The 230,686-nt window shown below is 44.6% G+C and carries 190 protein-coding genes (2 of these 190 cut by a window edge); 82 read left to right on the top strand and 108 right to left on the bottom strand.

Annotated features, from left to right (window positions below):
- Positions 1 to 198, top strand: partial view of an alpha/beta hydrolase gene (locus tag KCV26_02740; protein ID WZX37326.1) — the final stretch only. The gene continues 672 nt to the left of window position 1, outside the view; 198 of the gene's 870 nt are visible here — the last part of the coding sequence; its start codon lies off the left edge, out of view; the stop codon is at positions 196 to 198.
- Between the two features lie 8 nt (positions 199 to 206).
- Here KCV26_02740 and KCV26_02735 read toward each other — a convergent pair whose 3' ends face one another.
- The 25 genes from KCV26_02735 to KCV26_02615 all read right to left on the bottom strand — a co-directional run bounded on the left by KCV26_02735 (position 207) and on the right by KCV26_02615 (position 29,770).
- Positions 207 to 1,373 (bottom strand): ATP-binding protein, encoded by a 1,167-nt coding sequence (locus tag KCV26_02735; GenBank protein WZX37325.1) that lies wholly within the window; start codon positions 1,371 to 1,373, stop codon positions 207 to 209.
- Between the two features lie 128 nt (positions 1,374 to 1,501).
- Entirely contained in the window at positions 1,502 to 3,904 is a 2,403-nt protein-coding gene (locus KCV26_02730; GenBank protein WZX38302.1) for a polysaccharide biosynthesis tyrosine autokinase, read from the bottom strand.
- 17 nt (positions 3,905 to 3,921) lie between these two features.
- Positions 3,922 to 4,713, bottom strand: coding sequence for a polysaccharide biosynthesis/export family protein (locus KCV26_02725; protein ID WZX37324.1), 792 nt, complete (start codon positions 4,711 to 4,713; stop codon positions 3,922 to 3,924).
- Positions 4,714 to 4,743: 30 nt separating this feature from the next.
- Entirely contained in the window at positions 4,744 to 5,886 is a 1,143-nt protein-coding gene (gene wecB, locus KCV26_02720) for a UDP-N-acetylglucosamine 2-epimerase (non-hydrolyzing) (GenBank protein ID WZX37323.1), read from the bottom strand.
- Positions 5,883 to 6,662: a hypothetical protein gene (locus KCV26_02715; GenBank protein WZX37322.1), complete on the bottom strand. Its 780-nt coding sequence runs from the start codon at positions 6,660 to 6,662 to the stop codon at positions 5,883 to 5,885. Before KCV26_02715 ends, wecB begins: the two co-directional genes overlap by 4 nt.
- A gap of 6 nt (positions 6,663 to 6,668) precedes the next feature.
- Complete coding sequence (locus KCV26_02710; protein ID WZX37321.1) at positions 6,669 to 7,766, bottom strand: hypothetical protein; 1,098 nt, start codon at positions 7,764 to 7,766, stop codon at positions 6,669 to 6,671.
- A 1-nt stretch (position 7,767) separates the two neighbouring features.
- Positions 7,768 to 8,256, bottom strand: a complete 489-nt coding sequence (locus KCV26_02705) for an acyltransferase (protein ID WZX37320.1) — start codon at positions 8,254 to 8,256, stop codon at positions 7,768 to 7,770.
- Positions 8,228 to 9,250 (bottom strand): GNAT family N-acetyltransferase, encoded by a 1,023-nt coding sequence (locus KCV26_02700; GenBank protein WZX37319.1) that lies wholly within the window; start codon positions 9,248 to 9,250, stop codon positions 8,228 to 8,230. The genes KCV26_02705 and KCV26_02700 overlap by 29 nt, the downstream gene beginning before the upstream one ends.
- Positions 9,251 to 9,322: 72 nt before the next feature.
- Positions 9,323 to 10,273 (bottom strand): glycosyltransferase, encoded by a 951-nt coding sequence (locus tag KCV26_02695; GenBank protein ID WZX37318.1) that lies wholly within the window; start codon positions 10,271 to 10,273, stop codon positions 9,323 to 9,325.
- Positions 10,270 to 11,490, bottom strand: a complete 1,221-nt coding sequence (locus KCV26_02690; protein WZX37317.1) for a hypothetical protein — start codon at positions 11,488 to 11,490, stop codon at positions 10,270 to 10,272. The genes KCV26_02695 and KCV26_02690 overlap by 4 nt, the downstream gene beginning before the upstream one ends.
- 122 nt (positions 11,491 to 11,612) lie before the next feature.
- Entirely contained in the window at positions 11,613 to 12,776 is a 1,164-nt protein-coding gene (locus KCV26_02685) for a glycosyltransferase family 4 protein (protein ID WZX37316.1), read from the bottom strand.
- Entirely contained in the window at positions 12,773 to 14,095 is a 1,323-nt protein-coding gene (locus KCV26_02680) for an oligosaccharide flippase family protein (protein ID WZX37315.1), read from the bottom strand. The genes KCV26_02685 and KCV26_02680 overlap by 4 nt, the downstream gene beginning before the upstream one ends.
- Before the next feature lie 16 nt (positions 14,096 to 14,111).
- Positions 14,112 to 15,626: a sugar transferase gene (locus KCV26_02675; GenBank protein WZX37314.1), complete on the bottom strand. Its 1,515-nt coding sequence runs from the start codon at positions 15,624 to 15,626 to the stop codon at positions 14,112 to 14,114.
- Positions 15,623 to 16,747, bottom strand: a complete 1,125-nt coding sequence (locus KCV26_02670; GenBank protein WZX37313.1) for a DegT/DnrJ/EryC1/StrS family aminotransferase — start codon at positions 16,745 to 16,747, stop codon at positions 15,623 to 15,625. The genes KCV26_02675 and KCV26_02670 overlap by 4 nt, the downstream gene beginning before the upstream one ends.
- 1 nt (position 16,748) lies before the next feature.
- Positions 16,749 to 17,321: an N-acetyltransferase gene (locus tag KCV26_02665; protein ID WZX37312.1), complete on the bottom strand. Its 573-nt coding sequence runs from the start codon at positions 17,319 to 17,321 to the stop codon at positions 16,749 to 16,751.
- On the bottom strand, positions 17,318 to 18,277 hold the full coding sequence (locus tag KCV26_02660; GenBank protein WZX37311.1) for a Gfo/Idh/MocA family oxidoreductase: 960 nt from the start codon (positions 18,275 to 18,277) through the stop codon (positions 17,318 to 17,320). Before KCV26_02660 ends, KCV26_02665 begins: the two co-directional genes overlap by 4 nt.
- A gap of 3 nt (positions 18,278 to 18,280) precedes the next feature.
- Positions 18,281 to 19,612 carry a nucleotide sugar dehydrogenase gene (locus KCV26_02655; GenBank protein ID WZX37310.1) on the bottom strand — a complete coding sequence of 444 codons (1,332 nt, stop codon included), beginning with the start codon at positions 19,610 to 19,612 and terminating at the stop codon, positions 18,281 to 18,283.
- A gap of 580 nt (positions 19,613 to 20,192) precedes the next feature.
- Complete coding sequence (locus tag KCV26_02650) at positions 20,193 to 20,918, bottom strand: DUF2807 domain-containing protein (protein WZX37309.1); 726 nt, start codon at positions 20,916 to 20,918, stop codon at positions 20,193 to 20,195.
- A 60-nt stretch (positions 20,919 to 20,978) separates the two neighbouring features.
- Positions 20,979 to 22,280, bottom strand: coding sequence for a TolC family protein (locus tag KCV26_02645; protein ID WZX37308.1), 1,302 nt, complete (start codon positions 22,278 to 22,280; stop codon positions 20,979 to 20,981).
- 5 nt (positions 22,281 to 22,285) lie between these two features.
- Positions 22,286 to 23,389: an efflux RND transporter periplasmic adaptor subunit gene (locus KCV26_02640; GenBank protein WZX37307.1), complete on the bottom strand. Its 1,104-nt coding sequence runs from the start codon at positions 23,387 to 23,389 to the stop codon at positions 22,286 to 22,288.
- Between the two features lie 47 nt (positions 23,390 to 23,436).
- Positions 23,437 to 24,759, bottom strand: a complete 1,323-nt coding sequence (locus KCV26_02635; protein WZX37306.1) for an ABC transporter permease — start codon at positions 24,757 to 24,759, stop codon at positions 23,437 to 23,439.
- A gap of 25 nt (positions 24,760 to 24,784) precedes the next feature.
- The gene (locus KCV26_02630; GenBank protein ID WZX37305.1) at positions 24,785 to 26,047 is read right to left on the bottom strand and encodes an ABC transporter permease; all 1,263 of its coding nucleotides are present in this window, start codon (positions 26,045 to 26,047) and stop codon (positions 24,785 to 24,787) included.
- Between the two features lie 5 nt (positions 26,048 to 26,052).
- On the bottom strand, positions 26,053 to 26,760 hold the full coding sequence (locus KCV26_02625) for an ABC transporter ATP-binding protein (protein WZX37304.1): 708 nt from the start codon (positions 26,758 to 26,760) through the stop codon (positions 26,053 to 26,055).
- A 137-nt stretch (positions 26,761 to 26,897) separates the two neighbouring features.
- Positions 26,898 to 28,967 (bottom strand): TonB-dependent receptor, encoded by a 2,070-nt coding sequence (locus KCV26_02620; protein WZX37303.1) that lies wholly within the window; start codon positions 28,965 to 28,967, stop codon positions 26,898 to 26,900.
- 41 nt (positions 28,968 to 29,008) lie between these two features.
- Positions 29,009 to 29,770: a protein-L-isoaspartate(D-aspartate) O-methyltransferase gene (locus tag KCV26_02615; GenBank protein WZX37302.1), complete on the bottom strand. Its 762-nt coding sequence runs from the start codon at positions 29,768 to 29,770 to the stop codon at positions 29,009 to 29,011.
- 180 nt (positions 29,771 to 29,950) lie between these two features.
- Here KCV26_02615 and KCV26_02610 point away from each other — a divergent pair, with 180 nt between their 5' ends.
- From KCV26_02610 to KCV26_02600, 3 genes are read left to right on the top strand one after another with little or no spacing between them, the layout of a single operon-like run.
- The gene (locus KCV26_02610; protein ID WZX37301.1) at positions 29,951 to 30,922 is read left to right on the top strand and encodes a C40 family peptidase; all 972 of its coding nucleotides are present in this window, start codon (positions 29,951 to 29,953) and stop codon (positions 30,920 to 30,922) included.
- The gene (locus KCV26_02605) at positions 30,903 to 32,024 is read left to right on the top strand and encodes a dipeptide epimerase (protein ID WZX37300.1); all 1,122 of its coding nucleotides are present in this window, start codon (positions 30,903 to 30,905) and stop codon (positions 32,022 to 32,024) included. The genes KCV26_02610 and KCV26_02605 overlap by 20 nt, the downstream gene beginning before the upstream one ends.
- Before the next feature lie 57 nt (positions 32,025 to 32,081).
- Positions 32,082 to 32,447: a DMT family protein gene (locus KCV26_02600; GenBank protein WZX37299.1), complete on the top strand. Its 366-nt coding sequence runs from the start codon at positions 32,082 to 32,084 to the stop codon at positions 32,445 to 32,447.
- Between the two features lie 15 nt (positions 32,448 to 32,462).
- On the opposite strand, the gene KCV26_02595 is transcribed toward KCV26_02600, so the two are convergent.
- The 5 genes from KCV26_02595 to KCV26_02575 form a co-directional block, all read right to left on the bottom strand.
- Positions 32,463 to 32,846, bottom strand: coding sequence for a DUF3037 domain-containing protein (locus KCV26_02595; GenBank protein ID WZX37298.1), 384 nt, complete (start codon positions 32,844 to 32,846; stop codon positions 32,463 to 32,465).
- Positions 32,833 to 33,615 carry an aminotransferase class I and II gene (locus KCV26_02590; protein ID WZX37297.1) on the bottom strand — a complete coding sequence of 261 codons (783 nt, stop codon included), beginning with the start codon at positions 33,613 to 33,615 and terminating at the stop codon, positions 32,833 to 32,835. Before KCV26_02590 ends, KCV26_02595 begins: the two co-directional genes overlap by 14 nt.
- The gene (locus tag KCV26_02585) at positions 33,612 to 34,160 is read right to left on the bottom strand and encodes an isochorismatase family protein (GenBank protein WZX37296.1); all 549 of its coding nucleotides are present in this window, start codon (positions 34,158 to 34,160) and stop codon (positions 33,612 to 33,614) included. Before KCV26_02585 ends, KCV26_02590 begins: the two co-directional genes overlap by 4 nt.
- Positions 34,161 to 34,267: 107 nt before the next feature.
- Positions 34,268 to 35,392, bottom strand: coding sequence for a TIGR04133 family radical SAM/SPASM protein (locus tag KCV26_02580; GenBank protein WZX37295.1), 1,125 nt, complete (start codon positions 35,390 to 35,392; stop codon positions 34,268 to 34,270).
- Positions 35,389 to 35,853, bottom strand: a complete 465-nt coding sequence (locus KCV26_02575) for a radical SAM-associated putative lipoprotein (protein WZX37294.1) — start codon at positions 35,851 to 35,853, stop codon at positions 35,389 to 35,391. The genes KCV26_02580 and KCV26_02575 overlap by 4 nt, the downstream gene beginning before the upstream one ends.
- A gap of 215 nt (positions 35,854 to 36,068) precedes the next feature.
- Between KCV26_02575 and KCV26_02570 the strand changes: the two genes are divergently transcribed.
- A complete protein-coding gene (locus KCV26_02570; GenBank protein ID WZX37293.1) occupies positions 36,069 to 38,453 on the top strand; it encodes a TonB-dependent receptor in 2,385 nt (794 codons plus the stop codon).
- Here KCV26_02570 and KCV26_02565 read toward each other — a convergent pair whose 3' ends face one another.
- Both KCV26_02565 and KCV26_02560 read right to left on the bottom strand, forming a co-directional pair.
- Entirely contained in the window at positions 38,454 to 39,875 is a 1,422-nt protein-coding gene (locus KCV26_02565; GenBank protein ID WZX37292.1) for an amino acid permease, read from the bottom strand.
- A gap of 1 nt (position 39,876) precedes the next feature.
- Entirely contained in the window at positions 39,877 to 40,554 is a 678-nt protein-coding gene (locus KCV26_02560) for a DUF554 domain-containing protein (protein WZX37291.1), read from the bottom strand.
- A gap of 169 nt (positions 40,555 to 40,723) precedes the next feature.
- On the opposite strand from KCV26_02560, the gene KCV26_02555 reads away from it, so the two are divergent.
- From KCV26_02555 to KCV26_02540, 4 genes are all read left to right on the top strand, one after another.
- Positions 40,724 to 41,176: a DUF4494 domain-containing protein gene (locus tag KCV26_02555; GenBank protein WZX37290.1), complete on the top strand. Its 453-nt coding sequence runs from the start codon at positions 40,724 to 40,726 to the stop codon at positions 41,174 to 41,176.
- Positions 41,173 to 41,835, top strand: coding sequence for a YggS family pyridoxal phosphate-dependent enzyme (locus KCV26_02550; GenBank protein ID WZX37289.1), 663 nt, complete (start codon positions 41,173 to 41,175; stop codon positions 41,833 to 41,835). The genes KCV26_02555 and KCV26_02550 overlap by 4 nt, the downstream gene beginning before the upstream one ends.
- Before the next feature lie 74 nt (positions 41,836 to 41,909).
- A complete protein-coding gene (locus KCV26_02545; GenBank protein WZX37288.1) occupies positions 41,910 to 42,887 on the top strand; it encodes a dihydroorotate dehydrogenase-like protein in 978 nt (325 codons plus the stop codon).
- Positions 42,884 to 43,825 (top strand): hydrogen peroxide-inducible genes activator, encoded by a 942-nt coding sequence (locus tag KCV26_02540; protein ID WZX37287.1) that lies wholly within the window; start codon positions 42,884 to 42,886, stop codon positions 43,823 to 43,825. The genes KCV26_02545 and KCV26_02540 overlap by 4 nt, the downstream gene beginning before the upstream one ends.
- A 99-nt stretch (positions 43,826 to 43,924) precedes the next feature.
- Here KCV26_02540 and KCV26_02535 read toward each other — a convergent pair whose 3' ends face one another.
- On the bottom strand, positions 43,925 to 44,203 hold the full coding sequence (locus KCV26_02535; protein WZX37286.1) for a hypothetical protein: 279 nt from the start codon (positions 44,201 to 44,203) through the stop codon (positions 43,925 to 43,927).
- Positions 44,204 to 44,297: 94 nt separating this feature from the next.
- Between KCV26_02535 and KCV26_02530 the strand changes: the two genes are divergently transcribed.
- The 5 genes from KCV26_02530 to ltrA all read left to right on the top strand — a co-directional run bounded on the left by KCV26_02530 (position 44,298) and on the right by ltrA (position 51,047).
- Positions 44,298 to 44,531, top strand: a complete 234-nt coding sequence (locus tag KCV26_02530) for a hypothetical protein (GenBank protein ID WZX37285.1) — start codon at positions 44,298 to 44,300, stop codon at positions 44,529 to 44,531.
- Positions 44,521 to 44,808, top strand: coding sequence for a type II toxin-antitoxin system RelE/ParE family toxin (locus KCV26_02525; protein WZX37284.1), 288 nt, complete (start codon positions 44,521 to 44,523; stop codon positions 44,806 to 44,808). Before KCV26_02530 ends, KCV26_02525 begins: the two co-directional genes overlap by 11 nt.
- An 818-nt stretch (positions 44,809 to 45,626) precedes the next feature.
- The gene (locus KCV26_02520) at positions 45,627 to 48,074 is read left to right on the top strand and encodes a TonB-dependent receptor (protein WZX37283.1); all 2,448 of its coding nucleotides are present in this window, start codon (positions 45,627 to 45,629) and stop codon (positions 48,072 to 48,074) included.
- A 32-nt stretch (positions 48,075 to 48,106) separates the two neighbouring features.
- Entirely contained in the window at positions 48,107 to 49,159 is a 1,053-nt protein-coding gene (locus KCV26_02515; GenBank protein ID WZX37282.1) for a DUF4249 domain-containing protein, read from the top strand.
- A 478-nt stretch (positions 49,160 to 49,637) separates the two neighbouring features.
- Positions 49,638 to 51,047 (top strand): group II intron reverse transcriptase/maturase, encoded by a 1,410-nt coding sequence (ltrA, locus tag KCV26_02510; protein ID WZX37281.1) that lies wholly within the window; start codon positions 49,638 to 49,640, stop codon positions 51,045 to 51,047.
- Positions 51,048 to 51,156: 109 nt separating this feature from the next.
- Here the strand turns inward: ltrA and KCV26_02505 are convergent, their stop codons facing one another.
- Complete coding sequence (locus KCV26_02505) at positions 51,157 to 53,532, bottom strand: TonB-dependent receptor (GenBank protein ID WZX37280.1); 2,376 nt, start codon at positions 53,530 to 53,532, stop codon at positions 51,157 to 51,159.
- 139 nt (positions 53,533 to 53,671) lie between these two features.
- Positions 53,672 to 54,022 (bottom strand): hypothetical protein, encoded by a 351-nt coding sequence (locus KCV26_02500; protein WZX37279.1) that lies wholly within the window; start codon positions 54,020 to 54,022, stop codon positions 53,672 to 53,674.
- A gap of 109 nt (positions 54,023 to 54,131) precedes the next feature.
- Between KCV26_02500 and KCV26_02495 the strand changes: the two genes are divergently transcribed.
- The 4 genes from KCV26_02495 (at position 54,132) to acs (ending at position 58,607) form a co-directional block, all read left to right on the top strand.
- Positions 54,132 to 54,668, top strand: coding sequence for a phosphohydrolase (locus KCV26_02495; protein WZX37278.1), 537 nt, complete (start codon positions 54,132 to 54,134; stop codon positions 54,666 to 54,668).
- A gap of 90 nt (positions 54,669 to 54,758) precedes the next feature.
- The gene (locus KCV26_02490; GenBank protein ID WZX37277.1) at positions 54,759 to 55,343 is read left to right on the top strand and encodes a nucleotide exchange factor GrpE; all 585 of its coding nucleotides are present in this window, start codon (positions 54,759 to 54,761) and stop codon (positions 55,341 to 55,343) included.
- A 1-nt stretch (position 55,344) separates the two neighbouring features.
- The gene (gene dnaJ / locus KCV26_02485) at positions 55,345 to 56,496 is read left to right on the top strand and encodes a molecular chaperone DnaJ (GenBank protein WZX37276.1); all 1,152 of its coding nucleotides are present in this window, start codon (positions 55,345 to 55,347) and stop codon (positions 56,494 to 56,496) included.
- A 206-nt stretch (positions 56,497 to 56,702) separates the two neighbouring features.
- Complete coding sequence (acs, locus tag KCV26_02480) at positions 56,703 to 58,607, top strand: acetate--CoA ligase (protein ID WZX37275.1); 1,905 nt, start codon at positions 56,703 to 56,705, stop codon at positions 58,605 to 58,607.
- 12 nt (positions 58,608 to 58,619) lie between these two features.
- On the opposite strand, the gene KCV26_02475 is transcribed toward acs, so the two are convergent.
- From KCV26_02475 to lysS, 37 genes are all read right to left on the bottom strand, one after another.
- Entirely contained in the window at positions 58,620 to 58,937 is a 318-nt protein-coding gene (locus KCV26_02475) for a hypothetical protein (protein WZX37274.1), read from the bottom strand.
- A gap of 65 nt (positions 58,938 to 59,002) precedes the next feature.
- Positions 59,003 to 62,161 (bottom strand): efflux RND transporter permease subunit, encoded by a 3,159-nt coding sequence (locus tag KCV26_02470; protein ID WZX37273.1) that lies wholly within the window; start codon positions 62,159 to 62,161, stop codon positions 59,003 to 59,005.
- Between the two features lie 13 nt (positions 62,162 to 62,174).
- On the bottom strand, positions 62,175 to 63,230 hold the full coding sequence (locus KCV26_02465) for an efflux RND transporter periplasmic adaptor subunit (protein ID WZX37272.1): 1,056 nt from the start codon (positions 63,228 to 63,230) through the stop codon (positions 62,175 to 62,177).
- A 50-nt stretch (positions 63,231 to 63,280) separates the two neighbouring features.
- Entirely contained in the window at positions 63,281 to 64,789 is a 1,509-nt protein-coding gene (locus tag KCV26_02460; GenBank protein WZX37271.1) for a TolC family protein, read from the bottom strand.
- Between the two features lie 130 nt (positions 64,790 to 64,919).
- On the bottom strand, positions 64,920 to 65,687 hold the full coding sequence (locus KCV26_02455) for a response regulator transcription factor (GenBank protein ID WZX37270.1): 768 nt from the start codon (positions 65,685 to 65,687) through the stop codon (positions 64,920 to 64,922).
- Positions 65,688 to 65,705: 18 nt separating this feature from the next.
- Positions 65,706 to 66,902, bottom strand: coding sequence for a histidine kinase (locus KCV26_02450; protein WZX37269.1), 1,197 nt, complete (start codon positions 66,900 to 66,902; stop codon positions 65,706 to 65,708).
- A 28-nt stretch (positions 66,903 to 66,930) separates the two neighbouring features.
- Positions 66,931 to 67,542, bottom strand: a complete 612-nt coding sequence (locus KCV26_02445) for a PorT family protein (protein ID WZX37268.1) — start codon at positions 67,540 to 67,542, stop codon at positions 66,931 to 66,933.
- Between the two features lie 215 nt (positions 67,543 to 67,757).
- Positions 67,758 to 68,684: a dihydrodipicolinate synthase family protein gene (locus KCV26_02440; protein WZX37267.1), complete on the bottom strand. Its 927-nt coding sequence runs from the start codon at positions 68,682 to 68,684 to the stop codon at positions 67,758 to 67,760.
- 41 nt (positions 68,685 to 68,725) lie between these two features.
- A complete protein-coding gene (locus KCV26_02435) occupies positions 68,726 to 70,012 on the bottom strand; it encodes an MFS transporter (GenBank protein ID WZX37266.1) in 1,287 nt (428 codons plus the stop codon).
- On the bottom strand, positions 70,002 to 71,111 hold the full coding sequence (locus KCV26_02430; protein ID WZX37265.1) for a cyclically-permuted mutarotase family protein: 1,110 nt from the start codon (positions 71,109 to 71,111) through the stop codon (positions 70,002 to 70,004). Before KCV26_02430 ends, KCV26_02435 begins: the two co-directional genes overlap by 11 nt.
- Before the next feature lie 111 nt (positions 71,112 to 71,222).
- The gene (locus KCV26_02425) at positions 71,223 to 73,268 is read right to left on the bottom strand and encodes a family 20 glycosylhydrolase (protein WZX37264.1); all 2,046 of its coding nucleotides are present in this window, start codon (positions 73,266 to 73,268) and stop codon (positions 71,223 to 71,225) included.
- A gap of 133 nt (positions 73,269 to 73,401) precedes the next feature.
- Positions 73,402 to 74,808 (bottom strand): sugar porter family MFS transporter, encoded by a 1,407-nt coding sequence (locus KCV26_02420; protein ID WZX37263.1) that lies wholly within the window; start codon positions 74,806 to 74,808, stop codon positions 73,402 to 73,404.
- Between the two features lie 5 nt (positions 74,809 to 74,813).
- The gene (locus KCV26_02415) at positions 74,814 to 75,929 is read right to left on the bottom strand and encodes a DUF4434 domain-containing protein (protein WZX37262.1); all 1,116 of its coding nucleotides are present in this window, start codon (positions 75,927 to 75,929) and stop codon (positions 74,814 to 74,816) included.
- 5 nt (positions 75,930 to 75,934) lie between these two features.
- Complete coding sequence (locus KCV26_02410; protein ID WZX37261.1) at positions 75,935 to 77,800, bottom strand: FAD-dependent oxidoreductase; 1,866 nt, start codon at positions 77,798 to 77,800, stop codon at positions 75,935 to 75,937.
- A 31-nt stretch (positions 77,801 to 77,831) separates the two neighbouring features.
- On the bottom strand, positions 77,832 to 78,872 hold the full coding sequence (locus tag KCV26_02405; protein ID WZX38301.1) for an SGNH/GDSL hydrolase family protein: 1,041 nt from the start codon (positions 78,870 to 78,872) through the stop codon (positions 77,832 to 77,834).
- Positions 78,873 to 78,923: 51 nt separating this feature from the next.
- The gene (locus KCV26_02400) at positions 78,924 to 80,168 is read right to left on the bottom strand and encodes a phosphodiester glycosidase family protein (protein WZX37260.1); all 1,245 of its coding nucleotides are present in this window, start codon (positions 80,166 to 80,168) and stop codon (positions 78,924 to 78,926) included.
- Positions 80,169 to 80,172: 4 nt separating this feature from the next.
- Complete coding sequence (locus tag KCV26_02395; protein WZX37259.1) at positions 80,173 to 80,463, bottom strand: hypothetical protein; 291 nt, start codon at positions 80,461 to 80,463, stop codon at positions 80,173 to 80,175.
- A gap of 44 nt (positions 80,464 to 80,507) precedes the next feature.
- Positions 80,508 to 81,599, bottom strand: coding sequence for an acetylxylan esterase (locus tag KCV26_02390; protein ID WZX37258.1), 1,092 nt, complete (start codon positions 81,597 to 81,599; stop codon positions 80,508 to 80,510).
- Positions 81,600 to 81,805: 206 nt separating this feature from the next.
- Entirely contained in the window at positions 81,806 to 83,284 is a 1,479-nt protein-coding gene (locus tag KCV26_02385) for a calcineurin-like phosphoesterase C-terminal domain-containing protein (protein WZX37257.1), read from the bottom strand.
- Positions 83,281 to 84,600, bottom strand: a complete 1,320-nt coding sequence (locus tag KCV26_02380) for a family 10 glycosylhydrolase (GenBank protein WZX37256.1) — start codon at positions 84,598 to 84,600, stop codon at positions 83,281 to 83,283. The genes KCV26_02385 and KCV26_02380 overlap by 4 nt, the downstream gene beginning before the upstream one ends.
- 60 nt (positions 84,601 to 84,660) lie before the next feature.
- Positions 84,661 to 86,049 (bottom strand): DUF5018 domain-containing protein, encoded by a 1,389-nt coding sequence (locus tag KCV26_02375; GenBank protein ID WZX38300.1) that lies wholly within the window; start codon positions 86,047 to 86,049, stop codon positions 84,661 to 84,663.
- A 17-nt stretch (positions 86,050 to 86,066) separates the two neighbouring features.
- Positions 86,067 to 87,701: a RagB/SusD family nutrient uptake outer membrane protein gene (locus tag KCV26_02370; GenBank protein WZX37255.1), complete on the bottom strand. Its 1,635-nt coding sequence runs from the start codon at positions 87,699 to 87,701 to the stop codon at positions 86,067 to 86,069.
- Between the two features lie 12 nt (positions 87,702 to 87,713).
- The gene (locus KCV26_02365) at positions 87,714 to 90,872 is read right to left on the bottom strand and encodes a TonB-dependent receptor (GenBank protein ID WZX38299.1); all 3,159 of its coding nucleotides are present in this window, start codon (positions 90,870 to 90,872) and stop codon (positions 87,714 to 87,716) included.
- 192 nt (positions 90,873 to 91,064) lie between these two features.
- Positions 91,065 to 92,660, bottom strand: a complete 1,596-nt coding sequence (locus tag KCV26_02360; protein ID WZX37254.1) for a SusD/RagB family nutrient-binding outer membrane lipoprotein — start codon at positions 92,658 to 92,660, stop codon at positions 91,065 to 91,067.
- A 13-nt stretch (positions 92,661 to 92,673) separates the two neighbouring features.
- Complete coding sequence (locus KCV26_02355; protein WZX38298.1) at positions 92,674 to 95,703, bottom strand: SusC/RagA family TonB-linked outer membrane protein; 3,030 nt, start codon at positions 95,701 to 95,703, stop codon at positions 92,674 to 92,676.
- A gap of 80 nt (positions 95,704 to 95,783) precedes the next feature.
- The gene (locus KCV26_02350; protein WZX37253.1) at positions 95,784 to 97,292 is read right to left on the bottom strand and encodes a right-handed parallel beta-helix repeat-containing protein; all 1,509 of its coding nucleotides are present in this window, start codon (positions 97,290 to 97,292) and stop codon (positions 95,784 to 95,786) included.
- 12 nt (positions 97,293 to 97,304) lie between these two features.
- Positions 97,305 to 98,363, bottom strand: coding sequence for a DUF4434 domain-containing protein (locus tag KCV26_02345; GenBank protein ID WZX38297.1), 1,059 nt, complete (start codon positions 98,361 to 98,363; stop codon positions 97,305 to 97,307).
- Between the two features lie 50 nt (positions 98,364 to 98,413).
- A complete protein-coding gene (locus KCV26_02340) occupies positions 98,414 to 99,484 on the bottom strand; it encodes a DUF4855 domain-containing protein (protein WZX38296.1) in 1,071 nt (356 codons plus the stop codon).
- 61 nt (positions 99,485 to 99,545) lie between these two features.
- Positions 99,546 to 100,715 (bottom strand): AGE family epimerase/isomerase, encoded by a 1,170-nt coding sequence (locus KCV26_02335; protein WZX37252.1) that lies wholly within the window; start codon positions 100,713 to 100,715, stop codon positions 99,546 to 99,548.
- Positions 100,716 to 101,031: 316 nt separating this feature from the next.
- A complete protein-coding gene (locus KCV26_02330) occupies positions 101,032 to 101,757 on the bottom strand; it encodes a nucleotidyltransferase family protein (protein ID WZX37251.1) in 726 nt (241 codons plus the stop codon).
- Positions 101,754 to 104,231: a DEAD/DEAH box helicase gene (locus KCV26_02325; protein WZX37250.1), complete on the bottom strand. Its 2,478-nt coding sequence runs from the start codon at positions 104,229 to 104,231 to the stop codon at positions 101,754 to 101,756. The genes KCV26_02330 and KCV26_02325 overlap by 4 nt, the downstream gene beginning before the upstream one ends.
- Positions 104,232 to 104,283: 52 nt before the next feature.
- Positions 104,284 to 105,711 carry a phosphotransferase gene (locus tag KCV26_02320; protein ID WZX38295.1) on the bottom strand — a complete coding sequence of 476 codons (1,428 nt, stop codon included), beginning with the start codon at positions 105,709 to 105,711 and terminating at the stop codon, positions 104,284 to 104,286.
- A gap of 4 nt (positions 105,712 to 105,715) precedes the next feature.
- The gene (locus KCV26_02315; protein ID WZX37249.1) at positions 105,716 to 107,641 is read right to left on the bottom strand and encodes an NAD(+) synthase; all 1,926 of its coding nucleotides are present in this window, start codon (positions 107,639 to 107,641) and stop codon (positions 105,716 to 105,718) included.
- Between the two features lie 69 nt (positions 107,642 to 107,710).
- Positions 107,711 to 108,445 carry an HAD hydrolase-like protein gene (locus tag KCV26_02310; GenBank protein ID WZX37248.1) on the bottom strand — a complete coding sequence of 245 codons (735 nt, stop codon included), beginning with the start codon at positions 108,443 to 108,445 and terminating at the stop codon, positions 107,711 to 107,713.
- A 66-nt stretch (positions 108,446 to 108,511) separates the two neighbouring features.
- Positions 108,512 to 109,855, bottom strand: coding sequence for a glucose-6-phosphate isomerase (locus KCV26_02305; protein ID WZX37247.1), 1,344 nt, complete (start codon positions 109,853 to 109,855; stop codon positions 108,512 to 108,514).
- Between the two features lie 13 nt (positions 109,856 to 109,868).
- Positions 109,869 to 110,867 (bottom strand): NAD(P)H-dependent glycerol-3-phosphate dehydrogenase, encoded by a 999-nt coding sequence (locus KCV26_02300; GenBank protein WZX37246.1) that lies wholly within the window; start codon positions 110,865 to 110,867, stop codon positions 109,869 to 109,871.
- Positions 110,864 to 112,612 (bottom strand): lysine--tRNA ligase, encoded by a 1,749-nt coding sequence (gene lysS, locus KCV26_02295; protein ID WZX37245.1) that lies wholly within the window; start codon positions 112,610 to 112,612, stop codon positions 110,864 to 110,866. Before lysS ends, KCV26_02300 begins: the two co-directional genes overlap by 4 nt.
- 389 nt (positions 112,613 to 113,001) lie before the next feature.
- Here lysS and KCV26_02290 point away from each other — a divergent pair, with 389 nt between their 5' ends.
- The 13 genes from KCV26_02290 to KCV26_02230 all read left to right on the top strand — a co-directional run bounded on the left by KCV26_02290 (position 113,002) and on the right by KCV26_02230 (position 127,115).
- Positions 113,002 to 113,514 carry an NAD(P)H-dependent oxidoreductase subunit E gene (locus KCV26_02290; GenBank protein ID WZX37244.1) on the top strand — a complete coding sequence of 171 codons (513 nt, stop codon included), beginning with the start codon at positions 113,002 to 113,004 and terminating at the stop codon, positions 113,512 to 113,514.
- The gene (locus KCV26_02285) at positions 113,511 to 116,645 is read left to right on the top strand and encodes an FAD-dependent oxidoreductase (protein ID WZX37243.1); all 3,135 of its coding nucleotides are present in this window, start codon (positions 113,511 to 113,513) and stop codon (positions 116,643 to 116,645) included. Before KCV26_02290 ends, KCV26_02285 begins: the two co-directional genes overlap by 4 nt.
- A 17-nt stretch (positions 116,646 to 116,662) precedes the next feature.
- A complete protein-coding gene (locus KCV26_02280; protein ID WZX37242.1) occupies positions 116,663 to 118,420 on the top strand; it encodes a [FeFe] hydrogenase, group A in 1,758 nt (585 codons plus the stop codon).
- Between the two features lie 244 nt (positions 118,421 to 118,664).
- Entirely contained in the window at positions 118,665 to 119,006 is a 342-nt protein-coding gene (locus tag KCV26_02275) for a transcriptional regulator (GenBank protein ID WZX37241.1), read from the top strand.
- A 1-nt stretch (position 119,007) separates the two neighbouring features.
- Positions 119,008 to 119,418 carry an ATP-binding protein gene (locus KCV26_02270; protein ID WZX37240.1) on the top strand — a complete coding sequence of 137 codons (411 nt, stop codon included), beginning with the start codon at positions 119,008 to 119,010 and terminating at the stop codon, positions 119,416 to 119,418.
- Between the two features lie 41 nt (positions 119,419 to 119,459).
- The gene (locus KCV26_02265) at positions 119,460 to 120,851 is read left to right on the top strand and encodes a 4Fe-4S binding protein (protein ID WZX37239.1); all 1,392 of its coding nucleotides are present in this window, start codon (positions 119,460 to 119,462) and stop codon (positions 120,849 to 120,851) included.
- Positions 120,832 to 121,182 (top strand): serine kinase, encoded by a 351-nt coding sequence (locus tag KCV26_02260; GenBank protein ID WZX37238.1) that lies wholly within the window; start codon positions 120,832 to 120,834, stop codon positions 121,180 to 121,182. Before KCV26_02265 ends, KCV26_02260 begins: the two co-directional genes overlap by 20 nt.
- Before the next feature lie 29 nt (positions 121,183 to 121,211).
- Positions 121,212 to 121,925 carry a PHP domain-containing protein gene (locus KCV26_02255; protein WZX37237.1) on the top strand — a complete coding sequence of 238 codons (714 nt, stop codon included), beginning with the start codon at positions 121,212 to 121,214 and terminating at the stop codon, positions 121,923 to 121,925.
- A complete protein-coding gene (locus KCV26_02250) occupies positions 121,918 to 122,484 on the top strand; it encodes a sensor histidine kinase (protein WZX37236.1) in 567 nt (188 codons plus the stop codon). The genes KCV26_02255 and KCV26_02250 overlap by 8 nt, the downstream gene beginning before the upstream one ends.
- Before the next feature lie 24 nt (positions 122,485 to 122,508).
- A complete protein-coding gene (locus KCV26_02245; GenBank protein ID WZX37235.1) occupies positions 122,509 to 122,910 on the top strand; it encodes a (2Fe-2S) ferredoxin domain-containing protein in 402 nt (133 codons plus the stop codon).
- Positions 122,911 to 122,926: 16 nt separating this feature from the next.
- Positions 122,927 to 124,765 (top strand): NADH-quinone oxidoreductase subunit NuoF, encoded by a 1,839-nt coding sequence (locus KCV26_02240; protein ID WZX37234.1) that lies wholly within the window; start codon positions 122,927 to 122,929, stop codon positions 124,763 to 124,765.
- Between the two features lie 19 nt (positions 124,766 to 124,784).
- Entirely contained in the window at positions 124,785 to 126,560 is a 1,776-nt protein-coding gene (locus KCV26_02235; protein WZX37233.1) for a [FeFe] hydrogenase, group A, read from the top strand.
- A 9-nt stretch (positions 126,561 to 126,569) separates the two neighbouring features.
- Positions 126,570 to 127,115: an NAD(P)H-dependent oxidoreductase subunit E gene (locus KCV26_02230; protein ID WZX37232.1), complete on the top strand. Its 546-nt coding sequence runs from the start codon at positions 126,570 to 126,572 to the stop codon at positions 127,113 to 127,115.
- Between the two features lies 1 nt (position 127,116).
- Here the strand turns inward: KCV26_02230 and megL are convergent, their stop codons facing one another.
- Positions 127,117 to 128,316, bottom strand: coding sequence for a methionine gamma-lyase (megL, locus tag KCV26_02225; protein WZX37231.1), 1,200 nt, complete (start codon positions 128,314 to 128,316; stop codon positions 127,117 to 127,119).
- Positions 128,317 to 128,541: 225 nt separating this feature from the next.
- On the opposite strand from megL, the gene KCV26_02220 reads away from it, so the two are divergent.
- The 3 genes from KCV26_02220 to KCV26_02210 all read left to right on the top strand — a co-directional run bounded on the left by KCV26_02220 (position 128,542) and on the right by KCV26_02210 (position 133,220).
- Entirely contained in the window at positions 128,542 to 129,822 is a 1,281-nt protein-coding gene (locus KCV26_02220) for a serine hydroxymethyltransferase (GenBank protein WZX37230.1), read from the top strand.
- 11 nt (positions 129,823 to 129,833) lie between these two features.
- On the top strand, positions 129,834 to 131,924 hold the full coding sequence (gene recG / locus KCV26_02215; protein WZX37229.1) for an ATP-dependent DNA helicase RecG: 2,091 nt from the start codon (positions 129,834 to 129,836) through the stop codon (positions 131,922 to 131,924).
- A gap of 132 nt (positions 131,925 to 132,056) precedes the next feature.
- Positions 132,057 to 133,220 (top strand): ATP-binding protein, encoded by a 1,164-nt coding sequence (locus tag KCV26_02210; GenBank protein ID WZX37228.1) that lies wholly within the window; start codon positions 132,057 to 132,059, stop codon positions 133,218 to 133,220.
- Positions 133,221 to 133,726: 506 nt separating this feature from the next.
- Here the strand turns inward: KCV26_02210 and KCV26_02205 are convergent.
- The 3 genes from KCV26_02205 to KCV26_02195 form a co-directional block, all read right to left on the bottom strand.
- The gene (locus tag KCV26_02205) at positions 133,727 to 134,023 is read right to left on the bottom strand and encodes a hypothetical protein (GenBank protein ID WZX37227.1); all 297 of its coding nucleotides are present in this window, start codon (positions 134,021 to 134,023) and stop codon (positions 133,727 to 133,729) included.
- A 438-nt stretch (positions 134,024 to 134,461) separates the two neighbouring features.
- Positions 134,462 to 135,490 carry a site-specific integrase gene (locus KCV26_02200; GenBank protein WZX38294.1) on the bottom strand — a complete coding sequence of 343 codons (1,029 nt, stop codon included), beginning with the start codon at positions 135,488 to 135,490 and terminating at the stop codon, positions 134,462 to 134,464.
- Positions 135,477 to 135,956 carry a tyrosine-type recombinase/integrase gene (locus KCV26_02195; protein ID WZX37226.1) on the bottom strand — a complete coding sequence of 160 codons (480 nt, stop codon included), beginning with the start codon at positions 135,954 to 135,956 and terminating at the stop codon, positions 135,477 to 135,479. The genes KCV26_02200 and KCV26_02195 overlap by 14 nt, the downstream gene beginning before the upstream one ends.
- A 77-nt stretch (positions 135,957 to 136,033) precedes the next feature.
- Between KCV26_02195 and KCV26_02190 the strand changes: the two genes are divergently transcribed.
- Complete coding sequence (locus KCV26_02190) at positions 136,034 to 136,333, top strand: transposase (protein WZX37225.1); 300 nt, start codon at positions 136,034 to 136,036, stop codon at positions 136,331 to 136,333.
- Positions 136,330 to 137,223, top strand: a complete 894-nt coding sequence (locus tag KCV26_02185) for an IS3 family transposase (GenBank protein ID WZX37224.1) — start codon at positions 136,330 to 136,332, stop codon at positions 137,221 to 137,223. Before KCV26_02190 ends, KCV26_02185 begins: the two co-directional genes overlap by 4 nt.
- A gap of 56 nt (positions 137,224 to 137,279) precedes the next feature.
- On the opposite strand, the gene KCV26_02180 is transcribed toward KCV26_02185, so the two are convergent.
- From KCV26_02180 to KCV26_02155, 6 genes are all read right to left on the bottom strand, one after another.
- On the bottom strand, positions 137,280 to 138,416 hold the full coding sequence (locus tag KCV26_02180) for a hypothetical protein (GenBank protein WZX37223.1): 1,137 nt from the start codon (positions 138,414 to 138,416) through the stop codon (positions 137,280 to 137,282).
- A gap of 87 nt (positions 138,417 to 138,503) precedes the next feature.
- On the bottom strand, positions 138,504 to 139,484 hold the full coding sequence (locus KCV26_02175) for a nucleoside hydrolase (protein ID WZX37222.1): 981 nt from the start codon (positions 139,482 to 139,484) through the stop codon (positions 138,504 to 138,506).
- A 63-nt stretch (positions 139,485 to 139,547) separates the two neighbouring features.
- Entirely contained in the window at positions 139,548 to 141,245 is a 1,698-nt protein-coding gene (locus KCV26_02170; protein WZX37221.1) for a RagB/SusD family nutrient uptake outer membrane protein, read from the bottom strand.
- 20 nt (positions 141,246 to 141,265) lie between these two features.
- Positions 141,266 to 144,625 (bottom strand): SusC/RagA family TonB-linked outer membrane protein, encoded by a 3,360-nt coding sequence (locus KCV26_02165; protein ID WZX37220.1) that lies wholly within the window; start codon positions 144,623 to 144,625, stop codon positions 141,266 to 141,268.
- A gap of 192 nt (positions 144,626 to 144,817) precedes the next feature.
- Positions 144,818 to 146,005 (bottom strand): FecR domain-containing protein, encoded by a 1,188-nt coding sequence (locus KCV26_02160; GenBank protein ID WZX37219.1) that lies wholly within the window; start codon positions 146,003 to 146,005, stop codon positions 144,818 to 144,820.
- 84 nt (positions 146,006 to 146,089) lie between these two features.
- Positions 146,090 to 146,623, bottom strand: a complete 534-nt coding sequence (locus KCV26_02155; protein WZX37218.1) for a sigma-70 family RNA polymerase sigma factor — start codon at positions 146,621 to 146,623, stop codon at positions 146,090 to 146,092.
- Positions 146,624 to 146,877: 254 nt separating this feature from the next.
- Here KCV26_02155 and KCV26_02150 point away from each other — a divergent pair, with 254 nt between their 5' ends.
- The 3 genes from KCV26_02150 (at position 146,878) to KCV26_02140 (ending at position 152,213) form a co-directional block, all read left to right on the top strand.
- On the top strand, positions 146,878 to 148,398 hold the full coding sequence (locus KCV26_02150) for a TldD/PmbA family protein (protein ID WZX37217.1): 1,521 nt from the start codon (positions 146,878 to 146,880) through the stop codon (positions 148,396 to 148,398).
- Positions 148,395 to 149,714 carry a TldD/PmbA family protein gene (locus KCV26_02145; protein ID WZX37216.1) on the top strand — a complete coding sequence of 440 codons (1,320 nt, stop codon included), beginning with the start codon at positions 148,395 to 148,397 and terminating at the stop codon, positions 149,712 to 149,714. Before KCV26_02150 ends, KCV26_02145 begins: the two co-directional genes overlap by 4 nt.
- Positions 149,715 to 149,825: 111 nt before the next feature.
- Positions 149,826 to 152,213, top strand: coding sequence for a transglycosylase domain-containing protein (locus KCV26_02140; protein WZX37215.1), 2,388 nt, complete (start codon positions 149,826 to 149,828; stop codon positions 152,211 to 152,213).
- A gap of 26 nt (positions 152,214 to 152,239) precedes the next feature.
- Here KCV26_02140 and KCV26_02135 read toward each other — a convergent pair whose 3' ends face one another.
- The 6 genes from KCV26_02135 to serC all read right to left on the bottom strand — a co-directional run bounded on the left by KCV26_02135 (position 152,240) and on the right by serC (position 160,588).
- Positions 152,240 to 153,547: a tetratricopeptide repeat protein gene (locus KCV26_02135; protein ID WZX37214.1), complete on the bottom strand. Its 1,308-nt coding sequence runs from the start codon at positions 153,545 to 153,547 to the stop codon at positions 152,240 to 152,242.
- Positions 153,548 to 153,676: 129 nt separating this feature from the next.
- Complete coding sequence (locus tag KCV26_02130) at positions 153,677 to 156,190, bottom strand: TonB family protein (GenBank protein WZX37213.1); 2,514 nt, start codon at positions 156,188 to 156,190, stop codon at positions 153,677 to 153,679.
- 12 nt (positions 156,191 to 156,202) lie between these two features.
- Positions 156,203 to 157,897, bottom strand: a complete 1,695-nt coding sequence (locus KCV26_02125) for a M56 family metallopeptidase (protein WZX37212.1) — start codon at positions 157,895 to 157,897, stop codon at positions 156,203 to 156,205.
- 74 nt (positions 157,898 to 157,971) lie between these two features.
- Positions 157,972 to 158,334, bottom strand: a complete 363-nt coding sequence (locus KCV26_02120; GenBank protein WZX37211.1) for a BlaI/MecI/CopY family transcriptional regulator — start codon at positions 158,332 to 158,334, stop codon at positions 157,972 to 157,974.
- 134 nt (positions 158,335 to 158,468) lie between these two features.
- Complete coding sequence (locus KCV26_02115) at positions 158,469 to 159,401, bottom strand: 3-phosphoglycerate dehydrogenase (GenBank protein ID WZX37210.1); 933 nt, start codon at positions 159,399 to 159,401, stop codon at positions 158,469 to 158,471.
- Positions 159,402 to 159,520: 119 nt separating this feature from the next.
- Positions 159,521 to 160,588 (bottom strand): 3-phosphoserine/phosphohydroxythreonine transaminase, encoded by a 1,068-nt coding sequence (gene serC, locus KCV26_02110; protein ID WZX37209.1) that lies wholly within the window; start codon positions 160,586 to 160,588, stop codon positions 159,521 to 159,523.
- Between the two features lie 430 nt (positions 160,589 to 161,018).
- Between serC and recR the strand changes: the two genes are divergently transcribed.
- From recR to KCV26_02085, 5 genes are read left to right on the top strand one after another with little or no spacing between them, the layout of a single operon-like run.
- Positions 161,019 to 161,645, top strand: a complete 627-nt coding sequence (gene recR / locus KCV26_02105; GenBank protein WZX37208.1) for a recombination protein RecR — start codon at positions 161,019 to 161,021, stop codon at positions 161,643 to 161,645.
- Entirely contained in the window at positions 161,642 to 162,076 is a 435-nt protein-coding gene (locus KCV26_02100) for a hypothetical protein (GenBank protein ID WZX37207.1), read from the top strand. The genes recR and KCV26_02100 overlap by 4 nt, the downstream gene beginning before the upstream one ends.
- Positions 162,073 to 162,600, top strand: a complete 528-nt coding sequence (locus KCV26_02095; protein ID WZX37206.1) for a GNAT family N-acetyltransferase — start codon at positions 162,073 to 162,075, stop codon at positions 162,598 to 162,600. Before KCV26_02100 ends, KCV26_02095 begins: the two co-directional genes overlap by 4 nt.
- 4 nt (positions 162,601 to 162,604) lie before the next feature.
- Positions 162,605 to 163,168: a threonylcarbamoyl-AMP synthase gene (locus tag KCV26_02090; GenBank protein ID WZX37205.1), complete on the top strand. Its 564-nt coding sequence runs from the start codon at positions 162,605 to 162,607 to the stop codon at positions 163,166 to 163,168.
- A 9-nt stretch (positions 163,169 to 163,177) separates the two neighbouring features.
- Complete coding sequence (locus KCV26_02085; GenBank protein WZX37204.1) at positions 163,178 to 164,968, top strand: chloride channel protein; 1,791 nt, start codon at positions 163,178 to 163,180, stop codon at positions 164,966 to 164,968.
- 11 nt (positions 164,969 to 164,979) lie between these two features.
- Here the strand turns inward: KCV26_02085 and KCV26_02080 are convergent, their stop codons facing one another.
- Positions 164,980 to 167,238 (bottom strand): trypsin-like peptidase domain-containing protein, encoded by a 2,259-nt coding sequence (locus KCV26_02080; protein WZX37203.1) that lies wholly within the window; start codon positions 167,236 to 167,238, stop codon positions 164,980 to 164,982.
- Positions 167,239 to 167,318: 80 nt separating this feature from the next.
- Between KCV26_02080 and KCV26_02075 the strand changes: the two genes are divergently transcribed.
- Positions 167,319 to 168,107 (top strand): TIGR02757 family protein, encoded by a 789-nt coding sequence (locus KCV26_02075; GenBank protein ID WZX38293.1) that lies wholly within the window; start codon positions 167,319 to 167,321, stop codon positions 168,105 to 168,107.
- Between the two features lie 10 nt (positions 168,108 to 168,117).
- Here KCV26_02075 and prfB read toward each other — a convergent pair.
- Positions 168,118 to 169,231 (bottom strand): peptide chain release factor 2 gene (prfB, locus tag KCV26_02070; GenBank protein WZX37202.1). Its coding sequence is split into 2 segments (ribosomal slippage): positions 168,118 to 169,167 and positions 169,169 to 169,231, totalling 1,113 coding nucleotides; the frame shifts between segments, so codons are not numbered across the junction.
- Between the two features lie 174 nt (positions 169,232 to 169,405).
- Between prfB and KCV26_02065 the strand changes: the two genes are divergently transcribed.
- Positions 169,406 to 171,112, top strand: a complete 1,707-nt coding sequence (locus KCV26_02065; protein ID WZX37201.1) for a transposase — start codon at positions 169,406 to 169,408, stop codon at positions 171,110 to 171,112.
- 128 nt (positions 171,113 to 171,240) lie between these two features.
- Here the strand turns inward: KCV26_02065 and KCV26_02060 are convergent, their stop codons facing one another.
- Entirely contained in the window at positions 171,241 to 172,215 is a 975-nt protein-coding gene (locus KCV26_02060; GenBank protein WZX37200.1) for a C40 family peptidase, read from the bottom strand.
- A gap of 180 nt (positions 172,216 to 172,395) precedes the next feature.
- On the opposite strand from KCV26_02060, the gene KCV26_02055 reads away from it, so the two are divergent.
- The 8 genes from KCV26_02055 to KCV26_02020 all read left to right on the top strand — a co-directional run bounded on the left by KCV26_02055 (position 172,396) and on the right by KCV26_02020 (position 178,408).
- The gene (locus KCV26_02055) at positions 172,396 to 173,004 is read left to right on the top strand and encodes an HAD family phosphatase (GenBank protein WZX37199.1); all 609 of its coding nucleotides are present in this window, start codon (positions 172,396 to 172,398) and stop codon (positions 173,002 to 173,004) included.
- Positions 173,005 to 173,300: 296 nt separating this feature from the next.
- Positions 173,301 to 174,605 carry a methionine adenosyltransferase gene (gene metK / locus KCV26_02050; protein WZX37198.1) on the top strand — a complete coding sequence of 435 codons (1,305 nt, stop codon included), beginning with the start codon at positions 173,301 to 173,303 and terminating at the stop codon, positions 174,603 to 174,605.
- Positions 174,606 to 174,611: 6 nt separating this feature from the next.
- Positions 174,612 to 175,223 (top strand): TIGR00730 family Rossman fold protein, encoded by a 612-nt coding sequence (locus KCV26_02045; protein WZX37197.1) that lies wholly within the window; start codon positions 174,612 to 174,614, stop codon positions 175,221 to 175,223.
- Positions 175,224 to 175,245: 22 nt separating this feature from the next.
- A complete protein-coding gene (locus KCV26_02040; protein WZX37196.1) occupies positions 175,246 to 176,109 on the top strand; it encodes a DUF4271 domain-containing protein in 864 nt (287 codons plus the stop codon).
- A gap of 6 nt (positions 176,110 to 176,115) precedes the next feature.
- Positions 176,116 to 176,880, top strand: coding sequence for a uroporphyrinogen-III synthase (locus KCV26_02035; GenBank protein ID WZX37195.1), 765 nt, complete (start codon positions 176,116 to 176,118; stop codon positions 176,878 to 176,880).
- A gap of 134 nt (positions 176,881 to 177,014) precedes the next feature.
- Entirely contained in the window at positions 177,015 to 177,425 is a 411-nt protein-coding gene (locus tag KCV26_02030; GenBank protein ID WZX37194.1) for a ribonuclease P protein component, read from the top strand.
- A complete protein-coding gene (yidD, locus tag KCV26_02025) occupies positions 177,419 to 177,694 on the top strand; it encodes a membrane protein insertion efficiency factor YidD (protein WZX37193.1) in 276 nt (91 codons plus the stop codon). The genes KCV26_02030 and yidD overlap by 7 nt, the downstream gene beginning before the upstream one ends.
- Positions 177,695 to 177,703: 9 nt before the next feature.
- A complete protein-coding gene (locus KCV26_02020; protein WZX37192.1) occupies positions 177,704 to 178,408 on the top strand; it encodes a TatD family hydrolase in 705 nt (234 codons plus the stop codon).
- A 28-nt stretch (positions 178,409 to 178,436) separates the two neighbouring features.
- Here KCV26_02020 and KCV26_02015 read toward each other — a convergent pair whose 3' ends face one another.
- Both KCV26_02015 and KCV26_02010 read right to left on the bottom strand, forming a co-directional pair.
- Positions 178,437 to 179,060, bottom strand: coding sequence for a ribonuclease H family protein (locus KCV26_02015; protein ID WZX37191.1), 624 nt, complete (start codon positions 179,058 to 179,060; stop codon positions 178,437 to 178,439).
- 7 nt (positions 179,061 to 179,067) lie between these two features.
- The gene (locus KCV26_02010) at positions 179,068 to 179,517 is read right to left on the bottom strand and encodes a hypothetical protein (protein ID WZX37190.1); all 450 of its coding nucleotides are present in this window, start codon (positions 179,515 to 179,517) and stop codon (positions 179,068 to 179,070) included.
- 138 nt (positions 179,518 to 179,655) lie between these two features.
- Here KCV26_02010 and KCV26_02005 point away from each other — a divergent pair, with 138 nt between their 5' ends.
- Genes KCV26_02005 through KCV26_01990 form a run of 4 tightly spaced genes read left to right on the top strand, consistent with a single transcriptional unit; the run spans position 179,656 to position 183,620 of the window.
- Positions 179,656 to 180,822: an aminopeptidase gene (locus KCV26_02005; protein WZX37189.1), complete on the top strand. Its 1,167-nt coding sequence runs from the start codon at positions 179,656 to 179,658 to the stop codon at positions 180,820 to 180,822.
- A 16-nt stretch (positions 180,823 to 180,838) separates the two neighbouring features.
- A complete protein-coding gene (locus tag KCV26_02000) occupies positions 180,839 to 182,152 on the top strand; it encodes a UDP-N-acetylmuramoyl-tripeptide--D-alanyl-D-alanine ligase (GenBank protein ID WZX37188.1) in 1,314 nt (437 codons plus the stop codon).
- 22 nt (positions 182,153 to 182,174) lie between these two features.
- Positions 182,175 to 183,017: a hypothetical protein gene (locus tag KCV26_01995; protein ID WZX37187.1), complete on the top strand. Its 843-nt coding sequence runs from the start codon at positions 182,175 to 182,177 to the stop codon at positions 183,015 to 183,017.
- A 45-nt stretch (positions 183,018 to 183,062) separates the two neighbouring features.
- Entirely contained in the window at positions 183,063 to 183,620 is a 558-nt protein-coding gene (locus tag KCV26_01990) for a hypothetical protein (protein ID WZX37186.1), read from the top strand.
- Between the two features lie 3 nt (positions 183,621 to 183,623).
- Here KCV26_01990 and KCV26_01985 read toward each other — a convergent pair whose 3' ends face one another.
- The 4 genes from KCV26_01985 to KCV26_01970 are packed head-to-tail and all read right to left on the bottom strand — an operon-like array spanning position 183,624 to position 186,772.
- Complete coding sequence (locus KCV26_01985) at positions 183,624 to 184,757, bottom strand: metallophosphoesterase (protein WZX37185.1); 1,134 nt, start codon at positions 184,755 to 184,757, stop codon at positions 183,624 to 183,626.
- A gap of 15 nt (positions 184,758 to 184,772) precedes the next feature.
- Positions 184,773 to 185,885, bottom strand: coding sequence for a metallophosphoesterase (locus KCV26_01980; GenBank protein ID WZX37184.1), 1,113 nt, complete (start codon positions 185,883 to 185,885; stop codon positions 184,773 to 184,775).
- 6 nt (positions 185,886 to 185,891) lie between these two features.
- Complete coding sequence (locus KCV26_01975) at positions 185,892 to 186,494, bottom strand: lysine exporter LysO family protein (protein ID WZX37183.1); 603 nt, start codon at positions 186,492 to 186,494, stop codon at positions 185,892 to 185,894.
- On the bottom strand, positions 186,491 to 186,772 hold the full coding sequence (locus KCV26_01970) for a LysO family transporter (GenBank protein WZX37182.1): 282 nt from the start codon (positions 186,770 to 186,772) through the stop codon (positions 186,491 to 186,493). The genes KCV26_01975 and KCV26_01970 overlap by 4 nt, the downstream gene beginning before the upstream one ends.
- 254 nt (positions 186,773 to 187,026) lie before the next feature.
- Between KCV26_01970 and KCV26_01965 the strand changes: the two genes are divergently transcribed.
- From KCV26_01965 to KCV26_01945, 5 genes are all read left to right on the top strand, one after another.
- Complete coding sequence (locus tag KCV26_01965) at positions 187,027 to 189,480, top strand: TonB-dependent receptor (protein ID WZX37181.1); 2,454 nt, start codon at positions 187,027 to 187,029, stop codon at positions 189,478 to 189,480.
- Positions 189,481 to 189,491: 11 nt separating this feature from the next.
- Positions 189,492 to 190,169: a tRNA (guanosine(37)-N1)-methyltransferase TrmD gene (trmD, locus tag KCV26_01960; protein ID WZX37180.1), complete on the top strand. Its 678-nt coding sequence runs from the start codon at positions 189,492 to 189,494 to the stop codon at positions 190,167 to 190,169.
- 102 nt (positions 190,170 to 190,271) lie between these two features.
- Positions 190,272 to 190,637, top strand: coding sequence for a hypothetical protein (locus tag KCV26_01955; GenBank protein ID WZX37179.1), 366 nt, complete (start codon positions 190,272 to 190,274; stop codon positions 190,635 to 190,637).
- Entirely contained in the window at positions 190,634 to 191,698 is a 1,065-nt protein-coding gene (locus KCV26_01950; protein ID WZX37178.1) for a TIGR04133 family radical SAM/SPASM protein, read from the top strand. Before KCV26_01955 ends, KCV26_01950 begins: the two co-directional genes overlap by 4 nt.
- 190 nt (positions 191,699 to 191,888) lie before the next feature.
- Entirely contained in the window at positions 191,889 to 193,268 is a 1,380-nt protein-coding gene (locus tag KCV26_01945; GenBank protein WZX37177.1) for a tyrosine phenol-lyase, read from the top strand.
- Here KCV26_01945 and hydE read toward each other — a convergent pair.
- The 8 genes from hydE to KCV26_01905 form a co-directional block, all read right to left on the bottom strand.
- Positions 193,217 to 194,335 (bottom strand): [FeFe] hydrogenase H-cluster radical SAM maturase HydE, encoded by a 1,119-nt coding sequence (hydE, locus tag KCV26_01940; GenBank protein WZX37176.1) that lies wholly within the window; start codon positions 194,333 to 194,335, stop codon positions 193,217 to 193,219. The two genes, KCV26_01945 and hydE, sit on opposite strands and share 52 nt — an antisense overlap.
- A complete protein-coding gene (gene hydF / locus KCV26_01935; protein ID WZX37175.1) occupies positions 194,332 to 195,513 on the bottom strand; it encodes a [FeFe] hydrogenase H-cluster maturation GTPase HydF in 1,182 nt (393 codons plus the stop codon). Before hydF ends, hydE begins: the two co-directional genes overlap by 4 nt.
- An 8-nt stretch (positions 195,514 to 195,521) precedes the next feature.
- Positions 195,522 to 196,943 (bottom strand): [FeFe] hydrogenase H-cluster radical SAM maturase HydG, encoded by a 1,422-nt coding sequence (hydG, locus tag KCV26_01930; protein WZX37174.1) that lies wholly within the window; start codon positions 196,941 to 196,943, stop codon positions 195,522 to 195,524.
- 89 nt (positions 196,944 to 197,032) lie between these two features.
- Positions 197,033 to 198,118: a TerC/Alx family metal homeostasis membrane protein gene (locus tag KCV26_01925; GenBank protein WZX37173.1), complete on the bottom strand. Its 1,086-nt coding sequence runs from the start codon at positions 198,116 to 198,118 to the stop codon at positions 197,033 to 197,035.
- 195 nt (positions 198,119 to 198,313) lie between these two features.
- On the bottom strand, positions 198,314 to 199,336 hold the full coding sequence (locus tag KCV26_01920) for a PmoA family protein (protein ID WZX37172.1): 1,023 nt from the start codon (positions 199,334 to 199,336) through the stop codon (positions 198,314 to 198,316).
- 115 nt (positions 199,337 to 199,451) lie between these two features.
- Positions 199,452 to 200,813 (bottom strand): Gfo/Idh/MocA family oxidoreductase, encoded by a 1,362-nt coding sequence (locus KCV26_01915; GenBank protein WZX37171.1) that lies wholly within the window; start codon positions 200,811 to 200,813, stop codon positions 199,452 to 199,454.
- Positions 200,814 to 200,851: 38 nt separating this feature from the next.
- Positions 200,852 to 202,192, bottom strand: a complete 1,341-nt coding sequence (locus tag KCV26_01910; protein ID WZX37170.1) for a Gfo/Idh/MocA family oxidoreductase — start codon at positions 202,190 to 202,192, stop codon at positions 200,852 to 200,854.
- A 4-nt stretch (positions 202,193 to 202,196) separates the two neighbouring features.
- Positions 202,197 to 203,057, bottom strand: a complete 861-nt coding sequence (locus KCV26_01905) for a sugar phosphate isomerase/epimerase (protein WZX37169.1) — start codon at positions 203,055 to 203,057, stop codon at positions 202,197 to 202,199.
- Positions 203,058 to 203,495: 438 nt separating this feature from the next.
- Here KCV26_01905 and KCV26_01900 point away from each other — a divergent pair, with 438 nt between their 5' ends.
- The 9 genes from KCV26_01900 (at position 203,496) to KCV26_01860 (ending at position 214,335) form a co-directional block, all read left to right on the top strand.
- Positions 203,496 to 204,404, top strand: coding sequence for a 4-hydroxy-tetrahydrodipicolinate synthase (locus tag KCV26_01900; protein WZX37168.1), 909 nt, complete (start codon positions 203,496 to 203,498; stop codon positions 204,402 to 204,404).
- Between the two features lie 52 nt (positions 204,405 to 204,456).
- Complete coding sequence (locus KCV26_01895) at positions 204,457 to 205,062, top strand: riboflavin synthase (GenBank protein WZX37167.1); 606 nt, start codon at positions 204,457 to 204,459, stop codon at positions 205,060 to 205,062.
- Between the two features lie 11 nt (positions 205,063 to 205,073).
- The gene (locus KCV26_01890) at positions 205,074 to 205,619 is read left to right on the top strand and encodes a nitroreductase family protein (GenBank protein WZX37166.1); all 546 of its coding nucleotides are present in this window, start codon (positions 205,074 to 205,076) and stop codon (positions 205,617 to 205,619) included.
- A 132-nt stretch (positions 205,620 to 205,751) separates the two neighbouring features.
- A complete protein-coding gene (locus KCV26_01885; GenBank protein ID WZX37165.1) occupies positions 205,752 to 207,095 on the top strand; it encodes a hypothetical protein in 1,344 nt (447 codons plus the stop codon).
- Positions 207,096 to 207,205: 110 nt separating this feature from the next.
- A complete protein-coding gene (locus tag KCV26_01880; protein WZX37164.1) occupies positions 207,206 to 208,567 on the top strand; it encodes a hypothetical protein in 1,362 nt (453 codons plus the stop codon).
- 13 nt (positions 208,568 to 208,580) lie between these two features.
- Positions 208,581 to 209,207 (top strand): LPS export ABC transporter periplasmic protein LptC, encoded by a 627-nt coding sequence (gene lptC, locus KCV26_01875; GenBank protein ID WZX37163.1) that lies wholly within the window; start codon positions 208,581 to 208,583, stop codon positions 209,205 to 209,207.
- A 26-nt stretch (positions 209,208 to 209,233) separates the two neighbouring features.
- Entirely contained in the window at positions 209,234 to 210,496 is a 1,263-nt protein-coding gene (locus tag KCV26_01870; GenBank protein ID WZX37162.1) for an HlyC/CorC family transporter, read from the top strand.
- Between the two features lie 125 nt (positions 210,497 to 210,621).
- The gene (locus tag KCV26_01865) at positions 210,622 to 212,757 is read left to right on the top strand and encodes a SurA N-terminal domain-containing protein (GenBank protein WZX37161.1); all 2,136 of its coding nucleotides are present in this window, start codon (positions 210,622 to 210,624) and stop codon (positions 212,755 to 212,757) included.
- A 336-nt stretch (positions 212,758 to 213,093) separates the two neighbouring features.
- On the top strand, positions 213,094 to 214,335 hold the full coding sequence (locus tag KCV26_01860) for an ammonium transporter (GenBank protein ID WZX38292.1): 1,242 nt from the start codon (positions 213,094 to 213,096) through the stop codon (positions 214,333 to 214,335).
- Positions 214,336 to 214,366: 31 nt separating this feature from the next.
- On the opposite strand, the gene ppk1 is transcribed toward KCV26_01860, so the two are convergent.
- Positions 214,367 to 216,454, bottom strand: a complete 2,088-nt coding sequence (gene ppk1 / locus KCV26_01855; GenBank protein WZX37160.1) for a polyphosphate kinase 1 — start codon at positions 216,452 to 216,454, stop codon at positions 214,367 to 214,369.
- A gap of 36 nt (positions 216,455 to 216,490) precedes the next feature.
- Positions 216,491 to 216,853, bottom strand: coding sequence for a four helix bundle protein (locus KCV26_01850; GenBank protein WZX37159.1), 363 nt, complete (start codon positions 216,851 to 216,853; stop codon positions 216,491 to 216,493).
- Positions 216,854 to 216,999: 146 nt separating this feature from the next.
- On the opposite strand from KCV26_01850, the gene KCV26_01845 reads away from it, so the two are divergent.
- On the top strand, positions 217,000 to 217,497 hold the full coding sequence (locus tag KCV26_01845) for a metallophosphoesterase family protein (GenBank protein WZX37158.1): 498 nt from the start codon (positions 217,000 to 217,002) through the stop codon (positions 217,495 to 217,497).
- On the opposite strand, the gene KCV26_01840 is transcribed toward KCV26_01845, so the two are convergent.
- A complete protein-coding gene (locus KCV26_01840; GenBank protein WZX37157.1) occupies positions 217,494 to 218,129 on the bottom strand; it encodes a LysE family transporter in 636 nt (211 codons plus the stop codon). The genes KCV26_01845 and KCV26_01840 overlap by 4 nt on opposite strands.
- 135 nt (positions 218,130 to 218,264) lie before the next feature.
- On the opposite strand from KCV26_01840, the gene purL reads away from it, so the two are divergent.
- The 9 genes from purL to KCV26_01795 all read left to right on the top strand — a co-directional run.
- Positions 218,265 to 221,948, top strand: a complete 3,684-nt coding sequence (purL, locus tag KCV26_01835; GenBank protein WZX37156.1) for a phosphoribosylformylglycinamidine synthase — start codon at positions 218,265 to 218,267, stop codon at positions 221,946 to 221,948.
- 96 nt (positions 221,949 to 222,044) lie between these two features.
- Positions 222,045 to 224,429 carry a TonB-dependent receptor gene (locus KCV26_01830; protein ID WZX37155.1) on the top strand — a complete coding sequence of 795 codons (2,385 nt, stop codon included), beginning with the start codon at positions 222,045 to 222,047 and terminating at the stop codon, positions 224,427 to 224,429.
- A 20-nt stretch (positions 224,430 to 224,449) separates the two neighbouring features.
- Positions 224,450 to 225,196 carry a hypothetical protein gene (locus KCV26_01825; GenBank protein WZX37154.1) on the top strand — a complete coding sequence of 249 codons (747 nt, stop codon included), beginning with the start codon at positions 224,450 to 224,452 and terminating at the stop codon, positions 225,194 to 225,196.
- A 101-nt stretch (positions 225,197 to 225,297) separates the two neighbouring features.
- Positions 225,298 to 225,699: an acyl-CoA thioesterase gene (locus tag KCV26_01820; protein WZX37153.1), complete on the top strand. Its 402-nt coding sequence runs from the start codon at positions 225,298 to 225,300 to the stop codon at positions 225,697 to 225,699.
- Positions 225,700 to 225,752: 53 nt separating this feature from the next.
- Positions 225,753 to 226,859, top strand: coding sequence for a DNA-processing protein DprA (gene dprA / locus KCV26_01815; protein WZX38291.1), 1,107 nt, complete (start codon positions 225,753 to 225,755; stop codon positions 226,857 to 226,859).
- Positions 226,860 to 226,949: 90 nt separating this feature from the next.
- Positions 226,950 to 227,408: a thioredoxin-dependent thiol peroxidase gene (gene bcp, locus KCV26_01810; GenBank protein WZX37152.1), complete on the top strand. Its 459-nt coding sequence runs from the start codon at positions 226,950 to 226,952 to the stop codon at positions 227,406 to 227,408.
- A 65-nt stretch (positions 227,409 to 227,473) separates the two neighbouring features.
- On the top strand, positions 227,474 to 228,487 hold the full coding sequence (recA, locus tag KCV26_01805; GenBank protein WZX37151.1) for a recombinase RecA: 1,014 nt from the start codon (positions 227,474 to 227,476) through the stop codon (positions 228,485 to 228,487).
- An 80-nt stretch (positions 228,488 to 228,567) separates the two neighbouring features.
- Complete coding sequence (locus KCV26_01800; protein WZX37150.1) at positions 228,568 to 228,753, top strand: hypothetical protein; 186 nt, start codon at positions 228,568 to 228,570, stop codon at positions 228,751 to 228,753.
- Positions 228,754 to 228,837: 84 nt separating this feature from the next.
- A protein-coding gene (locus KCV26_01795) for a DUF4954 family protein (GenBank protein WZX37149.1) crosses the window boundary here: on the top strand, positions 228,838 to 230,686 show its 5' portion. Its footprint extends 140 nt past the window's final position; only the first 1,849 of its 1,989 coding nucleotides appear in the window; its start codon is at positions 228,838 to 228,840; the stop codon falls past the right edge of the window.

Here is a 230,686-nt window from a genome sequence, read left to right as displayed (position 1 = left end):
CAAACCCAGGACGACCATCGGTTGCTCAACAGCAGCCTCTTCTACTACTATGCGCTCAAAGAAGCAAAAGCCCCTGTTGCTATGAGCTTGTATCCGTCAGGAGGACACGGTTATGGACTGCGGAACACGGGCGATCTGGTAAATGAATGGCCTTTTCGTGTCATGAGTTGGCTGCACGATATAAAAATGGTGGAGTGATTCTTGCCTTAAAAGAGGCGGTACATGTTTTTATAATTGAAGAGTTTGATCTCGGCGGTGTCGTTCTCGAAATCTCCGGCATACAAGATTGCTTTATCCGTCAACCTGCCTTTTAATAATGTATTCAGCGAACGGATTCCCGTTTCGAAATCGGGATGGTAGGTTTGCGATGATTTGATTTCAATGGCTGAATAATCGCTCCCGTTTTTGAATAGCAAGTCCACCTCAACGCCGTTGCTGTCGCGGTAAAAGAACAAATTGCTTTCTTTACCCCGGTTGTAACGGTTTTTAAGTGCTTCCATCACGATAAAGTTTTCGAACAGGTGGCCACGCATTTTGTCCCTTGTCAGCTGCTGTTCCGTTTCTATGCCTAACAAATAACAAGCCAAACCGGTATCGCAGAAGTAGAGTTTCGGTGTTTTGGTCAACCGTTTCCTCATATTTTCATGAAAAGGAGGCAGTAGCTTGATGATATAGGATGCCTGCAAGACAGAAAGCCAGGATTTGACGGTATTGGCGGAAACACCCACTTCGCCCGACAGTTCGGAGGCATTGAACAAGCTGCCTATGCGCGCGGCACACAGCCGAAGGAATGTTTGAAACTGCATCATGTCTTTTACCTGCAATACGTCACGCACGTCTCTTTCCAGGTAGGTTTTCACATACGACGGATAGAGAAGGTCGTACCTGTTCTTTCCCGCATACAAAGCCGGAAAGAAACCGTGGAGCATGACCTCGTCCAATGTTTTTTCATCTGCCTGCTTTTTGACTTCGTTGTACGACAAGGGCATCAGCTCCAACATGCCGGTCCGTCCGGCAAGCGATTGGGTAATCTGCCTGATGACCGAAAACTGCGAGCTGCCCGAAAGCACAAAACGTTTTTCGGGATTCTCATCTACCATTCCCTGAATGTACGACAGCAAGTCGGGCGTACGTTGTACTTCATCCAAAACCATGCCCTCGGGATGGCGGCTGAGGAATCCGGCCGGGTCGTTCATCGCAAAGCGCCGGATATCCAAGTTTTCCAACGAATAATAAGGTAGCTTGTCAAAAACCTTGCGTAACAAGGTGGTTTTCCCCGATTGACGCGGTCCTGTCATCGTAATGACGGGAAAATACCGATGCATCTCGAGCATCACGGGCGTTATGTCTCTTTTGATAAATGAGTTAGTCATGCCATGTTTATGCAAATCCGAAGTTGAACTGCGAATTTACATAAATGCGCCGGATTATCCAAATAATCCACACAAAATATTCGGGAAACTTTTGGGCAATTGGCAATGGCCGCGCGAGCATCGGACTTCTATAATCCCAATATCCGTTTATACAAAGGCTTTGGGTTAACATTGCTTCCATACCCATACCCGTAACCGTATCCGTACCCGTACCCCTGTTTTTCGGGGTCCATTCCGTTGAGCAGCACGCTCATGTTCGGCATCTTTCCCGATTCGTACAGCTCTTGAAGGTCGGGAAGCGCGCGTTTGTCAAACAGTCCCGAGCGCACCACATAGATTGTCCGGTCCGCGACGCGGGCGCATAACAATGCGTCCACGACAACGCCATAGGGTGGATTGTCCAGCAGGATATAGTCGTATGTGGCTCTTAACTCCTCCATCATTGAGTCAAGCCGCTCGCTTTTCAACAGTTCGGCCGGGTTGGGGGGCAGTGTTCCGGAGGTAATGACATCCAACCGACTATCCGCATCCGCGGTGTGTATCAGTTCTTGCAAGTTGTCCTCCATTCCGCCTAAATAATTCGACAAGCCTGGCCGTTTTGTTCCCATTCCTATTCTCTCGGTTAGCGATCCTGTCCGCAGATCCAGGTCGAGTACGATAACTTTCGCGTCGGTTAAAGCCATGCTCATGGCCAAGTTTATGGTCACGAATGTTTTACCGGCGTTTGGGTTGGTCGATGTCAGCAAGATCACTTTTCCGCCTCCTTTTCGTCCCGTATTCATGAACTCCAGATTGTAACGCACCATGTTAAAGGCCTCACAAATGGGTTCACGGCACTCTTCCTTCACCACAAGGCCTCTCTCGGGCGTCCCCTTTTCCAACGGCACTTCTCCCAGGAACGGAATGTTTGTTGCCTCTTTCAGTTCTTTCCTGGTATGCACGGTGGTGTCGAGCAAGGAGTGTATGTAAAGCCAGAGCGCCGGCAGTAAAAACCCGGCCATCAGGCTGATCAGCAGCACTTGCGCCTTTTTGGGTGTCACGGGCGAGTTTGTCCCGTCGGCCGGGTCCACCACGCGGCAGTTGCTTTCCGTGATGGTTAGCTGCAACTCGTTCTCTTCCTTCTTGTTGAGCAGGTATAGGTACAATTCCTCCTTTATTTTCTGCTGCCGCTCCACGCTGATCACGTATTTTTGTTGTGTGGGCACGAAGGCTATCTTTCCCCTGGTTTCCCGCTCCTTGTTCTTCATGTTTTCCGTCTGTATCTTTAGGCCGGCGATCAGGTTGTCCACGGCTTTGGATATGGCGAGGCGCATCGACGCCAGCGTGGTGTCCAGTTCCCGCACCAATGGGTTGTTGGCACTGCTGTTGGCCATTAGCTTGTTTCGCTGTGCCAGTGTGGTGTTATACTCACCTATCTGATTTTGTATGCCGGCTTCGGCGATGCCGATGCTTGCCGGGATGGGTTCCGTCTGTTTTGCCCCGTCCCGCAGATATTCTTTCATGTATTCCGCCATCTTGAGTTGGTTTTCCACGTTAAGTCCTTCCGTGTCTAACCGGCTCGAACTTTGCAGGTATAAGGCGCTTTCGGAGGTGATGTCCGTCAGTCGGTTTTTCCTCTTGTAGTTTTCTATTTCCGCGTCTACCCCTGCCAAGTCAGCTTCGATAATGGCCAACCGCTCCTTGATGAAGTTGGCTGTGTTGATTACGATCCGGTTCTTGTCTTCAATGGCGTCCTTCTTATACACTTCTATCAAAGTGTTCAATACGTCTTCCGCGCGGTTCACATTTTCGTCTTTCAGGCTCAGGTTGATAAGCGACGATTGCTTGTTGGTCGCTTCCACGTTCAGCCTCAGGTTATAGTTGTCCGACACGGCTTTCAGGCTGCTTTTCGTTACCCGGACGGGTATTCCCGCATACGCTGCCGATGTTGTAGGCGGCAGGGTCACCACCAATTTCCCCACCGCTGTTTGCACGGTATCACCGGGTTTCACCACCCGTTTTTCGTTTTCCCTTCCATTTGCCCATTTCAGGTCTTTCAACTCCACGTGGCGGTCTTCCAACAGGGTGGCTGTAAGGCTTAAGCTTTGTCCGGCATCCATTCCGGGAAATTCCACGACCAGCGGCGTGGCGGTGTACAGCTCGCGTTTACGCAATCCGCTCCGCACCTTGTAACTCACGTCCAGCCTCAATTCTTTTGCCACCTCATACATCAGCCGTTTGCTCTTGAAGATGCCTATCTCGTTATCCACCGTGCTTCCACCCAGGCGGAACAGGTCTTGAAACGCGGCCGCCTCACCCATTTGTCCCCCTTTCTTGTCGTCTTTCACCAATACCGTGGCCGTACGCAAGAACGTCTTCGGCGTGCTTCGCACGTAGAGGAATCCTATCAGCACGCACGCCCCGATCGACAGAATAAACCATTTTCGATGATGCAACAGCGTGCCAAACAGCTCCGCCAATGTGGCATTTTCCCGTTCGGACTTCTCGTTGAAATCAAAAAAGTCCATCTCGTCAAACCTATCTTTTCTCATCATTGTCTATTCTATTGTTATTTAAAAATGAGTATCGCCAGCGACGTTAGTACGGAGACTATCGAAGCGAACGTGCCTATGCTGCGGTTCTGGTTTATTTCCCGTTGTCCGGCGCGTGCCTTGTTCGGCTCAACATATACGATGTCGTTCTGTTTCAGGTAATAGAAGGGGGAGTCCATCAAATCCGCGCTTCGCAGGTCTACCGAGGCCACCACCCGTTGGCCGTTCTCTTCCCGGATAACCTTCACGTTTTCCCGTCGGCCGTAGATGGTCAGGTCCCCGGCCCGGCTCAGCGCGTCTAACAGCGTGATGCGGTCGCTGTTCACTTCAAATGTTCCCGGCCGCGCCACTTCGCCCATTACCGACACTTTGAAGTTGAGGAATTGGATGGTAATGACCGGATCGTTCACCAGGCCCCTTCCTGTCAGTTCCTGTTTCAGCCGTTCCGCCAGTTCGAAGCGGGTTAACCCCCGCACCTTTATTTTGCCCAATTGCGGGAAGTCTATTTCCCCCTCCTTGTCCACCAGGTAGCCCAATATCCTGTATTGCCCACCCGTGTATCCGGTGTTCGTGATCTGGTAGCTTACCATGGGCAGGTTGAACATCTGCGCCAACTCGGGGTTCTTGCTGTTTACCATGATGGAGAGCAGGTCGTCCGTGTTTATGCGGATATCATAATCCTGTCCCATTTGCCGCCGGTAATCTTCCGGCACATCCTGCAGGTAGGCAATCTGTTTCTGCGACGCGCATCCTGCCAGGAGGCATAGCCCCAACACCAGGTATCCCCATATTTTCATTTTTTTCTTCATATCTGTTTGTTGTTAAGTTATATATTCCTTTTATTCTGCAGAGTAAGCCATGATCCGTTCAAGGATAAAATGTGCCGCCTTTCCGTTTCCAAACAGGCGAGGAAACGTCACGTCTATTTCCGATAAAGTTTTGTATCCTTCCACAATCTTGTCGAAATCGGCATCTGCGAGTATTCCGGCTCCATGCGTTACTATCTCCACCCACTCCGTTTCCGGCCTGAGTATGAGACAAGGTTTCTCAAAGAAAAACGATTCTTTCTGCACTCCACCGCTATCCGTCATTACCAGTTTTGCATGCTTTTCCAACTCTATCATCTCTAAAAAGGACACCGGTTCAACCAATTTCAGCTTCGAATGCGCTATTTTTTCATACAATCCGGCGCTTAGGTTGCCGGGCATAAGCTTGGCCGTGCGCGGATGAATAGGAAGAAGGATCGCTATATTGTTTTCGTTGCTGATATGTAATAAAGCCTTGAATATCGATTCCAAACGCGACGGTTCGTCCGTATTGTTATCGCGATGCACGGTAGCCAAAATATAACCGTTTGGTTGCAGGGAATGTCGTTCCAGAATTTTTGTCCGTCCCGAAAACTTCGCAAAATAAATGCTGTTGTCATACATGATATCCCCGCTATTGAAAACCTGTCGTTTTTTTCCGTTTTTAAAACGTGTTTCGATGTCAAGGAAACCCTCGTTGCGCAGGTTGTCCATGGCGGTCCGGGTGGGTGCAAAAAGGATCGATGATATTTGGTCGCAGGCTATCCGGTTTATCTCTTCGGGCATGGCCATATTGAACGACCGCAACCCTGCCTCGATGTGAAATACCGGGATATGTTGTTTTACTGCCGCCACAGCACCTGCGAGCGTGGAATTGGTATCGCCGTAGATCACAACCCCGTCGAAAGGCTCCGACAAAATAACCTCTTCTATGCCGGAGATCATCTTGGCTGTCTGTTCGCCATGCCTGCCCGAGCCGATGCCCAAATTATAGTCAGGTTGGGGTATCCCCAACTCGTCGAAAAACACCTGCGACATGGCGGCGTCGTAATGTTGTCCGGTGTGGAGAATTTTCTCCTTTACCCTGTCTTTAAAATCGCTTTTAACAGCTCTCGACAGTGCCGCCGCCTTTATAATCTGGGGACGGGCCCCTATTATGGTGAGAAGTTTTATCATAAGTTTTTGTTCACAATTAATTTCTTTATTATATTTTTCAAATTTTGCAAAACCAATTCCTTTATCCATTTTGCACCAAAATTGTTCCAACGTTGAGGATGTATGGTTATCATTATCTTGTCGGGCATTTTGCCTGCACTTATTGCGGTAATAAGTTCTTTTGTTGTGTGAAATGTTAATCCTTTCTTGTTCCACTCCTCTTGAAAGTTTTCTATTTTATCTCTTACACTAGCTTTATAGCCGTCCCATCTCCTGCCGGTATCGGTCAGATAAAATATTTTCGAGAAATCGGTATCCAAATATGGTTCACCTATAATGCCCAAATCTCTGTACGAGTATTCTTTCCAAATATCTTTACTGTCGTAAGGAGAGCGTGGACTGCCGTGCATACAGATGGTTTTCACATCAACCAACTTACGCAAGTTGCCCAAATTATTTTTAAAATCGATATAAGCTTTTGCAACATCTCCTTTGCAAGTTGTGAGGTTTTCGTAATGGTAGCCCACTTCGTGGCTAAGATTGGCTATCTCTTTTATCACATTTTCGTTCCAACTTTCCGGAGCTGACCGAAAATAATAGGAACCTTTAACGCCCAAATTGTATTCAATTTGTGCCGTTCGCAATGAATTAAACAGCAGTAAATCAACATCATGCCGCAACACCACCGTTTTGCCTTCGACATGATGCTGCAAGAACTGCTCAAAGGTCTGGAAAGAATAGCCGGCAGATATTAGTGCCGACAACAAGTTTTTATATGCGGTTAAAGTGAAATCCATTGCTTGTTATTTAAAACGATATTGATAATCGAAATTTTCTTTCATGATTCGTTTACTTTCGGGATAATTTTCGATGAACCATGTGAAGAAAGCAGTAACGTCAATTTTATCGGCAAGCATTTTTTGTCTTCTTTGTTGGAATATATCTCGCAAATTAGACATAGACAATAATTCTATAATCTTTTCATACAATCTCTCAGGTTTTGACGGAGGTATCGCATAAGTAAGCTCATATTTATGCTCCAACTCCTCCAAAATGCCGATTCTACCTGCAAAATCATTGAATCGAAGACTTGGTGTGCCAAGCATGGCCGCTTCTACAGACATACTTTGACTATCGCCAATGTACAACTTGGCAAAAGCCAACACATGATGAATATCTAATGGATTTATATGCAATCGATATTTCTCAAATTGAGGCTCAAGTGAACGTTCAGAAGTAATATACACATCGCCATGAGGCAATAATATGTCAATCAGATGCTGGGCAATTTCCGTATTAATACCGTGGGCATGAGAAACTAAGTCATGATAAGCTTTCAACTGGGCAAATCGCAGAATAAAATAAGGTTTTCCTGATGGAAAATATTTCTCCACCACACTTTTATCTGGCGTAAATTGATTTGGATGCAAATATGACAGTTTTTGGTAACCATAATACGGCGTTTTTTTGCAAGAAAAAATACTATTATTGGTTATATTTGGTGCAAGTATTGTCGAAACGAAAGGATATGTTATTATTCCCTGTTGCCAAGTATAATTGAAATCATCCTCTCCAACAAATATAGATGGTTTTCTAAGTATTTGAGCTGCATATCCTATTTGCGATAAACATCCAACAAATATATCCGGTTTATTCTTTTTAGCAGTTTTAATAAGTTCTTTAGTCGACGTAAAAAGTTTTGATAACTTTCCTATCATACTATTTTTCTGGTACGATGACAATACAGTATAATTTACATTATCAGCAATTAGTAATTTTTCAAGTATGTCTTTGGATGTAATTACCCAATGGATATTATGTCCTCTATCAGATAGATTTCTTGCTGCATACTTAAACAAGTGATAATGAGCAGGATGTCCAAGTGAAATAATTATATTCATATCAAAATGGTTTTATTTTTTTTATTGCATGTGCCGGATTTCCAACAACTACAGTGAAAGGCTCAACATTTTTTGTTACTATGCTACCTGCTCCAACAATAGCACCTTTGCCAATTGTGATACCAGGTAAAACTATGACACCTGCACCAATCCAGCAATCATCTTCTAATATAATTTTATCTTTTATTGGAGGTATTTGATCCATTAAACGAGACCAATTCGCATCTGATGATAGAACTAATGTTACTCTTGGTCCTATAGCAACTCTATTCCCTATACTTAAAGAACATCCTGTTTCCGAAATAATACTAGCTACTATCAAATCACTGCCGATATAAACCTTATCGCCAATTTCAAAACCACAATATTTTAAACCCTTTACACGAATGCTGTTATAGGGGAAACGCTGTGCTAACATTTTCCCTATCTTAATCTTAATCCGTGAAAACAAGCACTTTTTTTTACCGTTTTGTATGTTTGAGTAAGCCATCTTTTATTTTTATTGCTAATCGTCCGAAAGTCATGATTATTGGTTTAAAAACATATTGATAACGTCCAAAACAAACTAATTGACCTCCAAATTTTAATTTATAATCTCTTACACCATAAGGAATATTGGGTTTACCTGCACCTCCAAAATCAAAAACCTCGTATCCATTTTCGCCTCCCCATTTTAAAATATTCCATATTAAAATATCATTAGGTCTGTATTCTAAAAAATCATCATCGGCTCCTGCATACCAGTCGTAAATCATTTTATTATAGCAAAATACTAACCTAACACCTATTAATTTACTGTCGCGATATGCTCCAAATATTTTAATGTACCCCAGCGGATCTAAGTTTCTTATTATACTTGAAAAAAACATTTTTGACGGTAGAGGTAATTTAACTCGATTATAAACTATTTTAAGTAGATTATATATTAAGTCTATCTGATAATCGCTTTGTTCATCAATTATCCGGATTTCTAATTCTCTTTGACCCTTATTTATGCTTTTTTTCCTATCTTTAGTCATGCTATTCCATAGTTCATCCTCTGTCTTTCTCAAATCTATCAGAATGTCTAAATGTTCTTCATAACTAAATCCATTATCAATAAATATATTTTTATATATAGAAGTATCCCATATATTACGGAATTCCAAGTAAACTACCTTATTTTTAAGATATTTTTTTATTTCATTAAGAAAATATCCTAATATTGCAATATCATTTTCATCAGACAGTACAGGACCTCCAATTATTATGGCTCTTGATGTTAGTCTTTTTCCTAATCTACCACCATTGCTAAAGATAATTCCTAAGGCAAGTCCAACTATCTTCTCATTTTCATATACAAAAAATGTTATTGGTTCACTTGATTTATTATTTATTTGTGATTTATAGTATTCAAGAGATTGAAAAATATTTGCTTGAGTATTATTTTGCAAAAAATTACTCCATTCTTCCTCTTCTATACCAATTTCAAATCTATAATTCATATTATTATCTAACATTCAATTATATTCAACTAATCTTTTTTGTACAAAGAAAGCATTCTCTTAGATTGCCTATTATCTTTTATCCCTACCATTTTTGCTTTCAACAAATTCGTATATTTCCACAATTCTTTTAGCTACCTGTTTATTGTCTAATCCCAATTCTGTAATTCGTTCACGTCCATTAGTTTTTTCTTTCTGTTTTGAAAAACTGATTGCTTCCGATAGTTTTGATGCAATTTCGGTTGCATTTCGTTCCGCAATAAAACAGCCTTCCGTTCCTTTAACCACGTCGGCCACATCTCCAACATCCACACTAACCACGGGCGTTCCGCATAACATCGCCTCTTTGATTACCATGGGCGATGCTTCGTGATGCGAAGTCATCAGTAAGCAATTGGAAGCGTTCATAAGCAGGTTGACTTCTTTCCGGTTATATCCTTTTAACTCAATAAGCTCACATTCCAGCAATAGATTACAAGCCTGCCGAGCCAATTCAGGATTTTTAATCGTATTATCGAAATCACCGGCAAACAACACGTATTTCCCGTTTGCACCCCATCCCAGTAGTTTACGCGCCTCCTCTCTGGAAAGTACATTGAATTTGTCGAAGTCCACTCCACATGGTTGAACCATGGCATTCCTCCTATGATAGTTTGCCAATTTCAACAACTTATCGCTTACAAAAATGTTGTATCTCGACAGCCTCATAGAGAATTGGGACAGCGTAAGCAATAGACCTCCCGAATGGATATCGCTTCCATGATAGGTTGTTACTACCGGAACTTTTCGTTGTAAGTTGGCTAATAGTCCGGACAAACCATAGTGAGCATGTATGATATCCGGTTTGTACTCATTGATTTTTTTCAACAACCCTCGTCTGCAACGCAAATATCCGATCGTTCCTCTTCCTTCTATTCCTAAAAAATCAATCTCTATGGCTTGATTTTTTAGGGCATTTGCTTGTTCCAACACAAATGGAGAGAACTTGCCACTATTATAACTTGCTACTATCAATACTTTCATAATGTTTTTCGTGGATTTGTGATATAATTTCCTCTTCTAAGTATCTGATATTGCTCCATTCTATTTTTCATAAATTTAATCCTTATCCTATTTGCAACTGTAGCCATGTATAACAACATAAATATTCCGGGATTATAGTAGAGATATGAACGATGAGAAAGTATTAATATTGCTATTGATAAAAGCAATAAGCCATATTTAAATTTATGGGCCTCTTTTACAATTGAAATAATAACCAGAATGATTATGGTAAAACCCAAAATTCCAAATCTAAAAAAAATTCCTCTCCAATTTGTTGTTTGAAATTTGGTATGATCAATAAAATATCCCATTCCAAACAGAACATTAGGGCTCTTGACAAATGAGCTAAATAACTCTTTGTTGGATTCATTTGATCTTTGCTCCACGAGTTCTATTATTCCTGTTTTATTTCCACTATTGTTTTTTATGACCCTACCATAGGTAACTTCCCGAAGCGCATTGCCTTTAAATAAAAAAACTAGACCCAATAGCAAAAGAATGGCAATGAATGGTTTTCGCATTTTTTTTAGGAAGAATTTATCCGATAAAAAATTGTATAAGAACCCTAAGCCCAAAATTCCGTAGAAAGCTGTAGAAAAAGTTAGAACACCCGTAATCAATAGAAGGAGGTTGTCCTTTTTAGATAAATTAAATCTTTCTATTGCTAAAATTAATCCGATGTAGATACCAAAATGTCCGGGTTCTGCAAATACACCGACTATACGCTCTAACCCAAGTGCGCCAACTGTCGAAGATCCTCTATACAAACTGATTGCCAAACCATAGATATGATAATTATCCAAAGAGGAATACCTAAAATCAGGTGTATATGTATAGTATGGTAGTGGAAATTTAATGGCATTTAATACCCAAAAAATCAATGCAAATATAGAAATCCAGACAAATAGTTTTTTTAAATAAAGATAAGATTTGAATACAATAAAGTCTTTATAGGACAATATTATCAAAAAACAGAGAACCCAGATAAGAGGCCCTATTCTTATCCCGTGAATAGGAGAAAGAATAAAATAAATAATGTATATGAGTAGAGCTATGGCTATAAAAACTTTGTTTTTTTCTCTAAAAGGAACTATTTTGACATGATTAGATAACATAAAGGTGCAAAAGGTAGTGGTGGCGAATAAAATAATATTCTCAATTCCGGCAGGTATTATCCATCTGACGTATGGATTCATTAGCATAAAGATTACCAAAGTCAAGTTTAATGCACAAATCTTTTCAATTCGCATAAATAATTATCCAATCGTTATAAAATTGCTCTATATTGTGTTTAGAAATGCAAAAATCACTAGTTAATTTAAGCAGGATTACCAACCAAATTTTCAATTAATTCAACCTCATATTTAACACGCTCTTCCCAAGTAAAAAAATCATCCATAATGGTTTTTTGCCCATTTCTACCTATTTCTATCCGCTCTCCCTCGTTTTTAAGAAGATTAGCAATGATAACAGGTAGCTCCGCTATTTCATTATCTTCCACAAGAACTCCATTTACTCCATTTTTTATGAGTTGTGAGGTTGTGCCTCGATTGAGAGCCACTACAGGTACACCACATATCATGGCTTCAAATACAGGATTACTCAGGCTGCTTAAAGCATTCATACTAATAAAAATATCACCAATATTCATATAAGAGTATATTCTTTTTTGTTCGACTGCCCCAACAAATATTACGGCATGTTCCATATTTAACTCTTTTGTTAAATCATGTAATTTTTTTTTATCCGGTCCATCACCAACAATAACCAGTTTTACTTTGCTGTTTAGCTGTAAGATATCGGGCATCGCCTTTATTATCCAATCTACCTGTTTCGAATCTGCCAATCTCGAAACGGATAATAGTACGGCTTCTCCATTGGGTGCAAAACACTTCTTTAATTCATCATCGGGGAAATAGTTACTCCACTTTTTATTAATTCCATTTTTTAAGAAGTGGATTTTTTCTTTTGCCACACCAAAAGAAAGGGCAATTCTATCAGCAGATGTACCATCATCGGTGAGAATATATAAATCCGCTTTCAGCCAAAATGAAAGTATTGTGAAAAAATTACCCGGCTTAAGTCTATTTTTTTTATAAGAATTACCATAAAGCCTTAATACATATTTTGCTCCAAATAGTTTAGCAATTATCAAAGCAGGCAGGGCTGTGTAGGTGGTATGCGAGTAAACCACATCGGGCTTGATTTTACGTCCTTGTTTTATTCCCGCAATAAGGAAACAAAGCACGGTAACCGGATACATCAGTAACAAAATGATTGGCCTTTTCCCTGCTAATGGAGTAGTTATTTGTTTTGTATGGATACCTTCAAAATCCCCTTCTTTTTGGGCGGAGTTATTGGTGATATAAGTTATGGTATGTCCTTTATCTACAAAGCCCTTAATGGGAAGATATGTGGAAACGCGTCCTTTCCCTTTATCTATATCCCACAAGGGTAGCGTTGAGAGATTAAGTATGTTCATTTTTTGGATTTTTTAATTATGTTAATAACAACAAATAATGAAATGGAGTATTGAACAAACAATCCCGCACTATAAGCTGAAACTGTATGTAGAGCATCCCAGTTTAACCAATTTGCCAGGAGAAATGTCATTAGAATAATGAAAAAACGTGACAATTCGAGAAGGAAGACAAAGGATTGTCTCTCAAAAACGTTAAAAATTCCATCACTTATTGGGCTGTAAACAAACTGTACGAGCAGGTAAAATGCCATAATGCGGGCATAAACTCCTGCTTGATTCCATTCTACTCCAAAAAAGGTCCTAAATATAAAAGGTCCCAGAAGTATAATAATGGAAAAAGGGACGAGACTTAATTTTGTCAAGTTTTTTATTACGTTGCGCGTCAACAAATATATTGCTTGCCCACTGTGACTTCCCATTGCCGCGATCTCTGCAAAAAAGACTTTCCCCACAGAATAACCGATGAATGTAACCGGTATGGAGAGCATGGTTCGGGCTAACGCAATTTGCCCTGTGGCGGCACTATCAAATTTCCATGCAAAAAAGAATATAGGAATATTACCCGCAAGTAGCAATAATAGTTGGGAGGGAATTCTGTACTTGGGAAAACTAGAATAGCGTCTCAAAACATATCGGATCTTTAAACGAGAGATAAACCTCTTATTGAGAAGAATATCTTTTCTGAAGGTTCTTAGTAAAGAAGTGATACCGCCCATTTCATTTAGGAGATCTCCTACAATAAGTCCTAAGGGCTTTATTCCTACAAGTCCCAATCCAATTTTAGCAATGACTCCTATTATCTTCTGCTTGACAGAAGTTTTAGTGAGCGCCGTGAATGCTTTTTTTCTCACACCCCATTGCGAAAGTAATTCAAAAATTCCATGCCCCAAAAAGGCAATAGGAATAAGCCATATATAAGATATGATACTTTCCATGGACAACAACATCAATATCTGTTTTCCACCAATCAGTAGTGTTACAATAAGCAAAACAGACGTAAGGGATAAGAAGCAAAGGGCAGCACACACTATATTTATAGCACTGTTGTCATGTTTGGGTAAAGGAATTGCCAAAGAATATCTGAATGTGCCAAAAGGAGCTACAATAGCAATTAAAGAAATAAAAACGGCCATCACACCCATCTCTGAAGGAGAGTAGATGCGTGTGATGATGGGTGTGGTAAGAATTCCGATCAGCCGCCCAATACCCTCACCTGTGGTGAGTTTAGCCATATTAAAGAAGAGCTGCTTCTCTTCATTACTGCTGAAGAGAGAGGCTAATCTTTCCTTGACTGTTGATTTGATTCTCTGCTTTTTCATTCATAAAATTTATCTCCTACCCGCTCCGTTTCCCTTTGAGGACTATGTTGCGGACCGCTTTCCAGAAATATTGCCAATCGGTGCTAAGCGGATTTTTTAAATATGCCGTTAAGTATCTCCGTTCGCTTTCCTGAATCTCCTCCAATGTTTTCGGCATATCGGCATAAAAGGGTGGCAATAGCCCCGGTTTCGTCTTTATGCGCAACTCCTGCAACTCCTTGTCGTAAAGATGGAAATAATGGCTGCTGAGCGGACGCACCCCCACCAGCTTCAGGTCGCCCTTGACCCAGTTGATAAGCATGGGCAACTCGTCCAACCACGTCTTGCGCAGGAAACGCCCCGCGGGAGTCACCCGATAGTCATAGGCAATCTTTCCCCCGGCGGACAATCCTTCTTGCCGATAGATGTAGGATTGCAGATACTCGGAGTAGGCGTGCATGGTGCGGAACTTGTAAACACCGATAATCTCTCCCCCCTTGCCGTGCCGGCGAAGCCGGATCAACGGCCCGGTGGAGGGTTTGTCGTCACGGATGGGGGCTTTTATCTTGGAGGCGATCGCGTAAAACCGCCCGTTGCTTACTTCTTCGTATAGCACATCGAATCCCGCCCGATAGAGCCTTCCCAATACCTCCACACGGGTGAGTGCCCGCAGTTTGCCGCCCGTCGTCCAAAAGTAAAACCCCCGGGTAAGCGACAGCTTGGGAGAGAGACGGTGCCAACAATAATCCAACGCGTAAAGCAGGTGGTTGATAACCGGGGGGCTCTGACGCAAGACTTTTTCACGACGCAACGCGGCCGTCACGCAATGGCAGGCGATAAAGCCTCCCTCGGGCAGACAGTAGTTGGTGTAGGAAAAAAGCGTGTTGATATGCCTGATCCTGTTCAGTGAGCGCAAATGAACAACCAGACGCGGTGATCTTATTTTGTGGGCGAGTATATTTTCCGGATCGGAGGTGTCAATCAAGAGTGTATTTTCAGAGAAAGCATTCTTGTTCTCTTTTAGCCGGCGAACGATGTCTTCACCATCCGCTGACACTTTACGGGCAAGGGTAAATAAACAGTCAATATCTTTATCCCAAACGGTATTCTGCAAACCGTCTCCCGACTTAAGCCCTATCTCGGTAACATCGTTTAAAGGAGGTTCCTCATAAAAATAAGGGATTTTCCGATAGACCAGCTTGCGGAGAAGACCGTAGAGCCCCCATTCCAGAAGCACAATGATTCCCGTGGCAAGCAGGATGGAGTGGTCGAACTCGTAGCCGGGCACGCATCTCCGGTAAAGCAAAAAGAGGAACAACCCCGACAGGACGCCTTGCAGGAATATTCCCGACAACGCATAGCGTATCCGCTTATACGAATCGAATTGCAGTTTCCGGGTGATTATCCCGAAAATTACCCAGAGAAAAGCGGACAGCACCAGCCAGTACCACCGGGGCAAATCGCCGAAATAGCGGGCAAACCAAAACGCGAACAGGGCGATGAGAAAATCACACAGCGCGATGACAACCTCCCTGCGTGAAAAAGATTTCATCCCTTGGTGCTTATAAGATGACATACTTTTTCGATATCTTCTTCGGAGATATACGGGTGCAGGGGTAATGAGAGTACGGTATCGCACAGTCTCACAGCCACGGGGCAGCTTCCGGCAGGCAGGTTGAGGCTCTTGTATGCCGTTTGTCTATGCATGGGTGTGGGATAGTAAATCATGGAGGGAACGCCGTTTTCCTTTAACCGGAGTTGAAGCGCGTCGCGTTCTTCCTTACTGTTGAGCCGTATGGTGTATTGCGCCCAACTGGAATAGTATCCCTCGGGAATAACGGGAGTATGGACGATTCCCCGAAGGTTCGCCGTATAGAGGCTGGCCGCCCGGTTGATGTCGGTTAATTCATGTTCGCGGAAAGCTTTAAACTTGACTTGCAGGATGGCTGCCTGAAGGGTGTCGAGACGCGAATTCATGCCGATGCGCACGTTGTCGTATTTGTAAGATCCTTTGCCGTGTACACGGAGCGAATCCATCTTGGCCGCCCACTCGTCATTGTCGGTGAAAACAGCGCCGCCGTCGCCGTAACATCCCAACGGCTTGGCGGGGAAGAACGAGGTGGTGGAAATATCGCCGAAGCTGCATGCGCGCTTGCCACCGATTGCTCCCCCAAAGCCTTGGGCCCCGTCTTCGAGAATAAGCAAGCCGTATTTGCCGGCAATCTTCCGGATGGCGGCATAGTCGGCAGGCAACCCAAACAGATCGACCGTGATAATCGCTTTCGGAGTGAGCATGCCCTCCCCGGCGGTCTTCTCGACGGCCCTCTCCAAATCGGCCGCGTCCATATTAAAGGTTCCGGCATCCACATCCACAAAAACGGGCGTCGCCCCTTCGAGGGAGATAACTTCCGCCGAGGCAAAAAAGGTGAAATCCGGCACAAACACGGCGTCGCCCTTGCCCACATCCCATGCCTTGAGGCCCAGGGTGAGGGCGTCAGTGCCGTTGCCGCAAGTGACGCAATGCTTTACGCCAACATATTCCGCTAACGAGGCTTCAAGTTCTTTTACGGGTTTTCCCATGATGTAGCCACCCGACGCAACGGTGCTTATCATCGCTTTGTCCAGCTCGGGCTTCAGTACTTGATACTGCTTTACTAAATCTCTGAATTGCATTTTATTCCATTTCAATTAATCCGCTCTCTGTCGCTTGATACGTTTTTCCACACTTCCCGCATATCAGGTCATCCGGCAAACGTTGTCCACATTCACACACCCAGCCGATCCGGCGGGCGGGGACACCGGCCATCAGCGCATGATCGGGCACGTCGCTGACAACGACCGCACCCGCGGCCACAAGGGCGCTACGTCCTACCGTATGTCCGCAAACAACCGTGGAGTTGGCGCCTAACGAAGCCCCTTCCTTAATCAATGTTTTGGCATAAACACCGTGGACGGGATAGTGCGCGCGCGGGGTGAGCACATTGGTGAAAACACAGGAAGGGCCGCAGAAGACGTTATCCTCCAACTCCACCCCCTCGTAAACGGAGACGTTGTTCTGGATCCGCACGCCGTTGCCTACCCGCACATTGTTGGCAATGTTCACGTTCTGTCCCAGCGAACAGTCGGACCCGATAACAGCTCCCTTCTGTATATGGGAGAAGTGCCATATTTTGGTGTTTTTCCCCACCGTGGCACCCTCATCGACATAACTGCTAGGGTGCACGAAATAATCGTCGGGCGTTCTCATTGCTTTTCGATAATTTGTTGCACGGTTTCCAATACTTTGACTACTTCGTAGCCGGCTTGTCCGTCGTTGATGCCGATGGTGGAGTCGAGGTGCTCCACAAAATAGGCCAGTTCCTCGGTCAACGGTTGTTTCTTTTCATACGCGATGATTTCATCGGGCGCTTCCACTTTCACGGGAATGCCGTTTTTCATGTCGATCCGTTTGTTGTAGAAATGTATCTCCTTCTCTGGCGTGGCATCGTCGAACGCAATCATCCCTTTGCTCCCAACCGCCACCAACAGTTGCTGCTTGTAAGGATGCAGCCAGGAGACGAATATGTGCGCGTGCACGTTGTGCGGATATTCCAATAAGGTAAGTGTACTGTCATACACTTTGTCTTGAAGAAATTTGCTGCCTTTAGCCTTGATACTACAAGCAGAATCACCTGTCAGATAGTCAAGTATGGATATGTCGTGCGGGGCAAAAGAAGAGAAAACGCTTTCTTCCGTGCGCACTGTGCCGAGGTTTAGGCGGCAGGAGTAGAGGTAGAACAGTTTTCCCAACTTGCCGCTATCGATGATCTCTTTTATTTTCCGGTAGGCCGGATGAAACAGCAAAACGTGTCCCACCATGAGACGGGCGCCACTCTCCCCGGCCAGCCTGACCAATTCGGCGGATTCTGCCGAGGTGAGGGTCATCGGTTTCTCCATCAGCACGTTCAAACCGCGTTGAAGCAGTTTCACCCCCACCGGATAATGCATTTCGGCGGGAAGTGCTACCGTGTATCCGTCGTAATGCGTCCTGATGGCCTCATCAATGCCGCTATATCCTTCTATGCCGGGGTATTGTTCAAGCAACAACGTTAACCTCTCGGCATCAGCCTCAACAATGGCGCCCAGGTGCCCGAGGGAGGCCAGGGTGCGTATGTGATTTTGACCCCAACGGCCACCCCCAATTACACATATTCTTTTTTTCATGTTTTACAGTACTTCGATATTGTCTCGTTCTTTGATTGCTTTCATCACATTTTTAGTATCGAAAATGGCGGAGGCGTGGCGTTGCACCAGTGCATAGTCGACAGGGGTGTGAGCCGTTGTGATCAGCACCAAGTCAACCGAGCGTAGCAGCTCGGATGTTAATGCTCGCTCGCCTTGGCGCACCGCACCGTTTTGTTTATAAGCCGGGATGAAAGGGTCAAAAAAAGAGACTTCACACCCCGATTTTTCTAACTGGTCGATGACCTTGAGGGCGGGGCTCTCGCGGCAATCGTCAATATCCTGTTTATAGGCCACGCCTAATACCAGCACGCGTGAACCGTTGAGCGCTTTTTGGCGACGATTGAGAATCCTCGCACAGCGTTCGACGGTGTACTCGGGCATCCGATCGTTAATCATCATGGAGGCCTCGATCATTGAGGTGTGGAAGCCGTATTCGCGGGCTTTCCAACTGAGGTAGTAGGGATCTAACGGAATACAATGCCCCCCTAATCCGGGACCGGGATAAAAAGGGGTGAACCCGAAAGGCTTGGTCTTGGCCGCTTCTATGACCTCCCAAAGATTGATTCCCATGCGATCGCAGAGGATGGCCAGTTCGTTGATGAGCCCAATGTTGATATTGCGGTAGGTGTTTTCTAAAATCTTGGTCATCTCGGCCACGGAGGGAGACGAAACGATGTGCACATTATCGTCGAGTACGGCACTGTACACGGCAGCAATCACCTCGCGGGCGTCATCTCCGTAAGCTCCTACCACTTTCGGTGTATTCTTGGTTTTATAAATAAGATTACCGGGATCGACACGTTCGGGAGAAAAACCGAGATAGAAATTCTCGCCGCACTTCAATCCTGACCCCGCTTCGAGAACAGGCTTCAGAAGCTCTTCCGTAGTGCCCGGGTAGGTGGTGGACTCCAATACAACCATAGTGCCGGGCTTTAAGTAAGCGGCGATGGCCTTGGCTGAACTCTCCACATAGCTGATGTCGGGTTGCTGATGGGCGTCGAGCGGCGTGGGTACGCAAATAGCGATGAAATCGACCTCGCCGACAAAAGAAAAATCCGTAGTGGCGGAAAGGATACCTTCCTGTACCAGTTGTTTTAATTCACTGTCAACCACATCCCCTATATAGTTGTATCCATTATTGACCATGTCCACCTTTTCCGGTTGCACGTCAAAACCGATGGTCCTGAATCCGGCTTTCGCTTTCTCAACAGCAAGAGGTAGTCCGACATAGCCTAAACCCACAACGCCTACAACTATTTTTCTCTCCGCGATGCGAGACAGCAGTTCTTCTTTTGAATTTCTTTTTTCAATCATGAAGATTATTTTTATAAAGGGGTATACAGTTGTTTGAAAGGATGAGAGCATCTTGCATGGAATGGGGCCATTCCACACTTTTGGGCATACTTCTTCCTCCTTGGAAAAAATTTACCGACTTTTTCCAATCTTTTGATGCCCTCGCAATAGGGCTTTGTACGTTAATAAATGTTAATAGAGGGGGGGGTAGAGGCTATATTTTTCCCGGAAGGAACGGGCGTTCCTATTAAAATATGTGGATAATATATCTTCTTATCTCTACCTGGCATGACAGTTTATCACCTTAGTGTAAAGAAAGTATATGTGTTAACTGTAGAATTACTTGCTTTCTTGCCAGCAAAGATAGTTATTTTTCTTTAATAAAAAACAAGAAAATTATAACAAGATTAGCGGGAAAATGTTTTTTTATTTATTCTGTTTTTACTTGCTTTTGAATTTTGTCCGGCAATGTGTTCTGAAATATAAAAATGGTGGAGTGACGGATCGTGATAGTGGCATACAAATAAAAACGGGAGCTTTCAAACAAGCGCCCGTTTTTTTGATTAGAGTTTAATCTAAAAGTAGAGTGTTATATTGTTCGTTAATCTCCTGGCCTTACTTTCCCGATTCCTCCCTTGCTGATGTTTTTGGTGCGTGGGTTGCCGTAGTAAGTGACATTCCCGATTCCGTCTGTATTGATGTCCACCGATTCTGTAGCGTGGCACGAAACATTTCCCACACCATCCGATTCGATTCGCACACGCGCGGCTTTCAGGTTTTCAAGCTTTACATTTCCCACGCCTTTTGATACGACAGATACCGAAGTGGCCGATCCCTTTATTTCTATATTCCCTACCCCTTCAGAAGTAATGTCGATATTGCCGGAGGTAAAATGTTGAGCAGCGATGTTTCCCACGCCCGTGGAGACAATCTTGAATTGAGGTGTATCCAGGGTCCCTTTCAATTCAATGTTTCCCACGCCGTTTGATTCAATAAAATTGAGGGAGGGTGAACTTATCCTGATGACCAGTTTTCCGGATCGCCGGTTGCCGAATAGCCTTTTTAGGTTTTTCTTCATCGATAGGTTGAGTTGGCTGTTTTGTACGGTTACCACCAAGTTGTTAACCATCTCTTCGTTGCCTTCGGCGCTTACACTGTAATGGGAAGACGGAGTGTATTCTATGTTGCCGACCGTGTTTGATACCATGGCGGAAAATGCCGTCACATCGTAATTTCTGTTCGTGATACGGTTGCTTTGAGCACATGCGTTGTTCGCAAAGAGCACAAAGGAGAAAATCAATAGATTTGTAAATACGAGATGTTTCATAATGGGAGTCATTAATGTTTACATATAAGACGTTCGGTTTTCAGTTTCGGTTACAAGAAATCATTTTTTTAACAATTCCAGTATCTTTAGGCGAAAAGCATATTCGTATTTTGCCTGCGCCTGATCGGATAATGTTTGTGTGAGGTTGCTTTTCGCTTGAAAAAGTTCGTAGGAGTTAGCGCGTCCGTTATCAAATTTCTCTTGTGCGAAACGGAACGCTTCCTGTCCCGATATTTCTGATTTTTGCGTTGCTTTCCATTTGCTTTGAGCACCTAAGGCGTTGTGGTACGCCTGCTCAATGCGTTTGCGGAGATCGATTTTCACTTTATCTATCTCCAACCGGTTGTTTTCTGCGGCAAGTTCTGCCGTGCGGATACTGTTTTTTGTCTGGAATTTATTGAAGATAGGGATTCGCAGGCTGAACCCGAGCGAATTGCTCATGTTGTTCCGGATTTGAGTGTGAAACGGATCGTTCGAGCGTCCGCTCATGTTGTAGTATCCGGTTCCGAAGTTAGCGCCGAAAGAGAGGGAGGGGTAGAGTTGCGACTTAGCCATCAATACTTCTTTTTCGCTACTTTGAAGCCGGTATTCAGCTGCTTTGATTTCGGGACGGGTAAGCAACGCAGTTTGAAAAATATCGGAGGTTGAGAGTAGTACTCCTTCACTGAGAATTGACTCCACCGATGGTGCCGAGACATTAAAATCTGAAAAATCCTCCAGCTCCATAATCTGGGCCAGATCAAGCAACGCCAGCTTGAGGTTGCTTTCTGCCTGGACCCTGTTCTGTTCTTCTCGGGCACGCTGGGCTTCCAGTTCATAAATCTCGCCATGAGCCATCTTGCCACTCTTGATTAGTTCCTTCCGGCGATTCATATTGGAGTCCGTCAATTGAATTTGTTCGCTGGCAATCTGCAACAGCTCCTTTTGCAGTAGCACCTGTAGAAAAGCGGTCGCCACGCTCATTTCTATTTCGTCTTTAAACTTCTCCAGATCGGCTTCGGCAGCACTTAAATCGGCGCGTTTAGCATCGATATTGTGTTTCATCCGCAATCCGTCAAACAACGTAATGTCCGCGCCCACTCCAAACGAGCTCTGAGATGAGTTGGTGTTTTGATAGGTATTGTCAAGTCCTATAGATCGGCCAAAAACAAAGTTTTGTCCTGCGGATGCGTTTACACTGGGTAACAGATCGTTTCTTGCTTGTGAGTATGCGATTTGGCGCTGTGCCTTGCTCAGCTCTTGCTGCTTGATGTTTCTGTTGTTTTGCAAGGCAATATTGATGCACTCTTCAAGCGTATATTGCTGCGCTTGGGCCATCGTTGACAAACAACAAAAAATAGCGATAATGGTAAATGTCCTCATACTTCTTATTTCTTCGTTTCAATGATCTCATTGCCACGTACCTTATCATTCATTTTCAACCCTTCAAGGATTTCAATATTGATCCCATCGGAAAGGCCCGCTTTTACGTACTTGCGGTCAAATTCCTGTGGCTTCTCGCTTTTTACGGTATACACAAACGCCGAATCATTGCTGAACTCAACACAGCTCTCGGAAATGGAAAGCACACTGTCGCGACGGTCGAGGATGATATCGGCGTTGGCGCTGTATCCGGCACGGATAAAGACATCCGCCGGCATCTCCATGGCGGCTTTCATCTCAAAAAGGATAGCTCCGCTCTCTTCCACGCCTTTGGGAGAAACATATTCCAGTTTTGCCGGAATTTTCTTGTCCTGAATGGCTCCGATGGTGATTTCCATAGGCATATTCACGGACAGTTTTCCCACCTCGGTTTCGTCAATCTTTCCTACGAAAAGCATATCGCTCAGGTTGGCAACGGATGCGATGGTAGTGCCGTCGTTGAAGTTGTTGGACTGTATAACCGAGTTTCCTACCTTCACAGGAACATCAAGGATTGTTCCGCTCACGGTGGCACGAACGAGGGTATTGCTGTACTTGGCCGAGCTTTTGGTAATTCCCGTACGTACCAGGCTTAGGTTGTCGGTGGCTGCCCGAAGCTCTTCCTGATCGTTTCTGTACTGAAGTTGTACCTTCTCGAATTCCTCCTTCGAAATTACTTGATTTTCGTACAGTTTCCGGTCACGCTCGTAGTTGCTCCGGCTTTGATCGGCGGACAGTTGAGCTCTTTCAACGCGCGATTCAGCACCGCTCAGGTTGACCATGTCAGGAATCACCTGTATTTTGGCGATAACATCGCCGGCAACCACTTTCTCGCCCGCCTCTTTGTAAATCTCCGAGATAATACCAGACATTTGCGGTTTAATGAGAATCTCATTTCGCGGCTGTACCTTTCCGGTTGCTACCGTTCGTTTCTCGATATTGTTTCTCGTAACGGTTTCAATCCGGTACGTTTTTATTTTTGGGCGCGATTTTTGATATAAAAATACAAACGTCCAGATTACCAATAGTCCCAGGAGAACTAAACCGGCGATTTTAAGTACTTTTTTCATTTGAGTTATCGTTTGATATTTAAAGTTTGATGTTTAATTTAACACATTTATTCTTCCCGGATTGCCTCAATAGGTCTGATCATTATCGCGCGCTGGGCAGGGATAAATCCTGCAAAAGTGCCGATGACCAGCAATATCGTTAGCGAGCCTACTGCCATGCCGAATCCGATCTGAGGATCTTTGAAAAACTGATCGCCCTGACTTAGTGCAACCCCAATTGCGGACAACAGTCCGACCCCCAGCACGATTCCTCCGATCCCGGCCAGGACGGTAAGCACTATACTTTCCGTCAGCACTTGCCCGATAATGTTTGACGGCGTTGCACCCAATGCCCGACGAATGCCGATCTCTTTTGTCCGTTCCCGAACGGTGACGAGCATGATGTTGCTTACACCGATAGCGCCGGCAAGCAATGTTCCCAGTCCCACAATCCAGATGAGCGCGTTGATACCGATAAACAGGTTATTGAACATCGTAAACTGATCTTCAATATTCACCGAACCGATGGCATCCTTGTCATCGGGACTGATTTGGTGGACACTCCTGAGCGTTTCTTTAATTTTATTTTCCACCACTTTTACTTTTACTCCCGGCCGGGAGGTCGCCCCGAGAAAATGGATGATGTTGCCTTGATTAAATGCTTTTTGCATGGTGCTGAAAGGCAGGATGACCGATTCATCGGTTGAGCCACCAATGCTTGCATTGGCCATTCTACGGGCCACGCCGATAACCTGAAAATAAATACCGTTCACCTTTACCAGTTTTCCAATGGCGTCTTCTCCGGTTTGAAACAACACTTCGTAAACACGTTCACCGATAATGCATACCTTGCGGTTTTCGGCAATATCTATATCGTTGATAAATCTTCCGCTGATTATTTTACTTTTTTCAATCAGGTCGTATTCGGGGTAGCACCCTTTTACCTGGTACGATCCGCCTTTTTCCCCACGAACCACATTCTTATCGTTAGAACCGCCAAAGAGCATGGGCGAGAGGTGTTGCAACTCAGGTACTTTGCTGCGGATGATTTCCACATCGCTATTCAACATGTCCCATCGGCGTCCCTTGCGGAACCCCTTGTACGCTTCCGATGTGTTTTGTGTCCAGAAAAAGCAGGAGTTGCCTGCAAACCCTTCTACCTGGGAGGAGATGCCTTTACTCAACGCGTTTCCCGCTCCAACCATCAATACAAGCATAAACATCCCCCAGAATACCCCGAATGCCGTGAGGAAACTGCGCGATTTGTTGTGGGTAATGGTTACCCATATCTCGTACCAGCGGTCGAGGTCGAATAAAGCCCCGCCCAATCGCCTCCAAAGGGAAGTTTTGGTTACACGAATACCGTTATCTTTTTGCAATTTGTTATTCATTTTTTTCTTTGACGAGTTTCAGCAATCATTCCTGGCGCATGGCTTCAATCGGTTTTATTCTGACCGCTTTTCGGGCAGGCAGGTATCCGGCAACGATGCCCGCGATAATAAGGACAACGGTAGCGAAAATGGCATATCCCATGTTGACTGTCGGATTTTTAAAAACCGACATCTGGACTTCGTCGGTAACGGGTTGTCCGTTGGCGGACTGTTCCATTACGAAGTTTATCAGCTCGGTTAACCCGACCCCCAGGATCATCCCGATATATCCGAAAATAGCCGTAATGATCAGCGATTCCAGAATGATGGTTTTCAGTATAGACAACGGTGATGCGCCTATAGCTTTCCGGATTCCGATCTCCCTTGTCCGCTCTTTGACGGAGACCAGCATGATATTGCTTACTCCGACAATGCCTGCAATTAGGGTGAGGATCCCGATGATGCTGACAAACAAAGTGATTCCTCCAAAAATCTTTTGCGTTTCAATATATTCGGCCTGTGAGTTGTTTACCCACAGAGCCTGCCTGTCCTCCGGATTGAAATTAAGGCTTCTTCCCAGCAAGCTACGTAGGGATTTATCGAAACGGTCATTTTCTTCTTTCGTTTCCAGTCCGTCCACGGTGAACGTAATCTGATTGAACTTCTTGTCCGGATTAAAAATAGCCTGTGCCGTTGAGAACGGAATGTAGGCGGTTGGCGTTCCCCAACGTTCTTTTTTGGTGTTTATGCCAACAACTTTAAACATCAGTTCCCCTACCTTCACATAGTTTCCCAACGCCTTTTCTCCTTTGAAGAGCGTTTCGGCAATTTTATTGTCCAGGATAATTATTTTGTTGGTCTCTTTTACATCCAGGCCGTTGATAAAACGCCCATCGCCGGGTTTAATCACCAGCCTTTCTATTTCCCGGTAATCGGGCATTACGCCGCGTACGTTGTATGAGCCATATTCCGGACCGAAGGAGATGGTTTGTGTCCTGTCTACACGTGCAGCAATAAGACGGCTTTCGTTTACATCGGTTCTGATAAGGTCTACTTCTTTGTTTGCAAACTGCAGGTTTCGCCCCGATTTAAGCCCGTTGTGTGCCATGGATGTTGTTCCTGACCAGAGTGTTATGCGGTTTACAGCCCTGTCGCTGAAGTTTTCCATGACCCCGTTTTTCAATCCGTTCCCTGCACCCAACAAAACAATGAGGATGAAGATTCCCCAAGAAACCGAAAGTCCGGTGAGCGCCGTACGTAGCTTATTTTTACGCAGGGTCTGAAGTATTTCCTGAAGGTGGTCGTTCATATTTGTTACGAGTTGAGAGTGTAAAAACGGTGCGCGCCGTCTTTACGAATTTCCGATTCAATTTCCCCGTCTTTTAGCCGGATAATCCGATTGGTGACATCGGCGACTGACTGTTCATGAGTGACAATGATGGTGGTGATGCCCTGTCTGTTTAAATCGGAAAGGACATCCATTACTTCAACGGTGGTTTGGCTATCGAGAGCGCCAGTAGGTTCGTCGGCAAGGATCACTTTTGGATTCGATATCATAGCGCGTGCAATGGCAACCCGTTGTTTCTGCCCACCCGATAATTCGCCGGGCAAGTGGTGTGCCCAGTTTTTTAACCCCATCCTATCGAGGTGTTCCATTGCGATAATGTTTCGCTTTTTCCGGCTGACATTTTTGTAGTAGAGAGGGAGAGCCACGTTTTCCAATGCGTTTTTGAAGTTGATCAGGTTGAACGATTGAAACACGAATCCTATCAGCTCGTTGCGGTATTTGGCTGCTTGTGTCTCGGTCAGGTTTCTGATCAGGGTACCGTTAAGGCGATATTCGCCCGAATCGTAACTGTCCAGGATTCCCATTAAATTTAATAATGTGGATTTCCCGGAACCGGAGGCTCCCATAATTGAGACGTATTCACCGGACTCAATCTCCAGATCAATATCTTTAAGGGCATGCAGAGAAATGGCTTCGGTGTGGTACGATTTGTTTATTTTTTTGAGTTTAATCATGAAGAGAATCTAATTAAATTGAAGTATTCTAATTGAATTCGGATACAACTATTCTATCAATGGAACAAAATTAATGCTTTGAATAATACTATGCAATACATAATACTAGTAAAGTTATAAAAATTATGAATAATTAACTATCTTAACGTATAACTCATGCCTCCCGTCAGCCAGAATCCCGGTTGCGGAATATTCCCAAAATCCACATGCGTGGTGTTGAAAATGTTATTGGCATTAACAAAAATGTTTATGTTGTGTAAAGCGTAATTGGCTTTGACATCCACTAATCCGAACGGTTGGTAGGCTGTTGGCTGCTCTTCTTTTATCTCGGTGATGTACTTTAAATAATTTCCGGCGCGGTCCTGCCAACGCAGGTTCCAAGATAGCGAGAGATTTTTAACAATCCGGTGTTGCACGCCAACGGTAAATTTGTGCCGCAAATAGTTAAACACATACGCCGAAACGGGGTTGTTCTGGCGGGCCTCGTCGCTTTTTTGCGACATATATTGATAGCCTATTTGTATGGACTGCAGAGGTTGTTGTTCGCCCAGCCATTGATGCATATTTACAGTGGCATCCCAACCTGCTCCGTAAGTGGAGAGGGAGGCAAGGTTTTGGGCATGGTAAAATCCGTCCGAAGTGTTAAGTATCCAGTCGATAAGATTATCCCCTTTGGTGTAAAAAACATTCAGGTTGGCAGTTAAGGCTCTGTTTTTGTACCGCCATCCAATTTCTACGGATTGTGAGTATTCGGGTGTTAATCCAGCAAAACCACGGTGTTTTCCTGCCTTGTAGTATAAGTCAGTAAAGGTAGGCATGCGTGTGGATTTGCTCCAAGACGCGTAAAGGCTCACGGCATCGTTTGTACGATAAGATACGTTTATTGCGGGATAAAAACCATTGGCTTTAAGTGTGTCGGCAAGGGCGGTGTTGTAGTTATAAAGCCCTCCTACGGAGAGTGTGAGTTTATCGAAAACAAAGTTGTGTTCGACAAAAAAGCTGATGTTCGAGCGGTTATCCCATTTGTCGTAATTACCGGATTTTTGACGCATCAAACGACCCAGGTTGCTGCTCAAGATGCCTTCGTTGCGGAATTCGCCTCCGAAACTTGTTATACCCAGATCCGAAGCATATTGCATGTTCAAGTTAAGGCCATAAACATCGCTGCGGTGGTAGTTGGGTGTTGTGTACCACGATGGTATGTCGGTTGTCCCGGGCCTGAACAAATGATACACATCGTAATGTCTGCTCCAATACAACTGCGGAATAAATTTAAGTTTTCCACCCGTTTCGCCTTTTACCGATGCGAATACTCCACGTGTGTCGTCGTATTGTTGAGGGTATGCGGCCGTGTAAAACGTGTTGGCACCGTATTTTTTATCGTTCACTCCCGCCTGGACGTCGATTGTGGAGTTGTCGAAGTTGTACCGGCTTTGCCACAGTAGGTTGACGATGTCATAGTCGCTGTTTTTGATATATCCGCCGGAGTGTTTGTAGCCTGCCGACAAACGGTGTACGGAATTGGCCGTCTTGTATGCCCCCCGTGCTTCCGCGCCGAAAAGCCCGTGCATTCCACCTTCCGTTTTGAAGAAAGCGTTTGAGTGGGTGTCTTTCTTTGTAATGATGTTTACTCCACCTGAAAATGCGCCGGCGCCGAAAATCAACGATGATGGGCCTTGAACAATTTCTATACGCTCAATATCGGAAAGGTTGATGGGAATGTCGAAACTGTAATGTCCGGTCTGGGGATTGGTAAGGTTAACACCGTTAAGTAAAATGGCGGCCTGGTCGAATGAGCCACCCCGGAGGGATATGTCCGCCTGTACGCCGTGCGGTCCGCGTTGCAGGATATCTACGCCTGCTACGTAATTGAGAAGGTCTTCGGTGCTTCTGACGGGCGCCCGCTCAATCTCCTTGCTCGTGATTACGGTTACCAGTTTGGCTGCCATATTCAGTGGCAGTGGGGCTTTTGAAGCGGTAACCACCACTTCATTCAGTTCTTTTACGGGAATGGTGTCCGGTTTCGCCTGAATACCTGTCTTTTCCGTAGGATTTACCGATGCGGCGTGGGCACTTAATAATGCACAACCCGAAAGTACACCGATGGTGACGGATTTGTGAATACTGTTGAAAACGCTGTACGATCTTCGGGCAAATCGTTTAAAACGAAACGTTTTCCGGTCTGAAAATTGTTTTTGTCTGTTCATTTTATAAAATTTTAGAAATGAAGCGATAAAGATAGTGCATTTTATTCGTCCGTGCCTTTTTGCATGGGGACAAAAATGAAATCGCCGTGTTCGGATTCCCTGAATTTATCGTTGCTTATGCGTTTTATAACCGTCATTCTTTGCCCTTGCCGGCCGCCTATGGGTGCCACCATCCAGCCACCTATTTTGAGCTGATTCAACAGTTTTTCAGGGGTTTTTTCAGGAGCTGCCGTAACCAATATTTTGTCAAAAGGTGCATGTTGAGGTAGCCCCTCGAAACCATCACCGAAGAATAAACGGGGATAATAACCCAGCTTATTGAGTGTTTCTTTCGCTTGAAGGTGTAACTCCTGATAACGCTCTATGCTGTAAACATCAGCACCCATTTCACACAGTACGGCTGCCTGATATCCGCTTCCTGTACCAATCTCCAGTACCTTTTCGCCTGGTTTCAGCTGTAGCAGTTCCGTCTGAAAGGCTACCGTATAAGGTTGGGAAATGGTCTGTCCTTTTTCGATAGGCAGTGGACGGTCGAGATAGGCATATTCCGCTAAACGTTCATCAATGAAAAGGTGTCTGGGAACATTACCGATGGCAGCTAAAACCCGCTTATCGGAAATGCCTTTTCTTTTAAGTCCTTCGGCAAGTTTTCTTGCTTCATTGTTGGGGTGTTGAGATGTGTCCATTACACGATTTTCGGTTTTTTCACTTTGTTTTTTTTGAGGTTGCCCACAAGCGACTGATCCTGCACAGCAAAAGCCAATTAAAATAAAGGACAGGTCTTTTTTTATCCTTGTTTTCATGTATTTTCCTCCTTTTCTTCTGAGATCAAAGATAGTGATTTTCTGTATTTTATACTAAATTTTGCCGGTATTATGCTTCAATTGAAATAAAAATTGTAAATTCGCTCTGTTAATTTATCCGGCAAAGGATGGAAAAGTAATTTCTTTGTTCCTTTTGTAGATATTTCAACATTATGTTTTATGGCTCAGCAAAGCGGTATGCAACACATTATAGAACAGGTCAGGGAAAAACATGTGCCCGATGATGCCGTTGGTGAAAAATGTTGGGGAGTGATCTACAATTCGGTAGAAAAAATGCACTCCGGCAGTTCCCATGGCAGTGAGACTGTATCGGAAGTTTTGCTGGGGATGCCAGTCAGGCTCCTGGATAAACAGGGCGGTTGGCGACGCGTGCAGGCACCGGACGGATACGTCGGATGGGTTTCTGATGCTGTAAGAACAATGACTGAGTCAGAGCTACATGAATACAACAAAAAAGAAAAGGTGGTAGTAATTGCGTTGTATGCATTTTCCTACGAAAAAGCGGATGTTAAATCGCAAACGGTATCCGATTTAGTGATCGGGGATATGCTTGTACTGAAAGGAGAGAAAGGCCGTTTTTATCGGGTAGGGTATCCCGACGGGCGTGAAGCCTATATACGGCAGTCCGATGCCAAGGAGTTGAAGAAGTGGTTACAGGATATGGAGCTTACCCCGGAAAGCATAGTGAGGGTCGCTAGGCAATTTATGGGAATTCCTTACGTTTGGGGCGGCACTTCATTCAAGGGATTAGATTGCAGTGGGTTGACCAAACTGGTCTATTTCCTACACGGGGTTATTCTTCAGCGGGATGCTTCGCAGCAGGTGTTGACCGGAAAACCGGTGGATGATAACGGCAATTTTTCAAACCTGGAACCGGGTGATTTGCTCTTTTTCGGGACGAAGGCGACGGCGGAAAATCCGAAAGAAAGGGTTGTCCACGTAGCCATTTATATCGGGAACCGACGGTTTATACATGCGTCGGATTATGTTCAGATAGGCAGTTTTGATCCTGCCGATCCGCTTTACGATGAATATAATGCCGGTCGTTATCTGTGTGCCCGAAGAATTATCGGTGAAGTAAACACGGACGGTATCGAAGGAGTTCCGGACAATGCTTTTTACAAACCATGAATCTAGGCAGGCAGAATTTTATCCAGACAGCGACAATGACAACGAAAAAAACAGTTCTTCCAAAATGAATTTATTCTGGGCTCCTTACGACCTTGAACTGCGCCACACGTTTACCATATCGGGTTTCTCCCGTAAAACAACGCCGGTTGTACTCACTAAACTTGAATACGACGGGCTTACGGGTTACGGTGAGGCGTCGCTACCTCCGTACTTGGGAGAGACGCAGGCTTCGGTTATTGAATTCCTGAAGAAAGTCGATCTGTCTGCCTTCCCCGATCCCTTATGTCTGGATGAGATTCTAGAATATGTGGATGGTATTTCGGTTAACAATACGGCGGCCAAAGCTTCCGTGGACATAGCGTTGCATGATTTAGCCGGGAAAATTGCCGGCGTGACGTGGTATAGGAGGTATGGACTGGACAGAATGGATGTTCCCGATACTACTTTTACCATCGGTATTGATACCGATGATGTGGTGCGTGAAAAAACACGCGAAGCAATGGGACGCTTTAACATCCTGAAGGTAAAAGTGGGCGGCCCGGACGACAAGCGCATGATTGAAGCCATCCGTTCCGTTACCGGCCTGCCGCTGGCGGTAGACGCTAACCAGGGTTGGAAAGACCGTCAAGCGGCACTCGACATGATTCACTGGATGAAGGACCAAGGGGTTGTAATGATAGAGCAGCCAATGCCTAAGTCGGATCTGGACAATATTTCCCGATTGACGGAAGAGAGCCCTCTGCCTGTTTTTGCAGACGAGTCGCTTCAGCGGTTAGCCGATGTTGAGCGGTTGAAGGGCGTGTTCTCGGGTATTAACATCAAGTTGATGAAATGCACTGGCATGCGCGAGGCCTGGAAGATGCGTAGAGTTGCCGAGGCATTGGGAATGAAAGTGATGATGGGATGTATGACTGAAACGTCATGTGCTATTTCTGCTGCATCTCAACTTTGTTCAGGAATGGATTTTGCCGATTTGGACGGAGCCCTGCTGATTGCTAACGATTGTTTTGACGGAGCCCGTTTGCAGAACGGCAAAATTATCGCGAACGATCTGTCGGGAATTGGTGTAGTGCCCAATCAGAAAATAAATTTTACCCGTTAAGAGGCTGTTTTAACCTGGATTTTCATTACTTTTGCGCCCGATTTTTATGCAACGGTTATGAATTATCTTCTCACTATCGGGCTTTTGGTGTGTTCCAATATTTTTATGATTTTTGCCTGGTACGGGCACCTCAAGCTTGCCGAAAATTCGTGGTTAAGCAAACTTCCGCTTTTTGGTGTAATTGTTTTCAGCTGGCTGATCGCCTTTTTCGAGTACTGTTTTCAGGTGCCGGCAAACCGGATCGGGTTTGATGGAAACGGTGGGGCATTTTCTCTCGTCCAGCTGAAAGTTATTCAAGAGGTTATCACATTGGTGGTGTTTGTTGTCTTCTCTTCCGTTGCTTTTCAGACCCCATTAAAGATGAACCACCTGGTAGGATTTGTTTTCCTGGTCCTGGCAGTTTATTTTATTTTTAGAGGGTAAAGAGGACTTTGGCACTTATTTAACCAACTCTTCAAAGAGCCGCACAAAAGTTTTATCGAGGTCAACGGTTTTTCCGGGATGCGGGCGCGATGTCTGTAATACGGAACTGCGAACGGAGGTCAGCCAGCGGAATCGCTCGGCGATATCCAAAAGCGCAATGGGGCCACAATCTTTGTTGCCTGCGGCGATTTGCTTAAATGCATCGAGGTGGTGGATAACCTCCTCGTAATCCAGACCCGAGTGCATCAATCCAAATTTCTTCGTACAGAGGTAATACTCCAGCCGGATATACCTTTCCTTCTTCGAGAAAAGAATCAACCCAATATTGAAAAACTCTTCCCTCTCCACTCTTGGCACCAGGCGGATGACGGCATATTCGTACAACTTAACCTCTTGCATGTCGGGCTTCGTTTAAAAAGTGATGAGAATGCGTCAATCGTGTTTTCAGAAAAAGGTAGTATCTGTGGCGGATTTCTTCGGGAGTCTCATTCGTATCACGCCACTGCAACCATTCGTCAGGGATAAGCCGGGTGAGTTCGAGGAAAAAATGATCCGATAAATGTTCCTTTGCCCACCTGTCCGTTTCATCCAGTTTTGTAGCCTGCGGCAACAAGACGTGATTTTTGATGTGCGGAAAGGGGTTGAGCGCGTGTTTCTCGAAATCTTTCCAGGAATGGTGAAAATAGAACGACGCGCCGTTATCGATGATCCATAATTCACGATGCCACAACAACAGGTTGGTGTTATTAAAGGTACGGTCGATATTGGTAATAAATGCATCGAGCCACACAATTTTCGACGCCAACAACGGATCTATTTTTACAGATGGGTCGTAAGCAATCGCTCCTGAAAGATAATGCAGGCCGAGATTAAGTCCTTCGCTTCCCTTTAACAAATCCTGAATTTCTTCATCTCCTTCGGTTCGTCCGAAATCCACATCGAGACGGGCAAACACCAGTTCGGGAACATTTAATCCGAGTTTGACGGCAATTTGTCCGCCCAGCAACTCCGAAATCAACATTTTGGTGCCGTGCCCCGCACCGCGAAATTTCAACACATACTTGAAATCGTCATCAGCTTCCGCCAACGCCGGCAACGAACCACCCTCCCTCAACGGCAGGATATAACGCATTACGGTTACGGTGCGGAGTGAAAGATCCTTTTTCATGCTTCCAACGCGTTAGACTCTACCAGTACGCATCCGTTCCGGTACATTTCGTCCAGTGCTTTTTTATCGTCTCCCGGATACACATTCACCGGCTTTATGGCATCGGTAATTACAAAGGTGTGGATACCGTGATTTATCGCATCCAGAGCCGATGCCTTTACACAATAATCGGTGGCTAACCCACACACATACAGGTTGGTGATGTTGTTTTTGCGGAGAAAATCGGAAAAGGAAACGTTGGTCGCTTCGAAAGCGGAATAGCCGTCATCTTTATTGGCGGTACCTTTTTGGAGCTTCAGGCCGATTTTTTCCGTGTTCAAGGCAGGGTGGAAGTCGGCACCGTACGTATTGGCGATGCAGTGCGGAGGCCACTTCTCAAAATGAATGGATTCCTCGGGGTGCCAGTCTTGTGATGAAATTACAAAATCGAATTTATCGATAATGCTGTTTATCACGGAAACCACTTTGTCTCCCTCTTTTACGCCCAGTGCGCCGCCGGGACAAAAATCGTTCTGGACATCCACGATCAATAATGCTTTTTTCATTGTTTTTTTATAGACTTTTTAGATAAAAGAATCAAGAGCCGAAATCGCTAATACTTTCGTGATTCCAACCTCTATAACAAAGAAAAAGCATTTGGGTTCACCCCCGATCACGTAAAGAAACTCACGGCTTTGGAGAAGATGCTCCTTTGTTTTATGGCGGGTTGTAATTTCCCCATCATCTCCAGATGGCAGTGTAGTAACTCTCCCGTTTTTTCATCCCGGAGGTGTAATCCGTTCCCCTGACAGAATTTATAGGATTTACAGGTGGCGCATTTTCCGGTTTTGGTCCATCGGCGGTCGCGCATCACCTGGTAGCGGGTGTTCCAAACCGTCCAGAAATTGTCTTTGTAGATGTTGCCCTGGACATAATCGCCCCGGAGGCTGGGACACGCACTGATGTCCCCGTTTGCCAACACCGACGCAATGTGAATACCTGCCCGACAAAAGAAGGGTGCGTCACGCACCTCCATCTCGTAATCAGCCAGGTATCCCTCGCATCCGTAGCTGGCGATTATTTTCCCTTCTTTTCGGGTGTCGCGGATGAACTCCATCAATTGCACAAACTCTTCGGGGGATAATTTCAACAACGGGTTATCTTTGGCTCTTCCTTTCGGAAAAACGGTAAACAGCCGCCAGTGTTTGACTTCCAACGAAACAAGCATTGACTTTAACTTGTGGAGATCGTTGATGTTCTTTTTATTTACGCACGTCACCACGTCGTATTTCAATCCCGGCGTTCCGGCTACCCGTGAAATGGCGTTCAGTGCCCTGAGCCACGATCCTTTTTTGCCGCGAAACCACTCGTGCGACTCTTCGGTGTATCCGTCCAGGCTTACGGTTACGGAACGTAGTCCCGCATGGAGGAGCGAATCGAGCCGTTCCTGTGATAACCCCCATCCGTTGGTGACGAACCCCCACGGATATCCCATGTTGTACATCTCTCTGCCTGTTTCCTCGAGATCCTTTCGTACTAGCGGTTCCCCACCGGTAATGACGACCATTGTTTTGTGCGGATTTACGTGTGGGCGAATATCCGACAGTATTTTCAGGAAATCTTCCTTGGGCATGTCGGGAACGATGTTCTCTTTGGCACAGTCGCTTCCGCAATGCACGCAATTGAAATTGCAACGCAACGTGCATTCCCAAAACAGATAAGTGAGGTTGTGCAGTTTGGCTTGTGCCTTTTTATGCTCGTGATAGAGCGAGAGGATCATGTTCTTCCGGAGTCTCATTCTTTCTTGTCCGATTTTTGTAAAGAGAAGTTTGCATCGGTCTTTTCAAAAGCACCTTGATACCAGCTTCCATCCCCTTTCTTGATTCTTTTCATTTGCGATGAGTTAACCGTCAGGGAGTCCGAGCCATACAATCCACCATTTTCTGTTCCGTCTAAATCTTCGGCATAAATCCAGTGGTTTCCTCCCGGAAAATCATTGAATTTCAACTCAAATTCGCCATTGGCGTTGGTTTTTACCGTGTCGTTTGCCGGTGCATAGCCTGTCTTATGGATTATCCGGATATCTGTTATCGGTTTTTGAGATGATTTGTCGACCACTTTTCCTTTAAACACGAAGTCTGCGGAAGGTGTTCCGTATTCGCATCGGGGTTCAAAATAATCGCATCCGGTTATTGTTCCCAGTAAAGTGAAAAATGCAGTCAGTATCTTTGCATAGGTTTTCAGGGCAATACGTTTCATATATCAATTTTTAGTTTTGATAAATAGGGCTCATTTTATATATAGATGAAAAAAGCGCAAAAACGTTGCGCCAAAAATCGAGAAATTTTCAAAAAAACAGACATTTTGGCTGATTTTCTCCATATTGATGAAAAAAATCACTATTTGTGGTGATTGTTTCGTTTTCGATTATCGTGTTACTTTGCATGATAATTTAACAGTATATTTTTTGTCCGATGAAAAGATTAGCAATGATTGTATTGGCAGTCAGCCAGATTTTTATTTCATACTCCAGGAATATTGAGCCTGAAAAAGACGATAACCCACAGGATACGCTTAAAGTGTATTACCTGAACGAAGTGGTTGTTACCTCATCTGTAAAGGAAACCAACGAGTTGAAGAATATGCCCACTGCCGTATCTGTGGTTTCTCCGAAACAGTTGCGCGATACTCAGATTGAATCGTTGCCGGGCTTAAGCTCATTTATCCCCAACTTCTTTATCCCTTCTTACGGCTCCAAAGTCTCTACTCCCATCTACATCCGTGGTATCGGAGCAAGATTGGGAGCGCAGACGGTAAGCATGTACGTGGATAATGTGCCTAGCTTTAATCCTTCGGCATTCGATTTTGAGTTTCAAGATATTCAACGCATAGAGGTTCTCCGAGGTGCCCAGGGAACACTCTGCGGACGAAATGCCATTGGGGGAATAGTGAATCTCTACACGCTGTCGCCGCTCACTTTTCAGGGTACTAACCTGACGATAGGCGGTGGAAGTTACGGCCAGTTTTCGGCAAAAGCATCAAACTACAGCAAGCTGACGGATAACTTCGGAATCTCCGTGGGTGCCTATTACAAGCGTGATGATGGGTATTTCATGAATAGCCATACCGGTAAAAAAGTAGATGCTTCTGAAAATGCCGGAGGAAGGGTGAAGCTGGATTGGGAGATTACTCCATCATTTAAAGCGTTGCTCTTCGGAAATTACGACTATGTTTCCGGAGGTGCTTTCCCGTATATGCATAAAGATTCCACCGCAGCAAACTTTAACGAGCCCTCCTCCTACAATCGTCATTTGTTTACAAACGGTTTGTCGTTGGATTATACCGGGAACGGCTACAGTATACACTCTACTACAGGATTTCAATACCTCAAAGACGATATGAAGATGGATCAGGATTTCTCTCCCAAATCGGTATTCTCCATTCGTCAGATGCAGGAACAACACTCCCTGAGCCAGGAGATTACCGTGAAGTCCGGCACACAACGGAAATACCGCTGGGTAGTGGGTGCCTTCGGGTTCTATGACCACCGGGTGATCGATACGCCCGTCGCCATCAAAGAGGAGGGAATGGCTGCCATGCAGGGACACCTGGATGCGGCTATGCAGCGGACGGGTGCTCCGTTGAGAATTGTATACGCCAACGACAGGATTGATCTTCCCGGTATTTATACAAAACCATCCCGGGGTGCTGCGCTCTTCCACCAGTCCACGCTTACGGAGCTTTTCGGATTAGAAGGGTTGTCTGCCACTGCAGGGTTAAGGCTGGATTATGAGCACACCGGCATCGATTTTTCCACGGAAAGTGTGAATGGAGATATCAACATCAAGCCCAAAAGTGCCCCTCCGGCAATGCCGCCCATTTTTGTGGAGAGTGACATCGTCATGCAGGGAAGCTACAGCAAGGATTTCTGGAATATATTGCCCAAGTTCGCACTGAAATACCAGCCTTCCTCCACCGCCGTGATTTATTTGTCCGCCTCCAAAGGCTATAAGACAGGCGGTTATAATGAACAGGCTTTCTCCAAGATATTACAGGGTGCCCTCACCCAATCGATCATGGGTAAGGTGATGCCCGGCGTAGGTACAGGCACTCCCGGGCTGACACTGGAGGAGCAGCTTTCCTACGATCCCGAGACCAGCTGGACGTATGAGTTGGGTGGCCGGTATGAGATGTTCAACAGGAAGTTTTCGTTCACCTATGCCCTTTTCTACTCCCGGGTCAACAACATCCAGATCATCAAGCTGGTAGATGAGGGGACGGCAGGACGTATCGTGACCAATGCCGGAAAATCGGATAGCAAGGGCTTTGAAGTGAGCCTGAAATATGTACCGGTAAGGAATCTTTCCCTGTTTGCCGATTACGGCTTTGCCGACGCGCGTTTTGTCAACTACCAGACAGAGAAACAAGTGGGTCGTGAGACCACCGATGTGGATTACTCCGGAAATTATGTTCCCTTTGCTCCGCGTCACACGCTAAGCATAGGGGCCAGCTATGTGCATGATTTTGCCAACAGTCCGCTGATCGATCGCCTGGTAGGAAATATCCAGTACGCGGGAGCAGGGAAAATTTACTGGACAGAGTCGAATAAAACCACCCCTCAGAACGGCGGTAGTGGAGAAGAGCTTTATCAACCTTTTTACGGATTGGTTAACGGCAGCATTTCTGCGGAGAAGGGTGCGTTCTCGCTTGAACTCTGGACAAAGAACCTGTTCAATACCGATTACCATTCGTTTCTTTTCGAAGCGTCGGACATGACCACCGGAAAGGTGAACCAGTTTGTGCAACGGGGATATCCTACCCGTTTCGGAGCTACCTTGCGGTACACCATCAACCGATAGTCAAAGTTGGATCCTGTCGGTCAGGATCCCTGCGATTATCCCTGTTGATCCTGCCAGGAGAAGAATAATGACAGCCCATTCCCAGTGTTTGGGCTGTTGTTTTTGTTCTCGCTTTGCAGCAATAAACAGCAGTGAGCCGATACCGTAAAAGAGAACGGAAAGGAACAGGTATTTTAGGCCCACAGTATAGATCACATAGAGAGAATAGAGGGTGCCGAGTAGTGCTATGACCAGGTGGTGGTGAGACTCTTTCCTCCATCGGCTTAGGGTAACTTTCATGGCATAAAGTGATGAGAGCAGGTAGGGAATCAGCACCAGGGTGGTGGCAATGGTAATGGCGGCAAGGTAGGTTTCGTTGAGTTGTGGCGACAGGATGGAAAGGAGAAAAAGCTGAGTGAAGCATTGTGTGAGCAGGAGAGCATTGACGGGGGTTCCTTTCCGGTTTATCTTCCGGAAGGTTTGGGGCAACACGCCGTCCTTAGCCGCGGCGTATAATGTCTCAACGGATAACAGTATCCAGGAGAGGCTGGCTCCCAGCACGGAGACCATGATCCCCAATTTAATGATCGTGCCGCCTGCAACCCCGATAACTGTTCGCTCCAGTATCAGGGCCAGCGGTGTCTGTGAGTCGGCCAGCTCCCGGGCCGGGACCGATGACATGGCAATAAAGGTAATCAGCATATACACAGCAAGGACAATCAACAGGGAGAGAATGATGCTCAGCCGTACGACCTGCTGGCTTTTTGCCCTGGCTGACAGGACGGAAGCTGCTTCCACACCGACAAAACACCAGAGGATAACCGCCATGGCCTCCTTCACCTGTAGAAGGGGAGAGGTGGGTTCGCCTGTGGATGCCAGCCTGCTTTGCCAGTCTGTGGTTAGAAAAAGATCATTCTTTACCAGGGATATACCGAGGAATATAATCAGAAGAATAGGGATCAGTTTAGCGGTTGTCACAATAAAATTAAGGATGGCTCCCTCGCGGATGCCGGCCATCAGAATGGCATAGAAGAGCCACAGCAGTGCCGACCCTATTAGAAAAGCGGTGAAGGGTGAAAGTGCACGTTCTCCCAACAGGTCGTTCAGCGTCTTGAAAAAGAGTGCCAGATAACTCACATTCCCCAGCCAGCCTACTGACCAATAGCCCCAGGCTGAGTTGAATCCCATATAATCACCGAATCCATCCCGTGCATAGGCGTAGATGCCGCTTTTTAATCCGGGCTTACGCGTGGCAAGATATACGAACACCAGTGCAAGCATAAGTGCGCCAAGCCCTCCGATCACCCAGGCAACCAAGGTGCCCTGCGGATTGGCCACCCGGATAAGATCTTTCGGAGAATTAAAGATACCGGAGCCTATCATGGAACCCAGCGCCACAAAAACCAGTAGCCATAATCCCAGTTTCTCCTCTTTTTGTTGCATGTTATCCAAAAATCCAGATCAGCAGCACGACGACAACCAGCGAGGGCAGCATATTCATGATGCGGAGTTTTTTTATCCCAAGAATGTTGATACCCAGTCCGATCAACAGTATACCCCCCACGCTGGTCAGTCCGAGGATGATTTCGTCGGTGAAGAGGCTCCCGGCGTATCCGGCGAGCAGAGTGAGGGCAGCCTGAAAGATAAACAGGGGCAAAGCCGAAAATACTACTCCCAGGCCAAAGGCCGAAGCCAGCAGGATAGCCGAGAAAAAATCCATCAACGATTTCGTAAAGAGCAGGTCGGGTGAACCGCCAGTGCCTTCCTGTATAGTACCGAGGATGGTCATGGAGCCCACGCAAAACAGTAAAAAGGCAGTGGCTAGCCCCTCCGAAAATTTTTCGCTTCCAATACGAAAGCGTTTCTTCAGGTTGTCACTGATCTGTTCAGCACCCCTTTCCAGGTTCCACCACTCTCCCAAAAGAGAGCCGATGGCAAGGCTGCTCACCACAATGAGAATCTTCTCCATCTCAACAGCCATATACACGCCGATAGCCAGCGTAAAGAGGCCTATCGCCTGAAAATAAATGGTGGTCACACGCTCCGGCATCCGTTTTTTCAACAGCAGCCCGATCACTCCGCCACCCAGTACGGCAGCTGTATTTACAAGGGTCCCAATCATCTCGTTAGCCAATAAATTGCAAAAATATCAAATTTTCGCGACAAAGGCCCGATAGTTACTTTTTATCGACTAAAAAAACGAGGTACGTAAACTTCCACAACGATCGTTTCAAAGCAAAACTGTAAAAAAAATTGTACCTTTGTGATCCTATATAAAATTAAAAAACAATATGTACAACTGGTTTGAATGCAAAGTGCGATACGATAAAACCCTGGATACGGGTATGATAAAAACGGTAACTGAACCTTATCTGGTGGACGCGATGTCGTTCACCGAAGCGGAAGCGAGGATTCTTGAAGAGATGAAACCCTATATATCGGGCGATTTTACCGTTTCCGATATTAAAAGGGCGAGGTTCTCCGATACTTTTTTTAACGAAACGGGAGACCGTTACTACAAAGCAAAGCTTTACTTCATCACGCTTGACGAGAAAAGCGGTTCGGAAAAGAAAACAGCAGTCAATATGCTCGTGCAGGCCTCAGTGCTTAAAGAAGCGGTGGAGATCGTGGAAACCGAAATGAAAAAGACGATGGTGGATTACACTTTTGCGTCGGTAAACGAGACAGCCATAATGGATGTGTTTAAATATAGTGCAGGGGATAACTCAAAAGCGGAGGAATGAACATAGAATCCAATATCGAAAAACTGCGGGTATCGGTTCCGGCGGGTGTTAAAATTGTAGCCGTTTCCAAGTTCCATCCCAATGAAGAGATTTTGGAAGCCTACAACGGTAGCCAGCGGAGTTTCGGTGAAAGCCGTGTGCAGGAGCTTGTTGAAAAACAACCGGGTCTCCCCGGGGATATCGAATGGCATTTTATAGGCAATCTGCAGCGTAACAAGGTGAAGTTTATCGCTCCATTTATTCACCTTGTCCACAGTTTAGACAGTGAACGGTTGATGCTTGAAATTGAGAAGCAGGCCGCAGCTAATCATCGGAAAATACCTTGTTTGTTGCAGCTACATGTAGCCGATGAAGAGACAAAATCAGGCTTTTCACCCGATGAATGCCGCCGTTTTCTTGCCCGGGGCAAGTGGCGTGATTGTACACATGTGCAACTTGCCGGTGTAATGGGTATGGCCACCTATACCGACGACCAGATGCAGGTGAGAAAAGAATTCCGGTTGATTCGATCGCTGTTCGGTGAGTTCAAATCGGATTATTTCCCCGACGACGATCATTTTAAAGAGATTTCCATGGGAATGTCGGGAGATTATCCCGTTGCTATAGAAGAAGGTGCTACGATCATCCGGGTGGGAACGTTGATTTTTGGGGAAAGGTAATATAAACAATCACTTTTATCAATTAAAATAGTTATTTTTGTCTCGCTTGATAATTGAAAAAACATTCACTCAACATGGTAAACTTACAAACAACATTCGCCGGATTGACGCTGAAGAACCCGTTTATTGCTGCCAGCAGCGGTTTAACAAACTCCTTGTCGAAAATAAAAGAGCTCGATAAAGCCGGAATTGGAGCGGTGGTGCTTAAATCCCTGTTCGAAGAACAAATAGAAAATCACACCGAAAAACTGACACAAATCTCTGATTATCCCGAGGCAGCGGACTATATCAACGCGTATATCCAGATGAACCACGTGGAGAAATACCTCGACCTGATCCGTTCGGTTAAAGCAGAATGCACTATCCCCGTTGTGGCTAGCATCAACTGTTATAAACTGACCCGATGGACGGATTTCGCCAAAAGTATTGAGGCTGCCGGGGCGGACGCTATTGAGTTGAATGTGTTTTTGCTCAACGCCGGAGAATATGGGGATACCTATTTGGAGGATTCCTACATCAGCATCGTGAAGCAATTGAAAAAAACGGTGAAAATCCCTGTTGTGGTAAAAATGGCCAAGAATATGGGTAATTTACCCGGCCTGGTCGGTAAACTGAAAGCATTGGGTACAGATGGAATTGTGCTTTTTAACCGGTTTTATCAGCTTGATATTGATATCAACAAAATGGAGATTACAGCCGGAACCGTTTTCAGCAACCCGGCCGATTTTCACGAGACACTGCGCTGGACTGCCATCGTCTCGGGACGCGTTAAAGAGATAGACATACTTTGTTCAACCGGAGTCCACTCCTGGGAAGATACCATTAAAGGAATTTTGGCTGGCGCATCGGGAGTACAGCTTTGCAGCGTGCTTTACGAGCAGGGGGTGGAGGTGATTGGTAACATGATCACGTGTGTGGAAGAATGGATGGAGCAGAATAATTACGAGCGTATATCCGATTTTAAAGGAAAACTTAATTATGCCAATATTGCGAGCCCGTCGCTGTACGAACGCGTTCAGTTTATGAAGTACTTTTCAAATTATCAGCAATGAACATCCAGCAACTCGAGTATATAATTGCAGTTGACAATTATCGCCATTTTTCCAAAGCGGCCGAAGCCTCATTTGTTACGCAACCCACCCTCAGTATGATGATTCAAAAGCTGGAAGATGAGTTGGGAGTGAAAATTTTTGACCGTACCCAGCTTCCGGTTCAGCCTACCGAGATAGGAAGAAAAATAATCGATCAGGCACGTGTTTCGGTCGCTCAGATAAACCAGATTAAAGAGATTATCCAGGAAGAAAAGGGCATTATAAAAGGAACATTCAGGCTGGGAATTATTCCGACTGTTTCGCCGTACCTGCTGCCGAAATTGATGGACGAACATACGCAGGGAAATTCCGATATAAGCATAGTCGTCAGGGAGCTGACAACCGATAATATCCTTCGCGGCCTGGCAAACGATTCGCTGGACGGTGGAATCCTGGCCACTCCGCTCAACGATGACTCCGTTACCGAGAGGCCCCTCTATTACGAAAGGTTTTTTGCTTATGTTTCCCCTAAAGAACGTTCGCTTTACGTTAAAAATGAGCTGGACGAGAGTGATTTAAACAACGGGAAGCTTTGGATGCTTGATGAAGTTCATTGTTTCCGGACACAGATTTTACACCTCTGCAGCATGAGAAAAAGACGCAGGTCGAATTCCATTTTTGCCTTTGAAGCAGGTAGCATCGATACGCTTATAAAAATAGTGGATGACAACGACGGGTTGACCGTTATTCCCGAAATGGCGACATATAATCTCAGTGAACAACAAAAGAAAAATGTGCGGCCGTTTAAAAACGTTACTCCCGTACGCGAAATCAGCCTTATTACCCGGAAAGAATTTATACGGGAGCGGTTAATTCACATCATTGTGAATGAAGTAAAAAGCGCCGTTCCAAATTCACTCAAAGATCCTGCACTGAAAAAATATGTGATTCCGTTGTAGAGATATCGTGAAATTAGAAAAACACCGTATCGAGAACGGCGATAATTTGAAGCATTTGATTAAGGACAAAGAATAAGAATCGTTCTTATATCGAGTTTTTCAGGTCGTGCTTGCCAATTCGCCGTATTGTTTTTTTAGGAGTAAATAAGACGTAAATCTCAAAGGGGTGGGTAGCTCTTTTATAATAGTATTTAGTATTTCGGAGAATTCATTCCATTCTATTTTTTCTATTAAAAATGCGTTAAGCGATTCTTTGTGCGTTATTTTATTATCCAACAATACTTGTTTATTTACCCAAATGTCTGCCAGAACGTCTTGCACAATATCCTCCGCATCCATATTGTCATAAATCCCGATAGCTATAGCGTTCTTTGACATATTGGTTTACACGAAAAAACTTTCTTTTTGAGGTAGTTGTTCTACAATTATATTTGTTATCTTTGGTTGTCTATTTCAACAAATATAATAGAATATGGAAACAGCTGTAGTCAAAAAGAAGATTCACGAATTTGTGGATAAGGCGGATGATAGAATACTGCGCATATTGGAGGCAATTATCGACACGGAAGAAGCATATGAAACATCCGTGCCCGAATCGTTTTATAAGGTGTTGGATAAAGAACGGGAACTGCACTTGAACCAAGCCACGCCCTCTTACGGTTGGAAAGAAGTGAAAGAAAGGCTGATTGAGAAGCATGGATTATAACTTGGTGTTAAAGGCGAGAGCTGAAAATGAATTGTCGGACGCTATTTCATGGTATGAGAGCCAACAGCGAGGACTTGGCTTGGCTTTTTTGAATACTATCGAAACGTATTTGAATGGTATTCAACAAAATCCTTATCAGTATCCCTTGCGAAAAATTCCCTATCGGGAAGCCGTGGTCAGGAAGTTTCCCTATATCATCATTTATGAAGTGGTTGACAATGAAGTGGTGGTGTATTCAATCTTTCATACGCACCGTAATCCTAAAAATAAAACTTGATAACTGAACGCGCATTATTGCAACACTGACAGTTTTGACGTGTAAACCAATTGAATAAAAAGGTTTGCGCATTTTTTGTGCGTGTGCTCGCACCCTTCTGCGAATGGTGTGTGGCGAAGTGAAAGAATGTCTGTCGGCAGGTTGATAATTACTGATTACCCGGCCACCAACTCCCAATCATCGTTCATTGAAAATAAAGTCGAGGTTTTGCGGGCGGTACAGCTCAAACTTGGTGCCGGAGCTCATAAGGGGCATTTTTTCGGTAATGGCTTACGCGGAAACAATCGAAGATAAAAACCAACGCCCGCGAATTTGTTTAACAACCCATCAGCATCCATATTTCAATTTTTTACACCATAAATAGAATCATTAAGAAAGCAGCCTTCAAAAGAATCCATCCGATGAAGAGATGAATAGAGACAGGCCACGACGCTATTTTTTTGTATTTGTTCTTCGCTCTACTTTTGTTTGTGTCGTGTGGAAAACTATCCGAGACTGATAAATCCTCACAATATGAAACTGAGATCTTTCTTACACTGAAAGGAAATGCCGAAAAGAACATCAAGGTGCTTTATGAGATCAATAAAGTATCGGATGGTGGTTTTGTGACGGATTCTTCTAAAACCTTGAAAGTTAGGGTGGATGAGAAGAAGAGATAAGTACCATTAGAACGAAATTACACCTTTTATTTTATTTTTTTAACTAAGTCTCGTGCCGTGATTTTGTGCAGCTTTGCATCATTGCTGTACCGAGACACATATACCTTTCGGCAAAACAATTTCAAGCTTATCAAAATTCCAACACCATAACTAAAGGGTATGACGACATTAGAAAGGATCTTACTTTTGTTTTTTATTTTGCCGGCGCTGGGTGTGTCGGCACAGCATTACACCATTAGCGGATATATTACGGACAAGGAAACCGGCGAGCAACTGATTTCCGCTACCGTCTTTGACGAATTATCGGCTAAAGGAAACGCCACGAACAATTTTGGCTTTTTTTCCCTCACCTTGCCTAAAGGCGAGGTTTCTTTGGCCTTTTCCTATATCGGTTACCAGCCCGAAAAGCGATCGTTTGTGTTGCAACGCGACACGGTTGTCAATATTCAACTCACCTTGCAAAACGTGTTGCAAGAAGTGACCGTGGTAGGGCACCGCTCCGAAACGGGAGTACGCGGTTCGCAAATGAGCGCCGTGGAAGTACCCATCGCACAAATCAAAAATATTCCATCGTTATTGGGTGAAAACGATATCATTAAAGCCTTGCAGCTGTTGCCCGGCGTGCAGTCGGGCACAGAAGGATCGGCCGGTTTGTATGTGCGGGGCGGTGGGCCCGATGAAAATTTGTTACTCCTGGACGGTATCCCGCTCTACAACGTGAATCACATGATGGGCTTTTTTTCCGTTTTCAACAGTGATGCGCTTAAAAACGTAACGCTTTATAAAGGTAGCTTCCCGGCACGTTTCGGAGGACGGCTTTCGTCTGTGGTGGATGTGCGCATGAAAGACGGCGACGATAAAAAGATCAGCGGGACAGCCAGCATCGGGACACTTTCGGCGAAACTCCAGGTGGAAGGGCCCATCGTGAAAGAAAAAACCACATTTAATGTTTCGTTGCGCCGTACTTACTTCGATATTTTGGCCCAGCCGCTTATCAAGTACGCCGCCAGGCAGGAGGAGGACGATACGAATTACGGTGGCGGATATTATTTTTATGACATTAACGCCAAATTTACACACAAGTTTTCCGACCGTGACCGACTCTATCTCAGTATTTACACGGGAGATGATGCCATGCATACCAAAATGCGTACAAAATCTGCCAATAGTTCAACGTATGAAAGCAAAGAATGGCAAAAAATGAACTGGGGTTGGGGCAACCTGGTTACGTCATTACGGTGGAGCCGTGTGGTGGGCAGCAAACTGTTTATGAATACTACTGCGGCATTCACGCGATACAGGTCTGACCTGAAAATGGGCTACGAAGATCAATACGTGGATAAATCCGTGACGCCCCATAAAACGAGTAAATCGGAAATTGCTCTGAAATACGATTCGGGTATCCACGATTGGACGGCTAAGGTTGACTTTGATTATACGCCCGGCCCGTCGCACGATATCAAGTTCGGCACAAACTACACGTATCACACGTTTTCACCGGATGTGTCGTCGATAAAGGTAAACGATACCGACCCCAATACGCAAAAAATCGATACGATTGTGGGAAGTCCTAACGTGTATGCGCACGAGACCATGAGCTATATCGAAGACAATATTGCGTTGGGGGAATTGTTTAAGGTGAACCTGGGTGTGCATTTTTCGTCGTTCCACGTGCAAAAGGAAAATTACTTCTCGGTGCAACCGCGTGCGGGAATGCGGGTAATGTTGGGCGAAAACTTTTCAGCAAAAGCCGGTTACGCCTATATGAACCAATATATCCATCTGCTTTCGAACAGTTCGGTGAGTCTTCCTACCGATTTGTGGGTTCCCGTTACGAAAAAGATAAAACCCATGTCGTCACACCAATATTCGGCGGGCTTGTTTTATACAGTACCGCACGTGGCCGATTTTTCCGTAGAAGGGTATTACAAAACCATGGACAACCTGTTGGAGTACAAAGATGGAGCGTCGTTCATGGGAGCATCGTCCAATTGGGAAGACAAGGTAAGTATGGGGCGTGGTGTGGCTTACGGCGTGGAGTTCCTGGCGCAGCGGTCGTTTGGAAATACTTCGGGATGGTTGGGCTACACGTGGTCGAAAGCCGATCGTATTTTTGATCGGCCCGGACATGAAATAAACTACGGAAAGGTTTTTCCTGCCAAGTATGACCGCAGGCACGATGTGAGCCTTACCCTCATGCATAAGTTCTCTGACCGGTTTGATATTTCGGGATCCTGGGTTTACAGCACGGGTAACGCTGCCACGTTCGGCTATCAGTCCTACCGCACTGTGCCCGCACCCAATTATCAGGAATCGCATTACGCCTTGCAATCTGTCACTTACGTGGAGAGCCGCAACAACTTTCGGTACAACAACTATCACCGCATGGATTTGGGCGTAAACTTTCACAAAACTACCCGGCGCGGGTGGAAGCGTACGTGGAACATCAGTGTATATAACGTGTATAATCAGCTGAATCCGTTTTTCGTGTATCCTTCGTCAAAAACGGAACAGACGGGGCCAAGCGAGAGCCGTTCGAAAACGGTGCTCAAGCAGGTGTCCATCTTTCCGGTATTGCCGTCGGTGACGTATGTGGTAAGGTTTTAAACAGTTAACGGTCAATGAAACAACAATCAAAAATGAATAAAAAATCCATATTCTGTATTATTTTGCTCTGCGCACTCCTGTTCTGCGCCTGCGAAAAAGAAATCGAATTTAAAGGAGATGTAAAAAAACCGGTTCTGGTATTGAACGGTTATCTCACGCCCGATGAAAATGTAACGGTACATCTTTCAAAAAGCCGTTTTGTCATGGATGACCATACACCCTACGTGTCTATCGAAAACGCTTCCGTAGAGCTATACGTGAACGGGGTGTTGAAGGAAAAGCTTGTTTACGGCAATGAGGGGAATTACGCCGGGCAATATCGTCCGCGAATTGGCGATGAGATTGAAGTCCGCGCATCGGCTCCGGGTTTCGAAGCGGTAAAAGCGAAAACCGGGATTCCGCAGGCTCCGGTGTTTGAATTGGCGGATTCTACCCTTACGCATACGGTAAAAGATGTTTCCAGCCAATTCACCGATGATCCGGGGTATACATTTAAGCAATGGGAGCATGTTAACAAGATCCGCTTACGCTTAAAAGAGGAAAAGAACGAGGAGAATTTTTATTTTATCAAAGCCGAACACAATTTGTACGATAAGGATAAGTCCATCGGAAAAGAGTTGCAAAAGGTAGAGTTGAGCAAAGTGTTGAAAGGAAACATTTCGGATACGGGTAACCCGCTCGAAGAAGTTTTGTGGGGAGAAGAAGATTCCGGTTATAAAAGGCAACTGGAGAATATTTTTTCCGATGCATTGGTGAACGGAAGAGAGCTGTTTTTTAATTTTGAATACTATGAGAACCTCAAAACCGTCATGAAAAGGCCAAATGGAAACGAAGAAATCATCAATGCCGGTGGTCCTTTCACGAAAGAATATGTTATCGCCTTATCCAGTATGTCTTCCGATTATTATCAATTTGTGGTTTCTGCCGCCAAAGCGTATAATGTGGATGAAAACCCTTTTGTGGAGCCAGTACAAGTACGGACAAACGTAGAAAACGGATTGGGGATTTTAGGTGCATATACCACAAGCCGGTTTGTTTTTAGATTCGAAAAATACACGGAGGGAGGCTATTCAATACAGTGGTAGGTTTGATCAAAACCTAAACTCCAGGAGTTGTAATTTCCTGGAGTTCAGAATGTGCGCCGTGCATGGTGATTAACTCGATGGTGAAAGTCCATTATGGAGGTTTATAGTCGCCAACCATTAGCCAACGGCAAGGGTGTCCATCGTGAGGTGGAATCTGAAGGAAGCCCACGGCAAAGTCCTGCCCCGAGTAACACGAATCGTATACAGGCATAACCTGTGGGATAAGACTGCATTTCAAGTCAAAATCCAAAGACTATACGGACACAGGGATGTAAATGCGGCGGGGATATGGGATAAAAGTTAATTGCCTTACCACGGGAGGTCTTGCGGACGTTTGGCGAAGATGATTCATTCGATGCACCATAGCGGAGTAAAGCTTGCCGCAAGAAGTCAGCAGAAGCCATAGTACCATATGTCACCTTAAGTATGGGAAGGGCTGAACCTTAATGGGCGAGTAGTAAATGAATGTTACCATAGTATGAAAGGAAGAAGGCAGAAAATCTTTGATAAAGCAGAGACCTGCCCGCAGAAGAATAGGACGGCATCCGAAGGCTATGCGGGAGGGCAGACTTTCCTGTGGATAACTGAGAACAACCTCACCGAACCGGAAAACCGCAAAGAGAATGGACTTCTTGAAAGCATTCTTTCACCTGCCAACCTTAATGCAGCTTACAAGCGAGTAAAGAGCAATAAAGGTGCAGCAGGAGTAGACAAGATGGAGGTGGATTCTTTAAAAGATTATCTTGTCAACCATAAGGATGCACAGATAAGCTCTATTCTAAGGGGTAAATATCGCCCCCATCCGACACGACGGGTATTAATACCCAAGGGAAACGGCAAACAGCGCCAGTTGGGTATTCCTACAGTAGTAGACAGAGTTATCCAGCAAAGCATATCACAACAACTATCCCTTATTTACGAGCCACAGTTCTCTGACCACAGCTATGGGTTCAGACCCAGGCGGTCAGCTCACCAGGCAGTCCAAAAATGTCAACAGTACATCACCGAGGGATATATCCATGCAGTAGATATGGACTTGGAAAGATTCTTTGACACGGTAGTACACGGCAAACTGATTGAGGTACTATCCCGAACCATTAAAGATGGCAGGGTGGTATCACTCATTCATAAATACCTTAATGCAGGTGTAATACAACAAGATGGACGCTTTGGTGAGACTCTTGAAGGAGTACCGCAGGGTGGACCATTAAGTCCCCTGCTTGGTAACGTCCTTCTTAATGAGTTAGACTGGGAGCTTGAAAGAAGGGGACATAAGTTTGTACGATATGCCGATGACTTGGTTATACTATGTAAAAGCAAACGAGGTGCCGAAAGAACTATGAAAAGTATTACTTCTTATATAGAGGAGAAACTTTTCCTTAAAGTCAATCGGGATAAAACCAAAGTTGCCTCCATCAGGGATATCAACTTTCTTGGCTACGGTTTCTACCGTTACAAGGGAGAATGCAGGCTAAGAATACACCCCAAAAGTGTGATAAAGATGAAAGCCAAAATCAAAGAGCTGACATCCAGAAGCAACGGGTGGGGAAACGAGCGCAGGAAGACAGCACTCGGTTACTATATTAAAGGCTGGGTGCAATACTTCAAACTGGCAGATATGAGAAGTTTGTTAGAAAAGACGGATATGTGGTATCGCCGACGGTTACGCATGGTAATCTGGAAACAATGGAAACGGATAAAGACCAAAGTGACCAATCTCATCAAGCTCGGTATTAATAAATACAAAGCCTACGAGTGGGGTAACACGAGGAAAGGTTATTGGCATATCGCCAAAAGCTATATACTAACCCGTACTATTACAAATGAACGTTTATGCAAAGCCGGTTACGTTTTCTTTACGGATTATTATGAAGCGGTGAGACGGTAATGTTAAGGAACCGCCGTATACGAGATCCGTACGTACGGTGGTGTGAGAGGTCGGAAAATAAAATAGGAGGAAAACTATTTTATTTTCCTCCTACTCGATTCAATATGTTTCAAAGCGTTAGTTTTATCCCTGCAAACACGCTTCGCGGAGCTGATGGGCCGTAGATATAATCGGATGCCCTTCCTGCACCGGTATCGAAATCTTTTTGATAGGCATTGAAAATGTTCTGCACTCCCGCGTTCAATTGCAGTGTGGAATACTCGAGAACGGGAATGTCGTAAGACAATTTTGTATGCAACTCAAAAAAAGAGTTTACCCTTTCAATTTTATTTTCCGATGCAAACCGGTCTTTGGCAGGGTCGCCTTCCCCTTTCACGTGGGGCACGTACATCCGCCCGGTATAGTTTCCCGAAAGCGTTGCTGAAAAGCGGGTCGCCGGTTTCCACGTGGTGACGAAATACCCGTAAGTATCGGGAGTGCGCATGAACTCGCGATACCCGCCTACACCTTCTATCGGTTCCTGGGCCTGGTCAAACAAACTTTTCTGAAACGTTACCCCCAGTTGCAGATCCAACAGGCGGCCGTATGCCATTCTTCCTTCCAGGTTTATGCCGTATACTTTCGCATTTTCACCTTTGGCATTTACCACCAGTTTTTGTCCTTCCACCTCCGGGTCGTCAATGGCAGTAATCTTATTTTTCAAGTGCGTGAAAAAACCTTCCGCCAGTGCGTTTAACTGGAGGTTGTCCGTGGTGTGGTAAAAGTCAATCGAGCCACTCACGCTGCGTGAACGCTCTTCTTGCAGGTCTTTCGACAGGACACGAACGATGTGTTCTCCGCCGGCAATGTCTACGTGTAGATCTTCATCAAAATACTGCGGCGCGCGGAACCCTTCGCTATACGACAGGCGGAAGTTGACTTTCCCGTTTGGGTTATAACGGATGTTTGCCCTGGGACTGAAAATAGCCGATTTTACCAGCGAGTGCTTGTCGAGGCGGCCGCCCAGAAGAATGCTCCACCTGTCGTCTTTCCATTCATTTTGTAGAAAACCGCTCGCGGTATGGGTTTTCTGATCCACATCGTGGGTGCGGTATCCGCTTACGTCGGTCAGTGTATTGTTCAGGTACTCGGCTCCGGCAGTCAGCTCGGCAGGCATAAACAAAAGATGGTCCATGCTTCGGGTATATTGTCCACCCAGATGATGGATCAATTCGGTGGAACGCCCGAACGAGCCTAACCGGTTGTTCAGGTTGTCGATCACTTCCTGGTTTTGGTTTGACCCGGGTATTACTTCCACCGGGTCGCCCCCGCCATAATAGCTTTTGCGAAGGGTGTGCTGAGCCGAAGCGTAGAGGTTGAACTTGTTTTTCATATCTGCCGAATTTTGCACATAATTGATGCCTCCTCCGTTGATATAGTGTTCCAGTTGTTCGGTAATTTTTGACTGGAACGGTTGCAGCTTGAGGCTGTCGCCTCCGCGGCGGAACTCATGCATGTTGTGGTACTCTATGGAAAGTTTGGAGTATAGCCCTGTTTTCAGGAACGACCGGAAGCCAAACGATCGGTTTTTGAGCATGGGCATCTCGGTAAAACTGTCACCGTCGTGATCATAACCTTGGCGGTCGCGGTTTTGCCCGTAGAGCATGATTCCCGCTTTCCGGTTTTCGGTAAGGATCGATGCGTTGAACATTGTATTGTTTTCCGCAGCTTTCCCGTTGATGGATGAGAACATGTGGACAATATCCCCGCTGTTGCGGGAAGGTTCTTTCGTTATCACGTTAATAACACCGCCGATGGCTGACGAACCGAACAGTGCGGACCCTCCCCCGCGAATTACTTCAATCCGGTCGATCATGTTGGAGGGAATCTGTTCCAGCCCGTAAACACCGGTCAATGCACCATAAATGGGGCGGGAGTCAATGAGTATCTGCGAGTAAGCCCCCTCAAGGCCATTGATCCTCACCTGTGAGAAACCACAGTTCTGGCAATTGTCTTCCACGCGTAAGCCGGGTTGGAAATTCAATGCTTGTGCCAGGCTTTTCGAGTTGGTGGCTTCCAGCATCTTTATATCTACCACGCTCACCAACGAGGGGGCCAACATCCGGTTGGTTTCGTTCCGGTTGGCCGACACAACCACGGCGTTGAGCGGGATGCTTTCTTCTTCCATCTCGAAATCGATCTCCTGGGTGGTGTTGGCTATGATCTTCACCTCTTTCGTGACGGTTTTATACCCGATCATTTTTACTTCGAGTGTGAAATTGCCCGTTGGCAGGTTTTTCAGGAAGTAGTGTCCCGTTGCATCGGTTGTTGTTCCAAGGGTAGTGCCTTTCAGCTGTACAGTAACGTACGGCAAGTGCTCTTTTGTATTTTTGTCCAACACATGTCCGAAGATGTTTGCGTCAGTTTTATAGGGTTCGTTTCCCTTTGCCTGTCTCCATATAAAAAGAGTGGATAGGCATAGAAGGAGTATGTATCTTTTTTTCATAAGAATGCTATTTATCTAGTTGGTTTTATTGTAACTTGAAAATCTCCGTGGTCGCCCACTTGTCGCCACGCATAAAAAGATCCTATCCGTTGTGAAAACGGACACGATTCAGAGACTGTTTCTTAAAAACAGGAGAAAATCAAGCTGCGGGAGGAGCTCTGAGGAGAGTCGGGGTTTGATTTTTAACAGGATGTAATCCTTCGTAAAGTATAGTATAGTTAATGAACGAGGATTTGGACAGTCCGGACAAATCGAAGTCGGGAATAATGTCCGATGTTATTGGCGTGTGGTAAAAATGGGCAAGAAGAAAAAGTTGATTTTCGGTATGCGTATGTTGTGCTTTTTCTCCCTTTTTAAACGGGTGGGAGTGCACGTAGGTTACCCGATTGACAACATGCGTATGCGTAAAAAGCGATATGGTGATTACGTAACTTGCAAACAAGGTAAGCAGAACCCATTTTTTCGCAATATGTCGGTTGCCTTTTCCCATAACCGCGCAAAGATAAACTTTTTTTATTTTATTCGACAAGCGTTATGTGGAATATTTCCAAATAACAACCGTTTCTCTTTTCGTAATCTTTTGTTACCTTTGCAAACTTATGTATCCGCTCGAAATTATCCTCAAATATTACAAACCGGGAACAAGGTTATACGACATTTATATATCTCACGTTTCCGATGTAACCGGCAAGGCGCTGCATGTCGCACAAAAGCATCCTGAGCTGGCAATAGATGTGAAATTTCTTGAAGAAGCAGCCATGTTGCACGACATTGGCATATTCAAAACCCGGGCACCGAATATTGCCTGCGAGGGGAGCTTGCCGTACATTTGTCACGGCTATTTAGGCAGGGAATTGCTTACCATGGAAGGGTTTCCCAGACACGGAATGGTGTGTGAACGGCACACAGGGACAGGATTGAGTTTGGAAGCCATCATCCAGAAAAAATTACCTGTTCCGCACAGGGACATGCGTCCTAAAAGCCTGGAGGAAAAAATCATCTGTTTCGCCGATAAATTTTTCTCGAAATCTCAATTGGGAAAAGAGAAACCCTTGAAAAAAATCCGGGAGAGCCTCAAGAACCACGGTACTCATCAGGTAGAGACATTTGATGAGTGGTGCGAGTTGTTTCTGTAATAGTTTGGCAAACTATTTGCAGTGATGAAGTCTGAACGATCAAGATTTTTTTATTGCTGAAAGGCAGACACATATATTTTTTAGATGATTATGAAGAAAAATAACGACTATACCGGCCCGGAAGAATTGTACGAAGACGATATGAACCTGGAGCCGGCCCGGGAGGATAAAGAGGAAGTTGAAGAACAGAAGGCCAATGTTGAAGACAATTTGTCAGATGAGGCCGACCCTGTAGAAGAACTACAGGTGAAATACGATGACTTGAATGATAACTATTTACGCCTTCATGCCGAGTTCGATAATTTCCGCAAGCGGACCCTGAAGGAAAAGGCCGACATTATCAAAAGCGGGGGAGAACGTGTACTTACGGACATGCTTCCTTTTGCCGATGATTTCGAACGTGCACTGCAAGCACTTCATACGGCGGAAGACAAGGAGGCTATGGTGGAAGGAATGGATTTGATTTATTCGAAATTTCTGAATTTCCTGAATCAACACGGTGTAAAAGAAATTGAGGCCCTTGGACAGCCTTTTGATGCCGACAAGTTTGAAGCTATAACAACTGTCCCTGTTCAGGATAAATCGCAAAAAGGAGTGATCATCGATTGCGTGCAAAAAGGTTATCAGCTGAACGATAAAATTATCCGTTATCCGAAGGTAATTGTGGGGGAATAAGATGGCAACGAAAAGAGATTATTACGAAGTACTGGAAGTTTCAAAAACGGCTACAGCTGAAGAGATAAAAAAAGCCTATCGCAAAAAAGCCATTCAATTCCACCCCGATAAAAATCCGGGAGATGCTACAGCCGAAGAGAAATTCAAAGAAGCTGCCGAAGCCTACGAAGTACTCAGCGATCAGAACAAGCGTGCCCGTTACGACCAGTTTGGCCACGCAGGAATGGGAGGTGCTGCATCGGGTGGTGGCTTTGGGGGCGGAATGTCGATGGAGGATATTTTCTCTCAGTTTGGCGATATCTTTGGCGGTCATTTTGGCGGATTCGGCGGGTTCGGCGGATTTGGCAGGCCGGGTAGGCGTACCAACCGCGGCTCCGACCTTCGGGTAAAGGTGAAACTAGACCTGAAGGAGATTCTTAATGGGGTTGAAAAGAAGATAAAGGTGAAAAAATATGTGGCCTGTTCGCACTGCAACGGCAACGGTTCGGAAAACGGGAACTCTGTTTCCAGCTGTTCAACCTGTAACGGATCGGGCGTAGTAACGCGCGTTCAGAACACTATTCTCGGACAGATGCAAACCACAACAACCTGTCCTTCCTGCAACGGAGAGGGAAAGACAATTTCCAAGAAATGTGCGCATTGCAACGGTGATGGAATTGTTCTCGACGAGGAAGTGATCTCCATCAAAATCCCAGCAGGTGTGGAAGAAGGAATGCAGCTGTCTATGTCGGGGAAAGGGAATGCAGCCCGTCGAGGAGGCGTTAACGGTGATTTACTTATTTTGGTGGAGGAGGAGGAGGATCCGAACTTGATCCGAGATCACAACGATGTGATATATAACCTCTTTGTGAGTTTCCCAACAGCCGCATTGGGTGGAACGGTTGAGGTTCCCACCATTGAAGGTGTAGCCAAAGTGAAAATCGATCCCGGAACCCAGCCGGGTAAAGTGCTACGCCTGCGTAACAAGGGGCTGCCGACAATAAATGGTTACGGTACCGGTGATGAGCTTATTAACGTGAATGTTTATATTCCTGAAAACCTGAGTGATGCCGAAAAGAAAAAAATAGCAGAGATGGATAAATCGCCCAACTTTGCCCCGTCGAAGTCGGCCAGGAAGAGTGTGTTCAATAAATTCCGGAAAATGTTCGATTAGGAACAGAATTTTCACAATTATATATCCAATAAAGCAGCAGCAGGCCCATAAGGTTTGCCTGCTGTTTTTTTTAAATAACAGCTTGAATTGTTAAAACAACGACGAAAAAAGCTTAAACTGAAACAAAATGGGAGAAAAATGCGTTGAAGTGTAACAAATAATAAATATTTTTTATTTATTTGTGATTGTTAAAAATCCAGCTTAGTATGAGTAGTTATTCCATCAAATCCTTAGAACACTATTTTAAGGTGTATCGGCAGTCGGTCCGTAAACCGAAGAAATTCTGGAGTAAGATAGCAGAGAACAATTTCACCTGGTACCGGAAATGGGATAAAGTGGTGGAGTATGACATGGAGAGAGCGGAATTCACCTGGTTTAAGAATGCCAAGCTCAACATTACCAAGAATTGCATCGATCGGCACTTGGCTAACAAAGGGGATCAGTCTGCCATCATCTTCGAGCCCAATGACCCCAACGAACCGGCCCAACATTTTACCTACAGCCAGCTCTATGCTGAGGTGTCCAAGATGGCCAATGTGCTTAGAGCCCAAGGGGTGGAGAAGGGCGATCGAGTATGCATCTACCTTCCCATGATCCCTGAACTGGCATTCAGTGTACTGGCCTGTGCACGTATCGGGGCAATACACTCCGTTGTTTTCGCCGGCTTTTCGGCCAACGCGCTCGCCACACGCATCAATGATTCTACCTGTAAGCTCCTGATCACGGCGGACGGAGGCTATCGCGGATCGAAGACCATAGACCTGAAACGGATCGTGGACGAAGCCCTCCATAAATCGCCTACCGTTGAGAAAGTGCTGGTGGTAAAGCGTACCCATCAGGAGATTGAAATGAGAGAGGGGCGGGATCTTTGGTTGCAGCCACTGCTGGACGAAGCGCCTCCTACCAGTAGGGCAGAGATGATGGACGCTGAAGATCCCCTGTTCATCCTGTATACTTCCGGATCTACCGGGAAGCCCAAGGGGATGGTGCATACTACGGCAGGTTACATGGTTTACACGGCGTACACATTCAAGAATATCTTTCAATACAATGAAGGCGACGTCTACTGGTGTACCGCCGATATCGGCTGGGTTACCGGGCATTCCTACATCATCTATGGCCCCTTGCTAAATGGGGCTACCACAGTTATTTACGAGGGAACCCCTTCCTATCCCACTCACAGTCGTTTCTGGGAGGTGGTACAGAAACACCGGGTGAACCAGTTTTATACCGCTCCAACAGCGATCCGCTCCCTGGCCAGGGAGAAAATTGAATACATTCAGGAGTTCAGACTGGACTCGCTCAAGGTGATCGGTTCGGTGGGGGAGCCGATCAACGAGGAGGCATGGCACTGGTACAACGATCATGTGGGCAACAAGCGCTGCCCGCTCGTGGATACCTGGTGGCAAACGGAAACCGGAGGGATCCTGATCTCACCCATCCCTTTCGTTACACCTACCAAGCCGACTTACGCTTCTCTTCCTTTTCCCGGAATTCAACCGGTCCTGATGGATGAGCTGCGAAACGAAATAGAACGGAACCAGCAGATCGGCCATCTCTGCATCCGCTATCCCTGGCCGGGCATGGCACGAACCATCTGGGGTGACCACCAGCGGTTCATCGATACCTACTTTACGGCGTTTCCCGGTAAATACTTCTCGGGCGATGGAGCGTTGCGTGATGAAGTGGGTTATTACCGCATCACCGGAAGGGTCGACGATGTGATCATCGTCTCGGGGCACAACCTGGGTACCGCACCCATCGAGGATGCGATCAACGAGCACCAGACAGTAGCCGAGAGCGCTATCGTGGGATTTCCGCATGAGATCAAAGGCAATGCATTGTACGGTTTCGTAGTGCTCAAAGAAACCGGGTTGTGGCGTGACCGGCAAAACCTTATGAAAGAGATCAATCAACTTATCTCCGACCAGATCGGCCCCATTGCTAAGCTGGATAAAATTCAGTTCGTAAGTGGATTACCAAAGACCCGTTCCGGAAAGATCATGCGTCGCATCCTGCGAAAAATAGCCGTGGGCGAATCAGATTTCGGCGATATCACTACATTGATCAACCCTGAAATTGTGGAAGAGATAAAAAAAGGGCGGACATAAGGATGTCCAGAACTACTTTCCGTTTTCTGATTCCGTACAGGCCAGTATATCCCAGGAAAACAAGGCTATTCGCTCGCCGTTATTGAATGCGGACCGGTTCATCCTGTTTATTGTTTCGATCAATGAGGACACTTTGTTTTTATCGCTTTCCTGTATAAATACAGAGGAATTGTACCCGGGCCAAACTGCCGTGTTTAAACGTGGCAGGCTGTAGTTGCTTTTTGCCGTTACCTGTTCCATTACCTGGTAATCAGTAATCTCTTCTTCATCAAGCAAACTGGTGACAGTCTCTAGCATACTTACGTTGCATGTAATGTATATGAATTTCATTTTGATGTTGTTTTTGTTTTTTGTTAAACATGTTCTTTTCTAATCGGGCTTTCGCCTTTCCCCGTTTATTCCAGGCTTTTTTTATTTTCCGCTTGGCGTTGTTTTTTTAATCTTGCCGTAGTGCGGTCTTTGGCCAGTGTGCGGTGATAAAGCGAGGTATACATGGCCGGAACCAGCAGTAACGTAACCAAGGTGGATACTAACAATCCTCCTATGATGGTGATTCCGAGGGGAGCATACATTTCACGTCCCATGCCGTTGCTTACGGCCATAGGCAACATGCCTAGGATGGTTGTCAGTGAAGTCATCAATACGGGGCGCAACCGTGAACGTCCGGCTTCCATTACGGCATCGCGGAGCGGATAATTACGCTTTCGCAACATGTTGGTGTAGTCCACGAGAACGATACCGTTGTTCACCACAATACCTACAAGCATGATCAGCCCGATAAACGTGGTAACGCTCAGCGTTATTCCCGTTACGAAGAACGCCAGAATGACTCCCACCAATGTAAACGGAATGGCAAACAGAATGATGAAAGGGTCTTTCATCGACTCGAATTGGGCTGCCATAACCATATAAACCAATGCAATGCCGAGGAAAAAAATCAAAAAGAGCGAGCCGAACGATGATTTCTGGTCGTTTACCTGTCCTCCGATTTCAACCGATACGTCATCGGGAATTTCCGTATTGTCGATGATCTCTTGTGCAGTCTTGGTAGCTTCACCCAGCGAGACTCCGTTAAGGTCGGCAGTGGTTTTAACATATCGTTGCTGCGATTGACGCTGTATTTCCAACGGTCCCAGGCTTTCCACTATGTCGGCTATGGCGGACAGCGGAATTTGTTGTCCCAACAGGTTGGAGACCTGCATCTCTTTCAGTTTGTTCACTTCATTCCGATGTTCCGGTGCATATTGCACTACGATACCGTAGTCGTTCCCGTCTTCGCTGAAATCACCCGATTCGGCTCCGTAAAGGTTTTGCCTTACCTGCATGCCTACCATAGCGGTGTTGAGGGCCATTTGCGATGCTTTTTCCTTGTCTACGATTACCTGCACTTCCAGTTTCCCCGGATCAACGGTGGTTGCCACATCGGTAAATGCTTTTTCGGCTTGCATCTTTTCCTGAAGGTCCGATGCTACGGCGTTCAATTGGTTAAAATCGTTTCCCGAAACAATAATCTCGATGGGGCGTTTGTTTCCCGTAACCGCAGCAGCCAATGCACTACCGCCCTGCACGCGGCATTTTTCAATTTGAGGAATGCTTTCCACCCTGTCTCTGATGGCTCCGGCTATTTCGGCTGCCGTGCGGTCCCGCTTATCGGGTGGGGTAAGGTGGCAAAGTACCGTACCTACGTTTTTCCCTTCTTTAAATCCTACGGTGGTCAGGGCACCCGTTTTTGTTTGCCCGGCAATGGAAACAGCAGCTTCATTGGCTATTTCGGGGATATCTTCGAGCATGATTTGCAAGATTTGCTGACTGATGCTGTCGGTTTGCCGGGCGCTGGTTCCTACTTCGGTTTCAAAGACAACAGAGACCGTTCCGGCATCGAAGTCGGGAATATAATCGGTGCCTATGTTTTTCCCGACGATCATCGTAAGAACAAAGACGGCAAAGGCAATGACTATGGTCAGGCTTTTGTGGAAAACAACCCAGCCCAACAACAGCTTGTACCCGTTTTCAATTTTAGTGAATACCTTTTCGCTGGCCGCATAAAATTTGGAACGATGTTGTTTTTTACCGTTGCGGGGTGCTTCCTTCAGCAATTTTGAAGAAAGCATCGGGGTGAGTGTCAGAGCGGTAAACAACGAAACAATCAAACAAACCGAAGTGAGTATGGCCAACTGTTTGAACATGATGCCCACAATTCCACCCATAAAAAGCATGGGTAGGAAAACTACTAATGTTGTGGCGGTAGAGGCGGCGATAGCCATTCCCATTTCCAGGGCACCAAAAATGGCTGCCTGTTTGGGCTTTGAACCTTTTTCTATGTGTTGGGTAATGTTTTCCAACACCACAATGGCATTGTCCACCACCATACCGATAGCAATTACCAACGCCATCAACGAAAAGATATTAATGGTGTATCCCATGGCATACATGGCGATAAAGGCACTGATAAGCGACACAGGCATGGTTATGAAAATTATCAGACTCGACTTCCATTCGCGCAGGAACATCAATACCACCAATGTGACAAATACCAGGGCATACCAGATCGAAGAAGTGAGGTTATTGACTGATTGGGTAACTACTTCGTCGGTGCTGATTATTTCATGTACCTGAATATCGGATGGCAGCGTTTTCTGTATTTCTGCCATTTTGGCCCTTACGGCATTCACCACGGCTACCGTGTTGCTTCCGGACTGTTTCTGTATCATCAATGCTACGCCTTCACCGGTACGGTTGCGGGCAAAAGCCTCTTTTTCCATGAAGGTGTCTTCAACTTTTGCCACATCTTTCAGCCGGATTACCTGTCCGTTGAATGCTTTCAGTACGGTGTTCCCGATCTCTTCGACCGTTTCGAATTTTCCCGGCACACGTACCGAGAAATCGTAAACGCCCATGTTGATATTTCCGGCCGGCACACTGATGTTATCTGCCTTGAGCATGGTAGAGATCTGAGTAGCCGACAAACCGTAAGCCGATAACCGTTGTGGATTCACACTCACTTTTATTTCACGTTCGGGTTGTCCGAGGTATACCACGGTCCCGACACCATCCACTTTACGAAGTACTGTGGCAATGTCTTCTTCCACAATATTTTCAATGCCGTTGTAATTAACACCTGCATTTACGGCGTAGGCGAGCACAGGCATCATTGAGGAGTTTATTTTGTAAATGATGGGTTGATGTGCTGCTTGCGGCAATTTTGTTTTCGTCAACTCGATGAGGTCTCGGGCATTGTTTGCTGCGGAAGTTACATCACTGCCCCAACTGTAGCTGAGTTGGATGAACGACACATTCTCCTTTGATGTCGATTTTATTTCGCTGAGATGTTCGGCTGCCGATAATATCGTTTCCAACGGTTTGGTGACCTGTTCTTCCACTTCGTTTGCCGAGGCACCCGGATAAATGGTGATTATGGTGATGGAGGGGAACTCCATTTCGGGCATGATATCTAAAGGAAGCATTTTCAGCGATACCAGCCCTAGCATAATGATGGCTACAAAGAGCATCACCGTAGCCACTGGCCTTTTTACGCCTATTTCAGGTAATTTCATTGTTGTTGCTGTTTTATTTCACTATTTCTATTTTGGCTCCGTCTTCCAGTTTGTTTTTTCCATCGATGACAACAACTGCGCTCTTGTCAAGTTCAGGAATGCGGATAAGTTCATTTTGCGATTCGCCCCGCGTAACTTGGGTTCTGGTAACCGTGTTGTCTGGATTCACAACATATACGAAATCTTCGCCTGTGCCTTGCTGGCGGTGTATCGCGTTGATGGGGACGAATATGCCTTTGGCTGCCGGCATTTCGATGGAAGCGCGGCAAAACATGCCCGGTTTCAATTTGCTCCCGTTGTTGGGGATCACCACTTCCACGGTTGATGTCCGCGTAAGGGGCGACAGTATGGGGGATATATGGGCTATCTTGCCCGAAACGCTTTCGCCGGGATAAGCATCGAAGATAACCTCAACAGTCTGCCCTTGACGGATGGCGTTAAGCTCTTTTTCGTTTATCTCAATTTTTACTTTCAGAGGATTCAATTGCATAAGTGTTGCAATACCGCTCTTTACTTTCAAATCGGGGCTTACTGAAGGCACAAACGAATAATTTTCGCCTTCATTCACCATAATATCGACCAATACCCCGCCGAAAGGGGCGATAATCGAAGTGTTTTTCTTCAACATCTCCACTTTGGTTTGGGAGGCTTCAAACTTGGCTTTTATGTGATCGTAGTCCATTACGCTGACACTGCCCTTTTCTTTCAAACGGCTGATCCTTTCGAAGTCCTTACGAATAGCTTCCAGTTCTATTTGTGCCTGAATGAGCATTTCATCGGACATCTCGGCTATTACGGCACCTTTGGACACAAAACTGCCTTTTGGAAAATTAATTCTCTCCACGCGTCCCGGAATGGCTGACCCCAAATTTACTTCCTTGTTCGCTTCAGCCGTTCCTGTAAAGTTCAACACAGGGGTGTATTCCATTTCCACAACTTCTTTTACAGTAGCCATAACGGCTTTTTTTTCGTTTATTTCCGCGTTGTTGGAACCTGTTTTTTTGCTGCATCCCCCCATCAGCAGTATGGCGAAGCATGTTGCATACAGAATAGTTCTCTTGGTTTGCATAGTCTATATTTTTATCGTTTTTTTCACTCTTTCTATCGGATATCTCTTGCCTAATTGCCGACATACTTGTAAATTTCCCCGGTCGACTTTTCAAGTTCCGACCGTGTTGTTTTTATTTCTATCAATGCGTCGATGTATTCTGACGATGCGTTTTCCCACTGTACTTGAGCTTCCAGCAGTTCGGTCAGACGAGTCCTGCCTTCCAGCAGGTTTTCTTTGGCTATCTTCATGTTTTCCTCGGCTTGCGCTTTCGAAAGTTGCGTAAGCTCTGCTTTTCTGATGGATTCGTTGTACTTGTACCGGTTTTGACGAATTTGTAAATCTATCATTTCACGTGCTTCGTCAAGTTCGAGTTGCACCTTTCGCTTCTTTATATGGGCTGTATTCAGATTGTGCTTCCTTTCTCCCCAGGTGAAAATGGGCATCGAAACGACCACCCCTATGCTCCAGTCGCCACCAAATTCTTTTTTTAACCCGTTATACGGATTAGGATTCATCCATCCGTATCCTCCGGTAAGCAGGATGTCGGGCATGAATTTGGAGCGTTCTATGTTTTTTCCCGATTCCGTGATGGCGAGTTTTTCTTTGAGCATGATTATTTCGGCTCGTTTATCGATTGGATTTTCGGAGGTGATTGTACTGTAAGCGACGGATAAATCCTTATCGATTGCTTTTTCGGACAGCGTTATATCTTCGTCTTCCGTACCGATAATCTGCGCCAAAGCCATTTTGGATAATGCCAATCCATTTTCGGCTTTCATGACTTTGAGCTTGGCTTCGTTTTGACTTACTTGTGCTTTGAGCAGATCGTTACGGGTGATAATACCTTCGGTATACATGTTTTCCAGATCGGCCACCAATTGGTTAAGCAATATCTCGTACGAATTTGCCAGTCTAACCTTTTCCTGCAACGATATCGTGCGCCAATAGGCTTCATCAGTTTTGACGAGCACTTCCGCCTGGGTGAGGACTACATTTTCTTTTGCTATGTTTTCCGCATGCTGGGCGATTTTGTTGGCTTCGGTAATCTTAAATCCTGTAAAAAGCGGCTGGTTCACACTCAGTCGGGTGTAATAACTGTTCTTATTGCCAAACACTAGTTTGTCGGAAGGCAGCAAGGCATAATTTTTAAACACCGGATTTCCCGAAGCATCGAGCAGGGGCTGGCCTGTCTGCGGATTAATGACCAGTGTATTTAATGCGGTCGCCGGATCTTGCAACGATGCCGGATTGAATTCTCCCGTTTGTGGGTCGATGGCGTTGAACGGCACTACAGGCAGGAACAGATCGTTCCCTAAGGGTTTTAATGTTTTGTTGGTTCGCAAGTATCCTCCGTTAAGGCTGATGCTGGGAAGATATTTGGTGGCTGCGGCTTTTTTTGTCAGGCATGCCATTTGAGCGTCCTCCTTTGCCATACGGATTTTCTTATTCTGTTCCAGTGCCATTTTCCGGCATTCTTCCAGCGTCAGCACTTGTTGTGCGGAGATTGGCACGGCCAGGAGTGAAAAAACGGTGAGGAAACAGATAAGCAGTATTTTTTCTGAATTCATTTTTTTCATCTGTTTGTAATTTAATTCAAAAACCGGCTACAAAGGTATTGCTCTGTTGCGTGGCCTTTTGGGAAAAAATTACCCAAGTGTACTTTTTAGGGGATGAAACGTAGTAAGAAGATACCGAAGCGAAGCTTTTTTATTCCGCATTCTCCATATACCAGGCTTTAAATTCATTGCTTCGCGCGCGGCTTACAATTATCCGTTCGGGTGTTGCTACCGAAAGGTTTACCGATAACTTGCCGTTAAACCACAACGATAAGTCGGTGATGGCGCGGTGCGAGACAATGTATTGACGGTTGGCCCGATAGAAAAGTGACGGATTCAACTGGCGGAGAAATTCATCGAGGGAAATATCCATTGAATAAGACTGGCGGTTAAAACATACAATTTTCGCCATCTTGAATTCGGAATACACAAACGCGATATCTTCTGCCGCAAGCGGTATAAGTTTGTCTCTATAAGGAATAAGGAAATTTTTTTTGTAAGGGCTTTTTATTTCACGAATGGATTGTACGATTTGAGAAACAATGTCGGTATTGTTGCTTTTGGGAGAAAAGTGGGCAAGCTTGTCCAACGCCTTTTCAAGGCTTTTCCGGGTGATGGGCTTGAGCAGGTAATCGATGCTGTTTACCTCGAATGCTTTCAGGGCATATTCATCGTAAGCTGTTGTGAAGATAACCGGACAGCGGACGTCGGTTTTTTCGAAAATTGCAAAAGAGTCTCCGTCGGCAAGATGAATGTCCATAAATACGACATCGGGGTGTGTATTCAGCGAGAACCATTCTACACTTTCTTCAACGCTTTGCAGCACGGCAACAATATCGATGTTTCTTCCCGATGCTGCGATAAGCCGCTCGAGGCTACGTGCAGCAACAAATTCGTCTTCTACAATTACAGCTTTCATTGAATTAAAAGTTCAGAGTTAGATCACGGCACTGTTGGTGCGATCATAAGTCCTTATTTCCTGTTTTACCGAGTCGGGGATCTCCCTGTTTTTAATTAAGGGAATCTCCACGGCGAAAACTTTATCGTCGGAATATATTTCTATTTCCTTCCCGAACATCAACCGGTAACGTTCGTTGAGGTTAGCCAATCCCAGACCGGTAGTATTTTTTTCGCCTTGTTTGGGTTGCCGATTATTCTCAACACGTAAAGTATTGTTTTCCGTTGCTTCAATAAGAATGCATAGCGGATCCTTTCGGCTTATCACGTTGTGCTTTATTGCATTTTCTATCAATATCTGTAACCCGAAGGGGAGAATATAACACTCTTGGTAAAGTCCTGCGTGTTGTATGTGAACATTCAACCCGTCGTTGTAACGGATTTTCATCAGGTAAATATACGATTCCACAAACTGTAGCTCTTCCGAAACTTTTATCACGGAACGGTCTTGCATGGTATAACGGAACACGGCAGACAGTTGTTCTACATATTCGCGCGCACGCTCATCGTCATACCCGATAAGCCCGTTCAACGTGTTCAGTGAGTTGAAGAGGAAATGGGGGTCGGTTTGGTTTTTAAGGGCGTTGTACCGGTTCTGCAGATTTTCAATAACGAGGTTCTGATTCTCAGTCATGTTCTTCTGATTTTCATTGATCAGGTAAATCAGAGCCGTGAACAAAAAAGATATGATAAGCACCGTTAAATCTTTTACATAATGGATGGTGGAATAGGCTTTGGGCGATACCTCCTCCCGAAACCACCACCACTGCATCCGGGAAAAAAAAGGACTCAAAATAGCGATTATGACAAGCAATCCTATCAGAATAAGCCAAATTTTGTACCGGCTGGCCGGAAAATGTGTTATCGCCCAAAATTGAAGCCGGAAAAGGAAATAGAGCAGAAGTGTGTTGAAAAGGAGCGTTGCGATCGACTTGACAGAAATCAAGTCGGCGGCTTTAATCCCCATTGTTTTGTCTAACGATATCGCATATATGGACGAAGAAAGCATGACGAATGCCAGGATAAAACTGATAACGATTGCAGCTGTCAACGCTGTTTTCTTGTTGTAGTTGAGGAAGAAAGGTTGTCTTTTCCGAAGTTTCATACGTCTTCTTGTTTGTAACTTCAAATGTAAGTAAAAAATGGTGCGTATGCAATTTAAAAATTTTCGCACCATTTTTTACCGGTATGGATTCTTGCGGAGTTTAGAAACGATATCCCACGCCTACACATACGGCCTGTGTACGCATTTTGGCTACATCCTTCAATGCATCCAATTGGTTCAAAAATCCGAATTGGTACCCGGCGTTCAACTGAATTCCATTGTCCAATTCATAACCCAATATTGCTCCCAGGCCAACATCCCAGCGGTTCATTGGAGTTTTACCGGCCACCTCGTCGTACAGATTCACATCAGCATCTTTGTAGCGGGCATCAAACCCGAGGCTTACGAATGGCCCTACACCTCCGTAAAACCTGCCGTTGTCCGTGGAAGTCTGTCCCAAAGCATATACCGGGATTTGCATTCCCCACTGTTTGAAGGTGTCTTCAGCGGGACCGGTCTCCATTTTCGAATTCCTGTAAAAAAACATCACTTCCGGCTGAATGGCAAAGTTAGGATGCAAGTCCACTTTCATAAAGCCTCCCAAATTAGGCCCCACTTTCATTGTGCTTTTTTGAACGTCTAAATCCTTCAAAAGAAAATTAGACATGTTCATTTCGCCTTTTACCCCATAAGAAACGGAGGTTTGAGCGTTCACATTCAATAAACCTGCAGCCATTAGAAATGACAAGCATGCTAAAATTGTTTTTTTCATTTTTCTGTTGTTTTAAATTGTTTATAAACTATCTCGCTTGCAAAGGTAGCGTACAACAAAGATGACTGCCCCGAAAAAGATACTCAACCGTCTATTTTAGGTGCTGAACAGTAGAAGGAAGAACCCGAAAGAATATTTGTTACCGGCGGATGGCCGGCTTATGACGTCAATAAAAAAACGCGACATCGATGAGCCGCGCTTTTTAACGTTTAAACTTACACTCTGTTGCACCGTTCGAAAAAACCGATCGCTTCCAGTTCTTTCCGGATGACTGCTTCTTCCTCGTCTGCTATGTTTTGAAAAGGGGTGCGGTTGATACCCAGGTCGAGTCCGATCAGTTTCATGATACGCTTTCCGGCAACGATGTTTCCCCGGTAACGGGCAATGACGTTGATCACCTCCTGTGCAAAGTTTTGGTGGGCGACCGCTTCATACAGCTTGCCGTTGTTGTAGGCATCAATCACACCCACCAGCGAACGGCCGATGTAGCTGCCGGTTCCGCTGATACCGCCTTGTGCACCGCCCATTACCAACGCCGAGAGGATGGTTTCGTCCTGGCCGTGCAGCATATCGAACTTCCCGTTTTTGTATAACATGCATTGGTTATACTCGTACAGGCTCTCGTAGGTATACTTGATACCCGCCAGGTTGGGAATGCGTCCGTCTGCTGCTTTCAGAAAAGGCAGCATGGGTAGGAAGACGCCGTTCAGTGCCGGGATATGATAAAAGTAGAAGGGCAGCTCTGGTGCACCGCAGGCGATTTCTTCGCAGTACTTCACCAGCTCTTCCACCCGTCCCGCCTTGGGAAAAGGAGAAGCCATCGCTCCGATACCGAAAGCGCCGGATTCCTGCGCGTGCAGTGCCATGCGGTGGCTGTCCTTTATGCAGGTGGCCCCAACATGGACGATTACTTTGAATCCTTCCGGGGCGACTGCGATCCACTTCTCCGTCAGCTTCATACGCTCCTCTACCGTCAGCATATAGCCCTCACCCGAGGAACCGTTGATAAATACGCCGATCAGTCCGTTTTTTTGCAGCATGGCGGCATAATCTGCTATGGGGCCGAGATCTACTTCGCCTTTTTTGTCAAAGGGTGTGAAAGGCGCCACAATTAACCCTTTAATTTTTTTAAATTTTTTCATATTGTTGATTTTTAGGATGTTTTATTGTTAGATGACAGTTGTCAAATCGCTTCGCTTTTATTCTTCAATTCTTCTTGCGGATAGGTGAGGTCTTGCCGGGGTTTCAGAAACGCCAGCATCAGAACGACCGCTGCCAGTACGACGATGGCCAACTTGCTGAAATCGGTTCCCAAGCTTCCGGCATCGGTGGAACTACCGAGCATCAGCGTGACGGCGTATCCGGCAAAAACTCCCATCATGTTCATGATACCGTACGCTGTGGCGCGGTATTTTTGCGGAATAATCTGGCAAAGTATCGGCATGTTGTTTGTGTCGAACATTCCGAAACCGATGCCGAAGAGCATGGCTGCGCCGATCAATCCTGTGTGGGAATGTCCGAAACCCAACAATACGAGCGAAGGGATAGTCAGGGCTAAACCGATAGTGCTCGTGTAAATACGTCCCCGGATGTTTTTCTGCACCCATCGGTCGGAGAGCGGCCCTCCGATGAGTACGCCGATAAACGAGGCTATAGCGATGGAAATGGTGGCCATGGGCCCGGCTTTTGCCATTTCAATTCCCAGATTCTCGGAAAACAGTGTCGGCAGCCAGTTTTTGGTTGCCCAACCGGGAAAACTCGGAGCCATAAAGTAGAAAAGCATGACCCAGAAAGAAACTGTACCCAGAATAATGCCGAATGACCGGAAAACAGATTCCTTTTTGATTAGCGTTCCTTGCGGGTCGGCTTTCAATCCGGCTGTTGTAGTACCCGCGTGGCCCTCCTTGTCGTGCAGCAGGAAAATAAGCAGCACGGCGTATATAATTCCGACAATTCCGAACCAGTGAAAAACGGTATTCCACGAATAATTGGCAGCAATGGTCGCTCCAAACCCACCCAGCGCCTGGCCGGTATAAAGTCCCGACATGTGGATTCCGATAGCTAGCGACCGGGTTCTCGATGTGTGAAAATCGGCAATCATAGCCAATCCCGTGGGCAGGTAAAGCGCTTCGCTGACACCCATCAGCGCACGCAGCCAGTACACCTGCTGGAAAGTTTGCGCATATCCTAACCCGTACGTTACGGCAGACCACACAAACAGGCTTCCTACAATCAGCCACTTGCGGTTGATGCGGTCGGCGATTATTCCCGCTACAGGACTCATTAAACCGTAAATGAGCAGGAAAACACCCATTACCCGTCCGAAATTCTCGGCGATGGCCAGTTCTTTAATGTCCAATTGCATGGACGATTGCATGGTGGAGAGCATCTGTCGGTCGAGGTAGTTCAGTAACGCTACAAACCACAGCAATCCGACGAGTATCCACGGATAGACTTTGTTATTTTTCATACTTTATCTCTCCTTTTATGGTTACCGGTGTACGAACGCCGGGTTTCAATTCACCCTGTACGGCATAGAACGTTTTTCCGCTGAAAGCGAGTGTTGCACCCGCGCGGGCAGTGTAGGGCGTAACCTCAATGGTTTCCCATTCGCCGGTAAACGTGTCAAATATACGACATTCGGGATTAAATTTGTAATATTCGATGGGTTGTGTCATGTAATTTTTCGAAAACTCCAGATTCAAACGGGATTTTTCTTCTGCCGAAATGGTGGTGTCGTTTCCGATGTTGTATTGCGTGGTAACAGCATCGAGAAAAATAGCGTGGTTTACACCGCCAAAACAAAGGATGTACCGGTTGTCCACTGGCATTGCCGTTGCACCGGTCAACGAAAAAGGCTCTCCGGTTTTTTCATCGACTTGGCAACCGGCTGTCTCCCATTTCTCGGTGGTGACGTCGTAACGAAGCACATCGGTGGCCATAGCCGGTTTGTTTTCGGAATCTCCTCCGAAGAAACCTCCGAACAAATACACGAATACCCGGTTTTTCTGCTCTACGGCTGCCAGCACAGGCTGAACTCGGGGCAGTCCGGGAAAATCGGGCAGAGCCGTCCAGCCCGAATCAGCTTTTGTATTGATGCAATAAAAAGTGTTTGCCGGCTTCCCGTTCTCGTTCCCTCCTCCAATAAAGACCATATCTCCCACGGTGCACCCTGCAAAGTTATCCATGGCAGCAGGCAGTTCCGGAAACGGCTCCAGTTCTACTGCGCCGGTTTCAGGCATGGTGATTCGATAAACGCTCTTCAGCGATTGGGAAGTGGTGTTCCCGCCTATCCACAACGCACCGTCTGAAATGGGGACAGATACACCGTAAGCCGATGAATCGGGCAAGTGTCCGATAAGTTTCCACTCATTTCCCGTTGAGTCGTACAGCATGATCTCGTTGTAAAAAGTTTTCGAACCACCCTCAAATCCGAGTTTTCCGGGAAAGTTGGCGCCTCCAGCCACGATGAGTTTTTGGTCGATAAGTGCCGCATAGGAAGCCGAAACACCTTTGGCGAGATCTCCGTACAATCCGTTAACGGGTAATTGGGTCAGTTTAAGTTTCATTTGTTTGCTGTTATTATTGTCGCCACACGAAATTAAGCATGCGACAAGAAAAACCGACAGTATTCGTGTTCTGTTTGTTCTAAAAAAAATGCTTTCTTTCATGTGTTAATTCTATTTTTTCCTGTCCGGACTATATACCAGTTCCTCCACCGCATCTTTTCCGTCCGGAGTCACAAAGACAAACGTGAACATCCATTTCTGTAAACGCACCCCGGACGAACTGAACGTTCCAACGGGAAGTTTTAGCAAAACGCTGTTCCATCCCTTGTTCAGTTCTACCGGAATGGGTGGGCGGGCCTGGAAATTTTCGTTTTTCAGCGTTATTTCGTTTGTTCTGCCGGTATGGGTATTTTCCCAAACGGGTGGCATGATCTCATTGTTATTCACGTAAATACGACTTTCCCGGTAATCCCACTTCCCCCGTGGCGGTGGCAGGTCGGACTCGGAGCGGCTGTAATCCTGAGTGGAAGTCCATAGCCCGACCGTTTGCGCTTTGGGCGACCAAACCCACGTATAAGCATATGCCGTGTGGTTTTCTTGCGGGTTTTTATAGAAAGCAGGTACGGTTTTTCCCCACACGTGGCGCAGGTAAATTCCCGCCCCGGTGGCATTGTGCGAACCGTATCCGATTCCGTTGTATTCATAGGTGTCGTCAATTCCGGTCTCGGGCGGAAACGATTTCAACAGATCGCCATCATTCGGGAAAGCGTCGGTAATCCGCCACTTTACGTTGGTTTGTTTTACGTAGGCAAATGGCTCATCGGTGAATGTGTGTTTTTTGTGCCAGAGCATCCGCTTCTCGAAATCGACAAAACCGTTGAAAACTGCGTCGTTCTCGTCGGTTGGCAGGATAGTCCCGTTTTTGTCGAAATACTCACTCCCGCCACCGCACCAGGTCCGCTCGGCAAAGGCAAGCATTAAGGGGTAGAAGTTGTTTTGCAGTACTATTTGTTCATCGTTGGGTAAAAGACGGTCGTTCCAGACAGCGACAATCCCGCCGGCGATGTCGTCGGATCCCTTTTCTGCATCGGCGATGCGGCTATTGTATAGTGCTACGATGTCGCCGAACGCATCGAAGTGGTTGATGTAGTGGAACCGGGAGTCGATCGCGGGAATACCCGGTTGCGCTTTGCCGCGGTAACTCCAGAGCTGTGTGGCATCAATCTCCCCGGACCTGTATGCCCATCCGGGGTTCCAGGAGATCACCTTTTTGCCAAGCCCCCGGACGTGTGCCACCATTTCCGGGACAAAGGAGGGGTTGGTGAACTGCACTTCATCGGTTCCGATATGGATCCAGGGTGCATCGGGAAACACTTCGGTACAGATTTCCTCCATCAATCGCTTCAGTACTTTCATTCCCTCAGGCGATTGCATGTCGTGTCCGATGGCCCGCACAAAGGCAGCGCTGTGACCGGGCATATCGATCTCCGGAATCAGCAGCATGTTGTGTTGGCGACAATATTCGGCAATTTCGTGTGCCTGGGCTACGGTATAATATTGTGCGTGATGGCGCTCGTAATGGACAGGATCGTTAAGTTGCGGAAAAACGTTGCTCTCCAGCCGCCATCCCTGGTTTTCGGTCAGGTGCCAGTGGAAAACGTTGATCTTGAACTTTGACAACAAACGGATATGTTTTTTGATTTCATCAACCGATATGTAGCTGCGCCCCACATCGTGCATAAATCCCCGGATACGGAAAGCGGGCCAGTCGGTAATTTCGAGAGCAGGAACCGAGTTCCCATCGGATGATTCCACTATTTGCGCCAGCGTTTGCCACGCCCAATAGATACCTTTTTCGGTAGTGGCTTCGATCAGGATGCTGTCGGGCGTAATTCTGAGGCGATAGGCTTCATCGGGATTGATAGTTGCTTCGGGGATACTATCCACAAGTACTGCATACAAGCAGTCTTCATCTACCTTGCCATTGAAAAGCAGGTGGTTTTCTTTCCTGTTGAAATTTATCTGTTGCGGTTTAGGCACTATTACGGGTGTACAATCTCCCTTTACGGGAGAACAGGAGAGAAACAGCAAAGAAAGCAGTAGCAGAAAAGGGTTGGATCCGACTATCTGTTTATTGGTATTTGATGTTGCCCAAAAGGTTATGGGTTTGCGGCGACGCGGAGGCGTGTGCAAATCAGTCAACTGTACGTTATTCATAAGCTGGGTCTTGTCGATTCTATCCACCGGGTGGGGAAGGATATTAATTAAGAACCCAAAGATAGCGATAAATAATTACCTCTATCCTTGGGTTCAACTAAATTTATGATATATTCAGTATCAGGGTATTTGCTTATCCTTTTTTTGATTTTAGCCAATACCTTTCGATATCTTCCAGTGATTTGCCGGCTGTTTCCGGCATCAATTTCCACACAATTAACATGTAGGGAAGACACATAAAGGCGAAGAGAAAGAAAGTGCCGGCAGGTGTAAGCGTGTCGAGCATCCAAGGTGTAAGCTGCCCGATGAGGTAGGTCCCTACCCAAAGCGACAATCCTGCGATAGACATAGCCGTGCCACGGATTTGGGTGGGGTACATCTCCGAAAGGAATACGAAGATAACGGCACTGATAGATCCGGCAGTAAAAAAAATGTAGAGCAAAAAGCAAACCAGCAAGAAGATGCTCGACAGTCCTAACGATTTGCCCATCATAAAGTAAAAACCAATCAGGAGAAGTGATATGACCATGCCGGAAACTCCAACATATACCAGTTTTTTACGTCCAATCTTGTCGATGATCAGGAGTGCCAGTACACTTGTTCCCATATTTACCATGCCGATAAGTGATTGATAGAAAAGGGAGTCTCCGCTAGAGAGGCCACTGGTTTCAAAGATGGAAGGCCCGTAATACAATACAGCATTCACACCCATAAATTGGCCCAGCATAGCAATGGCAACACCGATGATTACTGCACGGAAGATACCCGGAGTGAGCAATATTTTCCAGTCTGACTTTCTTTCTGATTGCAACATCGATTTCGTTTCGTTGATCTGATGTGCGATCACCGAAGTGTTGTTGTAAATCTTGGAAAAAATAGAAACGGCTTTGCTTTCCTGGCCTTTTACAAGCAACCACCTGGGGCTTTCCGGGATTAGAAAGATGATCAAGAAGAACATCAATGCGGGTAATGTTTCAGCACCAAGCATACCCCGCCAGACTTCAGTGCCAAATATCTTCTGTAATAGCGCATTGTGGGATGAGAAATCTACCGACAAATCGAGTAAGAAGTAGTTCATCAGGTAAGCTCCGAGAAAACCTACGGTTACAGCAAGCTGGTATAGCGATACCATGCGTCCCCGGTGTGATGCCGGTGAAACTTCCGAAATATACAATGGACAGACGATAGATACTATCCCGATGCCTACCCCGCCAATAATGCGATAAAGCACCAACTGGTCGAGGTTGGATGAAATGGCACAGCCCACAGCAGATAGCGTGAAGAGGATGGCAGAGAGGATCATGGTCCTTTTTCGGCCAAAGCCGTCACTCAACGTGCCGGCAAAGAGTACACCTATGATTGAACCTACCAAAGCACATCCTACGTACCAGCCGCTTTGTAGCGATGTGAGTGAAAATTGGGTTGAAACCTGCGAAACAGTACCGGAAATTACCGCGGTATCGTACCCGAACAGAAAACCGCCTAGAGCTGCTACGACCGATAGGAAGGTGACATAGCCTATGTTGTTAACGTTGCTCATGCTGCTTATAAGTTGAAGTATTCTTTGTATCTGTTGTAAAGGTTCCCTGCCTGAGCATAAGCCGATTGTGGGCTCATAAAGTGAGAAAACTCAAAAGTGATGGCTTTGTCGTACCCGCAACGTTGTGCGGCTTCTAGTTTCATGCGCAGCTTGTCAAATTTGATGGGTAAGAACTTGATGGGCATATCGCGGTCGAATGACTCTGCGTTTGTCCAGCATTTCATGCCATACTTGTCGGCCAGCTTTTTGTTCACGGTAAAGAATGCATCCAGCTCATCGTAGTCGATATGTCCATCTTGAAAAGCCACTGCATCTACCACTTCGTGGATACCCGCAAAAATTTCATCCCACTCTTTTTCGTGTTGCTGAACGGATACGGCTGCTTCCTTAGAGAGGGTTGTACCGCTCGCCGCTACCGCTTTCTTGCCGTCGATCCAAGGTGAAATAAATGTGGGTAGACCACCGGACACATCTTTACATTGTTTTCCCATCGCATAGAAGGCGCCGATAGCACCTTTGGTAGCACGGCTGATTTCGCCACTTACGTACCAGCCTCCAAAGCTTTTGTATTTTTCGCCGTAGTTTTTCCACACCTCATCGATTACGTATTTGTTGTCTTCAATCTCGTGCGTCATATCCCCTGTGGCCCAGTAATGACCTGAGTCATAGAGCCCAAAGTAGAATTTCATGCCGTGTTTTTCTGCCAATCTCAAGTACATGTCCAGCAAGTCGACAGAAGGCATAAAGCACCCTTTGCCCAAGAGATATTGTGAAGGATAGGTGATAAATTTTTTGTAACCCGAACGAATCATGATGACGGTATCGATACCGATTGCTTTCATATATTGGAAGTCAAGGTCCCATTCGGCTTCGCCCCAATTTTGATGCGGGATGTCGTGCGAAATTTCGTCCAAAAATGTGCCGGTAATCCTTAAGCCGTTATTTTTAGGAACAATTAATTTACTGTGTAGGCTCGTGTCTTTTTCTATGTAGATAGACTTGCCTTTTTGTACAGTATTATTTTGTGCCCCCATCGAAATAGCGGGCATTGCTGCCATGGAAGCGCTTGCTAACGCTGCTTTCTTGAGAAAATCGCGGCGGTTATTTTTTTGTAAATTCATATTACTTAATTTTTATAATGTCCTTTTATGTCGATTTCTTTTTCAAACGGGTTCAAAATTTGGTCAATCAGCACGGCAGCTTCGGCACGTGTAAGTTGCTTGTTCGCATCAACATCAGCAAAACCAAAAGTAGTGAATATTTCTTTTGATTTGTCTGTTAAATCCGTTTCTTTTTGATTGATTTTTTTTATTAAATCAAGTAGATTATTCAACGTGAGAGGCGTGTCGCTGCCCGGGAAATCCACAGAGGGATACACATCTTTCAATCCGCTAAGTTCCGAGTACAAAACCGGGTCGTTTACCCTGAACCACGTTTGGTTTGCCCATCCTTCGTTTTTGCCGGTGCCTTGTAAGATTCCGGTGGCGCCTATTCGCTGCAAGGGCAGGAAAAGCGGATTTTCTTTTTCCACATCCAAATAGGGCAACAAATAATTGCCTTGCGAGAGAAGGGTTTTCTGGATTTCGCGCACGGAAACGTTTTCGAGGTCGGTTTTATTTTTTACTGCCAACGCTGCCAATACGCCTGCCGCCTGCCCGATTTGCAATACAACCGGTTGCAAACGCGTGGTGCCGTTAATGATGTTGGAAACGGAAATTGATTTTTCGGCAACGATTAATCCTTTCACATCCTGAGGAATTATCACGCCTAACGGCAATCCATACGACGGAACGGGATGGAAATACAGGTGTGGCAGGCTTTCCCATTCGGGGTATTTTCCGTGATGATGATCCACCGGATAATCGCCCACGGCGATGCACGTGCGGTATAGCTTTTCGGGCTGCGTGTAAGGCTGCATAATGTGATTGAGCGTGAAACGCACCAAACCGTGTATACGTAGTGATTCGCGATGATAGGGAATGAACGGCAGTTTATCTTCGGTTGGAAATTCATCATCCGCCAAACCAAGCGTGTTCATGCCCAATTCTTTTTGAATGAAATAAACGAAACAAAGCGTGTGGTTTTTTGCTTTTTTCAACGCCTCTTTGCGTTCCGCATCCGTTTTGCCGATTAAGTTCAGGAAAAAATCGTTGCCTTCGATGGGCCAGTTTATCATATATTTCCTATTCGGCAATTCGCCATACGCAATCATTTTATCTTTCGACCACAATACGTTCAGCGGATTGGGGTGTGTGCACAGCGGATTTTCACACGAGCAGGCGAACTCGTTGGGGTCGTAGCCTTCGGGTTGGGCGATGGTTACGTCTTTGCCGTAATCTTTGAGAATGGCTACGTATGTGAGGTCTTGAATGACATCGTTGGCTTTTTCGGGCGCGACATCTTCCTGCGTTATTTCGCGGCTTTCCATCCCAACATCATATTTCACGCCACATTGAAGCGCCACATCGCCCAGTTCGGTCGCGTCAATGACAATTTTGGGATGAAGTGTAAGTGTTTTTTCAGGCGTTTCAACCGTCACTATCCATTTATCGTTCTCTTTCTTTATGGATATGAGCTTGCTTTTGAAGTGAATATTCAGATTTTTTTCCTTTGCGGCAATACGCTGTAAAATTTTATTCCCCACGGAAGGTTCGAACAGAACGTTGCTTACCCAACCTGTATTCACCGCTTCCGCACCGCCGTAATAATTTGTGAGCGAATCCTTAAATTCGCCCCAAAAGCCGCTCGGAAGTCGATAATTCCCATCCACTGCGCTTACGCCGGCGCTTGTGAGCATTCCGCCCAACCATTCCGATTCTTCGATAATCATGGTTTGTACGCCCATGCGTGCCGAATATATGCCGGCGCTCACGCCGCTTGTTCCGCCGCCGATAATGAGTACGTCGGGCGACGATGGATTGTTTTTTGTACAGCTTTGAGTGATGAAAGCTGTAAGAAGGATACTAAAAATAATTCCTGTTTTTATTGACATTTTTGACATATTTTTTGTTGCTATTGAATGCTTATCGGTTTTTGATTTTATGCAGTGCCTTTTGCAATTCATCCGCAAAACGGATAAATCCCAAATCGGTCAGATGAATGCCGTCAACGGTGGTTTCCTCATCTTTGCCAATCAGGTTTTCAGCCGAAAGATAATAAAGGTTTTTATATCCTTCTTCTTGCAGCTTTTGGTATTCCTGGCACAACGCTTTGTTTTTATCCGTAACGGTTTTGTACATTTTTACATCGAACGCGGAATGCGGAAAAAGAATGGATTCGACAAACAGAATAGGAATTTGCGGATTATGTGTGCGCAGCTTCTTTACAAATGTCGCCGTTTTATCGCGGACTTGTTCGAGGGTTACGTTCGGGATAAAATCGAGGATGAAAAGTCCGGCATCGGTGCGACGACCCATCAGTTCCGCGATTTCGTAATCCAATTGTCCGTTTCCGCTGAATCCGAGATTGATAACTTCTCGGTTTAATCGGCGTTCAAGAATATTGGTGTACGACATTCCTGCGCGCGTAGCGCAACCACCCTGCGTAATGCTTGTGCCGTAACATACGATGGGATTTTTTGTGGATGGATAAGGCAAATTGGGTACATCGATAAACGCGGTGGAATCAATGCCGATGGATATATCGGTTACTCTGTCGTAAAGCGGGAGATAAAGCAGGTATTCCCGCTCTTTGGGAAGCATATTGGAAATGATGACCTGTTCGTTGTTTTTTGCCACCGGACGCGCGGTATTGACAAATTGCCACGATTTCCCGTTCCATGCATACAAATCCAACCCTTTTATTCCGGTGGCGGTCATATGGTTCATATTTACGTCTCCAAGGAGATCCCATTTGGCGGAAATTTGCGTGGAGTTGCTACGAAAACGCAACGCAAGTCCCGATGTATTTTTACCGAGTTGCCACAATTGAGGGCGACAAATGGTTTTTAAGTAAGCAGGAAGGCGTTCGTAGTGTGTTTCGGTGGTGTCGGTAATTTTTCCGAGAAGAGGAAATTTTAAAGCATTGTAATATTGTGTTTGAGTATAACCGGAAACGGCTAACATTATGCACAAAATAAAAATATAATATTTCTTCATAATGATTAAAATATACGCTTAATAAATTGCTACCGCGTTTGTTACTGCCCGTTGTCCGTTTTTATCGCTCGGAATGATGGTTTCTTTACCGTTAATCAGCATGCACGATGAACCGCCTCCATCTAAATTTATCGCTTCGGAACAACCAATCTCAAGCAATAGATCCGCTACATTTTTCAAGGTTAGCCCCGGTGTGTTGGGTGTTTTATTTCTCCCTTCGCATACGAAAAAAATGACGTGACCATTGGGGTGATATGCAATTGCGGAACGAGGATTGTTATAAGTAGGCCCTACACCGCTTGCTTCATCAAATAATTCGTTTTCCCATAAATTCTTATATTCCCCCTTTTTGATTAATAACGGACCGGCGCTGATGGCCTCTTTAGGTTGCCATCCTACTGCGCCTTCAGGAAAATCGGCTGAAGGAATAGGAAGAGGTTTTTCGCCGGATTTGTTGGGTGCAGGTGCAGGATAAGCATATAATGTGTTGTTTGAGTGATATACCCATTGGGCGGAAAATGTGCCGTTGCTTTCCATCCCGAAAGCGCCTGTGGTGGGATAATAATACGCGTCTGCACCATTATATTTTCGGGTTGTTACCGTTTCTATTTTTGATATCGTTACCCCGTTTTTTATCATTAACCCCAGCGAAGTTCCCGACCAAAAATATCCTCCATTCATAACAACTTTAGGGGATGAGTTTGCATCATAAAACTGTTTTGGGGTATGCGAACCTTGTTTTTCACCCAAAATCTTGAATTTTGCATTGCCTTCGCTCACATCCGCTACGGCTATATATGCCTGAACTAATTTTCCCGAAATGTCTTTTTTATATTTATACACCGATATGTATTCCGGAAGATTGCCAAAATTATCCTTCTTTTCCCAGTCGGAAGAAGATAGAACGAGAGGCGTAGATTTATAGCGTACAATTACGTTGAAAGTGACAATTTCGTTGCTCTTTTTCAGTTGAATTTCCGTTTTGTCAGTCAAATTATAAGTCGCGGTTGTGGTTTGTGGTTTTACCATTTCCACATTATTGGCTAACGTTAATTTTATTTCTACTTTCGAAAAGTCCTGGCCTCGTTCAAATAATAGATACACTGTTTTCTTAAAGTTATCAATCTTCACATCCAGCACTTTGTGTGAAAGTACTTCAAGGTTCGTGACATACCTGAAATCAAATTCGTTCTCTTTACTCTTGTCTGAACAGCTAAAAAGCATCCAAGACAAAATGGTAATGCTAAATAATATACGTTTCATAGAATTATAAGTTTATTTCTTTAATGGGTTTTCTTCGATCCTTAACATGAGAAGAGAGATTTGGTAGGTCCTGAAAAACAGGGCTTTCCGGTTTGTTCCTCAATCCGATGTACTGGTAAATGAGTGTCTTTTCTACATACGGTGAGAGACCTTTTAATTGTTCAATAATTCTTTCTGCCCGAGGCAGGAGCAAGGTGCTTCCGTCTATGTGGTTATTCCTGACTTCCTTGTTGATAAAAAAATCATCGCAGCTCGTATTCATAGTCTTGTCAATGTCGATTTTAATATTTCTCAAACCATTCATTCTGTCCCCTGTGCAGAAAAAAATTGCGATTATGCTTATTTGGGGTCTAAATCAAAATATTCTAAAAACCATTCATTCATTTTTTTTACTTGCTCCGGATAGATTTTATGCTCCCCATTGGGAATGATAAAGACCTCTTTAGGGGCCTCAATGGCATTATATGCGGTATAAATTGCTGTCGGTGGTGTTGTCTGATCATTGAATCCCCAAGAATAAAAACCCGAAGTCTTAAGATCTTTAGCAAAATTAACCACATCATAATAAGGGAGCACAGATTTATATACTCTTTCTTTTTCAGCTTTACCTATATTTGTGGTGCTATTATAGAAATCCGGCCAAGCCCCCGGTCTGCCGTACAAATAACCGGAAAAATCACACATCCCCGGACAAAAGGCTGCCAATCGTTTTACTCTCTTTTCCAGCGAAGCCGTAATGATTGAAAGCGCTCCTCCTTGACTGGATCCCCAAACAGCAAGCCTTTCCTTGTCAAACTCGGGCAAGGAATACATAAGATCTACCGCTTTAATACATCCTGCAATAACGCGATTGTAGTAAAAATGATCACGATCTTCAATCCCAAAATATTGATACTCTTTTAAAGTGGATTTCTCCAAGTTGGTATAAAAATCCTTTTCTAACGTAACGGGATAATTATGAATATAAATACTCAAGGTTATGACGCCATGTTGAGCCATCTGCATCTCAGGTCTTGGAGGATATATGCCCGCACCGGGAAACCTGATTAAAGCCGGAAGTTTCTCACTCTTTTTAGGTAAGGATAGTATACCGTAAAAATAACCCTCTTTTTTGCTTATCTGATACTTTACCTGAAAAACCCCTATTGAATCATTGGAATAGTTGAGAAGGGGGGTGAACTCGGTATTGAGCGGTTCGGGTGAGATTTCTTTTATTTTCTTTTGCCAGAATGCGTGGAAATCGGCGGGACGTTCGACTTTAGGCATAATACGATTGGGCTCTATAGCTGCGGTTACCGTATGGTATGTTTTTTGCCCTTGTGATAAATGAGTTACTTTACATCTTATAAAACCGGGGGTGAACCCTTTTCCGCCGTATACTTTATATGTTCCGGAAATTGAAGGCAGGGAGCCTTCTGTCTGAGGAGGCATCTTTTCCGGTCCTATCTCATACGTCAATTTGTCTTTTTCCGAGATATCCGTGACAGTAATCAGAAAAAACAGACTGTCTTGCGCATTATATATTCCTTCATCGAGGTTTAGTCGGACCTCAACCTTAGGCTGTTTTTCTTTTTTCTGTCCGTAACTTACGGTTAAGATACTCCATAAAATCAGAAAAAAGAGAATCTTCGTTTTAGTCATTTATTTTTTAGCTGCTTTTGGGGTTTTATTGTTGTTTTGTATTTTTTTCCGAAAGAGTCTGTAGCGATGATTTCAAGGGTTGAATTTTTCGACAGTGGAGTGGCTCTAAACATATGCTCATTTTTAATGGGCGAAATCCATTTAAATTCGAGTTTATCTTTATCGGCGCACATTTCGGCGACTTTGGGGTCAATGCCTTCAAATCGGGTCATTTCGCCACTGTTTACGCCATTCTCAAACCATTCTACTTTCCAGTTCTTATCCCAGTTCCAAATGTTTACGGTTATATCATCGGGGAAATCGCTGTTTTGTCCAACCGGATAAGCGCGCATTTGATACTCTTGCGGATGTCCGGCGCTTTTGAAATACCATTCCACCTTGTCGTCGTTTATTTCATACACTCCGTATCCTAAAGGAGTTCCGTCAAGACAATAGTCGCCTTGCCACCAGGTGCCGCAAATGGCAGCCGTGTTGTGTTCGTAGAGAGTGGGCGAGTGAATGATGTTTTTATTGTAGTGCATATGTCCGGTAAGAATGTGCGCATTATACGGTTCAAGCATTTTGAACAGAGCGGAAGCGTTTAAGGTTTGCCCACCCATTTTTTCATTGGAATACGAAAACGGTTCTTGCGTTTCCGATAGGCGTGCAGGAATGTGCATCGCTACGAAAACAGTGCTTCCTTTGGGTACGTGCGCGAGGTCTTGTTCCAACCATTGAAATATTTTTTCGGTAATGTAGCCCATATAAAAATAATCGCGACCGATGTAGAAAACATTGTCGAGGACGATATAATGTACTTTTCCGCGATTGAATGAATAATAGGCAGGACCGAAAATGCTGTTGTACGTTTTTGTGGATGTTTCGTCTGAACGTCCGCCGTAATTCATATCGTGATTGCCCGATACACGATAAAAAGGAATATTTGTTTTATTCAACTCGTTGATGTATTGAGAATAGAGCTGCGGTTTGTCGCCCACCAAATCGCCGCAATCGATCCCGAAAACATCGGTATGTTCATAACTGGCGATGGTTTCTTTGCAATCTTCTACGATAAGCGCGTACCCATTGAAGTTTTCCTCTTTAAAAAACTGCGGATCGGCATGAACGAGCAGTGTATGACGATTGTCGGTTTTTGGATTTTTATTTAGTTCAAAATTGTATATTTGCGGCCTATTTTTGTCAATTCTTTTGTAAAATTGAGGAATGTTCAAGCTATCATTCGGAAGATAACCGGATGGAGTAGAGATATATACAAATGAAGCATTTGGGTCGATTACAGGAATTGAATAAAACCCTTTGCTATCCGTTAATACGCAGGTTTGTCCATCTGTAACCGATACATTGGCAAGTCCTTTTCCTTGGCTTGTAATTCTACCTTTTATTGCCGTTGATGGTGTTTGCGCTTCTGCGTATGTGGGTGTCCACACGCACAGAAGGACGACAAACAATAGAGAATGAAAAGATTTTATGTTCATTTGTTTTTATTTTTATCCGTCGCTAATGCTCTGTCTATTCCTTTTTTTACAGCATCCCATTGGTCGTACATGATAAGGTATATCATATCGAAGAACATCAGTCCGTCGCCTTTTGTCAAACAAATATAGGTTGCTTCTTCGGCGTCTTGCGGTTTGTTTTCAAAGTTCAAACCGTATAAACTGCCGCAAACAGGGACGTCGCCCCTTGTAACTTTTTTCGCGTTAAGGATAGCGCCTTCCACGGTCCACTCGGATGTTGTTCCATAGAGCGTTTTTCCGTAAGCGCCGGTCATATATATGTCCAAAAGGGTGGCGTAGCCAAAATTTTTATATTCGGGCGTTGCCCAATTATAATACTTGGACGGATCGTATTTTTTACTTGCCCAATTTACGCCTTCGTTGTAATAGGTTGAATACCAAGAACCCGTATAGGTACCGAACTTTATATTTTTATTGACCGACTTTATTGAGTTTCGGGCTTTTTCAAAGAAGTCATAAATAGTTTTGGCGCGAAATTCAAGCCATTTATTATACTGTTTTCCGGGCACTACTTTATCGCCGTTCCACGTAAAAATATCGGTAGGGAAATTAGAAAGGGTTTGTCCGGCGTACTTTTCAAATTCTTTTTTTGAAAGTTCCGAAAAATCGCTTTCCATGGAATTGAAGCGTGCTCTGTCGAGAATAATTCCGTCGAGGGAAGGGTAGTTTTGTGCAAGTTCCGTGAAAATACTCAACATATAACTCTGTACTTCCGGATTGATGGGATTAAAAAACTTGGCGTGCGATTTATTGTCCTCTTTTATCGAAATAATGCCCGTGGGATAATATATTTGAGTAAGCCAGGCCGCTTTTGCCGCGTCGCGATAAACAACGCCGCCATCACGCATATTTCCGCCGACCATCGTATTGAGGTTGGCGTGGATTTTCAGGTTTTGTTTATGCGCTTCTTCGATGAAAACGGCTAAATAATCCCAGGTTGCCGTGCGTTCTATATCGCCCAGTTTCTTAACTTCGGCTACAATGTTGCTTTTAAATAATACGTCGCCGCAAGTTGGTCTCACATCCACTATAACATCCGTAAACCCGGCGCTCTTCGCTTTTTCTAAATAGATAACAATACTCTCTTTGCTGTTGGCAAAGTATTTGAAATTGGCGGAAGCATCTATCCAAAGGATTTTGGGCTTTTCGGAAACAGGTGTTGCCGGTGTAGTTGGCGGTTTCCAAGGGATGTCATCCTCGTTCAGTGTATTGTGAGATGTTGTACACGAGACCAGTAAAAATATAACAAAACTTATGATAAAAAGGAGTCTATTCATTGAAAAAAATACCGGAAAAAGGAGACATTAATCTCCTCCTCCGGTACGTAATATAATTATTTATTCTAAGCTAACATTCCAAACAATAATACCGCTGTTTGTGCAAAGAAACGCCACAGTCGCAGAATATCCATCGGGTGCTACGCAAACTTTTACTTCTCCGGTTGCATTACCGTTTTCTCCGAAGGCCGGATCGAGCGGAAAATACAACCAATCATTCCACACACGTGTATGTATTAAACTGGTAATGTCTTTAATTTTTGACGGATCTTTCATCATTGCTCTCACCGTAAAAATTTCGCGCATCCAACTATGCGTGTTTTGCTCTAAAAGGAAAATATACCTTGCGCCATTCATATCGGCATAATCAAAAGCATGACCGCCTCCTAACCATTGATGGAAAACATTTTGTATATGGTGTTCCGATTCATATATCGGTTTATTGGTTTTCCCATCCATGTATGTGATGGCAACTTGAGGTTGGTTATTAACAAAACGATTGATAAAGTAATTGCTGTTTTCACCCATACCAATAGGAACAACTTTTGCTTGAACGCCCATGGTATAATCAATATTAAATTCAATCTTTTTAGGGGTTTCCGAAACTACTTTTCCGTCTTTCACTTCCCATTGCAGAATGACATTGTTGTTAGATACGGCTAAGTACACGAATGCGTGTTTGGTCAGATCGCCCCTTACATAAATTTTCCTTCCGATTTGGGCTTTCGGCAAACTCTCCAGTGTATATTTAAAGAGTAATTCGGGTTTTGCCGTTACGCCTTTCCACCAAAACATATGCACCTCTTGCCCGCCGGCAACAGCGGCATTACAGGAAGCTATATTGCCGGCGTCATCTGTCGTCATGTGAAGCGGCAGTTTAAACCCTAAATCTTGCCAATCAATGCCTTCCCACGACATATCACCGGCTTTGCCGCCATCTGCTAAGTTGAAATAAGAGAATCCTGTTCTGCTGTGAACAATAATGTAATTTCCGCTTATTCCAACAGCGCCATTGTTGTGAGTAGTAAAACCCATTTCGGAACCTGTTTTCTTCCATAATTCTTTTATTCCAATTGCCGATGGAATAACTTTCAGCTTAACGGTATATGTTTTTTTAGCGCCGTCCGCACCAATCACATCAAAACTTACCGGTTTAGAAAAATCCATATATTCGCCGAGAGGTATAGCCGATTCTACAGTGGCATTATTGGGAATACTTACCGACATCCGTATTTTTGCAAGATCTGTCTTGATGCTACCATCTATGTCTAAATTGATGATATTATTTTCATCGGGAATAACTGCAAAATCAGTGTTAGTACCGTTGGGTAGCATGATACGAATGCCCGTTACTTCATTTCCCGTAGTAGGGATAAGTTCATCCGCTGTTTGGCAGGAAAACAAAGCAAGTAACGTCAAAATTCCAACTATTTTATATAAATTTCTCATTATTTTCTTCATTTTAATTACCATTTATCGATTTGTTTACAAAGGGGATTATTTTGAATTTCAGATAATGGAATGGGAAACTGATAATAACGTTCTTCGAAAAAACGATTTTTCCCGTCGCAATCCACGACTTGATAGGTGAATGTATTATCGGTGTTTTTCGTAATTTTCATTCCATGCATACGTTTGCCGCCCAACACATCGAGGGCTATCCTCCAACGCCTTAAATCCCAATACCGTTGTCCTTCGAATGCTAATTCTATTTTGCGTTCTTCCCGGATAATTTGTCTCAGATTTGCCTGATTGGTTTCCGTGACATTGGGTAATTTAGCTCGTTGGCGCACCTTGTTTAGTGGAGACAATGCTTCATTGGCTTTTCCTAACTCATTTAGCGCTTCCGCCTGATTCAATAATACTTCAGCATAACGAACCTCAGACCATGCCGTTGCTCCTTTCTTGGTCATATCTTCCACTTTTTCGTTTAATAGTTTACGGATGTAGTAACCGGTAGTGGTTGCATTCGGATAGTTTTCAATTCCAAATTCTTTGTAACCGTCTTTTCCTCCGACAAATGCTTCTATTGTGCGACCTTTCCAGGGAGCGCCGTTGTACAAAATTGACGCATAGAAACGAGGTTCCCTGTTTTTGTAAGGATTGGCGGCATGTTCCGGATTACTCCAGTCAAATTTGCTACCGTCTGCCATATAATAGGAATCGATCATTTCTTGTGTAGGTACTGCCAGGCATTTTGGTTCCGTATTGTCGGAAGCAAAGTCGCCCTTGGGACTATACAGTTTATCGAAAGTAACCGAATGGGTGAGTTGTCCGTGAAACCTGTATCCCAATACCGTTTCTTTGCACAAATCGCTTTGGTTGAAAACATCGGCGTAATCGGGCAATAAACCGTACAATGTACCCTCTTTGTCAATCACTTTCTGGGCTGCTTCGGCTGCCTTATCCCAACGTTGGGCATAAAGCATCGCACGCGATTTGAACCCATATACCGCACCTTTGGTTATGCGTCCGAAGTTGTCTTTATCCCACTCGTCAGGTAAATTTTCAGCGGCAAAATCCAAGTCTTTTTCGATAAAGTCCCAGCACTCGTTCTCGGAACTTCGTGCTTTATAGGCTTCTTTCGGTCCATCAATATAGTCGCGAATAACAATACTTCCATGTCCTCTTACCAACATAAAGTGTAAATAAGCCCTGAAAAAACGTGCTTGAGCTTCCATTAAAGCAACCATCTTTTCGTCATATTTTACATACGTTTTTAGCCCATACAAAAATTCATTGATCCTGCGGATTCGATTGTATTCGTAATCATAATCACTTAATAAATTGGTAGATGGACTGATATTTCCTGTATAAACTACCTTGTTTACATCGCCTCCACTTCCACCCATGACATTTGTGCTGTATCGCAATATATCAGAAAATCCGTCCGTTAAACTCACTTTGGCATATTTAATGCCATAAGGGCCATATTCATAAATAGGTTTATAAAATCCGTTTATATACAAATAGGTATTTTCAACCGATTTCCAGGCATCCATTTCGGTATATTTTGCGCGTGGTTCGGGATTTAGAAAATCCGAACAACCCGTAAATACGAAGATAGCCGTAACGAAAGTTATTATGTTAAAATTTTTCATCATTCTTATTTATTAAAGGGTTAAACTTATCCCAAATTCATACGTCCGTTGTTGCGGATAATAACCGTTGGTGATTTCCGGTGTTTCAGGATCTATATTGTATTTTGTTAATTTAGACCATGTGAAAAGGTTCCCTCCGGTAAGCATAAGCCGGATATTATCAACACCTAAGTTGCGGATATAGCTGTTTTTTAAAGTATACCCTAATTGGACGTTTTTCAAACGCAGGTAGCTACCATCGCGAATCCACCACTCGGACGCCCACCCGTTGCAGTTTCCTTTTTCTGCCGCGATCGTTGATAAGCGGGTGAATTCGGCATTCGGATTTTCGGGAGTCCAGCTGTTTTCTATCAGAAAGTAAGGAGAGTTTCCTTTGCCGTGGAATGGGCGGGTGTATATTGTGGCATCCACATGCCCGTTTCCATATACGCCACTTAGGAAAACATCGGTAATAGCGGCACCCTGAAAGAATAGAGAAAGATCAAAATTTTTCCATGCGGCCGCTATGTTAAGTCCGTACATTAGTTCGGGGAGGTTGTTGTTGCCTATGAACGTATAATCTTGTGCTTTGTCTATTTTCCCATCGCCATTCAAGTCTTTATAATGAATATCTCCCGGACGGATTTGGTCTTTACTCAAATGGCCTAAGGTGGCGCTATTGATTATTTCCTCGTCCGACTGATAAAGTCCCTGTGTTATAAAACCCATCTTTTCGCCCATTTTGCGTCCGGTACGTTTCTGGTAATCCGGCACATTAGGGCTTTCATTCATCCGCAATACTTTGTTTCGAGACCAGCCGACATTTCCTCTTATGTTGTACTGGAATTTATCTATCGTGTTTTGATGCGAGAGAACCAATTCAAAACCTTTATTGCTAACCTTTCCCCCGTTAATAGTACTTGGATGATTTCCTCCCAAGGAAGGAGGATAAAGAGCGCTACTTCCAATGAGAATATCGTTGGTGAGTTTGTAGAAATAATCAAATTCCAACCCAAAGATGCCTTTGCTTAACATTAAATCGAATCCAACGTTATAGGTGCCTGTTTTCTCCCATGTGATATCTCTGTTTACATTTCCGGCTGTGTAAATAGAAATATATTCCTTATCGCCTATGTAAATTGTCGGAGGGTTGGGGTTCATTAAGTTTAAGTATTGAAAATCGGCAATACGGTCATTGCCTAATAATCCGGCAGATGCGCGTAATTTCAAATTCTCCACTTTACTTTTGTAAGGGGCAAAAAATGCTTCTTCGGATAATCTCCATCCAAAAGATGCAGCAGGGAAGAAGCCCCATCTGTTTTCTGCCGGAAATCGCACAGAACCGTCGTAACGTGCTACCAATTCCGCCAAATATTTGCCTTCATAGCTGTAATTAATACGTCCCACATAACCGGCGCGGTTAAATATATAACTTCCTCCTCGAACACCACTGGCTTTTTTACCTAATAAAATGTCTTTTGCTAAATCAATTTCATGAAGAGTTGTCAAATCAAATCCCTGAGCAGTAACCCCAAGATTTTCCTTTTCGTAGGAGGATTGTTCATAAAGGAGCAAGGCCGACAAATCATGCTTTCCAAAGCTTTTTGCATAAGTAATGGATGGTTGAACAGTTAATCGCTGCGCCTGAGAATTATTATTTGCCAATACCGGCTCTTTGGGGTCGCCATGATTTGCCTCTACAATCTCATATTGCTCTGTTCTGGCATTGTAACTGTTCATCTTAAATTGCTCACGCCACGATTTTGCCGTTGTGTAATCTTTGTCGTACGATGTTTTCAGTTTCAAATTCAGTCCTTTTATCCAAGGTACATCCCATGCAAGTGTCAATGAAGAGGTTACTATATTCATAACGGAATTATTGTACCCGGTGAGACTGTTAAAAGCCATAGGATTGAATTTCGCCGATTCGTCAATATTAGCCGCTACCGGCAGTCCGTCATATTCGGTAGGAGTGATGGGCATCATGCGTTGTGCCAGATTTATGGGATTGTTCCAATCTTGATTATTAACACCATAATATCCTGCTTTACGATTTTCCTGACGAGCACCTAAGTCCAAGCCTAATTTGAAACCATGATTTAAATTGACATCAATATTTGAACGAAGATTGTATCGTTTAAATGCATACTTATCAAGAATACCTCCTTGATCGTAGTATCCTAACGAAAGAAAATATTTGGTCGTTTCATTTCCTCCGTTTACCGAAATATTATGATGGGTTGTAAAAGCGCCGTTTTTCATTAAAGCGCTAAACCAGTCGGTATTCGCATATTTTCCTTCGGGATCGCCATTCAATACTTTATTATATACTGCTTCTGAAAAAAGGGGGTCTTTCCCGTCCATATCCAACGCTTTATTATACCATTTGATAAAATCAGGTCCGTTCAGAAACTTTGGATAATTCGTGTTTTGGTTGTACGAGACTTTTCCTGTGTAGGTTATTTGAGGTTTCTGCATACTTCCTCTTTTTGTTGTTATCAAGATAACACCACTGGCTCCTTGCATTCCATATACAGCTGCAGAAGATGCGTCCTTCAAAATTGTGATGCTTTCAATTTCATTTGGATCCAAGTTGTTAAATGAGCGCTGAACATCATCCACAATAATCATAGGCGCCGCATTTCCTAATGTAGAAACCCCACGGATAAGCAGATTAGAACCGTCCGCCCCGGGCTGCCCCGACTTCTGTGTAGCTACCAAACCGGGAAGTTTTCCGGCTAAGGTACTTGTTAAATCACCTGATGGAGCACGAACAATATCTTTTGCATCCACTTGAGCCACGGAGCCTGTTACGTGCATTTTCTTCTGGGTTCCGTATCCCACCACAACCACTTCGTCCAACAACTCTGTATCTTCCATCATGGTAACATTTAGTAATGTTTTTCCTTGCAAGCCTATTTCCTGCGATTTAAAGCCGACATACGAGAACTCGAGTACGGCATTCCGATTTGCCACGTTGATGCTGAAATCTCCGTTTAGATCGGTAATCGTACCTTGTGAGGTGCCTTTTACCATGACATTTACGCCAATCAGGCTTTCGCCTTTTGAGTCTTTCACTGTTCCTCTGACATTATTCTGCGCATACGTATTTGTGCTGAAAGTCAGAAGTATGAAACAATTCAAAACGAATAGCGTTCGCTTTGTGTTTCTTCCGAAGAAGAGTGCTTTCATTCTTTTCATTGATTTTAAGTTTTATTTAGAGTTAAATTAAGTGTTTGAATTAATCTTTTTTTGGCCATTTCTCAAGACATTTATTCAGCTAAGTAACAGAAAAGAATTATAGCGATCTCAAAGTAGCTCTCAAGAATTATCATTCTAATTCTTTTCTATTACTTATATATTATTTGAATAAATACTATAGAGTTACTTATAACGTCCAGTATCCCACCAGACACGAATATTTTGTCCATCGCCTTTTCCTTGATTAAGTGAAGTTTGTTTTGAATATCTGTTTAAATTTCTTTCATCGTCGATATAGCGGAACTTTTTAATAAATTCTCCAGACTTAATCAAACTTAGATCACTTTGAACAACAGGAGTTAATAAGGGATAGCCTGTGCGACGAAATTCTGTCCAAGCTTCTGTTCCATTTGGGTAAATGGCAATCCACTTCTGTGTGATAATTTGTTTTAACTTAGTTTCAAAATCATTTGTATCCTTCCATTTTACATTTCCTCCGTGAATATATTCATCATCATTTTTCGTTGAATAAAGAGTTGAATTAACTCCCTGTCTTGCTTCGGCAAAGGAAGCCAAAATTCCTTCTTCGTAATTTACTTTAGCATTGCCGGAAGTTGCCCATCCTCGAAGTGCTGCTTCTGCTTTCAAAAAACAAACTTCGGCATAATTCATAATAATTTGAGGCTTTACAATTGTTCCGTTTGGCACAGTTCCTTCTTTAACGCTTCCCTTTTCTTTTTGATTCCATTCTGGATAAACGTATAATCCCCATACACATGAGTTATTTACTGCGGTATATTGAGGTTTGGTTAATTCGGAAGCAGGTAATCCATTAGGAACACCTTGATACTGAATATCCGATTTTCCATATACATATCCTTGTGTTTGGCTAAACCATAAAGGTAAACGGGGATCGTGTACGGAACTTTGAGTAAGCATTATGTCAATCATCGTCTTGCTTACTCGAAATTCATTCCAAAAACTAATTGTCCAGAGGGAGTGCCCTGCGTTTGCTTCTGCATTTTTTATTCCGGCATTATCGGCATTGCTCGTCATTAAAGTCTCTTTCAGTGCGGCTTCACCTTCTTTTTTTGCTTTCTCGGCATCAATAAAAGATAGTCTTAATGCATAGCGCAATCGAAGGGAATTAGCTAGTTTAATCCATCTTGTAAGATCGCCTCCAAAAAGAATGTCTTGATTTCCATAAACATCTTGATTCTCTTTGTTTGATTTAAGTGATGTGGCAGCCTCTGTCAGCTCTTTGAATATGTCGTAATAAATATCTTTTTGAGAGTCGTATTTAGACTCTATGATGCCTTGTCCTGCTTCGAAATAAGGAACATCGCCAAAGCAATCGGTTGTTCTTGCTGCTCCCATGGCTGAAATAATACGCATTATCTGGTACATGTTATTATATTGCGGATTTTTCTCGAGCATTTGTTTTACTTCATGTAAATTTTTTGAAAGATAGACATAGTACGAACGCCAAAATCCATCTTTTACCCAATTGTCTTTCCATTCGTAACGTCCGGATGGAAAGTATGAGGCTGTATTTGCAAAATACTGGGCATACAAATTTGTGTGCAAATTATCACCTACCTGATATTCCCAAGGACGGCAGTTGAATCCATAGTCAAGCATTTTGGGAAGAATTAATTTAGGGCTTACTTCTTTTGCAGCCAGAGGATTCTCATTCATCTTTTCGAAATCGCCGGTGCAGTTTAGCGTTATGAAAAGAGCCCCTGCTATAATTAGTATATTTTTTATAATCTTTTTCATTGTTGTATGTAAATTAGAATTTAACATTCAGGGAAAAACCAAATGAACGAGTTGGTGGCAATGATGAGTATTCAAAGGCTTGAGCATAATCTTCGCGAGAAAATGAACCTTCCGGATTTACAGGTGCATTTTTAAAAATATATAATAAATCTCGCCCCGCGATGGATAGTTTTACATTATTAATAGGTGTTTTTTTCAACCAAGAGGAAGGAATAATATAGCCGAAGGACAGTTCTCGTAGTTTAGCAAAAGACGCATCGTACAAAAATTCTTCCCCCACACCGTATGCGCCTCCGATACTTGCATAATAATCTTCGGCATTTACTTTCTTCGTGTTTTCTTTTCCGGTAGATTTAACAACTCCATTTATAACCATTCCTTCTCTTCCTTCTATCGTTTTAGAAGAGGTTCCTGCGGTACGGGCATACATATCAGTAGTTGAAATAAAGCTTCCTCCCATACGTCCATCTACTAAAATGCTAAAAGATAGGTTCTTATATTGTATTGTGGACGATAGAGACCCAGTCCAATCGGGAGTCATATTGCCTATAATCTTGTCTGTTTCTGTAATTGGCATACCATTATCTCCAATTAGAATTCGTCCTTCAGCATTACGTTCGTAGGCTTTAGAGATAATGTCGCCAAAACGTCCTCCTTCTTCAACAACTGCTTTTCCTACGCGTGTTTCCCCGATCACAAAGCGCTTTAATGTTGGATCCAATTCAATACATTTTGTGCGATTCATACCCCAATTTAATGTTGCATCCCATATCCAATCTTTTGTTTGGATAGGTCGTCCGGAAAGCATTATTTCCCATCCATGACTGGCCATTTTACCCGCATTTATATTTTTGTATTCATATCCTGACGACCCGGGCATGCTTACTTTTAAAATCTGATTAATCGTATTAGAATTATAGCATGTAGCATCTAATCCTAAACGTCCATTAAACATTTTTATTTCTACACCAACTTCAGTGGAGTTTGTCTCTTCCGGCTTCAAATTGTATAGAGGAAATACGGAAGAAGTTACGGCATTCAGGATATTTCCATTTGTTTTGCCTAAATTATAGACATTATACAACATATAAGGATAGGTGTCATTCCCTACTTTTGCCCATGAGGTTCTTAGTTTTAAGAAAGATATTTGTCGGGGAAGGGTTACCATTTGAGATATGATAGCGGATAAACTGACGGATGGATAAAAGTATGACCAGTTGTCTGAAGGAAGTGTGGAAGACCAATCGTTTCGGGCTGTTACATCGCAATATATCATGCTTTTGTATCCGATAGATGCATTTCCTAATATTGAGTTAACCCTTTTCTTTGAATAGGCTTCTGATACTGTTTGATTATTTCCATTTGCTAATGCTACTAAATAAGGAATATTAAACATGCCCGATGAACCGGATAAATTGTTCCACTTATAGTAGGTTGTAGCCGTACCCAAGTTTGCGTTTACATCAAAATCATGAAATTGTTTTGTGAAATTTAACATTAAATCTGCATTGAATTCTTCATTGGTTACTTGCGTATTAAAATACTGGCTGATATTAGCCGTAGTTGATGTTTGAACATATGTAGAGTAACTCTTCATTTGATCGTTATACCAATCAATTCCCACACGCCCTGTAAGTTTTAAATAATCTGTAAATTTAGCACTCATCTGTACCATTCCAATAAGACGATTTCTCTCATCTTTGTTTCCATTTGCCGGTAATGTTAAGGCATATGGATTTAAATATTCATTATTCGGACCTGTCCAGTTTACAACGTTTCCATTTGGATTGATTGGATTTCTTAGATCTTCCAATCGAATACTACGAGGTAAATTAATTAGTGATTTCATGACGCCGTATTCTCCTTGCGCCGGACGATTCAAGCCTTTTTGACGCATGAAGTTAACTTTTATTCCTAAGTCGATGAATGCACTACTAAATTGGGTGTTCAAATCATAGTATTGACGATTTAGTGAATGATTTGGCGTAATGCCCTGGTTTCTTGAATCAGAAAAAGAAAAACGAGCTGTTAAATTATCACTACCTCCTGATGCCGTAAGTGTATTTGTGTAATTTGTGCCTGTGCGATAGAAATTATGAATAAAATCATCTTGAGAAACAAGGGTATAATCTTTATAGGCACTTTCGCCATAAAATTCATTTCTCCAGTTCTTCACAGTAATGGAACCGTCCATTTTAGGCCCCCAGCTACCTTTCGCACTTGAAGAAAAAATTCCGTTTGAACCTTGAGCGTATTCGTTTTGATAACTATATGGATTATATGCTTGACTAAAATTTATATTTCCATTATATTCAATTTTTAACTCTCCGCTTTGACCTTTTTTTGTTGTGATGATGATAGCGCCGTTTTGTGCTCGAGAACCATAAATTGCTGCGGCATTTGCACCTTTTAACACTGAAATACTGGCAATATCATCCGGGTTTATCTCTGATGCGGCTCCCGAATAATCAGCACCACCCCATTGAGATGCCGTTCCAGTTTGATTGTCACTAATCGGTATACCATCTATAACCCAAAGAGGTTGATTAGCTCCACTCAAAGAACTCGTTCCTCTCAAAACTACTCGGGTGGATCCTCCCATTCCGGTAGAAGATTGATTGATCTGAACACCTGCTATTTTTCCTTGTAACATGTTTGCTACGCTCTCGGAACGCAATTCGGTCATCCCTTCTGTTTTTATTTCTTGCATAGCATATCCTAATGCCTTTTTATCTCGTTTAATGCCAAGAGCTGTAACAACCACCTCTTCCAATAATTCAGTGTCATCAAGCAATATTACATCAATTCTTTGCCGATTATTAACCGGAATAATTTGTTTGGTGGTACCCACGTATGATACTTCAATTTCATCTTTTGACGAAACATTATTTAGCTCATAATTACCATCTAAATCTGTAACAGTCCCATTGTTTGTTCCCTTGACAACAACTGTTACACCGATTAATGGTGTTTTCTTTGAATCTACAATATTACCTTTTATGGTAATATCTTGAGCAAACATACAGAAAGATACCATCCACATAAAGAAAAACGGAAGATACCGTACAACTAAGAGATTTGTTCTTTTCATTTTATTAAATCATTAAATTTAGATTTTTATTTTTAGTTCTTTATATCAATTTTTGACATTGAATCTTTTTTTAGAAAAAAATGGCTTTTTCTATTTTTATAACTATTACCGGAAATCTGCAAAACCGAATTCTCTGCAAAGATCAAGTGTTTTAAAGGTATTCTCTCCGCTTTGATAGCTGAAAAAAGGTTCAGTCTTATATCTGAAGCATTCTCAAAATGCAAAGCATGTTGCCAAATCTCTTTTGTTGAAGAGAAATCAACAGCCAACTCATTTATATGCAATCCCGATACATTCTTTGCATATAGAACGTACGGATGGCAACTGCCCCAAACATTCACATAAGTGTTTTCCGAAATACTTTTACCCGGGAATAATTTTATGTTAGATAACGTAATATCCTCAATGCTTTTCTCCTCAAGCATGCTTCCGATAAAGCTATTGCCAACGTTTGTAGCCGTAAGGTTTGAGATGCTTATGTTTTTCATGTAACCCCCAAAAGGTTTATCCGGCTTTTCATTTCCCATCCACATGTAAATCGGTTGAGTAACATTGTGCATTATGATGTTGTTGAATTGTATGTTTTCGATTTTTGTTCCTTCGAATATGGCGCACGGATAATTGGGGTTTGGCAATACGCTAATCACGTTTATTCCGTGGTTTGAATTTCGGATGGTCAGGTTCTGGAAGATACAATCCCGAATGGGCGAATCGCCTTCATATCCTACACGTATTCCGCAAGCGGGCGGCGAGCTGAGTATGCAATTAGAAACAATTATGTCTTCGCAAGGGCGCGTTTCTCCCAATCGTCCGCTATCGCTTTTTATGGCAATGGCATCGTCGCCGCCTTCGATGTTGCAGTTGGTAATAAGCACCCGACGGCAGCAATCAATATCGATACCGTCGGTATTGGGACCGTCAATGGCATTGCGAATGGTAATACCATTGATTTTCAAATCCTCGCAACCTAACGCCCATAAGGTATAGCAGGGTGAATTTTTCAGAAGAACATCGTTTATCGCGAAAAACCGGCAATTTACAAAACCGATTAATCCGCTTGGGCGCCATGATTTGGGTTTTCTTACAAATTCAGAAAGCATTTCTTTGTGCCAAAAAGCATCGCCGTTTCCGTTTATTTTCCCCATGCCCGTAATGGATACGTGTTCGGCATTTTCGGCAAAAATCAGGAAAAACTTATCCTCTAGCCCTGCTTTTTGAGGAATTGGGACATAATCTTGCTTATTGGGACTTCCCAATAACTCTGCACCGGGTTCAATATGTAATTGTACGTTGTTTCTTAAGAAAATAGTTCCAATTACGTAACAGCCGGCGGAAACGTTCACAATTCCTCCGCCTAAAGCCGCGCAATTATCTATCGCTTGTTGAAAAGCAATGGTGTTCAACGTTTTCCCGTCTCCTTTCGCCTCAAAATCGGTAACATTCCACACATTGTTATGCGGAATAAGGCTTTTTTGTGCTTTGCCTGGATAGAAAAAGCACATATTTAAAATGAGAAAGAGATAGAAAACCTTATTTTTCATGCGTTGAGGCGATTATAATTGTCCTTTAAAATGCGCTTTATACCGCTCATACAATCCCGCCGCTTGCAAATAGGTGGAATTGGGGCTCATAAAATGCGAAAATTCAAACGTAATGGCGTTTTCCATTCCTGCTTTTCGCGCGGCTTCGAGTTTTAACAACAGTTTTTCCCATTTTATGGGTAGGAACCGAATGGGCATATCGCGATCGAACGATTCGATGTTTGTCCAGCATTTTATTCCGTATTTATCGGCAAGTTTTTTGTTTACCACCAAGTAGTCGTATAATTCGTGATAATCCACTTGTCCGTCTTGAAATGCCATGATGTCCACAGCATCTTTTACGTTACTCAATATTTCGTCCCATTCTTCTTCGTGCTCTTTTACCGATAGGGATTTATCGCCCGCCATTACCTGGTCGGTTTTTACGCCGTGAATATAAGGCGATACCAATGTCGGCAGATTTCCCGAAACAGTTTTTGCGTGTTTCCCCACTTCCGCATATATTTTAGCCATGTTTTTTGTCCGGCGACTTATTTCTTGTGATAAATACCATCCTTGAAAAGAGGTGTGATGTCCGTATTTTTTCCACACTTCGTCAATCAAACGCATGTTCAAGTCAATTTCTTTTTGGAAAGAGCCTTCAATCCAATATTTCCCCGAATCGTACATTCCGAAATAGAAAGCCATACCGTGCTTGTCGGCTAACGTGAGAAACATTTCGGTTAAGTCTACCGGAGGATAATACACGTCTTCGGTTTTGAGAATACACTCAAAGGGCGAGGCAATCCATTTTGCCAACCCCGAACGAATCATAACCACGGTATTTATTCCGATGGCTTTCATCGCCTGAAAATCCTTGCCCCACTCTTTTACTCCCCAGTTCTGATGAGGAATATCCCAGCTTACTTCATCGAGAAATGTTGCGCGAATGGGCATTCCTTTAAAAATACCGGGTGTTTCGAACATTTTGTTACTTAGTGTACTTTCTCTCTGAACTTTTCCTCCTTTCTCCAAAAAACCTGACCCACATCCGCTTAATGATTGAGCGGCCATCAATCCGGCTGACCCCATGGTAATATTTTTCAGAAAACTCCTTCTACTTTTTAATAGATTCATATTCTTCATTTTTTCACTTTTTGTCTGCTTATGATGATATCAATCAATCGATTATATAATTGAACATCTTCGGAATATTTCGATTGCGATAAACGGTAAAAGGCGTCGCCTCCTTGATAATAAGCCACTTTTAAAGAATCGAAAACTCCGTTTTTTTCAAAAACATCTAAATAGTCATTCAGCCGTTGTCCCCAGTCCTTGGAGTTCTTTAACACTCTTTCGTCAAATTCCACTTCCATGTTCATTTGATTATTCCTTGCTCTCTCGCATGCTTCTTGTAACTGTGTGAAAGGAACTTTCTCATTGAAAAAATAATTGGGCTGATAATAAACTTGATTAAAACCTAAACTTTTCCACTCTTGGTATCCATCGGAATTAAAATAAGGAATCCAATAGAAATCATAATCTTTTTTGTATATAAATGCTGCTACGTCCTTAGCTAAATCACGACTATTCGTGGCTTCTTCGGCCAACCAATAAAAGCCCACTAACTCTACATAGTTAAAATTTGCCTTTTTAAAAAGTTGTTCAGCATAATCTATATACCATTTACACGCTTTTAACCGGTCTTTTTTATTAGAAAAATTTAAACTTATACCATCCAGTTCCCCCCAATCTGTTTGATTTGGAATGGGTTCCGGCAGAGCTAAAACAACTTTCCTTTTGTCTAATTCGTCCGCTATCTTACCGCTTAGAAAAACATCTTCTAATTGGGCATTTAGCGCATGAATAGCATTGCCTTCGGAAAAGTAATTTTCAAGTAATGCCGTCCATTCTGTTTTGCGTGCGGCTAACTTCTCATAACCCGACGCAAATCCCCGTCCTTTTCCATCTTTTATTTCCAAAAACAAAAATCCGTCGAACAATAATGTGTGTTTTTCGCTTTTCAATGTGGAAACATAGGGCGAGAAATGATTTTTATCCCACTTTATATTTCGATGAATTCCACCATCATAAATAAGGACTAAATCATTAGGAACAGCCTTGTAATGTTTGTGATTTTCTAATTTCACGTCTTCACGAAAAATAATTTCGTCATCGCTGTTGCCATTATATCCATTAGAACAAACAATCAAACAGAGGATTGTAGATAAAAACAACGGGACGTATGTTAATATTTTTTTGGATAAAGTCATGTTATTTGTTTATTTTTTCCAACGTTTTCCAACACTGATACAATCCCCTCGGCACATGGAAACAGCCTTTCCATTTTCCGCCTTTGAGGTTGAGCAGCACTTGGCCTTGGCGATTGAGGTAACCATACCATTCGGGATATTCCGGGTCTTTGAAGTGCGACCACGTGTAATCGTGTATTTTCTCGAACCAGGCGAGACACTCTTTCGAACCGGTTAGTTGATAGCCTTTGAGCAAGGAAATCAGCGTTTCGATATGCACCCACCAAAGTTTCTGATCCCATTCTAATTGTTGCGTGGGATGACCCAACCTGTCCATGAAATAGAAGATGCCGCCGTACTGCTTGTCCCAACCGTATTCAATCATCGTGAGGGTGGTTTTTACGGCTTTTTCTATCAGTTCGGGACGATGCTGGCGTTCGCCCAAATCCATGATAAACCACATGGCTTCGATGGCGTGCCCGGGATTGACAAGGCGTCCGTCGAACGTATCGGACAAGCCCCCATCAAGATGGATATTTTCTACAATAATGCCGTCGAGTTCGGGGCGGAGAAAGACTTCCATTACCTCGTGGATACACGTTTCCATGGTTTGTTCAAGAAACGGTTTATCGAGCAGGTGTTCTATTTCCAACGAAAGGTTGCAGAGAATCATCGGCAGGGCAAAGTTTTTCAACGCGCGCGTACCATTGTGGCTTTTGTTCCATTTGCCTTTGGGGTTATCTACTTTTGAAAGAATAATATCGAACGTACGCTTGGCGATATCGGCGTATTCCGGGTTACCCGTAGCGAGGCTCAATTGTCCGAAAGCCATCGTAGCGAAGGTATAGGAAAAAATATTGTAAGGCTCCACGAGCGGTTTTCCTTCGCGTGTAAGTGAGAAATACCAGTTAAAGTTGCCGTCGTGTCCGTGTTTTTTCAGAAATTCGGCGCCTTGAATGGCGCAATCAAGCCACTCTTGGCGTTTTTCCACTTTATTATATAGCATGGAAAAAAGCCATACTTGTCGTGCTTGCAGCCAGATGAACTTATCGGTATCGAAAATGTTTCCTTGACGGTCGAGGCAAGTAAAGTATCCGCCGAACTCATAATCTTGCGATTTACTCAACCAAAAGGGAAGAATATTGTCTAATAGTTCGTTTTTGTAGAGTTGTTCTAGTTTTATTAAATCCATTTTGATATATATTGATAAATATATTGAGGTTTGAATAAAAAAGTAATTAAAAGCCTTCGATATATTAATAATGATAATATCTTGCAAAGATAAAATAAATAAATTTAATAAATGGCAGATTGATAAAATATTTTACTAAAAAGCAAAAAAATTAACATTTATGGTTTTCAAATTAAAAAATGTCGATGTTTTTGTGGTAAATCTTTGAAATAAATGGTTTGGAATTAAGATTTGGAAATTTATGAACGTAAAAAGTTAATTAAAGTAGCGTTGAAAAGATCTTTAATTTTTAAATTATGAGGGAATATATGAGTAATTAATAAAACTTTTCAGCTTCTGTGAGTGAATCTATTTTTCCTACATCAATTAATTGCAAATTTTGAGGAATGAATGCCGTTATTCTTTCTATTTTGCAAACCGACAGATAGAAATCGATAATGGAGAATTTTTCGGGGAAATCTTGCATATAGTCAAAGATGGAAGGATGCAGGCTCTGGATTCCCGAGAATGCGAGTTTCTTATAACGGTCACTGTTGAAATCGGGAAAAGGTGATTTTATTTCTCCCGATTTTTCATTAATCCATCCGGTTAAATGATGGTTCTTGTCGAAAAGAAGATACCGTGCTGTTTCGCGTTCACTGACCACAAGTGTGGCGGTGGCATCGCCGGAAGAGTGAAAACGGTAGAAGCTTTGTAAATCGATATCCGAAAGAATATCCACGTTGTGAATTAAAAACGGCTTCTCATCGTCGAAAAACCAGGAGGCTTTTTTAATGCCGCCTCCGGTATCTAGAAGTTGCTGGCTTTCGTCGGAAAATTCGATACGGATCCCGAAATTATCGTTTGCCCGCACGTAATCGATAATTTGCTCCGCAAAATGGTGCACGTTGATGATGATTTCATCAAAGCCGGCTGCTTTCAACTTCTGTATCGTATGCCACAGCAGCGGTTTTCCCGCCACGGGAACCAACGCTTTGGGCATGGTGTCCGTCAGGGGCTTAAGCCTCGTGCCGAGTCCGGCAGCAAAAATCATTGCTTTCATTTCATTCCTCCCAACAATTTTCCAATCGCTCCCATTACAGATACAACGGTGTCGCGGTCGGGGACAGGAATTTTGAGCGATGTCCTGCCGGTTTCGTTATCTGTTTCCATGAGCGAATCTACTAATTTTTCGGTGGCTTCGGGTGAAGATAACGTTCGGGCAAAAGCTCCGAAAAGATGGATGCTTTGCGAAACGAGCTGTTCGGGAGAAATTTCAGGCGATGCTGTTGGCGAAACGGACGTTTTGGGGCTTTCGTCCTGTATTTCCGGTTCAACGTCGGGAATCATTGTTTCGCTTAGCGGTATTTCGTTCTTTTCTTCAGCGACGTTGAATTTCTCCATTTCGTTGACGCTTACGGTTGAAGTGGCCGTTTCGACAGTTTCGTCTCCAATGGCGGCAAACTCCTGAACGGTTTGCATCAGTTTGTCGAATTTGCTGTCTTCGAGGAAAATGGAATCGGAACCTCCGTCTAAAATACCCTCAAACATCGACGACTTGAAATTCAGTTTCGTGAGCATCTGTTCCTCTATGCTGTCGGCCGATACGAAGTTGATTACCTGTACGTTGTTTTTCTGTCCCATTCGGTGGATGCGCGCGATGCGCTGTTCGAGTACAGCAGGATTCCACGGTAAATCCAGGTTTATAATCAGCGACGCTATTTGCAGGTTCAGCCCCGTGCTTCCGGCGTCGGTTGAGATGAAAACGCGGCTGTCGGGATTCTCCGTGAAATTGTCCATCAGCGTTTTTCGCTTTTCAGACGGTACGCCGCCGTGCAGGTATTCGTACTGTATTCCTTTTTCGTCCAGCTCGGCAGCCACCAGACGCGTCATGCGCTCCCACTGACTGAAAATGACAACTTTTTCATCGGTTTCTTCGAAGAACTCGTCGAGTACGTTCATCAATTCATCTATTTTCGTATCGAACCGCGTTTTCTGATCTAAAATGTAGGTGCTGTCGCACACCATCCGCATTTGGCTCAGTAGTAAAAGAAGGCGTTTGCGGTCGCTTTCGCTCAGGAAACGCATTTTTTGCCATTTGTAAATCAACTGTGCCACGTTCAATTTAAACTCTTCGTGCATACCGCGCTGTTCTTCGGTCATGGGCACGAAAAGGATTTTGTCTAAGCGTGAGGGAAGTTGTATGTTTACATCGCGCTTGCGGCGGCGAATGAGGATGTTGCGGATTGAATCGCCTACTTCGTTCAGGTTTTGGTATCCGATGGTTTTGCCTGTTTCGGAACGCACCAGGCATTTGTCTATTAATTTGTAATACGGCCCCAGGCAATAGGGATTTACAAACTGGGCGATGGAGTAGAGTTCTTCGATTTTGTTTTCGAGCGGCGTGCCCGAAAGGACTATTGTGTATTGCGAGCGTATGTGACGTGCGGCTTTCGCAATTTGCGTGTTCCAGTTTTTGAGGCGTTGTGCTTCGTCCATAATAAGCAGGTCGGCGTACAACGATTTCAGGATTTTAATGTCGTTGTTCGCGCTTTGGTACGATACTATTTTGTAAAACACATCGCGGTTGTATTGTTCGCGCCGTTTCAGGTGATTCCCTTCGATAACGAGCGCCGTATCGCCCGTGAATTTTTCGATTTCTTTTTTCCACTGGTATTTAAGCGATGTAGGGCAGAGAATAAGCACGGATGAGATGTTGAATTCTTTGCGCATCAACTCGGCGGCACCGATGGCTTGTATGGTTTTACCCAATCCCATTTCATCTGCAATAATACTTCGGCCTTTGCGCGCGGCATACAGGATACCTTCTTCCTGATAGGGATAAAGGCGTGTGCGGAGTAAACCGGACAGTTTGCCTTCGGCATATTTGTTGTTCAGCAGCCGGATGCGGCGGAGGGTTTCGCGTTTTTCGATAATAAATTCCAGCGCGTCGTTGTAGCAGCGGAATGTGTCGTCTATTTGTTGGGCTTGCTGCAAAAAATCGGAGAACTGTTCGTATTTGTCTTCTTTTAAAACACCTTGGGCAGAAAAGTATGGTGCTGCCAATCGGGTAAAGGCTTCTTTGTTGTCTGACCCGATGCGGATGCGCACGTCGCGTTCGCCTTTGTATGATAAATACACCGAGGTATATGGCGGCACAAGTTCGTTGGGTACGCGTTTCCGTTTATTTTCGAGATGCAGTTGCACGGCTTCAATGTGTTTACAGGTGCCGAGTTGGTTGGTTTTGAAATCGGGACACGAGCAATAATTCCACGCGCTGCCGATACCCCTGAACGCCACTTTATAGAGATAATCCGTTTGCGGGTTTCTCACGTTGAAGTCGCCGAGTGCCTGTTTTCTGTTGACGGGTACGATGTCTAACAGCTCCCTTTGCGCGGCTTGCTTTCGGAGAAGAACCTGCCACTCTTCGAGACTCATTTTCTCGGGACGAAGTAGTTGCGATACTTTGGGAACCGATTTCTTTATGTTTTTTTTACGCGTAGTTTTTGTTTTTGAAGTGGTTGTTTTTTTTGCCATAATTTATTATGTGTTTGATAGTTTGTGAGTTGTTTTGAATCTGTTGGGTTTTTTATCTGCTTCTAAACTCCTGTTCCAGGTTCTGCTCCCGGTGAACGAGAGACACTTTGATTCCGAATTTTTTTGAGATATGTTCCGCCATTCTCTGTGCGGCGTAAACCGACCGGTGTTGTCCGCCTGTGCAGCCGAACGAGACCATGAGGCTAGTGAAGTTCCTTTCCATATATCGTTTCACGTGGCTGTCGACCAGCGGGTAAATGTTGTCTAAAAACAGTTCCATTTCGCCATCCTCCTCCAGAAACTTAATGACCTCTTCGTCCAGTCCCGTGAAATGGCTGAACCGTTCGTACTTCCCGGGATTGTTTATCGCACGGCAATCGAACACATACCCGCCGCCGTTTCCCGATACATCGTTGGGGATTCCTTTTTTGTATGCGAAGCTGAATACCCGTACCTCGAGTTCGCGTTTTTGAGTGTCGGCAAACTGTTTCAGGCCGACCATCTCGTTCAGCATTCCGGTCAGATAGGGATATTCGTCGAAACCACCCTTGAGTAGCTCCCGAAGGTTGTTGAGCGCGAACGGAATACTCTGGATAAAGTGTGGCTTCTTTTCGAAATACCCCCTGAATCCATAGGCGCCAAGGACCTGCAACGTGCGGAACAGTACGAACAGCCGGAGCTTTTCTATGAATTCGGCTTCGTCTACCTCCCTGTACTTTTTGAGTGAAGCGATGTATGTCTTGATGAGTTCATCGCGCAGGTCATCCGGGAAATTGGCTTTTGCCTGCCACAAAAACGAAGCCACATCATAGTGCACTGGACCTTTTCTCCCTCCCTGGTAGTCTATGAAGTAAGGACGGCCGTCAACAAGCATCACGTTGCGCGACTGGAAGTCACGGTACAGAAACGTGTCCGACTCGTCCTGAAGCAGGTGTTGGGATAGTTTATCAAAATCGTTTTCCAGAAGATCTTCCTGGAATTCCATACCGGTGGTTTTTAGGAAGTTGTACTTGAAGTAATTTAAATCCCAGTGTACCGAACGGTGATTGAATTCGGCCTGGGGATAACACACGCTGAAATCGAGATCTTTAGCCCCCAGCACCTGAAAATCGGCCAACAGGGCAATGGTCTTGTGCAGTATCTCCTTTTCTTCCGTACTGAACACGCCCGTCAGTCGCCCGGCTTTCAGCGCATCGAAAAGTACGCTGTCTCCCAAATCTTCTTGGATGTAAAACATTTCATCACCGGAAACTGCAAGCACCCGGGGGGTATTTAGCCGCTGTTTGTGAAAATGGCGCGAGAGTTCGATAAAAGCGTGATTCTCCTCTTTGGATTGTCCGTATACCCCTACAACAGATACTTCGTCCTGCCTTAACCGGTAATACCTGCGGTTGGATCCTGACGAAGGCAGAGGGTCTATTTTGGGGGCCGACTTTCCGGTATAGTTCTTAAATAATTGTACTAATTCTTTCATGCGGATGGTCTTAATTCTCCAGTTCTTTTAACCATACATTTACCACGGCATCGCTAGGCATACGCCAGTCGCCGCGGGGAGAGAGATTGACGGAGCCCACTTTGGGGCCGTCGGGCATGCAGGAGCGCTTGAATTGCTGGGCAAAAAAACGTTTATAGAAAACTTTCAGCCATTTCAGGATCTCTTCCGGGGAATATTGATTGACGAATGCCTGTTGTGCGATGAAATAGATTCGTTTGGGGGAATCTCCGTAACGAAGCATCCGGTGCAGGAAAAAGTCGTGTAGTTCGTATGGGCCGATGAAATGCTCGGTCTTTTGGGCAATTTTCCCCTCTTTGTCTGCCGGAAGCAGTTCCGGACTGAAGGGCGTGTCGAGGATGTCATGAAGAATTTTCCGGGGTTGGTCGCCCATCTGCGTGTCGGCAATCCAGCGTACCAGCGTCTTAACCAATGTTTTTGGAACGCTTGCGTTTACTCCGTACATCGACATGTGGTCGCCGTTGTAGGTTGCCCAACCCAACGCCAGTTCCGATAAATTTCCGGTTCCCACCACCAAACCATTGATTTTATTGGCATAATCCATCAAAATTTGTGTTCGTTCGCGCGCCTGGGCATTTTCGTAGGTGATATCGTGAAGGTTGATATCTTGTTCAATATCTTTCAGGTGTTGGGTAACGGCATTGACAATCGGGATTTCTTTTACCGTTACTCCAACTGATTTCATTAATTCCACAGCATTATTATAAGTTCTGCCGGTTGTTCCAAATCCGGGCATGGTGATCCCGATTATATTTTCGCGTGGAAGTCCGAGAAAATCAAAGGTTTTTGTAGTAACCAGCAGTGCCAGCGTAGAATCCAGTCCGCCCGAAATGCCCATAGTTACTGTCTTGATTCCTGTGTGTTGTAATCGTTTTGCTAGCCCCGCCGTTTGTATGTTGAAAACTTCGCTTAAATACTCATCTTCTTTTTCCGGTGACGGGATGAAGGGATACGGGTTGAACTTCCGGTGCCATTTTCCCGTAGAAACCGCTTCCAGCGCACATTCAATCTCTGAAACAGACTCCTCCTGTGGAGGGATGAAATTGCTGTTCTTTAGCCGGTCGCCTCGTAAAGCCACGACATCGATGTCGGAAATGATCATCTCGTTATCCAGGGAGAAACGTTTCCCTTCGGCAAGCAGCGTGGCGTTTTCGGCAATGGTTGCCGCACCGGAAAAAACCAGATCGGTGGACGACTCTCCGCATCCGGCAGAAGCATAGACATACGCGGCATTGCAACGCCCCGACTGCTGTAAAACCAATGATTTCCGGTACGCGTTTTTGCCTACCAGCTCGTTGCTGGCGGAAAGGTTAAAGATGATGTCGGCACCCTGCATCGCTAGTTTCGAAGAAGGGGGCACTGGCATCCAAAGGTCTTCACAGATCTCGATTCCGAAAGACGCGAACGGCGTGTGAAAAATCATCCCGTCGGAAGAGACAGGTATGCTTTCCCCGTTGATCTCGACAAAAAAATTGTTCAGGTCACGGCTTCCCGCAAACCATCGTTTCTCGTAAAACTCGTTGTTGTTGGGAATATACGTTTTGGGGACAAAACCCAATACCCCTTCGTGTGAAATAACCGCAGCCACATTGTACAAGCTGTTTTTTAGCAGCAACGGAAGTCCCACAATGGCGATGAGCGAAGGCTTCTTCTTTATGAAGCCGGCCAGCTCGAGCAGTGCTTCAACGGCCTTTTGCTGCAAAGCGGCCTGAAAGAACAGGTCTCCGCATGTATACGAGGTTATGCTTAGTTCTGGAAAGCATACGATTTGGACGTTCTCTTTTTCGGCAACATCGATCATCGATTTGATTTCCGAAACATTGTAATCGCAGTCGGCCACTTTCACCTTGGGAGATGCCGCTGCCACCCTGACAAAACCGTACTCGTTGATTTTCATAGTCGTTTCCTGTTTACGTTGTAAATTGCACAAATTTAGCTATTTTTCGCGAAATGGAATAAAACCGCTTCAGATTAAGGAGGTTATTTCCAGAATCTCGGGGAACTTGTTCAATAGTTCCTGCATGGAATGAAAAACCAAATTTGCTCCGGCATCTTTCAGGATGTTATCGTGGAGCGGCCCTGTATTGACCCCAATGGTGAAAATCCCGGCCTTGGTTGCAGCTTCCGTACCCAAAGGGGCATTCTCAACTACCAATGCCTGGTTGGGTATCAGGTTTCCCCCTTTCTGCAGCCCCATCAAGAAAGGTTCGGGGTGTGGTTTTCCGATTTTTACATCGAAAGCCGTGACCATTGTCTCAGGGGAGAAAATACCTGGAAAGTCATGGTCCAGCCTGTCCAGCAACGAAGGTTGTCCCGATCCCGTCACCAGAACAGGTCTTAATCCGTTGGATTTTACGAAATCGAGAACTTCCCTGGCTTTGGGGATAGTCTCACCCGTATTGTATTTCACGAATAGTTCGCTTTTCCTTTCGTAGATTGCTTGAATTTCTTCCTCCGTTGCATCCCTGCCAAAATTACGTTGAAAAATAATGTGGATCGTGGATGCTCCGGTTCTGCCTTCGTGCAGGTAAAACTCTTCAGGATTGGTTTTCAGACCCAGCTCTTCCACTGTTTGCTGCCACGATTTTGCGTGAGCCGGCATGGAATTATAGAGCACGCCGTCCATATCGAACAGGATAGCTTTCAGGTCAAACCGGATGTGGCTGTTCGCTTTTAAGTATTTTTGAAATCGTTCCTTCATATAATTAAAAAATCGCAAGACCGCCAAAAGCGGTCGAGCGATTTATCTGTTTTTGTCGTTTGATGTTTATAATCTCTCTTTTATCGCTTTGGTTTCTGCTTCGTACCCGGGTTTTTCCAGCAGTGCAAACATGTTTCGCTTGTAGGCTTCCACACCGGGTTGGTTAAATGGGTTTACATCAAGCATGTAGCCGCTGATCCCGCAGGCTTTTTCAAAGAAATAGATGAGCTGGCCGATGTAATATTCCGATAATTTTGGAATTTCGATGAGGATATTGGGGACGCCACCATCCACGTGGGCGATAAGCGTGCCCAGCTCGGCCATTTTATTTACTTCGTCCACCCGTTTTCCTTTCAGGAAGTTAAGCCCATCGAGGTTGGCTTCATCGTGTGGAATTTTGACATTTTCTTTGGGTTCCTTTACGGATAAAACCGTTTCGAAGATCGTGCGTTCACCTTCCTGGATCCATTGTCCCATCGAGTGTAAATCGGTAGTGAAATCCACTGCGGCCGGGAATATGCCTTTGCCTTCCTTGCCTTCACTCTCCCCATAAAGCTGTTTCCACCATTCGGCGAAATAGTGCAATTTCGGGTTGTAGTTTGCCAGGATCTCAATCTTCTTTCCTTTCCGGTAAAGTTCGTTGCGGATGGCTGCGTAAATGGCGGGCAGGTTAACTTCGTACGAGGTGTTGGCTCCGGTGGCTTCTTCCATATCTTTGGCGCCCCGAAGGAGTTCGCGGATGTTTATACCTGCGACGGCGATGGGCAGTAAACCAACGGGGGTAAGTACGGAGTAGCGTCCGCCCACATCATCGGGGATAACAAAAGTTTTATAGCCTTCGGTACCGGCCAACGTACGCAAGGCTCCTTTCGATGCATCGGTAATGGCCACTATTCTTCTGCATGCTTCCTCCTTACCCACTTTTCCGACAAGCAAGTCCTTGAGTAGCCTGAATGCGATGGCTGGCTCTGTAGTCGTGCCCGACTTGGATATGTTGATAATCCCGAATTGTCTTTTTTTGAGGTACTCCGTAAGTTCGTGGAGATAATCTTCCCCGATGTTGTTTCCCGCGTACAGGATAACCGGATCTTTTCTTTCGTGCTGCAGCCAGTCAAAAGAATTGGAGAGTGCGTCGATAACGGCCTTGGCTCCCAGGTAACTTCCGCCGATACCCACCACCACTACCACATCGCACCGGGTGCGGAGCGCCGTTGCGGTATCTTCGATATCCCGGATGAAGTCTTCGGTAACTGATGAAGGGAGGTTTACCCAACCCAGAAAATCGTTTCCTGCACGTGTCCCGTCGTGCAACGCCTTATTGGCCGCAGTTGCATTATCTGCCTGTTGCAGGATTTCTTTTTCGGACACGAAATCATATACATGATTGATGACCAGTTTTATTGTATCCATGTTGTATCTGTTGTTAAAAATTTTTGATCAATTCGTTAATTGCGGCCTGAGGACGAAGCTTTTCGTACAGAATTTCGTAAACCGTTTGTGCAATAGGTATTTTCACTTTGAAGTGATTGTTCATCTCCTGAATGCATTTGGCGCCGTAATAACCTTCGGCAATCATTTCCATTTCCAGTTGCGCCGTTTTTACGGAATATCCTTTTCCGATCATCGTCCCCAACGTCCTGTTACGGCTGAACTGCGAATATCCCGTGACCAGCATATCTCCTAAATAATGCTGTTCACAAATGCACCTGTCCATGGGTACGATGGCATCGAGAAAGGTTTTCATCTCTTTGGCGCATTGGGTCATCAGCACCGCCTGAAAATTATCGCCGTATTGCAATCCGGAACAAACTCCCGAAATAATGGCATAAATATTTTTAAGGACGGCAGCCAGTTCAATCCCTACCACATCATCCGATATGGAGGTGTTCATAATGCGCGAACGTATGGCTTCCGAAAGCATTTTTGCTTTCTCGGTATCGTAGCTGGCAACGGTCAGGAACGAGAGCCGTTCAAGCGCGACCTCCTCGGCGTGACAGGGGCCGGATATCACCCCGATGTTTTCCCGCGGGATTTTAAAATTACTCATCAGGTATTCGCTTACCACAATATTGTCGTTCGGTATCATGCCTTTGACGGCAGAGACCACAAATTTCCCCTTTAGTGTACTGCTCATCCATATTTTTCGCATATATTGCTTCACATAGGGAGAGGGGATAGCAATGATGATGGTGTCAGAGTCTTTGATTGCTTTTTCTATGTTCGAATAGAACGTAATCTGGGCCAGGTTGAATTTTACGTTTGTCAGGTAACTGGGGTTGCGGCCGAGTTTGTAAAAACCTTCAATCTGATCGTCGCGACGGATAAACCAATTGATGTGCTTTTCATTCATCAGCACGATTTTTGCCAGAGCCGTAGCCCACGTGCCACCGCCAAGAATAGCAATTTTTCCGAGTGAACTCATTGTGCGTTAAGTGATTCGTTTTTTTTTGCGTTCTCCACCCAGGATTTAACATCTTCCACCGACGGGTTGTTCAACTCCATCTTGAATTTCTTGTTCAATCCGCAAATTTCCTGGTGCAGCTTGTTGGGGTTTACGTCTGTAAGGCTCTTCACTTCATTGTAACCCGCTTTCTGCAATACAGCAACCCACGCTTCCGGGATTCCGGTTTCAACATATTTGGACGTTGAATCCTTCTTGGTTTTTTTCTCGGGACGCATTTGCGGAAAAAGGAGTACTTCCTGAATGGTGGTTTGTCCGGTGAGCAGCATCGTAAGCCTGTCCATACCTATACCCATCCCCGATGTAGGTGGCATGCCGTATTCCAGGGCGCGCAGAAAATCCTGGTCGATAAACATGGCTTCGTCGTCGCCCTTTTCCGACAGGCGGAGCTGTTCTTCAAAGCGTTCGCGCTGGTCAATCGGATCGTTCAACTCCGAGTAGGCGTTTGCCAGTTCTTTACCGTTCACCATCAGTTCGAAGCGTTCGGTAAGCTCCGGATTAGCCCGGTGGCGTTTACACAAGGGGGACATTTCGATGGGATAGTCGATGATGAATGTCGGTTGAATGTAATTCCCCTCGCACTTCTCGCCGAAGATTTCATCGATCAGTTTTCCTTTACCCATGGTTTCGTCTACCTCGATGTTCAGCTTCCTGCAAACTTCGCGCAATTGTGCCTCATCCATTCCGGTGATATCCATTCCGGTATGTTCCTTAATGGCGTCGATCATGGTGACGCGTGGATATGGCGCTTTAAAATCGATTTCCCTATCGCCGATGGTTGTCTTTGTTGTTCCCAGCACCTTCGTGGCGATCTGTTCCAGCATTTGTTCGGTAAATTCCATCATCCACTTGTAATCCTTGTAGGAGACGTAGATCTCCATTACCGTAAACTCCGGGTTGTGCGTCCGGTCCATTCCTTCATTGCGGAAGTCTCGTGAAAACTCGTAAACACCTTCAAAGCCACCTACGATCAACCGTTTCAGGTAAAGCTCGTTGGCAATGCGTAAATACAAATCAATATCCAGAGCATTGTGATGCGTGATAAAGGGGCGGGCGGCGGCACCACCGGGGATACTCTGCAAAACGGGAGTATCCACTTCCAGGTAGCCAAATTTGTTGATGAACTCGCGCATGGCATTAAAAATACGGGTGCGCTTGATGAAAATATCTTTTACTTCGTCGTTTACCACCAGATCCACGTAGCGTTGACGGTAACGAAGTTCGGGATCGTTGAACTTGTCGTAGGCCACGCCGTCTTTCATCTTCACTACAGGAAGCGGCTTCAGCGATTTGGCCAGCACGGTCAGCGATTCGGCATGCACAGAAATTTCGCCCATCTGGGTGCGGAAAACAAATCCGGTAATTCCGATGAAATCGCCAATATCGAGCAGTTTTTTGAAAACAGTATTATAAAGTTCTTTGTCTTCTCCGGGACAGATATCGTCGCGTGTGATGTAGACCTGAATTCTTCCCTTTGAGTCTTGTAGTTCGATGAAGGACGCTTTGCCCATAATGCGGCGGTTCATGATGCGCCCTGCTATGCTTACCGGGCGTTTCTCCTCATCGTTGAATTCTTCTTTTATATCGGTGGAATAAGCGTTTACTTCGTAAAGCGCTGCGGGGTAGGGTTCAATTCCTAAATTTCTTAATTCGTTTAAACTTTGTCTGCGGATTATCTCCTGTTCACTAAGCTCTAAATGATGCATTTTGTTTTATTTTTTCGAGTTTCGCAAAAACTCCACAAAAGTACAAAATATATCGCATACTTTCCGTTTGATGTAGCTTTTTTCGTTGATGCAGGGTATGAAAAAATTGATTTTCAGCTAATTTTCCTTCTTTCGAAAAAAGGCAGTGTGGGGTAGTCCGCATGAGGTAGCAGGAAGTAATTATTCCAGCTGTTATTTAACAATAGACAACGGGCGTTTTATGTAGAATTATTCCAAATAGAAAACAGGTGTAAATAATTAAAGAAATATTTCTTTAATTACAAAGAAAATACACTACATTTGTAAAAGATGAAATGTGTGTTTAGTCGAATGACTGTTAATCTCTTACAAGTCTTAAAGGTTGATTTTGTTTAATAAAAAATGCGGGTATGGAAACACTGATAAACGCTCCCGTTACGGGGGAAATTCTCGATGAAATCATCGAAAAATACCGCGGAAAGCCTGGTATGTTGCTCACCACGTTGGAAGAAGCACAGGAGAAAAATCTCCTGAACTATCTTCCGGGTGAAACGCTGGCCGAAATATCGAAAAAACTGAAGGTGCCTTATACACAGGTCTACAGTGTAGCCACGTTTTATTCCTTCTTTAATTTAAAACCTCAAGGCAAGCATTCGATTGTCGTTTGTCGCGGTACAGCGTGTCACACAAAAGGTTCAAAAGCCTTGCTGGATGATATCGGAAAAATTTTAGGTATTAAACGTACCGGTGACGATACTGAATCATCTTTCACTACTCCCGATAACATGTTTACGATAAGGACAGTGGCCTGTTTCGGACAATGCGCACAATCGCCCGTCGTAGCCATAGACAATGTTATTTACAGTAACGTGAATTCCCGGAAATTAATGAAAATCCTGAGCAAATACACCCCACGGCTATGAAACCGTCTGAAATTGAAACCTTAAGAAAACAGCACAAGGAAAGGATCCTGCCGGCGACTCCCATGATTTTGGTTGGAATGGGGACCTGCGGTATCGGTAACGGAGCCGCTACGGTTTATCATCATTTCGAAAAGGTGCTGTCGGAGAATAACTTCGATTGTAAACTCAAGCAGGCCGGTTGTTTCGGTTTCTGCGCTGAAGAACCGATGGTGATGTTCTATCAGCCGGGCAAGCCTATGCTGGTTTACAGTAAAGTGGAAGTGAAGGATGTAAAACGCATCATTGATAATTTACATAAAAACAGGCTGTATAAAAACAAGCTGTTGTGTCGCATCGATGAATGGGATTTCCTGACTTCGGAGGTGGTATTTGGAAAGGGTTACGAAGATATTCCTCACTGGGATGAGGTGCCCTTTTTTAAGGGACAGAAGAAAGTGGTGTTGCGCCATGCCGGCCTCATCGACCCTGAAGACATTTTCGATTATATTGCTGTGGGAGGATACAATGCCCTGGCAAAAGCGGTTATGGCTTATGAGCCGGCAGAAGTGGTAGAGCAAGTGATGGCGTCGAAGTTGCGTGGCCGGGGAGGGGCAGGTTTCCCTACGGGAGTAAAATGGTCAATCATGCAAAAACAGGATGCCCGGCAGAAATATGTTATCTGCAATGCGGACGAGGGCGATCCGGGCGCGTACATGAACCGTAACGAAATTGAAAGCGACCCGCACATGTTGCTCGAAGGTATGCTGATAGGTGCTTACGCCATGGGAGCAAGTGAGGGCATTGCATACGTGAGGGCAGAATATCCGCTTGCCGTAAAGCGGCTTCGGACGGCTATCGGGCAAGCTGAACAACTCGGGCTCATGGGTGAAAATATATTGGGTACCGGTTTCAGTTTCAAGATGGACATTGTTGAAGGGGCCGGAGCCTTCGTTTGCGGTGAGGAGACAGCATTGATTGCTTCCATCGAAGGGAAGGCGGGCCGACCGCTTCCGCGTCCGCCTTATCCTGCCAGCAAAGGATTGTACGGAAAACCCACCAATATCAACAACGTGGAAACCTGGTGCAACGTGCCGGTCATCATTGAAAAAGGTGCCGGATGGTTCACAGCTATGGGGACGGAAAAAAGCCCAGGAACAAAAGTGTTCTCACTGGTGGGAAAAGTGAAGAATACAGGGTTGGTAGAACTTCCTCTCGGGTCAAGGTTGGAGCAATTTGTGTTCAATATCGGGGAGGGAACAGGAACTTCCAAACGCGTAAAAGCCGTGCAGACCGGCGGGCCTTCCGGTGGTTGCATCCCGTTGGAGTTTTTTTCAACCCCGGTGGATTACGAGTCACTGGCAGGCATTGGAGCCATCATGGGTTCGGGAGGAATGGTGGTGATGGACCAGGACAACTGCATGGTTGACGTGGCGCGGTATTTTCTGGAGTTCAACGCAGGAGAATCGTGCGGAAAATGTACGCCCTGTCGTGAAGGGGCGTCACAAGCATTGGCTATTCTCACCCGCATCACCCGGGGACAAGGAACGTTCGCCGATTTAACGGTCTTGGAGCTGCTCAGCGGTGTTATCAAAGATTCGTCGCTTTGCGCTCTCGGGCAAACCGCCCCCAATCCCATTCTGACCACGTTAAAATACTTCCGGAACGAGTACGAAGAGCATATCCGGGAGAAACGGTGTCATGCAGGGACATGCGAGTCGCTGTTCATGGCTTTGTGCGAAAATAGCTGTCCGCTGCACATGAACATTCCGGGTTACATCGAACTGATTAAGGAAGACCGTGTGGAAGAAGCCTTTGAGCTTACGCTGCGCGATAATCCCCTGCCGGGAACAATAGGGAGGATTTGTCACTTCCATTGCCAAATGCGTTGCCGTCGTGAAATGCTTGACCAGCCGGTTTCGCAAGGCGAGATCCACCGGTACCTGGCTGATACCATGTACCAGCTAGGGAAAGAGAACGGGATCTACCATAAACTGATTAAAGAAAAACTTCCTCCCACCGGAAAAAGGATTGCCATTGTAGGTGCCGGGCCAGCAGGGCTTACGGCAGCCTTTTACCTGGTACGCCTCGGCCATGATATCACCGTTTACGAGGCTTTGTCCGAAGCTGGGGGAGTAGCGCGTTTCGGCATACCGCATTATCGTTTGCCGAAAGAAGTGTTGAGGAAGGAGGCCAGGCTGATAAAAAAACTGGGTGTGAAATTCAAGTTCAACCAGCGATTGGGAGACAACCTTTCCCTGGAAGAGTTAAAAAATGAGTTCGATGTCATTTATTTGGCGATAGGTGCATGGAAAAATATTGATTTGAAAATTCCGGGAGAAGATGCAAAAGGTGTTTTTGCGGGAACAACAATTCTGAAAGAGATGGCTGTGGGGAAAACACCGAAAGTGGGTGAGCGGGTTGCTATTGTCGGTGCCGGAAACGTGGCCATCGACACGGCTCGGAGTTTATTACGCCTGGGAAAGGATGTGACCATCGTTTACCGGCGTGAAAAAGGGGATATGCCTGCCAACGCCGTCGAGATATCGGAATCGGAAGAAGAAAAAATCAACTATCGTTTTATGGCTTCTCCCAACGGGATTATAACGGATAAATCGGGCAGAGTAAAAGCGCTGCACATTGAAAGGATGTCGGGTGGAAGCATCGATTCTTCCGGGAGGAAAAAACCGGTTGCCACCGGAGTATTTGAAGAAATTCCGTGTGATGCTGTTGTGCTGGCTGTCGGTGAACGGGTAGATTCCGGATTTCTGGCTGAAAAAAATATGAAGCTTACCCGGGACGGGCGAATCGTTATTGATCCGTTCACTTTTCAAACAACTGATCCGAAAGTCTACGCCGGGGGAGATGCGGTAAGCGGCCCCTCAACAGCGGCAGAGGCAATGGGGATGGCGAAGAAAGCCGCTGCTGCGATGGACAGGATGTTGATGGGTGAAAACCGGTTTTGTCTGCTCTCGCCCCCGTTTGACTATCGAAACGTTGTGCCCGCAAATCCAAAACCCGCTTCGAAGAATGTTCCGAGGAGGCTTTCGGTGAAAGACCGGGTGAATAATTTCAACGAGATCTCCTGCGGATTTACGGGTGAGCAGGCCCGCAATGAGGTGGAGAGGTGCCTGAGGTGTGACGTGAAATATTAATCTGAAAAAGCTGTATTATGGAAATTAACATCAATAACCGTCCTGTTCAGGTAGCTGAAGGAGCCACCATTCTGGAAGCATGCCGTTCTGTGGGAATAGAGGTGCCTACGCTGTGTTACCTGAAAGATGTATCGCAAAATGCGTCGTGTGGCGTTTGTGTGGTGGAAGTGAAAGGTGCTAAATCGTTATTGCGCTCGTGCATCACCCAGGTTACCGAGGGAATGGAAATTTCTACGAACAGCCCGAGGGCCATGCAGGCAAGAAAAGTAAATGTTGAGTTATTGCTGGCCAATCATCCTCAGGATTGTTTGATTTGTGACCGGAACGGAAACTGCGAATTGCAGGAGCTGACCCATGCATTAGGGATTAGTGCTAGGCGGTTTGTTCGCACCCGGAAGGAGCAGCTGGTAAAAGACGAAACATCGCTTTCGCTGGTGCGCGACCCGGAAAAATGCATCCTGTGCGGCCGTTGCGTTGCCGTTTGCAGCCAGATGCAGGGAGTAAAGGCAATCGATTTTTCGGGACGGGGATTAAAAAGCAAAATCTCCACTTTTCTCGATTCGGGGTTGGGGCTTGTAGCCTGTTCAAATTGCGGGCAATGCGCCCTGGTCTGCCCCACAGGAGCTATAACGGAGAGAAGTTCGGTAAGCGAAGTCTGGGCAGCCTTACAAGATCCCGGAAAGATTGTTCTGGTGCAAACCGCGCCAGCCGTGCGTGTCGGAATAGGAGAGGCTATGGGGATGCCTTACGGAAGCCTGGTTACAGGTCAAATGGTTGCCGGATTACGCCGACTCGGATTCTCGAAAGTGTTCGATACTAATTTCGCTGCCGACCTTACCATTATCGAGGAAGGGAATGAGTTGCTTCACCGCATCAGGACGGGCGGGGAGTTACCGATGATTACTTCCTGTTCGCCGGGATGGATCAAGTTTATCGAGGATTTTTATCCGGGTTTGTTGAGACACCTGTCTACCTGTAAATCACCGCAGCAGATGTTTGGCGCTGTGGCAAAAACCTATTATGCCGAAAAAACGGGAGTCGATCCGAGAAACATCGTGGTGGTTTCCATCATGCCTTGTACAGCCAAGAAGTATGAGGCAAAACGTCCTGAAATGGACGGAGCATTCCATTACTGGAAAGAGAAACTTAAACTGAAAGATGAGGAACATTTTTTTGATGTGGATTTTTCGCTTACCACTCGCGAGCTGGCACGTATGTTCAGTGAGTCGGGGGTAAATTTTTCCAGTCTCCCGGAAGAACGGTTCGACAGCCCGTTGGGTGAATCAACCGGTGCCGCCGTAATATTTGGTGCTACCGGAGGGGTGATGGAAGCGGCACTGAGGACAGCTTATGAGGTGTATACCGGTAAAACACTACATGACGTCAATTTTACTTCTGTACGGGGTTTCCAAGGAATAAAAGAGGCGGACGTAAATTTGAACGGAACGGTTATTAAGGTAGCTGTCGCCCATACACTCAAAAACGCCGGAATTTTGTTGGAACAGATTAAAAACGGCACTTCACCCTACGTGTTTATTGAAGTGATGACATGCCCGGGAGGTTGCCTTGGCGGTGGTGGACAACCCATTCCCACCAACGCGGAAACACGTGAAAAACGTGCTGAATCTATTTATTACGATGACGATCATAAAGCGATACGAAAATCACATGAAAATCCGGAGATTACCGCAATATATGCCGATTTCTTAGAAAAACCGCTGGGGGAGAAGTCGCATCACTTGCTTCACACCCATTATATGAAGAGGGAGTATTAAGTTTCAACACAGTAATTTACCCCTGAAAATTTCATTTATTTGAATAAAATGATTTACTTTGTAATAGAAACCAGACGTATTGCATTAGCTTATTGGCTACCAGTCTGTTATGAGAGTAATTGTAATTGACGATAATTATTGCTGCAAGTTTCTATTTGACAAAATAATCTTTTTTCTACCAAAAACAGAGGTGATCTGATGTGTGCTCTGAGCAAAATGACAGGAGTTTTTAAAGTTTAATCCTATGAATTTATACACGGTAAACGAATTGGTGAAAGGTACCATTTGCCAGGAATGCAGCACGTCACAAGAATTTACATATGCTTTTGCGTCGGACCTGATGAGTGATGTGTTGCGCTTTAATATGGAAAAGACGATACTCATTACCGGTTTATCTACGGTTCAGACATTACGGACAGCCGAGATGTCGAACATTGAGTGTATTATTTTTGCCCGCGATAAAAAAGTAACCGATGAAATGATAACACTTGCTGCTGAAAACAATATTTCGCTTATCACAACACCGCTTACGCTTTTTGAAGTTTCGGGCAGATTGTACAGCAACGGGATAAAGCCCATCTTTTGATATGCAATTCGAGTACGATATACAGGGTGGGGATTTTAGTTCAGCCGGAAAAGCGAGCTCGGACATAAAAAAAATACTCAAGCAACTGAATATTGACCCCCAGGTCGTCCGCAGGATTGCCGTTGCATTGTACGAAGCCGAAGTAAATGTGGTGGCACATGCTTACAAGGGAGTAATGAGGGTTGACCTGGATGCTCAGAAAATAAAAATTCTGCTGGAGGATGAAGGCCCCGGCATTGAAAATATTGAAAGGGCCATGCAGGAAGGTTTTTCCACAGCATCGGAGGAAGTCCGCCAAATGGGATTCGGTGCAGGAATGGGATTGCCCAATATAAAGCGGAATACCGATGAAATGCACCTCACATCGGTTCCAGGCAAGGGGACTACGTTGGAGATGACAGTGAAGTTTTGAAATAGATATCAGACAGCAAAGCGGTCTGCAATCTGAAGTCAATGAAAAATATGAAGGACCGGGATTACACACACGCCATTCAGATCGATACCGACAAATGTATCGGTTGCTCACACTGTATGCAGGTTTGTCCTACCCAGGCCATCCGTATCGTAGAAGGACATGCCGGCATTATGTCTGAACGTTGTGTGGATTGCGGCGAATGCTATCGTGTCTGCCCTGTAAGGGCGATTTATGTTAAGGATGATGGCTTGTCGGTTATAAGGCACGACGCTTACCGTGTTGCGCTGGTTCCTTCGGTTTTTATCGGCCAGTTCCCGTCGGAACACACGGCTTCCGAGATTATGGAAGCGGTCAGACTAATTGGCTTCGATGAGGTACTGGAGGTGGAGCAGGCAGTGGATTTTATGAAAAAAGAATACGCGAGGTTTGCCGGCGAAGCGGAGAATGTAGTCCGGCCGGTCATCAGTTCGTTTTGTCCTGCGATTGTCAGGCTTATTCAGGTTCATTACCCGTCGCTTACCGGGCAAATACTGAAAATAAAAGCACCTCACGACATAGCCGCGCTCTATGTTCGCAAGTCAAAAGAAAAAGCCGGAATAGATCCGCGGAACATTTTTATCTGCTACGTGACGCCATGTGCTGCGAAAATTGTCGCTGCAAGGGCTCCGGTAGGCGAAAAAGTTTCCGCTATTGACGGCGCCATAGATATGAAAGAGGTATACAACCTGGTTTCAAAAACGTTGATGGAAAAAAAAGAGGCCCGGTTGTCGAAACAGTTTGCCAACATGAGTCCCGACTCCGTGAACTGGTCTTTGTCGGGAACCGAGAAACAATACTTCCGGGGCCGTGCCCTGGCTATTGACGGAATGGACAACGCCATGGAATTCTTAGACAGGCTGGAGTCGGGCAGGGTTACCGGAGTGGATTTTCTTGAAATGCGCGCTTGCGATCAGGGTTGTGCAGGTGGTATTCTTTGTCCCGGCAACCGTTTCCTGACGGTTGAACGATTGGAACAGCGGGAGAAGAAGCTGGTTCACTTGACGGAAGTGAATAAACCGGGCAAGAACGACCTGATGGATTACGCCGAAGAATTGCATCAGGTGTCTACGACCGACCCGGTTTATCCGCGCGACGGACTGCTGCTCGATGAAGATATGGAAAAGGCACTTCAGAAAATGGATCGCATCAAGAAGCTTAACTCCTATCTTCCCGGATTCGATTGTGGTGCCTGCGGTGCACCCACCTGTCGTAGCCTGGCGGAAGACATCGTTAAGGAAAAAGCGACCATTTCGTACTGCGTTTTTGTACAGCGTGTGATGGAGAAAAATTATAACCTGAGTCCCGATCAAGCTTTTCACGTCATCGAAAAGATATGGGGCAAGGATCGGCTCAAAAAATATCAACTTCAGAATGGAAAAACCGAATCTTAATAAACTGACAAAGGAGTTGGATTTCGAATGTTTGTCCGGCAAAACGTTGCTGGACAGAATTCCCCAATCGGCTTATGTTTCCGATTTGCTGAGCGATGTGATGGGAAAAGCCCGGGCCGGAATGATTTGGGTGACCTCGCAAGTTCACAAGAATATAGTAGCGGTGGCCTCGCTCAAGGAGTTGAGTGCGATTGTTATCGTGAATGAGCGTCCAGTGGAAAAAGAATTGCTGGAGCAGGCGGAAAATGAAGAGGTGGTAGTGCTGGCATCTAACCTGCCGGCATTTGAAACAGTCGGGAAATTATATAATTATTTAGCCGGCAGATGTTAGGCCGCTGCGCTGACAGAGTCCAGACCGCAATGAAACATTTCAAGGCCGACCTGCACATTCACACTTGCCTCTCTCCCTGTGGAGACTTGGAGATGAGTCCCGGCAGTATTGTGCAGACTGCCCGGGAGAAAGGGTTGGACATTATTGCCGTGACCGATCATAATTCCACCCGGAACGTGAGGCCTTGTCTCGAAATAGGGAAAGAGTTCAGCCTGTTTGTTATCCCCGGGTGCGAAGTAAATACGCAGGAAGAGGTGCATTGCTTGTGCTACTTTCCCGACCTGAAAGCACTAGACAGATTCCAACAGTATTTGGACGAGAAAATTCCGGACATCAAGAATAATCCTGAACTTTTTGGTTACCAGGTAGCAGTGGATAAGGACAATGTGATTGTATACGAAGAGAAGAGGTCGCTCTATACGGGAATTCGGGACGATATTGAAGGTGTGCAGCAAAAAGTACATTCACTGGGAGGTGTTTTTGTCCCGGCACACATCGATCGCATGAAAAACGGCATTTACGGCCAGCTGGGATTTATTCCTGTCGATTTGCATTATGATGCCTTGGAGATTTCTAAAAGGATACATCCCGAAGATTTTCTGAGACTGCATCCCGAGCTTGTAGCGAAGAAAATCCTGCGAAGTTCCGATGCGCACTTTCTGAGCCATATTGCCAGCGTGTATACCGATTTCTACCTGGAAAGGCCGGACTGGGAAAGTTTTAAGAAAGCGTTTTATGGTTGACCTGGCCATGCATATGATGGATATCGTCCAGAACGCTGTTCGGGCAAACGCGACAAAGATCGATATCGGATTCCTGGAATACAGTCGGGATGCCACACTTACGTTTTCGGTAAATGACAACGGTTCGGGGATGACCCCCGAAACGGTAGAGAAGCTGGAGGATCCGTTCTTTACCACGCGAACCACTCGAAGGGTAGGCCTGGGAGTGCCGTTCCTGAAAATGTCGAGCGAACAGGCAGGAGGCTCTTTGAAAGTAGTATCGAGCCCAGGGGTGGGAACCCGGATTGAAGCGGTTTACAGAACCGATAATCCCGATTGCCTCCCGCTGGGTGACCTGGCCGGATACCTGGTGTTGTTGCTGGTCGCCAATCCCGGTATTCGTTTCAGCTTCCGGTACAAGATGGACGAAAATGAATTTTCACTTGATACCGGGGAATGGACCGAGCAGGGGATCACGGAATTTTCGAAAAACGAAATGGCTCCGGCTGTAAAAGAATATATTCATGAAAACCTGAAAGAGTTATACAAGAACAGAAACACGGAGAGTTACTTGTGTTGAATAATTTAATTTAAACTTACTATTATGGCAGGAATTAAAACATTGGCTGACCTGAAACGCAAACAGGAGGAAGTCAAAACCCAGATCGACCTGAGGGATAAGGCCGAAAATCCCGGGTCGCAAGTGCAGGTGAAAGTGGCGATGGCCACCTGCGGTATTGCGTCGGGGGCCAAAAATGTGATGGATTTTTTCGTTCGCGAATTGCCTAAACGCGGCATAGGAGCCGTTGTGACGCAAACCGGCTGCATGGGTTATTGCTTCGCGGAGCCTACCGTGGAGATCACTATTCCCGGAAAAGACCCGATCGTATTTGGGTATGTCGACCCCGCTAAAGCGGATGAGATCATCGAACGTTATATCAAACAAGGTGAGTTGGTAGACGGAATTATACCGCAGAACTACAACACCATAACAAACACAGATTAACCGAAAATAATTACCTATGAGTCAGTACAAAATACACATACTCGTTTGTGCAGGAACAGGTTGTCAGTCGTCACAAAGTGGACTGATCTACGAAATGCTGCAGGATGAACTGGACTGGAAAGGGTTGAAAGATGAGGTTCAGGTCATTAAAACCGGATGTTTTGGGTTTTGTGAGAAAGGCCCCATTGTGAAGATACTTCCCGATAATACCTTTTATACACAGGTAAAACCCGAAGATATCCGTGAAATTATTGATGAGCACATTATTAAAGGACGCAGTATCCACCGGTTGCTCTATCTGGATCCGGAAACCGAAGAACATATTCTGGATTCAAAACACATGGGGTTTTATAAAAAACAGCTTCGTATCGCACTGCGGAATTGCGGTACCATTGACCCGGAAAATATAGACGAATCCATTGCACGCGATGCTTATCAAGCTCTTGGAAGGGCGTTGACCGAACTTACCCCCCAGGAAACTATTGATATCATTAAAAGATCAGGGCTACGCGGGCGGGGAGGTGCCGGTTTCCCGACCGGCATAAAATGGGAAATTGCCAGCAGGAACGATGCAGACCAGAAATACGTGGTGTGTAATGCTGACGAAGGTGATCCCGGTGCTTTTATGGACCGTTCGATCCTCGAGGGTGACCCTCACAGTGTTCTTGAAGCTATGGCCATCTGCGGATATTGTATCGGTGCAACAAGAGGACTGATCTATATCCGGGCGGAATATCCGTTGGCTATCAAGCGCCTGAAGATTGCGATAAAACAAGCACGTGAATACGGCTTGTTGGGTGAAAATATTTTCGGAACCGGCTTCAGTTTCGATATAAACCTTCGCTACGGCGCAGGTGCATTTGTTTGTGGGGAAGAAACCTCACTCATCCACTCGATGGAAGGGAAACGCGGGGAGCCATCCAATAAGCCTCCATTCCCAGCGCAAAAAGGATATTTGGGAAAACCTACCAACGTGAACAACGTGGAGACGTTTGCCAATATTCCGGTTATCCTGTTAAAAGGAGCCGAATGGTTTTCTTCCATCGGAACCGAAAAGTCGAAAGGAACAAAAGTGTTTGCCCTTGCCGGAAAGATCAATAACGTCGGACTGATTGAAGTGCCGATGGGAATTACGCTCCGTGAAATTATTTACGAGATTGGCGGAGGCATTAAAGGCGGTAAAAAATTCAAAGCCGTGCAGACCGGGGGGCCCTCAGGCGGTTGCTTGACGGAAAAACACCTGGATACGCCCATCGATTACGAAAGCCTTACGGCTGCCGGTTCCATGATGGGGTCGGGTGGCATGATCGTGCTCGACGAAGACGATTGCATGGTTTCCGTTGCGAAATTCTACCTCGACTTTATTGTGGAAGAGTCGTGCGGAAAGTGCGCTCCCTGCCGTATCGGTAACAAACGCTTATACGAAACGCTGGAGCGGATCTGCGACGGAAAAGGAACCGGGGAAGATTTGGAAAAACTCGAAAACCTTTCCAGCGTGATTAAAGACACTTCGTTGTGCGGGCTGGGACAAACATCCCCCAATCCGGTACTGTCGACGCTGAATAATTTTCAGGAAGAGTACAGAGAACACGTCTTCGATAAAAAATGCCGGTCGGGCAAATGCAGGAACCTGCTTTATTATGTCATTGATGATGAGAACTGCGTCGGCTGCATGGCTTGTGTGCGGTCTTGCCCCGTTAATGCCATCACCGGAGCCAAGAAACAGACCCACTTTATTCATCAGGATAAATGCATCAAGTGCGGTGCCTGTATGGAGAAATGCCAATTCGATGCCATAAGCCTGAAATCGGATTACAAGATTGGCACTTCGGTGCCCGACACTGCCGACATCTAACACCTAAAAAACTAAAAATATGATAGAACTCACCATAGACAACAAAAGAATAACGGTGGAACCGGGAACCACCATTTTAAAAGCTGCCCGGCAAGCAGGTATCGAAATTCCGACGCTGTGCCACTTTGAAATGTGCGACATGGGTATAGAAAACAAACCCGGGGGATGCCGCATATGTGTGGTGGAAGTGGAAGGACGCAGGAACCTTGCTCCATCGTGTGTGACCGAGGCGCAGAACGGAATGGTCATAAACACGCACAACATCCGCGTGCTAAACGCACGAAAAACCGTGTTGAAGCTGATCATCTCAGACCATCCCTTCGATTGTCTCGTGTGTGCGAAATCGGGACAATGCGAACTGCAGCACCTGGCTACACAGTTTGGCATCCGGAGCATGCCCTACGGCGGCGAACAGTCGCACTACAGAAAAGATACCTCCCCTTCCATCATTCGCGATGTGGATAAATGTATATTGTGCCGCCGCTGCGAAATGGTTTGTAACGAAGTGCAAACCGTCGGTGCCCTTTCGGCGGTCAATCGCGGATTTATGGCAGTGGTGGCTCCTGCTTTCGAAATGAACCTCGAAAAGTCTCCCTGTACCTATTGCGGGCAGTGTGTCTCGGTTTGCCCGACGGGAGCGCTTACCGAGGTAGACCACAGCAACGAGGTGCTTCGTGCGTTATCGAATCCGAAGAAAACGGTGGTGGTGCAAACCGCACCGGCCGTACGCGCAGCGCTGGGAGAAGATTTCGGACTGGAGCCGGGAACGCTGGTCACCGGGAAGCTGGTGGCGGCACTTCGCCGGCTCGGTTTCGATTACGTTTTCGATACCGATTTCAGTGCCGACCTCACCATCATGGAAGAGGGAACGGAATTGCTGAACCGCCTCAAAGGACATTTGGCCGGAGATTCCAACGTCCGGATTCCGTTGCTGACATCCTGCTGTCCGGGTTGGGTGAATTTCTTTGAACACAATTTTCCCGATCTGTTGGATGTACCATCAACGGCAAAGTCGCCGCAGCAAATGTTTGGTGCAATTGCTAAATCCTATTTTGCCGAAAAGATCGGTGTGAGCCGTGAAGACCTGATCGTGGTTTCCATTATGCCTTGCCTGGCCAAGAAGTACGAATGCCAGCGCGACGAATTCAAGGTGGACGGCAATCCCGATGTGGATTATTCCATTTCCACGCGTGAACTGGCTGCTTTCATCAAGCAGGCAAACATCGACTTCCTGGGGTTGCCCGATGAGGAGTTCGACGACCCTCTCGGCGAATCGTCGGGTGCAGGTGTTATTTTCGGAAACACCGGAGGCGTTATCGAGGCCGCCTGTCGCACGGCTTACGAACTCTACACGGGCAAAACCCTCGATAAGGTGGAGTTTCATGAATTGCGCGGTATGGAAGGTATTCGTTCCGCAACAGTGGATTTCGACGGATTGAAACTGAATATCGGAATCGCGCACGGATTGGGTAATGCCCGTAAGTTACTGGACGAGGTCCGTGCCGGAAAATCGCAGTATCATGCCATTGAAATCATGGCTTGCCCCGGAGGATGCATCAGTGGAGGTGGACAGCCTTACACACACCTGAAGGAAGAGATACTGGTGAAACGCACCGCAGCCCTGTATACGGAAGATCACCGCAAGGCCATCCGTAAATCGCATGAGAACCCATCGATCATCAAGCTCTATAACGAGTTTTTGGGCGAGCCGGGTAGCCACAGGGCCCACAGCCTGCTCCATACGGAATATTTTCCGAAGAGCAATGAGGTAACCATTTCGTTGAACAATCATTAAAGAAAGTATATGAGCCAGAAAACAGATATAGCACCGGCAGTATTTAAATACATGCCTGAAGAGAGAGACGTGTTGAAAGTAAAGGTAAACCTGCCTCAAGAGAAGATAGACATCATTAACCGGATCTGTGAATCGTTCGATAATGATCCTGGCGAGCTGATCAACGTTTTGCACGAAGCACAGCACGAATTCGGATACCTGCCGGCAGAAGTCCAGGATGTGGTTGCGCATAACCTGAAAGTTTCCGTGGCACACGTGTATGGTGTGGTAACCTTCTATACCTATTTCACCATGATTCCCAAGGGCGAGTTTCCTATCTCCGTTTGTACGGGAACAGCCTGTTACGTGCGTGGTGCGGAAAAGGTGCTCGAAGAATTTAAGAAAGAACTGAACATAAAGGTGGGCGAAACCACACCGGATGGCAAGTTCTCCATCAATTGCCTGCGTTGTGTGGGCGCGTGCGGGCTAGCACCCGTAGTGCTGGTTGGCGAACGGGTTTACGGACGTGTTTCACCCGACGGGGTAAAGAATATTTTGGACGAGTACAGGAAATAAACTACCGTAACCCATCCAGTCCCTGCTTTAAATCGGCAATGATGTCTGTGGCATTTTCCAGCCCTACAGACAGACGGATAAGCCCGTCGCTGATGTCGCCGGCCAGCCTCTCTTCGGGTGAATACGCGGAGTGAGTCATGCTGGCCGGATGCTGAATGAGGGTTTCGGCATCCCCCAGGCTTACTGAAATGGTCAAAAGCTGCAATCTGTTAAGCAGTTTTTTGCCGGCCTCGATCCCTCCTTTTACTTCAAAAGAGATGATGGCCCCCGGTAACGACATCTGCTTTTTTGCCAGTTCAGCCTGCGGAAACGATGCTAATCCTGGAAACAGGACCGTTTCAACGGCTGCGTGCTTTTCCAGGAATTCTGCCACCTTTTGTGCGTTCTCGCAGTGTTTCTCCATCCGTATCTCAAGTGTTTTTAGCCCGCGTGCAATCAGAAAGGCATCGAAAGGGCTCAGGCTGGCTCCCGTCATGTCCTTTATACCGACAAGCCGGACCCTGTCGATAAATTCTTTCTTTCCGACAACAAAACCCGCAATGACATCGCCGTGCCCGTTAAGGTATTTGGTTGCCGAGTGAACAACAACATCCGCGCCCCATTCTATCGGACGTGTAATGTAGGGTGTGGAAAAGGTGTTGTCGACCATCAACAGGCAATCGGGTTTCCGGTGGACTATTCCCGCTATTGACGGTAAATCCGCAATGTAAAGGGTCGGGTTAGCCGGGGTTTCCAGGTAAACGAGCCGGGTGTTGGGGCGCAGGACCGATTCAATGTTCCGGGGATCGCGGATATCTACAAACGACACCTCAATACCGTATCGGGTGATTCCGTGTTTCAGGTAGGCGAAAGTACATCCGTAAAGCGTTTTTGAGGCGATAATGTGATCGCCCTGTTCCACACACGACCAAATGGCCGATGTGATGGCGCCCATCCCCGAAGCAGCGGAAACACAGGCTTCCCCGCCTTCCAGTAACCGGACTTTTTCCTCCACCGCGCTACAGGTAGGATTGCCTAGGCGGGTGTAAATATAGCCTTCTTCTTCCAGGGTAAACCGACGTCCACCTTGTTCTGCGGTTTCAAAAGTAAATGCCGAGGTTTGATAGATAGGGTCGCAAAGGGAACCGAACTGATTTTTTTGACGGCCTCCGTGTATGGCTTTTGTTGCGAATCCCGCTTGGTTAACTGGGTAGTTGTGCATAGTGTACGGTATTTAAATAATCAAAATTACACAAATTTATAACAAATTGATTATATGATGGGAGGGAAACAATAATTTTTTTGCCGAGTTTAAGCATTAAGTCAAGATGCCGATACTGCCGGAGAAAAGTTTCAAAAGCTAAAAACAGACAAATGTATGCATGTCACGCATATTTTGCTTAAATTTGCAGGAAAAAACGGCTAAAACAATATAAATCAACAATAGATGAAACGAGACACACAGATTTTCGAAATTATCGAACAGGAAAAATTACGTCAGTTAAAGGGAATAGAACTTATCGCTTCGGAGAACTTCGTAAGTGATCAGGTGATGCAGGCAATGGGGTCCGTCCTTACCAACAAGTATGCCGAAGGTTATCCGGGCAGGCGTTACTACGGCGGTTGCGAGGTGGTGGATTTAGGTGAGCAATTGGCTATCGACCGCCTGAAGAAGTTGTTCAATGCCGAGTGGGCCAATGTGCAACCGCACTCGGGTGCGCAGGCAAATGCAGCCGTTTTTCTGGCTTGCCTGAAAGCGGGAGACAAGTTCCTCGGACTCAACCTTTCGCACGGTGGACACCTTTCACACGGTTCACCGGTAAACTTTTCCGGTTTGATGTTTCAGGCACTGGAATACAACGTCCGGGAGGACAATCAGCAAGTGGATTACGACCAATTGGAATCGGTTGCGCGTGCCGAACGCCCAAAACTGATCATCGCCGGAGCATCAGCCTATTCGCGTGAATGGGATTATGCCCGTATCCGCAAAATCGCCGATGAAATCAAGGCCCTGTTCATGGTGGATATGGCGCATCCTGCCGGACTGATCGCCGCCGGATTGCTGGACAACCCGTTAAAATATGCGCACATAGTAACCTCTACTACCCACAAAACGCTTCGCGGCCCGCGCGGAGGCATTATTCTAATGGGACAGGATTTCGAGAACCCGTGGGGGTTAAAAACGCCGAAGGGAGAAGTGAAAATGATGTCGGTACTGTTGGATTCGGCCGTTTTTCCGGGAATGCAGGGAGGTCCGCTGGAACACGTCATTGCTTCCAAAGCCGTGTCGTTTGGCGAAGCGTTGGATCCCGAGTTCAAAACCTACCAGGCACAGGTGAAAAGGAATGCAGCCGTTATGGCCCAGGCATTTGCGGATAAAGGTTACAAAGTGGTGTCGGGAGGTACGGACAACCACATTGTTTTGGTGGATTTGCGGACGAAGTTCCCTGCTCTGACCGGAAAAGTGGCGGAGAAAGTGCTTGTGGAAGCCGATATCACGACCAACAAAAACATGGTCCCGTTCGATAGCCGCAGCCCGTTCCAGACCTCCGGATTGCGTTTTGGAACACCGGCAATCACGACCCGTGGAGCGAAAGAATCGCTGATGGGTGATATTGTGGAAATGATCGACACGGTGCTTGCCGACGTGGAAAACGACAAGACAATAGCATCGGTTCGTGAAAAGGTGAATGCTACCATGAAGCAATTCCCGTTGTTCGCGTGGTAGAATTGCAATAGATGATCCTTCAGACCGACATAAAATTTGTTCCGGGTGTGGGCCCCAAACGGGCGGGGATCTTAAATAAGGAACTCGACGTTTTCACGCTGGGCGATTTGCTACGCTATTATCCTTACCGGTATATCGACCGGAGCCGGATGTATTACGTGCACGAAATCGACGGTAGTATGCCGTACATCCAGCTCAAAGGGAAAATAACGGCTTTCGAAATGTTCGGTGAAGGACGGAAAAAACGGCTTGTGGCGCATTTTACCGATGGTACGGGCTTTATCGATCTGGTGTGGTTTCAGGGTATCCGGTTTGTGGAAAATAAGTACAAGGCCAATCAGGAGTATATCGTTTTCGGCAAACCCACGCTTTTCAACAACCGTTGGAACATAGCCCACCCCGATATTGATCCCTATTTGAGCGAAGCCGACCGGCCCGATGGCCTCATGGCGATGTACAACACCACGGAGAAGATGAAAAACCATTACCTGAATTCGAAAGCCGTTCAGAAAATCATCGAAAATGCGTTTGGAATGATTAACGGCAGGCTTCCAGAATCCCTCTCTGCCGATGTGGTGAAAACGGCTCATCTCATGTCGTTCCACGACGCTGTCGAGAACATTCATTTCCCCAGGAATCCCGTATTGCTGCGGGACGCCGAGTTCAGGTTGAAATTTGAGGAGTTGTTTTTTATCCAGCTTAACATCGTCCGGTATGCTGCCGACCGGAAAGACAAACTCAACGGCTTTGTTTTTAAAAGGGTGGGGAAGTACTTGAATTCGTTTTACGAGAAACACCTGCCGTTTGAACTGACCAACGCGCAAAAACGGGTAATCAAAGAGATCCGCAAGGATACGGCGTCGGGCAAGCAGATGAACCGTCTTTTGCAAGGTGATGTAGGTAGCGGGAAAACGTTGGTGGCGGTCATGTGCATGCTGATTGCGATGGATAACGGTTTCCAGTCCTGCCTGATGGCCCCTACCGAAATTTTGGCGTCACAGCACTTCGAGACTTTCCGCGGGCTGCTGTCGGACATGGATGTGAATGTGGCGTTGCTGACGGGCTCGACCCGGAAAAAAGAACGTGCGGACATCCATGCCGGATTGTTGTCGGGAGACATACACATCCTTATCGGCACCCACGCCCTTATTGAAGATGTGGTGCAATTTAACAACCTGGGATTTGTGGTTATCGACGAACAACATCGTTTTGGCGTGGCGCAGCGTGCGAAACTTTGGTCGAAGAACGAGCATCCTCCACACGTTTTGGTGATGACGGCCACCCCTATCCCCCGTACGCTCGCCATGACGGTCTACGGCGATCTGGATGTCTCCGTGATTGATGAATTGCCTCCCGGAAGAAAACCGGTGCAGACCCTGCACCGGTACGACAAGAAGCGGGGAGCGCTTTATCAGTTTATCCGCGAACAGGTAAAAGCCGGAAGGCAGGCTTATATCGTCTATCCCCTGATCGAGGAAAGTGAGACGCTGGACCTGAAAAACCTGGAAGAGGGGTTTGTCCATATCCGGGAAGCTTTTCCCGAATTTACCGTCTGTAAAATGCACGGACGCATGAAACCTGCGGAGAAAGAGGAGGTGATGCAGCGGTTTGTGGCCAACGAAGCACAAATCATGGTGTCCACCACCGTTATTGAGGTGGGAGTCAATGTGCCGAACGCTTCGGTAATGGTAATCGAAAGCGCACAACGTTTCGGCTTGTCGCAGCTTCACCAGTTGCGGGGCAGGGTGGGGCGCGGCGCCGACCAGTCGTACTGTGTGCTGATCACGCCTTACGAGCTCTCTTCCGATACCCGTAAGCGGATGGAGATCATGACCGAGAGTAACGACGGATTCGTTATCGCCGAAGCCGACCTGAAACTACGCGGCCCGGGCGACCTGGAAGGCACGCAGCAAAGCGGTATCCCCTTCAACCTTAAAATAGCCGACCTGGTACGGGATAACGCCATCCTGTTCCGCGCCCGCGAGGTTGCGGAAAGCATCATCTCCCGGGACCCCAAGCTCTCACAGCCGGAGCATCTGGTGTTGAAACAACAACTCAGCCGTTTGAGCGGAAATCGCTACGATTGGGGAAGGATTGGGTGAACACCCTGTTCAATCAAATTTCGAAGCGGATAATTTTTCGATCACTTTTTTGTGCTTGTGTTATACTTTTATAAGTTATATTTTTGTAAGTTATAAATATATAAGTTATCTTTGTCGAAATACAGGATAATTATGAATACACCATTTGTTTATGGGAAATTACCTCAACGTATCGATTTTACAGATAGGGAAAAAGAGTTGGAACGGTTGAAAAATAATTTCAATTCGCTTGTCAATACCATGATCATATCGCCTCGCCGTTGGGGTAAAACGTCTTTAGTAAAGATGGCATCCTTGTTGGCAACTCAGGAAAACAAGAAGCTTAAGGTCGTGCATATGGATGTTTTCAACATTCGGAGTGAGTATGAGTTTTACCTGTTATTGGCAAACGAAGTGTTGAAAGCAACCTCTTCCGGATGGGATGATTTAGTGAAACACACCCGATTTTTTTTGAAGCAGCTTATGCCGCAAGTTTCTTTTTCTCCCGACAAGCAGAGCAAGATATCTTTTTCTATTGGCTGGGAAGAGTTACAAAAGCATCCCGACGACATTCTCAACCTGGCGGAGAATATAGCCCAAAAAAAAGATTTGAGTATTGTCGTCTGTATTGATGAGTTTCAGAATATCGCGTCGTTTGAACATTCTGATGTATTTCAGCGGAAACTGCGGGCGCATTGGCAGACCCATCAAAAGACAGCCTATTGTTTGTATGGGAGTAAACAGCATATGTTGCTGGATGTTTTTTCGAATTACTCCATGCCTTTCTACAAATTTGGAGATATCCTGTTTTTAGAAAAAATACCGACCTCCAATTGGGTTTCGTTTATTCAAAAACGTTTTGTCGACACCCAAAAAGAGATTTTCCCGGAGGAGGCTGAACGGATTGCTCTACTGGCTGATAATCATTCTTATTACGTGCAGCAGTTAGCACAACAGGTATGGTTTCGAACGGTCAAACGTGTTACTTTGCCTATTGTGGAAAATGCGTTTGATGATATTATCAACCAGCTCAGTCTGCTTTTTGTGAATATGACTGATCTATTGAGTACAAGGCAATTGTCATTACTGAAAGCTATATTGAATAATGAAAAACAGTTAACTTCAAAAGCTACGCTGGCAAAATATGACTTGGGGACTTCTGCCAATGTGATTCAGTTGAAAAAGCGTCTTATCGACCTGGATATCATCGATGAGATGCAGGGTGGCATTCGTTTTTTGGATCCGATGTATAAACATTGGTTAGCAACGCGTTTTTTTGATATAAGTCTCTCTTACGTTTCTCAGGATCGACTTTAGGCTATTGTGCCTCAGGCCTGCTCTGTCCTGTTCCACTAAAGGCAACAAGTACCTGTATTTAATTTGGTATAAGTCTTATGGGTCGCCTGCCAGATGAAAGGTTCGTTTTTCAAGGAAAAGTTCCAGCACCTGGCTATGCACAAGCCCAGGAAAAAAGCTTTGATTGTCATAACAAACAGAGTTGAACGTAAATTTTGTATATCAGTAAAATAAATAACGAGTACTTATGGCTCAACGTACTTTCCAATGAAAAAAGTGAACTCTGACCATCGAGTTTGGACTTTTCTAACATATTTTTCTGCAAGCTTTATAGCATAAATGTATAAAATCTTGCAGATATACATAACGAAAAATGAATTTATTAAGTAAATCGGCAGGGTTATCCCCACTTTCTCCTTTAAGAACCGTACGTGCGAGTTTCCCCGCATACGGCTCAAGTGATACAAAGTTTAATTCTCACGAAATTAAACCGGATCATAGACTTTTCAAGTCTATGCCCAATAAAATTATACGTTCGCTAGAGCGTAACGAAGCCTTGCAGTCTTTCTTGTTTCAAAGTACCCGTACCAATCAGCGTCAAACAGGTTCGCCTCCATCTTGATTTCCAGGTGGCACGTGATCGGAATATCCGCCATATTCCTTAATGTTAAGGCTTTTTTGTTTCCTTCCTTTTTAGCGATTTCGGCAAATACCCACTTCCTTTTTCCCACCGTGTGGAAGTACTTGTTCTTGATCCATCCGTGTGACTTGTTGGTGTGACGCCTGTGTATCAACCCCCCAATAACACGAAATAAATTTGGCAAATCAGTTTGACACTTTAATTTTGTAAAATTATGACAAGAGAAAAGGCGTCAATGGAGCAAGTATCAGAAGCTAAAGATCATTCAGAGAGTTGAAGTTAATGGATTACAACTTACGCTTCGAAAGTATAATTGTAAACAGGAATTAAAAATACAGTGAAAATGGGAAAATCCTGTACAGTGTTTTTGGGAACATTACCTACAGTATTTTCGGGAACAGGAATACAGTAAATTCTGAGCAAAAATAAAGATATTTTCGTTAGTTTTTTTCATTTTCAAAAATTGTTTTTCTGTTTTGCATACGATAGCTTTTTCCTTTATTATGGAAAGCTTTCCATAAAAAAGGTTATGACAACAAATTAATTATGTAAAGTCCAGTGCAAAGCATATTGATTATCGGCATATTACAAACATGCTTCACATTTGGACTTTACATAATATTCATTTCTTACCGAGTCCTTTGAGCCATGAGATCAAGTCATTATTATCAACCCATTCTCCAATAACACCAGAAGGAGTGAGATTTTCAGATGCCTTTTCAATAGCCTCTCTTTTCTGTTTCGAGTCGGCTCTCGCATATATCTCAGTTGTCTGTATGGAGGAGTGTCCCAATAAGTCCCGTATCCATACAAGGTTGACCCCTGATTGAAGAAGGTGCATTGCCCGACTATGTCGCAGTTGATGGCAACTCGTGATCTCGGGAATGAGATTCGGATTGCTTATTCGAGCCATTACAGCATATTTTTTCAGTATATACGTTATACCTGCTCTTGTGAGTTTGTTCCTCGAGCTATTGCAAAAGAGTGGATTCTTTTTACCGATATCCGTATCAACGTGATAGCAGATCATGTATTTGGTCAGGATATCAACGACATGTTCACATAAAGGCACGATCCTCGTTTTCCGCCCCTTTCCATAGATTTTGATTGAGTATGGTTTACATTGTATTCTCAATGATTCTATCGTCAAGTCAGCGAGTTCCTGAACCCGGCAACCGGTATCATACATCAAGGCAAGTATTGCAAGATGCCTCAGTTCCCTCGGGTCGGTCGTGTCCGGCTGTTCAAGCAAGAGTTTTATCCCTTCTTTGGTGAAGTGCGAGGGAGTTGTGTGTCCCTTTTTCAGTCCTCTGATTGCCAGGATTCTTTGCCACTGGTCCATATGCTCCACACTGTCGTACTGGAGATATGACACGAAGGATCTGACAGCAGCCAGCCTGTTGTTCCGGGTTGCAATACTGCAGCCTTGCTTGTCAATCAGCCATTGCAGGTATCCGATGATATTATCCCTGTTTGTATCAGCAAGTGTAACCTTGTCTGCTTTAATATGCTTTTCATCTCTCAAGTATAAAAGGAAAGATATAAACGCATCTCGATAAGCAGACACCGTATTGGGACTGACATTCCTTTCGTGGGGCAGATATGTACCCAGGAATCTTGAGAGTTGTTTTGCGAAGTCATTCGATGCCATCTTCTTTGCCATATATAAAGTTGTTCAAAGATGAGCACTGCCGCAATAGGTCGGGATATTCACTACATGTGAGGCGCACATATCCTTCTGTTGCAGTTAGAGTCTTATGCCCAAGGCACGCGGCCAACAACGGAAGTGCAGCATAGATATCCATCTCTTCCCCTATCATCTTTACAAGTGAATGAGCTGCCATGGTATGTCTCAGATCATGAACGCGTGGACCGAAGTGTTCCCCCCGATACGCAATGCCACAGCGTGTATATACCTTTTTGAACCATCGATAAGCATTTGCTGAAGAGACCGCGTCTCCATTAAGTTTTACAAAGAAAGCATGTTCAGCGTAGTTTATACCCTTGATAGGCAACATATTCCTGTAATGCAGATACTTCAAGAGGTTATCCTTAAGTGAACCGCATACCGGCACCAAACGCTCTTCTCCATTCTTCGTACTGCCCCATGTTCCCACTCGCAGTATATTCCTTTTTGGAATTACTAACTTAGCCGGGACACAGAGTTAAGCATAAACGCTTATTTTTGTGTAATATGAGAAAACAAAGAACCCATTTTGACAAGGCATTCAAAGAGAATGCGGTCAAACTCAGTTTAGAACGCAAGAATATTTCCGAGCTTGCACAGGAATTGGGTATTGCCCCCTTTCTTTTATATCGTTGGCGGAAAGAATACCAGCAGAAAGGAGAAGCCAGTTTCCCCGGACACGGTGTCCAGTCATTAAGTGAAGATACCAAAAGGATTGCTGAACTGGAAAAACGCCTTGGCGAGGCTGAAACGGAGCGGGACATATTAAAAAAAGCTTTGAGCATCATCTCCAAGAGAGATCGTTGATCTATCTCTTTATAAAGGAATATAACTCGAAACAATGGACGGTCGAGGTGATGTGCAGAGTACTGAAAGTCCCCAGGAGCAGTTATTACCGCTGGCTTAAAGATCCGGAGGGCCAACGTAAGCGCAAATATATGGAGCTGGACGAAAAGATCAGGGATGCATATTTTGCAGCCAGGGGACGCAATGGAAGCCCCCGGCTGGCAAAGGATTTGCAGGTATCCGGAACTCCTGTCTCGAGAACCACTGTAGCATGCCACATGAGGAAAATGGGCTTGCGCAGCAAACTCTCGAGACGATTCAAAGTGACGACGGATGCCTCTCACAACTATAAGGTTGCTCCAAATCTGTTGAATCGCGAATTTAATCAGAATGAGCCTGTGAAAGCGTGTGTCTCTGACCTGACGTATATTCCGTGTAAGGATGGATTTCTTTATCTGACCTGTGTGCTGGATCTTTTTGACCGCAAACTGATCGGATGGTCCATAAGCGATCATATGAATGCATCCCATACCGTAGTTCCGGCCATCAGGATGGCCAATAGGAACAGACCTTTTGGAGAAGGAATGATATTTCATTCTGACCGGGGCATACAATATGCTTGCAAACAAACTGTCAATCTGTTGAAATCCTTGAAGCTGGAACAAAGTATGAGTGGAAAGGGAAATTGTTGGGATAATGCCGTGGCTGAAAGCTTTTTCAAAACTTTCAAATCTGAATTGGTCTATGGTACCAAACTCAAAACAAGAGAGCAAATGCGCTTGTATGTATTTGAATATATTGAATCCTGGTATAATCATAAAAGAAGATTCTCAGCATTGGGAAACTTAACCATTGATGAATTTTGGAATCAGTATAATATTAAAAAAGAATCAATTAAAAATGTCGCTTAACTTTTTGTCTCAATTAAGTTTGCAAGTCCAATTTCTTTTTATCTTAATTCGTTCTTTTATTTTGGTAAATTTAATAGTAGATTCTTAAGCGCAATGGTCATTGCAGTTTGATAATTTTCAATGTCGTCAACATGAAAAATATATCTTTTTTGCGATGTCGTATCTAACTGCCATTGAGTAAAGCCATCATCATTGGCATTGACGTCTATTGGGATAAATGAAAATACTGATTTCTCTTTTGAGTGTAAAGAAACAATTTCACCATTGCATGTGACTTTCTTTCCAGCTGCATATAAAAAACCAGCTATACACCACATATTTCTATTCATTTTATTGTAGTATTCCAACAGATCATGTTCAACGTCATTAATGAGATAATTTAGCCATTTATGACTTTTCTTTTGGCCAAGCATGAAAAGAAAATAATTCTGTAGTCTATCTGGCAAATGAGGTAGTATATCATTTTGGAGAAAACGAAAATATGATCCATATTCTCCAACTTCATGAATCTCTGTTTCATTCCAGCATGGAAGCCAATAAATTGGACAATCAATATCAAATATCGCAGCAAACGCTGAAGGATTTAATTTTACATTGAATTCCAGTTTATTATCTTTTCCATTATTTGCTGATCCGGCATTTAGATATATGGATCTACATTTTTCATGAAATAAGTTTGGCTCTTTTTTTGCTGCAACAGCAATATCTGTTGCAGCACCTACAATATTAATAACAACAGGTGTAGGAGATTTTTTAAGCGTATCTATTACCCATTGAATACCTTGATGATCTATTTTTGAAGCATACGATTGAACATCATTCCTGTGTTCCATTGGATAAGGAGTTCCAATAATTGTTGAGATAGGCATTCCAGTTATGTAATTCAATTGAGCAACTCCCATCACATCAGGGTCGCCTAACCTACGTTTTGGAGGAAAGTCTATTAAGATACCCTTCAGATTAATATCTTTTGTAAACGCTAAAGAGTATATGCTTGCAAGATCCCAATGGTCGTCAGGATCCCCATGTGTATGGTACAAATCTGTTGCATGTATTAACGGGACTTCGTCATTTTCAAAGAAAGTTGACTGACTAGCCTGGATTTTTGATATTGCAGAAATATTCATTCCTGTCAGGAGTAAACCACTTTTCCCAAGAAACTTCCTTCTGCTTAAACTTTTATAATTACTCATACGAATCAGTTTTTAAAATTAGATTAATGAATGCGATGGTCTCTCAATAGCTTTAACGAGAATGAATACTTCAATATTTTGTTTTTTTTACTGATTAGGAATGTGCATCATTAATGCATTTATTTCACTTGCGATGTCATTGTCCGATCCAATCTGAATTAAATAGCGATGAGATCCATTTTCATCATCTTCCCAAGTATTACTTCCATCGTTTTTATCAATTACAATTCTTCCCAGCTCAGATAATTTCCAATAACTTGAACTGTTTTCTCCCTCATAGCTTTTTATTGCATATAGAGTAGCAACCTGGTCCCAACTTTTATGCGGAATGCGACCATATAATTCATAGGCACGTTTAATAGGGCTTGAATCAGGCAAATTACGAATATCGTCTCCTGTATCTAAATTCCCTATTTCCCACCCGCTAAAAACAATTTCTGAAGGCCAATTTTCAACTACTTCAATTGAAGCATCGGTATCCCATCTAATATTTGCTTCTCTTCCTTCAGGGAACATTCCACCCATACAGATCCATTTACGGACCTTTTGTTTTACAAGGTCTCTACCGGATAGCTTACTATATTTATCTGAATTACTTGAAAGCAAATCACGTAAATTAGTTAAATACCCTACAGTAATAATTGTTACACTATTGTCTGGTTGAGAAGCCAATGTTTTTCTATATAGTTCCACCGCATCAAAAGCATCATTAGAAGATTCTATGCTTCCAGGAAATTCTGTTGCTATTTGCTGAGCATACTTTGATTCTCTATCAACACCTGGCTTATTTAGTTGACCAAGAGGTATATCTCCACGATTAAAGTAATTATTTATTCGATCTGCACATACAATACTCCATGGGTTTTTTGCGCAACTTATTACGCTTAAGATTTTAATTTCATTGTTGTCCGCAAGTGCATGTAGCATTGCAAGAGCCCCCACATCATCCACATCGGATTCCATGTCAGTATCAAAAATAACTGTTATAACATCTTCTTTTTGAGTTTGGCAAGATGATATCACTACTATAAAGAGAAGAATAAAAAATAATTTGTAAACGTTAGTCATGTTATTGTTATTTTGAAAATGAAGTTGCGTAATATTTTTAAATATTACGCAACTAATTAAAATCTAGAATTGCGTCCACCCAGGGTTCTGTTCCAATACTGCATCAATATTTCTATCGATTGCTCCTTGAGGGATAGGCCATTTATTAAAATCCCAAGTTAAAGATGTTCTAGTAAACGGCCAAAAAGCGTACTTTCTTATTCTATCAACAGCTACCGTACCTCTCATTCTTAATAATGTATGCCATCTGTCTTCTTCAATATAAAGTTCTCTGATACGTTCATCTAAAATGAGGTCTAGGTTTACATCAACAGCTGTAACCATGTATTCAGCTTTTGCTCTGCTTCTTATTAAATTTATATCATTGGCTGCATTTTGTAGTTGTCCTTTCCTGTAATATATTTCTGCACGTAATAATATAGTTTCAGCTAAACGAACTGCATATTCATCACGAAATAGATTACTTCTGTTTTCTCCTTGTTGTAATCCAGTCCATGTACCAGGATCAGTTGTGACTTTAGCATGAATTGGGTAAACCATTGATCTATTATAATCGGTTTTATAATACTCAGACCAAGGATAGGGTTCTCCAAATTTTGGATGAGTTGGATCATTATATTTGAAATTTCTCCAAATATTATGTTCTGCGTTTCTATTATCTTTATTGTATTTTCCTTCCCAAACACCATCACGTACATGCATTGTAGGGGCTGCAAAGCATACTCCTCTACCACCAACATCATCACCTTCTCCCGTCATTCCTTCAACCAAGCGTAATAATGGAACATAATCTCTTGGGTACTCAATTTTTGACTGTGAGTCTTCTGATAAGTATGCGGTGAAATCTATTTGATATGCCCATATAGATTCTTTATTGCCATCTTGATAGTTAACATTACCTTCTTGAAATAAGTCCCAATAAACATCGGCTGTTCCAGACCAATTACTAACTTGATCTTTACGAGTTCCAAATCTTTCAGTCATTAAGGAATAAGTGCCTCCATCTATCAATTGATTCGCAATTTGTAATGCTTTATCATACATTGATTCTCCACTTTTACCTTCCTCTTCAGCTTCAATTCCCATTGCAATGTATAATTCAACTAAAAAATGTTGAGCAGCACCTTTAACAATTCTACCTGGCTGTGTAGATTTTTCTGGTAAATATTGCACACTGCTTTCCAAATCATCAATTGCAAATTGATAGGTTTCGATTGTAGAGGATCTTACAAAATCTAATTTTGGATAAGTTATGATTGCATCAACAATTGGTACACCTCCAAATAGCATCCCCAAACTGCGGTATGCGTATCCACGAAAAAACTTAGCTTGCGCAATTGCATAATTTTTCTCTTGATCAGATCCCCAGGCTATATTTTCTAATTCTGCGGCATAGAGCGCAGTATTAGCTTTTGAAATAATATCATAATATTTATTAAAGATGGTATTATAATCACCATGGGTTGGATTCAATCTCGCATAATCTGAAAAAGTTGTTCCAATTCTTAATTCTGGAACATCGAGTACATCAGTTCCCAATCCATTTAATATGCGACTAGTGTTACTACTTATTACCTGATTTTGCCTAGTTAATCTATAGCATGATATCAATACTGCATCAACTTGAGCAGGAGTAGAGAAAGCATTCTCAAGAGTAAAAAAGGTCCTTGGTTTTTCTGTTAAGAATTCCTTATCACTTTCACATCCTGTTACTACCAGTAATGAACATATTATTAAATATACAAATATTTTAGATTTCATAATTATTTATATTTCATTTGTTAAAATTTAATATTCAAACCAGCTGATAATGAAGCAGGTACAGGGTAATTTGAACTGATTGCTCCTATGCCCGATTCTGGATCACCATCCCAACCAGTAAAAGTATATAAGTGTTGAGCTGTTAGATATAATCGTAGGCTGCTTATTTTTATTTTATTTAGCCAGTTAGCATTAAAATCATGTGATAAGGTAATGTCTTGTACTCTAACAAAAGTACGAGACTGATATCCTTGAAACATGTTACTTACATAATGAGGTGAAGGATATTTATTACTAGGATTGTCTGGTGTCCAATAAGAAATTTTAGCTAAAGGGTGATACAACTGTGCCTGTTCATCTCCTGATAGAAAAGCTGTTGGATTTGCAGCTAAGAAGTAATTATCTTTACCACCACCAAAAATACCCGAAAGATGAATATACAATTCAAAGTTTTTATAATTAAGAGTATTCGAAAGATTTAGCCTGAAGTTTTCTTTGATATATCCTAATATTTTCCTATCATCTGCAGCAGTTATCTTTCCATCATTATTTAAATCTTTCCATTTAACATCGCCAGGTCTTGAGCCTGTATTTGCTATGTATTCGGTGTCATCTTTTTGCACTATACCTACAAACTCATATCCATAAATTGCACCAAGTGATTTATCTATAAATAGATTGTTTGCAATATCATCTTTTCCATCGCCATACAAATCGGCAAGAATATTCCGGTTTTGCCAAAATGTAAGATTAGAAGACCAGGTAAAATCTTTATTTTCAATGTTAATTGTGCGTAATCCGATTTCTATACCCCTATTATCAACCTGACCCATACTAGCTCTAATAGAAGTGAATCCACTCATAGCAGGAATTTGTCTAGTAAAAAGTTGATCATATGTTTTGGATGTATAATAATCTATATCTAAAAATACACGCTGATCAAGTAACACAGCTTCTAAACCCCAGTTCAAAGAGGTTGTAGTTTCCCATCCTAAAGTAGAATTTCCAAGTGAAGAAATCGTCATACCGTAGTGTGAAGTGCCTGGTTGATCTCCCCATTGATAACGTAAATTAGCAGCAGATCCAGAATTCACGCGCGCGAGGGTTTCGTATGCAGAAATTCCCTGATTACCATTTTTACCATATGACATCCTAATTTTTAGATAATCTATAGGCTTTATACTTTTCATGAAATTTTCTTCAGAAATAGTCCAAGCAACACCTACAGATGGGAAGTTACCCCATTTATTATCTGCACCAAAAACCGATGATCCATCCCTCCTGAATGAGGATGTGAAATGATATCTATTATTAAATACATAATTTAATCGGGCTAAATAACCAATATTGAAGTTTTCTGTAAATGAGTTTGAAATTGTTTGATTTGTTGCTAGAGCAATTCCATCTATTCCTAAAAGAGTATTTCCTATAGCTTCAAAATCATTTCCTTTCATGGTGAAGCCTCTATCTCCTTGATGGTCTCTTGTTGCAACTAATGTCACATCAAGCGCATGTTTATCAAAAGTTCGCTTATAATTTATAATGTTGTCAAAAACATAATTATATATATTCCTATGGGTGATTGTTCCATTTGCTAGTGGTAAATAACCTTGAATCGTAGAGGGTGAATATCGATTCAAATCCCACATAGGTCCTCCTGCAATAAAATGATCTTCGTAAATGAATCTTTCTTGTTTGATTTGACGAAGATTTGTGACATAATTAATTCGATAACTTAAACCTTTGATAAAGGGAAATTCAATATTTGCAAAAGTTGCTAGTCGATATGCATCAGTAATATCAACATCATCCGCCACTTCATCTTGTGTAAGCCAAAGTGGATTATCTGAAACATGCCCTGGTCTACTTTCAGTTCTAGGCCATTTTTCATATTTTTTAATATTATCTTCAGGATACCCTCTATAAGGAGAAAAATAGCTATCACCCATCATGTATGTATTTATAGAAGCGCCAATCCCAGAATAATCCGATCTATTAAAAGAACCATCAAGACCAATTTCAAGCCAGCTAGTGATATCTGTGTTTATTTTACCCTTAACAGAGATTCTATCATAATCATCCCCAACTATTACACCCTCTTGGTCTGTGTATCCAGCTGATAAGTAATAATTTATTTTTTCGGTTCCACCAGATATATTTAATTGATTATCTGTAACATATCCAGTTCTGGAAAAATAATCAGGCCAATTCGTTACAATTCCATGTTCATAATTATATGCTTCATTTTGATACATCCAATCCAAAGGATCTTGTACACCCGTATTATATTTAATTCTCTCAAGTTGGTCTTCCAAACTCATCATTTTTGGTTTTGTATTCCAAATTAGCATACCAGCAGTAGATGTGAAACTCAGTGTAGGCTTATCAGTTTTTCCTCTTTTAGTTGTGAATGAAATCACACCATTCGCAGCTCTTGATCCGTAAACTGCAGCAGAAGACGCGTCTTTCAGAACATCAACCGAAGCAATGTCAGCAGGATTAATATCATTTATGTTACCTAAAAAAACAACCCCATCAACAACAATTAATGGATTATTTGATGCGGATAAAGAGTTTTGACCTCTAATTAACATTGAGGGACTTCCTCCTGAAGTATTAACAGTTCCGATATTTAAACCCGGTGTTGTCGCTCTTAGTGCTTGTATTACATTCGTGTTAGGAGTTAATGATACGGGATTATCTTCAAGATCTACTCTACTTACCGCTCCTGTTAAATCTTTTCTACGAACAGACCCATACCCAATTACAACAATTTCATCTAAACTTTTAAGATCTTCTTCTAATATGATATTCAATTTTTGACCTTCTCTGGTGTAGACTTCTTGTGAAATATAGCCAATATATGAGATTTCTAAAATTGAATTTGGCAATACAGAGATTGAAAAATTTCCATCGATATCTGTAACGGTCCCATTATCAATAGATCCTTTTTCAATAATATTTGCTCCAATTATGGCTTCTCCTTGTACATCCACTATTTTACCGGTTATTTGCTTTTTGGCCGGTTGTTGAATGATGTTCATGTTCGGTTGTTCAACAGCTACAGACGGAGTGGTTTCTGTGGATTTGTAGACAACGATTTGTTTATCCAATATTTTATATGTGAGTCCTGTACTGGATAATACTGCATCCAGAACTTCCATCACATCTTTTGAGTTAGCTTCAACGTTTACTTTCTTATCAATCAGCTTCTCACAGTTATCAGAGAAAACGAAAACATAACCGCTTCCTTTTTCAATCTCCTTACACACTTCTTTTATAGAAGCCGTTTTTGATTTGATGGTAAATTCCTGAGAATAACTGTTTGACGCTGAGGAGAACAATATGCAGAAAAATAAGAAGGACAAGGTAATTCTCATGATTCTTAGAACGTGTTTAAAATTATTGAGAGACTCTCTCCCCTCAATACAATGTTTATTCATATCTTTGTACGATTTTAATTATTAATAATCCAGGTAATTAAATTCAATTTGGCCGGACGTTATTCGCAGTATCGTTCGGCTTTTTTGTTTTTTGTTATTATCATCTGTCTTTGTGCATAGGCTTAAAGTTTAATTGGGTTCGTTAATTATAAATACTTGATCGTTGTCTTTTATGTATTTAGTTGAGGACAGCAGTCCTACCGTGGCCATTATGTTATCCAGGTTTTCTGAGAGATAAATTTTTCCGGTACAGGTGCGCCTCTGTAGATTCACATCGTTATCGAAGTCAAAAGAGAGGTTGTAATACCTTCCGATTTGTTTCAGGACTTCCGTCATAGGGGTTTTATCGAATTCCAGGTAACCATTTTTCCAGCTGATAAACTGATTTACATCTACTTTATGTGTGTTGAAGGTACCGTTATCAGCATAAACAGCCTGTTCGCTGGGCGATAAAAAAGTTTCCTTTTTATTTGCGGGTTTTAAACTTACCCGGCCCTCCACCAACACAACCGATTGTGGGGAGTCGGCATAAGCGGAGACATTGAACTTGGTGCCGTACACCTTTACGTTAAAATCGGAAGTGCTTACGTGAAACGGTTTTTGGCTGTCGGGTGCCACTTCAATATACATTTCTCCCGACGCCAGCCGGACCTCCCGTTTGTTTTCGGTAAATTGGGCTGGAAATTCAAGTACGGAACCGGAATTGAGCCACACTTTACTGCCGTCAGAGAGGGTAAGCGTGGAGCGTTTTCCGTACGGAACAATAAGTGTATTTTGCTTACCTCCGGTTAATTCCGCGGCTTTTCCTTCGTTGTTGCCCTGTGTGATTTTTGCTTTTCCGCTTTCATCGAACTCCATTTGCACATCGTTTTGGAACGATAGCGATTTCTCGTCCGTAATCAGTTGAATGTCTTCGTGGTTTAATAAATTTCCAACGATAAGTTCTTGTTCCGGAGAAAATTGGGTCTCTTTTTCTTGGAAAACAAAGTGGTTTAATCCAATAATAAGTAAGGTAATAGCTGCGCAGGAAGCAACAGAGAGTTGAATAAGCTGGCGGCTTTTTATTCTTTTCAACGATCGTTCGACAGTGGATTGAATTTCATTCAACAAACGTAAACGTTCATCCTCGTTTAAGGTGCTTTTATTCAGTCCGGTTGTTTTAAGGTAGTCAATGGCTTGCTGTAAGACAATTTTTAACTCCGGATTTTGTTTGATAAAGCCTTCCCAATGCGCATCTAGCTCTTCATCTGGCGTTAATTGCCAGCGGATAAACTGCTTGTCTTTTAGAAAATCGGTATATCGTGTATAAGTTGGCATCAAGATTCGCTTTATAAATAGACGACTACGGGAAAAATTTATCCCCTTGTTTTTGAGAAATCCTATAAATTTAACACTTTTGCGTTAAGAAAAGAGAAAAAGGAAAACGAGTGCACCGTACTTTTCACGTAGGTTTTGCATGGCTTTTGAGAGAAGTTTCCGGCATCCGTGGATACTGATGTTCAGCAATTCGGAGATTTGTGCATAATCGTATTCCTGAACATAACGTAGGTAAACCACTTCACGTTGACGTTCGGTAAGGCTGTCAAGCATTTCCGAGAGCTGGTCTTTTATCTGTTGCTGCTCTTCTTTGTCGATAAGCCGGTCCTCGATGGTAACCTGGATATTGAAAGGCGCATCCTGCGCATCAATGGTTGATAATCCAATATATTTTTTTTGCGCTTTATAAATATCGTATATTCTGTTTTTCAGTGATTTGAAAAGATAAAATTTCAGGTTTGAAACATCTTGAAGCTGCTTTTCATCGGCCGCAAATTTACAAAATACATCGTGAATAGCATCCATAATGATCCCTTTCTCAAAACCAAGATAGAGGGCATACGTGTACAAATCGTCCACGTAACGGTTATAGAGGGATGCGATGTTTTCTTTTCTCATTTATTTTGCAAATTTTTACAAAATGAAATACAAAATAAACAAAAAAAGTGGGGGAAATGAAATTAAAACCTTGAAAAGTGAAATAAACATGAAACATGAGGAGATACTGCTTTACGGAAACGATAGCAGGGGTATGGAGTAAAAGCTCAACAGGAATATGGATGTAATGAAATCCTTGTGGTTTACGTCTAATAATAAATTATTGCGTACTTTTACATCATATTTGAAGAATAAACCAACAATAAATCTACTTTATGGACAGACGAAATTTTATCAGGACTGGCGGTCTGGCTCTTGCCGGGGCTGTGGCTGCACCCACGTTCGCATCCGATTTGACTGGAAATAAGGAAGCTGCGCCGGTTTCATCAGCGATGCAACATTTTGGTATAACCCATGCCGATGTTCGTAAAACGTTGACGGCGGCTCTGGAGAAAGGCGGCGACTATGCCGATTTGTTTTTTGAGCATACGTTTACTAATAGCGTAGCACTTCAAGACGGTGCGGTAAACCGGAGTAACTCTAACATCGATTTTGGAATGGGTGTGCGTGTCCTTTCCGGAGATCAAACCGGATATGCCTACATCGAGAACGTTACTCTCGAGGAAATGCTGAAAGCTGCCCGGACAGCTGCGCGAATTGCCAGCAGCAGTGTGAAGACGAAACCGGTTTCGTTGACTGAGAGGCCGTTGAAAGCAAATTGCTACGCAATCTCCACCCCGTGGGAAGGTGTAGCACTGAAAGAGAAAACACCCTACCTGCAAAAACTGAACGACAAGATTTTTGCGCTCGATAAACGGGTGCAAAAAGTATCGGCGTCGCTCAACGATAGCACTTCGCACATACTGTTTTGTAACTCAGAGGGAGTGAGTTATTACGATTACCGTCCGATGGTAACATTGAGCGCGGTTTGTATTATGGAAGAAAACGGGAGGTTTGAGAACAGTCATTCGGCGAGAGCTTACCGGAAAGGGTTCGAATTCCTGTCGGATGACATTATCGATGTAATCGCCCGAGAAGCCGTGGAAAACACTTCCATCTTGTTCAAAGCCATCAAACCCAAAGGGGGAGAGATGCCGGTGGTTATGGGATCCGGCGGATCGGGGATTTTGTTGCACGAAGCTATCGGGCACGCGTTTGAAGCTGATTTTAACCGGAAGAATATTTCCATTTTCTCCGAACAACTCAACAAGAAGATATGCAACGAACATATCAGTGTGGTGGATGACGGAACCATCCCGTTTAACCGCGGGTCGATAAATATTGACGATGAGGGTACATACGGACAGAAAACCTACATTGTGAAGGACGGTATCCTTACCAGCTACCTGCACGACCGCATCAGCGCCAGGCATTATGGGATCGCTTCCACCGGAAACGGCCGTCGTGAATCGTTCCGGAACATGCCTATACCACGCATGCGCGCAACGTACATGGAGGCAGGAAATGTGAAGGAGTCCGACATTATCGCTTCGGTAAAGAACGGTATCTTTGTTGATAAATTCACCAACGGCCAGGTGCAGATCGGCGCGGGTGACTTCACGTTCTTCGTAAAATCGGGGTACCTTATCGAAAACGGAAAATTAACCCAACCCATCAAGGACATTAACATCATCGGTAATGGGCCGAAAGCATTGGCTGATATTACTATGGTAGCCGATAACGACAAAATAGATAACGGCACGTGGACTTGTGGAAAAGACGGACAGTCGTGTCCGGTTACCTGTGGCATGCCGTCGGCATTGGTAAGTAAATTAACGGTAGGAGGAGAGTCATGATATCAAACGAAAATAAAAAATTGGCACAATGGGCCATGGACTATGCCCTGAAGAACGGTTGCCAGGCAGCAAAAGTATCACTATACTCGGGGTCAAACACATCTTTTGAACTTCGTGATGCTCAGATGGATAAACTGCAGCAAGCCTCGGAAAGCAGGATGAGCTTGTTCCTTTATGTAGACGGACGTTACGGAACATATTCCACCAACCGGCTGGATAAGAAAGAACTGGAATCGTTTATCAGAAACGGGGTAGAATCCACGCGGTACCTGGCTGAAGACGAGGCGCGCGTACTTCCCGATGCCTCCCGTTATTACAAAGGAGGCAAGCCCGACCTGCAGCTGCTTGATCCGCAGTTCAGCGCTGTAAATCCGGACAATAAGGTTGCCTTGGCACAGGCAATTGCCGAAGAAGCCTTGGGCAAGGATCCTCGAATAATTTCGGTGGAATCGTCGTATGGTGACGGAGACGGCTTTAGTTATCAGATAACCAGCAATGGATTCGAAGGTGAAACCCAACAATCGTGGTACTCACTCTCGGCAAGTGTAGCCGTGAAAGGTGAGGGCGAAGCCCGTCCGTCGTCTTATTGGTACGAATCATCACTCTATCTCGATAAACTGGTAAAGGAAGGAGTAGGCCAAAAAGCATTGGAGCGCACCCTGCAGAAAATCGGACAGAAGAAAACGAAGTCGGGTAGATACACCATGGTGGTCGATCCGATGAATTCAGGGCAGTTGCTTCGTCCGATGCTGAGTGCTATTTTTGGTTCCGCCTTGCAGCAGAAAAACTCATTCCTGCTGGATAAGCTCGGGCAGAAAGTGGGCAGTGACAAGTTTACACTCCTGGATGAGCCCCACCTTATCGGTGCGTCCGGAGCCCGGTATTTCGATAGTGAGGGTGTAGCCACAGAACGCCGGAGTGTTTTCGATAAAGGAGTACTGAAGACCTATTACATCGACACCTACAACGCCAAAAAAATGGATGTGGATCCAACCGTCGCCAATCCGTCCATTCTGGTCATGCAGCTGGGAAATAAAGACCTGAACGGCCTGATTTCCGATGTGGCCCACGGCATCCTTGTTACCGGATTCAACGGGGGGAACAGCAACAGTTCAACCGGAGATTTTTCGTACGGGATCGAGGGCTTTCTTATCGAAAAAGGTAAACTTACCTTGCCGCTTTCGGAAATGAACGTTACCGGAAACATGATCACGTTGTGGAACTCACTTGCGGAAACCGGAAACGACCCGCGGTTAAATTCGTCGTGGCGTATTCCTTCGCTGGTCTTCGAAGGGGTTGATTTTAGCGGGCTGTAAGTAGGGCTCTTCGGTCTTTTTAACACCAATAGTGACGACTTATTCAACGGTTTTGTGTAATTTTGCGGCAAAATCTGTCAAAATCAAGAACCAAGCGGTTTCAAATTAACTATGGGGAAAAAATCGGTTTCGAATAAAAAAACAAACAAGGCAATGCAGTCCAAAAACGACATCGTCAAATGGTTATGGCGATTGTTCTTTCTTTTTATCGCCGTAAATGGTGTTGCTTTCCTGTTGATGTCATCCGGATTGATTGGATACCTGCCGCGTATCGATGAACTGGAAAATCCGATCGATAAATATGCCTCGCAGGTAATTTCGTCGGACGACCAACTCTTGTTTACTTATTCTCAAAGTGACGAAAACCGGATTTTTGTAAGTTATAATGAATTGTCGCCATACCTTATTCATGCATTGGTTGCCACTGAAGACAGGCGGTATTATAACCATTCGGGAATTGATTTTATCGGTTTAGGAAGGGCTGTTTTTAAGACATTGTTGCTTCAGGATGAAAGCAGCGGCGGAGGAAGTACCATCACCCAACAGCTGGCAAAATTGCTCTATTCTCCAAAAGCCAACAATAAACTCCAGCGTGTGTTTCAGAAACCCATCGAGTGGGTGATCGCTACGAAACTGGAGCGTTTTTATACCAAAGACGAGATCATCAATCTTTACCTCAATAAATACGATTTCAACTACAATGCAGTAGGGATTGAATCAGCGGCACGTACTTATTTCAATAAACGCCCCATCGATCTGAACATACAGGAGTCGGCTATGCTTGTGGGTATGTTGAAGAATTCATCGCTTTACAACCCGGTCAGGAGAGAAAACGTGACCAAAGAGCGCCGCGATGTGGTGCTTGCCCAAATGAGAAAGGCTGGACACCTGACCCTGCAGGAAGCCGATTCGATACAGAAACTCCCCATCGAACTGGATTTCAACCGTGCCGACCACGTTGCTATTCCTGCTCCCTACTATCGCCAGCATCTGGCAAAAATGATGATGGCGGTGAAGCCCGAAAGGAAAAACTATGCATCCTGGCAAGGACAGCAATTTACAGAAGATTCGCTCGCGTGGGAGACCGATCCGTTATTCGGTTGGTGCAACAAAAACAAGAAGCCAGACGGTTCAAATTATAACGTCTATACGGATGGGTTGAAAATCTATTCCACCATCGACTCGCGCATGCAGAAATACGCCGAACAGGCCGTTCGTGAACATTTACAATACCTGCAGCCCCAGTTTGCGGCCGAGAAGCGGGGTAAAAAATATGCTCCTTACTCCAACAGCGTGGCAAACGATGTCGAAAAATTTATGCAGACGGCCATGAAGCAGACGGACCGCTACCGGATTTTAAAAAAACAAAACTGGAGTGACGAAAAGATCCTGAGTAATTTCAAAGATACTCCCGTGGATATGAAAGTCTTTTCCTGGAAGGGAGAGATAGATACCACGATGACGCCGTGGGATTCCATCCGGTACCACAAAGGTTTTCTCAGGGCTGGATTTGTAGCGATGAACCCGGTTACGGGACATGTGAAAGCGTATGTGGGCGGCCCCGACTTCGCGCATTTCAAGTACGATATGGTAAGTAGCGGTAAACGGCAAATCGGTTCAACCATAAAGCCGTATCTCTATACGTTGGCTATGGAAGAAGGATTGAGCCCCTGCGACGGGATGGTTCACGGACCAATAACCATCATGGCTGAAAACGGACAGCCGTGGAGCCCCCGAAACACACGTGGAGCGCTTGGACATTTTGTTACCATAAAATGGGGCTTGCAAAACTCGGATAACTGGGTGACTGCCTATTTGATGAGTCTGTTTTCTCCTTACGCGTTCGCCCGGATGCTGAAATCTTTCGGGTTGAAAACTCCTGCCGATCCGGTCGTCTCGCTGGCGCTAGGGCCAAATGATGCTTCGGTGTATGAGATGGCCGGTGCGTACACGGCGTTCGTCAACCGCGGGATTCGTGTTGAACCGCTGTTGGTTACCCGTATCGAGGATTCTTACGGAAACGTGGTGGCCAACTTTGTTCCCCGGATGCAGGAGATTTTCAGCGAAACGACTTCCTATAAGATGCTCGACATGCTCAAGGCCGTAGTTGACGGAGGTACGGGAGGCCGGTTGCGCCGTCTGTACAACCTGAAAGGGGAGATGGGAGCCAAAACCGGAACGACCAACAACAATTCCGATGCGTGGTTTATGTCGTTCACACCCGAGATAGTAGCATCGGCCTGGGTAGGCGGGGAGGAACCTTCCATTCACTTCGACCGTATGGCTTACGGACAGGGAGCTACTGCTGCACTGCCCATTCACGGATTGTTCTACCAGCGGGTATATGCCAATCCCGAGCTGAAATATTCCGATAACGGGAAATTTGATATTCCCGCAGATTTCCAGCCTTGCTACGACACACAACGCTATTCATCCGATTTCTACCTGGACGAGGATCCGATAGAGCAGAGCGAAGGAATTGACGACTTGTTTAATTAGCGGAGAACAAAGAGTCCGGGTTACAGTTATTTATTTCCCGACTGCATAAATAACTGCTCCCGCAATTCCTTTATGCGCTTGAAACTGACTATGTAATAAATGTTTTCTGCGTTCATTTTTTCGTCTTTGGCGACGGCGAAGCTGGCGACATCGAAATCTTTGGGGGCAGTTTTCAGGAAACGTTCGTAGGTGGTGATGGCGTTTTTGTAATCTTTTGCCGTGTCGTAAGCATGTGCGATGCTGTACAAAAGATTGTGCCGGTCGGGCTGGCGCTTATATGCGGAAAAGTAATATTGTATTGCCTTGGCGTGATCGTTCGTATTTTGATAGGCCTCCGCTATCGATATGTCGAAATCAGGCAGCATTCCTGACATCTTATCTATCTTGTCCATACCTTCCTGTAATATCTCCACGGCTCTTTCCCGGTTTTTTGTTCGCCCGAGCGCTGTTCCGTAATAGTAGAACATATTCACATCATTGCGATTAAGATCATAAGCTTTGCCGAGCCATTTCACGGCTTCGTAGTACCAACCCTTGGCGTAATTGCTCATCCCCAGGAAATAGGTGGTGGTGTAGGAGCTATCGCCTATTTCCACAATTGCTTTCAGGCGATCTATTGCTTTGTCGAATCTTCCGGAGGAATAGTTTGCCATTCCGTTAAGTTGTCCGATGGTTTTTTGGTTCGGATTAATTTCGTTCAGGTATTTTTCGGTCATAACCGCTACCGTGTCGTATCCGTCTTCTTCCATGGCGTAAAAATATTCGCAAATACGGCTAAGCGAAAGATGATCGGACGGATTTTTCTCGTATGCTTTCGTGTAAAAATAGTTTGCCCAAATGGGTTCGTGGATGTTTTGAAACGCATCACCCGTCATTCGCAGAAGCAGCGGAATTGAGTCTGACTGGAAAACCGTTTGTGTGCTCTCGATGGTTTCCTGCCAGTTACCGTTCCGATAATATGCTATCGCTTTTTTAGTCTGAAAAAACAGATTTTCAGGCGATAGACTGTCTGCTTTTATCCAATATTTTAGTGCCGATTCTGTGTCTCCGGCTTGCGATGCGCATTCTGCGGCAGAGATCAACAGTGCTACATCATCGGGGTTATTCAGTAAGAGACGTTCGTAAACGGGCAGGGCATCGGTATGGTTGTAGAGTCTTTCGTGGCTTTCAGCTTTCAATAACAGATTTTCAGCGGTTTCGGGCTGGGTTTCGAGCCATTCAATGGCTTCCCGGTAACGATATTGTTGCATGAAATCGTGTGCCGTTAGCGTTTGTGCCGATACGGAAACCGACACCATCGTCAAAACAACTGAAATTGCAAATTCGGTTTTCATAAGCGGTGAGTTAAGTGTTTATGTTTAAACCGGAGAAAGCTACTCTGCACACTTTCTCCGGTTTTCGAGAACAGATTAACAAGAGATTGAGATTTGAGCATCTGCCGGCTTCAAATCAGCTGATGCCGTTTATTTCTTCGAACTTCCGTATCCTACAACAACTATTGCGTTGCTGGGAGTTGGGCCTTTATACTCATCAACGCCATCGCCTTGCAGGCGGAAAACAAAGGAGGCTCCACTCGTAATGCTTGTCGCTGCTCCATTAAACTTGCCGGGGATCCAGTCAGGCATTAATTCTATCACGCGTTTAACTTCCTTGTCCAAGGACGGGTCAACGGATCTATTGAATTTAACAAAAGTGACTTTTCCCTTTGTATCGATGTTGAACACGGCATCTATAAACCCCTGGATACCGTTCTCCTGTGCAATAACGGGATACTTAATGTTATCCGATAAGAACTTCATATAAGCATTTTCTCCTCCCGGAAATTCAGGGTTTTGTACATTTTTCGATGAGGTTTGACTTTTTTGAATGCCATCCTCCGTCTTTTTATCCAACCTGAAAACGACAGGCAGGGTAAACATTACGTTTACGGGTTGTCCGCGTTGCTTGCCCGGCTTCCACGTTGGCATCGATTCCACTACCCGGATGGCCTCGGCATCCAGTAACGGGTCAACCCCCCGTGCGATTTGTACGCTGTCTATACTGCCATCTTTCCTCACTATGAACTTGGTGATTACACGTCCCTGAATTCCTTTTTCGTGTGCCTCTTTCGGATAACGGATGTTTTCGGTAATGAAGTTCATCATGGCTGCGTTTCCACCCGGAAATTCGGGCTGTTCTTCAACTACAACAAAAGTTGCGTCACTGCTTCCAATCTTTATTACAGGATCATTCAGTTTCCCTTGAACACCCTTAGCGGCCTCGACGGTTGGTGCTTCATCCGACAACCGGAATGTAACAGGCAACGTATATCTTACCCTTACTTTGTTTCCACGCTGCGTTCCGGGGATCCACTCAGGCATTAAGCGAATAAGACGTATAGCTTCTTTGTCTAACGATGGATCTACACCACGAACAACCTGGATATCGGAAAGGCTTCCGTCTTTTTCAACAATAAACTGAGTGATTACTCGTCCTTGAATTCCATTCTCTTGTGCAATTTTTGGATATTGTAAGTTGTCAGAAATGAATTTGTTCATGGTTATATCTCCACCGGGATATTGCGGCTGGACTTCCACAACAATAAAGAGTTCGTTGCCGTTTGATTCGGCATATTCCTGTGGGGAAGGTATCGATTCTCGATGGGTTGGCCCATAGCCTACAACGACCACTTCGTCCAGGATTTTTCCTTTTTCATTGACATCTGCAGAAACCGGCGTTACAGGGCTCTGGCTCTTCCCTGCGCTGCCGCCTTGTAACCTGAAGACAATCGGCAAGGTAAACCGTACCCTGGCGGGTTTACCCTGATGTTCGCCAGATTGCCAATTAGGCATGGAGTTCAGCAACCTCACGGCTTCGGCATCCAGCGCGGCAGTTACTCCACGGATGACTTTAATATTGGAAATACTTCCGTCCTTTTCTACCACAAAGTTGGTGATAACTCTGCCTTGTTCGTTGTTTTCCTGAGCTTTAACCGGATACTTGATGCTTTCGACAAGATACTTCATAAATGCCTGGTTCCCTCCCGGGAATTCAGGATATTTCTCTACTTCTGTAAAGATTTCACTCTCTCTTTGGTTTTGGGCGTAAACACTGTTGCCTGCCATTAAAAGAAGCGCCAATGGCAGGGCAATCAGGTATTTTACCAGCTTTCGTGCCGGCGATTTGGTTTTGTTCATCATCGTGATACGTTGTTTTAAAAGTGATACATTAAAATTGTTTACAATCCGGGTAGCATTTTGGTGGTAGGTAAGGCGTAGAAGATAATATTGATAATCGCGGCTGTTTACTCCTTTTCGCAAAACACCGTTGTCGGCCAGATGTTCCAGGTTAATGGCTGTTTCCCTCTTCATCAGCCAGATGATGGGGTTCCACCATAAAAATACGCAAAGCAACTCCATGAGAATAATATCAACAGAATGCCATTGGCGTGCATGCGTTTGTTCGTGCAGAAGTATCTGTTTAATTTCGGTGTCGGAATGTGAGTCGAGGTGGATGAAGATCCATCGGAAGAAAGAAAACGGTGTTATTTCATCGTATAAGTCGAATACCTCCATCCCATCAATATTCTTCCTGATGCTTTTGTGTTTTATCTGTAAAATACTGACCAGTTGCCAGGTAAAACGAGCTAAGAAGAAGACTACTCCTGCGGACAATAAGAGAAGTAAAACCTGCCACCAGTTAATGTTAATCGTGTTGACAGGTTCCGCTGTTTGACCTTCGTCTGCCAAAACAACGGCAAAAGCAGGATCTTCCACCGTTACCTGAGTAGTGTATTTCTGTGGTTTTTCAAATGAAATTATATTTTCCCAGGCAGATACGGTAATAAACGGGTAAACAAATGAAAACACTGTCGCTGCTAAAATAAAATAGCGCCTGAAAGCAAAAAATGTGTCTTTTTTCAAGAAAATAACATACAGCAAATAAAAAAATATCAGTGCTATGTTAACTTTAATGATGTATGCGATAAGTGCTTCCATTTGTTCAGCCTCTTATTGTTGCAACCTAAAAACAACGGGTAACGTATACCTTACTCTTACTGTCTCTCCTTTTTGTGTTCCCGGTTTCCAGTTGGGCATCGACTGAATAACCCTAACGGCTTCCGCGTCCAGCAAGGGATCGACACCACGAACCACTTTCACTTCGTTGAGGCTACCGTCCTTTTCCACCACAAAATTAGTAATTATACGTCCGTGTATTCCTTTTTCCTGTGCTTCCGCCGGATACTTTATGTTGTCGCTCAGGAATTTCATCATGGCAGCGTTTCCACCGGGGAATTCAGGTTGTTTTTCTACCACAACGAAAACGTCATTGGAACCACTTTCCTTTACAGGTGTTGGTGGCGGTGGTGGCGGCGGAGGAGGAGACTGCAAGCGGAAAACTACCGGAAGCGTGAAGCGTACCCTCACTTCTTCGCCCTTCTGCTTTCCAGGTTTCCATTTAGGCATGGTTTTTAGTACACGTAAAGCTTCCGCATCCAGTGACGGGTCAACACCACGAATTACTTGGATATCGGACAGGCTACCGTCTTTTTCCACCACAAAATTGGTGATGACACGTCCTTGAGTCCCTTTCTCCTGCGCTGCCACCGGATATTTTATATTGTTGCTCAGGAATTTCATCATGGCGGCGTTTCCGCCGGGATAAAGCGGTTGCTCTTCCACTACTGAAAAAATCTCTTCTTGACTGTCGGTTACAGGTGGTACATAACCTTCACTAACATCTGCTTTGATATCGTTCTTACTGGAAGAGTTTTGTAATTCTTCCGTTTGATCGTTCGATTTTTCGTCGGTTTGCTTTTCTTTACTCAAACAACTGTTCAAGGTTATCAGCAGCAGAACCAGCGGAATTACAGTCAGGTACTTGGCCAGCTTCACTGCCGACGATTGGGTTTTGTTCATCATCGTGATACGCTGTTTTAATTGTGATACATTAAAGTGATTACTTAACGGAACGGCCGTTTCGTGATAAGTCAGTTTGAGCAGGTGGTATTGGTATTCCCTGCTGTTTACACCGTGTTGAAGCACATCGTTATCGGCCAGGTATTCGAGGTTGATGACGATTTCGCGCTTCAACAGCCAGACTGCCGGATTCCACCAGAAAAAGACGGAAAGCAACTCACCCAACAACACATCTGCCGAATGCCATTGGCGGACATGGGTGCTTTCGTGGATGAGGATCTGCTGTAGCTCTTCTTCGGAGTGTGCATCCGTATTTACGATTATCCATTTGAAAAACGAGAAGGGAGTTATTTCGTGTGAAGCGTTTAGGATTTTGTATCCCGAAATAACCTCTTCCCGGCACCGGCGCCGGATCCGGACAATGGAAACGACTTGCATGATCAACCGGAAAGCAAAAAAAAGGCTTCCTAAAAGAAGTATGCTTTGAACAATAAACCTCCATGGAACCGTAAATCCGGCAGCGTCACTTTCCAGCAGAAGAGCGGTAGGTTCACCGAGTTCAATAGTCGCTTCCACGGGTTGACGTGACTGCAAGATTGAAAATAATCCACCCAGGGAATCTACTGTAAAAAGAGGATAAAGCAACGAAAACAGAACAGCCGACAATAGGTACGACCTCCGTAGCCGGATGAACGTATCGTGCCGAAAAACCGCAATATACAGCAGGTAAAAAAGCAGCAAAGCTCCGTTTACTTTGGCCAGGTATATGAAAAATTGCGTTTCCATTTTGCGTTTGATTTCAGACTTCAGAGCACAGACACGAGACGGTTAGGAGCGAAGCGGTCTGTTATCTGATGAAGCTATTTCTTTTTTTTCTCAATCAGACGAATAATTTCTTCCAGTTCCTCGGACGAAATTTTCTGCTCCTTGGCAAAGAACGACACCAGTTCTTTATACGAATTATCGAAATAGCTTTTCACTACTCCCGACAGAAAATGTCTTTTGTACGTCGCTTCCGAGATCCTTGGGGTGAAAACTTTCATGTTGCCGGAACGTGATTTATTGAGATAACCCTTGTTCTCAAGGTTGTTGAATACTGAAGCCACGGTGGTGTAGGGTAATTTAGGCTCCTCGAGCCTGTCGTGGACATCTTTTATGGCACATTCGCCAATTTGCCACACGTGGAGCATAATGTTTTCTTCCTGAGGTGTTAATCTTTCCATATCTTTTTCAATTGATAAATTTACTACGATACAAAAGTACGAATATATCGTAAATGAAGACAACTTTTTGAATTATTTATGGTTAAAAAAATAAAAATCCCGATAAAAATTCGTTATCGGGATATAGGTTGCTTTTATTTTATCGGATTTACCCTGAACGTTTCATCTCCATCGGCAAAGAATTTTACGATTTGTTCTGCTGCGGCAAGCCCTGCGTTTACGTTGGCTTCACTGGTTTGTGCCCCGCATTTTTTGGCAGATGCCAGGTAGCGGTTACCAAACTTTCGCGCCATTTTATCGTGATTCACCGGTTTAATATCGGTAGCGTATTTGAACCCCGGCCGTTCTTCCATGATACGTAACATGTCGGCTTCGTTTACCACCTCTTTGCGTGCAGTATTGATCACGATGCCTTTTTGCGGTAACTTGCTCAATAAATCGTAATCAATACTACCCCTGGTTTGGTCGTTTGCCGGCATGTGGAGCGATATGATTTCACTTTTCTCATACAACTCACCGGGCGATTGCACAGCGGTTACGTTGAATGCTTTTCCCTTTTCAGGATTGAGGGCCAGCGAAGGGGAGTAGGCCAACACTTCCATTCCGAAGCCGTTGGCGATCTTTGCGACCTGTTTTCCAATGTATCCGAAAGCGTGAAGACCCAGTCTTTTCCCTTTGAGTTCCGAACCGGTAGATCCGTCAAAACTGCAACGGGCAAGATAGAGAAGCATACCGAAAACCAGTTCGGCTACAGCATTGGAGTTTTGCCCGGGTGTATTCATCACGCAAATATTGTTGGCGGTGGCTGCATGAAGATCAACGTTGTCGTATCCGGCTCCGGCGCGGACGACAATTTTCAGGTTTCCGGCCGCATCCAGTACTTCTTTATCGACAACGTCACTGCGGACAATCATCGCATCTGCGGTTGATACAGCATGTAGAAGTTCGTTTTTGTCCGTGTATTTCTCCAGCAAAACAGTTTCATGGCCTGCATTTTCAATAATTTCCCTGATTTGTTTAACTGCAGCTGGCGCAAAGGGTTTTTCGGTTGCAATTAAAAATTTCATAATAGTTGTGGTTTAATAAGTCTGTGATTAAATTAAAAAACGCGGGGATAGGTTTCAACGTACCGGATAAAAGGTTTTGATTATCCGGTACGTTAATTGTGTGGCTTTACAAGAAACAACTAATGGTTCCTTTCGAATTCTTTCATGCAGTCAACCAGGGCTTGTACGCCTGATTTTGGCATTGCGTTGTAGATTGACGCGCGGAACCCTCCGATTGAGCGGTGTCCCTTGATGCCCGACATTCCTCTTTCAGTAGCAAATTTCTGGAACTCGGGTTCAAGTTCTTTGTATTCGTCTTTCATCACGAAGCATACGTTCATGATGGAGCGGTCTTCTTCTTTTGCCGTTCCAGTAAATATTTTACTGCTGTCGATGGCATCGTACAGCAGGGCTGCTTTTTCGAGATTGATCTTTTCCATTGCTGCCAGACCTCCCAGGCCTTTCAGCCAACGAAGAGTTTCCATCGCTGAATAAATAGGCAATACGGGAGGCGTATTGAACATGGAGCCTTCTTTGATGTGTGTGCGATAGTCCAGCATGGTCGGAATCGGACGGGTGACTTTTCCCAAGAGTTCTTCCTTTACAATAACAAAGGTGACACCAGCCGGTGCCAGGTTCTTTTGTGCTCCGCCGTAAATTAAACCGTACTTGGATACATCGAGCGGACGGGAGAAAATATCGGAAGACATATCGGCAACCAGGGGTACCGGGCTGTCAATATCTTTCCGGATCTCGGTTCCGTAGATGGTGTTATTGGTGGTAATGTGAAAATAATCAGCATCCGCAGGAACAGTATAATCTTTTGGAATATAGTTGAAAAGCGCTTCCTTGGAAGAAGCAACCTCTACTATCTCCCCAAACAGTTTAGCCTCCTTAAGTGCTTTGCTGGCCCATGTTCCTGTATTCAGGTAGGCTGCCTTTTTCTCCAACAGGTTATAGGGAACCATACAGAACTGCATGCTTGCACCTCCACCGAGGAACAGTACTGAGTATCCTTCGGGAATGTCTAACAGTTCCTTAAAAAGAGCCACAGCCTCGTCAATAACTGCCTGAAAATCTTTGGACCGGTGACTGATTTCAAGAATGGACAGGCCGATTCCATTGAAATTTTTCACAGCTTCTGCCGTGTTCTCAATTGTCGACTGCGGTAAAATAGATGGACCGGCGCTAAAATTATAAATTTTCATAAAAAATAATTTTTAATGTTTTGTATTTAAAGGTTATGTGGTTTTAAATTTCAATCAAATTCAGAACAAAGATAGAAGTTTATTTGTAAGTTTCAATGCGAAAAGCTGAAAATAATTTCACTTGCCGGAGAACCCTGATAGTTCGCTGAAGACAAACTATTTGTAACACCTTGGCTCTTTTATTTTCAATCCTACTCTCGATTAACGAAATAGTTCGATTTCATCAGACTATTTGAGTCGCCTTCGCTCCTCGATTTTCAATTCTGCGCTCGGCAAATCAAATAAATTTGCTCTGCACTCGCTTAACAAAAATGTTCATATTCATTAGGCATTTTCTCGCAGTGGCAAAGCCAAAACAAGTTTGGCTTTGCTCATTCAGCTTAACGAAAATGTTCGTATATTTGTGGTTTGAATTAGCTTATTAAAATTAATGAACTCGCAATATCCTTCAGCTTTACTAGAAAATGCAGTCAACGAATTTGCAAAATTGCCCGGTATCGGCAGAAAGACAGCACTAAGGCTTGTTTTACATTTGCTAAGGCAAGAAGATTCACAGGTTGAGGAATTTGCGCAAGCCCTGGTTACATTAAAACAGGACGTAAAGTACTGCCGCAACTGTCACAATATTTCCGACAGTGAAGTCTGTGGCATCTGCTCCGACAAATCGAGAGATGCTTCAACCCTTTGTGTCGTAGAGAATATTCGCGAGGTGATGGCCATTGAGAATACTACTCAGTTCAAAGGGTTGTATCACGTGTTGGGAGGAATTATTTCGCCCATCGATGGAATAGGCCCGTCTGACCTGCAAATTACCGGGTTGGAAGAACGTGTTAAACAGGGCGGTGTGAAAGAGGTGATTTTAGCACTGAGTGCGACCATGGAGGGAGACACGACCAACTTTTATATTTTCCGGAAGCTACACCCTTACGATGTGAAAGTGAGCATTATTGCGCGAGGTGTAGCGGTCGGTGATGAGATTGAGTATGCCGATGAGATAACGTTGGGCAGGTCTATTTTAAACAGGACACCATTTGACGAATCGTATAAATTAAAATGACAAAAACCATCAGGGAGTTAAACAGGCATTATTACATCAGTATAGTTGTTTTGGCCGTTTTCTTTTTAATTGTGATCTTTAGGGTCATAGGCTTTGGAACACCGGTTCGCGTAACGATGACTGCCGAAATGTATGCCATCGGGATAACGTTATTGCTCATTCCCGTCGCACTTAAGCTGTTTGCCGAAAAAGTAAAGAAAATTCCAAAGGGAACCGGCAAGGCTAGGACGATGAAGTACTACAAAGATGCCTGGTTGTTGAGAATGTATATCGTTAACGCGGTGACGGCGGGAAATATTTTTCTATATGCCCTGTCGCAGAGCAAAAATTTTATCTGGCTTGCCGTAATTTCTTTTATTGTTTATATGTTTTGCAAACCTTCTTGTCAAGAGTTGGAAACCGTTGTCGGGGAAAGTGAAGGCGTGAAATGAGAGACTTTTTTATCAGAGACACCCTCTTTTTAAGGCCGTTGGAACCCGAAGATCTCGATCTTCTTTACCAATGGGAAAACGACACCAGGCTGTGGAAAAACGGATCTACCCTAACACCTTTTTCCCGATTTGCCCTCCGGCAATACCTGGCGGATGCCCGGCAAGATATTTATCAGGCCCGGCAACTTCGGATGATGATTGTGGAGAAGGAAAGTAACAAGGCGGCAGGCACGATTGACCTGTACGATTTTGATCCCCTGAACGGCCGGGCCGGAGTTGGGATTTTGGTGGACGAAAATTTTCGAAAAAAAGGACATGCGTTGCAGGCATTGTTATGCATGGAGGATTATGCCTTCAGCCATTTAAAACTCCGCCAGCTTTACGCTTTTGTCCCTGCAGGAAATATACCAAGCCGGGCCTTGTTTGAAAAAGCGAATTATGAAGAAACTGCCGTTCTGCGGGACTGGATTTCTCTAAACCGCTCGTTTACCGATGTAATAGTAATGCAAAAAATTAACAAGTAAGTGTATGCAGGAAGACATTAAGAAAGCATGTGAAGTGTTGCGGAAGGGCGGTGTGATTTTGTACCCTACCGACACGATCTGGGGAATCGGATGCGATGCCACTAACGAAGATGCTGTAAAACGGGTTTACGAAATAAAGAAACGAGACGATTCAAAGTCGATGCTGGTGTTGATGGAAAATCCGGTAAAACTGCAGAATTATATCACGGATGTCCCTGACATAGCGTGGGACCTGATAGACCTCGCCGACAAACCGCTTACCATTATATACGACGGCGCCAGAAATCTGGCAGCCAACCTTATTGCGGAAGACGGATCCGTCGGGATCCGGATTACCTCGGAACTCTTTTCTGCCGAACTTTGCAAACAGTTTCGCAAGCCTATTGTGTCTACATCAGCCAATCTAAGTGGAGAAGCCTCACCCTCAACTTTCAAGGAGATTTCGGAAGAGATAAAAAACGCAGTGGATTATATTGTCACTTACCGGCAAAAAGACAAGAACAAAGCCCAACCTTCGGGTATTGTTAAACTGTCTAAAAACGGCACAATCAGTATTATCCGAAAGTAATTTAGTAGTATGATTGTCAGTGAAATATACAATAAAATACACAATTGGAGGAAGATAAACATCAAGGAACGCCATTTCTTGCTGTTTGCCTGTTTTATTGTAGGTATTCTTACCGCACTGGCAGCTTATTTGCTGAAATTGTCCATCCATTTTGTAGAGTTGTTCCTTACGAATAATTTTTCGCAAACCGGAGCCAATTATTTGTACCTGGTTTATCCTATCATCGGGATTTTGCTGGCCGGATTATTTGTCAAGTATTGGGTCAAAGACGATATCAGCCACGGAGTAACAAAAATTCTTTTCTCTATCTCACAACGAAAAAGCCGGATCAAACCTCACAACATGTACACCTCGCTGGTAGCAAGTTCCATCACTATTGGTTTTGGCGGATCGGTAGGAGCGGAGGCTCCTATTGTGTTAACGGGATCGGCTATCGGATCGAATGTGGGGCGATTTTTTAAACTCGATCAACGGAACCTGATGTTGCTTGTAGGTTGTGGGGCTGCGGGCGCCATAGCCGGAATATTCAAGGCTCCTATTGCGGGAATTCTTTTTGTGATTGAGGTGCTTTTGCTTGATTTAACGTTATCGTCTATACTTCCATTGTTGGTAACCGCTGTTACGGCCACTACCATATCGTATATCCTTACCGGGACGGATGCGATGTTTGCCTACTCGCAGGTGGAAGCTTTTACCCTTCAGCGGATTCCTTATGTAATACTGTTGGGGATTATTTGTGGGTTTCTCTCGCTTTATGTCACCCGAACCATGAGCTGGAGCGAGGATGTATTTTCCAGGCTGAAACCCTGGACACGGTTTGCTTTGGGCGGTGTCTCCCTCAGTATACTTATTTTTCTGTTTCCGCCTTTGTTTGGAGAAGGATATAATTCCATTGAGACACTCCTGGCCGGAGGCCATAAATTCAATGAACTGTTAAACGGTAGTTTCTTTTATAACGCCCAAAGCCGGTGGGGAATAGTTGTTTTTCTAGGATTGATATTATTCTTTAAAACCTTTGCAACCAGTGCTACCAACGGTGGAGGAGGTACCGGAGGAGTCTTTGCGCCCACGTTGTTTATGGGTTGTATTTTGGGCTTTATCTATTCTTATACGATGAACGAACTGGGATTAGTGACTTATCTTCCGCAGGAAAATTTTGCACTGATGGGGATGGCGGGGGTGATGGCCGGAGTAATGCATGCACCGCTTACCGGAACGTTTCTCATCGCAGAACTTACGGGAGGGTATGAGCTGTTTCTACCGCTGATGATTGTCTCTATTTGCTCTTATGCGACCATAGTAGTTTTTGAAAAACACAATATTTACGCAATGCGTCTGGCGAAAAGAGGTGAACTGATCACGCACCATAAGGATAAAGCAGTCCTCACTTTCCTGAAGGTCGAGGATATGCTGGAAACCAATATCCCTATTGTTCATCCCGAGATGACGTTAGGCGATATGGTAAAAGTGATATCAAGCAGCCAGAGAAATATCTTTCCGGTGGTGAACGATGATGGAACACTACAAGGGCTTGTGTTGTTGAACGATATCCGGAATATTATGTTTCGTCCGGAGCTTTACGATACTTTCAAGGTGAAGAAATTTATGGTAGGTTCGCCGGCAGAGATCAAGATCGACACTCCGATGGAGAAAGTGATGAATACTTTCGAAGATACTAAAGCATGGAACTTACCGGTTGTTGATGACAATGGAATTTACAAGGGAATTCTCTCACAATCATCTGTTTTTAATTACTACCGCGATGTATTGGTGGAAAACTACTCCGAAGAGGAGGAGTGAGTAAAATCCGGTTATCTTACCAACACCTTTAAGCTTTTATTTATTCCGTCAACATTCACTTTTACGATATAAACCCCTTTGGCCAAATGACCAACGGAGAAGGAGGCTCTGTTGATACTGCTTTCGGCCTTTTCTTCAAAGACTTTTTGTCCTGATACATAGAAAATTCCCCACGCGATCAGATCTTTGTTTGATTCAATAAAAATTCTGTTTACCGCTTTGTTGTAGTAGGCTTTTATCTCTGTTTCTTTTTGTGAAGGATCATCCGGGGCAGTCAGTCCTGTACCAATCACGTAGGGGGTAATTAGCAACGAAGTGTTGATGGGATTTTCGATGTTCTCGGAAGACCTTACCCAGCCCGTTGCATTTTTCATCCACGCAGTGGATACGATTCCCGATCCAATTTTCCTGGGTTGTACATTCAGCAGGGAAAATCCATTGGGTACCGGGCTTACATCGGTGTATGAGATAAAAAACTTTCCGGACACTTCCACTGGATCAGAGAACTTTACGTAGTTTTCTACGTTGTTCCTCATATCGCGGTAAGTTTCGTAGAAATCCCCAGCCTGATAATAACGGAACGAATAGCTGAGCGATGTTTCGTGCAGGAGTGTACCGGGCGATCCGTTGTTGTCAGCATAGATTTTGATCCGAATGTTTAGGTTTTGAATGTTGTTTGTGATGGGAGAAGTAACAAAAACACCATTGAGCCGGGCGGGTGTGGATGCGTAAAATTCTTCAGCAAACTCGTTATATCCAAACGTGTTGTTTGTCGCAAACATCGGCACAGAGTTGTAGTACGATTGAATAACGGAATCGGTGGCCACATAATTGGAACTCCGGGTGTAGGGTTGGTTCAGGTAGGGATTGAATCCGTCAATTTGTTGAAACTGGGAGTTTCCCGGGTCCAGATAACTTTTCAATGAATTCGGATTTCCTAACGAACCGGTAATGTTCCATGCCTTGTATAACGATGAGTAGACATCAGGGCCTGGGGGAGACGAGCATTGCGACTCACCGCCAGTAAGTGCCCCCAGGACTCTTTTCTCCTTGTCCAGCAAGGGAGAGCCCGACGATCCCTCTTCCGTTGCGGCCATATCCCATGCGCGAACAGCCCAGTGCCCGTTGGGTTCCATGTTGTATCTCGGGTCATCGAAAGAGCCAATTGCCAATGGATCATTTTCAATGGCTACCTTCTTTGTACCTCCATTCGGATGATGGATTCCGTGAAAAGGAGGTTGGGGAGAAGCGCTGACGTTCCATCCTAAATAATAAGGCTGGTATTCTTTCGGGGGAGTTTGCTTGAATTTCAACAGGGAGATGTCGTATCGTTCACTGATTAGGACCGAATCGGCAGAAGCCATGGTCATTTGTAACGGCCCACGTATTTCTTTATCACAAACCGGAGATTGATAGGCGAAAAAGGCCACGATGCTTCCTGCGACCATATCGTACCTGCGGTTTGCCAAAAAGGCGGGGTCGTAGTCTCTGTTGATACAATGTGTAGCCGTTAGCAGGTATGGAGATCCGTCTTCAGTCGAATTATTCACGAGCGATCCGGTGCAATAAGTGGTTCCATTGATAATAAGAGCCACTACGCCACTGCCGGGCTGAACATCTTCGGGGTAACAGACCAGGTTGGGATGGCAGGACTGCCGGGGATCTCTGGGTTCCGTTGCTCTAAACAGTCCGCGGAAATCGTGATTCACTTCTCCGATCTCTATCTCTCCTTTAAAAGCGGCATCCAACGGCTCCTGGTACTCCACGATGATCTCTTCACCGGCGATGGGCTGGACGGGAAGGAGGTTTAATTCGGTATTGTTTTCCTGGGTGTATGATCCCAAGACCTCAGATTGGTCGGCGTTGTACACAAACACGTTCGCTCCTTCGGGTAAACGGAATTTCGAAAAAAGAATATTCAGGGAGTATGCTTTTCTCGACCGGATCCCCACCCGCCATATTTTTCTGTTGTCTAACGTATTGAAAGTGACACCTGAGTTATCGGGACGAAGAAATACGTGAAATTTGTGGGCAAACTCCAGGCTTTTAAACTTTTTGCCTTCGGCTTCTGAGCGTAGCATCGCTTGCTGAACATCAAACGATGGCATTTCAACAAAGGGAGTCTCCAGTCTTTGCAGGTTTCGGGTATATGCACTGGCATTTACAGGCAGCGGTCGCCCGCCGTGGCTTATCTGGGCAAAACCGGAAGAAGTAAGGAGTGATAACAGGAATGGAATGAGGATTGTTTGAATATTTTTAGGTATGGGCATACTGTTCGTAATTAAGATTGACCGTTGCAAATTTAAGACGTTTTTAATAAATAAGATTACTTTTGTGGTGTTTTATTCCGATGCACATGCTTATTTTACAGAAGAACCTGAAAGATTTCCTCGACCGGAAGGCCGACTTTTACAACAGGACATCATTTATTGAAAACGATCCAATCTTTGTGCCGCACCAGTTCACCTTGAAGCAGGACATTGAAATTATGGGCTTTTTTGCCGCTACGTTCGCTTGGGGACAACGGAAAACGATTATTCAGAAATCCATGGAGCTGGCACGGCGATTCAACGGCAAGCCCCACGAATTTATTTTGCACCATTCCGAATCCGATTTGAAACAGCTGCTGGGATTCAGGCACCGTACGTTTAACGATACCGATTTACTCTGGTTCGTGGATTTTCTACACCGGCATTATAAAGAGAGTGAAAGCCTGGAAGAAGCCTTTCTCCCTGAAACCGGGTTTACGGACATGGAGGGTGCGTTGATTCATTTCGGGCAATACTTCTTCAATGCTCCCGATGCACCCGGGCGCACCCGGAAACACGTGGCATCCCCGGAAAGAAATTCAACCTGCAAGCGGCTCAATATGTTCCTTCGCTGGATGGTGCGTTGCGATGGAAAAGGTGTGGATTTCGGTTTATGGAAAAGGATTCAACCGGCAGTGCTGATTTGTCCCGTTGACCTGCATGTGGACAGAACAGCTCGTCGCCTGGGTTTAGTCACACGGCGGCAAACAGACTGGAGAACAGCTGTGGAACTCACCGAAAACCTCCGACTATTGGATGCATGTGATCCTGTAAAATACGATTTCGCCCTTTTTGGGCTCTCTATTGAGAAGGAAATATATGATCTGTAGTCCAATCGTTTTACGCTTCCCCTCCAAACTCCATAAGGTATGCTTTGATGAAATCATCCAGGTCGCCGTCCATTACGCCGGTGACGTCTGAAGTCTGGTAATTGGTGCGGTGATCTTTTACCCGCCGGTCGTCGAAGACATAACTGCGGATTTGTGAACCCCATTCTATTTTCTTTTTTCCTGCTTCGATTTGTGCTTGTGCCGTCCGGCGTTTTTCGAGTTCGATTTCATAGAGTTGTGACTTTAGCAACCGCATGGCGTTCTCACGGTTTCCTATTTGTGAGCGACTCTCGGTATTCTCGATAACAATTTCCTGCTCCTCGCCTGTGTCCGGATCCTTGTAGAGGTAATGTAGCCGTACACCGGTTTCTACCTTGTTTACGTTTTGTCCGCCTGCTCCCGATGATCGGAAGGTATCCCAGGAAATATTGGCCGGGTTTACGTAAATTTCGATGCTATCATCCACCAATGGTACCACAAAGACCGATGCAAACGACGTCATGCGCTTGCCCTGCGCGTTGTATGGGGAAACCCTGACCAGCCGATGTACACCGTTCTCGCTTTTAAGAAAGCCATAGGCAATGTCGCCTTCCACTTGTAGGGTGGCTGTTTTTATACCGGCGTCGTCGCCGTCCTGCCAGTTGGTTACAGTAGTTTTGTACCCTTTGCTTTCGCACCAGCGCTGATACATGCGGAACAACATCGACGCCCAGTCCTGGCTTTCGGTCCCGCCGGCTCCGGCGTTTATTTTCAATACCGCACCCAATTGATCCTCTTCGCGACGGAGCATGTTTTTCAGCTCCAGGTTTTCGATCAGTTCGAGTGCCCGGCCGTAATTGGTGTCTACCTCTTCTTCGCTGACTATGCCTTCTTTAACAAAATCGAATGCCAATTGTAACTCCTCGGTGGCCGATTTTACCTTGTCGTAGGCATTGAGCCAGCCTTTCAGTTCACGCACGATTTTCATCTGGGCTTCGGCAGCTTTATTGTCGTTCCAGAAATCGGGAGCTTGTGTCTTCAGTTCTTCTTCTTCGAGTTGGATAGTCTTTGCATCGATGTCAAAGATACCCCCTCAGCGCTTGCTCGCGCTCCAACACATTTTTAAGTTGGTCTGCAGTTATCATATTTTTTGAGATTGAATATTGAGTCCGCTCCGAAAAGTCGGAGTGATAATTTAGTTTAAAATTTTTTGTACAATAAATTTTATAAATCAGGTAAATTTCACCTGAAAAGTTCTTTGAAATATTTGCGTATATAGCTATTATTCACTACCTTAGTAGGGCTTAAAACTGTATAATATGTTCAAAAAATCGGACGAAAACCCTCAATTGGGCATTTTTTCATCACCGACGGAGTACTTCAGAGACTCTAAGAAGAAAGAATACCTAAAAAATGACTCCTGGCATAACCGGTTCCGAAACCATGTTGTAATGCGTGTGGATGAGTCTATTTTCAGACCACTTTATTCTAATGGAACGGGGGCTCCTAATGCCTCTATCCGTATTTTGGTCGGTATGATGATCCTCAAGGAAGGCCAGGGATGGAGCGACGCACAATTGTTTGAGAACTGCGCATACAATTTACTTGTTCGCAGTGCTCTGGGTCTGATGTCGTTAGAGGACGCTGAGCCTGTTTCATCCACTTACTACCTTTTCCGTCGCAATCTGGTTGACTATGCAAGGGAACACGGCGAAGACCTGTTCAAAAAGTGCCAGGGGCAAATCACCCGTGACCAGCTATTGGAGTTTGAGGTGAGCGGCAAGCAGGTGCGCATGGACAGTAAACTGGTCGGCAGCAATATCGCCTGGTACTCCCGTTACGAGTTGATTCATGAAACCCTGCGTCTGTTTATCAATGAAAGGGAGGAACATATCTTCAATAAGAGCCTGTCCAAAGAGATGTTTTCCCTTATCGAAAGCATACAGGGTGAAACGGGCAACAAGGTGGTGTACCGCAGTACAAAGGCCGAGGTTGATGCCAGGTTCGTTGAACTGGGCAAACTGATGTACCGTTTTATAGGGCTCTTCAAGAAGCATGACTATGGTCATTACCAGACCCTTAAAGCGGTTTTCGAACAACAATACTCGGTTGGCAGGGACAAAACTGTCGTTCCTCTGGAAAAGGAGAAAGTCAGCGCCAAATCCATACAGTCACCCCATGACACCGACTGCCATTACCGTGACAAAGACGGCAACAAGGTCAAAGGGTATTCGGTGAACGTCACCGAGACATGCGACCAACCGGGAGATGACAAAGATACGGCATTGAACCTGATAACCGATACCGAGGTAACGGTGGCATCGGCTCCGGACAACGGCTTCCTTGAACAAGCCCTGGATCGGACACAGGAAATAATATCCGACAAAATAGAGAAAGTATATGCCGACGGGGCTTACCACAGTGCTGATAATCAGGAGTATTGCCAAAGCGATAAAAATGGCATCGAGCTGATACTCACAGGCATGCAAGGCCCCGCACCGAGATATGACATCCGTTTGGACGAACAGAATGAAATCAATTTAATAGTAACCGACAACAAAACAGGAACAACAATACAGGCACAACGGGTAAAACTCCGCAAAGACAAAACACAGAGGAAATGGAGGATCAAGACTGAAGAAGGAAAATACCGCTACTTCGATGAGGATAACCTCAGGACTGCCGCTCTGAGGAAGAAATTGGACGATATCCCGATAGATGAAAAAAATATCAGGAACAATGTCGAAGCAAGCATTTTCCAGTTAGGATACCATTACCCGAATGACAAGAGCCGTTACAGGTCACTTGCCAAGCACAAACTATGGGCATACTCCCGCTCGTTGTGGATAAACTTCGTCAGGATAGTGAATTATATGACGCGAATAAGTCAAAGAGCGCTTTTTTGGCAAAAACTGCCACAATATATAATTAATTTATGTTTCAATATGTATATTATTGTAAACATACTTTCAATTAATAAAAACAATCACATTTGTCCGGTTAAACTTCATTTTTCAGCAATTTGAAAAAATGGGGTTTTCAGAGCAGACTCAATGATTGAATTGGTTTTTACCTTTTTTCAGGGTGCAAAAATACGCAAAATTCGCCATCAGCCAAAACATTTGTCCTGCTGAAATCTGGAGTCACCCGTTGTTCAGGGCCTGATGACAAGTTTTTCACCCGGCTTTAAAACCGTTCCAAGCTGTGGATTCCAGTCCCTTAGTTGCGCTACGGAGCAGTTGTATTTCCGGGAGATGGAGTAAAGTGTTTCACCCGGTTTTACCGGGTGTGTAATAGAGTCATTTTCAATGATTTTTGTTTCAGCGGGTTCCGGGACGGAAATTGTATCGGGACGCACCATTGTCTGAACTGCCGGCTTTATGACTTCTTCCTGTCCCTGTTTGTTTTTAGGTAAGTCGGTGAGCAATTGATTTACAGGGCGGGAATGAACAATAAGTTCCTTTGTTTCGGGATTTTGCGGGATGTCAGCTGTCTCTTTTTCGCTTTTTGTCTTAGGTGCTTCGATTAAAACCTGTTCCTTGGCTTTAGCCGAGGTGAAAGCATTTCTCCGGGTGTCGCCTTTTTTTACCTGTTTGGGCTTTTCTCGCGGAACTTTTTCAGCTATAGCCAACGCATTGTTTTCTTGCAGGATTCTTCCGCCACGCAGGTAACGGGATGCGTAATAAGGTTCGGTGGAAAGAGAGACAATAACTCCACTTGTGGTTGATGCGTGGAGAAAGCGAAACTCTCCGCCCGGAAGCAATTCTTTCACGATACCTACGTGTCCGACTCTACCGTTGCGTGCACGTCCCTCGAAGAAGACTAGATCACCCACCTGTAGATGCTCTCGCTGCCTGATGCTGGGCATCTGTCGGTCTTGTCCTGCCGAACTCGTGCTCAGCCTGTACCCAAACTCCCTGAAAACAAATGAGGTGAAGCCCGAACAATCAAATGCATGTGGCCCTTTTCCGGCAAACCGGTACGGTTTGTTCAGGTACCGCATTCCATAATTGATGACCTCCTGTCCGGTGCCTGTGAGTTTTTTACTGGGCGTTACGGTTGTGTTTTTTACTCCGCAGGAAACCATTAGGACGGCAAGAAGTGTCAGCAGTACAGTTTTTTTATGCATTCATTCCGTCTTTTTGTGTGAGCTCATTTTTTTTGTTGTGCAAAAATAGGAAAATATCCTTGATGAAGCATACGGGAATCCTTCCTTTAACTAATTATCCGAAATTTTAGGACTTGAAGAAAGCGTTGGATGTAAAGAAAAAGCACTATTTTTGCATTTTATCGCAATTAAGGCAAAACAATGGAGCAAATTAAAAACATCGTTTTCGATTTTGGTGGAGTGTTAATCGACTGGAATCCTGTATATCTTTACAGTAAGATTTTTGAAGATCGTGCCGAGATGGAGTATTTTCTGAACAATGTTTGCACGTATCCGTGGAACGTCCTTCAGGATGCCGGCCGTCCTGTCGCACTCGCAACAGCTGAAAAGCAGCAGGAGTTTCCTCAATACAAGAATGAAATTGCGATGTATTATGGCCGGTGGGCAGAAATGCTGGGTGGTGAGATTAGTGAAAACTCCCGGTTGGTGAAGCTCCTGAGCAAAAATTACAACACCTACGGACTGACCAACTGGTCGGCCGAGACCATTCCCGTGGCCATGGAGCGGTATGAATTCTTCAACTATTTAAAAGGAATGGTGGTTTCGGGTGACGAGAAAATCGTAAAACCCGACCCGAAATTGTATTATATTTTATTGGATCGATTCAGTATAGACCCTGAAGAGACGTTGTTTATCGATGATAATGCACACAACATAGATACTGCCAGACTGTTGGGCTTTAGGACTATACATCTTGTTCCGGAAATGAACCTGAAGGAAGAGTTGGTGAAGATGGGGGTGTTGTTATAAATAATACTTTTTAACCTTTGGCAACACGCTATTTGCCAATTATTTCCTATCTTTGCATCCGAAAATAATCGTGTGGACAGATTTGAACTGCTTGCAACCACAGAAAAAAATGCTAAAACGCCCAGCTGTTCGCTATTTTTTCTTGCATGCACTTCCTTTTCTCTCCCGACTGGTTACGTAAATTTTATTAATCACAAAGCCGATAATCAAAGGTTTGGGATAACAGTACTTTTATGGTTTAAAAATCAAATAGCCTAGCATCCTCAATGTTGATTTTGGTTCTTTTATCTTAAAAAATGAATTATTTCTTTACCTCCGAATCGGTGTCCGAGGGACACCCCGATAAAGTAGCCGATCAGATATCGGATGCTTTGCTGGACGAGTTTCTGGCATATGACCCTAACTCGAAAGTAGCTTGCGAAACGTTGGTGACAACCGGTCAGGTTGTTCTTGCCGGTGAAGTTAAATCAAATACGTATGTGGATGTTGCTGAGGTGGCGCGTAAGGTTATTGCCGGTATCGGCTACACCAAAAGCGAATACCAGTTTGAAGCTAAATCGTGTGGTGTTTTTTCGAGCATCCACGAACAATCCGACGACATAAACCGGGGGGTTGACGGCAAAGCAGACCCGATGGACCAGGGCGCCGGTGATCAGGGGATGATGTTTGGTTATGCAACAGCGGAAACCGATAACTATATGCCGTTGGCATTGGATTTGAGCCACGCATTGTTGCGCGAATTGGCTAACATCCGGAAAAACGAACTGGAACTGATGCCCTACCTCCGTCCCGATGCCAAATCGCAGGTTACCATTGAGTATTCCCCGGACGGAACTCCTGTCCGCATTGATACAATCGTGATTTCCACTCAGCACGATGAATTTATTTATCCCGAAAGTAATACAAGGGAGGCGGTTTTAAAGGCGGATGCGGCCATGCAGCAACAAATAGCCAATGATGTGAAAACGATTCTGATTCCGCGTGTCCGTGAGAAGTACAAACATACCCGGGACATTCATAAACTTTTCGACGATAAGATAAAGTACCACATAAATCCTACCGGAAAATTCGTTATCGGTGGCCCGCACGGAGATACGGGATTGACCGGACGCAAAATCATCGTGGATACTTACGGAGGGAAAGCGTCGCACGGCGGCGGTGCATTTTCCGGGAAGGATCCGTCTAAAGTGGATCGTTCAGCAGCTTATGCGGCACGCCATATCGCCAAAAACCTGGTTGCTGCGGGAGTGGCATCTGAAGTATTGATACAGGTTTCGTACGCCATCGGTGTGGCACATCCTATGAACATTTATGTGAATACCTTCGGGAAGAGTAGGGTAGATATGGCTGATGCTGAAATCGCCGAAAAAGTAAAAACCCTGTTCGATATGCGTCCTAAGGCTATTGAGAACCGGTTGAAACTTCGTAATCCGATATATTTGGAAACGGCTTCCTACGGACATATGGGCCGTCAACCGGAAATTGTTACGAAGAAATTTGAATCTCGTTATATGCCGGAGACAGTCGTCAAGGAAGTCGAGCTTTTTACCTGGGAAAAACTGGATTATGTGGATGTAATTCAGAAAGAATTTGGGTTATAATAAAAAATGAAACGGAATTTATCTGAAAAAAATATCAGAGAGGTGGTTGTTTACTGCGCTTCGAGCCCTCACATTGGAGAAGCGTATTTCGATATTGCCCGGCAATTGGGAAAAGTCTTGGCAAATAACGACATCACGTGTATAACCGGTGGTGGAAAACAGGGATTGATGGGGGCAGTAAACGATAGTGTGCTGGAGAACGGGGGAAAAGTAAAAGGGATTATTCCACAATTTATGATCGATTCGGGGTGGTGCCATCCTCAGTTATCGGAGCTGGTTGTTACCGAATCGATGCACGAGCGTAAATTTTTGATGGCTAAGCAATCCGATGCTGCCGTTGCGCTGCCAGGCGGATTCGGGACATTGGAAGAGTTAGCGGAGATTCTCACGTGGAAGCAGTTGGGACTCTACAAAAATGCAGTTGTTATTCTCAATATAAACGGTTATTACGATCCTTTACTGGCGATGTTTGATAAAATGATCTGCGAAAAATTTCTTCATCACAATTATCGTAATTTATGGCAGGTTGTTGACTCTCCGGAAAAAGCGATTGATTACCTGCAAAATGGTGAGACATGGAACCCCTCTTTTACCAAATATGACAAAAAAGAATTGTAATTTTGTTGAAAATTTGTAAGGTGTGCCCGAAAGAATTCCCCAAATACCGGTAGATGACGTTATTGGACAATCATCCGATTCAATTCGGGTCGGATTTTTGTCGTTTGAGTATATTCCTACAGATAACACCGGGCTTTTTTTTAATGTCGACAGTTCTACTTTCTCGGTTTCATCGGGGCAAATGCCGGAGGGATTTTCCGGAGCGCTTCTTCCCTTTTCTCAAACCGTTCATAGCGTTTTTTTTCTCTTCTTTACATTCTGTTTTGTTATTGTTGCTTTCTGGTTTAACAGAGAAGGCCTTACGTTGGTGGCTAACTTCAGAAATATCTTTTCGGGAGGAATGCGAAGACGGACAATCTTTAAGGAAGAGATTACTACAACCGGAATCTGGAGCGAGTTTTTTTTGATTTTTCAAACCATCCTGATTTTAACTGTCGTTTTTTTTACTTTTTTTTGGGATAAAGGTATTTCCGGCTTATCCGTTAAAAACATGGTGTTGGTCTTTCTGGCTGTTTTTCTCGGTATTCTGCTTTTTCTCAGTATAAAATATTTAGTATACAAGTTGATAGGTTATATTTTTATTGAATGGGGTATAAGTGAGTGGACAGAAAAGTATTTCAGGGTAGTTGAACTAATGGGAGTGCTTATTTTTATTCCGGCAATGTTCTTAGTGTTTGTGCCGGGGTATGCAAAAATAGCTCTTTTTTTACTAATTATAATTTTTTTTATTATAATGATGGTGGTTTTCTGGAATCTGTTAAATGTTTTTGCTAAAAACAAAGTGGGTTTGCTTAATTATTTTTTGTACCTTTGCGCCATTGAAATCGTCCCTTTTTTTCTGCTTTACAAGGGGGTGGTTTCTTTAGTAAATATCGCAGGTAATTAATTCGTTATGGCTGTACGCAAAGTAAAAAGAGTCCTTATATCACAACCTCAACCCAGTAACGGAAAGTCTCCTTATTTCGAATTGGGAGAAAAATTTCATGTGGAATTCCAATTCAGGCCTTTTATAAAAGTGGAGAGAGTATCCCTGAAGGAATTTCGTCATCAACGTATAAACATACTCGATTTCACGGGTATTGTCATGACCTCGCGTACGGCAGTAGATAATTTCTTCTCCCTTTGCGAGGAGCAAAAAATAACCATGCCTGAATCGATGAAGTATTTTTGTATATCCGAAACCGTGGCGCTTTACCTGCAAAAATACATTGTTTATCGAAAAAGAAAAATATTTTTCAGTCAGACGGGAAAAATAGAAGGGTTGAACACCGCTTTTACCAAACACTCAAAGGAAAATCTGCTTGTCCCGGTTCCAGAAGAGCATAATGAAGAGGTGCTGAATTACCTGACTTCAAAAAAGCTGAAGTTTACTCCAAGTATTATGTATCGTACGGTGAGTAATGATTATGAGGAAGGTGAAGTGCTCGACACCGATATGATTGTCTTCTTTAGCCCCATCGGTGTACAATCTTTATTGAAAAATTTTCCCGATTTTAAACAGGGTGATATGAGTATTGGTTGTTTTGGTGCGACCACTGCAAAAGCTATCTTAGACGAAGGGTTACGGCTCGATTGTGAAGCTCCTACGCCGGAATATCCGTCGATGAGTATGGCGCTTGACGCTTTTCTGAAAGAAAATCACAAAAAACACGCCTGATTTTTAGATTGGCCTGTCGGACAATTAAACTACAGGCTAAATTTCTATTTTTTTATTTCCTTAGCAATACAATCAATTGCAAAAAACAACTATCTTTGTAACAATAATTGCTTTCGGAGGAAATGCTGTTATCTATGGTTGAAGGACAACGTTTTACTTTCAAAAAAGAGGAACGTGTAACCGGCAATAAAAGGATTTCAATTCTTTTTGCTCGTGGCAGGTCCTTTCTTGTATATCCATTTAAGGTGGTCTTTTATGAATACGAGTGTATTGCCCCAGAAACTGTTTCCGTCCTGATAAGTATACCCAAAAAGAGATTGAAACGGGCAACAGCTCGCAATCGGATGAAAAGATTGGTGAGAGAAGCTTACCGGGTAAACAAAGGCTTGCTTCTATCCCATTTGTTGACGGAAAATCATCGGGTTGACATAGCATTTGTTTACGTGAAAGACGAAATTTCCGGTTATGACAAGGTGGAAAAAAGCGTGTGCAGGTCCCTGCGGGAGATATCGAATAAACTAAAAGAGGAAAAGGAAGAATGCTGAAGTTCTTAAAAAATATGCTTACACACCTGCTTCTCGCACCAGTTTATTTTTACCGGTATGCCATTTCGCCACTCTTGCCGCCCAGTTGCCGGTATACGCCCACTTGCTCGCAATACACCATAGACGCGCTTAAAAAACACGGGCCTTTTAAAGGAACGTATTTGTCTGCAAAACGCATTTTAAGCTGTAATCCATGGGGCGGATCGGGATATGACCCGGTGCCGGAACCCAGGGCTAAAAAGCAGCAAGACAAACCGAAAGCAGAGTAAACAATTTATATGGAACTATACGACGTCCACACCCACCAGATTCTTTTGGAGGACACCGATGATCCCTATCACTCGTGTATCCTCGATGTGTACCCCCTTGAGTTTGAAGTAGCCAAAGAAACGAACGACCGCCATGCTTTTTCCTGTGGAATCCATCCCTGGTATTCCGAAGACAGCGAAAATCAGATGATTTACTTGAAAGAAATTGTGGGAGACCCACGCATAGTTGCCATCGGCGAAACCGGTTTGGATAAACTGAAAGGCCCTTCCTTCGATGTTCAGATCCCTGTGTTCAAGGAACACATCGTCTTATCGGAAAAATTGGAAAAGCCGCTGATTATCCATTGTGTGAAAGCGTGGGAAGAGTTGTTACGTGTGCGCGACGAAGCCAACCCCGCCCAACCGTGGATTTTGCACGGATACCGGGGTAAACCGGAACTGACCAAGCGACTGGTTCGGGAAGGTTTCTACTTTTCAGTAGGTGACGATATAAATGTGGAATCTATGGAGCTTATTCCCATCGAAAGCCTTTTTTGCGAAACCGATGAGGATTTTATGGATATCCGTGACGTGTATGCTCAGGCTGCCCAGGCAGTGAATATGGAGCTCGAAGAGTTTGCCGAAAAAATTGCACAAAATATACACCGTATTTTCCCAACGCTAAAAGCGCCCAAGCCTTTTGATCCGGAAGAAGAGGAAGAAGAGGAGGATTGACGGGTGATGAGGCGGCTGGCTGGCTGGATTATTTTCTTCCAAAATCTGCCGGAATTTCCCCCCAGTTGTTGGTTTCCCATTTGATAACCGGGTTTTCATACGTGTTTTCCGATAACCACTTCTCGGCCCGGGTGATAAGCTCGAAAATGGGTTGGTTATGCTTGGTTTTTTCTAACTTGGTGTTGCACTTTTTTCTGACCACCCACTTCATGGCATTCACGCTATCGGAATAAATCGGCAGTTTGCTGTTTTTATGTTTCAACAATGCCAGTGCGTGAACGATAGCTAAAAACTCGCCGATATTGTTGGTGCCGTCTTTCAGGGGTCCAACGTGAAAAATCTCAACTCCGTCTGCGACAAAAACACCCCGGTATTCCATTAATCCGGGATTTCCACTGCAGGCAGCATCCACCGCGATACTTTCCGTAAGATACTTTTCTTGAGACGTGGCTATTTTCCGGTTTTTGGGGCCTGTTTTTCCGATGTGCTTCCAGGGATTGTCGTTGAAAGCCGCATCTGCTTCTTCCTTCGTTTCAAATGATTTGTACCGGGCCTGTTCAAAACCCGTCACCTGTGCCTTGCACTCGTCCCACGACGAGTAAATTCCCGGCTGAACACCCTGCCAAACTACATAGAATTTCTTTTTAGCCATTACCTCGTTACATCGTGTCTAAAACATACGGTGCAATCTCATGCTGGAGATCGGGGTGGGGATCTTCGATGGAAATGATGCTGTCAACTATGAACTTCGTGTAGCCGCGCCAGGGGATGGGTGCAAAAAATTCCTTGTAATGCAGTTGTACGTTCTTCCCACTTGAGAGCATCAACTTTTCGGCGATCTCCTTGTTTTCTACCGAAAAATCGAATTGGTTGGATTGTAGTCCTCCCGGTTTGTCTGCCCTGAATCCGGTCTGGATAAGTTTCCCTTCGTATGTCTTGAAAATCACCCCTTTATATACCAGGTAATTCAATTCACCTGATTTAACGCCCGTGCCAAAAACATAATAATAACGCACATATACAAATATGGTGAACGCAATCAGGATGATTCCGATAAACCGTCCGAACCATTTCCTGCTTCTTCTCTTTTTGGGTTGTAGGTCGTTCATATAAATTCAGTTTTCGATTCTTCGCCAAAGGTACGTTTTTTTTGCTTTTTTAGCTATTTATTGCCCCAAAAATAAAGCCCCATCTCTCTTTTTAAGTTAACTTTGTACATTAAATATTACAACCCAAAAAATTGTCGTATGCATAAGTTAACTTTAATTGTTGTTGCTCTTTTTATTTCGGTTTCTCTTTTCTCCCAAAAATCAGTTTACACATTTACTGTAGTTAAAGAAAACCCTATAACATCGGTAAAAAATCAGGCAAGCACAAGCACCTGCTGGAGCTTTTCGGGAGTGAGCTTCCTGGAATCTGAACTATTGCGGAAAGGAAAAGGTACATTCGACCTCTCGGAGATGTATATCGTAAGAAGAAACTACGAAGACAAAGCCGAGAAGTATGTACGGACACACGGACACCTGAATTTTGCACCCGGTGGATCGTTTGCCGATGTGATAGAAACGCTCGATGAATACGGAATTGTTCCCGATGATGCTTATACCGGTTTGATCGACAGAGCGGAACGCCACGACCACGGTGAAATGGACAAGGTATTGAGTAGTTATATGAAAGGAATCATCGGAAACAATACTGTTTCAACAGTATGGAACAAAGGATTTTGCGGTATCCTGGATGCTTATCTGAAAGAAAAACCCGCTTCGTTCACTTATAACGGGAAGACCTACACACCGCAATCGTTCAAAGACTTTCTAGGGCTGGATCAGAACGATTACATTTCAATAACTTCATTCACGCATCATCCGTTTTATGCATCTTTTCCCCTTGAAGTGCCCGACAACTGGCGTTGGGCAAATTCATACAATCTGCCGGTGGATGAAATGATGGCGGCCATCGATAATGCCATTATGAAGGGTTATACGGTTGCCTGGGCATCGGATGTGAGCGAAGGCGGGTTTTCGCGTCAGGGTATAGCCATTGTGCCTGATGAAAATGCAGCAGAAAATGCCGGGACCGATCAGGCAAAATGGCTGGGTTTGCCGGAACGTGAGAGACGCTCAACCATTGCCGGAAAGGTGGGCTCTGAAGTGCTGAAAGAAAAAAATATCACGCAGGAAATGCGACAGTTGGCGTACGATAACTATCAGACTACAGACGATCACGGCATGCATATTTACGGCATTGCTAACGATCAGAACGGCAACAAATATTACCTGGTGAAAAATTCGTGGGGAAAAACAGGGCCCTACGATGGAGTGTGGTATGCGTCGGAAGCTTTTGTTCGTTACAAAACGTTGAGCATCGTTATTCACAAAGATGCACTCCCAAAAGAGACGGCGAAAAAAATATAAGTTCAGAAGGAACATTATGGAAATTTCCGCATTATACGAAATCTATAAAAAACATCCGGTAGTTACTACCGATTCCCGGGTTTGTCCGCACGATTCTATTTTCTTTGCACTCAAAGGTGAGCGCTTTAACGGCAACCAATTTGCCGAAAGTGCCATTGAAAAAGGCTGTGCTTACGCCGTTGTAGATGAGTGGGAAAATGACAAACCAGAAAACCCTCGCGTAATTGTGGTGGAAAATGTACTGGAAACTTTGCAAAAGTTGGCCAATTTTCACCGGAAGAAGCTAAAGATAACCATTGTGGGTATTACGGGCACAAACGGAAAGACGACCACGAAGGAGTTGATTGCCACCATCCTTTCCAAGGAGTTTAAGGTTGCTTTTACCCAGGGAAACTTCAATAACCACATCGGTGTGCCTCTCACATTATTGTCGATAAATAAGTCGCACGAAATTGGTGTCATTGAGATGGGCGCCAATCATCCAGGCGAAATCCGTGAATTATGTGAGATCGCCGAACCCAATATCGGATTGATCACCAACATCGGAAAAGCCCACATTGAAGGATTCGGGTCGTTGGAAAATGTAATCAAGACCAAATGCGAACTTTACGATTTTATCCGTGAACACGAAGGCAAGGTGTTTGTGAACAAAGATAATTCAACGTTGAGCGAAAAATCGGAAGGAATGGACAGGATTTTGTACGGACGTGATAACCCTGGCTTGTTTGTGTCGGGTACATTGTCGGCTGAAACACCATTCTTGCATTTCGATTGGAATTTTTTTGAACACCCTCACCGTGTGAAAACTCATCTCGTGGGAGAGTATAACCTCGATAATGCCCTGGCTGCTGCAGCCATAGGTAAATATTTTGGCATCAATGCCGAGCTTATCAGTAGCGCCCTCGAAGCTTACGAGCCTAAAAACAACCGTTCGCAATTTGAACGTACTCAGCACAACGACCTTATTATTGATGCTTACAATGCTAACCCCACAAGCATGAAAGCCATGCTTGAATTTTTCTCAAAAATCAAATCCGATTTACCTAAGGCGGTCATTTTGGGTGAGATGAAAGAATTGGGACCTATAGCCGAAGTTGAACACAGGAAAATGTTGGACTATCTGCACGGGCAGTCATTCGATAAAATTTACCTGGTTGGTTCTGTATTTACCGACGGAGTAACTGGGAGCATCACAATGAAAAACACGTTCGTTTTTGAGCGAGTGGAACAATTGATTGAGGAGTTGGAACGACATCCTTTAGCCGGGTATTATGTCCTGCTAAAAGGGTCACACTCGGTCCAACTGGAGAAAGTTATACCATTTTTGTAAATTTGTAAAGAAGAAACACGACATGATACACTACCTACAATGCAACAACTGCGGCAATCGTAACGAGATGAAATCGGAATATGTGGTATTCTGTACATCGTGCGGACAGAAGCTCGACAATAATTTCACCCAATGGCAGCGAAGAAATCCCGGCGGAACATTTGAAGATTTTAAACGAAACGCCTGTTTCACAGAAGATCAATTGCCACCCGCAATACCGATAAAGAAAGGCAAGATACTCAAATCGAGATCTCTGAAGGAGAAAATTCTTATCGTAGTAATAACCACAATTTTTGCGGCTGTCGGTTCATGGCTTGGTAGTGCGGCTGTCACTGCACTTAAGAACAACAAAAAAACCGATGAAAAGGTACTCTCGGAACAATGGGTAAAGAAAACCTACGGAACTTATCAGTTAACTCTTGAAACACCCTGGGAGCTGAAATCTTCGACACCACCCCCGTTGCCCGAGAATATAAAAAGAATGCTGGAGAAGATGGAAACATTTGAAACGTCCAATGACAATCAATTTAAGGTAGGGGTGATTGAGGCAAAATACAATCCAGCCGAGATTGGCGAACTGAATATGCAAGGTGCTGCTGACGGTGCAGTTAACGAAGTTAAGGGTATGCAAGGAGTTACCAACTTCGTATATTCAGAAGACAGTTATTCTGTCCGTAACCTTCCCGGATTTATTCAGCGAGGGACATATACCCAGAACGGATATCACATTGCTTTTATAAATATAGGAATAGTGAAGGATTTAAATTATTGGCAAGTGATGGTTTTAAGCAGAAGAGACGATAAAGTTGCAGAACAGGCAGCAGAAAGAATTATCCAATCCATACAAATCAATTATCCGTCTTAGCGGATTAAAACAATAAAGAGCATATTTTTAAAAAAAATCGATATTATGAAATCATTAATTGTTGCAGCATTAATCCTTTTCGGATGCTTTTCTTTTAATGCGCATGCGCAAACCTACAAAATCAACAAACAAAAATACGATTATAAAATGTACATGCCACAACCCGGAGATCCGAATAATCCCGCGGTTATGGGGCTTGCCTCTTTCTTTATTCCGGGATTAGGACAGATGCTTAGTGGGGAAACAGGTCGTGGCCTTGCTTTTTTAGGAGGTTCAATAGCTCTGTCAGGCATTACTGTTGCCGGAGCATTAATGTCGTACGATGAAGTTACAACCTACAACCAGTTTGGATCTTTCACGGAGTATGAAACAAACCCTGCCGGTGTGGCGATAATGCTTACCGGGTTGGCTGCTACCATCGCGCTCGATGTATGGGCTATTGTCGATGCGGTAAGGGTGGCAAAAGTAAACAATATGTATATTCAGGATCTTCGCGGGAACTTGAGTTCTGTAAAAGTCGAATTGAATCCTTTTATTGATACGCACAACTATCTGGGACAGGCCAACACTTCTGCCGGCTTGTCGCTGAAAGTTACGTTTTGAAACTTACTTCTCAAATTTCACATTCAATACCACTACTTCCGAAACCGTGCCTATGCGGTATTGCGGGCCAGCTAATCCCAGTCCCGAGGTTACATAGATATGTGTGTTCCCTTTCCGGGCATACCCGTATGCCACTTTAAAAACTAAGCGTGTGGCAATATTTCCGGGAAAAGCCTGTCCGTGGTGGGTGTGTCCGTATAGCGCAATGTCGGCTCCGGCATTGACCTCTTCGTCAAGGTCGTTGGGGCTGTGGTTCAGGACGATGACCGGTTTTGATACATTCACGTTTTGCCGGTTCAAAATTTCGGATAAAGGCAACCGGTCGGAGAACACAAAATCTTCACGTCCAACCACATAAAAAGCGCTGTCAATCAGGACAGCCGAATCGCGCAGCATTTTTATGCCCGCATCGTTCAACCATTGTATTTTTCGTTCGGCTTCGTAACGGTATTCGTGGTTGCCCGTGCAGGAATATACGCCCAGAGGCGCCTGCAGCCGCCGGAGTTCCTCGTCCATCCTTTGTCCCTGAACGGGTTCGATGCTAGAGTCGAGGATATCCCCCACAAAAAGGATCAAATCGGGTTCCTGCTCCATGATTAAATCCACCATTCTTTGTGCGTCATCCCGGTTGATCAGGTATCCCAAATGTAAGTCGCCAACCATCGCAATCCTCACGGAGTCCATTTTTCCAGCTGATTTACCAACCTGTATATCCACCTGTCGTACCTCTGGATGGTTAAATTTGTAATTGCCATAAGACAACGTGAGTATTACCACTGCAAAGGAGGAGAGAAAGAGGGTGAGTTTCATCTTTGCTGGCTGGTTCAATAATTCTTTGGGACGGGTGAGTTTTTTCCGGGACGCCAGGTACAGAAAGTCACCTATCAATACCAGGCCCCCCAGGTATAGCAGGAAAAGCATCCAGCTGGTCCCCATCATGCGGATGGGATGGATAATTTCAGGAGGGAGATGGCGGTAGAATGCAAATCCCGTAAGATACACCAAAAGTTCGAAGGCGAAAATAACCATCCAAAAAGTCCGGAGGAGTTTTTTCGTTTTAAAAACATCCCAACCCTTCAGGAAAACAAGGATGTTGAGCGTGAAATGTATAATGAGTGCGACGATAAGTGAACGCATAAAAAAGTAAACAATTTAATTCTCCAAATCCAGTACCAGGTACTCCGAGCGGGTGCCAATGCGGAACTTTCCGCCCCAAATGCCCAAGCCTGAAGAAACGTAGAAATGGGTATTCTTCTTTTGAATATACCCTTGAGAGAGTTCGAAAATTTTATCTGTTATCAACGAAGCTGGAAAGACCTGTCCCCGATGTGTATGTCCGGAGAACTGAAAATCGATTCCTTCCCGCACTGCCTCATCCAGATAGTAAGGCTGATGATTGAGCAGGATAGAAAAAGTCCGGTTGTCACTGTTTTTTATCAGTTCCGGCAATGTCTTTCGGTTCTTCCGGGAATGATCTTCTCGTCCGATGATTGTTAACCCATTCGTTTGAAGCACGGAGTCACGCAATAGCGTGATTCCCGACCGGGTGTAAAAATCTGCACTGTTTTTAATACCCGAGATGTATTCGTGATTACCGGTACAGGCATAGACTCCCAAGGGTGCTTTAATTTTCAGCAATTCCCTGTCGAGCGAATGCATCCATACGGGTCGCAACTGGTTGTCAACCAAGTCTCCGCCAATAATAACCATGTCCGGATTTTCAGCATTGATCATCTCCACCCATCTGCTCAGCTCTTTCTTTGAAATGGTGTAGCCCAGGTGTAAATCGCTGATACCGACAATTCTCATCGGTTTATCGATTTTTTCGGTTTTGATGGTTATGTGAGAACGTTTTTTGTTGTGATATTGCCAGTTACCGTACAAAAGTATCAACGCCGTAAGCCCCAAACCTGTAACGGCAGTTAGCGCGTTGTGATGAAAAATGCCACGAACAGTTTCTTTGTCGGCAATAGGTGCAACCCAGTTGATGATCCTGAATAAATCGACAAAGAGAATGAGCATGAAAACATACAGGAAGGCGATCATCCATGATGTCCCGAACCGATAGAAGAAGCCGGCAGTTCCCACAGGCATAGCCTCGCCAAACCGGAAAAAAATAAGCAGGCTGGCAAATCCAAGCAGAAAAATACCCATTACGACAATTCTGACCCACGCATTTGCCGGAATAAGCTGGTATATCCTGATAGCTGCATATACGTTGGCCGTTACATAGAAAAAGAGTATGGTTAGAAAAAATGATTTCATTATCTTTTACAAGGTAAGGAAAAAACTGACCCACAAAGGTACGGAAAAATCGATGACCATTCCGTGGAAAAGTGCCACAACCACATAGTCGGATCCCGAATATTTGGTGATCATGGGTAAGGTTGTGTCCATGGTGGTCGCGCCACCGGCGCAAATAGGGGATAGTTTTCCGAAATATTTTACCAGCCACGGCGTAAAAACCAGGACAATAAACTCACGCATGATGTTAGCCAACAAGGCTACCGTACCCAGTTCAGCTCCACGAAACTCGGAGATGAGGATGCTCGATAGCGAATAGTATGCAAATCCAGCCCCTACACTCAGGCAATCGATCAAGCTCCTTTCCGGGAGCAAAAGGCTCGTTAGTGCAGCTCCTGCAAACGTTCCAACGGTGGTGGCAACGGGTACTAGGGCGATCTTGAACCCGAATCGCTTCACGGCCGTAAACATGTTTTTGCCGGAACCTATCTGTACCCCAACAAAAAATAACAGTCCGTAAAGAATCCATTTCGAGATATCGTCTTTCAGCAACACGTCGGGGATGTGTCCCCAAAGAGCAAGAATGACACCCAGGGCAAAAAGCAGAAGATAGATAAGGGATTGCTTCATGAATTTTTACCCTTTCTTCTGAAAAACGTCGAGTACACCAGCCAGGCACAGAGAACAGTTCCCACAGTCGCCCCGAAACTAATGATCATTGCGTCAAGGCCGATGGTACTGAAATTTGTCACTACTTGTTCATTTGCACCTACCGAAACGCCCAGGAAAAACAACAGCAACATAATGATCAGGCTTATAACGGATCCCACATGCTTCACTTGCGGGAGTTTTCTGGCAAAATATCCCACGACAATGCCCGATAGTATGATGAGGATAATGTTGAGCATACGACTTTTGTTTTTAATTGCAAAAGTAAGAATTTTTTTTTCCCCCGTAATCATTGTACAAGATTAACGCTATTAGTGTAAGAAAACCGGACAATATTGCGTCTAAACAGGGTAAGAGCAAGTCCAATGTTTAAAAATGCAAAAAGAAGCATCAAAGAATACTGCCTTTACTAAATTATCGTAACGGGGGTGCTTTTATAGGTTGCCTCTTGAATTTATTAACTACTTTTGCTAAAATTTTAATAAGTACCTTTATGAAACAAACTCTATTATCACTGATTCTCCTGCTAGCTTCCGTTGTGGTCTATGCGGAGGGCACTAATGTGAAAGGACAACTGGTAAGTGCGAATGATAAACAACCACTCCCTTACGCCACTGTTTCGGTTGCCAGTAAAGCAGTGCCACAAAAATCCATCAAAAAGTTTGCTACCGACGACAGCGGAAATTTCACCACTACGCTGCAGGCCGGAGACTATATATTCACGTTTCAGTTTGTAGGGATGAATAATTTCAACCGCAGCGTGGAGGTGAAAAACGGAGAATTGCAGGTCAATCTCGGGCAAATTGAAATGTCGGAAAGCTCTACCGAGTTGTCTGAAATCAGTGTAACCGCACAGCGTCCGTTGGTAAAGGTGGAAATCGATAAACTTACCTACAGCGCCAAAGACGATCCCGAATCATCTACCTCTAACGTGTTGGATTTGCTTCGTAAGGTACCCCTGGTAACGGTCGACGGTGAAGATAATATCCAGCTGAAAGGTTCATCAAGCTTTAAGATATACCTGAACGGGAAACCGTCAAACATGATTTCGAACAACCCGTCGCAAGTGTTGAAAAGCATGCCGGCAAACAGTATAAAGGACGTGGAAGTGATTACCGATCCCGGAGCACGATACGATGCCGAAGGCGTGGGTGGAATCATAAACATCATTACCGATAAACGGGTAGACGAAGGCTATTCGGGTTCTGTTGGAGCCAACGGAGATACGTTTGGGGGATATGGTGGCAATGCCTATCTGTCGTTAAAATACGGCAAGTTCGGACTTACCGGAAACGGAAGTTATTTTTACCACAACAGGCCGGAGGCAAAAACATCACTTACCCGGGAAGAAATGGCTCCAAGTCCGGTAAATGAGTTGACACAGGACGGAACTTCCAAAAACTACGGAGGTGGACTGTTTTACAATACGCAGCTTAGCTACGAGCCTGATACACTGAATCTGTTTAACGTTTCTGTCGGACAATTTGGGGGGAAATTTCATTCCAATTCATCACAAGATGTCCTTTCTCAAGGCGCGAGGGATTATTCGTACCTGTTGAATAATAATTCGATAAACCATTTCGGGTCATTTACACTGACAACCGATTATCAGCGGACTTTTAAAAAGAAAGGCGAGTTACTTACTGTTTCCTACCGTTTTGAGAGGAACCCCAACGACAGTGAGTACGAAAGTGAATACAGTCAGGTTGTCAATTATTTTTACCCTAAGGGCTATCGCATGAAGAGCATCAACAATGCCGGAGGTAAAGAGCACACTGGACAAGTCGATTACGTGAATCCTCTTACCGACAAACACAGCATAGAAGTGGGATTGAAGTATATATTTCGCGATAACTCCAGCCGGGGTGACAATACTTTCCTGAATCCGGATGACGGAGGGCAATGGGAAGAGGATAAAAGCCGTAAGAATGACCTCGACCACGAACAACGGATTGCATCGGGATATGCCGGATACGGATTAAAAGCTGGAAAATTCGGTTTGAAGCTGGGGCTTCGGGGAGAAAACACTGCCCAGAAGATACATTTTATGAGCGTGCAAACCGTTACGGTTGTACATTCCGATTTCTTCGATATGGTTCCTTCTGCCGCTTTCTCCTATCAGTTGGGAATGACGAAAACCCTGCGGTGGGGTTACAATATGCGGATTTCACGCCCGGGTATCTGGTACCTGAATCCCTATATAAACGATTCTGATCCCAACAACATCCGTTACGGAAATCCTAACCTGGACGCGGAACAGACCCATAATCTTAATATCAATTACGGTTCTTTTTCACAAAAAGTGAACTTCAACGCCACGCTTAGCTATTCGTTTACCCAAAACGCCATCACTCCCTACATTTTCGTAGATGCAGACGGTGTTACCAACAATACGTACCGGAATATTGGTCGGAATCAGTCGGTGGGACTGGATGGATATGCCAGCTGGACACCCACACCCGTTATCCGGATGAACGTGAACGGCTCCCTCAGTTATACCGATATTCAAAGCACGGAGAATGCCGGGGTAAGGAACAGCGGATTTTCGGGTCGCGGTTTCGGAGGGATAACATTCACATTGCCCAAAGACGTGAGGCTGAGTGCAAACGGAGGAATATTTACGAGCAACATACAACTGCAAACTACCCAATCGGCCTTTTATTTCTATTCGTTCAGCGCCATGAAAAGTTTCTTTAACAAAAAGCTGGATGTTTCCCTTAATACAACCACTCCCTTTCACAAGTACCGCGATTTCAAGCTGACAACAACGGGTGAAGGATTCGTTCAGAAAATGAATTTTCAAAACCCGATGCGCACTTTCCGCCTGAGCCTGACGTACCGTTTCGGAGACTTGAAATCTTCGGTAAGGAAAGTTCAGCGCACCATTACCAACGAGGACGTTTTGCAGGGCGGTAGTTCACAGGAAGGAACCGGTACAGGCTCTTAACCCATACCCCTATGCGAATCGATATAATTACTGTTTTGCCGGAAATGATAGAAGGAGCGCTTAATTGTTCCATTCTAAAGCGGGCGCAAGATAAAGGACTGGTGCAGTTCGGCCTGCACAACCTGCGTGATTACACGCTCGACAAGCACCGTCGTGTGGACGATTACCCTTTTGGAGGCGAAGCGGGGATGGTGTTGCAAATCGAACCGGTAGACCGCTGTATCAGTCACCTGAAATCGCAGCGAGATTACGATGAAGTGATTTTCACTACGCCCGATGGCGAACAGTTTTCGCAAAAAACCGCCAACGAATTGTCGCTTCTGGAGAACCTTATCATACTTTGCGGGCACTACAAGGGTGTGGATTACCGGGTACGGGAACACCTGGTAACCCGTGAAATATCCATCGGCGATTTTGTGCTTACCGGAGGGGAACTCGCCGCAGCCATGATTGCCGATGCCGTTGTCCGGGTAATCCCCGGGGCTATTGGTGATGAGCAGTCGGCACTCTCCGATTCGTTTCAGGACAATTTGCTGGCACCCCCCGTTTATACCCGTCCCGCGGAATACAAGGGCTGGCGTGTACCCGATGTGCTTCTTTCGGGGCACGAACGTAAAATTGCAGAATGGCGGCTGGAACAGGCGCATGAACGTACAAAACGGTTGCGTCCCGATTTGCTTGGACGTTGAGCAATTAATAAAATTTAACCTTGTCTGGCGCAGCGTTTTTCTTAAAACTGCATCTGAATAAAAGAGGTCAGTCTCAAATTTGATAACCTAAAAAATAGCATTATGAGGCAAAATTGGATAAGAAACATTGTGGGCGGATTGAGTTTTACAACAGCGCTTTTTATATTTCAGGCTTGTTACGGTACGCCGCAGGATTTTGGCTTGGATGTGTTTGTAGAAGGCAAAGTAGTTTCCAAAACAACCGGCGAACCCATTAAAGGCATCAAAGTTTCGGCGGCCTCATTGCAACATACGGTGACCGACGACAAGGGGATGTTTTCTTTTTACACCGTCAAATCGGATCAGCTTCAAATCAGTTTCGAAGATGTGGATGGAGTCGACAACGGAACATTTATCAGGAAAGACAGCCTCGTCTCTATCGTGAAAGATAAAATCTACCTCGATATTAAACTGGAAAACGGGAAATGATTCCGTCTGTTAAACGCGCCTTGTTCCGGAAGTTCAAAGCGGTTGAAACGCGGCGCCACGAGCTTAGCTACCTTTTCTGGGAGTGCACGACCCGGTGCAACCTGGATTGTTTGCATTGCGGAAGCGATTGTTCAAAGCAAAGTAACTATCGGGATATGCCGATGGAAGATTTTCTGAAAGCTCTTGACACCATTAAAAACCCTGCAAAAAACCTGATGGTTGTCGTTACCGGCGGTGAACCGTTACTGAGAAAAGATCTGCCTGCGTGCGGACGTGAAATCCGCCGGCGCGGAATGCGCTGGTCCATGGTTTCTAACGGGTATTTTTACGATGAAGCGGTACATAATTCGTTACTCAACGCCGGTTTGGGAGCGCTTACCATCAGCTTGGACGGGTTGCCGGAGTCACACAACTGGTTGCGAAACAATCCGCGAAGTTTCGACAGGGCGGTCGCGGCAATCGACCTGGCAGTCCGTTCGCTCCGGTTAAACTTCGATGTGGTCACGTGTGTCAACAAAAAAAATATTTCGGAACTTTCCCTAATCAAGGAGTTTCTTAAAAGCCACAAGGTGAAGGCATGGCGGCTATTTACCATTATTCCGATAGGACGGGCGGTCCAAAACGAGGAGTTGTCGCTCTCGGATGAGGAATTTGTTTATTTGATGGATTTTATTCGGGAGTTGAGGGAGAATGAGGACGATATCGATGTGAAGTTCAGTTGCGAAGGATTTGTGGGGAAATACGAATGGAAAGTCCGGGAGAGTTTCTATTTCTGCAGGGCGGGTATCAATATCGGCTCTATCCTCATTGACGGCTCCATATCGGCTTGTCCCAATATCGATCGCTCTTTTTCACAGGGAAACATTTACACCGATAATTTCAACGACGTATGGGAACAACGTTTCAACTCTTTTCGCGACAGGAACTGGATGCGCGTGGGTCAATGCAAAGATTGCAGGCGTTTCAAGGATTGCCAGGGAAACGGTTTTCATAACTGGCACGGCAGTAAACAAAATGTATTGGTTTGCCATCGGTCGAAAATAGAAAACGCGCATTATTAATTCTTTGAACTGAAAGTCGTCATTTTGTTGGTTATTAGGAGTTTTAATTTTTACATTTCTTTTGTCATTTAGAAACTCGATTATTTCTATTTGTTAGTTATTTTCAAAAGATACACTTAAATTCTTTTGTCATTTCGTCTTTTTGTCATAATTTTGGGGTATAATGCCAATACACATTAATACCACTATTATGAATTTAAACGACTATCCTGCGGAGCCTTTCCGCATAAAAACGGTGGAAACCGTTAAAATGATCTCCCGTGAAGAACGGGAAAAAGTTATCCAGGAAGCCGGATACAACACTTTCCTGATCAACTCCGAAGATGTGTATATTGATTTACTGACCGATAGCGGAACCAATGCCATGAGCGACAGGCAGTGGGCCGGTATGATGATGGGCGACGAAGCCTATGCCGGAAGCAAGAACTTTCATCATCTGGAACAAGTCGTGCAGGAAATTTTCGGATTCAAACACCTGGTGCCTACGCATCAGGGGCGCGGGGCTGAGAACCTGCTCTCGCAAATTGCCATTAAACCCGGGCAATTCGTACCCGGAAACATGTATTTCACCACCACGCGTTATCACCAGGAGCGCAACGGCGGAATTTTTGTCGATATCATCCGCGATGAGGCGCACGACGCCGGATTGGACATTCCGTTTAAAGGAGACATCGACCTGAACAAACTGCAAAAACTTATCGACGAAAAAGGGGCTGAGAACATTGCCTATGTCTGCCTCGCCGTTACCGTGAATCTGGCGGGCGGGCAGCCTGTTTCCATGAAAAACATGCGGGAGGTGAGGCAACTGGCCGATAAATACAAGATTAACGTGTTTTACGATGCCACCCGATGCGTGGAGAATGCCTATTTCATCAAAGAACGGGAAGAGGGCTTTGCCGGTAAATCGATCCAGGAAATCGTCCGCGAAATGTTTAGTTATGCCGATGGTTGCACCATGAGCGGAAAGAAGGACTGTCTGGTGAATATCGGCGGTTTTTTGTGCATGAACGATGAGGACCTGTTTGCCGCTGCAAAAGAACTGGTGGTGGTTTACGAGGGAATGCCTTCATACGGCGGAATGGCCGGACGCGATATGGAAGCCATGGCTATCGGATTGCAGGAATCTACGCAAGTTGAATATATAGAGCACCGCATCAAGCAGGTCCGTTATTTGGGTGATAAACTCAAAGCGGCTGGAATTCCTATTATAGAGCCTGTTGGGGGCCACGCCGTTTTCCTGGATGCGCGCCGTTTCTGCCCGCACCTCACGCAAGATCAATTCCCGGCGCAAAGCCTGGCGGCAAACCTCTACGTAGAATCGGGCGTTCGAAGCATGGAGCGAGGCATCGTTTCTGCCGGACGCGATAAAAACACGGGCAAAAACCATGCGCCCAAGTTGGAAACGGTTCGGTTAACCATTCCACGCCGTGTGTATACCTATCGTCACATGGATGTGGTGGCCGATGCGGTTATCAACCTGTATAAACACAAGGAAAAAATCAAGGGGCTTCGTTTTGTTTATGAACCCAGGCAGTTGAGGTTCTTTACGGCACGGTTTGAGGAGATCTGATGCGTTTTGTAATGCTTGGAATTTCCCTGCCTGAAATAGCCAATCTCGTGGCCTATGCTTTTAAGCTGTTGTTCGAGAAAAAGCAGGTTCTCCTCGTTACTCTGTTGCGAGACGGGCTTGTTCTGATAAAGGGAATAATCATCCCGGTACTGTTTCGGAGTGATGTTGGGCATCAGTACATTAGCGCCGATGAGGATGGCTTTTTCGCGGCCTTCCTTTTCAATGGATTGCAAGGCGGTGGTCGCGGCGATGTTGATATCGGGCATGAGGATACGCAGGAGGGCTACCATTTTAAGGCTTAAATTGAATCGTTCCCGCAGCGAAAGCAGTTCACTCTTGTTTTTGTAGAGTGGAGTCTGTGCATGTTCGATGTAGGGGCCCATACCACACATATCGATGTCGAATTGCTTCATAAACAACAAATCGTTTGCCAGGTCTTCGACAGTCTGAAACGGTAGGCCGATCATGACGCCTGTTCCTGTTTGGTAACCTATTTTTTTTAGCGATTCCAGGGCATTCAGGCGTTTGTCAAAACGGTGTGTATCATCGTCGGGATGTATTTTACGGTAAAGTTCTCCGGAGGAGGATTCGATACGGAGCAAATAGCGGCTGGCTCCGCTCTCAAACCACCGGCGATAGACCTCTTCAGGCTGTTCGCCGCAAGAGAGGGTAATGCCGATTTCCCGGTTGGTAATACGCATGGCTTCTTTCAGTAAGGAGTCGATCTTTCGGGTAAATGTATCCGACGTGAGTTCTCCGCTTTGGATGGCGACGGATCCCAATCCGTTTTCGTAGGCAAACCGGATAGCTTCCAATGCCTCATCGCAGGACAAACAGTACCGATGTGTGTGCGTGTTATCCCGGCGGATACCGCAATAATAACAATTCTTTTCGCAAATGTTGGAAAATTCGATCAGCCCGCGCAGATAAACGGTGTTGCCCACGTTCTCTTGTTTGATTTTAGCGGCATAATCAAACAAAAGTTGCTTTTCCTCACCCTCGGTGCAGAGTAGGCGGACTAAATCTTCTTGGAGAAGTTTCTGTTTATGCAATAGGGTTGGAATCATAAAAACATTCTCGTTGCCCGTTCAAAAATACCGTTTACATACGCGAGGACCATTCCGTAATTGGTGACTGGAATGTCCTTTTCCGTGAACGGTTTTATCCGGTTTATCAGTTGTTTGCGTGTAACCATGCATCCCCCACATTGGATGACGAGAGAATAATCGATGGGTGCAATCTCCGACAATCCGCCTACAACGGTGAACGATAGGTTTTTACCGGTGAAGTTCCGGAGGAGTTGCGGTATCTTCACCCGTCCGATATCGTCGCAGTTGGTTTGATGAGTGCAGCTTTCCAACATAAGGATATTATCCCCGTCTTTTAGTTTAGACAGGTGAGGAGTGCCTTGCAGGTAGTCATTGAAATCGCCTTTTTGTCGGGCAAACAGGATGCTGAAGCTTGTTAACGGAACGTTTTCGGGAATGCGTGTTGCCACATAGCCAAAGGCCTGACTGTCGGTAACAACAAGCGCTGGAGGTATACCTAGCTTCAGAAAATCGTCCAACTCGGTCTCTTTTACCACTACTGCAATGCAATGGTTATCCAGAGCATCGCGTATGGCCTGGTTTTGCGGCAGGATCAGTCGTCCTTCGGGAGCTTCGCTGTCAATGGGAGTTATGAACAATACTGTGTCCTTCGGTTTTACCAGATCGCCTATAAGCGTTCTGTGTTGTTGGCTTTCCCCGGGTATTATTTTCTTTAGTGCATCAATTATTTTCTCCGAATCTCCCGGATCTTTTGCACTGAAATCGAGAACCGAGGCATCGCTGTGGTGTTTTATTGCGGTTTTTGTGAGGGCAGCAATTTTTGACAGGTCGCTTTTGTTGTGAAGGATGAGGTAGGGGATACCGAATTTCCCAAAGTGCCGAATAAGCTCCAGTTCGTACTGTCCAAACTGATTTCCCGCAATCAGTAACACGGCGCAGTCCACTTTCTTTATCGCATCGAGTGATTTGTCGATGCGCTTTCTTCCCAATTCACCCGCATCATCAATTCCGGCGGTATCCACCAATACTACTGGGCCGATTCCAAGAATCTCGACCGATTTCTTTACCGGGTCGGTCGTCGTGCCGGGTATGTCGGATATTATAGCGGTCTCCTGCCCCGTGAGCAGGTTGATCAGTGAGCTTTTACCGGTGTTCCGGCGGCCAAAAATGCCGATATGTGGTCTGGAATTGGTCATTTCCCCAATTAAAAATACAAATCCCGTTCTCCCCGTTTTATTTTTTCTATTCTTTCACGTACCTGATGTTGTACATTTTCGTTGAGTTCGTGAATGTTTTTTTCAATCACCTCCCATCCCTTTTCTGCGGTGTGCTCCGGTGCATAGTCCATCAGGTATTCGGCCAGCGTGAGTATTGCGTTGGGAGTGCAGAACCGTTTGATGAAGCCAGGAACGGAGAACTCCATAAAGTGTTCACCCGTACGTCCCAGACGGTAGCAGGCCGTACAGAAGGACGGTAGCATATCCTGCTGAAGCAACTCGTCGATGATTTCGTTGAGTGATCGGTCGTCGTTTATACGGAATTGCCCTTTTTTGAGATCATGGTTTTGCTCCTTTTCAGCGTAACTGCCCAATTCAATTTTTGTTCCACCGTCGATTTGCGATACCCCGAACTGAATCAGTTGGTTACGAAGCTCCGCGGGTTCGCGGGCTGTAAGAATCATTCCCGTGTATGGAACAGCCAACCGGAGTATAGCTACCAACCGGGTAAAATCTTCGTCCGACACGAAATATTCATCGCCCAAATCAAGCATTGATGCGTCTTTGATCCGGGGGAACGAAATGGTGTGTGGCCCTACGTTGTAGCATGCCTCCAGATGATTGGTGTGGCGAACCAGCCCCATCACCTCGAACCTCCAGTCGTACAATCCGAAAAGTGCACCTATCCCCACATCGTCCAGTCCGGCTTCCAACGCCCGGTCGAGTGAAGTCAGGCGGTAGTCGAAATCAGCCTTTTTACCGCGTAAATGATAGGTCTTGTATGCTTCGCGGTGATAGGTTTCCTGAAACACCTGATAGGTGCCGATACCGGCTTCTTTCACCGTACGGAACCCTTCTATGTCTAGTGGGGCCGCGTTAATGTTTACACGGCGGATTTCGCCGTTGCCTTTCTTCACGCTGTATGCGATTTTTACAGTTTGGGCAATGAATTCAGGGCTGTATTGCGCATGTTCGCCGTAAACGAGAATCAATCGCTTTTGTCCATTATCTTCCAGTACTTCTATCTCTTTTACCAGTTCTTTGTCTGAGAGCGTTTTACGAACGGCATCCCTGTTAGAAGCCTTAAATCCGCAGTAAGCACAATTGTTGGAGCACTTATTGCCCACATAAAGAGGTGCGAACAGCACGATTCGGTTCCCGTAAATTTTTTTCTTAAGTTCCCTGGCACCCTCCTTAATGAGTTGTACCGACCCCGGATCGGTAGCATTGATAAGTATGGCCACTTCTTCGAGATTCAGCCTGCTTTTTGCGAGTGATTTTTCAACCACTTCTTTCACCTTGACGGGTGTGGAGATTGTTTTGTTGAGGAAATCCCAGATCTCGCCTGTATCGATGAAGGGTTGCATCGGTGCATCGGGAATGGCGTATTTTTCCGGGGTAAATTTCATAAAATGTTTATTCACAAGGTGAACTGCAAAATTACAAAATTTATTCCATCAATCACAGAACTTTCTCGTGTTCTGTACTGGAAAATCAACTAATGCATAAATTTTCCCACATGTTTGGGTTTCGACTCCTCCATTTCTTCTTTCAATTTCTGCACAGCTTCCTGAAGCTTATCGGATTCTTTTCGTTCGGAAATCAGCATGGATAAAAGGATAGAAATAATCAAGGTACCGATGATAACCGCTAGCGAGACCCATGAATGGTGTGCAAAAAATTCTCCTACCGAATGCACGGAACTCAGCAGCATTTTCATGCCTATAAACAAGAGAATGAAACTCACACCTGTTTTCAAGTAACGGAACATTCCCATAATTCCTTTCAACGCGAAAAAAAGCGATATTAAGCCCATCACTGCGAAAACATTGGAAGAAATGGCAAGAAAGTTCTCTTCACTGAGTGTAAGGACGTTGTTTATACCTTCTTTTATAACGCCGATAATAGCCGGAATAGAGTCAACAGCAAACAAGATGTCGGTGGAGCCGATAACAAGCAAGGCAAGAAAAATATTGGTTAAGTGGATTTTTCCGTTTATTTGAGTGAAAAAATGAGGCGAATGTATGTCGGGATCGATGGGGAATAACCTGGAAGCTCCCTTGTACAGAATGTTCGATTTGGGATTTACGTTTTCATCTTCTTTCGAAAAAGCCATCTTGTATGCCGTCCAAATCAAAACAACACCAAATATGTAGATAATCCAGTGAAAGCGTTCTACCAGTTCCATTCCCACCAGTATAAAAAGAATTCTTAGTACAACCGAAATCAAAATTCCCAGTTTCAGTAACTTTGGTTGGTTTTTCGGATGAATGCCCATCATTGAAAAGATCAGTATAAATACGAAAAGATTATCCACGGATAACGAATATTCCGTCAAATACCCCGAGATAAATTTTGTCATCATTACAGGACCGGTTCGCACCGTGCTTTCCGGATTCTGAGGGAAGAGAAAATAAAGAGAAGCTCCAAATGCTATTGCTACGGAAATCCATACGGCTGTCCAGGTTAAGGATGATTTCACACTAATTGTTCTTTGGCGGTGGGAAGTCACGTAGAGGTCTATTCCATACACAATGATGAAGATGGCTATAAAAGCAATCCAGTAAAGTGCTATTGCATTCATAAAAAAAGAAGAGAATTACCGTTGTTTTTTAATGGTCTCTACGATTTTAAAGGGTAGATGTTCTGCCGGATAAAAATCAGCTAAAATTACACTGAATTTCCATCCGTTATTCTTAATCCGGTTTAAATTAAGTTAAAAGCCAGGAGCATCTTCGCTTCTGGCTTTTTGATTACGTGAACGATGTGTAATCCACGGTCAATTAAAATCGTCAGAAAACCTGTTTATTTCCTGATCACTCATATCTCCGGCAATAATAACCTTGTGTTTAAAAGTTACTTTCTCACCGCTGGACAACTTCAATTCAACCGGGTCCGAATTCTTATCCACAACCTTTCCCCCCAGATTGTTGGCTGCAAATAATCCATAACCTCTTGCGTGAGACCATGCCGGATAATTAGGGTTGTTTTTATTGTCCATGATAACGATGGTGATTGTTTCGCCTTCCTTATCAGCTTTTAAAGCAACCCATTTGCTCCTTTTTCCCCAGACGTCTCCCCCTGTTAAACCTTCTGCATTTCTGTAGAATCCATTTACACCTTCGTTATTCAGGGCCGGAGTTTCTGTTACATTTCCGTTTGCATCTAAAAACTTCTCAGCTTTTTGAGTCGGTTCCTCGAAAGTTCTGTCTACCCTCAAACCGATCAGCCCTTCTTTGTTCCCTGTAAAAGTTACTTCCTTATTTGCTGTCAGTTCTGTAACTCTTTCAATCGTCCTGATATCGTTTTTCAGCCCTTCAAAGATGTAGGTCGTCTTTTCATTCAATAAAATACTTCCATTATTATCTGTCCATTTTGATTGAACAACCAATCTCCCTTTCCGGTTATCTGCTTCAATAACTTTATCAAACAAAATTATCCCATATTTATCTTTATCTTCCGGTTTTATGGAATAGGAGTTATTCCAGAAATCAAGTCCGTTTACATTACCGAAATTAAACCATAATCCAATGTGATGTGGATGATCGGTTCTCTCAAAAGGCCTTGGATTCAAGGGGAACCCTCTTGTGATAAATTTTCCGGAGGGTGTTTTTATAGGATAAAGACATGGCTTTTCCAGGTTTTCCGGATAAATAAACGATGTAAAATAAATATCGTTTACGTATACCTCAACTGCCTTTTTTTCTTCGCTGACATTAAACCTGACGTTTGTTGAAGTGCCTTGGCAGCTTACATGCATTATCAGCGCTGCAATGATTAGGGCTTTAACTGTTTTTTTCATCTTTTGAATTATAGCAACTTATTGACTTTGTTTCGTATGTTCAATAATTGCAACAACATATGTAAAAGTTCAGTTTAATACATACCTGTTACAACCGCTTGTATTCTTTTTTTCATTAATACTTGAATACTTTCCCTCCTGCCATTACCTGTTTTTGTTTTTCATCGAATGTGGCGCGTTGTCCGGTGCGTAAGGCGGCCGTAACCATGATATCGGCGATAGAGTGGTTGTAGCCTGCTTCCACGGGAGCATTTGTTTTTACATTGCCGGCCCTCACACAGTCCATCCAGTTTTTCATATGCGCATTTGTGAGCGGGTCTGAGCCTGTGTCTGAGCCTGTTTCCACACTTATCTTCGGTAATTCGAAAGTATCAAGCATAAAGGGTTTCATTCCCATATCGCCTGCGTGCCTTTCTGTCAATCCGCCATCATTGTTGATGATGTTGGTGTCCAGGTCAAGTTTCCCCCCGTTGGAGAAATACCACTCTTTTGTCCCTCCCGACGAGTTGTTTTGCCTGGAGGAATAAATTACCTGGAATCCTTCTCCCGGTTCTTTTTCTTTGGCGTGTCCATAATCAAAAACAGCAGTCATGGTATCGTAGTTGGTTCTTCCGTCGTTCCACATGTAGATCCCGCCGTTTGCCACTACCGACCGGGGATAATCCAGTTCTGAGAACCAGTGTACGGTATCGATCTGATGTGCCATCCATTGGCCGGGTATGCCGGATGAATAGGGCCAGAACAGGCGGTATTCCAGGTATTTTCGCGGATCCCACGGTTCGTAGGGGCGGTTCATCAAAAAGCGTTTCCAGTCGGTATCCTGTTCGCGGATTTCTCTGGTGAGTTGGGGTAAACGCCATCGTCCGGGCTGGTTGACGTTCCATGTCATTTCCACGGCAATGATCTTGCCGAATTTTCCCGATTTAATGTAGTCGTATGCAGCGTGGTAATTTGTTCCGCTCCGGCGTTGTGATCCAACCTGAATAACCTTGTTAGTCTCTTTGGCTGCTTTCAACGCAAAGTTAGCATCGTCCATAGTTTCAGCGAAAGGTTTTTCCACATATACATCACATCCGGCCCTGACTGCTTCGGCGGTATGAAGCGCATGTTGAAAATCTGCGGTACTGATAATTACGGCGTCGGGCTTTTGAGACCAGAGCTCATCGGTGTTTCTGGCGGTTCTGAGGTCTCCTCCGGCTTGCTCCTTGTACCAGGCTTGTCCTTCGTCTCGGCGACGATTCCAAATGTCGCAGACGGTAAAGAGTTCGAAGTTCATCTCTTTGGCATATTTGAGGAATGATTTCCCGAGTGCACCTCTGAATCGGTTGGAAAAACCCAATATGCCTACCCTCACTTTATCGTTGGAGCCGATGATATTGGCATAACTTTTAGCCGACATATTCATCGTGCTTCCCAGCGTTATTCCGGCCACACCGAGTGCCGATTTTTTTATAAAATCACGTCTTGAATTTTTCATCTCATTTAAAGCTTAAAATTGATCGTATTGAAATTAAATTATTTCAGTGTTGGCTCCCATCCGGGTTCATATTCCCGGTTCCATAGTTTCATAGCTTCCCGGTCAAACATACGCCCGGTTTTGTCATCGATATCAAAACCCTTACCGATACGATACGCTACATTGGCATAATGTACCATAGCATTACTGATGGACGCATCGTCAATGGGTGCGGTAAGTTTCGACTTACCCCTGATAGTATCGAAGAAGTTGATCACATGGCCGGTAGTCATGTCGCCACCTCCACCAAGTGCCGTACCTGCTTCACTTGAAGTAGAAGTTCTTTCTTTCATCACTTTCCCCCCTCGGTCGTAAAGAATGTATTTATCCCGGTTTACGAAGACGGTACCTTCACTGCCATAAATAATTGTTCCTCTGTCCGCTCCGTAGGTCTTGTGCCCGTTCCGGCTTTTACCATCCCACTTGATTATTTTGTCACCGGCAAAACGGAATGTAGCATCCATAGTGTCGTACATCTCCCATCCGTCGTTGGCGAAATGTCGCTTGGCGGCTTCCACTTCAACGTTTAGGGGGAAATCAACGTTCAGTGCCCAGCGTGCAACATCCAGTTCGTGTGTGGCGTTGTTGCCTGCTTCGGCCGTTCCGTAATCCCAGCCGTACCAATGCCAGTTATAATCCCAGGTCTCTTCGGTATAATCGCGGCGGGGTGCCGGCCCCTGAAACAACTCCCAATCCAGTCCGACAGGAATGGCCGCTTTTTTCTGGAGCGGTACTTCACCCCTTGTATTGGCATAAAAGGCTACTGCCTTATAGGGGTTTCCGATAACGCCGCGGTGTAGCTCCCTTATGATTTCAACGGTGTGATCCGAGGAACGTTGCTGGTTACCCATCTGCACTATCTTGTTGAATTTTTGGGCGGCTTTTACCAGAATTTCATTTTCGAACATGTTGTGGCTGCATGGTTTCTCAACATACACATGTTTGCCGGCTTTCATGGCCATTACGGAACCGGGCGTGTGCCAGTGGTCGGGTGTTGCGTTGAATACAGCATCCACTTTTTTATCGTCGAGCACCCGGCGTATATCGTTTTCGGATTTCGGTTGGTAGCTGATGTGTTTAGAAAAATTCTGCATTGCCCGGGTACGTTGCTTCTCCATCACATCACAGAGGTAAAGTAACTGTACATTAGCTCCCTTCAAGGCGATTGGTTCGTAAAACGCACTTAACCTGCGTCCCAGCCCAATGATGGCTACGTTTAACCTGTCGTTCGCTCCGATAATGCCGGCATAACTTTTTGCCGACATGTCCATTGTGCTTCCCAGTGCTATTCCTGCCACTCCGAGTGCCGATTTTTTAATAAATCCTCTTCTTGATTCCATATTTTTAATTATTGAGTTGTCTTTTTATCGTTTCCATTGCTGTCGGTATCTGGGTGTCAAAATCTATCCAGCGAGCTTCAATGGATATTTTTCCTCTATAACCCATTTTTTTAAGGGCATTGAAGTAAGGGCGAAAGTCCTCATCGTATGTACCCGGTACAGCCCTGTCCTGTTTTTCCGCAATATGAACATGCCTGATCAGCTTTCCATACTTTACAAGGGTATCCGGACTTTCGTTTTCCATTTTCATATGATACAGATCTGCCAACAGCATGAAGTGACGATGATTGATCTCTTTAACGATTTCTCCTCCTTCCGATACGGAATTGATAAAGTTGCATTCTGTAGTGTTAAGGGGTTCCAATACGATGATTATGTTGAATTTTTGAGCAATTAACGCCATTTTTTTGCCTAATTCGATGAATTGTGCCCGGCCTTTTTTGCGTGGAAATCCTTCGGGGATGGAACGTGAACCCCCACTTCCAAAGACAATTATTTCCACTCCGGCTCGTTGTGCCCTGCGGAAAGCGGTTTCTGCAAACGTTAAAATATCGTGGTGAGCAGCTTCATTACCAACGCTTTTCAGGTTTCCGGGGATAAAGCTGTTACAGGCTTTAACAGGCAAAGGGGAGTTGGCCAATTCATTCAATATTATCTCGAACTCTTCCTCGGGCTTTGTCGGTGCAAGAAATCTGGAGACACCTTCTTCCACATATGTGTATCCGTATTGCTGCATTTTTTCTCCGTTGGCAAGATTTGTACAGATTCCTATCTGAGTAGGCTTCAACTCACTTTTTACTACGTTGCATGCAGAAAAGAATACCGGAAGAAGGGCAACATAAAAACAGTGTTTTATGTGTTTCATGTGTTTCATTTTACGTGTTTGTCTCTGCAGAATTAAAAGATATGTTTGCCAAAATGTATTGCGAAGTTGAGAAAACGAACAGGAGTTTTCCCGGAAATATTCGGACAAATATAATGAAAATACTAATGTGTACGTAAACAGGATGAAATAAATAACTTGATCGACGTTAAATTATGTTAATGAGCTAGGGGTTTTTCCGGAAATATCGCCGACAAAAATAATAAAAATGCTAATGTGTACGTAAACAGAATGAAAAAACAAGTTAAGCTACAGTTAAATTTCGAATTTCAACAAAAATACCAATCCATTAAAGTGATTTCCTTTTAAAAGTAATTGTCCAATTTATGTGGATATGGTTGAAAAAAATGTAACTTTGCGATCCGAAGTATCCATATGTTGTCGGGAGGCTTTCTCAGGAAAAATGAAAGACCTGTTTTTATGTCAAAAATCAACTTAAAAGGGATAGGTGTTGCCCTGATAACACCGTTTAAAAAAGACAAATCAGTCGATTTCGATGCGTTGGGCCGGTTGATAGATTATCAGATAGATGGGGGAATTGATTACCTCGTTGCACTGGGAACTACCGCTGAAACCCCAACACTGACACGCGATGAGCGAACCGAAATTGTGCGATTCATCGTGGAGAGAAACAACAATCGTCTCCCCCTTATTGTAGGAGTTGGAGGAAACAATACCGCTGAAATCGTTCATGAACTCAAGGTATCATATTTCTCAAACATTGCAGGAGTATTATCTGTTACTCCATATTACAATAAACCCAGCCAGGAAGGGCTTTTTCAGCATTATCGTGCTTTGAGTGAGGTTTCACCACGGCCGATTATTCTGTATAATGTTCCCGGAAGAACCGGTGTGAATATGGAAGCCGAAACTACGTTGCGGCTGGCAAAATCTTGTCCGAATATTGTGGCCATCAAGGAAGCATCGGGGAAAATGGATCAGATCCTGCAAATTATTGCTGGCCGTCCCGAAGGATTCTCCGTTATCTCCGGCGACGATGGAATTGCATTTGATCTGATAAAATCCGGTGGAGTAGGAGTTATATCTGTTTTGGGAAATGCTTTGCCTAAAGAGTTTTCTGAAATGATACATCAGGCGTTAGCCGGTAATTTCAAGATGGCTGAAACGGAAAATGTGCGTTTTACAGAAGCTATCCGGTTGATTTTCAAAGATGGGAATCCTGCCGGAGTAAAATGCATGCTCAGTGAATTGGGTTACATCGAAAATGAACTCAGGCTGCCGTTGGTTGCGGTCTGTGATGAAACCAAGCAGCAAATAATTGAAGAATTGGAGAGGTTGAAAGTTCAGGTAATAGATAAAAAGTCTTAAAGTCTGACTTCTACATCTGATTTTGTAAATCACAAATCGTAACTAAATAATTATGTTTTCCGGAATTGTTGAAGAAGCTGCAACCGTGGTTGCATTGGAAAAAGACAAGGGTAACCTGCACATCACGTTAAGGTGCTCGTTCACGAGCGAATTAAAAATCGACCAGAGCATTGCGCACAACGGAGTTTGTCTGACAGTGGTATCCATAGAGGGTGATGCATACACCGTAACCGCCATTCAGGAGACGCTCGACCGCTCCAATCTTGGATTGTTGCAGGTGGGTAGCAAGGTGAATCTTGAACGTAGCATGAAAATGGACGGCAGGTTGGACGGGCATATCGTTCAGGGGCATGTTGACCAAACTGCCGTTTGTACCGATGTAGTTGAAGCAGATGGTAGTTGGTATTACACCTTCCAATACCGTTTTGATAAGGAGATGGCCAAGAAGGGATACCTGACGGTAGATAAAGGGTCGGTTACGGTGAATGGTGTAAGTTTAACCGTGGTGACACCCACCAAAGATACCTTTAAAGTGGCGATCATTCCTTTTACATACGAAATGACCAATTTTCATCAGATAGAAAAAGGTACAGTCGTCAACCTGGAATTCGACATTATCGGTAAATATATCAGCAGGATTGTGGCGTTGCAGTCCTAAACGACTAATGTATGGATTTTCTTGAATTTGTTTCCACCCGGCAGAGCGACCGAGCATTCGATCCCGATAGACCGGTCGAAAAAGAAAAAATTGAACGTATCCTCGAAGCTGCTCGGTTAGCACCGTCAGCATGCAATGCGCAACCCTGGCACATGGTTGTCGTGGATGATCCTGAACTGAAAAACAGAGTGGCAGATGCCACGTCTGCGCGTGCATTGGGTATGAACCATTTTACCAAGCAGGCCCCGGTCCATATTTTGTTGGTTGAGGAAAGAGTGAACCTCACATCGGGGATCGGAGGCTGGGTAAAACAAAAGGACTATGCACAAATGGACCTGGGAATAGTAGCGGCTCATGTCGTGCTGGCAGCTCATGCCGAAGGTTTGGGGTCTTGCATTGTCGGTTGGTTCAATGAGCCGAAGATGCGTGAATTGTTGTCAATCCCCGACTCTAAGAGAGTATGGCTTGACATTGTTGTCGGATACAGTACCCAAGCCGTTCGTCCCAAAAAACGCAAAACAAACGGCGAAATCATTTCTTATAATAAATACAAATAAACGCTCTTTAATCTTTTTAACACGAACTTTCTGTTCTTTTGTTGGTTGCATCGCAAAAAAACATCATCTTTGTACCCTAAAAATAAATTATGAAACAATCGACCAACGTCTTGTTGATTTTAATGAAAAAGAATGAACATAACAACTAAACGTCATCTCTCGTTACTTGTTTTCTTTACTGTCACCACCGCTATTTTTGCACAACAGGTAGGGTCTAACTCACCATACGGCAGGTACGGTTACGGCCTTTTGTCCAACCAATCGTTGGGTGCCTCCGAAGCTATGGGTGGAATCAGCTACGGACTCAGAAGAAGCCAGCAGGTGAATCCCGGAAATCCGGCATCATACTCCAAACTCGATTCACTTACGTTTATTTTTGACCTTGGTGTTTCGGGGCATTATGCTTCTTACAGCGACGGACTGAACAAGCAGAATTTTTACAACGGGAATCTCGATTATATTGCCATACAGTTTCCTGTCCTAAGCAAGGTTGGTGCCAGCATTGGGCTTTTGCCGTATTCGAAAGTAGGATATAACTATGGGCAGACACGTTCGCTTTCCGATATCGTTTACGAGGAAGTATTTCGTGGAACTGGAGGGTTGAGCCAGATTTATGCTGGAATTGCGTATGAACCCATTCCGTATTTCTCCGTTGGAGCTAACGTTTCTTATCTTTTTGGGAATTTCAGCTACAGCAGCGTGTCTGTGCCGAGAACTGCGACGGGTGCTACTATTGGTGAAGAAAAGAAAAAATATTCCATCCGGGATTTAAAATATGATTTTGGAGCACAGGTCACGTTCCCTGTCGACAAGACAAGTTCGTTTACGTTAGGAGCTGTTTTCAGTCCGAAATTAGCTTCAAAATCCGATGTTTATGCAACGGAAATGATGTTTCTGTCAGACCCTTATACCAATCCCTATCAAAATCCGAGTGAAGTGCTGCGTGATGATACTCTTTCCAGTCAGCAGTTTCATTTGCCGGCAACCTATGGATTGGGAGTAACTTATTCCAATACAAATCTGCTTGTAGGACTAGACGGAACTTTTCAGCAATGGAACGGATTGGATTATCCCGAGGTTTTAGACGGATTGACCCCTGAAAATCGGTTCAATAACGCTTACAGGATCAATGCAGGCGCAGAATACGTTGTCGATCCGTACAGCCGTGATTTTTTCAGTAGAGTACGCCTAAGGGCCGGTATTTCCTACGGAAATTCATATGCCAACGTCAGCGTTTATAATCCATCTACCAATCAAAGTGTAGGGGTTGGAGGTTTTAAAGAGTATGGAATTAACTTCGGATTGGGGTTGCCGTTCAGGGATTCTATGTCCGGAAGGTTGTCATTGCTTAATATCGGATTTGGTTACACATCCCAGCGTCCCGACTTGCCATACATGATTAAGCAAGATATGTTTAAAATTTCCTTGAACATGAATATCAATGAATTTTGGTTTTTCAAAAGACAGTTTAACTGATTTTTTGTATCTTTGTGACGTTTAAATTCAAAACAGATTAAACTTTTTATTTAACATATTGTCCTATTAACAACCAAAATCGGGATTAAAAAAAAATTAAAAAAAAGAATATGAGAAAATTATTATTATCAGGATTTCTTGCAATAGCAACCATTGCAGGTCTCAGCGCCCAGAAAGCAGGATACGATCCGGTAAAAGCTCCTTTCGGACATGGGGAAGACAGCGTAAAATGCCGTATGAATTTGAGCCTTATGACGACTTCTGCTAAGGCTGAAAATTATAAGGAAGCATTAACGCCCTGGAATGCTGTTTACGAGAACTGCCCCGCATCCAGTAGAAATATATATATATTAGGACCACGTATCTTCAAGAGTTTATATGCTTCGGAGACCGATGCTGCCAAAAAGAAACAATATCTCGATAAAACAATGGAGATATACGATACCCGACTGAAATATTATTCGGATGACAAAAAAGGTACCGTTTTGGCATACAAGGCCTATGACTATATGGAACTGATGGGTGATAAAGCGGATTCGAAGATTGTTTATCAATGGTTAGGGGAAGCCCTTAAGGAAATGAAATCGGAGATGGAACCTAAAGATGCTTATTCCTATTATATGGTTGCCTCACTTACTCAGTTTCTGACTGACCCGTCCAAGAAAAATCAGTATATAAGCGACTATTTTACCGTTGCCGGTTATGTAGACGAAGCTATCAGCAAAGCAAATGCCGCAAACGATAAAGCAAATGCCGATTACCTGGGACTGGTAAAAGAAGGTATTGTCAAAGCATTTGTTAGCAGTGGAGCCGGCGATTGCAAGACCCTCACGGATTACTATGCCGATAAGGTGGAACCCAACAAGGCAGACAAAGCATTTCTGAACGAAGTGATCAATGCCCTGGGATCGGTAGGTTGCAGTGAATCTGACTTGTATTTTACCGCGTCGGAATACCTTTACAAACTCGAACCTTCTGCCGGTGCAGCTATCGGGTTGGCTAACAAGAGCCTGAGAGATAAGGATTACGATACTGCCATCAAGTACTACCACGAAGGTGCCCAATTGGAAACAGACAAAAATAAAGCTTCCGATTACATGATGCAATTGGCAGGTATTTTTTCCAATCAACGTAACTTCGCCAAATCGCGCCAGGCCGCATACGATGCATTGGAATTCAATCCCAACAACGGAGAAGCGTATATCCTGATCGCACAGTTATATGCAGCATCGGCTCAAAACATTTTCCCGGAAACCGAAAAGAGAGGCCTCGTTTTCTGTGCGGCAGTTGACAAGTTACAAAAGGCCAGATCCGTTGATCCTAGCGTTAGCGGAAAAGCAAATGGCTTAATCAATACTTATTCCGGTTATTTCATGGATACCGAAACGGCTTTCATGATGGGTATCAAGGCAGGTGAGTCCGTTTTTGTCCCCGGATGGATAGGTGAGTCTACCACGGTAAGGTTGAAATAAAACCAGCGATTTGTTGAAAGAACGACAACAGATACATATATTAAAATACATAACAACCGCAGTTTTTGGGGTTGTTATGTTTCTTTTTATCGGATCGTGTGGAAAGAAAGATGAAAAGCTGGTCCATATGAAATTCGATCCGGAAACCATGCCTTCCATGGTTACGGATTCGGCCGTGCAGCTTATCTCCGACTCGGGGAAAACCCGTTATAAAATAGCAGCCGATGTGTGGGAAGTATATGACAAGGCCAAAGAACCGTTCTCTTATTTTCCCGAAGGCTTTTACCTGGAAAGATTCGATGATCGGTTTAATGTCGAAGCTACCGTTATTGCTGACACGGCCTGGCACTACAACGCAAAAAGCCTGTGGCGCGTGAAAGGGAATGTTGAGGTAAAGAATATGCAAGGGCACGAATTCAAGAGTGATGAGCTTTTTTGGGATCAAAAAACGGCTAAGATCTATTCCGATAAATATATCGAGATAAAACGGGGGGCGCTTGAACTGAAGGGATACGGTTTTGAGTCGAATCAGCAAATGACAGATTACCGGATCATGAGACCGCATGACGGCAGATTGCCGTTTGAAGAAGGACCAGTCGCAACAGACTCGGTGCAGTTACAATCTGATTCCATACAATGAGATTCAACAACCTTAATCCATAAACAATGTCTTTCACGTCGCTAATAATCGGATGGTTTATCTTACTCTTCCTGTCGGCGTTCTTCTCCGGTATGGAAGTGGCGTTTGTGTCATCGGATAAGTTGAGATTTGCGATGAGACAAAAGGACAAAGGATTTTACAACCTGATGTTGAATACCATTTATAGTCATCCGCGTCAGTTCCTGGCTACGCTTCTGCTCGGAAACCTCATGGTGCAGGTAGTTTTTATGTACCTGTCGTTGCTGGTAGCTTTCCCTTACATTCAGCAACATATTACACAAAATACTTTTGTGATTTTTCTACTTATAATCGTTGGAGCTACTCTCATTATCCTTCTTAGCGGAGAATTTCTTCCCCGGGCTGTTTTGGTACGTAAACCCAACTTCTGGGTACGCGTATTGGTTGTTCCGGCTTTCTTTTTTTACGTTCTGTTCTTTCCCGTTGCAAAAATTTTCGTCTCTTTTTCCAAAGCCGTTTTAGCTGTTTTCGGCGTGAGGTCCGACAGGACAACTGAGAATGCATTGGGCCGGCTGGAACTGGATTCGTATGTGAGAAAAGGGTTCGAAGAGATTTCTGACGAAAAAGAAGTGGATTCCGAAGTGAAAATTTTCAGGAACGCCCTCGATTTCTCTTCTATGCGCGTGCGTGATTGCATGGTGCCAAGAGCGGATATTGTGGCGATAAATGTGGACGAAGATATTGAAAAGCTGAAAGATTTGTTTATCGAGAGCGGTATTTCCAGAATTCTGGTATATCGGGAAGATATTGACGACATTATCGGATACATTCACGTTTGGGAAATGTTCGATGTCCCGCAGGACTGGACCAAGAGCATTGCCACAGTGTCTTTCGTCCCTGAAAGTATGCAGGCCAGCAAACTGATGAACGACCTCATGCAGCAGCGAAAAAGCATAGCCGTTGTAGTGGATGAGTTTGGAGGAACATCGGGTGTGGTGACTATGGAAGATCTGGTAGAGGAAATTTTCGGTGATATAGAAGATGAATATGACAACAAAGCCCGCTTTGTGAAACAGGAAGGTGATAAAGAGTTTGTGCTTTCGGGGAGGGTGGAAATTGATACCTTAAACGAAGATTATGGGCTCGATATTCCCGAATCGGAGAGTTATTCCACCGTTGCCGGGTATTTATTGCATCACACACAGCGGTTTCCTAAAACCTACGAAACAGTGATCATCGGAAAGTATATGTTCAAAATATTGAAAGTTACCGCCCGGAAAATAGAAGTGGTGCGGCTGACTATTAATTAAGGCTTTCACTCAGGAATCACTTTTTTCAAAAATATGGAGTTATCTTTCTAATTTTTATTAACTTTGCACTCTTGTTTAAAAGAATGTAAAATATTAATTGTTTATCAAAAACTCAGGATAGTTAAATGGCTACACTACAGAAGATTAGGGATAAGGGCGTGTTTTTGGTCGCCATTATCGGGATTGCGTTACTGGCATTTATTTTGGGAGACTTATTCACCTCGGGAAACACACTTTTTGCCAAATCGCGCGATAAAGCTTTCGTTGTAAACGGGCAGGTGATTTCTACTCAGGAATTCGCTGACAGGATTACCGAATGGGAAAGTTTTCAAAAAATGATCAGTGGACAGACTTCATTGGACGAAAATACATCTCAACAAATCCGGGAAGCGGTTTATGATCAGATGGTTCGTGAACGGATGCTCGACAACGAAGCGGCAAAACTTGGCTTAGCCGTTTCAAAAACAGAAATCAACGATCTGGTACACGGAGAAACGATATCGCCATTACTGCAACAGCTTCCTTTCTTTCTCGATCCGCAAACCGGTATGTTCGACAGGGAAGGCCTGATGCAATTCTTATCCACTGTAAACGCTCCGGTTGAGTCGCTACAGCCGGAAGAGAGAGCTGTAGTTGAGCAATACAAATCGATGTGGTTGTTCATCGAAAACATGGTAAAATATCAACGTCTTCAGGAAAAATACACTACGTTGCTTGCCAATGCCGTGATGGTGAACGATGTTGAAGCAAAAACCACTTTTGACTTGTCGCAACAAAATGCCGATATGGCCTATGTGATGAAGAGTTACTTCACCATACCCGATTCAACGGTCTCGGTTACCGATCAGGAAGTGAAATCGTTTTACGAAAAAAATAAAAACGCTTTCCGGATGAATGTCCCATTGGCCAAAATTACTTATTTTACGAAGGAGATCGTTCCCAGTGATGCTGATTTTGCCGAAATCGAAGCGCAAGCCAATGAAGCGTACCTGAAATTGGTGGAAACCGCAAATCCGGCTTCCGTAGTTGCCGATTATTCTGACATGCCGTTCAGGGATGTATATCTTTCTGCGAATTCACTGACTGAAGGTCAGAAATCATTTGTGGAGTCTGCATCTGTTTCAGACATCAAAGGCCCGGCTCGCGAAGGCGATGCATTTACTATTTATAAACTGTTGGACAAGACGGTAGCTCCCGACTCCGTTCATCTCAGAATGATGGCTATTCCCGATGCATCTATGGCGGGACAAGACAGTATCGTTACTCATTTTGTGGACAGTATTTTTAACGAGATTCAAAGCGGAAAATCATTTGCAGAAGTAGCAAACAGCTTGAATCCACAGTCTAATGGTGGTGATGTGGGCTGGGCTCGCGAGATTGATCTTGCACAAGCTGGAATTGATGTGGTGAAAGCCGCATTCAGTGCACCGGTGGGACAGGCTTTTAAAATGACAGTTCCCGGGCAACAAATTATTCTTCAGGTGGAAGAAAAAACCGTTCCTGTTCAGAAATATAAAATTGCAACGATCAATATGCCTGTTGTCGTCAGTGAAAAAACATCGAACAACGTAGATAACGAACTCAACCAGTTTGTTTCCGATCCCAACGTAAGCAAGAACTTCAATGAACTTGCCACCCAAAAAGGATATTTTGTTATGCCGGATGCGAGTGTTTCAGCAAACGATTTTTCGTTGATGCAGATCCCGGGATCACGTCAGGTCGTTACCTGGGCGGTAAACGAGAAAAAAATGGGAACCGTGCGTAAGTTCGACATTACCAATATGCGTATAATTGCCCGTGTAGATCAGGTTTATCCGGCTGGTGTGGCCCCCTTACAGGAGGTGGCAACGAGCATTCGTTCTCGACTGAGCAACGATAAGAAAGCCGAAAAAATCATTTCCGATCTGACTGCCAAAAACCTGACCAGTCTGGATGCTTATGCTACTGAAATGCAGTCGAATGTTGATACGGTAAAATTTGTCAACTTCACTACACGGAACATTACAGGATTGGGTTTTGAGCCGACCTTGAATGCTTTCTCTGCCTATGCACCGTTGAATACACTGATACCGCCTGCCAAAGGGAATATGGGCGTCTACGTGGTTAATGTGTTGAGCAGAACCCAGGGAACTGAAACCTATGATGCCAAGGCTCAGAAAGACCTGATTCAAAGTAACAATGCATATATGTTGCAGATGCAGTCTTTGGAGACCTTAAAAAAGAAACTGAAAGTGGAAGATAACCGTTACGTTTTCTTCTAAGTTTTTCGTTTCATAACAAAACAAGAAAGAGGGTGTCTCAAAAAATATGAGGCACTCTCTTTCTTTTTGTGCCCAGGCAATAAGAGCTGTCTCTTGTAAGAGTTTTTTCGAAACATTTGAGTTGACCATATGATATAATAAATAGATAAATAATATATTTATTCTATTAAAGCATTGTAAAATAAATCAAAATAATTATATTTGTGGCATATTAAGATTATATAGATAATTTAGGTTATAGAAATATTTCAAAGTATGAACGAAAAAAACTCCAAAAGAAGGTATACGGTGCCTTTTATTGTTATTGTCATTATAGCGGTTTCGGCGCTAATTCCGATGGATAAATCCACAGAATTTTCAAGCTTGGCGATAAACAATGCTGACACTGCCTGGATGCTAATAGCTTCCGCACTGGTATTTTTAATGACACCCGGGCTGGCTTTCTTTTATGGAGGAATGGTTCGGTATAAGAACCTTGTGTCTACTCTTATTCAGAGTTTTATCACGTTGGGAATAATCAGCGTTATTTGGGTTTTGATTGGCTTCAGCCTCGCTTTCGGCGATAGCCTGGGAGGCTTTATCGGAAACCCCGCATCTTTTTTCATGTTCAACAATGTGGGATTGCAGCCCAACCCTGCTTTTTCGGCAACCATTCCATTTGCCCTGTTTGCGGTGTTTCAACTCAAGTTTGCTATTATAACCCCGGCACTCATCACGGGTGGCGTTGCAGAAAGAATTCGTTTTTCGTCGTTAATGGTCTTTATAGTCTTTTTCTCCATTTTTATTTATGCGCCGTTGGCTCATTGGACCTGGCATCCCGAAGGCTTTCTTCGTAAGTGGGGTGTTCTCGACTTTGCCGGAGGGACAGTCGTACACATTTCTGCGGGGTTTGCAGCCCTTTCCGGTGCCATATTCCTGAAAAAACGAAAAGACGGTGGAACCGATAATCCCACTAATATTCCTTATATCTTACTGGGTACCGGGTTGCTTTGGTTCGGTTGGTTCGGTTTTAATGCAGGATCGGCGCTTGCTGCCAATGAACTTGCCGTCAAGGCCTTTTTGAACACAAATTTGGCATCGGCAACGGCTATGGTTACCTGGATGCTTACTGATGGCGCCAGAGGAAAAAAAAGATCGGTGGTGGGAGCTGCTGTAGGTGCGGTGGTTGGATTGGTCGCCATCACTCCTTCCGCTGGTTTTGTAACGGTGGGGCAGAGTATTTTTATCGGTTGCACAGCGTCGCTGGTGAGTTATTTTGCTACCCGGTTGAAATCGAGAAGCAGTATAGACGATACGTTGGATGTTTTTCCATGCCACGGTATCGGAGGTATAACGGGGATGATCCTCACGGGAGTATTTGCCGAAAACGTTGGCCTTATATACGGTGATCCGACCGTTTTCCTGTATCATTTGCTGGCACTGCTTATCGTAGGTGCTTTCACTTTCGGAGGCTCATTCCTGCTGTACAAACTTACCGATCTTATCCTTCCGATGCGGGTAACCGAAATTCAAGAAGAGAGAGGGCTGGATATTACACAACATGGCGAGCTGGCCACAGATGTTCCTTCGAGCTATTAGCTGAAAACGGAAATCTTCCGCGACCCTTAGCTTATTGTCCTGTAGACTGTTTCAGGTAGTCGTGGATTGCCTGTTGCGCGCGGATAGGTGTGTCATCCGGTGATGCCGTATCCCTTTTAAAGACATTATCCAGATGCTCGTTCACCCATACAGCGCTCTGGTTATCCTCCAGTTGGATCTTCAGGATATCGATGATCTGCCGCTTCAACGGCTCGGAATAAACCGGAAAAGCCACTTCGATACGACGGTGAAGGTTGCGCTGCATCCAGTCGGCAGAGGTGAGGTAGATCGTTTCTTTACCACCGTTCAGGAAGTACCACACACGGGCATGTTCCAGGTAGGCATCCACAATACGCGTTACCCGGATATTCTTGCTGTAGGGTTGGTTGGGTATCAGGCAGCAGATGCCGCGGATAATCAGGTCGACCTTCACTCCTGCCTCGCTGGCACGATAGAGGGCATTGATCATCCCCTTGTCTTCCAGGCTGTTCATTTTTAGGATAATGTGTCCCATACGTCCGTTTTCTACTTCTGTGATTTCCTGTTCAATCATTTGGTAGATGGTCGGGAGCATGTTGAACTGGGTTACCAGCAGATGCCTGAAATCATGCATATAGGGCTTTCCCTCCAGTACGCGAAACACCTCGTCAATATCGTGGATAATCTCCTTATTGGAAGTGAGCAACCCCTTGTCGGAATAGATGCGGGCAGTTTTCTCGTTGAAGTTGCCGGTACCCAGGTAGGCATATCCCTTGATCGGGTCATCCGGATCGTTACTCCTTTTCCGCACGTAAGCCAGTTTGGCATGTACCTTCAGCCCCGGCAGGCTGTAGATTATCTTTACGCCTGCCTGTTGCATCAACTCGGAAGAGAGGTAGTTGTTTTCCTCATCAAAACGGGCTTTCAGTTCCACGAAGACGGTCACCTTCTTGCCGTTCTTGGCCGCACTGATCAGGCTGTTGATCACAGCCGAGTTTTCCGCCACACGGTATTGCGTTACTTTGATTTCCAGTACCTTCGGGTCGAAGGCGGCCTGAAGCAGGAAACGCAGCAGGTAGTTGAACGACTGGTAGGGGAAGTGCAGCAGCACATCCTGGCGGCGCAGTACCCGTAGAATCGAATTGTTGGCTTCCAGCTCGGGTACCCGCAGCGGTTGCGGCAGTGTCTGCCGGAGGCGGTCACCCACCGGGTTGGGCAACTTCATCAGGTCGGCCAGGTTCAGGTAACGTCCTGAGGGAAGCAGCTCCTCCTCTTCGATCTCATACGCCTCACAGAGATATTTCAGGAAGTAACCGGGCATGTCCTTGTCGTACTGAAAGCGGGTCACTGCCCCGATCTTACGTTTGCGTACCTTGCGCAGGATCCGCTCGGCTATATCTTTCTGATCCTCGTTCTCGAGAGAGAAGTCGGCATCGCGCGAAATCTTGATGCTGTAGCAATCCACTATTTCATAACCAGGAAAAACGCTCTGCATGTTCGCCTTGATCAGGTCGTCAATGAAGATGATATAGTGGTTACCTCCAAAGGAAGGCAGTTCCACGAAACGCGGTACCTTGGTGTAAGGAATCTTCATGATGGCGTAGGTATAGGAGAAGTTATCTCCTGTCTTTTTCTTTTTTTTCTTCACCAGGCTTACCACCTGATAGATACGCCCATCCTGGATGAAAGAGTGGATATCGTCTTTCAGGATAATCATCGGTTGCAGGTAAGGAAACACCTCTTCGTTAAAGTACTTCTCCACGTAGGCACGGTGGAAGGGCTCCACCTCATCGGTCTGATATAAAATGATATTGTTCTTTTCCAGTTCGGGAAGAATCATCTCGTTGAATATGCGGTAATATTCTTTTTCCTGCTCCGTGACTTCGTTATTGATCTCCATAAGTGTTTGCAGTGCTTCTTCTTCCGATTCGTCACGGCTGATGTTTTTCAATATTGAACTGTGGTATCCGGATACGCGGATTTTGTAAAACTCTTCCAGGTTGGAAGAGTAGATCGATAGAAATTTAATCCGCTCGTAAACCGGAAGCGATTCATCCTTTGCTTCCAGCAAGACACGGTGGTTAAACGACAGCCAGCTTATGTCGCGCTTAAAGTATTTGTAGAGTGAATTGTTGTTCATTTTTTTAGATTGAAAATAGATTGAATGAGATTGAATTTATAATTTTTTTCTCATTGCAGCTAAAATTTTCAGCAATTCTTCGCTCTCCGCATGTAACGATTTTACATAATCGGTTGTGAGTATTTCCGATGCGATTATCAAGTCGAGCCACATTTCCGTTTCATCAGCTTCTTCAACTGCTATGGTTAATTTACTGAAAAATTCTGCTTTAGATCTGCTTCGCAATGCTGCCCTATAGTTTGCGTACATTGACGTTCCCGATTTTGTGAGTTGATAATTGAGCACTTTGCCGCGTGTTTTCTCAGGCAACATTTCGGACAAAGATAAAATCTCAAGGGAAAAAGCCCTCAATCTGTCTCTTATTTCTATTTTGTAATTTATCCACTCTTGATTACTCATAGTCGGATTTTCAAGTTCTGATATACAAGAAGCAAAGCCAAGATATAACTGTATTTGGCGCTTTTCAATCTTTTTAATTAAACAATAAAATTAGTAACTTTGTTGCAATAAAAAAAGAATAAATGGGCTACATCAATCTTAACTGAATGAAAAAAATAGGCTTACTTTCCGACACACATAATGTCTGGGACGAAAAATACGAAAATTATTTTGCCAATTGCGATGAAATCTGGCATGCGGGAGATATCGGTTCCTTGGAGTTAGCCGGAAAATTTGAGAGTCTCAAACCGTTCAGGGCGGTTTACGGAAATATCGACGATTTTTCTACACGGAGAATATATCCTGAAACGTTACGGTTTACGTTGGAAGGTGTAGATGTCCTTATGACACATATCGGAGGATATCCCGGAAAATATGACCCGAAAATCCGGTCACAACTTTTTTCAAAACCCCCTAGCCTTTTTATTTGTGGACATTCTCATATACTAAAAGTCATTTACGATAAGGAGTTAGGTTGTTTACACATGAATCCGGGTGCAGCGGGAAAATATGGTTTTCATCGGGTGAGAACGCTGTTGCGGTTTGTGTTGGACGATGGGAATATCCGGGATTTGGAAGTCATAGAAATTGGGAAGCACGGCTAGAGTGCAACGCCGAATATCGACATGAAAATTCCGACAACACTGATAATTATCAAAATTAACCCAATCGTTTTGTTCAGAATGGATAATCCCTTTCGGTTAAAATGCTTACGCAGCCGTGAAATAAACAAACTAAGAAAGAACCACCATATCAATGCTCCCGCGGAAATTGCCACAAGTGCCAGCATCAGGTAGCCTTTCCCTTCGGTTACGGGAGTAAACGTGAACCGGGCGTACAGGGTGATGAAAACGAAAATAATAAACACGTTGGACAGGGTGATGAAGAAGGAGGAGATAAAATCGCGAAAATGGTGTTTCGTTTCGATCTTGACCTGGGGTGTCCATCCTTTCAGGGGATTCGTACGGAAAACCACATAGCCGAAGAAAATAAGTACCACACTGCCGGTTAATTGAATCAGCAACTCGTTTTTTTTCAAGAAATCTTCCACAAGACTCATCCCAAGCAACGTGATAAGAGCATAGATCAAGTCGGAAAGCAGAGCGCCCAAACCGGTGATGAATCCGGACCACCTGCCCTTGTTTAGCGTTCGCTGTACGCACAGCATATTCACTGGTCCCATCGGCGCTGAGACCAACAGGCCGATAATAAATCCTTTTACAATAGTTTCAAACATTTGACTGCACCGAAGAAATTATGGTTTTTACAGTCGCAAAGATACCTCCATTCTTAAAACCTACAAAAAAAGATTTTGTCTCCACTTTTACGCAGGTTTTGATTAACTTTGCAACTAAATAGAAGATAAACTCATATGATCACTTTTTTCAGAACTCCGTCGCAAAGCATCATTGCCGTTGATGCAATACATCCCATTCAGAATGAACTTCAAGAACGATTGATTTGGCTGTTCGGTAAGGCGGAACCGATTCCCTTTTTCGAGATAAACGAAAAATTTACCGGTCCGCGACGCGAGATGATCACACCCTGGAGTACATGTGCTGTGGAGATTACTCAAAATATGGGAATTACCGGCATTACCCGGATAGAAGAATATTTTCCGGCCGGTGAAGTTCCGGAATACGATCCAATGCTTCAACGGATTTATAAAAAGCTTGATCAGGATATTTTTACTACCGATAAACAACCGGAATCCATTGTCCTGATCGATGATATTGAGGCTTATAATCAGCAAGAGGGGCTTGCATTGAACGAAGACGAAATTGATTACCTCAACAATGTGAGCCGGAAAATGGGCAGGAAACTTACCGATAGTGAAGTTTTCGGTTTTTCGCAGGTAAACTCGGAGCATTGCCGTCACAAAATATTTAACGGAAAATTTGTGATTGATGGAGAAGAAAAAGAAAGTTCTCTTTTTCAATTGATAAAAAAAACATCGGGCGTAAATCCCAACGCGTTGATATCGGCATATAAAGATAACGTGGCTTTCGTTCAGGGGCCAACCATCGAACAGTTTGCGCCGGCAAGCGGTGATAAACCTGACTTCTTCGAAACCCGTGAAATAGAAAGTGTACTTTCTTTGAAAGCGGAGACACACAACTTTCCCACAACCGTAGAGCCTTTCAACGGGGCTTCTACCGGAACAGGAGGGGAAATTCGTGATCGCCTTGCGGGGGGTAAGGCTTCGCTTCCTTCTGCAGGAACAGCGGTCTACATGACCTCCTATCCCCGTATGGAAGCCGGGCGTGAATGGGAAAAGATATTGCCGGAGCGCAAGTGGCTTTATCAAACGCCGGAGCAGATCCTGATCAAAGCCTCGAACGGGGCTTCCGATTTCGGGAATAAATACGGTCAGCCGCTTATTTGCGGTTCATTACTCACGTTTGAACATGCCGAGAATTACAAGAAATTCGGTTACGATAAAGTAATCATGCTGGCCGGAGGTGTTGGCTTTGCCAATAAGCTCAACGCGTTAAAAGGCAATCCACAGCCCGGGGAGAAAGTGATTGTGATGGGAGGGGATAATTACCGGATCGGAATGGGCGGTGGAGCCGTTTCGTCGGTAAACACCGGTGAATATTCTTCGGGAATTGAACTGAATGCCGTACAGCGTGCGAACCCAGAAATGCAGAAACGTGTGGCCAATGTCATTCGTACGTTGGCTGAATCGGAAGATAATCCCATCGTTTCCATCCACGACCACGGTGCAGGCGGGCATTTAAACTGCTTGTCGGAACTGGTGGAAAAAACCGGTGGAAAAATTGAAATGGAGAAGTTACCAGTAGGTGATCCAACTCTTTCCGCAAAAGAGATTATCGGTAACGAAAGCCAGGAGAGAATGGGTTTGTTGGTCCCTGAAAAAGACATCGACCGCATCAGGCAGATTGCTGAACGGGAACGGGCACCTTTCTACGTGGTGGGTGAAACTACAGGAGATATGAGGCTGACATTCCAGCAAGCCGATGGGAAAATGCCCATTGATATGGAGATGGAAGATTTCTTCGGAAAATCACCAAAAACGGTAATGAGCGACGCTACTGTGGAAGAGACCTATACTTCCCCCGACTACGATGAGAATAACCTGAAGACATATATAGAGAATGTGCTCAGGCTGGAAGCTGTTGCCTGCAAAGACTGGCTTACCAATAAAGTGGACCGGTCGGTGACCGGGAAAGTGGCGCGTCAGCAATGTCAGGGAGAGATTCAGCTTCCGCTGAGCGATTGCGGTGCAGTTGCGCTTGATTACAGAGGATATGCCGGAGTAGCGACTTCCATCGGACATGCTCCGCAGGTAGCCTTGATTGACTCGGCTGCCGGGTCGGTAGTGGCAATAGCCGAGGCCCTGACCAACATCGTGCTCGCACCACTAAAAGATGGATTACAAAGCGTTTCGTTAAGCGCTAACTGGATGTGGCCGTGCCGTAACGAAGGAGAGGATGCCCGGTTGTATAAGGCCGTTGAAGCTTGTTCCGATTTTGCCTGCGACTTGGGAATAAACATTCCAACGGGAAAAGATTCGCTCTCCATGACGCAGAAATACGGTGACGACAAGGTGTTCTCACCGGGAACAGTAATTATTTCCGCGGCTGCAGAAGTGAAAAACATCCGTAAGATCGTTTCTCCTGCTCTGGCGTATATAAAAGGCACGTACGTTTATTATGTTGATTTTTCGTTCGATGCGTTACGCTTGGGCGGTTCAGCTTTTTTGCAGACACTGGGTAAAGTTGGCGATGAAGCACCTACCGTGAGTGATAGCGAATATTTCAAAAATGCTTTTGCTGCTGTGCAGGAGCTGGTTAATCGCGGATTGATTATCGCGGGACATGACATCTCTGCTGGGGGGATGGTTACCGCCATGCTCGAGATGTGTTTTTCCAACCCGCAGGGAGGGTTGGATGCGCGATTGGACAAGATCCGGCATTCCGACCTGATTAAGATTCTCTTTGCCGAAAATCCGGGTGTCCTTATTCAGGTGAAACACCATCACCTGGTAGAGAAAATCCTGAATGATTACGGCATTGGTTTTGCTATCGTTGCCCGCCCTATCGAAGAGCGCAGGCTGATCATCGAAAAAGGAGAATTCAAACAGGAGTTTGATATCGATGTCCTTCGGGACGTATGGTATCGCACCTCCTACCTGTTCGACAAAAAACAGAGCGGCGAGGAATGCGCCCTGGACCGGTTCAAAAATTACAAAAAACAGCTGCTGCAATTTAATTTCCTGCCTTCATTTACCGGGAAAATGCAAGACCTGGATTTGAATCCCGACAGGAAAGAGCATTCGGGACTGACCGCAGCCATCATCCGCGACAAGGGAACCAACGGAGAACGTGAAATGGCATACGCACTCTTTCTCGCCGGATTTGATGTGAAAGACGTGCACATGACCGATTTGACATCGGGACGCGAAACACTGGAAGACGTGCAATTTGCCGTTTTCTGCGGCGGGTTTTCCAATTCAGACGTTTTTGGCTCGGCAAAAGGTTGGGCGGGTGGTATCCTCTATAACGGGAAAGCCAGAAAAACCATTGAAAATTTCTATGCGCGCCCCGATACGTTAAGCCTGGGCATTTGCAACGGCTGCCAGTTATTGATGGAGTTGGGTTTGATTTATCCCGAAGCGGGGAAAGCCCATCCGAAAATGCAGCACAACAGGTCGCACAAATTTGAATCGGCATTCCTTAGCGTGGAAATTCCCCAAAACTCCTCGGTGATGCTGAAATCACTCGCCGGAACCAAACTTGGTATCTGGGTGGCACACGGCGAAGGACGTTTCGAGTTGCCTGGACAGGAGTCTGCCTACAACATCGCGGCGAAATACGTCTACGACGAGTATCCCGGAAATCCCAACGGTTCCGATTATAAAGCCGCTGCTGTTTGTTCGGCTGATGGCCGCCACTTGGCCATGATGCCGCACCTGGAGCGCACCATTTTTCCGTGGCAGAATGCCTGGTATCCTTATGAATTCCGTAAGCACGACGTTACACCCTGGATGGAGGCGTTTGTCAATGCACGGGAGTGGCTGAAAAAAAAATAGAGCTTGGGGGAGGCCTGGAGAAAACAAAAATCTTGTTTTTTTGTTAATAGTGGCATATTTATTGCCATGTATTTATAATTAGTATAAATAAAATTTATGAAAAGACTTGTTATTGTGTTTTCTTTTATTTTTATCGGATCGGTTCTCTTTGCCCAGAAAGGTATCATCAAAGGGCGTATTTTAAATGCGAAAACAAACGAGCCGATTGAATTTGCCAACATTCAGATACAAGGGACCAGTATCGGGTCTACTTCGGATTTAGATGGAAACTTTATTTTCACGGGTATCGACCCGGGTTTTGTCCGTTTAGCGGCAAGTTTTATCGGTTTTGAAACGACCGTATCTTCAGAAATTCAAGTCCAGGGAAATCAAACCACATTTATTGATATTGAGTTGCCCGAAACGGCTATTTCACTCGAAGAAGTTGTGGTTCGCCCCAACTTTAGCCTCAAACGGATAGAGAGTCCCGTTTCAATATTGACCATCGGAGTGCAGGAGATTGAAAAAAGTGCCGGCGTGAACCGTGATGTGTCAAAAGCGATGCAAACACTTCCCGGTGTGGGGGCTACGGACCCTAACCGGAACGATTTGATCGTGAGAGGTGGTGGCCCTTCAGAAAATGTTTTTTACCTCGATGGGATCGAGATCCCAATAATCAACCACTTTTCCACGCAAGGCTCGTCCGGTGGAGTTGTCGGCGTGGTTAACCCCGATTTTGTCCGGGAAATCAGTTTTTATACCGGTGCCTTTCCTGCTAACCGCACGAATGCGCTCAGCTCCGTCATGGAAATCAGGCAAAAAGAAGGCAGCCGGGACCGTGTGCATACGAAGCTCTCGGTCGGCGCATCTGATGCGGCTATTACTGTTGACGGCCCTGCCGGGACAAATTCAACGTTTATCGCATCAGCCCGGCAATCTTACCTTCAGTTGTTGTTCAAAGCTATCGGACTGCCGTTCCTGCCTACCTACAATGACTTTCAGATGAGATACAAGTACAACATTAACGCGAAGAACGAGTTGACCTTCATCGGTATCGGTGCCATAGACAACATGACGTTGAATACCGGATTGCAGGAATCCGGAACGGAATCCCAGCGCTACCTGTTGGGTTACCTTCCTGTCTACAACCAATGGAATTATACGGTTGGAACAGTATTCAAGCATTTCGGAAGCCGCTTTTTCGATACGTGGGCATTGAGCCGGAATATGCTTCGGAACAAAAACTTTAAATACCTCGATAACGATGAAAGCAAACCCAAAACACTCGATTATCTCTCCGACGAAGCCGAAAATAAACTGCGTTTTGAACGGGTTTATACGGGTTTACCCGTGAAACTTATGCTGGGGGGAGGTATCGAGTACGCTCGTTATACCAATTCAACTTTAGCTAAAGTCTTTCTGAACGGCGCGGTTAATGATATAAATTACCACACTCAACTCGGCTTATTCGGATATCAGGCATTTGCACAAGTTTCGGACGAATACCTTAAGAACCGCCTGAAATTGTCGCTCGGGATAAGCACGGTAGGCAACAACTTCAACGACAACATGAAGGATCCCCTGAACCAGTTGTCGCCTCGATTTTCGGCTTCGTACGTGCTTACGGACAAGTGGGATTTGAATGCCAACTTCGGACGTTACGCTATGCAGCCGGCTTATACGTCGCTCGGGTTTAAAAATGCAGCAGGAGAATACGCCAATCGCAACGAAGGGGTGAAATACATCTTTTCCAACCAGGCGATTTTAGGCGTGGAGTTCCGTCCGAAGAACAACGTAAGAATGACGCTCGAAGGGTTTTACAAACAGTACGAAAATTATCCGTTGTCGGTTTCCGATGGGAGTAGCCTGGCAAGCAAAGGAACGGAATACGGCCAGGTGGGCGACGAAGAAGTCTTGTCTGCCGGTAAGGGACGTGCCTACGGCGTTGAGTTTTTCAGCAAGATATTGGAATGGAACAACCTGAACGTAACTACAACATACACTTTTTTCCGCAGTGAGTTTACTGATAAGGAAGGGGTTTACAGGCCTTCGTCGTGGGATACGAAGCACTTGCTTAACCTCATTGGCAGTTATAAATTTCCGAAAAACTGGAACGTGTCTGCCCGTTGGCGTTTTGTGGGCGGTGCACCCTATACCCCCGTGGATATGGATTTATCCACAAATAAAGCGGCCTGGAACATTACCAACCGGGCATATATCGATTACAGTAACTTCAATTCGTTGCGCCTTCCCAACGCGCATCAGCTGGACATGCGTATAGATAAGGAGATCTATTACAAGAAATGGACGCTGAACCTCTATGCGGACGTGCAGAACGTCTATAACTTTAAATCGAGAAATGCGCCGATTTATACCAACAAGGATGTTGACGGTGCCGTTATGGATGATCCGGCCGATCCTGAAAACCGTCAGCGAATCCGCATAATTGACGCCTATAGTGGCACCGTATTGCCTACGGTAGGGATAATCATTAAAATGTAAACTCTAAACACGGTAAAACGATGAATCCAACAAGAAATATTCTTCTGTTGCTTGTGGCATTTTTCGCCATAACTCTTTCTTCCTGCGTTTCGGTAAAAAAAGAACCCGGACAAGTTCAGGAATTCACATACGGGAAAAGAAACGGGGGAAGCCTTATCACGTTAAAATTTGAGAAAGGAAAAGAACATAATCACCCGCTTTTTGCTATCTGGTTAGCCGATTCCGAAGGTAATTTTTTGCAAACTCTTTATGTGTCCGAAAGCATCGGGACTGGGGTATTCAAACATGTGAGCCGCGAAGCCGGACGATGGATGGCGGGCGAGATTCAGCGACCGGCAGCCCTTCCTTATTGGGCTTATCAACGAAACATAAGAAATGAAGCCGGAACGTTGTTGCCGACTCCTCAACAGCCTGTCCCTGATGCTTATACAGGAGCTACGCCGTCGTCTTCTTTCGTTTTTTATCTCAACACCGACAAACCGTTGAACGGGGTTTATACGTTGTTTCTGGAATTGAACCAATCGTGGGACTGGAACGAACACTGGACAAACAACAAATTTCCCGGCGACAATGAATACAAGACCTCGAGCCAGCCGGCATTGGTTTATGTGACTAAATTAGACACAAATAGCCGGGAAGAGATGGAGTTAAAGCCGGTTGGACACAGCCATTACTCGGGCAAGGACGGAAAATTATACGATAACCTGAATACATTGTCCACCGCTCTAAAAATTGCAAACAAAATTACTGCTGTCGTTAAACCTTGATGAGGATTTGCTTTTAAAGGATTTTTGCCCGATATTGCCTTGATGCATATACTGGAATTTCGTACTTTTGTAATTATTACTTAAACCGAAGTGCGTTTTCTATGGATCCTATTTTTACATATACAATGAAGGTGCGTGATTATGAGTGTGATACGCAGGGCCACGTCAATAATGCCAACTATCAGCATTATTTTGAAGTAACACGCCATGAGTTTCTGGAGAAGGTGGGATTGAATTTTTACCAACTTCATAAACAAGGAATTGATGCTGTTGTGTCTCGTGTGGAAATCCGATACAAAGTTCCGTTAATCGGAATGGACAGGTTTATTTGTACGGTTTCCCGGCTGGAGAGGATAGGGTTGAAATATATTTTTCATCAGGAGATTGTCCGTCAATCCGATAATGTGCTTTGTGCCCGTGCAAAGATCGAAGTGGTCAACCTGGTGAACGGAAAACTTTCACAACCCGAGGTCTTTGACGAAGCGTTTAAGGAGTATATTTAGAGTAAGGAACAAGGGACAAAGAGATATTCTAAACTTTAAATCTCAATCTCATGATAACCGACAAAACCCTATATCAGATTGCGTTAACCTGTATTCAGGGCGTCGGAGTCGTACATGCACGTAACCTGATGAGGGCTGTTGGGGATGAGAAGGCCATATTTAGTGAGAAAACAGGGAGTTTGGAGAAACTGCCGGGTTTATCGCGACGTTTGATCCATGAGATCCGTAATCCGGAAGTATTGAGAAAAGCTGAAAAAGAACTGGCATTTGTTGAGAAAAACAATATTCAGACACTTTTTTATACGCAACACCATTATCCCTCCCGGTTAACTAACTGTGTTGATGCGCCTGTTTTGCTGTATGCAAAAGGCAACACTGGCTTTAATGCGCCAAAAGTGGTGAGCATAATCGGGACGCGTAATGCAACCAGATACGGATTGGAGTTTTGTCAAAAATTTGTCCGGGAATTGTCAGGGCTTTTCCCCGATATACTTGTTGTGAGTGGCCTGGCATACGGAATAGACATCTGTGCGCATCGCGCTTCGTTGCAAAATAATGTTTCAACGGTTGCGGTACTGGCACACGGATTGGATAGAGTTTATCCGTCTGTACACCGGAAAACGGCCATAGAGATGTTGGAAAGGGGAGCCTGGATTACCGAATTTCCGAGCGGCACCGAACCCGATAGATTCAATTTCGTAAAACGGAACCGCATCGTTGCCGGAATGGCAGATGCTGTGGTTGTTGTAGAATCGGGAGATAGAGGAGGTTCACTCATTACTGCAGATATCGCCAATTCCTATTATCGCGAAGTTTTTGCCATACCCGGAAGAATAACCGATGCCCGATCATCGGGATGCAATAATTTAATCGCTTCAAACAAAGCCGTATTGATGCAAAATACAGTCGCCTTCATCGAACAGATGGGGTGGGACACAGCCGAAAAACCGGAACAACCCGTGCAAAAAGAGTTGTTCCCGGACCTGAACGAAGTGGAAGAAAAAGTTTTTCGTGCGCTCAACGGGGTTGAATCCATGCACGTGAACAAGCTGGGAATCGAACTCAACTTACCGGTTTCGGAGTTGTTCTTTACATTGCTTGAGCTCGAAATGAAAAATGTTGTAAAAGCCTTGCCGGGAGGAATGTATAAATTGGTGTGAATTTTTCCCGTATCCTATTGCGGAAGGGAATTCTTTCTTATTTAAAAAAACACTATCTTTGATCTCTCTACCACAAAAAAAAGAAAAATTATGGCACTACAGATTGGAGACAAAATTCCCGAAATATTGGGTACCGGTCAGGACGGGAAAACAGTGAAATCAACTGATTTTACAGGAAAGAAACTGGCACTTTATTTCTATCCGAAAGATAACACGCCTGGATGTACGGCTCAGGCCTGCAGCCTGCGGGACGGATATCAGGACCTGAAAAAAGCCGGTTATGCAGTTGTAGGTGTGAGTGTAGACAGTGAGGATTCGCATCGGAAATTCATCGAAAAGTTTGACTTGCCCTTTCCGTTGATTGCCGATGTGGATAAAAAGCTGGTTCAGGAATTTGGTGTTTGGCAGGAAAAGAAAAATTACGGCAAAACCTATATGGGTACAGTCCGCACCACATTTTTAATTGACGAAGCCGGTATTATTCGCCATATCATTGAGGGTCGAGGTGTGGATACAAAAAACCATGCAGAGCAGATATTGAATCTGTGAGAGGAAAATCTTATGCTTCGCTTTGAGCGGCTGACAAGAAACAAATAATAAAAAACGAAAATATTATGGCAGAAAAAGAAACCCCACAAAACAGTGAGAAACTCAAAGCGCTTCGTGCGGCGATGGATAAGATTGAGAAAACCTACGGAAAGGGTTCGATCATGAAGATGGGCGAAGAAAAAGTAGAGGAAGTATCGGTTATTCCAACAGGCTCGATAGGATTGAATGCAGCCCTCGGCGTTGGCGGATATCCGCGTGGTCGGGTTATAGAGATATACGGTCCCGAATCATCGGGAAAAACCACGTTGGCCATTCACGCCATTGCCGAAGCACAAAAGGCAGGCGGTGTGGCTGCTTTCATCGATGCAGAACATGCTTTCGACCGGTTTTATGCCGAAAAACTGGGAGTAGATACCGATAACTTGCTTATCTCTCAACCCAGCAGCGGCGAAGAGGCGTTGGAGATTGCCGAGCAGTTGATTCGTTCATCGGCAGTGGATATTGTTGTGATTGACTCTGTGGCAGCGCTTACCCCCAAGAAAGAGATTGAAGGCGATATGGGCGATTCGAACGTAGGATTGCAGGCCCGGCTGATGTCGCAAGCGTTGCGTAAACTCACTTCAACGATAGGGAAGACAAATACAACCTGTGTTTTTATCAATCAGCTAAGGGAGAAAATCGGAGTGATGTTCGGCAATCCCGAAACTACCACAGGAGGTAATGCCTTGAAATTCTATGCTTCGGTTCGTTTGGATATCCGCCGTATTGGCCAGTTAAAAGATGGCGATGAAGTACACGGAAGCCAGACCCGCGTAAAAGTGGTGAAGAATAAAGTGGCACCGCCTTTCCGTAAGGCCGAATTCGATATAATGTACGGTGAGGGAATCTCACGCGAAGGAGAGATTGTGGACTTGGGTGCTGAACTGAACGTGATTAAAAAGAGCGGATCGTGGTACAGCTACAACGACTCGAAGCTGGCTCAGGGGCGCGATGCTACAAAAGCGGTTATCAAAGATAACCCCGAGTTGGCGGACGAACTCGAAAAGCTGATCTTTGAAGCGTTGAAAGAGAAAAAATAGGTCCTATTAAGTCTCTCTTCTTTCTGTGTTGGACAAACTCCGACCCGTACGGATAATTTTCATCTTTAAAATTAACGATTATGGGTAAAAAAACGCAAGGGAGCGGCTCCGCAGGGGATGCAGTGTATGGACTCGGAGTGATTGGCGCGGCCGTTTGGTACATCTCAACTGCTGCCACTTTCTGGATGGGAGTACTGGGTTTTCTGAAAGCAATTGTATGGCCTGCTTTCCTCGTCTACGAAGCTTTTAAGGCTCTGTTGGGCTGATCGCTTAAAACTAACTTTTTTACCCGTATGCCGTCGTGAGCGTCATACGGGTTTTTTCTATATTTTTGCAACAAAATTATAGCCATGCAGGAACTAAGGAGTTTAACACCGCAAGAAATTGAACGGCTTCAAAGCCAGAATTGCGAATGTGCCGACTGGACACGTGTAAAGGTGAGTGCCCGGTTCAACCCTCACTTTATTAAAAATACCCGGTTTTCGGGAAAGATAAAGTTAGGCGTGTTGGAGAATGAGTTTGAGCTGGCGGGAGGATTAAAAAAACACTCCTGTATCAATAACGCTGTTATCCACAATTGTGAGATCGGTAACAATGTGGTAATAGAGAACATTCAAAATTACATAGCCAATTACCTCATCGGTGATAATTGCTTCATTCAAAACGTAGATGTTATTCTGGTTGACGCTAAGACAACTTTTGGAAACGGGACGGAAGTAAATGTGCTGAACGAGTCGGGAGGACGCGAGGTTCATATCCACGATAAATTATCCGCTCATTTTGCATACGTATATGCGCTTTACAGGCACCGCCCCAACTTGATCAAGCGCATGAAGGCGATGGTTGATTATTACGCCGGAAAACATGCGTCGGATATGGGAAGCATAGGAAACGATGCCATGATTGTGAACGTGGGATACATCAAAAACGTGAGGATCGGCAGTTTTTGCAAGATCACCGGTGCCATGAAGCTGAAAAACGGTAGCATCAACAGTAACAAACAGGCACCTGTCTACGTCGGCAGGAATGTAATTGCTGAGGATTTTATTATTTCTTCGGGTTCCCGAATCGATGGCGGATGCATTATTTCCCGCTGCTTTATCGGCCAGGCATGCCACCTCGATCACGGATATTCAGCCTCCGACTCGCTCTTTTTCAGCAATTGCCAGGGAGAGAACGGCGAAGCCTGCGCCCTTTTTGCCGGGCCTTATACGGTAACCCACCATAAGTCCACATTGCTCATAGCCGGTATGTTCTCGTTTATGAACGCCGGATCGGGATCCAATCAAAGCAACCACATGTACAAGCTGGGGCCCATTCATCAGGGAATCGTTGAGCGCGGCGCTAAAACAACGAGTAATTCCTATGTGCTCTGGCCGGCAAAGGTAGGCCCTTTCTCCTTGATCTTAGGCCGGCACTACCACCACTCGGATACTTCGAACTTGCCGTTCTCTTATTTGGTGGAAAACAACAATGCGACACACCTGGCTCCGGCCATAAACCTGAAAAGTGTGGGCACCATTCGCGATGCCAAAAAATGGCCCGAACGGGACAAGAGGAAAGATCCAGACAAGCTCGATTTTATCAATTTCAACTTGTTGAGCCCCTATACCATCCAGAAAGTATTTGCCGGAGTAAGTATTTTGAAGAACTTGCAGGCAACGGCAGGCGAAACCTCCGAAATCTACACCTATCAGAGTTGTATCATCAAAAATGCTGCCTTAAAAAGAGGACTGGAGCTGTATGAAATTGTCATTCATAAATTTTTGGGAAACTCCATCATAAAAAGGCTCGAAAATACCCGTTTTACTTCAAACGAAGAGGTCCGGGATAGGTTGAAACCGGACACAACAGTCGGGTCGGGCGAATGGATAGACATTTCCGGACTGATTGCCCCAAAATCGGAAATCGACCACTTGCTTTGTCAGATTGAAAGCGGTGAGGTTTCGAAGTTGAAGGAGATCAACAACGTGTTTAAACAACTTCACGAACAATACTACACCTTGGAGTGGACTTGGGCATGGGAGAAAATTCAGGAATTCTATAGCGTTACCCCCGAGACAATTACTGCTGAAGATGTTATCGCTATTGTGGAAAAATGGAAAACTTCGGTGGTAAAGCTTGATGAAATGATTTACACCGATGCAAAGAAAGAGTTTTCGTTGTCTTTCAAAACCGGATTTGGTTCCGATGGGAACA

The sequence above is a fragment of the Petrimonas sulfuriphila genome (assembly GCA_038561985.1).
Lineage (GTDB): Bacteria > Bacteroidota > Bacteroidia > Bacteroidales > Dysgonomonadaceae > Petrimonas > Petrimonas sulfuriphila.
The sequence above is the reverse complement of the archived record's forward strand: the minus strand, read 5'-3'. Positions and strand labels throughout refer to the sequence as shown.

Excerpts from the sequence above, each read along its gene's own strand:
- KCV26_02735 (WZX37325.1), bottom strand. The coding sequence starts at position 1,373 with ATGACTAACTCATTTATCAAAAGAGACATAACGCCCGTGATGCTCGAG.
- KCV26_02730 (WZX38302.1), bottom strand. The coding sequence starts at position 3,904 with ATGAGAAAAGATAGGTTTGACGAGATGGACTTTTTTGATTTCAACGAG.
- KCV26_02725 (WZX37324.1), bottom strand. The coding sequence starts at position 4,713 with ATGAAGAAAAAAATGAAAATATGGGGATACCTGGTGTTGGGGCTATGC.
- wecB (WZX37323.1), bottom strand. The coding sequence starts at position 5,886 with ATGATAAAACTTCTCACCATAATAGGGGCCCGTCCCCAGATTATAAAG.
- KCV26_02715 (WZX37322.1), bottom strand. The coding sequence starts at position 6,662 with ATGGATTTCACTTTAACCGCATATAAAAACTTGTTGTCGGCACTAATA.
- KCV26_02710 (WZX37321.1), bottom strand. The coding sequence starts at position 7,766 with ATGAATATAATTATTTCACTTGGACATCCTGCTCATTATCACTTGTTT.
- KCV26_02705 (WZX37320.1), bottom strand. The coding sequence starts at position 8,256 with ATGGCTTACTCAAACATACAAAACGGTAAAAAAAAGTGCTTGTTTTCA.
- KCV26_02700 (WZX37319.1), bottom strand. The coding sequence starts at position 9,250 with ATGAATTATAGATTTGAAATTGGTATAGAAGAGGAAGAATGGAGTAAT.
- KCV26_02695 (WZX37318.1), bottom strand. The coding sequence starts at position 10,273 with ATGAAAGTATTGATAGTAGCAAGTTATAATAGTGGCAAGTTCTCTCCA.
- KCV26_02690 (WZX37317.1), bottom strand. The coding sequence starts at position 11,490 with ATGAATCCATACGTCAGATGGATAATACCTGCCGGAATTGAGAATATT.
- KCV26_02685 (WZX37316.1), bottom strand. The coding sequence starts at position 12,776 with ATGAACATACTTAATCTCTCAACGCTACCCTTGTGGGATATAGATAAA.
- KCV26_02680 (WZX37315.1), bottom strand. The coding sequence starts at position 14,095 with ATGAAAAAGCAGAGAATCAAATCAACAGTCAAGGAAAGATTAGCCTCT.
- KCV26_02675 (WZX37314.1), bottom strand. The coding sequence starts at position 15,626 with ATGAAATCTTTTTCACGCAGGGAGGTTGTCATCGCGCTGTGTGATTTT.
- KCV26_02670 (WZX37313.1), bottom strand. The coding sequence starts at position 16,747 with ATGCAATTCAGAGATTTAGTAAAGCAGTATCAAGTACTGAAGCCCGAG.
- KCV26_02665 (WZX37312.1), bottom strand. The coding sequence starts at position 17,321 with ATGAGAACGCCCGACGATTATTTCGTGCACCCTAGCAGTTATGTCGAT.
- KCV26_02660 (WZX37311.1), bottom strand. The coding sequence starts at position 18,277 with ATGAAAAAAAGAATATGTGTAATTGGGGGTGGCCGTTGGGGTCAAAAT.
- KCV26_02655 (WZX37310.1), bottom strand. The coding sequence starts at position 19,612 with ATGATTGAAAAAAGAAATTCAAAAGAAGAACTGCTGTCTCGCATCGCG.
- KCV26_02650 (WZX37309.1), bottom strand. The coding sequence starts at position 20,918 with ATGAAACATCTCGTATTTACAAATCTATTGATTTTCTCCTTTGTGCTC.
- KCV26_02645 (WZX37308.1), bottom strand. The coding sequence starts at position 22,280 with ATGAGGACATTTACCATTATCGCTATTTTTTGTTGTTTGTCAACGATG.
- KCV26_02640 (WZX37307.1), bottom strand. The coding sequence starts at position 23,389 with ATGAAAAAAGTACTTAAAATCGCCGGTTTAGTTCTCCTGGGACTATTG.
- KCV26_02635 (WZX37306.1), bottom strand. The coding sequence starts at position 24,759 with ATGAATAACAAATTGCAAAAAGATAACGGTATTCGTGTAACCAAAACT.
- KCV26_02630 (WZX37305.1), bottom strand. The coding sequence starts at position 26,047 with ATGAACGACCACCTTCAGGAAATACTTCAGACCCTGCGTAAAAATAAG.
- KCV26_02625 (WZX37304.1), bottom strand. The coding sequence starts at position 26,760 with ATGATTAAACTCAAAAAAATAAACAAATCGTACCACACCGAAGCCATT.
- KCV26_02620 (WZX37303.1), bottom strand. The coding sequence starts at position 28,967 with ATGAACAGACAAAAACAATTTTCAGACCGGAAAACGTTTCGTTTTAAA.
- KCV26_02615 (WZX37302.1), bottom strand. The coding sequence starts at position 29,770 with ATGAAAACAAGGATAAAAAAAGACCTGTCCTTTATTTTAATTGGCTTT.
- KCV26_02610 (WZX37301.1), top strand. The coding sequence starts at position 29,951 with ATGGCTCAGCAAAGCGGTATGCAACACATTATAGAACAGGTCAGGGAA.
- KCV26_02605 (WZX37300.1), top strand. The coding sequence starts at position 30,903 with ATGCTTTTTACAAACCATGAATCTAGGCAGGCAGAATTTTATCCAGAC.
- KCV26_02600 (WZX37299.1), top strand. The coding sequence starts at position 32,082 with ATGAATTATCTTCTCACTATCGGGCTTTTGGTGTGTTCCAATATTTTT.
- KCV26_02595 (WZX37298.1), bottom strand. The coding sequence starts at position 32,846 with ATGCAAGAGGTTAAGTTGTACGAATATGCCGTCATCCGCCTGGTGCCA.
- KCV26_02590 (WZX37297.1), bottom strand. The coding sequence starts at position 33,615 with ATGAAAAAGGATCTTTCACTCCGCACCGTAACCGTAATGCGTTATATC.
- KCV26_02585 (WZX37296.1), bottom strand. The coding sequence starts at position 34,160 with ATGAAAAAAGCATTATTGATCGTGGATGTCCAGAACGATTTTTGTCCC.
- KCV26_02580 (WZX37295.1), bottom strand. The coding sequence starts at position 35,392 with ATGAGACTCCGGAAGAACATGATCCTCTCGCTCTATCACGAGCATAAA.
- KCV26_02575 (WZX37294.1), bottom strand. The coding sequence starts at position 35,853 with ATGAAACGTATTGCCCTGAAAACCTATGCAAAGATACTGACTGCATTT.
- KCV26_02570 (WZX37293.1), top strand. The coding sequence starts at position 36,069 with ATGAAAAGATTAGCAATGATTGTATTGGCAGTCAGCCAGATTTTTATT.
- KCV26_02565 (WZX37292.1), bottom strand. The coding sequence starts at position 39,875 with ATGCAACAAAAAGAGGAGAAACTGGGATTATGGCTACTGGTTTTTGTG.
- KCV26_02560 (WZX37291.1), bottom strand. The coding sequence starts at position 40,554 with ATGATTGGGACCCTTGTAAATACAGCTGCCGTACTGGGTGGCGGAGTG.
- KCV26_02555 (WZX37290.1), top strand. The coding sequence starts at position 40,724 with ATGTACAACTGGTTTGAATGCAAAGTGCGATACGATAAAACCCTGGAT.
- KCV26_02550 (WZX37289.1), top strand. The coding sequence starts at position 41,173 with ATGAACATAGAATCCAATATCGAAAAACTGCGGGTATCGGTTCCGGCG.
- KCV26_02545 (WZX37288.1), top strand. The coding sequence starts at position 41,910 with ATGGTAAACTTACAAACAACATTCGCCGGATTGACGCTGAAGAACCCG.
- KCV26_02540 (WZX37287.1), top strand. The coding sequence starts at position 42,884 with ATGAACATCCAGCAACTCGAGTATATAATTGCAGTTGACAATTATCGC.
- KCV26_02535 (WZX37286.1), bottom strand. The coding sequence starts at position 44,203 with ATGTCAAAGAACGCTATAGCTATCGGGATTTATGACAATATGGATGCG.
- KCV26_02530 (WZX37285.1), top strand. The coding sequence starts at position 44,298 with ATGGAAACAGCTGTAGTCAAAAAGAAGATTCACGAATTTGTGGATAAG.
- KCV26_02525 (WZX37284.1), top strand. The coding sequence starts at position 44,521 with ATGGATTATAACTTGGTGTTAAAGGCGAGAGCTGAAAATGAATTGTCG.
- KCV26_02520 (WZX37283.1), top strand. The coding sequence starts at position 45,627 with ATGACGACATTAGAAAGGATCTTACTTTTGTTTTTTATTTTGCCGGCG.
- KCV26_02515 (WZX37282.1), top strand. The coding sequence starts at position 48,107 with ATGAATAAAAAATCCATATTCTGTATTATTTTGCTCTGCGCACTCCTG.
- ltrA (WZX37281.1), top strand. The coding sequence starts at position 49,638 with ATGAAAGGAAGAAGGCAGAAAATCTTTGATAAAGCAGAGACCTGCCCG.
- KCV26_02505 (WZX37280.1), bottom strand. The coding sequence starts at position 53,532 with ATGAAAAAAAGATACATACTCCTTCTATGCCTATCCACTCTTTTTATA.
- KCV26_02500 (WZX37279.1), bottom strand. The coding sequence starts at position 54,022 with ATGGGAAAAGGCAACCGACATATTGCGAAAAAATGGGTTCTGCTTACC.
- KCV26_02495 (WZX37278.1), top strand. The coding sequence starts at position 54,132 with ATGTATCCGCTCGAAATTATCCTCAAATATTACAAACCGGGAACAAGG.
- KCV26_02490 (WZX37277.1), top strand. The coding sequence starts at position 54,759 with ATGAAGAAAAATAACGACTATACCGGCCCGGAAGAATTGTACGAAGAC.
- dnaJ (WZX37276.1), top strand. The coding sequence starts at position 55,345 with ATGGCAACGAAAAGAGATTATTACGAAGTACTGGAAGTTTCAAAAACG.
- acs (WZX37275.1), top strand. The coding sequence starts at position 56,703 with ATGAGTAGTTATTCCATCAAATCCTTAGAACACTATTTTAAGGTGTAT.
- KCV26_02475 (WZX37274.1), bottom strand. The coding sequence starts at position 58,937 with ATGAAATTCATATACATTACATGCAACGTAAGTATGCTAGAGACTGTC.
- KCV26_02470 (WZX37273.1), bottom strand. The coding sequence starts at position 62,161 with ATGAAATTACCTGAAATAGGCGTAAAAAGGCCAGTGGCTACGGTGATG.
- KCV26_02465 (WZX37272.1), bottom strand. The coding sequence starts at position 63,230 with ATGCAAACCAAGAGAACTATTCTGTATGCAACATGCTTCGCCATACTG.
- KCV26_02460 (WZX37271.1), bottom strand. The coding sequence starts at position 64,789 with ATGAAAAAAATGAATTCAGAAAAAATACTGCTTATCTGTTTCCTCACC.
- KCV26_02455 (WZX37270.1), bottom strand. The coding sequence starts at position 65,687 with ATGAAAGCTGTAATTGTAGAAGACGAATTTGTTGCTGCACGTAGCCTC.
- KCV26_02450 (WZX37269.1), bottom strand. The coding sequence starts at position 66,902 with ATGGTGCGAAAATTTTTAAATTGCATACGCACCATTTTTTACTTACAT.
- KCV26_02445 (WZX37268.1), bottom strand. The coding sequence starts at position 67,542 with ATGAAAAAAACAATTTTAGCATGCTTGTCATTTCTAATGGCTGCAGGT.
- KCV26_02440 (WZX37267.1), bottom strand. The coding sequence starts at position 68,684 with ATGAAAAAATTTAAAAAAATTAAAGGGTTAATTGTGGCGCCTTTCACA.
- KCV26_02435 (WZX37266.1), bottom strand. The coding sequence starts at position 70,012 with ATGAAAAATAACAAAGTCTATCCGTGGATACTCGTCGGATTGCTGTGG.
- KCV26_02430 (WZX37265.1), bottom strand. The coding sequence starts at position 71,111 with ATGAAACTTAAACTGACCCAATTACCCGTTAACGGATTGTACGGAGAT.
- KCV26_02425 (WZX37264.1), bottom strand. The coding sequence starts at position 73,268 with ATGAATAACGTACAGTTGACTGATTTGCACACGCCTCCGCGTCGCCGC.
- KCV26_02420 (WZX37263.1), bottom strand. The coding sequence starts at position 74,808 with ATGAGCAACGTTAACAACATAGGCTATGTCACCTTCCTATCGGTCGTA.
- KCV26_02415 (WZX37262.1), bottom strand. The coding sequence starts at position 75,929 with ATGAATTTACAAAAAAATAACCGCCGCGATTTTCTCAAGAAAGCAGCG.
- KCV26_02410 (WZX37261.1), bottom strand. The coding sequence starts at position 77,800 with ATGTCAATAAAAACAGGAATTATTTTTAGTATCCTTCTTACAGCTTTC.
- KCV26_02405 (WZX38301.1), bottom strand. The coding sequence starts at position 78,872 with ATGTTAGCCGTTTCCGGTTATACTCAAACACAATATTACAATGCTTTA.
- KCV26_02400 (WZX37260.1), bottom strand. The coding sequence starts at position 80,168 with ATGAAACGTATATTATTTAGCATTACCATTTTGTCTTGGATGCTTTTT.
- KCV26_02390 (WZX37258.1), bottom strand. The coding sequence starts at position 81,599 with ATGCCTCCTCAGACAGAAGGCTCCCTGCCTTCAATTTCCGGAACATAT.
- KCV26_02385 (WZX37257.1), bottom strand. The coding sequence starts at position 83,284 with ATGAACATAAAATCTTTTCATTCTCTATTGTTTGTCGTCCTTCTGTGC.
- KCV26_02380 (WZX37256.1), bottom strand. The coding sequence starts at position 84,600 with ATGAATAGACTCCTTTTTATCATAAGTTTTGTTATATTTTTACTGGTC.
- KCV26_02375 (WZX38300.1), bottom strand. The coding sequence starts at position 86,049 with ATGAGAAATTTATATAAAATAGTTGGAATTTTGACGTTACTTGCTTTG.
- KCV26_02370 (WZX37255.1), bottom strand. The coding sequence starts at position 87,701 with ATGAAAAATTTTAACATAATAACTTTCGTTACGGCTATCTTCGTATTT.
- KCV26_02365 (WZX38299.1), bottom strand. The coding sequence starts at position 90,872 with ATGAAAGCACTCTTCTTCGGAAGAAACACAAAGCGAACGCTATTCGTT.
- KCV26_02360 (WZX37254.1), bottom strand. The coding sequence starts at position 92,660 with ATGAAAAAGATTATAAAAAATATACTAATTATAGCAGGGGCTCTTTTC.
- KCV26_02355 (WZX38298.1), bottom strand. The coding sequence starts at position 95,703 with ATGTGGATGGTATCTTTCTGTATGTTTGCTCAAGATATTACCATAAAA.
- KCV26_02350 (WZX37253.1), bottom strand. The coding sequence starts at position 97,292 with ATGAAAAATAAGGTTTTCTATCTCTTTCTCATTTTAAATATGTGCTTT.
- KCV26_02345 (WZX38297.1), bottom strand. The coding sequence starts at position 98,363 with ATGGGGTCAGCCGGATTGATGGCCGCTCAATCATTAAGCGGATGTGGG.
- KCV26_02335 (WZX37252.1), bottom strand. The coding sequence starts at position 100,715 with ATGGATTTAATAAAACTAGAACAACTCTACAAAAACGAACTATTAGAC.
- KCV26_02330 (WZX37251.1), bottom strand. The coding sequence starts at position 101,757 with ATGAAAGCAATGATTTTTGCTGCCGGACTCGGCACGAGGCTTAAGCCC.
- KCV26_02325 (WZX37250.1), bottom strand. The coding sequence starts at position 104,231 with ATGGCAAAAAAAACAACCACTTCAAAAACAAAAACTACGCGTAAAAAA.
- KCV26_02315 (WZX37249.1), bottom strand. The coding sequence starts at position 107,641 with ATGAAAATCAACGAGTACGGTTTTGTCAGGGTGGCAGCGGCATCTCCC.
- KCV26_02310 (WZX37248.1), bottom strand. The coding sequence starts at position 108,445 with ATGAAGGAACGATTTCAAAAATACTTAAAAGCGAACAGCCACATCCGG.
- KCV26_02305 (WZX37247.1), bottom strand. The coding sequence starts at position 109,855 with ATGGATACAATAAAACTGGTCATCAATCATGTATATGATTTCGTGTCC.
- KCV26_02300 (WZX37246.1), bottom strand. The coding sequence starts at position 110,867 with ATGAGTTCACTCGGAAAAATTGCTATTCTTGGCGGTGGCACGTGGGCT.
- lysS (WZX37245.1), bottom strand. The coding sequence starts at position 112,612 with ATGCATCATTTAGAGCTTAGTGAACAGGAGATAATCCGCAGACAAAGT.
- KCV26_02290 (WZX37244.1), top strand. The coding sequence starts at position 113,002 with ATGGAAACACTGATAAACGCTCCCGTTACGGGGGAAATTCTCGATGAA.
- KCV26_02285 (WZX37243.1), top strand. The coding sequence starts at position 113,511 with ATGAAACCGTCTGAAATTGAAACCTTAAGAAAACAGCACAAGGAAAGG.
- KCV26_02280 (WZX37242.1), top strand. The coding sequence starts at position 116,663 with ATGGAAATTAACATCAATAACCGTCCTGTTCAGGTAGCTGAAGGAGCC.
- KCV26_02275 (WZX37241.1), top strand. The coding sequence starts at position 118,665 with ATGAATTTATACACGGTAAACGAATTGGTGAAAGGTACCATTTGCCAG.
- KCV26_02270 (WZX37240.1), top strand. The coding sequence starts at position 119,008 with ATGCAATTCGAGTACGATATACAGGGTGGGGATTTTAGTTCAGCCGGA.
- KCV26_02265 (WZX37239.1), top strand. The coding sequence starts at position 119,460 with ATGAAAAATATGAAGGACCGGGATTACACACACGCCATTCAGATCGAT.
- KCV26_02260 (WZX37238.1), top strand. The coding sequence starts at position 120,832 with ATGGAAAAACCGAATCTTAATAAACTGACAAAGGAGTTGGATTTCGAA.
- KCV26_02255 (WZX37237.1), top strand. The coding sequence starts at position 121,212 with ATGAAACATTTCAAGGCCGACCTGCACATTCACACTTGCCTCTCTCCC.
- KCV26_02250 (WZX37236.1), top strand. The coding sequence starts at position 121,918 with ATGGTTGACCTGGCCATGCATATGATGGATATCGTCCAGAACGCTGTT.
- KCV26_02245 (WZX37235.1), top strand. The coding sequence starts at position 122,509 with ATGGCAGGAATTAAAACATTGGCTGACCTGAAACGCAAACAGGAGGAA.
- KCV26_02240 (WZX37234.1), top strand. The coding sequence starts at position 122,927 with ATGAGTCAGTACAAAATACACATACTCGTTTGTGCAGGAACAGGTTGT.
- KCV26_02235 (WZX37233.1), top strand. The coding sequence starts at position 124,785 with ATGATAGAACTCACCATAGACAACAAAAGAATAACGGTGGAACCGGGA.
- KCV26_02230 (WZX37232.1), top strand. The coding sequence starts at position 126,570 with ATGAGCCAGAAAACAGATATAGCACCGGCAGTATTTAAATACATGCCT.
- megL (WZX37231.1), bottom strand. The coding sequence starts at position 128,316 with ATGCACAACTACCCAGTTAACCAAGCGGGATTCGCAACAAAAGCCATA.
- KCV26_02220 (WZX37230.1), top strand. The coding sequence starts at position 128,542 with ATGAAACGAGACACACAGATTTTCGAAATTATCGAACAGGAAAAATTA.
- recG (WZX37229.1), top strand. The coding sequence starts at position 129,834 with ATGATCCTTCAGACCGACATAAAATTTGTTCCGGGTGTGGGCCCCAAA.
- KCV26_02210 (WZX37228.1), top strand. The coding sequence starts at position 132,057 with ATGAATACACCATTTGTTTATGGGAAATTACCTCAACGTATCGATTTT.
- KCV26_02200 (WZX38294.1), bottom strand. The coding sequence starts at position 135,490 with ATGGCATCGAATGACTTCGCAAAACAACTCTCAAGATTCCTGGGTACA.
- KCV26_02190 (WZX37225.1), top strand. The coding sequence starts at position 136,034 with ATGAGAAAACAAAGAACCCATTTTGACAAGGCATTCAAAGAGAATGCG.
- KCV26_02180 (WZX37223.1), bottom strand. The coding sequence starts at position 138,416 with ATGAGTAATTATAAAAGTTTAAGCAGAAGGAAGTTTCTTGGGAAAAGT.
- KCV26_02175 (WZX37222.1), bottom strand. The coding sequence starts at position 139,484 with ATGACTAACGTTTACAAATTATTTTTTATTCTTCTCTTTATAGTAGTG.
- KCV26_02170 (WZX37221.1), bottom strand. The coding sequence starts at position 141,245 with ATGAAATCTAAAATATTTGTATATTTAATAATATGTTCATTACTGGTA.
- KCV26_02165 (WZX37220.1), bottom strand. The coding sequence starts at position 144,625 with ATGAGAATTACCTTGTCCTTCTTATTTTTCTGCATATTGTTCTCCTCA.
- KCV26_02160 (WZX37219.1), bottom strand. The coding sequence starts at position 146,005 with ATGCCAACTTATACACGATATACCGATTTTCTAAAAGACAAGCAGTTT.
- KCV26_02155 (WZX37218.1), bottom strand. The coding sequence starts at position 146,623 with ATGAGAAAAGAAAACATCGCATCCCTCTATAACCGTTACGTGGACGAT.
- KCV26_02150 (WZX37217.1), top strand. The coding sequence starts at position 146,878 with ATGGACAGACGAAATTTTATCAGGACTGGCGGTCTGGCTCTTGCCGGG.
- KCV26_02145 (WZX37216.1), top strand. The coding sequence starts at position 148,395 with ATGATATCAAACGAAAATAAAAAATTGGCACAATGGGCCATGGACTAT.
- KCV26_02140 (WZX37215.1), top strand. The coding sequence starts at position 149,826 with ATGGGGAAAAAATCGGTTTCGAATAAAAAAACAAACAAGGCAATGCAG.
- KCV26_02135 (WZX37214.1), bottom strand. The coding sequence starts at position 153,547 with ATGAAAACCGAATTTGCAATTTCAGTTGTTTTGACGATGGTGTCGGTT.
- KCV26_02130 (WZX37213.1), bottom strand. The coding sequence starts at position 156,190 with ATGGAAGCACTTATCGCATACATCATTAAAGTTAACATAGCACTGATA.
- KCV26_02125 (WZX37212.1), bottom strand. The coding sequence starts at position 157,897 with ATGGAAACGCAATTTTTCATATACCTGGCCAAAGTAAACGGAGCTTTG.
- KCV26_02120 (WZX37211.1), bottom strand. The coding sequence starts at position 158,334 with ATGGAAAGATTAACACCTCAGGAAGAAAACATTATGCTCCACGTGTGG.
- KCV26_02115 (WZX37210.1), bottom strand. The coding sequence starts at position 159,401 with ATGAAATTTTTAATTGCAACCGAAAAACCCTTTGCGCCAGCTGCAGTT.
- serC (WZX37209.1), bottom strand. The coding sequence starts at position 160,588 with ATGAAAATTTATAATTTTAGCGCCGGTCCATCTATTTTACCGCAGTCG.
- recR (WZX37208.1), top strand. The coding sequence starts at position 161,019 with ATGAACTCGCAATATCCTTCAGCTTTACTAGAAAATGCAGTCAACGAA.
- KCV26_02100 (WZX37207.1), top strand. The coding sequence starts at position 161,642 with ATGACAAAAACCATCAGGGAGTTAAACAGGCATTATTACATCAGTATA.
- KCV26_02095 (WZX37206.1), top strand. The coding sequence starts at position 162,073 with ATGAGAGACTTTTTTATCAGAGACACCCTCTTTTTAAGGCCGTTGGAA.
- KCV26_02090 (WZX37205.1), top strand. The coding sequence starts at position 162,605 with ATGCAGGAAGACATTAAGAAAGCATGTGAAGTGTTGCGGAAGGGCGGT.
- KCV26_02085 (WZX37204.1), top strand. The coding sequence starts at position 163,178 with ATGATTGTCAGTGAAATATACAATAAAATACACAATTGGAGGAAGATA.
- KCV26_02080 (WZX37203.1), bottom strand. The coding sequence starts at position 167,238 with ATGCCCATACCTAAAAATATTCAAACAATCCTCATTCCATTCCTGTTA.
- KCV26_02075 (WZX38293.1), top strand. The coding sequence starts at position 167,319 with ATGCACATGCTTATTTTACAGAAGAACCTGAAAGATTTCCTCGACCGG.
- KCV26_02065 (WZX37201.1), top strand. The coding sequence starts at position 169,406 with ATGTTCAAAAAATCGGACGAAAACCCTCAATTGGGCATTTTTTCATCA.
- KCV26_02060 (WZX37200.1), bottom strand. The coding sequence starts at position 172,215 with ATGCATAAAAAAACTGTACTGCTGACACTTCTTGCCGTCCTAATGGTT.
- KCV26_02055 (WZX37199.1), top strand. The coding sequence starts at position 172,396 with ATGGAGCAAATTAAAAACATCGTTTTCGATTTTGGTGGAGTGTTAATC.
- metK (WZX37198.1), top strand. The coding sequence starts at position 173,301 with ATGAATTATTTCTTTACCTCCGAATCGGTGTCCGAGGGACACCCCGAT.
- KCV26_02045 (WZX37197.1), top strand. The coding sequence starts at position 174,612 with ATGAAACGGAATTTATCTGAAAAAAATATCAGAGAGGTGGTTGTTTAC.
- KCV26_02035 (WZX37195.1), top strand. The coding sequence starts at position 176,116 with ATGGCTGTACGCAAAGTAAAAAGAGTCCTTATATCACAACCTCAACCC.
- KCV26_02030 (WZX37194.1), top strand. The coding sequence starts at position 177,015 with ATGGTTGAAGGACAACGTTTTACTTTCAAAAAAGAGGAACGTGTAACC.
- yidD (WZX37193.1), top strand. The coding sequence starts at position 177,419 with ATGCTGAAGTTCTTAAAAAATATGCTTACACACCTGCTTCTCGCACCA.
- KCV26_02020 (WZX37192.1), top strand. The coding sequence starts at position 177,704 with ATGGAACTATACGACGTCCACACCCACCAGATTCTTTTGGAGGACACC.
- KCV26_02015 (WZX37191.1), bottom strand. The coding sequence starts at position 179,060 with ATGGCTAAAAAGAAATTCTATGTAGTTTGGCAGGGTGTTCAGCCGGGA.
- KCV26_02010 (WZX37190.1), bottom strand. The coding sequence starts at position 179,517 with ATGAACGACCTACAACCCAAAAAGAGAAGAAGCAGGAAATGGTTCGGA.
- KCV26_02005 (WZX37189.1), top strand. The coding sequence starts at position 179,656 with ATGCATAAGTTAACTTTAATTGTTGTTGCTCTTTTTATTTCGGTTTCT.
- KCV26_02000 (WZX37188.1), top strand. The coding sequence starts at position 180,839 with ATGGAAATTTCCGCATTATACGAAATCTATAAAAAACATCCGGTAGTT.
- KCV26_01995 (WZX37187.1), top strand. The coding sequence starts at position 182,175 with ATGATACACTACCTACAATGCAACAACTGCGGCAATCGTAACGAGATG.
- KCV26_01990 (WZX37186.1), top strand. The coding sequence starts at position 183,063 with ATGAAATCATTAATTGTTGCAGCATTAATCCTTTTCGGATGCTTTTCT.
- KCV26_01985 (WZX37185.1), bottom strand. The coding sequence starts at position 184,757 with ATGCGTTCACTTATCGTCGCACTCATTATACATTTCACGCTCAACATC.
- KCV26_01980 (WZX37184.1), bottom strand. The coding sequence starts at position 185,885 with ATGAAATCATTTTTTCTAACCATACTCTTTTTCTATGTAACGGCCAAC.
- KCV26_01975 (WZX37183.1), bottom strand. The coding sequence starts at position 186,494 with ATGAAGCAATCCCTTATCTATCTTCTGCTTTTTGCCCTGGGTGTCATT.
- KCV26_01970 (WZX37182.1), bottom strand. The coding sequence starts at position 186,772 with ATGCTCAACATTATCCTCATCATACTATCGGGCATTGTCGTGGGATAT.
- KCV26_01965 (WZX37181.1), top strand. The coding sequence starts at position 187,027 with ATGAAACAAACTCTATTATCACTGATTCTCCTGCTAGCTTCCGTTGTG.
- trmD (WZX37180.1), top strand. The coding sequence starts at position 189,492 with ATGCGAATCGATATAATTACTGTTTTGCCGGAAATGATAGAAGGAGCG.
- KCV26_01955 (WZX37179.1), top strand. The coding sequence starts at position 190,272 with ATGAGGCAAAATTGGATAAGAAACATTGTGGGCGGATTGAGTTTTACA.
- KCV26_01950 (WZX37178.1), top strand. The coding sequence starts at position 190,634 with ATGATTCCGTCTGTTAAACGCGCCTTGTTCCGGAAGTTCAAAGCGGTT.
- KCV26_01945 (WZX37177.1), top strand. The coding sequence starts at position 191,889 with ATGAATTTAAACGACTATCCTGCGGAGCCTTTCCGCATAAAAACGGTG.
- hydE (WZX37176.1), bottom strand. The coding sequence starts at position 194,335 with ATGATTCCAACCCTATTGCATAAACAGAAACTTCTCCAAGAAGATTTA.
- hydF (WZX37175.1), bottom strand. The coding sequence starts at position 195,513 with ATGACCAATTCCAGACCACATATCGGCATTTTTGGCCGCCGGAACACC.
- hydG (WZX37174.1), bottom strand. The coding sequence starts at position 196,943 with ATGAAATTTACCCCGGAAAAATACGCCATTCCCGATGCACCGATGCAA.
- KCV26_01925 (WZX37173.1), bottom strand. The coding sequence starts at position 198,118 with ATGAATGCAATAGCACTTTACTGGATTGCTTTTATAGCCATCTTCATC.
- KCV26_01920 (WZX37172.1), bottom strand. The coding sequence starts at position 199,336 with ATGAAAAAAACAGTTAAAGCCCTAATCATTGCAGCGCTGATAATGCAT.
- KCV26_01915 (WZX37171.1), bottom strand. The coding sequence starts at position 200,813 with ATGAAAAATTCAAGACGTGATTTTATAAAAAAATCGGCACTCGGTGTG.
- KCV26_01910 (WZX37170.1), bottom strand. The coding sequence starts at position 202,192 with ATGGAATCAAGAAGAGGATTTATTAAAAAATCGGCACTCGGAGTGGCA.
- KCV26_01905 (WZX37169.1), bottom strand. The coding sequence starts at position 203,057 with ATGAAACACATAAAACACTGTTTTTATGTTGCCCTTCTTCCGGTATTC.
- KCV26_01900 (WZX37168.1), top strand. The coding sequence starts at position 203,496 with ATGTCAAAAATCAACTTAAAAGGGATAGGTGTTGCCCTGATAACACCG.
- KCV26_01895 (WZX37167.1), top strand. The coding sequence starts at position 204,457 with ATGTTTTCCGGAATTGTTGAAGAAGCTGCAACCGTGGTTGCATTGGAA.
- KCV26_01890 (WZX37166.1), top strand. The coding sequence starts at position 205,074 with ATGGATTTTCTTGAATTTGTTTCCACCCGGCAGAGCGACCGAGCATTC.
- KCV26_01885 (WZX37165.1), top strand. The coding sequence starts at position 205,752 with ATGAACATAACAACTAAACGTCATCTCTCGTTACTTGTTTTCTTTACT.
- KCV26_01880 (WZX37164.1), top strand. The coding sequence starts at position 207,206 with ATGAGAAAATTATTATTATCAGGATTTCTTGCAATAGCAACCATTGCA.
- KCV26_01870 (WZX37162.1), top strand. The coding sequence starts at position 209,234 with ATGTCTTTCACGTCGCTAATAATCGGATGGTTTATCTTACTCTTCCTG.
- KCV26_01865 (WZX37161.1), top strand. The coding sequence starts at position 210,622 with ATGGCTACACTACAGAAGATTAGGGATAAGGGCGTGTTTTTGGTCGCC.
- KCV26_01860 (WZX38292.1), top strand. The coding sequence starts at position 213,094 with ATGGATAAATCCACAGAATTTTCAAGCTTGGCGATAAACAATGCTGAC.
- ppk1 (WZX37160.1), bottom strand. The coding sequence starts at position 216,454 with ATGAACAACAATTCACTCTACAAATACTTTAAGCGCGACATAAGCTGG.
- KCV26_01850 (WZX37159.1), bottom strand. The coding sequence starts at position 216,853 with ATGAGTAATCAAGAGTGGATAAATTACAAAATAGAAATAAGAGACAGA.
- KCV26_01845 (WZX37158.1), top strand. The coding sequence starts at position 217,000 with ATGAAAAAAATAGGCTTACTTTCCGACACACATAATGTCTGGGACGAA.
- KCV26_01840 (WZX37157.1), bottom strand. The coding sequence starts at position 218,129 with ATGTTTGAAACTATTGTAAAAGGATTTATTATCGGCCTGTTGGTCTCA.
- purL (WZX37156.1), top strand. The coding sequence starts at position 218,265 with ATGATCACTTTTTTCAGAACTCCGTCGCAAAGCATCATTGCCGTTGAT.
- KCV26_01830 (WZX37155.1), top strand. The coding sequence starts at position 222,045 with ATGAAAAGACTTGTTATTGTGTTTTCTTTTATTTTTATCGGATCGGTT.
- KCV26_01825 (WZX37154.1), top strand. The coding sequence starts at position 224,450 with ATGAATCCAACAAGAAATATTCTTCTGTTGCTTGTGGCATTTTTCGCC.
- KCV26_01820 (WZX37153.1), top strand. The coding sequence starts at position 225,298 with ATGGATCCTATTTTTACATATACAATGAAGGTGCGTGATTATGAGTGT.
- bcp (WZX37152.1), top strand. The coding sequence starts at position 226,950 with ATGGCACTACAGATTGGAGACAAAATTCCCGAAATATTGGGTACCGGT.
- recA (WZX37151.1), top strand. The coding sequence starts at position 227,474 with ATGGCAGAAAAAGAAACCCCACAAAACAGTGAGAAACTCAAAGCGCTT.
- KCV26_01800 (WZX37150.1), top strand. The coding sequence starts at position 228,568 with ATGGGTAAAAAAACGCAAGGGAGCGGCTCCGCAGGGGATGCAGTGTAT.